The sequence below is a fragment of the Xanthobacter aminoxidans genome (genome assembly GCF_023571765.1).
Lineage (GTDB): Bacteria > Pseudomonadota > Alphaproteobacteria > Rhizobiales > Xanthobacteraceae > Xanthobacter > Xanthobacter aminoxidans.
In genome coordinates, this window is record NZ_JAMJXC010000004.1 from 1 (window position 1) to 222,545 (window position 222,545).

Here is a 222,545-nt window from a genome sequence, read left to right on the forward strand (position 1 = left end):
AGGCGCGGCTCATTTCCAGCCGGTTAAGGTCACCAGCCGCATCCACATCGGCCAGCAGCAAGGACAGCCGCTCGACCGCGTATTGCAGGGAGACAATCTCGACCACAGTCTTCGTCACCACAAGGTCGCGGGTGGCCGCCGTCATCTGCTCCGGCGTGATGGAATTGGGCACGACGCCGCTGGCCAGCTGCTTTCCGGTGGTGACGCCCACCCACGACGTCCACACCGTCTCGCGCACCGGCGCGGTCTCAATCGTCGCCTGGAATTCGTAGGCGGTGTCCGCCACCAGCCCAGCCGACACCACCCACTCACCGGCGCCAACCGCCTCCGCGCGCGCCGTCAGCACGTCATCCGAGCCGACGATGCGGTATTGGATCAGCACCGCTGTCACGGTCGGGTCGGAGATCGGCGACCAGAAGACCCGCACCGCCGGCGTCACCGCCCCCGCATCGCCGACCATGGTGATCGCCAGCAGGGAGAAGGCCGTCACGCCATTCGCGAGGCCGCCGCCGTCGTTCTCCTCGCCGGCAACCGGCGTGGGCAACTGGTCCGCCGTGGTCCACGAGAACGCCGAAGCCGCGATCTCGCGCAGGTTGATGGTGACCGTCTGGTCCTTGGCCTGCTTCACGCTCAGGACGATGTAGGTCCGGTCGCCGAACCGCGCGGAATTCCAGCGGACCCAATCGCCGGGCTCCAGCACGATGGCGCGGAAGCCGAGGGTGATGGTGGCGGTTGCCTGCAGCCGGGAGAGCCGGAGCTTGATCTTCGCGAGGCGCTGGGCCTGCGAGCAGACGGGAACGGCCTCGAAATCAGTCTGGGTGCGCCGGATCTCGGTGTCGGCCGCCTCCGCTGCGCTATCCGTCTGGGCCGGGTAGGAGACCTGCGCATACTGATCCTCCGGCTTCACATAGGTGCCGAAGATGCCATTGACGAGGCTGTCGCGTCCCTGCTTCGCCGTGAACTTGACGGGCCGCCCCAGCACCAGGTCGCCGTCGGTGATGGTTGGATAGGTGACAGTCTGCGGAACGCCAACGATGGGCCCGTTGGCACCCACCCGGTCGTACATCGATCCCGCGCAGGTTTCGAGGATCCGTTCGATGACCGAGCCGTACTCTTCGTCGGCAGACACCACCGTGGCGCACACGTAGCGGTTGGCGTCGCTGCCCTCGACCGTCGAGACCGGCTCGTCGCAGGCATTCGCCCCGGCGGTGTAGTGAGGCAGCAGCAGGTCGACCGGCGGCGTGCCCTTGCCCACCACCAACTCGCCGTTCAGGTAGAGCCCGCGCTCGAAGTTGTAGAGATGCACGATCGGGTTGGCCGAGAAGGTCCACGTCTTCTCGTCCGTCCACCGGTGCGCGCCGGAGCCGCCATTGGTGCTGTCCAGACGCCAGTCGTAGAGGCGGCGCCCGCGCACGCCGAAGAGGAAGCGCGGAATGCCGCTGTCGAAGGCGCTGTCGCCATAGAATGCGCTCACCACCGCATAGGAGACGCCGGCAAGCCGGTCGGTGCTGGTCCATCGGGTCGAGGGCTTGGCCCAATCCACCAGTTCCTGACAGACCGGCTGGTCCTGATACCCGCGGTAGAAATAGACGTAGAGGAGCGGGGTGCCGTTCTTCGCGACAAAGCCGCCCACCCGAAATTTCTTGTGCCAGGTGGTCTCCTCCACCAGCGTCAGGGTCCGAGCCTTGCCGTTGACCCAGATCCGCGTCAGGTCGTCGTGCGGGCCCTCGCCGATGGCAAAGACCATCTGGAGCAGGTTGTTGTTCTCGTTGGCGGTGTTGGCATAGAGCAGTTGGCCTGCCGTGCCGGTCTCGCCGAACACGCACCCGCGCGGCACGTCGCCGCCGAGTTCGATCGTGGTCTGGATGCCCGTGTTGCTCGTCGCCGAGGCCGCGCCAGTCAGCGCCCGCGAGACGAAGGACAGGCCAACCGCAAGGCCGATGTTGATAAGCGTGCCGGCGATGGCCGGGAGGCCGACCGCGGCGGCAATCGCCACTCCGATAAAGGGCATCCGAGCACACCGAAACGACTGAGCCCGACCATCCATCTGGACGTCCGGGCTCGGCTGTGGGACATATCGCTCAGTTGCCACAGTTTGTTGGAAGTTGCGGGGGACCGTCCCTGTACACCTCCTCATATCTGGGGTCGTCATCGGGGCCGCTTCAGCCGGCAAGCTTCAGAGCGGCCCCGATCTCCTCATCCCACTCGAAATGCCCTGACCAGCCGCTCGCGCGGCACGATGGTCATTCCCGCCGGCGCCATGCCGGCGAGCTCGGTGCCCAGCACCACCACGCCGGCCTCGGCGCCCTGCTCCAGCACCACGCCCACGTCGCCGCGGCGCGCCAGCGCGGGAGGCACCTCCTCAAGCACGGCTGCGAGCGCGCCACCCACGCCGCGGAAGCCATGGCGGGCGAGCCGGACGGCCGCGCCGCGGGCGGTGCGGTAGGGGCGCACGTCCGGCCACAGGACGAGGCCGGCCACCGCACACGCCACGTCCACCGGCAGGCGGAAGCAATCGCGCAGCCCCCAGACGAAGACGCCGCCCTGATAGGCGGCGATCACGTCGGCGAGCCGCTCCTCCCAATCCGGGAGCCTCATTTCTTCACCGTGCCGGGGAGCTTGCCCCAATAGATATCCTGCGTGCCCGAGGTGGCCGCGTGGCGCATCCCGCCGTCGGTGGAGGCGATCCGCTTCTGGTCCGCGTCGGAGCGCGTGCGCCAACCGCGCCGGGTGTTGTCGCGCCCCCTGCCCTGCACAACGCAGGTGAGCGTCGCCTGAGCGCCATCCGTATAGTCATGGACCATCTGGTCCACATAACCGCGATAGACCCGCTGCACCGACACGACGGCGCGGGTGTCCGGGTTGATGTAGGCCCGGGACAACGTGACCGGCCGCTGGTGGTACTGCTCGCTTTCGATGGTGGCGAGCACGTCAGGCGAAAGGTCGGTGTCCGGGATGGCCGTCAGCGTCAGGTTGATCGAGTTCGAGGACAAGTCCCCGGAGAACCCGATCTCGTCGACGGTGATGAGCTGCCCGGACCCCTTGTAGGTCACGCCGGCGTAGACCAGCAGGCCAAGATCATCCCAGAATCCCCACAGGCCGGACGGGAAGTTGAACAGCAGCAGCCCGCGCGTGACCACCCGTCCGCTGTCCAGGAGGGCAAGCGTGTCGTTGTCGAAGGAGCGCATCAGAAATTCGCCAAGACCTTGCCGGAGATGTCCTGCACACCCTCGAACGACACCGGTGCCGTGCCATTCGTCGACGACGCCGGCGCCGAGAAAGTGCCGGGCTTGATCTTCATCACGCACCAAGGCTGCACCAGGCGCACCGTCGATCCGCCGGCCGGCGCCGGGCTCGTCTGCACGGGCGGCCAGACGCGGAAGGTCGCGGCACCCGCGCCATTCGCCGTCACGTCCTCGACGATCTGGTGCAGCGCGTGGACGTTGTTCCACGGGAAGGAGAGCATGTCGCCGACCTTCGCCATGTAGCCGGCGGGCAGGCCAGTCACCGACACGCTGGTGGCCGCCACGCTGGCAAGGGTGGCGGTCCCATCGAACGCGCCGCCTCCGGCTCGCGTGAGCGCCAGAACGCCGGCTCGGTAGGCCGCCGGATAGACCTTCTCCGGGTCATAGGCCAGGAAGGTCCGCCCACCGCGAAGCGTCAGCTCCCACGCCTGCCACACCTGCCGGTCGCGCATGAGGAGCCCGGGCGTGACAAACTTCGCGCTCCACAGCGACGGCGCGATTTCCATCGTCTGGATGGCGCCACTCTCCAGCGTGTTCTGGACCGAGTTGTCCGCCAGCTTGAACTCGGTCCCCGAGGCAAACCACATCCCAGATGGGAACGGACGAGGGTAGGAAATAGCCACGTCAAACGCCCCTAACGCGGGCGGCGCGGGCCTCGCGGACGACGTTCACCACATCCCCGCGCGCCTCCTTCCACCAGGCCTTGATAGTGGCCAGCGAAAGCTGCTGGATCTGCTCCGCAGTCAAGTTGGCCCCCTTCGCGTCGATCTGGAAGACGGGAGAAAGAGAGGCGGTGATGCTGCCGATCCCCGCCGCCCGCCGCCCGCCGTTGAAGGTGTGCCGAGGATCATCCCGGCGCAGCACCTCCTCCTCAAGCTCCAGCACTGCCGGCCGCTCGCGCGGGCCGAAGCCCATGATGCCGCCGGTGTGGAAGCGCTGCGCACCGACGAACGCCAGCGGGGATACGGCGCGCGTGGTTGCCGGCGAGGACGTGACCACGCCGCCGGAATGGAAGATGCCGGTGGTGAAGCCAGAGCCGGTCAGGACCGGCGCCGCGCTGCCGCCGAGGCTGAAGCCGCCACCGGAGCCCAGCAGTCCACCGAAGGCCTGTGCCACCAGCTGGTCGGTCGCCATCTTGAGCAGCTGATCGGCGACGCGAGTGAGCGCATTACCGAAGGCTGTCAGTGCATCGACGCCGTGGGCGATGTCCGTGGCGAAAGATGATGCGAATTCAGACGAAATGGACTGCGCCGACTTCATCGACTCCGTGAAACGGATGGCCGCCGCCGCCTGAGAGTTCATGTCCACCGGCATGCCGGCCGAGCGCAGCCGCGACGCCACCGTCTGGTCGATGGAGGATCGCCCAAGCTGGCTCTGCTCGAACGCGAGTTCGTCGTACAGCTGCCGCTCGCGCAGCAACTGGTTCCGGCGGGCCAGTTCCTCGTTCTCTTTCTGCAGCCGGGCGTACTGCGCGGCGTCGAAGGAGGTGTGGTTCTGCTCGGCCTCGCGCCGCAGGTCGGCATAGCTCTGCCAGTTGAGGCGCAGCAGCTCCGCCTGCTGAGCGGTCTTGCCGATGCCGTCGATCTCCGCCTGCGTCGCGCCCACCTGGTCGCGGATCGCCCGCACCCGCTGCCGCTCCTGCTCGGAAAGGGCGTAACTCCCCTCCTTCAGGGCGTTGTTGTAGGCCATCTGAGCCTGCGTCCGCTTCTCCTCCTCGGAGACGTTCGCCCCAGCCAACTCGGCCATCTTCTGGGCATAGGCGAGGTTGGCGCGCTCGGTCGGGGACCGCGCCGTGATCGCCTGGTTCTGCAGATCGAGCTGCTTGGTCGCGGCCTGCTGGGTGGTCAGGTATGACTTGGCCGCCTCGTTGGCGCGCTGAGCGGCGAGGGCTGCCTGCTCCGCCGTCAACCCTTGGCTCGCTTGAGCCTGCGGGTTGGAGGCGAATGCAGCCATCACGAGAGCCCGGTCCTGAAGCTGACGGATCGTTTCCAGTTCGGGCATCACAATGTTGATGGTGCCCATGAGCCGGAGGGATTCCAGCGCCTGCCGCGCCTCCTTGGCCTTGGTGGCGGCCTTCTCCAGCTGCTCGTTCACGCTGCGCAGGGAATCGGTCGTGGTGCGATAGATCGTGTCGAGCCGCGCGAGCGAGGGGATTTCCGCGTTGATCTGGTCGTTGGAATAGCCCCACTTCTGCAGCTGCTGCAGGTGCTCGGCTTCGCTCGCCCGAGCCTCCTCAATCTGCCGTAGGCGCGCCTCAAGGGCGGACTTCTGAGCTTCCAGCGGCGCCGAGCCGGTTGCGGCATCGATCGCCTGCCCCAGCTTCGTCCACACGTTCGAGACCGCGATGCCGAGGCTATCCCACGTGCGCGACCACTGCGTGGTGCTGCGCTCGGCGTCCTGCGTGGCGTTGCGGACCCCCTCGATGATCTGCCGCTGCGCCTCGGTCATGCGGTTCTGGGCGTCCAGCGACTGGATGCGCTTGATCGTGGCCGCATCGAAGGCGCCGAGAATCTGGTTCAGCTGCTCGGCGCCACGCGCCGGCTCCATGAGGGCATCGGATAGCTTCTGCGCGGCTGCCGTCGTGTCGGTCCCGAGCACCTTGGCGAGATCTTTTGACCCGGTGATGAGGTCGCCGAATAGCTCCGGGGCGATTTTGCCGGTGCTGGCGAAGCCGGCCGCCATCTTGGTGGCCGCCGAGATCGAGACGTTGCCCGCGCTGGCATAGGCGGACGCGATGCTGTTGATCTGCGTCACCGTCGCGCCACTGGCGCGCCCGATGCCAAGCAAAGAGCGCTCGACCTCGGCCTGGGCGTTGATCCACGACGCGTAGGACGCGACGGCGGCAACACCGAGCCCCGCCACGCCGCCAATCACCAGACGAATAGGCGAGAGCATGCCGACCAAGGTGCTGGCGATGCCGCGCAGAGAACCGGCGATGCCCCCCTGCCCCATGCCGAGGATCTGGACCACCTGCCCGCCCTGCGTGGCCAAGACCTGGAACGGGCTCGACCCGCTCAGCAGCATGGTCGCCACGTCGTTCACCTGAAAGCCGAGGTTCTGCCACTGGTGGGCGTTGAGTCCGAGCTCGGCGGTGCCGCTCTTCAGCGACAGGATCGTCTGGTCGTGGACCGTCGTCGCGCGCCGGACGATATCGGCGTACCGATCGGCATCCACCTCCCCCATCGCATAGAGGCGGTTGATCGCCGTCATCGCCTCCGCGTGCTTCATCTCGGCCGCGTAGAGCGGGTCATAGCGGGAGCGCAGTGCATCAATGCTGCGCCCGAGATCCTCATAACCCTGCGCCTGCGCCGCATAGGCCGTGTCGCTCGCAGGAGCCCGAACGCCGAGAAGTCCGTTGATCTGGCTCTGATTGGCGATGCGACGCTCGCGGGCGAGGCGGTCCTCCTCGTCACGGACCTTCACGAGCCCGGCATAATACCTATCGATCTCGCGTGCCCAAGCTTCAATGTCGCGGGCCCGCTGCTCGCCGCCGAAGTCGTCACGAATCCCAAGCAGGGCTCGATTGAACGTCTCGGCTTCTTCGCGCGCCTTGCGTAGCGCAACCGCCTCGCGCTCCGCATCGCGAATGGCCGCTTCCATGTCGGCGCCGCGATCAGTGGTGGAATAGGTGTCGCGAATGCCGAGCGCGGCGTTGATCCGCTGCTGTGCGCTCTGCGCCTCCGCCAGCCGCTGGGTGGCCAGCGCCGCGCGGTCGGCCAATTCCGATTGAACGGACAGCTTCGTGTTGAGCATCTCGACGGCGGGCACGATCGAGACGAAGCCCTGCTGCGCCAGCGCGGCCGCGTCGGCTGTGAGACCGAACCGCCGGTAGACGTTCTCCAGCATCACGGTCGCCCGGTCGAGGCTCATGCCGGTGTCTACGGCCCGGCCAACGTCTCGAATGACCTTCTCGAACTTCGCCGCGTTGGAATAGCCCTCGATCAACTGCCGACTGAGCTTCGCGGTCACGTCGCCCGTAGCCTTCGCCGCGGCATCCATCTGGCCCAACGCCAGGCCCACGGCCTTCGCCGACGCGGCGCCCTCCTTATCCGCTGCCACCTTCTGGGCCATCCCGCGGGCATAGGACGATGCGTCCATGTCCGCTGTGACACGAAGGCTGGAAAGCTGCACGGTCATTTGGTTTTGCCCTCGTCCTGCTCTTCAGCGACGAAATCGAGCCATTCGCGGTCGATCTCGATCACGCAGTGGCGCAGCAGGTCGAAATCCTGCCCCGTGAAGCCATATCGCCGGCCGTAGGCGTTGATCGCCCGGAAGCAGATATGGCTTTCTCCGCCGAAGGAGCCGTACTGCCGGTCGAAACGCAGGATCCGCCACGCCCGCAGGTACAGGCGGTGCCAATCCTCCTCGACCAGATCGTCAGGCTCCTCGAACTCCGGGATGACTGCGGCCGCATCCGGCTCGGCCTCCCGGAGGTCCGCCAGCCAATCCAAATCTCCCTGCCGCCCAAGGACGAGGCGCAGGGAGGCCCTCAGTTTTTTGCGAGGGTCTCGGTGAACTCGAGATCCTGCTTCCCGACCGCGGTGGATGCCTGCAGCACATCGTCAAGGAGAGTTCGGAAGGCCGGGTCCGTCAGCATCTCCAAGGCCCGAGAAGGATCATGGTCCTCGTCGAAGCCCTTCCAATCCAGCAACAGGTGCTTGGCAATCGCGCTGCCCAGCACAGCGTTGCGCTCCGCGAGTGGGACCGGCTTGGTCCGGTACGTCTTGGCGAGGGCCTGAGCGCCAAGGTCGCGCGCCGTCTCGAACGGCTGGTAGTGGATGCCTCGCACGAGATAGGAGACGCCAGGGTAGGACGTGCTCTCGATCCAAGTGCCTGAGGTCTCCAGGTCGATATTGACCTTCACGCTGTTCAACTTGACGCCCATCTTCACCTCCAAATGGAAAGGGCCGCCCGAAGGCGGCCCCAGAACTGAATTGCGGTTATCTCCGCCTCACGCCGGGCGAGGCACGCGCGATCTGGTCGCTTCATGCAACCGGGTCACGTTCCAATCGACCAGCGCCCCCATGGATGCCATCGGCTTTCCATCGTTGAAGCTGCCCATGTCGACGAGCACCCCGTGCAGCGCGTCACCGAACTCGCTGGACTGGCCCAACATCACGCGCTCCAGAGCACTGGCTACGGCAACCCGGAGATCGGGCAGGAAGTTGGCCGGCGCCCAGAAATACGGCCCCGCGAAGAGACCGAGCTGCGCATTCTTCGCAGCGCGCTTCAGCGGCTTGCGGCGGTTGTAGGCCTTGACCGACACGGGGCGTTCCAACGCCTGTAGGCGACCCTCCGTGTAGGCGTCGAAGACCGACACCATCTCGATGGTCACCTCTGTCGCATTCGCCGTCTCGGACTTCGTGCAGAGGTAGAGGCACTGGCGCTTGTTCAGCCAATACGTCTTGCCCGGGCGCCCGCGGCCCTTGGGGTCGGTATTTTGCCCCACGGTGGTGCAAATCTCCCCCAGCCGGCCCAGAGCCTCCAGATGGCGCGCGATCAGATCCTTGATCTTCCGAAGCCGTGGAAAGCCGAGCGCTTCAGCCAGCCTCTCGTCCTGAATGCGGGGCTCGTGATTGACCGCCATGTTCAGGTCGGCAAGCGCGAGAGGACGAGGTGTGGTATTGGCAATGATAGCTCTGGTCATGGTCCCATTCCATGGTTCGGGGTTAGGGCCGGGCGGAAGCTGCTACTTCCCTCCGGCCTGTTTTTATGTATAACCTAAAAACCATGACGTCAATATCGGTTAAACCTAAAAAGCGCGGCCGGCCGGCAACGGGGAAAGACCCGCTCGTCGGCGTTCGCATGCGCCCTGACCTTATCGACGCATTGGACGCATGGATTTCTCAGCAGCCAGACCCAAAACCATCGAGGTCAGCTGCAATCCGCGGCTTCGTCGAGGCTGGGCTTCACCTTCTGTCCAAAGACCCTGGCGAGAAGTGACCATTCCCCTCAGCATCTCGTCGGTGCTACCGTTAAGTGCACCGCTCAGGGGGGACACTTGAACCGCATGCATTTCATGTTTGTCTGCACGGCCATCGCGTTGTCCGGCTGTGCGGCACCGGACCCTTCGGCGGCCTATCGTGGTGTCCCCCCGAAGCACGGCAAGTCGGTCACCCTGACGCCCGAAATGAGCAAGGCGATCCAAGACAGCGTGCGAAGCAAGCTTAAGGATCCTGAATCGGCCCGGTTCGGAAAGATCGCAGCAGGCGATGTGGACGGGCAAACCATTGTATGCGGATGGGTAAACGCCAAGAATTCATATGGCGGATATATCGGCATGCAGCCGTTCTTTGGCTACTTCCCGATAAACTCGACGAAATTCGACGCAGAGATCATCGCGAACGGCGACATCGGCGTCATGGGTCTGCGTGAAAGGTGCTTCAAGGAAGGTCTCTACCTGCCCGAACCGCCCGTGTAGGCAGGCAGAGACCCGGCACCATCAGTTCTCGTAATACTCCAGACGGTCCATGATGACGTGGGCATTGGTGAGCGGGTCGATGCTCGCCATCGCCTTGAACGAAACCATCACGTCCTGGTTCTTGCCGCCGGCGCTCGGGTTGCCGTCGGTGCCGGTCATGCGCGGCACCGCCAACACGACCGCCTGCCCGTTCTTCGCAATGACAGACGCCACATTGGTGGAGGCCCCGGCGAGGAAGGCGGCGTAGTAGGCGGAGCTGCCGAAATAGGTGTTGAGCGTCACCTCGGTGCTGTTTTCGCCGAGGTTGATATCCACCGGACCCACGAGCCCGTCGCTGCGGATCGCCTCGATGACGCGGGCGTTGTTGTTGATGGACACGCTCATGTTTTTCACGAAATTCGGACCGGCCACCACCGCGCCGCCCTGCGAGATGCGGCCGACGTTCACCGCGGCCGACATGACCTGGTTGGTGGTCGCAGCATCGGGCGAGGAATCGAGCGACGTGGTGCTGGCGGAGCCCGTGAGGCCCATGAAGGTGTAGGTCGCCTTGATCTGGGCCCCGGTGTCGAGCGTGATCTCGCCCTGGTTCGCCAGCATGCCCTTCTGGACGATGTAGGTCGGCACCGACTGGCCCATGAAGCCGCGCTCGACGGTGCCGAACTTCTTCGTCACGCCGTTCTTCAGCTGGTCGCCGAAGAACACCCGGAGCGTCTTGCCGGTGCCGGTGTCGGTCGCCCAGGTGCCGGGCAGATTGTCCAAGGTCAATTTGTTCGCCGCGATGGCGATGATCCGCGCCCACCCGTTGCAGCCCTCGGTCGCGAACCGGAACGCGGCGCCCGTGCCGCCAACCTTGATCCACTGGCCCACGACGAGGCCGAGGGTGGTGAAGTCGAGGGTGGTCGAGGTGATGCCGTCGGCGGCCGCCACGAGGTCGCCGCTGGCGCCCTGGAGGCCCACCACCTTCATGCGCGCGGCAGCCGGCGGCGCGGCTTCATCCGTGAGCAGGCCTGCGCCGACCGCCGGAACGGTGGCCGAGCCGGTGGTGATCTTGAACAGGCCATTGTTGCCGGCGGTGCCAAAGCCGCTCGTGCGGACGAGGTGCCCGACGGCGAAGGCCGCGCCCGTCGCCACGGCGACGACGCCGGTGGATGCGGTGACCTGGGTGATGATGGAATCGGCCGTGCCGTCGTTGTCGCGCACCGGGGTGTTGGCCCACGCATTCGCGAACAGCGACGCCAGCCAGCTCGAATGGGGCGTGCCGTCCACCGGGAATGAGAACTCGGTGTTCACCGGGCCGGAATTGCTCTCGCCGACCTTGATCGGGTCCGCGTTCATCCGGTCGTCGCGGATTTCCTCGGAGTTGGTGAAGTTGGGCTTATAGGCCAGCGTCTCGCCGGTATAGCGCACGGCCCGCATGCGCGGGGTGTTGGGCGTCGTGCCGGGCGTGACCTCATCCACCCAGGTCATGCGGACGCGGTTGCTTTCGGTCATCGGAGTGGTCCTCGTGGAGATGACGCCTCCGGCAGGAGGCCGAAAAAGAAAGACCCCGCCGAAGCGGGGTCAGGGGGAGGGTTCGGGTCTCAGGCGGCGGGCGCCGGATCGGGGGGCGGGCTCTTGCCGGCCTTGCTCGGCTTCTCCTCGCCGATGAAGCGCTTGTCCTTCAGGTGGTCGAAGGTGAAGGGCGAGAGGTCGGCCTCGGCGGGCACCGGCGCGCCGGTGGTGAACCGCTGGAGATTGGTCCGGAACGACTTGAGAACGATGGTGGACATGTGCTGCTCCTGCTGCGCGGCGCCGCTACTCGTCGCGGTGCCATTCGATGGTCGCGGTCATCGCCGCGAAGTTGCCGTCGATCTTCACCGCCGGCTCCCCAGCGCCCACCGTCGCGTCGCGGAAGACGATGGACGGGATCGGCTGCCGGGTCAGAAGCTGCACGAGCTGCCAGGCATACCCGCGCCCGGTCTGCGTGCCGCGGAACGCCGGCATCATGACGTGCAGCCAGAGCGTCCCCTCCTCGCGCCAGAGGTTCGCGTCGAGCGTCTCGGCACCCATGGATTGCTGCGCATAGAGGCCCCCGACCATCTCGACGAAGATCCAGTGATCGTCAGTCGGCGCGGACGCCATCTCGTTCTCGAACACGAGTGGCGTGATGTTCCACACCTCGCGGAGATAGGACACCACGGCGTCGTAGGCGGCGGGCGATGACATTCAGGAGCCCTTGAGCTTCATGATGAGGGCCGGGTAGGTCATGCGGGCGCCGGCGCGAGTGTCCTTGCGCAAGCTGGTTCGCGCCCCGGGCCTGTATCCTTTGCGGAACACGCCCTTCAGGAAGTAGCCGTTGGGCAGCAGGATCTGGGTGTCGTAGACCGAGATGACGGCGCCGAACCTGCGCTGGATCTGCCGGACGGCATCGTCATAAACCCCGCGCGGCACGCTCATCTTCATGTGCCCAGTCTCGATCTTCCGCGAGTAGGGCTGGTCGGAGACGATCGTGACTTCCTCGTCGGCGCTCAGGGGCGCGTCGGGGCGCATGACCTGTCCGCCGACCATAACCATGTGCGATGCCGCATATCGGCCGCTCAGCACGGGGCTGCGCTTCCGCAGGTATGCCAGCGCGAACTCGATGATCGGCTGCCAATAGCTGAAGACGTAGACGATAGGCCCGGGCGCCTTGACGCTCGCCTCCGGCGCGCCGCGCACGCCGTTGACGAAGGTGTCGTAGATCGGAGAGGCCTCGCCCAGCCGGATCACGCGCTCGCGCTCTGCGATGGCCACGCGAGCGAGCTCCGCGCTGATCGCCTCGGGCGAGAGGCCAGCGGTCGCGATCTGAATATCCCTGTCGAAGGTCTCGAACCTGGAGGCGCGGGCCATCAGCCCTTCACCTGCACGTTGATGCGGGCGATCTCATTACCGACCCGCACGGGCGGCGCAGCCACGATCGTCCGGGGCTTACCGTCGATCACGATCTGGTCGCCCTTCTGTGGCATCGCGCCGCCGCCGGCAAGAATGTCGGTCGGCGACAGGACAATCTGGGTGTCGCCTTGCGTGATGCCGCCCACCAACTCGTCCGGCCGGTAATCGCGGACGATGGCGCCCACCGTGGTGTCGGTCGATGCTCGCGCCGCGCCCACGCCGGTGTAGCGCCGGAGGATGACGATCTGCCCATGCAGGCCAATCTGCCGGTCCAGCGATGCGATGGCGGCGGCCGGCGTCACGCGGGACGCTCCCGAAGCACGATCTTCACCTCGCCATAGCGCAGCTGGGTGGCGATCTCCTCGCCCTCCAGCACCACCCGGCCTACACCATCAACGAGGGTGACGATGACATAGCCGCGCTCTTCGTCGGCCAAACGGCACCGGTCGATCTCGATGCCGTCGAACAGCACCCGCGCTCCGGGCGCTTTCGCTGCGTAATAGTCTGGGGATGCGGGGTCCGCAGAGATGCGCATGTCAGGTGCCCACATACTCTTCGGTGCCGGCCCACACGAACTGGCCGCCGAACTCCTTGTCACCGACGGGGAAGTGGTTGCCGCAGCCGACACAGAACGTGCCGCTGTAGAAATTCGGCTGCCGGGCATAGGTCTCGGCCAAGGCACGGCCCATGCGGGTGACGGTGCCGCAGGTCAGATGGCGATAGGCCTCCCGCACCGGACGGACGAAGCCCTTCGCGCGCTCCTCGGAGCTCAAGACCACATAGGCCTTCTGCTGACCGGTGCGCGGGTCGATTTCCCGATGGTCCGGCGTCACGGGGGAGCCATCCGTCAGGGTGGTCTGCGGCTTCTCATCCATCGGTCTGCTCCTGAATGGTTCGGTGCGGCTCGACCACGCGCTGCCCACCCCGGTTTGGATCCGGCCCTGGTGGTCCGAGCGGCGCGCCGGTAACGACCCCGGCACGCCTCCCACCGCCGTCAGCTCCGCACGGGCCAAAGCCTTGTCCGTCGGCCGCACCGAATTGGAATCGGGCGCGAAAGCTCCCGCTAACGCACGAGCGTCAGTGGGTGCTCGCTTTTCCCGGAATCTGTTGGATGGTGAGGATCACGCGGTCTGAAATGCTCAGACGCCGCTCTTCACCTGGCTCTATGCGCGTTGGGCTGAGCGCCGCCCCGGTGTCTGGGTCGCTCGCTGTAACCTCAACGGGGTCGTTTCCCGACCGAATGACGATCGTGGTCAGCACGTTAGCACCTCGGCTGGGAAAAGGAGGATGCGGCGCCCTAAGGCACCACCACGGATCGGTAAGGGTCGAGCATCGCCCGCACGGTCGCCGAGAAGGCGCTGCCCGTGTCGGAACCGCCGAGCCCGCCGACCCAGAATTCCTGCTCGCCGATGCCTTCCACCTTGTCCCGCTTCAGGAACGGGTCGCGGGCACCGGAGGCGGCCATCTCTCGCACCGCCGCCGTCACCGCCAGCACCAGATCGCCCGGCACCTCGGTGAAGCCGGCCGTGTAGGTCACGACGGTGGCGCCTGGCCACCACGCCACGACGCGGCCGTTGCAGATGCGGGTGAGAAGGCCGGCGGCCCGATCGATCTCCACCTGGGCAATGTCGATTTCGGTCCCGTCCACCGACACGGAAGCCACGTCGGTGATGAACCGGCGGGATAGCAGGATCTCCGGGGCCGGGCAGGCGAGCCGCACGGTGTCCTTGACCACCTCGCTCTTGAGCGTAGGAGGCTTCACGCCGTCGCCGGCAATGCCGCACTCCATCGCGAGGAGGTCGGAGATGCCGAGGTTCGTCACCCCCAAGGTGGCGTCCTGCGAGGTGTCGCCGCTGGACAAGCCGGCGGCGACACGCATTTGCTCGCTGGTCAGAAGCTTGCGGTCACCCGCTGGCGTCACGACCGTGAACATCAGCGATCGACCGACGCAACGGTGGCGGTCGTCCCCGTCGCCTTCACCCGGCGGACCTGGAAGGGCGGGATGAAGCCCACCGGGCAGTCGGTGAAGGTGATAGGTGCCCCGTCGGCGTTCTCCGGCGGGATGATGACGAGGTTACCCGCTGCGCAGACCACCACGGCCTTGGCGACCAAGGGCAGATCGGTCGTGTCGGACGGGGAGACCATGGCGCCTCGCCGACCGAGACCGGACGGAGTTGCAGCCAGCCCCTGATGCGGGTCGGTATCGCTCATGGCGTCCTCATCACTCCCCGGGTTCGGCGGCGGCCGCCCTGCGATCGACCTCGGCCGCGATTACGGCGTCAGCCGCCGCGGTGTCCGCCGGTTCCTCGCCGCTGATCTCGCGAGCGAGCTTCTTCCGAGTGGCGTGGTGAAGGTCGTGCCAGTTCTCAGGGATCACGACGAGATCGCCGGCGGTGCCGTCACCACCACCCTGATCGCTGCCGTCATCGGCAGGATCATTCTCTTCGTCAGGGATTGCGACCATCCCTTCCGCCTTGAGGCGCCGTGCTTCGGCCTCCTCGAAGCCTGCTGCCTCCCCCGCAGCATAGGGGGAGGCGTCGCGCAGGAAGACCACGCGGATCTTCATCACGCGGGCAGTCGAGCAGAGCCGCCGAAGATCGCAACAGCGTCCACGGTGGCAGTGTCGGTGTTGGCGGCGTCAAGATCGGGGTTGATGCTCACCCGAATATACCGCTTGGCATATTCAAGCGACGTTCCGATCTTGGCGGCGCCGCGCTCGGTCGAGCCGCCGGTGGCGCCCGTGAGGGTGAGCACCACCTTGGCGGCCACCAGGTCGGTGAACCCGGAGCCGCTGGCGTCCGAGTGCTCGATCTTCGCGGTGAGAGCCAGCTTCTTGGTCGCGGCCAGGACCGCCTTGGCGGCCAGCACGAAGGCGACGGACTCGGGTCGGGAGGCCAGCGACAGGAGGTCGATGACGGCGCCGGCGGATTCGGTGGCATCGCCAGAACCGCCAGCGGTCGCCGCAACGCCGTCGTGGGCGAATGCGACCGCCAGCTGCGAAGCGATGTCGCGCTGAAGGGAGTTCATGGAAGCACCTCGTGAATAGAAGGGTCGAGGGGCGCCATTCAGCGCCCCCGGTTATTCGTCCTCAGGCCGGTGGTCAGGCGCCCCAACGGCAGGTGTTGAGCATGGCGAACGCGGCCTTGCGGCTGACGCCATAGTCATGGCCGGCGAGGCCGCGGATCAGGGTCTGGTTGCGGCTGTAGGCCGAGACCACCTCATTGCCGACCTTGTAGGAGGCCGCCTCGTTGGCATCGATGCGGATGCTGTAGCTGTCCGCGACCATGGAGAACGAGAAGTCGCCGAAATAGATCTCGGTGCCGTCGAGGTTGCCGCCGCCCGCATCGAGATTGATCGGGATGCGGTTGAACCGCTTCACCGGGTAGCTGCGCCACGTCGGGTTCGCGGCATCGAGGCCCGGATAGACCTTGTTCCCATTGCCATCGCGGAGATCCTGCAGGAACAGGAAGACCCGATCATGCATCAGCCAGTACGGCGCCAGCATGGGGATCTCGGCCATGGAAAGCGCGAGCACCACCTTGCGCGCATCGCTGTCGATTTGGGCGACCGTGGGGGCATTGCCGCCCGACGCAGCGATGATGTTCGCGGTCGGGATAAGGTAGCGGAGACCCTTGGGGCCGGCACCGACACCGGTGCCGCGCAGAAAGGCCGCATCCTCCGCCTGGGCGAAGCCTTGCACCATCATGTCACGCACATAGGTGTCGATGCCGACGCTGGCGAGGCGGATCAGCTTGTTGGAAAGCGGGACCAAGGATGCGATTTCGCGCTCTTTGAACCCGAGGGAGCCGAACCGGGGCTCCGACGTGGCGAGGTCATTGCCCTCGCCGATGTAGTAGGCATTGACACCGCTCTCGACCGTCGGAACCGTGTCGGTGCCGCCGACGAGGGGCACGACGCGCGAGATGCTCCGGATGACCGTCCGCGGATAGAGCAGCTCGATCAGCTGGCCAGACAGACGCTCGGGGACGAAAACGCCGCCGGCGCCCATGTCATTGGTCTGCATCGCCGCGCCGATGTCGGCCACGACCGGGTGGCCTTCACCGAACTGCGCCGTGGCCCAGTCCTTCGCCGCCGGAAGGTTGCCTTTCGACACCATCACGGCGCGCGTGAACCGGGCGAGGTCGATGCCGGGGCTGTCCTGCGTGCGGATCTGCGCCGCGACGGTGGCCAGCATGGTTGCGGTGCCGGGCTCGGGCAGGTTGCCGGCCGGCGCCGGGATGGCGGTCGACGCGCGGAGCGCCTGAGCCCGCTCAGCGGCCCGAATGCGGCCGTCGAAGCCCTTGATGTCCGTTTCGAGCTGGTCGAACTGCGCCTGCTCATCATCGGTGAGGGCCCGCGTCCCGGCCTCGGCGGCGAGACCGTCGAACTTTTCCATTGCCTTCGCGCGTTCCTGCCGAAGGCTTGCGATGTCGGGGCGCATAGTGACTCCTTTCGCCCAAAGAAAAAGGCGCCCGAAGGCGCCTGACCAACCCGAGCCTTCGGCCGGGAATCCTATTTCAGCGCCGCCGCCCTCTTGCGGTTGGACGCCATCTTCGCGAGCTGCGAATAGCTCGCGTCGTAGCTCTGCACCTTGTCGGCCATGCCGCGGGTGACTGCTTCGGGACCGATGCAGACGCCGCCGGCTCCGAACTGCTGCTTCACGTTCGTCGGTGTGGTGCCGCGCGCCCGGGCCACATCGGAGATGAACTGCGCCTCAAGGGCATCCAGCATGGTCCTGATCTCCGTCAGGCCCTCGTCCGTGGTCGGATCCGGGCGCTTGTTCGGCGCATTGCTGGAGACCACCTCGATGACCACCTCGCCGCTGCCGTCGGGCTGGACCTGCTTCGGGATCGCGGCGACGACGCCGATCGAGCCGAGAATGCCGGTCTTGTCGGTCGCGATCTCATTGGCCGAGGCCGCGATCCAGTAGCCGGCGGACGCGGCGGCGCCAGAGACGTGGGCGAGCGTGAACTTGCTGCTGCGCCCGCGGTAGACCACATCGGCAAAGGCGTTGATGCCCGATACGGCGCCGCCGGGGGTATCCATCAGCAGCATGATGGCGTGGATGTCCTTCGCCTCCTGGGCGAGGCGGTAATCGTTCTGGAGCATCGCCACCGACGTGCCGCCGGAATATTCGGTCATCATGTTGGCGCGCGGGAAGATCGGGCCGAACACCGGGAGGATGGCCACACCCGCATCCGTCATCATCGCGTAGCGCGCCCCGTCCATGCGGCGCACGGTCGGCCCAGCGAAGGCCCCAACGATGGCCGCGAGATCGCGCTTCCGCCAAGTTTCGCCTTCCGTATCGGCATTGGCCGCCCGGGCCTCGCGGTCCATGCCGGCGATGCCGGCCATGACGTGCAGATAGTCGGGGCGGATCGCCCACGGCTCGGCCGTGAGCGCGTGCATGGCGCGGATCATCATTCGTCTCCGGTGGAGCTGCTGCTACCCCGCGCGGGCGGCGCCGCCGGGTCGTTCTTCATCTGGTCTTCGCCGGCCGGAACCATGTTCAGCGGCGTCAGGTAGGTCTTGCCCTGACCGTCCGGCAGCGGGTTCATGCTTTCCCACTCGCGGATCTCGTCGGCATTGAGCCAGCCCCACTGCCGGCCGATGGCATAGGACCGATAGCGGGAGAGGATGTCGCCGCGCTGCAGGTCATCAAGGTCGAGCTCCGGCTCGTATTCCTCGTCCTCGTCCATCGAGAGGCAGGAAATGCGCACCGCGCTCTCGATCGCCTTCGCCAGCGACGAGATCGGACCGGTGACGTAATCGATGCCCTGCTGCTCGATGTTCGAGAAGGTCGCGCGATCAAGGATCCCGATCTTGTGCGGCGGGACGCCGAACATGGTGCAGCAGGCCACGGCCTGTTCCTTCCGCACTTCGGTCAGCTGGCTGTCGCGATTGTTGAAGGAGAACTCCTTCAGCTTCATCCCGAGCTCGAGGATCGCCACCTTGAATGCGTTGTCGACACCCGAATAGGCGCGCTCGATCTGGGCGCGCAGCCGGTTGGCAACGGCATCGTTCGGCAGCCGCTTATCCATCTCGATGACGGCACTCGGCCGGGCACCGTTCGAGAAGAACTTGGCCGCGAACCGCTCGGCGGCGATGGCCAGGGCGATAGCTTCCCGGTGCTGCTGGATCGGCGAGACACCGATCAGTCCGCCGTTCTCGGCGAAATCGTTGGAGCCGCGATATGCAAGGTGCAGCACATCCTGAAAGGACAAGCCCTGCCTCATCGGGCCGTTGGCACCGATCACATCGAAAAACGGCTCACCTTCTTCCGTCCACCGCTGCGTCACCCGGCCGGGCTGGATCAGCCCCAGCCGGAGCACACGGCCTTCGTCATCTCGGGAGACACGGCCATAGGCGTTCCCCCGCGAAAGTGCGGTGTGGACCAGCGTGCGCCGCCAATCGAAGCTGGATAGCCATGGCGCAGGTCGAGAGGTGAGAAGCTTGTAGAGTGGGTGCTCGACCGCGTGCCGGCGGCTCCCGTCCGCCCCCTTTCTCAGCAAGGGGAAGGGCACCTTGGCCAGGTCGTCCGAGAGCACCTGGATGCAAGCGGCAATGCCGGGCACCGTCAGCGCATCGCGGACGGTGACGCGCAAGCCGGTGGCGGTGACGACCCCACCGAATAGATCGGTCAGCCATGGCTCCGGCGCGGACGTGCCAGAAGGCTCGACGGACGCCTGGGCGGTGGAGGAGCTGCCGAGGATGCCAGAGAAGATCCCCATCAGCGCGTCCTCAGAGCGCCGATCATGGCGATGGCGTAGAGAAGAGCACCGGCCGCGACAAACCCCGCAGGTGGATAGTGCAGCCAAGCGCCGTAGCCGATGAGCGACGTCCCCAGCACAGCTACACCGAGGCGTGCCACGTCCATTTTCGCGGCAGCGCGCGCTGCATCCGCCTTGGCCGCAGCGCGCGCGACATCTCGGGGCTCAGACATCAGATCACCGTTAGGAGGAAGTCTTCGGGGACTTGGATGGACGGCTCGGGATTCTCGCCCATCAGCGCTGCGGCATTGAACAACGCCATCAGCGGGTCGATCTTCGCCGTGCCAGAGACCGCCTTGGTGACGATCACAGCGTTGCCCTTGGGCTCGGTCTTCGCGTTGCCGACGCATTTCCGCATGAGCAACCCGCCGTCGTGCTGAAGAGAGCCAGCGGCCAGCCTACGTTCCGTGGTTTTGATTGCGCCACTCAGCTTCCAGCCCTGCTGAACGCTTTCGATGCGCTCGATGTCGAACCCGCGCACGTCATTGCAGAGGGCGTTGATCGTGTCGGAGATGCCGACGGAATCGACACCAATGCCGCCCTTTTCCGGGAGGAGGCCAGTCTCGTCGATGCGCACGATGAGGTTGGCAACCTCCTCGATGTCTGGGCCGGGCGCATCCGAGAGGGTCAGGAGACCCTGCGCATGGAGGTCAAGGATCCACGGCGCCTCGCTCTTGCGGCGCTCCAGCACGATCCGATTGGCCCAGGCCTTCGACCACAGGAGCCAGCGGCCGGTGTGCTTCTCGCGCCCGAGGGCAGCGAATCCCAGAAGGTCATCCATGCCGCCGCCGTCGACGCCGACCACCACCACCTCGCTTCGGCGGAGCAGCTCATCCAGCGTCAGGGTCTCGTCGACATTGCTCGCGCCGGTGCGCTCGTTCTTCAGCCAGAACTCGGCCCCAACCCAGCCGTCCGGCCGGATGCCCACGCCCACCTCGACGTTGAGGTGCTTCGCGAAGAAGTTGGTGAGAGACGACGTGCCGCCCGACTGGTCCTCCGCGTATTGGGAGGTCAGGAACTCCATATCGACGGACGCCCCCATGTTGGGGTTCGTCATCCACCAGTTCGCGGGATCCTTGAAAGCCCCGCTCTTGAGCATGTCCTCCGGGAACTCGTAGAGCATCCCAAGAGAGCGTGGGTCGATGATGCTGCCGTTGCGGATGCCGCGGAACCGCTTCAGCCACTTCTCGAACACCCCGGCCGGCTGCTCGTCGCCCTGGGTGGAGAGCGCGATGACGAAGCCCTCCGGCCTCGATGCCAAGCCGCCCGTCGCCTCCCGCAGCATGTTCTCGGCATTGGCGCGCTTGCCGAAGAGCCAAAGCTCGTCGATCAGCACGCCCACCGACTTCTTCCCCGCCACCGTGTCGCTGTCGGCCGCCAGAACCCGGAGGGTGGCGTTCGTCGTGCGATGGGTGATCGTCCGCGTCGCCTCGGTGATCTTCAGCAGATCGTCGAGCTCCGGATCAGCGCGGATCATGTCGCGCGCCGGCTCGAACGAGTTGCGGGCGATCTCCACCGTCGGCGCGATGATGCTGAACTCAGCACTGAGCCGCCAATTGCGGATCAGGGCGGTGACCATGATGCCGGCGGCGGTCTCGGACTTCCCATTCTTCTTGCTGACGAGGAGCAGGAAGCGGTTGATGAGCCGGCGGCCCGTGGCCGCGTCGTAGGCGCCGAAGATCTGGCCCACGAAATCGAACACCCACTGGCGGCACGCATCGCCGGCCGTCGGGCTGCCGGTCACGCTCACCAGCTTCAGCTCGCGGAAGATCGCGAGCGCGGCCTCGGCCTCGTCGGTGAACAGCGGCTGGAAGGGAATGAGCGGCAGCCCATTCCTGATCCGGTCCTCCCAATCCGGGCAGGCCGTGCTCCAGTGAAAGCTCACGTGTTGTCCACCGCCAACCGCGGCGCAGGCGGCGGGGCGAGCCGGCCGACCGCGCGCTTCTGCGCCGCTTGCTGGCGCTGCTCCTTCTTGCCCAGCTGGGGCTCACGCTCCGGCTTCGGCTCGACGACCTTGGTGGCCCGTGCGCGCTCCGCAGCCTCCTTCGGGCTGCCGAAGCCCCACTTGAGCAGCTTCTCCGCCGCCTGGACGCGGGCGCTGTCGGCTCCCTGCTCGGCCACGGCCACCAGCGCCTTCACGGCGTCGAGGCATCCGGCCCGCACAGCGTCGATGACTTCCGTCTCGGTCGGGATAGTCGTCGGCTTGCCCGCCGGCGGCACCTTGTGGCGCTCCGCCTGGGCTCGAGACTTTCGGGCGGGCTTTGCCGGCGGCTGGGGCGCGGGCTTCGCGGAGCGCTTCGGCTTCGGCGGGGCCACCGGCTGGGCGACAGCCTCAGTCGACTTCCGCGAAGGCTTCCGGCCAGCACCAGGCCGCCGGCCGCCGCGACCGACGCCCGTCGATTTCGTCATGCCGACGCCAACTCCGTCTGATTTCCGGCACCAGACCCTTTGATTGTGGGGTTCGTGGTACCAGAATAATTATTGTGAATGACCCCCAAGGCGGTCCACCCCCCCACCCTGGCCAGAGATTTCACCCCCCTACCCCCTCGCCCAGCTGGCGCCGCGCGTGCCCAGCGGTGGCCGCTGGCTGGCGTTCTCATGAAGAGCCGAGGCCGGGGCCATCCACGGCAGCACCCCGCCGCTGGTCGCGCTCGCTGGCGCTTGGGCGAGGTGGCCGCGTGGTGGTGGTGTCAGCCGATGGGGGCGGAGAGGCGCTTGCGCCGCTGGTCCGCCGTCTTGGCGCCATGATGGACGGCGCAGAGGCATTGCCCGTTCGCGAGGTCGAGCGGTGCGCCATCGTCGCGCACCTCGCGGATGTGGTCGGCGTACATGCGATGCTCCGGGAGCGCGCGGGTACATCCCGGCGCTTGGCATCGTCCGCCCGCTCGCTTGATGACGGCGGCAGACCACTCCCGATGATCGGGGGTGCCGTAGATCGGTGCGCGGCTCTTCGGCGAGCTGGTGCCGATGGTCTGGCGGGCCGGCTTCAGGCGGGAGCGGTGCGCGCGAATGGTGGGATGGTTCTTCGCCATGGCGCACCCGAATCAGGAGGGAGATCGGCACCCCATCGGCGGGCGTGGGTCTGGCTCCACTCCGCCCGCTCGCATGGGGTGCCGACTTCGCAGGAAGGGTGCAGCACGTGGTCTGCAACCCCACCGTAAGGGTTATGTCTTTTCCCTAAGGCCGACCGTGGGAAGGGGTGTCGACGCTGGCGGGAGCATTCGCGCCTGAGGGCGCGCTCGCCGTTCGGGATAATTCGTTTATCGGGTCGGCCTTAAGAGACACGTTTGACCGTCGCCGCACGGAAGAGACCGCAAATCGTTGCGGAGCGTCAACGGCGCGGCGCGGGGCATGCGATGAATTGCGCGTTGAATTGCGCATGCGCAAGACGGCGATAAGCGACTCGTCTCAAAGGCTTATCGGCGGTTCGCGCGAGCGTTACACTATGGCGCATAAAAATCGGCGCGGGGTGTTGACAGCTTTTCCCCTCCCGGCCGGTTCGGACGCTTTCCGGCGCGCCATGCGCCGCTCGCGAATCGCCCTAAGACGCTGCTTTAGGGGACGGCGGGGCGGGCGCCAGGTGGACCGAGGGCGGCACGGCCGCAGCTGGATAGCCTCCACCATCCCGCCAGCGAGCCGCACCTCGCCAGCGCGCGCCATTGCGGCGAGCACTTCCCGGAGCCGCGCCGCGCCAGCGCACCCGTAGGCCAGCAACCGAGCCTGCCGAAGGTCGGCCCGAAGGTCGGCGCGGCTCATGACCGGCCGGAGCCGGAGGCGCCTGCGGACGTGTCCGGATAGCGTCCACGGCCGCGACGGCGCGCCCGCGCCCTGCGTTGGAATACGACTCGCCATTGTGAAGCCCCGCCAGAAAGAGCGGCGCCAGAATGCCAGCATTTGTGCTCACGCGCACCGGGATGGCTCCCGCATACGAAAACCGAAAAAAGTTGGAATAGCGCATTTTGATAGTTGCATTCCAACTTTTGCCGTGCGATGAATTGGGCATCGGCAAATGAGCCGGCCACCGAGGAACCAGAGATGACCGAGAAGCCCGAAGCACCCGCCCCCAAGCCCCGCAAGATCACCGGACGCAAGGGGCTCCGGGGGACGCCGGAAACCACCACCCGCCCCGACCGCGAATTCTGAGGAGGGGCCAAGTCGAGCGGCACCCCGCGCGCCGCTCCGCTGGGCAACCTGCCTGCCGGCAACTGTGCCGACCACCGAAGGAGCAACCACGATGACCACTGTCAGCCCCACCGCGCCGACCGCCCGCATTCTCCGCCAGCTGGCCACCGAGGATCGGCGCCGCAGCTTCCGCAAGGCGCGGCGCGCGCGGATCGCGGCAAAGCACTCCTTCCTCGCCTTCGCCTGAGGCGCACCCGTGGCGCCGCTCACCATCGTGACCGGCATGGCGGCAATCGTGGCCCTGATCGTCCATTGCGCGGTGTCCCGCGCGCTCTACGGCCAGAGGCTCCACCGCGTCGACCGCGCCTTTTCCTCCTCCCGCAAGCCTCGCGCCTGACGGCGTACCAGCCCCGGCAATCGTGCCGACCAATCAGGAACAACCCGCCATGTCGAAAATGCACCCGGCAATCGAGCTTGCCGCCGTTCTGTCCCGCGAAGCTGCACAGGTTGCCGCCCTACGGCACCCGTCCGACCTTCGGGATATGCCGGAGCCGCACCAGATCGCGGCCGACGCTGCGGCGCTCCTTCACGTCGGCGCCCGTGTGAAGCGGTGGGCGGAACGCGCCTGCAATGGCGAAGGCCATATGGTGCCTGATCGCCAGTTCCCGCTCGGTAGCTCCGGCAAAGCGCCCTACGGGCGCATGACGTGGACCTGGGATGAAACCGACGACGCGGCGAAGGACAAGGCCGACGCGCGCCACCTCAAGCAGGCTACCGAAATTGCCGCCCGCTACGGGGCTTCCGTGACCATCGGCGGTGATCCGCGCGGCTATGTGCTCCGGTTGGTGCTGGCCTCCGGCCGCACCAACACCTTGGGCAACGATGGATGGGGGGTTGCGTGATGACCGCCCTTGACCTTCTCCCGCAATATGTCCGCGACCAAATCGAGGAGTGCCGCAATCCGCACCCCGGTCGCTTCCCGCCGCACGGCCTGCGCGAAGATCTTCGCGCTATCCCGGATGCTGAAGCAGCCGGATGGGTGGTCAAGTTCCCTTCGGACCACTGGCACAACGGCGCGCAATTCAGCCGCAACGGGGTGTCCGTGTGGTGGTCTTCATGCTGGCGCGCGAAGCGCGACGATGCGCCGTTTCGTGAGACGCCACGCCTCTACAGCACACTCGCCGAAGCTCTTGCAGCCGAAGGCCGCAATGCCTCCGACGATGGGGAGGGCTGACGCCATGATCGTGCATATTCTCACGGCCGAACACTTCAGTGTTCCCGGCATCATCGTGAAGGTATTCGCCAGCATGGCGGGTGCCGAGGCGGAGGCCTGCGCGCTGGCGAATATCATGCTCAAGGATGCCGGCGAAAAGCCCGATGCAGACGCGAGCACTTGGCAGGAGTCCGTCACGTTCCTGCAAGAGGTGTACGGCGCGGCTCACTGCTACGTCGAGATTGCCCCTCATGAGGTGTACGGCGCGGCGGAAACGCCCGATCCGGTGCGCGACGCCGCGCCCGACATGCTGGCGGCACTCAAGCCGGCGGCGGACAGGCTGGAATATCTCGGGGAGGATAACGAGACGTGGACGAAGGACGCCCGCGCCGCCATCGCCAAGGCGGAGGGCCGGTGAAATGCTCCGCACCTTCCTTGACCTTTCAACCGAGCACATGAAGCCGGAGACGGCGCACAATCTTGATGTGACGCCCATTGCCGAATGGAGCGTTGCCGGTGGACGTACCGGCCACGGCTATTTCATCTATGCCCATGACGAAGATGACGGGAGCATCCCTCCCGATCTTTGGGCCGTGATGTGTTTCGCGCGGGAGCGCGGCGCCGAATACATCCTTTTCGACTGCGATGCGGCGACGGTCGAAGGCCTGCCAACATTCGATTGGGAGGGCAGGTAATGCGCTTCCTCTCCGACCTTTCCGGCGCCGCCGGCTTCCTCGCCTTCCTTGGCGCCGTCTGGTGCGGCGTCTCTCTCCTCTTCCTCCTGTGAGGTGCTCCCATGCGCTTTGATTTCGTCTTGGGCAATGGCTACCCCCATCCGTATCCGGAAGGCCTCTCCGAAGAGCAGCAGGAGGAGATTTCCGGTAATCTGGCAGTCGAGGACTTGCGCCTTAAAGGCGTCGGCTCTGTCGAGTGGCGGTTTGAGATGACAATCCAGTTCGTCGACCGCGCATCATATGACGACGCCAAGGCTGCAACTGATTGGGAGCCTTACGACGACCGCGCCCTGATCTTGTCCGTTAACCTGAAAGGTCCCGAAGGGCGTGGGGAGATGCCTGCGATCATCGTCAGGGACAAGGCTTACTGCCGCTGGATGCTAACAGCGTGACGTCGTGACGCCAGTCCGCGCCCTCTCACGGGAGGGCGCCAGCGGGCGCCAAGCCCCCCGGCAATTGTGCCGACCATCTAGGAGCTATGACCATGCAAACCGCGCACCTGCCGCGTGCCTCCCTGCGCGCCGCGCTCGCTTCCATCATCAAAGCGGTTCCACGCAAGGATCCGATGCCGATCCTTTCAACCGTGCTCATTGAGGAGCGCGACGGCGCCGTGACCATTCGCGCCACCGATCTTGACGCGGAGGTGTCGGCCATCGTCGACGGCGCCACCGCGACGGCAGGCTTTGCCGCCTGCCTCCCGGCGCACCAGCTGCGCGACGCGGAGAAGAATGCACCTGGTGCCGAGGATGCCGCGATTACCGTGGACGGTTCGGGCGCCGTGGCTGCCTTCGGCGCCCTCACGGTCCGCATGGTCTCGCGCGAGCCGCAGGACTTCCCGCGCATACCGGAGCCGGTGGAGCCGGTGGCGTTTACCATCCCGCGCGCCGCGCTCCGGGAGGCGCTGGCGGCAACCGAGTTCGCCATTTCGACCGAGGAAACCCGCTATTACCTGAATGGCGTGTTCATGCAGCCGAGGCCTGCGCCGGATTTTGGCGACGCGCTGCGGTTCGTCTCGACGGATGGGCACCGCATGGCGGTGCATGACTGCGGGGTTCGCAACCTTCCCGAATTCGAAGGCGTCATAATCCGGCGCGATACGGTCGCCCTCCTCCTGCCGCTCCTCAAGGCCAAGGGCGCGCCGGCCGCAGTGGTGGTGCGCTTCTCGCGCCAGCGGATCGAATTCACCTGTGGCGCGGTGGTGGTGCGGTCCAAGCTGATCGACGGCACCTTTCCAGACTATGGCCGATGCGTGCCGCGCGCCGACGTGGGCAACACCCGCGCCACGTTCAACCGGCGCGCCATGATCGAGGCAATCAAGGCGGTGGCCACCATCAAGGGCAAGCGCGGTTCTGCCGTGGGGCTTTCCTTTGCCGATGGGCAGGCGAAGCTTTGGGCTTCCAGCGAGGACGGCGGGGCCGAATCCTCCATTCCGTGCGAGGTCTCCGGAACGCCTCTCGATATCGGCTTTAATGGGCGGTACCTGCTCGACATTTTCGGCGCCATGAACGGCGACGTGGTGACGATCGAGATGCACGACGCCGGCGCGCCGGCGCGGATCGAGGAGCCGGACGGCACCCTTTACGTGCTGATGCCGATGCGCGTCGGGTTCCGCCCCGCCAAGCCGGCGACCATGGCCGCGCCGGCTCCTGAGGCCAATGCAGCGCCCGCCGCTACGGTAGTGGTGGAGGTGCCGCCCGTTCCTGCCGTCACCACCGCGCCCGCGCTTGCCGAGCCGGTAACCGCGCCCACGCCGCACGCGCCTCCCATAGACGCGCCCGCTCCAGCGCCCTCCGCCATCGTCGTCCCGTTCCCTCGCGCCAAGGCCGCGCCCGTGCCTCCGGCTCCGGCCGGGGCGGAGGCCGCTCCGCCCGTCCGGCTGGCGCGCGCGGTGCCGCCCAGCGCCAGCGGCGCGGCGTTCGGCAGGGAGCGGAGGAGCATCGGCACGGCCGCGCCGCGCCAGGCGGTGCCACCTCGCGCCCGCATCCCTGCCGATGGAGTTTCGTGCGGAGGCGCACCCCCTACCGAGGCAACTTCTCACGCGGGGCCACCCCCTACCGAGGCAACTCGATGCCGCGCCGCGGCCGCGCGCCTACTGGATGAACGCACAAGGTTGACCGCTGCGCCACCGCGGCGCGTGGTGCGGCTCGGCTCCGGCCAGGTGGTGACGCTTGGCACCTATGTCGCGGCCTGGAGGCGGGCCCGCGCCGCTCCGCCCGATGCCCGTTTCCGAGGGTCGCCGTGCGGGTGGGCGGGCGCCGAGGAGAAGGTGGCGGAGATCCTGCGGCAGTTCCGGGCCGGCATGGATGACCGGATAAACCAGCACCTGCCGTGGTTCGGGCGCGGGCGGAGGTGGGGGCCGGAGTGGCAGGCGGAGGCATCGCGCCTCGCCCGTGCGGTGAACACGCCCCGGCTGATCGTGAGGTGGGCACCGCCCGAATTCCGCGCTCGCCTCGCGCACCGGATCGAGGATGCGGCATGACCGGCCCCGATCCGCCCCGCCGCTTCCCCTACCCCATCGGCACGGTGGTGCGCGCCGTCGACACCTCCGGCCGGGAAACCATCGGCACCGTGGTGTCGTGCCCGAATGCCTATGACGTCAGGCTCGACGACGGCAGGTATTGGCCCGGCTCCTTGGTGGTGGAGGTCATCTCCTCCCCCGACGACGACATGGACTTGGACTTTCTGGAGGACTTCGACCTATGAGCCACCCCCATCCCTATCCCGTCGGCACTTGGGTGCGCGGGTTCGTCCACGGCCACCCCTACCAAGGGCATGTGACGGCGCACCCGACGCCAGACAGCATCATGGTTGGCGGGGCCAACTATGCCAACATCACCGTGCTCGAAAGCGAGGACTTGGACGCGCTGCCGGCGTTCGCTTTCGAACCCTCGCCGGATCGGGCCGCGTCGGCTGGGAGCAGCGCGCGACGGAGGCGGGGAGAATGAGCAGCCCTCGCGCCCCCACCCCCTACCGAGGCAATTCCATGTCGGTGCCGATGCCCACCCCCTACCGGGGAAATTTGACATCCCCCCCTACCGAGGCAACTTCTCGCAACCGCAAGGCGAGAGGATTCGGGATGGCGCGACGCTACACCTATGCACGCATCGACCGCCTCGAGCTCTCTCGCCGTCTCGATGCTCTTGGGGTGTCGGTGGGCCAGCTTTCCCGGGCCACGGGGGCGGACATGCGCCGAGCCCACCGGTGGCTCGACGGTTCCGAGGACATCCCGCCGCACATCGACCTCATCACCAGGACGTGGGAGCGGGTGCCGGGCGCACTGGCGGAGGCCAAGGCCTGGGCGGACGAAACCGCTCAGGACGGGCGCGAGTTCACGGAGTGAACGGCACCTTGTCAGCCACCAGCCCGTAGACAATCAGGGCGATGGCTCGATCCTTCCGCTCGATGCCGGTGCGCTGGGCGATCCCCCGCCCCTTCAGCACCCGCTTGAACGGCACCCTGACGGCCTTCGATAGCATCCAGAGGTGGAGCGCCTTGCGAACCACCTCATTGCCCACATATCGCTTCGGCCAATCCAGCGACTGCTCCATCTGGGCAATCTCATGCGTGCTGGCGGCGCGCACGATGCGGTTCCGCTGCCGGTCGCCCTTGCTGCGCTCTTCCGCCTCCTGCGTCTGCTGATACCAGAGGTCCAGCTCGCTATAGAGATAGGCCGGCATTGCCGAGCCATAGCCTCTCGGCCCGACGCGGCCGGCGGTGCGATGCGCCAGCTTGATCGCATCCTCCAAGCGCTCTTCGACCACATCCCTCGACCAGTCCTGATCGGCGCCGAACTGCTCCTCGTAGGCGGTGACGGTCGCGATCAGGGCGGCGAAGCTCATATCCTCCGCCGGGGGTACCGGGACAGTTTCGTGCGAAGCCGGGACATCGCTTCTCATTTTCGGGACATCTCCAGCCAAATGCGGGACATCAGCGGAATTCCAGCAGGTCAAGGTCTGCCTCGCTCATCCGCGTGAACTCGGCGTCGGTGACGGGTGAGGTCCACGCCCCGCCCGTGCTCATCCCCCTGACGGGCTTTCCGGTGAACCAGAGCCACGGATCTTGCGAGCCGATGACGCCGTGCTGGACCATGCGATCATGGGCGCGACGCCAGCGCTTGCGCAGTGTCTCCTGCTTCTGCTCATCGGTGCCGTCCAGCCCGCCGGCGTACTGGTCCCAATAGAGCCGTTTCGCGTGCTTGAGGTGGACGGCTCGCGTGATGCGCGGCGGACAGCGCACATCCTGCGGAGGCACCTGCCCATGCTCGGTGATGGAATCGAGAATGCATCGCAGGAACTGGCGATCGAGGTCCGTCCCCTCGAACCCGGCGGCGTCCGGCTTCTGGCGGTCAATGTCCTCCTTCGGCGGCACGCACACGCAGGAGGTGATCGCCTTCCCTTTGGCGTCGACCCCCACGTCAACAGAGCGCAGCACGAAGGGCCACGTCTTGCCCGCCTCTGCGTCCTTCTGCTTCGTCACCTTGGCATAGCGCATCGGCCGGCCGTCTTCGTCGGTGCGCTTGTCGTTCATCTCCACCATCACGACGTTCTCGACGTTGGCGAAGATGGACGTATGCCCGCGCGGCTTCAGCCCGCCGGCGTTGGCATGGTGGACCACCGAGACGGCCACGCCGAGGTCTTCCGCAATGCGCGTGGCGCGGGCTAGCACCGGGCCGATATCCCGCACGCTGTTCTCGTCGGCGCCCGGTGTGGCCGCGGCGAAGGTGTCGACCACCACCAGCCGGAGCGGGACGCCAAACCGTTCCTGGAATAGGCTGTGCCAGCCCACCCCATCCTCGATCAGGGCGTCTGTGTCCTCGTCGTTGGCGTAGAGGTTGAACTTGCCGGGCAGCAGCACGAAGGGGAGCGGATCGGTCGCTGGTAGATCGTGCCACTCTCGATAGGCGCGGAGGCGCTTCTTCAGGCCACGGCCGCTCTCCGCCGCGATGTAGAGCACGCCCCCTCTCTCCGCCTGGTGGCCGAAGAACTCGACGCCTCGGGCCACGCACATGCCCATCTCGACGGCGAAGAAGCTCTTCCCGTGCTGGCTGGGCCCGACGATCATCGATACCTGCCCGGCGGTGATGACCTGGTAGATGAGCCATTCGCTCTCGGCACCCACCTTGTCCATGTCCTCCCAGAGGATGGACATGAGGCGCGGCCTCCAGCGGTCATCGCGCTCGGGCGTGCGCGCGCTGGTCTGCGCAAGCTCGTAGAGGTGATCGACGGTCCCGCCTGCCTCCAGCCACTCCACCACGTCGCCCTTAGGCGGAAGGTTGGGCAGGTCGACATAGCGCACCCGCCTCGCCACCGGGAGCAGCTTTGACGCCACCAAGTCGCGGTGCTTCGCCCCCGGCTCGTCGTTGTCGGGAAGGATCACCACATCGGCGCCGGCGAAATACTCCTCGAACCCCTCGAACCACTTTCCCGCGCCCATGGGGTTGGTGGTGGCAGGGATGCCAAGGGCGGCCAGCCGATCGGCGGCCTTCTCGCCCTCGACGTAGAACACCAGCGACCGGCTGTCGATCGCCTCCTGCAGTTCGGCCAGCCGGTAGGGCACCACCTGAATATTCTTCAGGTTCCAGATCCACTGCCCCTCACGGTTCGGATCCGGGCGCCGCTGCTTGAAGGTCTTCTTGGCCTTGCCTGTCTTCGGGTCTCTCTCCCACGAGCCGTCGGCCAGCTGGAATTGCTGGCGCACCGTCTGGCAGACGAGGTTCCCATCGGCGTCGCGATAGTCGTAGACGGCGGCCTCGACCATCTTGGATGGCTTCTGGTGCGGGTTCGGCTGGCGCTCCACGCGGTCGCGCCCTTCAAGGAACCCGCGCTCCTCCATCCACCGCACCGCGTCGGCGTCGCTCCGCCCGGTCTCGCGCCGCACCAGCGCCAGCACGCCGCCGCCTTCCTTCAGCTCGTGGTCGAACCATGTGCCCTTGGCAATATCGAGGCTCAGCGAGCCGTTCCGCCCGTAGCGCGGCTCCTTCTCCGTCGACAGTTGCCGGTTCGGCGGGCCGAGGAGCTCGCCGGCGACGGCCGCGAGGTGCGGGGCAAAGTGATCGTCTGCGTGCTGGCTCACTTCCAGTCGATCCTTATGACCTCGATGCCCAGCGCCTCGGCCTGGCGCACACAGTCGGCGGTGCCGGCCCCACCGGGGAAGGCCAGCACCTTGTCGGGACGGAATTCGCGGAGCATCCGCCCGTTGCGCTCGGGCCCGGCGGCGGTGCCGAGCTGCTGCCAGTTCGCCATGAAGCCGGTGAACCGATCCTTCGGCAGGTGCTTCTTCGCCCAGCGCACGGCAAGTTCGTCGGCGCCGGTGCGGCAACGCCCGCACGCCAGATCGGTCAACTTCAGCCGCTCCACCGCGGCGGCCATGATCTGATCGAACCGCGCGCGCTCCAGGTCGGAGCGGTCCTTCGCCTCGCGGAAGGCGTCGAGCGGCGTGTGGGGAGGCACGAAGCCATAGTTCCGGCCGCCGGTGACGACGATGCGGGTCATTCGTCCCCCTCCCCTGCCTCGGCCGCCGCGCGGCCCTGCCAGTTTCCGAGGATCGACACCCGCGGAAGCGACACGGGAAGCTTCCGCGCGAGGCCGTCGTTGCGCCCCATGGTCACGACGTGGATGGTCATGACGTTCGGGCGGGGCACGTAGACCGGCTTCAACGGCTGGGGCTGCGGTCCTTGGAGAAGCTTTGTGCGCTTCTGATAGCGGGCGGCACGCGGGTCGCCGGCGTCGCACGCGGCGCGCAGGACGTTGCAGACAGCGGCCGTGGACATGCCCATCCGCCGGGCGATGTCGGATGTCTCAAGCTTCTGGCTGAAGAGAGTCAGGACCTTCTCATGATCGAACCTACGAGCGGGCCCCATCTATGCCTCCTCCTCGGAAGTCTCGGCCCGGCCGGCGACGATGCGCGGGCACCGCTCCTCGACCCGGCGCTTGGCCGTCTCCAGGCTGCCGTGGGCGCCGAAACGCTCGCCGAGGGCATGCGGATAGAAAAGCTCGGCATCGGCTGGATCGCTCGAAATGCCGAACCACTGCACGAAGCCGAAGAGCAGCGAGCCAAAGGTGAAGTCGATGCTCCATGAGCACTCGTCGCCGGTGGAGCGGGGCGCGGACCATTGCGGGGTCATGCGTCACCCCTGCTCATCGTCAACACCGTCGTGTTGATGTTCGTCCCGCTCTCGCTGAAGGAGCCGACGGGAAGGTCATCCCAGCTGCCGGTCAGCAGCCCGTGGTCATAACGAGCGGTCACCGGAAGAATGGCCGTGAGCCGCCCGCCGGGCTTGAGGAAGCGCATGGCGTGCTCGACGTGCCTCGCATAGTGGCGCCCGTAGAAGGGCGGGTTCATCACCACCTGATCGAAGTCGCCGGTCGGCTCGGTCTCCAGGAAATTCGCCGTGAGCACGCTGTGGCCCTTGGCACGGCTCTGCGCCGCCCGGGCCGCATCGACCTCGATGCCGAACACGCGCGCGCCGCGGGCGCGCAGCGCGTCCATGAACCGGCCGCAGCCGCAAGACGGCTCCAGCACGCGCTCGCCCGGCTTGAAGCGTAGATCGCCCAGCACGCGCTCCACCACGCGCGCCGGCGTCGGGTAATACTGCAGGTCTTTCGCCACCGCGGTGCCAGCGCGCGGGGCAGCGGGACGCTCTTCCGCCGCATCCGGCAGCACGTCGCCGTAGAACTCCGCCAGCGCGCGGTTCACGTCGCGCAGGGCCTCGGGACCGAAGAACAGGTGGCCGCGGCCGTTCTGGAAGCGCTTCAACCACACGCCGCGGCCGATCACGTCGATGGTCTTGTCGTCGTACCGGCCGTTGAAGGGGCTGGGGAAGGTCCCCCCGGCGTTCAACGCTTCGCCGTTCTTCTCCAGCAACGCCAGTTCCGGCCAGGTGAGGAGCGGCTTGCCCTGATAGGCCGCCAGCGCGTTGATGATGTCCCGCACCCGCTCCATGCCGTAGCAGGACGAATAGCTGTTGAAGCCGGCCAAGATTACCCGCTTGGGCAGGCCCTTGACGCCGATCTTCACCTTCTCGTGGCTCTTGAACGCTGGGTCCAGGCCCTCGAACTGCTCGGCGAGTCCGCGCAGGATCGAGCCCCACGGGTCCGCGATGTAGGCGCCGAAACGCTCGCGGATGTTTTCCACCGTGAAGGGCGGCGGGTCCGCGAACATCTGCTCGATGCGCTTCTTGTCGGCGGCGGAGGCGAAGTTCTCCAGCGCGTAGAGCTGATAGGTGTGCCGCCATGCCGAGCTGAGCAGAGCCTCCAGCATGTCGCGCTCGCCCAGCCGGCCGGTATCCAGCGTGCGATTGCCCCATGTCCCGCCGATGGACGCCGCCATCTTCACGGCGTTCTGCGCAGCCTCGAATTCGGCCAGGGCGGCGGGGACCGCGGCTACCTTCATCTCGTATTCGGCCACGAGTTCGGAGGGCTTACGTCGCCCGGTCGTGACCTCGCCGCCGGTGAGGATATGTGCGGTCATTCGCGCACCTCGGGCGTGTCGACCGACAACGCCACCGTCAGCGGCTGCACCCATATCGGGTCGCTCGACAGCATGAATGTCTCGCCGGTCCAGGCGAGCAGCAACGTGCGTCCCATAACGCCGGCGACGGCCGCCGCTGCATCGGGCGGCACTGCGTTGCCGATTCGCTCCCGGTGGGCGCTGTCCGAATTGCCGTCCATCTCGAATCCGAACCATTCGTCCGGGTCGAACAGCGACTGCAGAGCGGCGAGCTCGAGCGTGGTGAAGGGGCGGTGCCAGGTCCCGTCCTGGGCATGGATGACGGCCACCAACTTTTCATCGGCACCGGGAAGGTCGAACCTGGGCTCGTCATCCTCGACGACGGCCGGCCGAGGGTCCGCGACGCTCCATGGCCCGTTGTTATTCTTCGCGAATGCTGGCACTGCGCCACTCGGGCGCTCCCAAGGCACCACGCCATAGTGACCCTGCGTCGAGTAGCCGTCCCGGTGCTCGCCGTTCAGCGCGCGCGGTCGAGGATCAGCGACGGCAAAAGCCCCCTGCCCCGTCGTGCTGGCGCCGATGACGCTGCCCGCAGGTTCCTCGAAATGGGTGACGCGATACTTGCCGCCACCGCCGAAGCCGGCGGCGGCGCGCGGATCGGCGACACACCCCGCTCCACCAGCAGGATGAGTGCCGCCTGTCACCGTCTTGGCGGTGGCGTCCCAAGAGCGCACGCTCATGACGTTATGGTGGGTCGAAGCCCCGAACCCAGTTCTCGGGTCGGCTACCGCCAGTCCTCCGGCAGGACCGCCCGGGCCGGCGACGGCCGGAGAGATCCCCGCCCACGGCACGATGCGGAACACGTTGTTGAAGCGCGGCGGGCCGGGGATGCGCGGGTCCGACACCGCAAAGCCCCCCTGCCCGGGGGACTTCACGTTGATCACCGCACCCATAGGGTCTTCCATGCGCTGCACGCCATACTGGCCGTACTGGCCGGCCCCTTCCCGAGCGCGAGGGTCGGCCACGTTGAATGCGCCGTTGGTCGCGCCGTTATGCCCGGTGATCGTGCCGCTCGTGTCCTCCCACCGGTGGACGCCCAGCACACCGCCGTGCCAGCGCTCCGCAGGGACGATCGAGAAATCAGCAAGGTGGCCGTCCTCCACCTTGAGGCGGTTCAGCGACCGCCAGTCCGATCCGGCCTCAACGAAGGCCAGCCGCACCCAAGTCTTCCATTGGAGCGAAGGCATGCGATGCATCGGCCCCGCCCGCTCATGGCCAGGCATCGGCAGCCGCTCCAGCACCTCGCCGACGCCGCGCAAGCGCTTCTTCGGCGGCTCATAGAGGAAGGGCGGGACCTTCTCGCGATGCCGCGCCACCATCAGGAAGCGCTTGCGGCTCTGCGCCAGGCCGCCGAGCTCGCCGCAATCGTGCGTCGTCTCCGCGTAGGCGTATCGGTAGGCATCGTAGAGAGCCTGGATCTGGTCGAGCAGGGACCGCCCGCGGTTTGCAATGCGCGGCACGTTCTCGAACAGGAAGAATTCAGCCGGGTCGTCCTTGAACGCCTCCAAGGCCAGCCACACGGCGCGCAGCGTGAGCCCATTGAGGGCCTGGTATTTGGGGGAGAGCGATGTCTTTTCAGAGAGCAGCCCGGAGAAGCCCTTGCACGGCGCCGACACGAACCAGATGTGCGGCCGCTCGAACCCCATGGCCCGCTGCACATCGGCCGGCGTCGCCTCGCGCCAGCCCGCAGGTGGTTCCTTCCCGTGGAAGGCGCGGTACTGCTCCAACGACATGAGATCCAGCAGCGTGCCCTTCACGCCGGCGAAGCGCTCGAAATCACGGATACCGGCCGGGTCAACATCGATACCGCCGATGTTCCGGAACTTCGCCACGAGGTTGCCGACCCGGGCGTTCCCCTTGCGAAAGCCCTTACCGCCGAAACCCGAGCCGCAGCACAGGTGACCGACACGGATTTCTTTCTCCACGACGAGCGCGTTCATTCCTGGTCCTCTCGGAAATCTCGGGGGGAGCGACGCGGGCGCCACCGCTCGTCGCGCATCTCCTTCACGGTGAAGCAGTTGACGACGCGCCGTCCGACGGGATCGAGCGCGTAGACCATGCCGCCTTGGACGATGCGACGGGCGCCCAGGTCGATACCGGAGCGCGCTTCGTTCGCGATCTGCTGGCGCAGGGCATCAATGTCGACGCCGGCGACGCGCTCGATCCAGCGCAGGACGGCGTGGTCAGCGACCACGATGCGGTCACGGCTGCTCATGGGCGCCCGCGTCCTCAATGAGGTTCCGGAGAACGGTCGCTTCCTCCACCACCATCATGGTGATGACCCTCTCGGCGAAGGTTCGCGGGTCGACGCCGGCGCGGTCGGCCATCTCGCCAACGGCGTGCAGGGTCTCCCGGGGGAGCGAGAGCACCAGCAGCTCGCTCGACTTCGATTCCGGGAGCAGGTTGATGCCGAGCGACCGGAGAAGGCTCCGAACCTTGTGCCCCTGATCGATGCCGACGGCCTCGGCGATCCGGCCGGCCGTCATTCCCTGCCCCGCGAAGAACGCGCAGCGCACCTTGGTCGCGGTCGTGTACCGGCCGACCTTCTTGCGGGTCTCGCGGCGGTTGTTCGGGCCCAGGCGCTTGGCCGTTGTCGATGCCTTGACGTCGCTCATCGGCGCGGCCCCCTGAATTGAAGGCGTTCGATCAGGCTGTTCACCTGTTCGAGGTAGGGCCGGCACTTCACGAGGAAGGTCTCGGCGCGGTACATGGCGATGGCGCGCTTCAGCTGGCGCTCGTCCGGGCGCTTGCGCTTGCCGGTGGCGATCAGATCCTTCTGGATGACGATGATCCGGCTCGCCTCCTCGCGGAGCGCGCGCAGGGCGTCGCCCAGGCTGAGGGGTGGCGGCGCCCATTCGTCGGGCCAGTCGGGCGGGAGGTCGTCTCTCATGACGACCGCCTCCGAAGCCAATCCAGCTGGGGGCGCGGCACCGGGGGCGCTGTCATGTCCCAGACCATCCAGCACCAATCGGAGGAGCCGTTGCCTGCCTTCCCGCCACCAGCCAGGTAAACGCCAGGCGGACACGACACGCGCGGCGTGACGATCCAGATGCGGTGCGGCGGGTGCTCAGCGAACAGCCCATTGGCGCGCTCACCGCCTGCAATGAAGCGGATATCCACGAAAGCTGCGACCTTGCCGCGCGCGACCGCAATCGCCCTGCGGATAAAGTCCTCCGCGCCCTTCGCGCGGAAGAACGGCGGGTTCATCACGATGTTGGTCGAGTGCCACTCCGGGAAGGGAAGCCGGGGCGAATGCCCATCGCCAGAAGCCCGGGCCTCTCTGAAGTCGAACGTCCCGCCCCACCAATGTGGACTATCGTCTCCCGGCACTCGGCGAACGATGTCGGTCCCGACGACCTGACACCCTGCGGCATCCAACGCCGTCGGGATGTTCCCACCACCGCAGCAGGGATCCCACACCGGCCCCACGAACCGCTCGACGCGCAGCAGCGCCTCAGTGGCGGCCATCGGCTCGACATACCAGTCAAGCTCATCACGTTCCCATACGTGGGCGGACTTCGCCTTTGCGCCGGGCGCAGGCGGCGCGGGCACATTGTCAAGGAAATCAGCGTCGAACAGGGGGTCTTGGTCGTCGCTCACCACGGGATTTCCTCGATGTCGTCGTGAAGGACGCGGGACGGGTTGGTGCCGGTGATGCCCGGCCCCGAAGGCCGTTCGGTCGAGATCGGGGCGCCGGTGGTGCCCGTCCGGAAAAGCGGGGTCGTCGCGATGGCCGCCTTCGGGTTCTCGATCCCGCAGGCGTAGGCCCAGACGGCGCAAGCGTCGGCCGCGTCCGGGCTATCGAAGCGCCAGCCCAGCTGGCGACAGCGGGACTGCACCTGCTTCTTGCCCTCATCACCGCGGACGCCGCGGCCGAGGAAGTGCTTGCGGGCGTCGGCCACCAAGACCTCGCGGACCTTGATGGATTTGGCCGCCAGCAGCGTGTCGAAGAGAAAGGGCAGGCCCACCAGAACGCGGGTGGTGCTGAAGTTGGTATTCTTCCCCATGTGCCGGGGGTCGAATGGCGCCTCGTAATAGACGGCATCCACCTGGTTCATCTTCAGGAAGTCCGCCAGCCACCGCATGGCCCCGCACCCGACCGCGCCGTTGTCCGCACCCTCAGGCGCGAACTGCTTGGTGCTCGCCCGAGGCACGCCACCTGGTTGGCCGTAGGCCCAGCCCGTGGCGGTCGCCACGTCGAGCGCGAGGATCCACTCGGCGCCCATCACGCAGGGTCGGTGAAGTCGTCAAAGGCGTCGGCATTGGCCTTGGTGTCGGCGGCCTTCTGCTGCGCCCCCGGGCTCGGCTTCTTGGCGTCACGTGCGGCCGCCGCCTCCCACATGGCTTCCCAATCGGCGATCTCGTCGTCACCGATGCTATGGTTCAGGGCGTCGATCTTGCGGCTCAGGTCGCGCCGCTTGATCGTCTTCTTGAACAGTTTCGGGTCGATGCCACGCGCCTTCGCCTCCTCAAGGATCCGCTCCTCGGACTCCTTGTGGTCCTTGCACTGGGCGCGGAAGGCGCCGCGGTCGCTCTCGCGGTCCTGCTGCACCTCGTCCCAGCGGTCGAGCAGCGCGTTCATGACCTTCGGATCGGGGGTGTTCGGCTGGGCGCTGGCAGCGCGTGCTCGCTTGGCCATCTCAATGTCCTGACGTGGGAAAGCCCGCGGGCGGCGCGGGCGGCCGGGGGGCTACTCCGCCGCGGTCGTGCGCTCGACGCCGATCGAGACGGGCTGAGGCTCAGGGCGCTCGATGTCATCGGGCCAGGCCAGTCCGGCAGGCCAGAAGTTGCTGTAGGCCTGAACCACCTCGTCGTAGGTCGACACGAGGAAGCTCCGCCCGGCGCGGATGGTCTGCACGAGGTTGTGCTTCCCCGTGAGCGAACCAATCGTCGACCACTCAGAGCGATTGGTCGCCTGGGAGAGGGTCTTGGTCAGCCGAAGGATGTTGGACGAGAGGCGCGACTGCATGGTCATGCACACAATGAAAGTTGGATTCCAACTTTTCGTCAAGTCGTTTCGCTTGAAAATTTTACCGCCATACGCCATCAAGAAATAGCGGTAACCAACTCCGAAAGGGGTAGATCAGAGAAAGGAACGCATGCTCAAAGAACGGATCGAAGCGCGCCTTGATGCGCTAGGCCTCAACCAGTTCCAAGCCGTTGAGGGCACACAGCTCGCACGGCATTTCATCTACGACATCCTCGCCGGGCGGAAGCAGAACGTCAGAGCGAAGAACCTTCAGGAACTTGCCAGAGCACTTCGCTGCTCGGTCTCGTACTTGGAGGGAAAGTCGGACGACATAGGTTTGCCGCCGAAACAACCAACTTCTTCTATTGCGGCAAAGCCGTTGACGACTGCGGGAATAATTGACGCGCAGTCTTGGCGCCGCGAAGGTGCCGACTCCACCGACGTAATCGAGGCCCCTCCGCTGCCCCAATACGCTGCCAGCCGGCAGATGATTTTCGTCTATCGCGGCGAGCCTTTCCAGCAGATCAGAGACGGTATGTTCGTCGTCGCGATAGACGCTCAGGATTACATTCGGAATCATGGGATCATTGGTCCCGGGTCCAACGTGATCGTGCAACGCAAGCGCCGCATGGACGACGAGGATTTCACCCAGACGACGATCCGAAAGCTGACGACCTCGGCGGCCGACCGCGCCCTGGCCAAGCGGATCGAGGCGGCAACCGACACGAAGTCAGGGAATGACGACGGGCGGGTAATTGCAGTGCCCGTGCTGGCGATGCAGCCGATTGTGTGAACCTTTCACGCGCACGCTCGCGTGAATATAATAACCCTAGATATTATACTTACGGCTGGAATAAGGGGCGCCTCGGGCGCCCCCTTTCATTTCATACACCAGCTTCTCCGAGTAGCTCTGGTCGGGTATAGTTCAATCCGCGCGTAGCAACAGATATGCCATTTTCTCGGTTGGAGTGACGAAATTTTTTTCGGCAAAATCCAACTTAAGAGGGTTGTAATCCAACTTTTTCCGGGCAAGTGTAGTCCTGCGTCGCTCGCGGAATGGCTGCGTCGTCGCGACAAATGGACAGCACATGGCGATTCAAAAGATCGATGTCGGCTCCCGTGCCGACTGGCTGAAGCTGCGCGCCCATGACGTGACAGCTTCTGCGGCTGGCGCCCTTTTCGGCGTCCATCCCTACGTCTCCGCCTATGGCCTCTTCGCCCTGAAGGCCGGCCTCAATTCCGAGGACGCCGAGGAGAGCCAGGCAATGCGGCGCGGCCGCTTGCTGGAGCCGGTGGCAGTGCAGCTGCTCCGCGAGGAGCGGCCCGACTGGAAGGTTCTTCACAACAGCGGGCCGAAGCAGTTCTACATGCGCGACACCGATCTGCGGATCGGCGCCACACCGGATGTCCTCGTCCAGTGCCCCCAGCGCGGCAAGGGCGTCATCCAGGTGAAGAACATCGAGCCCCGCGTCTTCCGCGAGAAGTGGCAAGGCGGCTCGTCGAAGGGTGAGATCGAAATCCCCCTCTGGATCATTATCCAGGCCATCGTCGAGGCGCGGCTCTGCAAAGCGGACTTCGCCTGCGTCACGCCCATGGTGGTGTCCTACGGCGTCAACATGCCGATCCTCGACATCCCGCTGCACGACGGCATCTGGAACAAGCTGGTCGAGAAGGTCGGCGCGTTCTGGAACGAGAACGTCGCCAAAGGCGTGGCGCCGCCGGCCGACTATGCGCAGGACGGCGAGCTGATCGCCAGCATGTACGCCGAGGCTGACGGCACGACCATCGACCTTTCCCGGGACAACCGGATGATGGAAATCCTCGCCGAGCGCGAGGTGCTGAAGGCCCGCGAGGCGGACGGCAATGCGGCCGAGAAGGCCCGCAAGATGCTTGACGCGGAGATCCTGCATAAGCTGGGCAACGCCACCGTCGCAGACCTCGGGAATGGCGTGACCGTCTCCGCCCCGACCACTCACCGGGGCGCCTATGAGGTGAAGGCGGGCAGCTATCGCGCCGTCAAGGTGAAGGGCTTCAAGCTTCCTCCCGGGCCCGGCGCCAAGCCGGCGGAGGACGCAGCGTGACGGCGCCTCGCCTCCCCCTCGCGCCCGTGGTGGTGGAAGCCGAGCCGGACACGGATGGGGTCGGGTTCCGTGTGCATCAAGGCGAACGCTACCACCCCTGCCTCGATTGGGGCGAGATGGTTCTCCAGATCACCGCCCTCACATGGTCGCCCGAAAGCCGTCCTCGCTTCCCGATGCTGACCGCTGACGAGTGGGCAGAGCGGGATCGCCGGGGCGACGAGCAGCGGGCCGCACGCCAGGCCGAGGACACCAAGTTCGTGTCCCTGCGCATCCCCAAAGCCGAAGCCGAACAGCTCTCGTCTGCCCTGTCGGACGTCCTGTGCTGGGCCGCCGGCTTTGCCGCCGCGAACTATGACCGCGGCGTCTCCGGCCCGATGGGCATCGAGCAGCTGCGCGACCTGAACCGCAAACTGAAGGCCGCGCTGTATCCGGCCGATTTCGAGGAGGTTTTCTGACCATGAGCAACGCGTTGAGCCTCACCGAGGCCGAGCAGAGGGTGGCCGACCGCATCACGCCGCAGGGTGCTCGTGGCGTCGCCATTGTGAGCGGCAGCGGCCTCGTCATGGAGAACATGGAGCAGGCGCTGGAGTTCGCCAAAATGATGGCGATCGGCGGCGTGGCTGTCCCTAAACACTTGCGCGGCAATCCGGGGGCATGTCTCGCCGTCATCATCCAGGCATTGGAATGGCGCAAGTCCCCCTATGCCGTCGCGAACAAGTCCTACAGCGTCAACGACCGCTTGGCCTACGAGGCGCAGCTGCTCGCCGCTGTCGTTATCGAGAACGCCCCTCTGAGCGGTCTCCCGGCCTACTCCTACACGGGTGAGCCAGGCACAACGCGCAAGTGCACGGTTACCGTGAAGCTGAACAACGGCCAGACGATCGAGCATGTGTCGCCCGAGGTGGCGAAGATCACCCCGAAGAACTCGCCCTTGTGGAAGTCCGACGAGGATCAACAGCTCGGCTATTACACGGTTCGCGCTATGGCCCGCCGGAACTTTCCTCACATCCTGCTCGGCGCGAGCGATCCGGATGACGCTGCCGGCGCGGCTCAGTACGACGCCCCTGCTCCCCGCGACATAACCCCGGCAAAGCCCTCCACAACCGAGAAGCTTGATCAGCTGGCAGGCACCAGTGCGCTCGGCGGAGAGCAGGATCAGATCGCACGGGAGCAGCCGGCGCCCGTCGTAGGCGAGGTCATCGAGCCGGAGAAGCCCAAGGCCGCCCGCAGCCGCAAGACGGCGGCGGCAAAGCAGGAGCCGACGCCACAGCCCACCCAGCAGGAGCGCGTCGCGGAGGCGGCGTCCCATCCGACGGTGCAGGCGGCGCTCAATGCCTTCCCGGGCTCCGAGGTGAGCGACGTTCGGCTGAATGACGACGATGGTGATGGGAGCGAGGTGGAGCAGTCCGCCGATGCTCTGGCGCCGAGCGTGGACGATGATCCCTTCGACGAGTTTGACGAGCCCGCGCCGACCGAGGCGGTTGATCCGGAGGAAGAGCGGATCCTGACCCGCCTGGGCGACATGGACAACGTTCCCAGCTGGATCGACGACGTGAAGCTGGGGCGTCAGTTCCTCGCTGGTCACGATGCGGCAACGCAGGGGCGCCCTCTGAGCACCATTCCCTCCGACATGCGTTCCGACCCGTCCCGTGCTTCGGAGTGCCAGGCATGGGCTGCCGGCCACGATGCGGTCACCGGCGACAGCAGTGAGAAGCGCCGCGAACGGAAGGCCGCTCGCGAGAAGGCCCAGCAGCAGCGCTGACCCGCCGGCCCGCCGGGCAAGCGGGCCTCATCACCACCGGACCTGACACAACGCCCTCTTGGGCGAAGGAGACCCCCATGCTTCACACACGTCCCGATTACGCCCACATCCAAGACCCCCACGGCAAGATCCCGACCGAGGAACCGGTGTTCCTGCTCCGGGGATGCGATGTGGCGGCGCCCTACGCGATCTTCGCCTGGGTTGCCATGGCCGAGCGCTTCGGTGCCGACCCCTCCTTGACCAAGACGGCGCTGGAGCAGGTCAAGCGCATGCACGAATGGCAGGACGCGCACGGCGCCAAGGTGCCCGACGGGCCGAAGGCAAGGTATCCAGAACCGGCCATGCCCACTCTCTCGGACGAAGAGCGCAAGCTGGTCAGCAGCTTTCGCGACACATACGCCGCTATCGGCCGGCACCCGATCGTCCTCTTCGTCTGAGGCGCAGGCGATGCTGATCCGGTGCGTCGACTTCGAGACCACGGGCGCTCCCACCAAGATGGAGAAGCACGCCGTCTGCGAGGTCGGCTGGTGCGATGTGGTCGGCGACGAAGACGACGATCTGCCTTGGGGCCACGGGATGCCGAGGGCGATGCTGGTCGACCCCTGCAGGCCGATGCCACCTGAGGCGGCAGCGGTCCACGGCATCATCGACGCTGACCTGGTGGGCGCGCCTCAGATGGTCACCGGCTTCATGGAGTTGATGAAGGGGCCGCCGTCGATGTTCTGCGCGTTCAACGCGGACTTTGAGCAGGCGTTCTTTCAGGGTGGCGATCTGCCGTGGGTCGACCCCTACAAGGTGGCGGTTCGGCTATGGCCGGACGCGCCCAACCACAAGCAAGGGACGCTCCGCTACCTGCTTGGCATTCCTCTCGATCGGGCCGCGGCGTTCCCGCCGCACCGCGCCGGCCCCGATGCCTACGTTCTCGCCGGCATTCTTGCGCACATCCTCAATGAGGGTCTGTGCAGCCTGGACACGATGGTGCGCTGGTCCAAGGGGCCTGCGCTCCTGCCCAAATGCCCGATCAGCGACGAGCATCGAGGCAAGCCATTCAATGATGTTCCGAGCAGCTTCCTCAAATGGATCCTCGATCCGAACAAGACCTTCAGCCGCGATCTGAAGGCAACGGCGAAATACCATCTGAAGTTGCGCGATGAGCTAATTACGTGACGCTGCGATAACCAAGAAATTAATAACTTGTTAAGAATTGAGGCATGCCACGCCTACGATTGTGGCGTGAGTAAAACTCTTAAGGTCAGGGCAATGAACTCAAAACAACTCCGCGATAACAAGCCTCCTCCAGACGACATCCAGATACCGATAGCTGAATTGCGGCTTTCGCAGGAGCAGGCAGCCGAAATGGCGCGGGCCGCGGCGGCCAAAGCCGCCACAGTCATGAGCCCGGCGGAATGGGAAGCCCTGAGGAAGTCTTGTGCCAACCCCATCAGCGCCGACGCGGAAATGCTCTTCGGGCACCCGAAGGACTTCATCGGAGGCAAGAAATGAGGGGCAAGAACGTCGTCACGCTCATGGGGAACCTCACAGAGGATCCGGAGCAGAAGCGTTTCGAGGGTCAGCGGTCGCTCGTCAGCTTTCGCCTGGGCGTCACCGAGAGCTATCGCAAGAACGGCGAGAACCACGAAGCAACCGAGTGGATCAATGTGAAATGTTGGGGAGATGGCCTCAACGATTTCATCATGAAGAACCTCGCCAAGGGCGATCGTGTCTACGTCGAGGGTAAGTTCAAGACCGACAAGTACGATAAAAACGGAACGACGGTCTACACGAGCTATGTGGTCGTGAGCGGCTTCGATGGCAGCCGTGTCGACATCATGATGAAGGCTGGACAGCAGCGGGGCGCTTCGGCGCCCCGCGAGAGCGACGGCCAGCCGAGCCAGCAACGATCGCGACAGCAGCAGCCGGCGGCCCAGCCGTCGCAGCAGCAGAGCGCGTTCGACGACGAAATCCCCTTCTGAGGCGATGGCATGAGCTGGTCCCCCCAACAGGAAGGCGCGTTGAAGGCCGTGGCCGAGTGGCTGCGCGACGAGCACGCTCCGCAGGTCTTCTACCTTGCCGGGTTCGCCGGCACGGGCAAGACGACGCTGGCGAAGGAACTCGCCGGCAGCGTGTCCGGATCCGTGCTCTTCATGGCCTTAACCGGCAAGGCTGCGCTGGTGCTGCAGACCAAGGGGTGCTGGGGTGCCCGCACCATCCACTCGACCATCTACAAGTCGCGGGAGCGGGCCGGCGGCGTCACGGAGTGGATCCTCGACCCCGACGGCCCGATGAAGGATGCCGCGATCGCCGTCGTCGACGAGGTGTCCATGGTCGGGCCGGACCTGGGCAACGACCTCCTCTCCTACGGCAAGAAGATCCTTGTGCTCGGCGATCCTGCCCAGCTGCCGCCTGTACGCGGCGAGGGCTTTTTCACCGCGCGCCGGCCCGACTTCATGCTGACGGAGGTTCATCGCCAGGCGCAGGATAACCCGATCATCCGCATGTCCATGGACGTGCGCGAGGGGCGCCAGCTTCAGTTCGGTCGGTACGGGAGCAGCAGGGTCATATCCACCCGCGATGTGGACCGGGGCGAGGTGCTCGCCGCCGACCAGGTGCTGGTAGGGATCAACCGGACACGCCGGCTCTACAACGAACGCCTCCGGAAGCTTCGCGGCTTCGGCGGCCCGGTGCCGCATGTCGGAGAGCGCCTCGTCTGCCTGAAGAACAACCGGACCAAAGGCCTGCTGAACGGAGGCCTCTGGGACGTGGCAGACCTGATCGAGGCCGAGCCGCACGCCATCAAGATGATCGTATCGCCGAATGACGCGGGCGCCGTGCGCCAGCCGGTCGAGGTCGAGGTTCACCCCCACTTCTTCGTTGGCCGCGAGAAAGAACTCTCCATCCCGGAACTCAAGCATTCCGATCAATTCGACTTCGGGAATGCGCTGACTGTCCACAAGTCGCAGGGCTCGCAGTGGGAATACGTCTACCTGTTCGATGAGAGCGGGGCGTTTCGGGACGATGCCTGCAAGCATCTTTACACCGGATTAACCAGAGCGGCGAAGGCCGTGATTATCGCGAGGGCAGCATGACCACCGACACCACTATCAGGGACAACGTGAACATCCTTGCCGACATGCTCAAGGCGGAGGCCAGCAAGAGCGTCGCAACGGAGGACAGGCGTGCTGCGCACGCGACGATCGATGCGGTGAGCAACCTCATCGTCGGCGCGCTGGAGGACTTCGCCAGCATCGCCTCGTCCCTGGAAACCATCGCGGACAACAAGCGCTCCGGCGCGTGAAGGAGGACACCATGTCGAAGTTGGTCAAGCCGGAGGAAGCGGAGATCGGCGCCCGCATCAAGACCCGGCGCATGCTGCTCGGCATCAGCCAGGAGAAGCTGGCCGAGCAGCTGGGGCTCACCTTCCAGCAGGTCCAGAAATACGAGAAGGGCGTCAACCGCGTGAGCGGCGCTCGGATCGCGCGGCTGGCCGAGATACTGCAAGTGTCGCCCGACTGGCTTCTGAAGGGCGATGTGAAGTCCGGGGTGGATGAAATGCCGGAGCCCGACAGGCACGGCATCGAGGCGTGGCGCATGGTTGCCGCCCTCCCGTCGATCGAGGCCAAGACCGCGGCCCTGAATGCAATCCGGGCCATCATCAACGCCTTCGCGCCGCCGACGCCCGCAGCATGATCGTGATGGACACCGCCACCGCTTTCGGTGTGGCTGCGCTCCTCCTCATTCTGGGCACCGTGATCGGTTCGGCGTGGAGCCTGCGTCGGCTCGATGCCGAAAGGCTCGAGTCCTGGGAGGACGGGTTTGCCACCCGCTTCCATCACGACCGGATGACGCCTCCGCCACGGCCGCCGCGCCATGGCTGACCGCGGCACCTCCTTTGACCGGGCCCTCGCGATCGTCACCGCGTTCGAGGCCGCCGGCGAGACATCGGCAGCCCGGATGCTGCTGCTCACCCAGATCCAAGACCTGATCGACGCGGCGGATGCCGCCCGCGCCGGCGCCAGCAAGGGAGACCTCACAATGGGCGATCACTTCTGCATCGTGTGGAACCCGGACGGCATGCGGCCGCCGCGCTTCCGCCACGACACCGTTGACAGTGCCACCAGGGAGGCGATCCGCCTCGGCACCGAGAACCCCGGCCAGACCTTCCACGTGCTGGAGAACATCGGCCACGCCAAGACGCCGGCCGCCGTGTTCACGTCGGTGTACCCGACGCACCTGGTCATCACCGAGTCCAACATCGGTTTCGTGACCGCTGGCGCCGCGACCGGCCGGGCGGTGGCCTTCGAGTCCACTCCCAATCCGCACGGCGACGACATCTGGCAGCAGTTCCGCAATTCCCGCGGGGCGACCCACATCATCGCCGAGGCCGATTACATCCCCGGCGTGAAGCTCAAGGACGGCGGCCCGGAAGATGACACGCTGGAGCGCGCCGGCGCCGAGGTGATCCGGCTCCGGACGTGGCTGCATCGGATCCTTGAAGCCACCAGCGGAAGCGGCGGCATCAGCCCTCGGCAACGAGCGATCATCCACACGGCATGCACCGAAGCGCTGACCTGTGAGCCTCCGCCTTTTCCCAATCAGGCCAAGGCGTCGCTTCCCGGCTTCGAGGATTCTCGCACCAATGAGGTAGGGGAGAAGCCTTGGCTTCCCAATGACGACGGTTGGATAGAATGGTCCGGTGGCGATAATCCGGCTCCGAAGGAGACGGTAGATGTGCTCCTACGAGAAGATCGGGTAGCACGGAAGTTTAAATCGAGTGGGCTGGTCTCCGCTGTCTGGCAATGGAATTGGAAAGGCGACGGACGGGATGTCGTCGCATATCGAATTCGTCGCCGCTATAAAGAGGCCGCCCCGCACGATACCAATTCATCGCTGGTTTTCCCGGGAAGCATTTCCGACCCGCCCGTATATTCGATCCGCGCCTTGGAGCACGGCGAGTATCTACCGGGAGACAGGGTGAGGTTCACGCATCGTAGCGGCGGCCGGGATCTTGGCGTCGGGCGGCTCGGGACTGTGGTGGAGGGCTCGGACACCTCACGCAACTGCACCCCTGTGCGTTGGGATGAGATCGACGGCAGAAAGGAAGAATGCTGGGGCCCCTACACGGGGAGCATCGAGCACGAGAGCCTGCCTCAATTCGAAGTTGGGGATGAGGTCGAATATTCCGAAACCAGTGCCCGCCTGATCGTTCGGTCGATCGACAAGTTCGGACGACTTGACCTCGTGCGCGAGGACGACAGCTCGCCGGCTGCGCTCGTATATCCGACCAGCGTGCGCCTGATCTGCCCCGTGCAGCGCTTGGGGAGGGCGGGATGACCGCCGCCTATCCGCTCCAATGGCCGGAAGGCTTCCCGCGCGCCAAGAGCCGCGAGCCCGGCAAGTTCAAGACCGCGCTCCCCACCGCGCTGAAGAACGTGCAGGACAGCCTGCGCAGGTTCGGCGAGGACAGCCGGGCGCCGGTTCGCGAGATCATCCTCTCGTCCAACGTCACGCTGGGCCAGAGCAAGCCGACGGATCCCGGTGTTGCCGCGTGGTTCCTCTGGGACGGTGAGCAGCGCTGCATCCCGGTCGACCGCTACCAGACCGTGGAGGCGAACCTCCAGGCGATCCACCACATCATCGAGGCCCGGCGCGTCGAGCTGCGTCACGGCACGCTGGCGCTGGTGCGCGCGACCTTCAAGGGTTTCGTGCCCGCCCTCCCCGCGCCCGGCGGTGCCCGGCCATGGCGCCAGGTGCTCGACCTCGGCGCGCGACCGACGCGCGCGATGATCGACGAGGCCTTCCGCACCCTCGCCAAGATCCGCCACCCCGACCACGGCGGCACGCCGGCGGAATTCGCCGAGCTGACGGCCGCGCGTGAGCAAGCCCTGAAGGAGATAGGCAATGGCTGAGACCAAACTCGTGAGATGGGACGAACCGCTGACGCCCATGCATACCATTGATGTGCTTGAAAAATCGGTCGCAAGTGCCCCCGTGGGGCCGAATACTGGCACGGCTTTCGTGAGAGTCGATACCCGCGTGCTTCTCTGGCTGCTTCACGATGTGCGCACGCTCCATGCTCGCCCCGAAATCCTTGAAGGCCTGCGCGCATTGAACAGTTTCAACGGTTTCCCAGCGATGCCCCCCGCCGTGATGGAAGCTGCGTCCGTCGCTCTCAAGAAGGCGGAGGGCCGCGCGCCATGACCGTCTTCGTCTGGGTCCGCGGGCTACGCGGCCCGTCACCGCAGGTGTGGGCGGAGATGCCCCCCAAGGAATTCCGCGGCCGCGGCGAGCGCGTGCTCGCTCACCATCGCATCACCGCCGAGGAGGAGACGCTCACGCTCGACCAGCTGGCGGCCAAGTACCCGGCGCCGGCGCAGCAGGAGGAAGAGCATGATTGAGACAAAGGCCTTTCCCACTGTCGACGTGATTTCCGCGGTCTCCGGCGTTCTGGTCAGCGGCATCGGTGGCGTCTACGAGGTGCTGGGCTGGATGGCTGGAGAAAGCCTGTTCACGCACCAACTGCCGCGGGTCGGCGAGGAAGCCCGGCCCGTTGCCATCGCGTTTGACCCGCGGATCGCCATCGTTCTCGGCGAGGCAAAGCAGGTCACGCCGGACAACTGGCAGGAATGGCGCGACCGATGGGTTGAGCGGCTGGGCCCGGAACTGTCCGTGCCCCGGCTGGACGCCACGCAGCACCGCAGGGTTCATCCCTTGACCGAGTTGCGGGAGATGATTCCCGACACGCCCGTCGTGGTCGTCAGCAAGGACGACGCCCATGGCTGAGATCGTCGCCCTCAATCCGGAGCCCACGTGGCTCTTCAGCGTCCACGTGTCCCGCCGGCCCGATGGAACGCTGGTCGCGTCCCTGAGCGACGCCCGCGCATCCCTGATCGGCGGGCCCGAGGAAACCCCTCGGGAAAAGCTCCTCCGCTTCTCCGACCTGCTCGCGCAGTCGGTCTCTGGGATGCGGGAAGAGGCCAGAAAGATCGGAGAGGAGCCCCGCCATGGTTGAACCTCGCTGGCACTGGCGGAACTGCCGCGAAATCGGGATCGGCGTCCAGTTCTGGCCGCTCACGTGGACGCTGCGCGCCGACCGCATCGTGGACGTTTACGGCGGCGAGTGGCGCCTCGATCTCGGGCCGCTCACCTTCATCTTGTTCGCGAACATCGGCAATTGCAGCAGCGAGAGCCGGTTCGAGGCATGGCGTGGGCTGTCATGCGAGGAGGCGTGGGAGCGCGCGATCCGGTTCGAGGGGCGCGCGCCATGAGCATCCACGCGCAACTCGCCGCGCCGCAGATGCGCACCGAGGGCTTTCCCGAGTTCGTGAGGATGCGCGAGTGGGCCGATCCCGGCTTCCGGCACAAGCTTGCCCGCTGGTGGGGACCGGCCGGCCAGACCGACCCCTATTCTTGGCTGCCGTGGATAATGTTGAACCCGAGCACTGCGGACGGGAAGGTGAACGACCCGACGCTGCTTCGGATCATCCGCTTCTCGTGGATGTGGGGCTTCAACGGCCTAGTCGTGTTCAACCTCTATCCGTGGCGCACGTCCTCGCCGCGCGAGTTGGCGCAGACCGTCGTCGGATGGGCCGACCGGCAGTATTGGTGGGTGAGAGACACCATCTGGCGCAACCACAACCGGATCGCGAAGGAACTCGAAGCGATCGACGCCGCCATGGTCGCTTGGGGCTCGCCCGCTGGGTCGCTGGGGCTCGAGACCGAGATGTGGGCCGAGCAGCTCTTTGACACCATCAACTGCGACACCAGTCAGCGTGAGCGCACCTTGCAGCTTTGGTGCCTGGGCAAGACGAAGGCCGGCGACCCCATCCACCCGATGGCGCGCGGCAGGCACCGCGTCCCGAACGACGCCCGCCCGATCGCCTTCGACAACCCCGGCACGATCTCAATCGGCGATCCGGTACCGCCGGTTCCCAATCCCGCACCGCCACATCCGGCGGCCCCGCCATCGCCGCAGGGCGCATTCCGGTTTGGAGACGACAATGGCTGACGACTGCACCACCTGCCACTTCAACCGCGACGGCTTCTGCCACCGCTTCCCCCCGCAGGTCTGCCTTTACCCGACCGACAACCAGCTGCCGGTCCTCTACGTCGTCGGCGATGGGTTCCCGGCGGCCCGAAGCTGGTGCGGGGAGTGGCGGGCGCGGCCGGAGGCGACGGCAGTTCTGGATGTGGGGGTGACCCGTGGCTGACCTGCATGAGCAGCTCGAAGAAGCCGAAGCCCGCGTCGCCTATCTGAAGCGCAGGATCGCGACAGCGCCATGCGCCGAGGTCGGGCATCGCTGGAAGCACATCGGCGGGAAGAACTGCGGTTGCGAGAACGGGTCGTGTTCCGTCCCCGTCCACGAATGCACCGTCTGCGGCGACTGCGACTATGGCGAGAACGCCGAGGCGGAGGAGACGCGAGCGGAATGCGCTTCAAGGAAGGGCGGAATCGATGCCTGACCTTCCCATCCTCTTCAGCCCGCCCATGGTCCGCGCGCTGGTGCGGGAGGTCGAGCAGCCCGGCACCGGGAAGACACAGACCCGGCGCACCAACGGCGTGCCGCTGATCGAGCGGACGCAATCAGAAGGGTGGCTGATCCACAATTCGCATGGCGGCGTCTTCACATGGTCCGACGACGCTGTGTCCAACATTGCCGCCGAGATGCTGCCCTTCCAGCCAGGCGACCGCCTCTGGTGCCGCGAGGAGCATTTCCAGTTCGGACATTGGGAGGTGGCGGCCGTGAAGACGACCAAGGGCGGCCGCGAGAAGTGGCAGTTCGTGCCCGATACCGACGAGGTGCTGCTCGACCCGCCGGCCGAGTTCCGCAAAGGCCGCCACAACGCCGATCCCGGCACTCCGGCATGGCACAAGCGGCTCGGCCGCTTCATGTTCCGCAAGCACTCCCGCCTGACGCTCTACGTCACCGACGTGCGGGTGGAGCGGCTGCAGGACATCAGCGAGGAGGATGCGCGAGCCGAGGGTGCCTATATCGGCAAAGCCTCCCGGCGCGTTGCAGACGATCACATGACCATGGCCGTGGCCGGCACTTGGTTCTCCACTGCCCGCGCCTGGTACGCCGATCTATGGAAGCGCATCAACGGAGATGGCGCATGGGACGCGAACCCATGGGTGGCTGCCTACACCTTCGTGCCCCGCCTCGGGAACATCGACACCCTGCCGGCGACGCTCGCCGACCTCCCCTCTCATGATGAAGGATCCCGGCCGTGACCGATGCCGATAAGCGACTCTTGGTCGACGATGTGAACGCCGACGCGAGCCTGAGCGTGGAAAAGCTCAAGGAAGGTGTGTTCTCCCTCACGACCTTTGAACGACTGGGCGGATCCGATGACTGGACAGCCAAGGGCTCGGTCGACGTGGATGCGGCGGCCCTCGCCGCCATCGCGACGTTCACCGGGGCTGTTCCGTCGGATGCGACCCTTAGCGCCCTGCCCTGCGAGGAGCAGCACCGGCTGGCGAAGATGCTCGCCGGCAACGTGGGCTATGAGCTCGTCGAGGAGCCGGAGCACCCGGACAGCCCCCACCGGGCGGACTTGCCGCCGCAGGAACGCTTCTTCCTGAGCACCGACAACGACAGCCACTGGTATCTCGTGCCCGTGGCCAAAGCCGCCGAATGGGAGGCATGGGCTGCGATCCCTGAGGATGACGAGCGCGCATGGGAGGCACCGGCGTTCGCGAAGCCGCTTGGCGGCGCACCGGGCCTCGTCACGTTCACGGATCCGGAGATGCCCCGATGACGACCGAGGCAAATCTCGGGGCTTTCGAGTCCGCCAACGAGAACGACGCCATCTTGGCGTTCCTTGACCGTAAGGCCGACGTATGGGCCGCAGAGACCGATATCGCGGGCATGGTAGCGCGCATGAGCACGGATCCGAAGTCCCGTGAAAAACTTGCGGACTTTGCGCGACAGTGCTTCGTCGAAGCTGGCTATCGGACATTCTGCGACCTGCGCGATGAAGGCTGGTCTAGACCGGCCTCCCATGCCCGCCAGCCGGGGGCGCCGGTGGCGTGGCAGCACCGCTACGCGTTCCGAGGCGCGGCCGAAATGCCGTGGCTAGACGGGCGCGCACCTTCGCTGCCACCCTTCGACCCTGAAGACGAGTGCTACAGCGACTTCAAGGTGGAAGAACGCCCCCTCTACACCGCAGATCACCCCGCCCCGCCTGCCCCGGAGCCGGTGGCCTACCAGCAGTTCAAAGACGGAAAATGGGTCGAGTGCTCGGAGTTCGTCGCGAAGGGGTGGGGCGACAAGATCGATGAAGGGTGCCGCGGCCTTTATACTCGCCCCGCCCCGCCTGCCCCGGTGGCGGTGCCGGAGGGGATGACTGCCGACGAGGCATGGCAGGATCTTTGCGAGAAAGACGACCGTACATCACCGGCCGAGTACCCGGACTATTCGCTTATCACGCGCGAGGAACTGGCTGGCTACATGCGCCAAACCGCCCCCTCTCCCGCCTCACCTGAGAAGGGGACGGAGCGGGTGCGGGAGGCGCTGCGGATACTCAGGAATGCGCTGGCCTTCTACTCCACCGGCAAACACTTCTACGGCGACATTATCGTGGATCGTGGCGAGCACGCCCGCGCGGCCCTCGCCTCCCACCCCGCCGAGCCCGAGGGGGAGACGTGGTTCGCTGCCGACGTGCGCCGCGCATCCGAACGGCAAGAGCAGATCGATGCGGCAGCGCCTTCGACGCGCGCCGCAGCACTGTCCGCACTTGCTGAAATGGACGCGGACGAAATCCTCGCCACCCACCCCACCGCCCCAAAGCCGGCCGAGGTGAGGGAGACCACGGCGCGCTATCTGGCTGGGCTGTTCGGCGAGGACGTAGCCCCGAGGCATCGCGAGTGGGCAGACGAATTGCTCGGACGCATCCTCTCCCCCGCCCCTGCGGCAGAGGAGTTCCGGCCGACGCACCGGCACGTCAAGCGAGGCTTGGAATATCGTGTACTCGGCGAGGCCGAGGCGCAGGTGAGCGCTGGCGGCTACAATGGCCTCGCCGATAACGAGCGTAAGTTGCGCGAAGGCGACCGCCTCACCGTCTACCAGGGCGCGGACGGCAAGCTATGGGCGTGCTTCACCGACGAGTTCACTGACGGGCGGTTCATTCCCCTCCCTAGCGGGGAGGGCTGACGCCATGGGCGAGATCGCCGAAATGATGCTGGACGGGACGCTGTGCGCGTCCTGCGGCGGCTACATCGAGGACGGGGAGCCGGACGGCATGCCGCGCTACTGCTCGGCCCGGTGCCGGAGAGACAGCGGGATCGATGGCCCCGCCCGCGGGAATCTCAGCAACAACTGCGCGACTTGCCCGATCTGCTCCAAGCAGTTCACCTCACGAAAGGCGAGGCGCCAGCACCAGCGCGACAAGCATGAACGGCCAGTGGCACCCGAGGGCTCTGCACATGAGCAATGAGGCACGCCCCCCAGAGCCCTGCCTCACCGCCCCCTGCCGTGCGCCCATGGCCTGCCGCGAGTGGGGCTATTGCCGCCAGCGGAACGTCGAGGACCGGGAGCCGCTGACAGCCGAGAAGGTCGCGGAGCGGCGCAGGGAGGCCGAGCGGCGGCGCGAACTCTCCACCGTGCCGGGAGCCTAGATGATGGCACCGGACACGATCGACGCATGCGTGGCCATCATCCACCGCGACCTGCCTGGCTGGTGGTGGACCGTCGGCCTCTGCAATCTCACCGGCCATGCCAGCTTAGGGCCGGATTACAATGGGCCGGAGCGCGAGCGACTGCTCGCCGCCTTCCCGATCGACCGGTTCGATGCCGGCTTCCATGCCGATCTGGCGCCGGGCGGCACCCTGCAGGCTGCGTGCGACGCGCTCGTGGATTGCCACCGCCAGGCGCTCGCCGCGATTGCATCTTTGCAATCTAAGGTATGATCGGCTCCTCAACGGAGGGAATCGATCGATGGCAGTCGGGATTGAGTTCGACGGGCACGAACTGGAACTTCTGATGTGCCTCGCGCAGAAGGCATGGTTCGACAAGCACACCATGGTCTCGCGCGAGGAACTGGCCCAGGAGGTCACCCTTCGCCATCTGCCGAAGATCGAGGAATCCGATATCTCTGGGTTGCTTGGGAAAGGCCTGATCGAAGAGCCCGTTAAGGGCGTGTTTTCCGTGACGGCGGCCGGGATGAGCGCGGCCAAGAACTGTGGCTTCCTCGGCTGATGCCCGTTGGGCTTGCTTTCGGCGCGCGCTGGCCGGCCCGCAGAACGGTCGGCCTCACCGCGCAGACCCGTGTATTCGCATCGAACGAGCCACCCCGTCACAGTAACCCGCAAAAATATTTTCCCGGGTATCCAACCGGGTATCGGCATTCAGGGCGAGGGTAGAAATCCAGCAATAATGCGGGGTTCAGGCTTTCACCCCATCCGCCACCCCTTCCGCCATTGCACATCGTCCAATGGACGGAGACCCGCATCATTTTACGGCGACTCGCCATGAGCTATCCGCCCAACTCAAACGTGCCAACTGCCGCTCTGGTTAAAGCACTATCAGTCACCGAACTTTTGGTTCTTCACGCAGAGATCGGTGAAGAACTTCGAGAGCGTGGCATTGTGCGGAGCGCAAACAATCCTACGGGTGACCTTGCTGAGTATTTGTTTTGCACCGCCTTCGGTTGGCGACAAGCGGCAAAATCCGAACGCGGATACGACGCCACCGGGTCAGACGGCACACGGTATCAAATCAAGGGGAGACGCGTTCATAGGCGTAATAAGTCCCGCCAACTGTCTGCAATACGTGACATAAACGGAGGGTACTTTGATTTTCTCGCAGGTGTTCTATTCGATGATGGATTCAAAGTTTTAAAGGCGGCACTGATCCCGATTAAAATCGTCATAGAGCGCTCAACTTTTATAGCCCACACCAATAGTAATAAATTTGTCCTGCGTGATGATATATGGAATTCTATCGACGTTTGCGACGTGACCGCCGAAGTCACAGGAGCAATGCCTCGGTAGAAGATTACGTCATCTTGGCGACAGACAATAAAAATACTGAAATCGAATTTATTTCGATCCGGATGCTAGACGCTCACTACTACTCCACTCGCCCCCTCCCCCTCACCCCAACACCCCATCCGGCGCCTCGATGGTGAGCAGGCTCGAAAGGTCCGCCCCGTTCTCGGGCGCGGCCATGGGGCAGGTGGTGCCGGTGAGGACCGCCACGTCGAACAGCTCGCGGATGGCGCCTTCCAGGCGGATCCATTCCACCACGTCGCCGGTGGCGAGCTTGATGATCTGGACGCCGCACCAGGGCGTGCCGCCGCGGCGCGCGATCTCGTCATCGATGGGCATGCCATTGAACGACAGGTGCCGCGGCAGCGAGAGCGTCACCACCGCGTGCCCGGCATGGATGGAGAGGCCGCGCAGGAAGCCCGGGCAGAAGGCGACGTCCTCCTTCGCGCCGGTCACGGGATCGACGCGCACCAGATAGCCCCGCGCGGAATCGAGCATCCAGATCCACCCACCATGCACGCGCGGCGAATGGGGCATGGAGAAGCCGTCGGCGATGACCTCGTGGTCGTCCACCCGGATGAGCAGCCCGCCGCCGACCCGGTGCTCCCGCCAGCCGTCCACCACGTCGGTGGCGGAGACCGCCGTCACGTAGCGCACCCGCCCGTCCTCCAGCGCGAGGCCGTTGAGGTGGCAGCGATCCTCGGCGGCAAGGCGGGAGATGAACTTGGGCTTCCACACCGGCTTGAAGGAGTGGCGGTGGCTGATCGTGGCGAGGCAGCTGAACTTGGTGTTCACGAAGACGATGCGGCCGCTCGCCTCCACCGCGATCTCGTGGGCGTCCACGTCGCCGGTGACGAAGGCAGTGCGCGGCACGTAGAGGCGGTCGAAATGCCCGTTCGCCCGCTCGTCCGGGCCGAGCACGTTGGCGAAGCGCCAGATCTGGTTCAGCGAGGCGAGATAAAGCTCCTCGCCGCGCGGGGCGAGGCCCATGGCCCGCACGAAATTGCGCTGATGGAACGAGAGGTTCTCGTTGCCGAACTGGCCGACGAGAAAGAGCTGCCCGCTCTGGTAGGACGAGAAGGCGAGGCTCACCCGGTGCTGCGCCAGCCACGCGGCGAAGGTGCGCGAACAGGTGATCTGGGTCTGGTCTGTCTCGACAGGAGCTGCCTCTTGCGCCTGACCCATTGTATCCACCCGCTCCGGCCGTGGGATCTGTGCGTTCCCGTGGCCGGAGAGTGAAGCCGGTTTTTCCAGCTGAGGCCAGACCGCAGCACCGCAGCGCACAGCTTAGAAATGCACGCGCCCCGTGGCGCCGCGCCGCATCAGGCGGCGCGATAGCGCGGGGCCGGGGCGGAGCCGCCGAGATGCTGGGCCATGGCGCGGCGGGCCGCTTCATAGGCCAGCCATTCGCCGCCGTCCTGCAGGGCCGGGATGGTGACGATCTCGCCGGCATCGAGGCCCGCGAGGGCGGCGTCCACCATCTCCTCGGCGGACATCACGATCTCCTTCGGCAGGTTCGCGTGGCCGCCGACGCCGGGGATGTTCCAGAACTCGGTGGCCGTCGCCCCCGGCAGCACCGCCTGCACGCGCAGGCCGCGCGCGCCCAGCTCGTGCTGGAGCGACTGGGTGAGCGCCAGCACATAGGCCTTGCTCGCCCCATAGACGCCGTTGAGCACCTCCGGCGCCAGCGCCACGATGGAGGAGATGTTGATGATGGTACCGCCGCCCCGCGCCACGAAGGCGGGCGCCGCCGCGTAGGTCAGGCGGGTCAAAGCGGTGACGTTGATGGCGATCATCTCCTCCATGCGCGCGACATCGCTGTCGAGAAGCGGCGTCGCGGCGCCGAAGCCGGCATTGTTCACCAGCAGGGAGATGCCGACGTCGTCGCGCAGCAGCGCCTCGATGCGGTGGAGGTCGGCGGCGGCGTTGAGGTCAGCGGTGATGGTCTGCACCGTGCGGCCGGTCGCGCTCCCGATGCGCGCCGCCACTGCCTCCAGCCGCACCGCATTGCGGGCGACGAGGATGAGGTCGTAACCGCGGCGCGCCAGCCGCTCCGCATAGATGGCGCCGATGCCACCGGAGGCGCCGGTGACCACCGCGATGCCCTTGTTGTGTTCCGTGTTCATGGCCGATCCCCGGTCGTTGGTGCGAGACAGAGGGAGCCTAGGCGTGATGTGCCATGTCCTGAATGTCGAAGAGGCGGCAATTCAGGACATAACCGGCCGACAAGCGGGGGCGACGTGGGCGGGTGCGCCATGCGCCACCCCATCCTTCTCCCCTTCGATGTAGCGCAGGCTGCGGCGCAGGCTCTGGGGCGGGTGGCCGAAGTGGCGCAGGAAGGCGCGGCGCATGCGGTCGCGGTCGTCGAAGCCGGTGTCGCGCGCCACCACGTCCATGGCGTGACGCCCCTCCTCCAGCATGGCCTTCGCCGCCTCGAGGCGCAGGCGCTCCACCGCCTTGGCGGGGGATTCGCCGGTCTCCTCGCGGAACACGCGGCTGAACTGGCGCGGGCTGAGGCTCGCCGCCTCCGCCAGCTCCTCCACGGTCAGGGGATTGCGCAGGTTTTCCTTGGCGTAGGTCAGCGCGCGGCGGACGCGATCGGAGCGCGGCTCCAGCTCCAGCAGGGTCGAGAACTGCGCCTGTCCGCCCGGCCGGCGATGGTAGACCACCAGCTTGCGGGCGATGGTGCGGGCGAGCGCGGCGTCGTGGTCGTCCTCCACCAATGCGAGGGCGAGATCGATGCCCGCGCTCATGCCCGCCGAGGTCCAGATGTTGCCGTCGCGGATGAAGATGCGGTCGTCGTCCACGCGGATGGCGGGGAAGCGCTCCTGCAGCGCCCGCGCGTGCGCCCAGTGGGTGGTGGCCGCCCTGCCATCCAGCAGGCCGGCCTCGGCGAGGCGGAAGGCGCCGGTGCAGATGCCGGCCACGCGGCGCGATTGCGTGCCCGCTTCGGCGATGTAGGCGCGCAGCCGCGCAGGCGTTGGGGTGGGCACCAGTTCGCCCAGCACCACCAGCGTGTCGGGAAATGGACCGAGCGGCTGCGTGGTGACAGAGACCCCGAGCGAGGAGGACACGCCGCCGCCCCTCTCCGACATGAGCGTGAGGGAATAGGCCGGTCGCTCCAGCACGGTGTTGGCGAACTCGAAGGCCGACACGGCGGCCAGCCCCATGACCTGGAACCCGTCCTCGACGATGAAGCCGATGTGCCGCATGACCTGCTCCCACGTCCCGTTTCGCCGCTTAAGGCAATCTGGGACATGGAGACCCGAATGCAAGCGGCCCTGCCCGGCCGGTCGGACCAAACGGGGCGGATGACCGGAATCGCCGCGTTTTCGTCCGTCTCCGCCGGGCTGAGGCCCCGAGCTTCGTCTTCGCCAGGGCAAGGTTCGGATGCGGCGGCGGAGGCTGGACGAGGTGCCAGAGCGGGTATATACACGTATCCATGGACACCCCCTGCCACTGCGCCCGCCTGCGCCGGGCGACGCGCCGTATCAGCGCCATCTACGACGAAGGCTTCGCGCCGCTCGGCATCAACGTGGCGCAGTATTCGCTGCTGCGTTCCGTCCGCGACAAGGGCGAGGTCAGCATGACCGAGCTGGGCCGGATGCTGGAGCTGGACCGCTCCACTGTGGGCCGCAACGTGCGGGTGCTGTCCAAGCACGGCCTGGTGGAGATGCGGCGCGGCAAGGACGACCAGCGCGAGGCCTGCATCGCCCTCACCCCGCAGGGCACAGAACTCCTCAAGACCGCCGCCGAGGCCTGGCGCCGGAGCCAGAAGACGATCGAGGACCGGCTGGGCAAGGACCGGCTCGAACAGCTGCGCGATCTCCTCGCCGCCCTCTGAGGCGAAGGGGTCACACAGCTTTTCCCCGCTTTATACGGGTATCTACCCACGTCTCGTTGATCGCCCGGCCCTGCCGGTCGCCTGAAATTCCCGCGATGCCGGCCGGGCCGGGCATCGTCCATTAGAGGAGGTCGTCATGACCACGGACATCGTCATCGCCCATCCCGTGCGCACCGCCATCGGCGCCTACAACGGCACGCTGAAGGGCACGCCGGCCACCGAGCTGGGCGCCGTCGCCATGCGCGAGACTGTGCGCCGCTCGGGGCTCGATCCCGCATCCATCGGCACGGTGGTGATGGGCAACGTCATCCAGGCCGGAAACCGCATGAACCCGGCGCGGCAAGCGGCGATCCATGGTGGCCTGCCGGTGGAGGTGCCCGCCATGACGGTCAACCGCGTCTGCGGCTCCGGCGCGCAGGCCGTCGTCACTGCGGCGCTGGAGATCGCCGCCGGCGTGCATGAGGTCGCCGTCGCCGGCGGCATGGAGAACATGGACCGCGCGCCCTATCTGATGGACGGCGGCCGCTGGGGCTACCGAATGGGCCCGGCGCAGATTCTCGACAGCATGCTGACCGACGGGCTCGACGACGCCTTCTCCGGCAAGCATTCCGGCTGGCACACGGAAGATCTCGTCGCAAAGCTCCAGATCACCCGCGCCGAGCAGGACGCCTTCGCCGCCCGCTCCCAGCAGCGCTTTTCAGCCGCGCAGAAGGACGGCCGGTTCGCCGGGGAGATCGTCGCGGTGGAGGTGAAGGGCCGCAAGGGCACGGAATCCTTCGCCACGGACGAGGCGCCCCGCCCCGACACCACATTGGAGACGCTGGCGAAGCTGCGCCCGGCCTTTCGCCCCGAGGGCACCATCACCGCCGGCAACGCGCCGGGGCTCAACAGCGCGGCCTCCGCCATGATCGTCGCCGACCGCGCCTTCGCGGAGGCGAAGGGCATCACGCCGCTCGGCCGGCTCGCGGGCTATGGCGTCGCCGGGGTCGAGCCGGGCCTGTTCGGCCTCGGTCCCGTGCCCGCCGTACGCAAGGCGCTGGCGCGCGCCGGCTGGTCCCTCGGCGACATCGAGCGCATCGAGATCAACGAGGCGTTCGCCGCCGTGCCCATCGCCGTCGCGCGGGAGCTGGGCCTGCCCGAGGACATGGTGAACGTGGAGGGCGGCGCGGTGGCGCACGGCCATCCCATCGGTGCCACCGGGGCCATCCTCATCACCCGCCTGCTCCACGCCATGCGGCGGGATGGGCTGAAGCGCGGCGTCGTCACCCTCTGCATCGGCGGCGGACAGGGCATCGCCCTCGCCCTCGAAGCGCTCTGAGGCCAGCCATGTACCGCGCCCCGACAGACGAAGCGGCCCCCGCAGCGCAAGACCCCACGCCCCCGGCTGCCGATGCCAGAACCCGGCGGCTGGTGGAAGCGCCCATCGTGCCGCTCCTCATCAAGCTGGCGTGGCCCAACGTGCTCATAATGCTGGCGCAGGCCTCGGCCGGGCTCATCGAGACCTTCTTCGTGGCCAAGCTCGGCACGGCGGCGCTGGCGGCCATGGCGCTGGTCTTTCCCGCGGTCATGCTGATGACCACCCTGTCGGCCGGCGCCCTGGGCGGCAGCATCTCCTCCGCCGTGGCGCGGGCGCTCGGCTCCGGGCGGCAGGCCGCGGCGGATGCGCTGGTGCTGCACGCGCTGGCCGTGAGCCTCGCCTTCGGGTTCGCCTTCGCCGCCCTGTTCCTGCTATTCGGCCGGCAGATCTACGGCGCCATGGGCGGTTCGGGGCCGGAGCTTGAGGCGGCGCTGATCTATTCCAACATCGTCTTCCTCGGCACGCCGCTGACCTGGGCCATGAACGGGCTCGCCAGCGTGGTGCGCGGCACCGGCAACATGCTGCTGCCGGCCTTTGTCATCTGCGTCGGCGTCGCGCTGCTCGTCCCGGTCTCGCCGCTGCTGATCTTCGGGTTCGGCCCCATCCCGGGCTTCGGCATCGCCGGCGGCGGGCTGGCGCTGATCGCTTACTATCTCGGCGGAACGCTGGTGCTTGGCGCCTACATCCTGTCCGGGCGCAACCCCGCCCGCTTCCGCTGGGTGCGGCTCGACTGGCGGGTGATCGGATCGGTCATGCGGGTCGGCGCGCTGTCGTCGCTGCAGTCGATCCAGACCAACGTCATCGTCGGCGGCGCGACGGCCCTCGTCGCCTTGCAGGGTGGCGTTGATGCAGTCGCCGGCTTCGGCACGGGCGTGCGGCTGGAGTATCTGCTCATCCCGCTCATCTTCGGCATCGGCGCGCCGATGGTGGCGCTGGTGGGAACCAATCTCGGCGCTGGCCGCGGCGATCGCGCGCTCCATATCGCGCTGGCCGGCGCGGGCCTTGCCTTTGTGGTGACGGAAACCGTGGGGCTCGCCGCCGCATTCTTCCCGGAGGCGTGGCTGTCCCTGTTCAGCGCCGAACCGGCCATGGTCGCCACCGGCAGCGCCTATCTGCGCATCGTCGGGCCGTTCTACGGCTTCTTCGGCATCGGGCTGGCGCTCTATTTCGCGGCGCAGGGCACGGGGCGGCTGTTCTGGCCGGTGGTGGCCGGCTTCCTGCGCGTCGCCATCGCCCTCGGCGGCGGGCTGATCGCCCTGCGGCTCACCGGCTCCATCGAGGCCCTGTTTGCCGCCCTCTCCGTAGCGCTGATCGTCTACGCCGCGACCGTCCTGACGGCGGTGAAGACGGGGGCGTGGCTGCGGTAGGGGCTGGCCCTCACCGCACCGTCCGAACCGTCGCCCGCGCAGAGGGGGCCGCGATCCGCCAGGAGCCCGCTTGAACAGTGAGCCCGCCTGACTGGGGCCGGGCCGACGCCGCCTGCCGTCGCGGCGCGGATCATCGCCCCGCGTCGGGTGACAGCGGGCAGCCCTCCCCGCCCCAGACCTTTCCCACTGCCCCGCGCCCGTCCTGTCCAGATGCGTCGCGCCCCTCCCGAAGGGGAAGGTCTCCGCGCGCGATCCAGCCCGTCCACCCCCTGAACGGCTCCTCCGTCCGGGCCGACGCCGCGCGCCCGCCGCACCATGAAACCTCTCGCGTTTGGTCGTTGTGGTTGGACCAAAATATTCGATTACAATTCCATTTGACTTCCATTTCTGAATTAGGCAGTACCAATTCAAACTATCGGCAATTTTGGTAGTACCAAATAACAAGAGGGGGATAACGTGGAGGCCTGGAACCAGATTTATGACCCGATGGGGAACATGTGGCTGTCGAGCCTCGGCGCCGCGATCCCGATCATCTTCTTTTTCGTCGCCCTGACCCGGCTCAAGCTGAAAGGTTATGTGGCGGGAACCATCACGGTTCTTCTTGCGCTCGCCGTTGCTATCCTGCTCTACGGCATGCCGGTGCAGATGGCCCTGGCCGCTGGCGTATTCGGTTTCTTCTACGGACTGTGGCCGATCGCCTGGATCATCATCGGCGCGGTCTTTCTCTACAAGATTTCCGTCGAGACAGGCCAGTTCGAGATCATCCGCCGGTCCATCCTCTCCGTTACGGAAGACCAGCGCCTGCAACTGCTCCTCGTGGGCTTCGCATTCGGCGCCTTCCTCGAGGGCGCGGCGGGCTTCGGGGCGCCGGTGGCCATCACCGCCGCGCTGCTCGTGGGCCTCGGCTTCAAGCCGCTCTATGCCGCCGGCCTCTGCCTGATCGCCAACACCGCGCCGGTCGCCTTCGGTGCCATGGGCATCCCGATCATCGTCGCCGGGCAGGTCACGGGGCTCGACCCCTTCCACATCGGCCAGATGGCCGGCCGCCAGCTCCCCTTCCTCTCGGTGCTGGTGCCGTTCTGGCTCATCCTCATCATGGACGGCACACGCGGCGTGCGTGAGACATGGCCCGCGATCCTCGTCGCCGGCGGCTCCTTCGCCACCGTGCAGTTCCTGACCGCCAACTTCGTCGGTCCCGAACTGCCCGACATCACCGCGGCGCTCGCCACCCTCATCACCCTGCCGCTGTTCCTGCGCTTCTGGCAGCCCCGCCGCATCTTCCGCTTCGAGACGGAAGCGAAAAGCAAGGGCGGGCTGGACCACGGCGCCGCTCCGGCGCCCGCGGCCGCCGCCATCGAGCCGGCCGTAACCTACACCGCCGGCCAGATCGCCCGCGCCTGGTCGCCGTTCCTGATCCTCACGGTGTTCGTGACCATCTGGAGCATCCCGCCCTTCAAGGCCCTGTTCGCTGCGGGCGGCGCCCTGGACGGATTGGTCGCCCATGTCAGCGTGCCGTTCCTGCACAACATGGTGGTCAAGCTGCCGCCCATCGTCACCGCCGCGAAGCCGTTTGCCGCCGACTACAAGTTCGACTGGCTCTCGGCCACCGGCACGGCGATCTTCCTGTCCGCCATCGTGTCGATCGTCTTCCTCGGCATGAAGCCGTCGCGGGCGGTGGCGACCTTCGCCTCGACCATCAAGGGCCTGCTGATCCCGATCTACTCCATCGGCATGGTGCTGGCCTTCGCCTTCATCGCCAACTATTCGGGCCTCTCCTCCACCCTCGGCCTCGCGCTGTCGGCGAGCGGGCCGAGCTTCACCTTCTTCTCGCCCTTCCTCGGCTGGCTGGGCGTGTTCCTCACCGGCTCGGACACCTCGGCCAACGCGCTGTTCGCCTCGCTGCAGGCCACCACCGCGCACCAGATCGGGGTGAGCGACGTGCTCCTCGTGGCGGTCAACACCACGGGCGGCGTCACCGGCAAGATGATCTCGCCCCAGTCCATCGCCATCGCCTGCGCGGCGGCCGGGCTGATCGGCCGGGAGTCGGACCTGTTCCGCTTCACCGTCAAGCACAGCCTCGCGCTGGCGGCCATCGTCGGCATCATGACCACCATTCAGGCCTACCTGACACCGTGGATGATCCCCTAGGCAGCGAGGAGCGGAAGACTTCGACTGCCTGGGCCATCGTCCCGGTGCCCCGCAGCACCGGGACGATGCGCGTTGCGGGCTGGAAGTCCGTGCGACGGTCCGACATAGTGGGCGCGATCGCAGCCGGCTGGTCCGGCCCGATCCTCATCTGATCGGACCAAGGCAGGCTTTCACCGATGGCGTCGGCCCCCTCCCCTTCCTCTGCGCAGCGCGTGGCCGACCGGGTCGAGCTCGCCATCGAGGCGCTGATCGAGGCGCGCGGCCTTGGCGTGGGCGACCGGCTTCCCTCCGAGCGCGCCCTCTCCGAAATGCTGGGTGCCTCGCGCAACACCCTGCGCGAAGCCCTGATGCGCCTTGGCGCGCGCGGGCGCATCACCATACGCAAGGGGGGCAACATCATCGCCGAGCCGGCCGAGGCGCGCTGGACGGCCGCCGCCATCGCCGATCCGCTGGCCTCGGTGGTGGCCGGCAATCCGGGCTTCGGCCATGACGTTCTGGAGGTGCGCCGGGGGCTGGAAGGGCAAGCCGCCTACCACGCCGCGCTCCGGGCGACGCCGGACGATCTCGACGCCATCCGGCGCTGCATGGACCAGCTCGCGGCCAATCACGAGAAGGGCGACGCGGTGGCCGAGGCCCATGCGGACGCCGCCTTCCACCTTGCCATTGCGGACGCCTCGCACAACGCGGTGCTGCGCTCGGTCATGTCGAGCATGTTCGGGCTGCTCCAGAGCAGCATCTCCGAGAGCCTCGACAAGCTCTATATCGTGCCCCGCACCTATGAGCGGCTCTCCGCCCAGCACCAGACGCTGATGGACACCATCGCCGCCGGCGAGGCCGACGCCGCCCGCCGGTCCTCCGACGATCATCTCGCCTTCGTCGCCCAGACCATCCGCACCATCGACGAGGAGCGCGCCCGCCGCGAACGCGCCGACACCCTGCGCCGGACGGCGGGGATCTAGCGGCCGAACACCTCGCGCGCCGTAGCCACCAGCGCATGCGCGTCGGCCGCGATAGCTTCCACCGCCTTGCCCGGCTTGAACAGCGCCGAGCCGATGCCGAAGCCCTCGGCCCCGGCCGCGCGGTAGGCGGCCATGTTGGTGGTGTCGATGCCGCCCACGGGCAGGAGGGGAATGTCGGTGAGCACCGCGCGCCACGCCTTCACGAGGTGGGGCGGGATGCCTTCTGCCGGAAACAGCTTCAGCGCGTCGGCCCCGGCGGCGCGGGCGGCGAAGGCTTCGGTGGGGGTGGCGACACCCGGCGTGCAGACGAGGCCGGCGGCCTTGGCGGCGCGGATCACGGCGAGGTCGGCATGGGGCATCACGATGAGCCGGCCACCCGCCGCCTTCACCGCGTCCACGTCCTGCGGCGTCAGCACCGTGCCGGCGCCGATCAGCGCGCGGTCGCCGAAGGCGTCGGCGAGGATACGGATGGACTCCAACGGCTGCGGCGAGTTGAGCGGCACCTCGATGATGGTAAAGCCCGCCCCCACCAGCGCCGCGCCGATGTCTAGCGCCTCGTCCGGCTTCAGCCCGCGCAGGATGGCGACGAGGGGGCAGGCGGCAAGGGCATCCTTGAAAGCGGGCATGGATCGCACTCCTGAAATCAGATGAAGCCGGCCGCTTTGGCCACGGCGTGCTGTCCGGCCGGGCCGCAGCCCTCCGGCGCGCAAGCGTGGGGCAGGCCGAGAAGGGTCGCGGCTTCGGCATAGCGCGCGGAAAGGGCGGGGTTTGCCACCAGCGTAAAGGGCTCGCCGGCCGAGGCATCGCGCAGTTCGGCACCGATGAGAAGGCCGGAGAGCATGTCCGCGCTGTCCGCCCCCGCCAGCCGCCCGGTAAGGCCCAGCGCGCGCAGCGAGAACAGCCGGCCGAGCAAGGCCCCCGGTCCCTCGAGTTCCGCCGCCGCGTCCACACCCCGGCGGAAGCCATCGGCGGAAAAGGCCCCTTCCTCCATCATGCGGCCGAGGATGGTATGGCCCTTGAGCGCGGCGAACACCTCGCCCGTCATGTAGGTGGCGAAGGTGGCGATGCGGCCCGCTTCCACCCGCACCCATTTGGAATGGGTGCCCGGCAGCACGAACAGACCGTCCGCGACGCCGAGGCGTGCGAGGGCGCCGAGCACTTCCACCTCCTCGCCGCGGATCACGTCCGGCGCCCGATCGTCATCTTTCAGCACGCCGGGCACGATGGCGATGCGGCCGAACCCGGGCTGCGGGGGCACCTCCGCGAGGGCAGCGGCGAGGTCCGGAAGGCCGGCGGGGCAGCGGGCATAGGGCGCCTCAACCCAACCCTGCCGGCTGCCCACCATGCCGGAGAGCAGCACCGGGAGCGGGCCGTGGTCGCGCGTCCAGTCGCTCGCGATGGCGGCGAGCACCCCGGGAAAGCTCAAGCCGCCCAACGCCATGATGCCCTGCCCGCTCGCCCGGCTGGCAAGCACCTGTCCGTCCGCCGCCATGAGATAGGCGCGGAGCGAGGAGGTGCCCCAGTCGCAGGTGATGAGCGCGGGTGTCATCTGGCGTCAGTGGTGCAGGATCTGGCCGAGGAAGGTGCGCGTGCGCTCGCTCTTCGGGTTGGCGAAGAAGGTGGCGGGCGGCCCCTCCTCCACGATCTCGCCCTTGTCCATGAAGATCACCCGGTCGGCCACCTGCCGCGCGAAGCCCATCTCATGGGTCACGCAGATCATGGTCATGCCGTCCTGGGCCAGCGAAATCATGGTGTCGAGCACCTCCTTCACCATCTCGGGGTCGAGGGCGGAGGTCGGCTCGTCGAACAGCATCACCTTGGGCGCCATGCACAAAGCGCGGGCGATGGCCACGCGCTGCTGCTGGCCGCCGGAAAGCTGGCCGGGATATTTGTTCGCCTGCTCGGGAATGCGCACGCGCTCCAGATACTTCATGGCGATGGCCTCGGCCTCCTTGGGCGCGAGGCCGCGCACCTTGCGGGGCGCCAGCGTGCAGTTCTGGAGCACGGTGAGGTGCGGAAACAGGTTGAAGCTCTGGAACACCATGCCCACCTCGGCGCGCACCTTGTCGAGCCCGCGCGAGGATTTGCCGACCTGCGTGCCATCCACCACGATCTCACCGCCCTGGTGATGCTCCAGCGCGTTGATGCAGCGGATGAGCGTGGACTTGCCGGAGCCGGACGGCCCGCAGATGACGATGCGCTCGCCCTGATGCACGTCCAGGTTGACGGCCTTCAGCGCGTGGTAGGTGCCGTAATATTTCTCCACGCCCGCCATGCGGATCATGACGGGGCGCGCGTCGCCGGCGGGCGTGCTGTCAGCAGGGGCGGGAGTGAGCATGGCTAGGCCCTTCTCGTGTCTGTCGATGTCCGCGTCGGACGCCGGTCTTATATGTGCTGTCATGCCCCGGCTTGTCCGGGGCATCCACGGCCCCGCCTGTCGGGTGGCCGAAGTCCGAAAGCCAGCCCGGCCGCAGGGTGGATCCCCCGGAACCCGGCCATTGCCGGGTTCCACCCTGACAACCGGGAGTCGGCAACAGCCGACTTCCGGACAAGCCGGGGGATGACGCTTGCGTAGACCGGGCATGACGACGGCTGAGGACGTTCAAAACGTCGGCATCGTCGGCAGCGGCACCTTGAACCACTTCTGGTTGATGGCGTCGAGCTCGCCATTGTTCTTCACGAAGTAGAGGAAGGTGTTGATCCACTGGAGAAAATCGGTGGAACCCCGGCGCACGGTGATGCCGTTGTACTGGCTGCGCAGGGTGATCTTCTTCTCGATGCCCATGTCCGGGTTCGCCTCGGCGAGCTGGGTGCCGACGAGGTTGTTGGCGCCGAGCAGGTCCACCTGACCGGAGAGGAAAGCCTGGGCGGCGGTGGCGTCGTCGTCGAAGCGCATGATGGTGGCGCCCTTGGGCACGGCGGCGGTGAGCGCCGTATCCTGGGTGGAGGCGCGGGCCACCGCGATCTTCTTGCCCACCGTCTGGTCCATGCTCTTGATCTCGGTCTTCTTGGGGCCGATCAGCTGGATCTCGATGGTGGAATAGGGGATGGAGAACATCACCTGCTTGGCGCGCTCGGGCGTGATGCCGAACACCGCCACCAGCACGTCCACCTTGTTGGTGAGCAGGTACGGGATGCGGTTCGGGCCGGTCACGGGCACCAGCTCCACCTCGACGCCGAGGTACTTGCCCATGAGGCGGGCGACGTCGGCATCATAGCCTTCCGGCTTGCCCTGGGTGTCGAGCAGGCCGAAGGGGGCCACGTCCACCAGCATGCCGACGGTGAGCTTCTTCTTCGACAGGATGTCGTCGATGCTCTGCGCCGAGGCGCCGTGGGAGAGGCCGGTGGCGGCGAGCGCCGCGAGGCCCAGCGCCGCGACGGCGCCGCGCGCGCTCTTCAGGATGGTGCCGAAAGTCATCGTCTCTTCCTCCATCTGTGCCGCATGCGGGGCGGCCTTGGTCTTGAGGGTCAACCTGAACCGTCACCGCGACACGGTGCCGAAACGCTTTTCGAGGTGGCGGGCATAAAGCGAGAGCGGCCAGCACAGGGCGAAGTAGATGGCCGCGACGATGCCGAACACGAGGAACGGCCGGAAGGTCGCGTTGTTCACGATCTGCCCGGCGCGGGTCAGCTCCACGAAGCCGATGATGGAGGCGAGCGACGTGCTCTTCACCAGCATCACCAGGAAGCCGACCGTGGGGGCCACCGCGATCTTCGCCGCCTGTGGCAGGATGATCTCGCGCATCCGCGTCACATAATGCAGGCCGAGCGCGGTGGAGGCCTCCCACTGGCCCTTCGGGATGGCCTGGATGCAGCCGCGCCAGATTTCGCCGAGGAAGGCGGCGGCATTCAGCGTGAGGCCGATGGCGGCGGCCGCCAGCGGGTCCACCGAGGCGCCGACCATGGTGGCGCCGAAGAACACGAGGAACAGCTGCATCAGCAGCGGCGTGCCCTGGAAGACGAGGATGTAGGCCCCGGCCGTCGCCCTGAGCCATTGCCACGGCGCGGTGCGCGCGAGCGCCACGAGGAGCCCCAGCGCCGCCCCGCCCGCGAAGGCGATGGCCGAGAGCAGCAGCGTCCAGCGCACGGCGGAGAGCAGGAAGAAGAATTCGGCGGAGGTGAACTGGCGGATCATGTCGCTCCCCTCCTCAGCGTGCGGCGTCAGTGCGCGCGAACACCGCGCGGTAGATGAGCGCGAAGGCGCCGGCGAACATCAGCGACATGGCGAAATACATGCCCGTCACCACGATGTAGATCTCGAACGAGCGGAAGGTCTGCGATTGCAGGTTGTTCGCCACCGCCGTCAATTCCTCGGCCGAGATGGCGGAGACGACGGAGGAGGTCAGCATCAAAAGGATGAACTGGCTGGTGAGTGACGGGTAGATCGCCTTCAGCGCCGGGAACAGCACCACATAGAGGAAGATCTGCAATCGCTTGAGGCCCAGCGCCAGCCCGGCCTCGATCTGCCCCTTGTGGATGGTCTCGATGCCGGCGCGCACGATCTCGGTGCAATAGGCGCCGGCGTTGATGACCATGGCCAGCAGCGCCGCCTCGTTGGCATCGAGCCGGATGCCGGCACGCGGCAGGCCGAAGAAGATGATGAAGATCTGCACCAGGAAGGGCGTGTTGCGGATCACTTCCACATAGACATCCACCAGCCAGCGCACCGGGCGCGGCCCCTGCGTCTTGCCCAGCGCACAGAGCACCGCCACGGCGAGCCCCAGCAGCATGGCGAGGCCCGAGAGGCGGATCGTCAGCCAGGCGCCGAGCAGCAGCTCGGGCCAGGCATTGAAGACGTCTCCGAACTGGAAGACGTAGTTCATCTTGCGCCTCCTGTCGGGCGATGGGCGGGCGGGCGGCGGACGGCGGGTGTATCGGCAGCTTTCCCCGCGCCGCACGACTGGCGGATGACGAGGCGGGGCGGCACGATGATTTCTTCCCGCGGGCGCTCGGGATGGGCGATGCGACGCAGCAGCAGCCGCGCGGCCTCGCGCCCGACCACGCGGGGATCGGTGGTGAAGGTGGTGAGCGCGGGGCGGTGCAGGCCCGCCTCGTCCACGTCGTCGCAGCCCACCACGGCCACGTCCCGGCCCGGCACGAGACCGTGCTCGTCGAGGGCGAGCATGACGCCGAAGGCCACCACGTCGTTGTAGCAGACGATGGCCGAGGGGATGTCGCCCTTGGCCAGAAGTTCACGGGCCAGGAACTCGCGCGCGGCGGCATAGCCGGAGGAGCGGTCGATCACCGCGCAGGGCACCACCGGCCCGCTCTTCAGCTTGTGGCGGCGCAGGGCGCGGTGGAAGCCGGCCATGCGCTCGGTGAGCGGCGCGATGCGACGCACGCCGCCGATGAAGGCGATGTTGCGATGCCCGAGCGAAATCAGGTGCTCGGTGATGAGTTCCATGCCGGCGCCATAGTCCGGGCCGACATAATCGGCGGGAAAGCCCTCCACGCGGCGCTGCGCGAGCACGCAGGGCATGCGCGCGCAGGCCCCCTCCTCCAGCGCATCGGCGCGGGTGTTCTCGGATGCGACCACCACGAGCCCGTCCACGCCGTGCTCCTGCATCCGCAGCAGCACCTCGCGCTGGCGGGTGGCATCTTCCGCGGCGTTGCCGATGAAGGCCATGTAGCCTTCGGTGCCCAGCACCTCGTCGATGCCGGCGGTGAACTGGGCGAAGTTGGGGGTGATGATCTCGCACAGCACGAGCCCGACCGTCCGCGAGGCGCCGGAGCGCAAATTGGCGGCGCTGCGATTGTAGACATAGCCGAGGCCGGCCATGGCCTCCTCAACCTTGGCGCGGGTTTCCGCCTTCACCAGCGGGCTCTTGCGCAGGACGAGGGAGACGGTGGCGCGGGAGACGCCGGCATGGACCGCCACATCCTTCAGCCGCACGCGCAGGCCACCGGCGAGCGGCGCCTCGTCCGGCAGATCGGCCGGCTCGGCAGCATCGCGGGCGGCCGGCAAGCGGCGGCCCTGTGGCCCCTTGGCACCCTCCACGCGCAGCCTCCTCGCCGGTAATGGGTTCTTAACGAACCTCTCGACGGCCCATGTCTAGGAGACTGCGCAGGGTGCGGTCAACGAAAATTTAGATCGATCTAAATGCTGCGCCGCAATGCTCGCGGCCGGCGCGCCGAAGCGTTGCCTTAGGGTCAGGCGATGGCGATGACTTCCACCTCGCGCCCGGCCACCAGCGCCACATCGCCCACGGCCTTGCCCATCACGGCGGCGGCGAGCGGCGAGACATAGGACACGGAGCCCTTGGCCGGATCGGCCTCGTCCTCGCCGACGATACGGAAGGTCTGGCGGCGGCCGTCCTCGCGGTCGAGGGTCACGGTGGTGCCGAACTGGACGGTCTCGGGATTGGGAGGAGTCTCGATGAGCTGGGCGGTGGCACGGCGGGCGCCGTAATAGCGCAGGTCGCGGGTGGCGCGGGCCATGGCCATGCGGTCGGCCTGCACGTCGCCCATCTGCGCCTCGGAATAGGCGGCGCGCGCCTCCGTCAGCGCCGCATCGAGCGCGGCGAGGCCGCTCGCCGTCACAAGGTTCGGATGCGGCGAGATGGGCCGGTCCGGCAGGTCGGCGGCGGTGGCTTCGAGGTCGGTCTCACGCGTGAAGGCAACGGACATTCAAAAGCAAATCCCGGAGCTTGAGGCATCGTCCCCCAAAGTCAGGAGGAGCATTGACCTAAGCATCCGGGACCAAGCTTGCAACCGGCCGCCGTCGCGCGGTAGCCGGCGGTGCCATTCACTTGAGCTGGGATTCGACCTTGGCGATGGCGGCGAGCGCGCAGGCCTCGTCGAGGTTGCCGCCGGGCGCGCCGCCGATGCCGACCGCGCCGATGGTCTCGTTGCCCACCTTCACCGGCACGCCTCCACCCAGCACCAGAAAGCCGTCGATGGCCACGAGCTGCGCAGAGGCGGGGTTCTTCTGCACGTTCTCGACGATCACCGTGGTCGGGGTGCGGGTGGAGGCGGAGGTGAAGGCCTTGCGGCGCGCCGCCTCGACCGTGTGCGGGCCGGCATTGTCGGCGCGGGCGAAGGCCCTCAGGACGCCGGCGCGATCCACCACCGCCACCGACACGTTGTAGCCCTGCGCCGCGCAGGCCGCGACGCCCTCCCGGGCGATGTCGAGGGCGATCGCCAGCGGCATGTTCCGCTCCTGCAGCGCCTGGGCCGCGACGGGGCCGGCGAGCGTGGCGAAGGTGGCGGAGGCAGCGGCGGCGAGGAGGAGGCGTTTCATCATCGGCCCTTTCTTGGTGGCCGCGCGAGCGACCGGAGATTTTTCCGCGCCGGGCGATGGCGCTGAGCCTCTCTAGGCCGGGAGAGCCGCGCGCTGAATCCGTCGCCTCACCGGGCAGGATCGGTAGAACTACCTAGGACGCGGGCGTTCAGCGTCATCCGCACGAAATCCGCCACGGAGGAAGTACCAAGCTTTTCGGCGATGTTCGCCCGATGGGCGTCGATGGTGCGCGGGGAAACGCTGAGCGCGGCAGCGACTTCCTTGGTCGCCCAGCCGCGGCACACCATGTCCAGCACCTCGCGCTCGCGCTCGGTGAGGCTGGCGAGGAGGGAAGCCGCCTCGCGCCGCTCCATGAGGGCATCGAGGGCGCGGGCGGCGGTGCCGAGGGCATCGAGCAGCACCTGCTCGTCCACCGGCTTGGTCAGGAAATCCACCATCCCGGCGCGGAACGCCCGTCGGCAGGCGTTGACGTCGCCATGGCCGGTAATCATCACCGCCGGCCAGTCGATGCCCCGCGCGGCCAGCTTCTCCTTGAGCTGGATGCCGGAGATCATGGGCATCCTCAGGTCGAGCAGGAGGCAGCCGGGGCGCGCCGGGTCCACATGGGCGAGGAAGGTCTCGGGATCGGCGAAGGCTTCCACCGTCATGCCGTAGGTGGAAAGAAGCAGCGTGAGGGCCTGCCGCACGGCGGCATCGTCATCGACGAGATAGACGCGGGGAGCGCTCACTGCGCCGCCAGCCGGCGTTCGGCCAAAGCGGGAAGGCTGATGAGGAAGGATGCCCCCTCCCCCGGCCGCGCCTCGGCCTCGATGGTGCCGCTCGCCCGCTCCACCAGCGTGGCGCACAGGGAAAGGCCCAGCCCCATGCCCTCGCTCTTGGTGGTGAAGAAGGGTTCGAACAGCCGGGGCAGGACGTCCGCCGAAATGCCCTTGCCGGTATCGCTGACGCGGATCGCCACCGTCTCGCCGGCATCGAAGGTGCGGATCAGGATGCGCTTGTCCGGCCCGTCGCGCTCCTCGAGGCTGTCCGCCGCATTGCGGATGAGATTGTGCAGCACCTGCTCCAGCTCCACCGGATCCGCGTTGGCCAGCGGCATGGGGCGTTCCAGATCCAGTTCCAGCGCGATGCCGCGACGGGCGAGGTCGGCGCGGGCGAGAGTCGCGGCGTCGTCCACCACGTCGCTGATGTCCACCGCCGTGCGCTCGCTGGCCCGGCGGGCGATATAATCGCGCATCCGCCGGAGGATCTCACCGGCCCGGCGCGCCTCCCGCACATTGGCGTCGAGCGCCTCGGAGAGCCGCACGGGGTCGCCCTCTGGACCGGACAGGCGCAGCGCCGCCTGGCTCTGGCTCAACAGGGCGGTGAGCGGCTGGGTGAGCTCGTGGGCGATGCCGGAGGCGAGCTCGCCCAGCGAGTTGACCCGCGCGGCATGGGCGAGCTGCGTCTCGCGCTCCAGCAGGCGGCTGCGCTCCTCCGCCAGCGCGGCGAGCTGCTGGGAGTGGCGGGCCTCGTGCCGCTGGATCAGCGTGTAGCGCCCGGCGAACAAGGCAAGGAGCGAGAACAGGGCGAAGGCCGCGACCGGCACCGGGGCGACGGCCCTGTAAAATGAGACCGGCCGCTCGATGCCGAGATTGACCGGTTGGGTGGTGCTGTCCGCCGGGCGGAAGAAGGTGAGCGTCGCGAAGGCGCCGGGCTCGGCCACGGGCGGGCGACCGGTCAGCGCGTACGGCCCGAGGCTCAGGCTGATGCGGTCGCTGGAGAGCCGCTCCTCCGGCGTCAGCAGGCCGTTGGGATCGATCTCCAGGATGATGGCGAGGCGCCGGTCGCTGCCCGCGCGCTTGCCGAGGAAATAGTGCTCGGGGTGATCGGCTTCCACATAATAGCGCGCCTCCCCCGCCCTCTGGCCGAAGACGAGCTGGGCGAACCGGGGCATCACCGTGCCCTCCATCTCGGCCGGCACGGCGACCAGCGTCTCGATGACCTGATCGGGGGTCATCTCCAGCACCCGGATGGAGAGGATGCGGCGGTAATAGCGCATGATGCCGGTCGCCACCTGCCGGACCGTCTCGGCCGGCGGCGGATCGCTCGCCTGCACCAGCGCGGCGAGGCTGGTGAGATGGGCGTCGTGCTGGGCGACCCGCTGGGACAGGAGCCGATGCAGGGCGACGCCCTCGGCCTCGACCTCCGCATCGGCACGCGAAAGGTTGCTCCGGATCATCAACATCGCGAAAACCGCGACGAGGCCGACCCAGACCAGAAGGAGAGCAGCGACGGACCTGAACGCGAAGGTACGCCGGATCACTGCTTCGACCTCCCTCCCCCTGGGGGCTGATTTGCCGGCTCGAACTTCAGCCTTCTAGCACCGGTTGAAGGGCGCGGAAATCGACGAGGGGCGTGCGCGCGGAAATTTCAATACGGCCGGTAAGGGGTGCCGCAACGGCACAATCGAGGGCCGCTCAGTGGCGCAAGGTCAGCAGGTCTTCCGGCAACCCGCGGCAGATGTCGGCCACCTGATGCAGCAATTGCCCCAGCGCCGAGGTCTTGCGCCAGAGCAGCGCGATCTGCCGGCTGGGGCGGGAATCCGAAAAGGCGAGCAGGTGGATATTCTGGGCCGGAGGCACCGGATTGCGCGTCGCGAGCATGGGCAGGAGCGTGATGCCGACGCCCGCCGCCACCATCTGGCGCAGGGTTTCCAGGCTGGTGGCGCGGAACTCGGACTTCTCCCGCGCGCCGGACTGGTGGCACACGTCCAGCGCCTGATCGCGCAGGCAGTGCCCCTCCTCCAGCAGCATCAGGTTCTGGCCAGCAAGCTCCGCGACCCCCAGCGTGTCCCGCCCGGCGAGGCTGTGACTGCCCGGGACCGCGAGGAGAAACGGCTCCTCGAACAGGAATTCACTGTGGAAATGGCTGTCATGCACCGGCAGCGCGAGGAATGCGGCATCCAGCGTGCCGAGGTTCAGCCGCTGGATGAGGTTGGCGCTCTTTTCCTCGAACAGCAGCAGCTCCAGCTCGGGAAACCGCTGGCGGATCAGCGGCACCACATGGGGCAGCAGGTACGGGCCGAGAGTGGGGAACACGCCGAGCTTCAGCGCCCCGCCCTCCGCATGGCGGCTGCGGTGGGCCGCCTCCTTGAGCTGCTCCACCTCGGTGAGGATGCGCCGCGCGCGTTCCACCGCGTCGCGGCCGGCGGGGGTGAGCATGGCCTTGCGCGGCGTGCGCTCGATGAGGGCCACGCCCAGCTCCTCCTCCAGCTTGCGGATCTGGGTGGAGAGGGTGGGCTGGCTGACGCTGCACAGCTCCGCCGCCCGGCGGAAGCTGCGGGTGTCGGCGAGGGCGAGGAGATATTGCAGCTCGCGCAGGGTCATGGTGTCCGGCCCGCCGCCGGTCCGGTCATGCGGCCCAATCAGGCGGCCCTGACGGCCGCCTCCTTGTCCTCGGCGGGGGCGCTGGTGCGGATCAGGTGATCGAAGGCGGACAGCGAGGCCTTCGCCCCCTCGCCCAGCGCGATCACGATCTGCTTGTAAGGCACGGTGGTGCAGTCGCCGGCCGCGAACACGCCAGGAACCGAGGTCTGGCCATGGGCATCCACGACGATCTCGCCGCGCGGAGAGAGGTCCACCACGCCCTTCAGCCACTCGGTGTTGGGCAGGAGGCCGATCTGCACGAAGATGCCTTCCAGCTCCACCGTGTGGATGTCGCCGGTGTTGCGGTTCTCGTAGGTGAGGCCGCTCACCTTCTGCCCGTCGCCGAGCACCTCGGTGGTGCGGGCGGAGGTGAGGATGGTGACGTTGGCGAGGCTCTTGAGCTTGCGCTGGAGCACATCGTCGGCGCGCAGCTGGCTGTCGAACTCGATCAGCGTCACATGGGAAACGATGCCGGCGAGGTCGATGGCCGCTTCCACGCCGGAATTGCCGCCGCCGATGACCGCCACGCGCTTGCCCTTGAACAGCGGACCGTCGCAATGGGGGCAGTAGGCCACACCCTTGTTGCGATAGGCGTCCTCGCCGGGCACGTTCATCTGCCGCCAGCGGGCGCCGGTGGCGAGGATGACAGTGCGCGAGCGCAGGCTGGCGCCGTTGGCGAATTCCACCTCCACCACGTCCTTGCCCGGAACGAGCTTGACGGCGCGCTGGAGGTTCAGGATCTCCACCTCATACTCGCGCACATGCTGCTCCAGCGCGGCGGCGAGCTTCGGCCCCTCGGTGTAGGGGACGGAGATGAAATTCTCGATGGCCATGGTGTCCAGCACCTGCCCGCCGAAGCGCTCGGCAGCGACGCCGGTGCGGATGCCCTTGCGGGCGGCATAGATGGCGGCCGTCGCGCCGGCCGGGCCACCGCCCACCACCAGCACGTCGAAGCGGTTCATCTCGCCCATGCGCTTGGCGTCGCGGGCGGCCGCGCCGGTGTCGAGCTTGGCGACGATCTCCTCGATGCCCATGCGGCCCTGTCCGAAGACCTCGCCGTTGAGATAGACGGTGGGCACGCTCATCACCTGACGTGCATCCACCTCCGCCTGGAACAGGGCGCCGTCGACGGCCACATGCTTCACCCGCGGGTTCAGCACGGCCATGAGGTTCAGCGCCTGCACCACGTCCGGGCAGTTCTGGCAGGACTGGGAGAAATAGGTCTCGAACACGAAGTCGCCGTCGAGCGCCTTCACCTGCTCGATCACGGCCTCCTCAACCTTGGGCGGATAGCCGCCGACCTGGAGCAGCGCCAGCACGAGGGAGGTGAATTCGTGGCCCATGGGCAGGCCGGCGAAGGTAAGGGAAATGTCGTGGCCGGGGCTCGACAGGGAGAAGGATGGCACGCGCGCGCCCGGCTCCTGGTGCTCCCGCACGGTGATCTTGTCGGACAGCCCGGCGATATCGGCCAGAAGCTCGCTCATTTCCTTCGACTTCGGCCCGCCATCCACTGCGGCGGTGATTTCGACGGGGCGGACCACGCGCTCCAGATAGGCCTTGAGCTGGGTCTTCATGGCAGAGTCGAGCATGGCAATCCTCCGGCAGAAAAACGCGCCGGATCAATGAGCCGGCGGGGTACAAAAGGGCCACGTCCGCCGCTGGCCAAAGGCCGCGGCGGACGGTCGGGGCGCCTCCCTTTCGGGAGCCGGTGGGGCCTCAAGGCAAACGCCTCAAGGCCGGATCGGGTCGTAAAACCTCAGATCTTGCCGACGAGATCGAGGGAGGGCGCCAGCGTCTTCTCGCCTTCCTGCCACTTGGCAGGGCAGACCTCGCCAGGATGGGAGGCGACGTACTGGGCAGCCTTGATCTTCCGCAACAGGTCGGCGGCGTCACGGCCGATGCCCTCGGCGGTGACTTCCACGGCCTGGATGACGCCGTTCGGGTCCACCACGAAGGTGCCGCGGTCGGCGAGGCCCTGACCTTCGCGCATGACGCCGAAGTTGTTGGTGATCACGCCGGCCGGGTCGCCGAGCATGGTGTACTTCACCTTGCCGATGGTCTCGGAGGAATCGTGCCACGCCTTGTGGGTGAAGTGGGTGTCGGTGGAGACCGAGTAGATCTCGACGCCGAGCTTCTGGAACTCGCCATAGTGATCGGCCAGATCGCCCAGCTCAGTGGGGCAGACGAAGGTGAAGTCGGCCGGATAGAAGAAGAAGACGGCCCACTTGCCGGCAAGATCGGTGTCCGAAACCTGGATGAACTTGCCATCCTTGAAAGCCTGCGTCGTGAAAGGCTTGATCTTAGTATTGACGAGCGACATGGCAATTCCTCGATGGGGTGTTTGCGCTACGACGGGCCGAAGCCATCGCAGTGCAACATATGGGGGCGGATGCCATATGTGAAATAGATAAGTTACGCGATATCGATAGTCTCAATCTATCAATCAGGCCGCAGGAACCCTGATTTCGCGCAGGAAACAAGAGGTTGGCTGCCGAGAGCCCCACGGCCCGGCTGACGTTGACGCGCTGCGACAGAAGCGCGCATTTTACCATCAGCCATGGGGGAGCGCGGCCGTGCTCGCGCGGATCGAAGGCGCGTGCCGAATCCCGCCGCTGGAGGGCGCCTACCGCAACCGGTCCAGCAGCTTCAGCAGCATGGCGCGCTCGGCGGCATCCAGCGGCGCCAGCGTCTCTTCGGTGATGGCGAAGGCGTTCACGCTGGCGCGGGCAACCGCCTCCTCGCCGGCGGCGGTCAGCACCGCCACCAGCAGCCGGCCGTCCTCGGTGTCCGGGCGGGTCTCCACGAAGCCGCGGCGCACGAGGCGGTCCACCACGCCCTTGATGGTGGCGGCATCCATGGCCGTGAGGCGGCCGAGCAGGTTCTGCGAGCAGGGGCCGGTCTCGGCCAGCTTCGACAGGGCCGCCCACTGGGTCATGGTCAGGTCGTCGCCGATGCGCGCAGCGAAGATGGCGGCATGGCGCTGGCCCACCTGCCGCAGGATGAAACCCACCTGCTCGTCCAGCACATAGGGCGTGTTCGCCCGCGAGCGGCGCACGGGGCGGCGCACCTGCATGGGGGGTGTGGATTTGGGCGGTGTGGCTTTGGAGGGCGTGGCTTTCGGGGGCGTGGCATCGGCCACCTCGGGCGTTGCCACCTTCCGGGGCGCGCGGGGCGTCCGCAGGGCCTTGGGCTCCGACGCCATGGCTCAGACCGCCAGATAGGCGTCGCGGATTTCCGGATTGGCCTCCAGATCCGCGATGGTGCCGGAAAAGCGGATGCGCCCCTTCTCAATGATGTAGGCGCGATCCGAGATCAGCTTGGCGAAGTGCAAATTCTGCTCGGAGATGACCACCGAAAGCCCCTCCCCCTTCATGGCGAGGATGGCGTCGGCCATCTGCTCCACGATCTTGGGCGCCAGGCCCTCCGAGGGCTCGTCCAGCAGCACGAGGGAGGGGTTGCCCATCAGGGTGCGCCCGATGGTGAGCATCTGCTGCTCGCCGCCGCTCATCTGCCCGCCGGGGCGCTTGCGCATCTCGCCGAGGTTCGGGAACAGCTTGTAGAGCATGTCCGGCGTCCAGGTGGCGACGCCCGGGCGCGGCGCCTGTCGGCCCACCTCGAAATTCTCCTCCACCGTGAGATGGCTGAAGATGCGCCGGTCCTCCGGCACATAGCCGAGGCCGCGCCGCACGATCTCGTAGGTTGGCAGGCGCGAGACGTCGGCGCCGTCGAACATCACCGTGCCCGCGCGCTGGGGCACGAGGCCGACGATGGAGCGGAAGGTCGTGCTCTTGCCCGCCCCGTTGCGGCCGAGCAGCGCCACCACCTCGCCGGCGCCGATCTCGAGGCCCACGTCGTAGAGGATATGGGCGGGGCCGTAGTGGCTGTTGAGGTTCGAGACCTGAAGTTTCATGCCGCAGTCCCCTCGCGGTGCCGTGCGTCGTAGAGCAGCCCTTCGCCGAGATAGATGGCGCGGACTTGCGGGTCGCGCCGCACCTCGGCCGGGGTGCCGCGGGCGATGAGCTGGCCGCGGTTGAGCACCATCACCTCGTCGGCGTGCTCGAACACCACGTCCATGTCGTGCTCGGTGAAGAGCACGCCGATGCCCTTGGCGCGGGCGATCTCGGCGGTGAGGCGCATCAGCTCCACCCGCTCGCGCGGCGCCATGCCGGCGGTGGGCTCATCCATGAGGAGGAGGCGCGGCTCATTGGCCAGCGCCACCGCCAATTCCAAGCGCTTGAGGTCGCCATAGGCCAGCTCGCCGCACGGCCGCTCCGCCTGCGTGGTGAGGCCGACGAGGGCGAGCAGCGCATCCGCCTCCGCCCGGCAGGCCGCGCCAGCGAAGCCGAACACGCGGGAGATGCGCCCGTGGAAGGAGAGGAGCGCCACCTGCACGTTCTCGCGCACCGTCATGGAGGCGAAGGTGGCGGTGATCTGGAAGGTACGGCCGACGCCGAGCCGCCACACGGCGCGCGGCGGCAGGCCCTTGATGTCCCGGCCCTCGATCAGAACCGTGCCGGCATCGGGCGGGATCTGGCCGTTCAGCATGTTGAAGCAGGTGCTCTTGCCCGCCCCGTTGGGTCCGATGAGGGCGAGCATCTGCCCCGCTTCCACCGTGAAGGACACGCCCCGCACGGCATGGACGCCGCCATAGGACTTCATCAGGTCTTTGACTTCGAGCAGCGGGCTCATCACGCGGCCTCAGCTTTGGTGGCGCCAACGGTTGCGCCGTTGCCCTTGCGGGGCCAGCGGTGGCGCAGATCCTCGATGAAGCCCACGACCCCCTTGGGAAACGCGAGCACGATGACGACGATGACGCCGCCCAGCACCAGCTTGGAGAGATCGGTCTGGCTCATCAGCCAGATGGCCAGCGCCTTGTAGAGCACCGCACCCACCACCGCGCCGGAGACCGTCTCCACGCCGCCGAGCAGCACCATCACGAGCCCGTCCACCGAGGTGGGAATGGCCATGTAGTCCGGAAACACCGAGCCCTTGAGGAAGGCGAACAGCGCACCCGCCAGCCCGGCGAAGGTGCCGGCGACGATGAAGGCGGCCCACTGCATCCGCTGCCGGTTGAGGCCGATGGCCTCCGAGCGCAGCGCGCTGTCACGCACCGCCCTCAGCCCATAGCCGAACGGCGAGAACACCAGCATCCTGAGCACGCCGACACCCACCACCGCGATGCCCAGCGCCAGCCAGAAGAAGCCCGCCGGTCGCGAGGCCCACGTCGCCGGCCAGATGCCGAGCAGGCCGTTGTCGCCGCCGGTCACGTCCACCCACTGGAAGGCGATGGACCAGGCGATCTGCGCGAAGGCCAGCGTTAGCATGGCGAAATAGACGCCCGAGAGCCGCACGCAGAACCAGCCGAACAGCACCGCCCCGGCGAGGCCCAGGAGCGGCCCGACGATGAGCGCCGCCTCCATGGGCGCGCCCATGTATTTGACGAGGAAGGCCGCGCCATATGCGCCGAGGCCGAAATAGGCGGCATGGCCGAACGAGGCGAGGCCGCCCACCGTCATCATGAAATGCAGGCTCGCCGCGAACAGCACGTAGATGAGGATTTCCGCGCCCACCGTGAGGGCATAATTGCCGAGGAAGAAGGGCAGCGCAGCCACCGCGACCACCACCAGCGCCACGCCGGCCCGCTCAACTTGCGTGAACGGGCGCCAGGGCCGGATGGTGAGGCCGGCGGCGGCGCGGGGGGCGCTTTCCGGCTTGCCGAACAGGCCCCAGGGCCGCACCACCAGAACCACCGCCATCACCAGGAACACGGTGATGAGCGAGATCTGCGGCAGGATGAGAATGCCGAAGGCGTTCAGCTCCGCGACGATGATGGCCGCCACGAACGCCCCGAACACCGATCCGAGGCCGCCGATGACCACCACCACGAACACTTCCACGATGATGGAGAGGTCCATGGCATGGGTCACAGTGGTGCGGGGGATCTGCAGCGCGCCACCCAGCGCGGCGAGGAAAACGCCCAGCGCGAACACGCCGGTGAACAGCCATTTCTGGTTCACGCCCAGCGCCGCGACCATCTCGCGGTCCTGCGTCGCGGCGCGCACCAGCACGCCCCACCGGGTTTTGTGGAACAGCAGCCACAGGATGCCGAGCACCACCGGGCCGAGGGTCATCATGAACAGGTCGTAGGTCGGCACCATGCGGCCGAACAGGCTGATGGCGCCGGTGAAGCCGGGGGCGCGCGGGCCGAGCAGGTCTTCCGGCCCCCAGATCACCACCACGAGGTCCTGCACCATCAGCGTCACGCCGAAGGTGGCGAGGAGCTGGAAGAGTTCGGGCGCCTGATAGATGCGCCGCAGCAGCACCATCTCCATCAGCGCGCCGAGCAAAGCGACGATGATCGCCGCGGCGACGATGGCGCCCCAGAAGCCGAACGGGCCGGCAAAGCGCGTCGTCAGCGTGTAGGCCACATAGGCGCCCAGCATGTAGAAGGCGCCATGGGCGAAGTTCACGATGCGCGTGACGCCGAAGATGATCGACAGCCCCGACGCCACCAGAAACAGCGACGCGGCGCTGGCGAGCCCGCTCAGGGCCTGGACCAGAAGAAATTCCACGGCTTCAGCCTCTCGTTCACCTGCTGGAAGTTTTGATCTTTTTGGGCCACCCGCCGTCGAGGGCGGGGGCCGAATGCGGGGGCGGCTGACTGGCGCCGCCCGCGCTTTGTTCAAGCATTCGGTCCGTCATGCCCGGGCTTGTCCCGGGCATCCACGTCGGGCCGCAGGAATAATCCTGCGAAGGAAATACCCGGCCGGACCACGTGGATGGCCGGAACCCGCATGTTTGCGGGTTCCGTTTTTGAGGGCGGAAGTCGGCAACAGCCGACTTCCGGGACAAGCCCGGCCATGACGGGCGGAAAAATCCGCCTCAGTTCGCCGGACGCAGCTTCGCGGCCTCAGCCTCGGGCGGCAGGTAGTCGGCGCCGGGCTTGAACTGGAAGTTCACCATGATGCCCTGCCCGTCCTTCTGCGAGGTCGTGCCGATATAGGCGCCCATGGTCGACTGGTGGTCGGCCGCGCGGTAGACCACATCGCCGAAGGGAGTGGAGACCTTGAGGTTCTTCATCGCCTTGAGAAGGCCGGCGGTGGAGTAGTCGTCGGTCGCCTTCAGCGCCGCGGCGATGGACTTCACCGTGGAGTAGCCGACGATGGAGCCGAGGCGCGGATAGTCCTTGTGGAGCTGCTGGTAGGCGTCGAGGAAGGCCTGATGCTCGGTGGTCTTGATGCCGTACCAGGGATAGCCGGTGACGATCCAGCCCTCGGGGGTCTCGGTCTTCAGCGGGTCGAGATATTCCGGCTCGCCGGTGAGATAGCTGACCACCACGCGGTTCTTGAAGATGCCGCGGGTGTTGCCCTCACGCACCAGCTTCACGAGGTCGCCGGCGAAGGTGGCGTTGAGGATGGCCTCGGGATTGGCGGCGTCGATGGCCTGGAGCACCGGGCCGGCGTCGATCTTGTTCAGCGGCGGCCACTGCTCGGCCACGAACTCCACGTCCGGCTTGCGCTTCTTCAGGAGTTCCTTGAACACCGCGACGAAGGACTGGCCGAACTCGTAGTTGGGGGCGATGGTCGCCCAGCGCTTGGCCGGGAGCTTCGCCGCCTCTTCCGCCAGCATGGCGGCCTGCATGTAGTTCGAGGTGCGCAGGCGGAAGGTGTAGTCGTTGCCCTTGGACCAGACGAGCGCGTCGGTGAGCGGCTCGGCGGCCAGGTACATCACCTGCTTCTGCTTGGCGAAGTCGGCGAGCGCGAGGCCGACATTGGAGAGGAAGCCGCCGGCGATCATCACAACGCCGTCGCGCGAGACCAGCTCGTTGGCGGCGGTGAGCGCATCGGCCGGCTTGCCGCCATCGTCCTTGGAGATGATGACGAGCTTCTTGCCCTTGATGCCGCCGGCATCGTTCACTTCCTTCAGCGCCAGATCCATCCCCTTGCGATAGGGATCGAGGAAGGCGGGCAGCGCCGAATAGGAATTGATTTCGCCTACCTTGATCTCGCCCTGCTGCGCCCGCGCCCCGCCTGCGGCGAGGAGGAGAGCGGCGAGGGATGCCGCGACCAGCTTCTTCATGTCCATTCCCCTTTTATGATGTCCCATGAACCGTCCGCGCGCGGGGCGTGGCCTATCTCAGCCCGTCCTCGCCCTTGATCTCGTCCTTCTTCAGCCCGCCGACGCGCGGCAGCGGACGTCCGGAATCCGTGACCGCCACAGCAACCACGATCTCGTTGGCGCGCGGGGCATCCGACACGCTCACGATCATGCCGTCGAAATGGCTGCGCACGAAGGCCGCATCCTTATGGCCGAGCGGGATGTCGAGATCCGCCCCGAGGCCGCCCCGCCGCTTGGATGAGGGGATGAGCGCCGCACCCTTGCCGAGCACCGCGCGCACCGGCGCCCCCATCTTGGGGTGCAGCAGGGCCGCAGCGTGCTCCAGCTCGCCATTCTCGCCCACCAGCGCCGCCTTGCCGTAGCTCTCGGCGGAAGGCCCCTCGATGCCGAGGGCCTCCACCGCCTTCTGCGTCAGAAGCCCGCCCAGCTCCTCGCCCATGGCGATGAGGTCGGAAAGGTCTTCCACATAACGGCCGGCAAACGGATTCTCGATCACCGCGATGGCCGCCGCCCGCCGGGTGGGCGGGGAGACGGGGCGGCCCATCTCGGTCTGCGTCTCTTCGACGATGGTGACGATCTTGCGGATGTTGGCGCTCATCGCAGGCCGTCCTCGCCCTTGATGGCTTCCGCCGCGAGGCCGCCGACGCGGGCATGGACGCGCGGGCCGCAGGTCATGACCAGCACGAGGGCGATCTCGTCGGCCTTGGGGGCATCGGACACGCCCACTTCCATGGCGTCGAAATGCGAGCGCACGTAGGAGGCGTTCACATGGGTCACCGGCACGTCGAGCCGCGTGCCCGGCCCGCCCACCTTCTTGGTGGAGGGCACGATGGCCTTGGCATCGCCCAGCGCCTCGCGCATGGCGTAGCCGCCCGGCACGTGCCAGAGAGCGCCGTGCTCGATCTCGCCGGCGGCGCCGACGATGGCGCCCTTGCCGTAGCCGTCGATCGCCTTGGCGTCGCCGCCGAGGGCCGCGAGCAGTTCCTTGGCCATGGCCGCGCCCAGCGGCTTCAGGTCTTCCATGAAGCCGGCGATGTCTTCCACATAGCGGCCGGCGAACGGGTTCTCGATCACCGTCACGATGGCGCCGCGCTTGCGCGGGGTGGCTGCGGCGGGGCCGCCCTCGTGGAAGATCTCCTCCAGAATGCGGACCTGCTTGCGGATCTTGACCTCAGGCATGGGCGACGCCTCTTTCTTGTTCTGCGGCAAGGGAAATCGGACGGGATGACAGGGGTGCATCCCCCACCGGACAGGTGGAGACGCTGGCGCCCTGCAGATGCAGCGCGGCGGCGGTGATGAGGCCGCGCGCCACCAGCGCGCCGGCGCAGGCGAGGCCTTCGGCCAGCGCCTCGTCCCGCTCGGCGGGTGTCAGTTCAGGCACGTGGCGCGTCACTTTCAGCAGGCCGAGGTCGCTGTCGGGCAGCACCTCGCGCGCCGGGACGCGGACGATACCGGGATGGCCCGGCAGGTTCACCGCATTGGCGATGACGGTCGCCGCCGCATCCGCCGCCGCCGCGCTGGGCGCGAGCACGGTCACGGCATCGGCGATGCCGAGGGAAAAGCTGCGCCCGCGCCAGCCCGAGGTGGCGATGCCGCGCACCGGGCCGTCCGCCGTGATGCGGGCTGAACCGACCACGCGGGGGCGGTCCGGCCGGTCCACGATGCCCGCCACCAGCTCGGCGCCGGGCGAGAGATAGAGCGCGATGTCGCCGCCATTGTTGACGAAGGCGCGGGTGAGGCCGGGCCGCACCATGGCGGCGAGCACCTCCTCCGCCACGGCGCCTGCGACGGCGGCCATGGGGGTGATGAAACCAGCGCGCGCATGGGGCGACACCGCCGCCCACATGCGCCGCGCCACCGGACCCTGAAGGGGGCAGGGCCCGGGATGGGCAGGCCGGCGGAGCAGGGAGAGTTCGCCGCACAACGTGTCCAGAAGGCCTGCGAGGCGTTCGGTCGCCGCGCCATAGGCGGCGGCCACCACATCCGCCGGGCCATCGGCCTCGATAACGAGGTCGATGGGGCCGTCGTTCAGATGCAGCCGACGCCCGTCCGCCAGAAGCCCCGCCTGCGGCAGGCGCCGCTGCACCGGCATCGCGGGCGTCGCGACGCGGGGCGCTGGAGCGGGGATGTCGGCGGGGCGCAGCATGGTCTCAGCCCTGCGACCGGGCCGCCAACGGCCACGGAATATCGGAGAAGGGCGCCATCTCGCGCACCGCCTCACGCTCGATCACCGAGGTGGCCGGGCGCACATGGTCCATATGACCGCCCAGCGCCGCATAGGCGGCGAGCGGCAAGGTGAACTCGATGGGCGCCACCAGCGCCGGGGTCGGCACGTAGCCGAAGCCGTTCTCCGGCACGCGGGTGACATCCACCATGAAGGTGATGCCGCCGCCCGGCCAGACATAGACAGGCGCGCCGCCACAGGTGACGCGGGTGATGGAATCCTTCACCGAGCGGGTGAGCCGCACCGGATTTTCCGTCACCCCCGCGCGCAGTGAGCCGCCCGCGCCGGCCATGAACAGCACGGAGGAGAGCGCCGGCTCGCAATTCTCGCGGATGCGCTCCACCGAGGGATAGAGATCGGCGGGGACCTCGGTCTCCACGGGCACCAGATGCTCGTCGAGAACGTAATAGCCGTAGTGCTCGCCGGTGGTGGACACCAGCAGCAGCCGCAGGCCGGGCCACGCCAGCTTGGCGTCGAATGGGGAGAGGATGGAGAGCGGATCGGAAATGTTGGTGCCGCCCCAGCCGAGGCCCGGCTCGGCCACCTGGAAATAGCGGCCGGGGGTGGAGCGGCGCCCCTTCATGCGGATGCCGGTGTCGCGGATGCCCAAGAGCTTGCCGGCCTGATGCTCGGAGAGGACGCCGGTGATGTGGTCGTCCACCACCACCACCTCGTCCACCTTGCCGTGCCACTGCTTGGCGAACATGCCGATGGTGGCGGAGCCGCAGCCCACCCGCATGCGCGCCTCCTCGGCGCCGTTGACGATGGGCGGCCGGCCGGCCTGCACCACGAGGGTGGCGCCCCCGTCGATGGCGAGTTCCACGGCCTTGCCGTTGCACAGCTCCAGCAGCGCCTCGCAGGTGACGCGGCCTTCCTTCTTGGAGCCACCGGTGAGGTGATGCACGCCGCCGAGCGACAGCATCTGCGAGCCGTATTCCGAGGTGGTGACATGGCCCACCGCCTCGCCGTCCACCCGGACCGCCGACTGCTCGGGGCCGAGGAAGCGATCGGTGTCGATCTTCACCTTCGCGCCAGCGTAGCTGAAGATGCCCTCGGTGACGACGGTCACCATGTCCACGCCGTCCACCTCGGCGGAGACGATGAAGGGCGCGGGCTTGTAATCGGGATAGGTGGTGCCAGAGCCCACGGCGGTGACGAAGGACTCACCGCCCGAGACAAGCCGCCCATCCCAGTCGCCGCCGCGATCGAAGGGCACGACCTTGCCGCCCTGCGCCAGCGTGCGGTCGAGGACGATGTGGGGATCAACGCGGATCAGTTCGCCGTCGCGGTTGGCGTAGCGGTCGCAGGCGCCGGTGAGGCCGGGCCGGATGTAACACATGACCGGGCACGCATCGCAGCGGATCTTGTCATCCTCGGCGCGGGCGGTGATGGTGGACTCTTCGGCCATGGGACCCCGGCTCCGGCCCCGCGTCGGGGGCATCCGATTTCATATGTACACTAATGAAAATCGCGTCGGCCCCGAGTGTCAAGCACAAGGAACGGGCAGGCCGCACGAAGAGGCAGCATTGCTGTCATTCTTTTGCACTTGCAGCATTTTTTCGCCGTCTCCGCGCTTGGGGCGGCGGCCGGGAGCCTGTGTTTTGAGCGTCCCGCGCGCTTGACGCTCGATCATTAGTATAGAAACAATCCACTCTGTGGCGGGCCGGTCCCGGTCCCGGTTTCTTGCGGCAAAGGCTGAGCGGTTCCTTCGAGATGTCCGCCCCCATCCTACTCCAGGTCAATGGCGAAACCCACGCCTTCGCGTTGCCGCGCGAGACGCCGCTGATCTACGTGCTGCGCAACGACCTCGGGCTGAACGGCCCCAAGTTCGGCTGCGGCCTCGGGGAGTGTGGCGCCTGCACGGTGCTGATGGATGGCCGCGCCACGCGCTCCTGCGTCACCACGCTGGGCACGGCCGAGGGGCGCGCGGTGACGACGCTGGAGGGGCTCGCGACGCAGGGCACGCTGCACCCGGTGCAAGCGGCCTTCATCGCCGAGCAGGCGGCCCAGTGCGGCTATTGTCTCAACGGCATGATCATGACCACGGTCGCTTTCCTCGCGCGCAATCCCTCCCCGACCGAGGCAGAGGCCCGCGCGGCGCTGCGCTACAACCTGTGCCGTTGCGGGACGCATGTGGAGATCCTGCGCGCGGTCCTGCGCGCCGCTGCCGGCTCCGACGAGAGCATGGAGGCCCAGCCGTGAGCGAGCCGCGGCCCGATCCCGCGGCGCTGCTCGCCGCCACCGGCAATCTCGCCATCCTGCGGCCGGCGCAGGTGGTGCACGGCCTCGTGCCGAGCGCGGCGCCGAAGGACGGTGCCCTCGACCTGTTCCTGCTGGTGGACGATACCGGCACCGTCACCGCCTTCAACGGCCACGTGGACCTCGGCACCGGCATCCGCACGGCGCTGGCCCAGATCGTCGCCGAGGAGCTGGATGTGGCGCTCGATCGCGTCACCATGGTGCTCGGCCATACCGGCGTCGCGCCGAACCAGGGCGGCACCATCGCCTCCGATTCCATCCAGGTCTCGGCCCGCCCGCTGCGCCACGCGGCGGCACAGGCCCGCGCCCATCTGGTGGCGCTCGCGGCCAAGGCATTGGGCATTCCGGCGGACGAGCTGGAGGTTGAGGAGGGCATCGTCCGCCCCAGGGACGGGCGTAACACCGGCCTCTCCTATGCAGACCTGCTCAAGGGCCGCGCCGACCGTCTGATGCTCCATCAGGAAACCGCGGTGAAGCCGGCGAGCGAGCACCGCATCGTCGGCCGCCGCGTGCCGCGGGTGGATATTCCAGCCAAGGCGACGGGCACCTTCACCTATGTCCACGACGTGCGCGTGCCGGGCATGCTGCACGGCCGCGTGGTGCGCCCGCCCTATGCCGGCATCGATGCCGGCCCGTTCGTGGGCAAGAGCCTGATCCGGGTGGACGAGCACTCCGTCGCCCATGTTCCGGGCGTGGTAGCGGTCGTCACCATGGGCGACTTCATCGGCGTCGTCGCCGAGCGCGAGGAGCAGGCGGCCGAGGCGGCCCGCGTGCTGAAGACCGAATGGCGCGACACCCCTGCCCTGCCCGACCTCTCCCGCACCGAGGAAGCCCTGCGCGGGGCCGAGAAGGCCAAGACCCGCCTCCTCCACGAGCAGGGCAACCTCGACACCGCCCGCGCAGACGCCGCGCAGGTGCTGGAGGCGACCTATGTCTGGCCCTACCAGATGCACGCCTCCATCGGCCCCTCCTGCGCCGTCGCCGACGTGCGCGAGGACAGCGCGACCATCTGGGCGGGCACGCAGAACCCCTATTGGCTGCGCACCGACATCTCCCTGCTGCTCGGCCTGCCTGAGGAAGACATCGAGATCGTCCGCTTCGAGGCGGCGGGCTGCTATGGCCGCAACTGCGCGGATGATGTGGCGGCCGACGCCGCCTTGCTCTCCCGCGCCGTAGGGCGGCCGGTGCGGGTGCAACTCACCCGCGAGCAGGAGCACGCCTGGGAGCCCAAGGGCGCCGGCCAGCTCATGGAGGTGAAGGGCGGCATCAACGCCGACGGCACGCCCGCTTTCTACGACTTCCTCACCCGCTACCCCTCCAACGCCGCCGTCACGCTGGCGCTGCTGCTCACCGGCCGCGTGCCGGCGGACAATCCCGTCTACGAGATGGGCGACCGCACGGCGATCCCACCCTATGCCTATGACGTGATGCGCGTGGCGGTGGATGACGTGGCGCCCATCGTGCGTGCCTCCTGGCTGCGCGGCGTCTCGGCGCTGCCCAACAGCTTTGCCCACGAGAGCTATGTGGATGAGCTGGCCGCCGCCGCCGGTGTCGATCCGGTGGATTATCGCCTGCGCCACCTCCACGACCCGCGCGCCGTGGACCTCGTGAAGGCCACCGCCGAGCGCGCCGGCTGGCAGAAGCGCACCGGTCCCCGGCAGGAGGTGGTGGAGGGCGACATCGTGCGCGGGCAGGGCTTCGCCTATGCCCTCTATGTCCACTCCAAATTCCCCGGCTACGGCGCCGCATGGTCCGCCTGGGTGGCGGATGTGGAGGTGAACACCGCGACCGGCGACGTGGCGGTGAAGCGCGTCACCGTGGGCCAGGATTCCGGGCTGATGATCAACCCGGCCGGCATCGAGCACCAGATCCACGGCAACGTCATCCAGTCCACCTCCCGCGCGCTCAAGGAGCAGGTGACCTTCGACGAGCAGGCGGTGACAAGCCGGGAGTGGGGCGCCTACCCCATCCTCACCTTCCCGGAAGTGCCCGTCATCAACGTGGTGCTGATGCCCCGGCCGGACGATCCGCCTTTGGGCTCGGGCGAATCCGCCTCGGTGCCCAGCGCGGCGGCCATCGCCAATGCCATCTTCGACGCCACCGGCGTGCGCCTGCGCGAACCGCCCTTCACGCCCGACCGCGTGCGCGCGGCTTTGGCCGGCGAGGCGCCGCCCCGCCCGGTGAAGGAGAAGACGCGCAAGCCGTGGCTCGCCATGGCGGGCGCCGCGCTGGCCGGTGCCTTGGGCATGGCGACGCTGGCGCTGCCCATTCGCGGCGCCATCGCGCCCATCGCCCCGCCTGATCCTTCGGCTTTCTCCGCCGACATGATCGCCCGCGGCAAGGTGCTGGCTGCGCTGGGGGATTGTGCGGTCTGCCATACGGCGAACGGCGGCATCGCCAATGCCGGCGGACAGCCGCTGCACACGCCCTTCGGCACGGTCTATTCCACCAATCTGACGCCGGATGCTGAGACGGGCATCGGCACATGGTCCTATGCCGCCTTCGAGCGCGCCATGCGCGAGGGCATCGGGCGGGACGGGCGGCACCTCTACCCCGCCTTCCCCTACACCGCCTTCAGCCGCATCAGCGATGCCGACATGCAGGCGCTTTACGCCTTCCTCATGTCCCAGCCGGCGGTGACGGCGGCACCGCCCGAAAACCGGATGACCTTCCCCTTCAATATCCGCCCGCTGATGGCCGGCTGGAACATGCTGTTCCACCGCCCCGGCCAGCTTCAGGCGGAGCCGGCGCAGTCTCCGCAGTGGAACCGGGGGCGCTACCTCGTGGAAGGCCTCGGCCATTGCGGCGCGTGCCATACGCCGCGCAATGCGCTGGCGGCAGAAAAGGGCGGCGCGGCCTACCTTGCCGGCGGCTTCGCCGATGGCTGGGAGGCGCCGGCACTGACGGAGCTGTCCAAGGCGCCCATTCCGTGGACCGAGGACGAGCTGTTCACCTATCTGCGCACCGGCTTCTCCCGCTTCCACGGCACCGCCGCCGGCCCCATGGCGCCGGTGGTGCATGCGCTGTCCGAAGTGCCGGATGCCGACGTGCGCGCCATGGCGGTCTATCTCGCCTCGCTTTCGGGCCCCGCCATCGCCGATCCGGTCGCGGCGGCGGCGACGTTGGAAGCCAAGGCCGAAGCCTCTCTCCGCCCCATGGACACGGTGGGCGGCCGCCTCTTCGCCGGCGCCTGCGCCGCCTGCCATGCGCCGGAGGGGCCGACCCTGTTCGGCGCGCGGCCGGCGCTGGCGCTGAATACCAATGTCCATGCGGCGCGGCCCGACAATCTCATCCGCGTCATCCTCGAAGGCATCCCCAAGCCCGCCGTCCCGGAGCTGGGCGACATGCCCGCCTTCCGCGACAGCCTCAATGATGCGCAGGTGGCCGACCTCGTCCGCTACATGCGCGCCAAGTTCGCGCCGGATGCTCCCGCATGGGAGGGGCTTGAGGGCACGGTGGCGCGGCTGAGGGCGGCGCCGACGCATTAGGGTCGGGCGGGTTGGACGGCGACGTTACTCTATCTCTCCGCCGTCATGCCCGGGCTTGTCCCGGGCATCCACGTCGTTCCGATGGCCCAATGATCCCAGAGAGGTTCCCAGCCGTTCCGCGTGGATGGCCGGGACAAGCCCGGCCATGACGACGGGGCAGTTGGCCCCCGCGATGACCTTGCCCGTCATCAGCCTCCCCTCCCCTGCCCAAAATATCCCGCCTCGCTGCCCAAAAGACCCGCATCCTGCCCGTGACAAGCCGTTGACAGCCTTCGCGGCCCGACTCTATTTTCATTTGTACACAAACAATATGCCGAGGGCGTTCCCATGGCCTATGTCGTCACCGAGGGCTGCATCCGCTGCACCTACATGGATTGCGTCGCGGTGTGCCCGGTGGATTGCTTCTATGCCGGCGCGAACATGCTGGTGATCCACCCGGACGAGTGCATCGACTGCGGCGTCTGCGAGCCGGAATGCCCGGCGGCGGCCATCTTCCCGGACAGCGACCCGCGCGCCGCCGAATGGGCCGCCCTCAATGCCCAATACGCGGCAGTGTGGCCCAACATCACCGAGAAGGGTCCGCCGCCGACCGATGCCGATGCCTGGAAGGACACGCCGGACAAGCGCGCCCTCCTCTCCGCCGATCCTGCCAGCCTCTAGAACCGCCCCGAGACCACCATGAGCAATTTCTTCGAGGAGCAGGTGCTCAGCGTCCACCACTGGACCGATCGCCTGTTCAGCTTCACCACCACCCGCGATCCCGGCTTCCGCTTCCGCACCGGCGAATTCACCATGATCGGCCTGAAGGTGGACGGCCGTCCGCTGCTGCGCGCCTATTCGGTGGTGAGCCCGGCCTGGGCGGAGACGCTGGAATTCTTCTCCATCAAGGTGCCCAACGGCCCCCTCACCTCCCGCCTCCAGCACATCCAGGTGGGCGACGCCATCACGGTGGGCCGCAAGGCCACCGGCACGCTGGTGATGGACAATCTTCTGCCCGGCAAGAACCTCTATCTCCTCGGCACGGGCACCGGCCTTGCGCCCTTCCTCTCGGTGATCCGCGATCCCGAGACCTACGAGCGCTTCGAGAAGGTGGTGCTGGTGCACGGCTGCCGGCATGTGGCCGACCTCGCCTACGAGGATCTGATCACCAAGGAACTGCCGGCCCACGAATTCCTCGGCGAGGAGATCGCCGCCAAGCTCCTCTATTACCCGACCGTGACGCGCGAACCCTTCCGCAATACGGGCCGCATCTCCACCCTGCTGGAGAGCGGCAAGCTCTGCGCGGATGTGGGCCTGCCGCCGCTGGATGCCGCTGCCGACCGGGTGATGATCTGCGGCTCGCCGGCCATGATGGTGGACCTCAAGACGCTGCTGGAATCCCGCGGCTTCACCGAGGGCTCGGGCAGCGAGCCCGGTCATTTCGTGATCGAAAAGGCTTTCGCCGAGCGGTGAAATCCGCCCCGCGCCCGGTTTTCAGGGGCGTGGAGCGAGCGTAATCTCATATGCCTACAAACAGAAAGGCGCGCGTCGCCGCGCCCCCTCCGGAGACGAGAGCATGGCCCACGACGCGCCAACCGGTCCCGCCGGCCCCACCAAGCTGGTGATCCGCAATATCGGCCTCCTCCTCAGCGGCGACCTGACGAAGCCCATTCTGGACGCCGACACGGTGGTGGCGCTGGACGGGCGCATCACCGCCATTGGCCGCGAGAAGGACGTGGACACCGAGGGCGCGACCACCCTCATCGACGCCAACGGCACCACCCTCACCCCCGGCCTCATCGACAGCCACGTCCACCCCGTGGCGGGCGACTGGACGCCCCGGCAGAGCCAGATCAACTGGATCGATTCCTCCCTCCACGGCGGCGTCACCACCATGATCTCCGCCGGTGAGGTGCATTATCCCGGCCGCGCCCGCGACGTGGTGGGGGTGAAGGCCCTCGCCATCACCGCCCAGCGCGCGTTTTCGGCCTTCCGCCCATCGGGCGTGAAGGTCCATGCAGGTGCCCCCGTCATCGAGAACGAGATGGTGGAGGACGATTTCAAGGAGCTGGCCGCCGCCGGCGTGAAGCTGCTCGGCGAGGTCGGCCTCGGCGGCGTGAAGGATGGCCCCACCGCCCGCAAGATGGTGGGATGGGCGCGCAAGTACGGCATCCAGTCCACCATCCACACCGGCGGCCCCTCCATCCCCGGCTCCGGCCTCATCGACAAGGACGTGGTGCTGGAAGCCGACACGGACGTGGTGGGCCATATCAACGGCGGCCACACCGCGCTGCCGGACAACCAGATCCGCTGCATCTGCGAGGGCTGCAAGCGCGGCCTCGAGATCGTCCATAACGGCAACGAGCGCTCGGCCCTCTACACGCTGCGTCTCGCCCGCGAACTGGGAGAACTCCAGCGCGTCATCCTCGGCACGGATGGGCCGGCCGGCTCCGGCGTGCAGCCGCTCGGTATCCTGCGCATGGTGTCCATGCTCTCCTCCCTCGGCGAACTGCCGGCCGAAGAGGCCTTCTGCCTCGCCACCGGCAACACGGCACGGATGCGGGCGCTCGATTCCGGCCTGATCGAAGTGGGACGCGCGGCGGATTTCGTGCTGATGGACAAGGCGCAGCATTCCCCCGGCACCACGCTGCTCGACAGCGTGCGCCTCGGCGACCTGCCGGGCGTTTGCATGACCATCATCGACGGCATCGTGCGCACCCAGCGCTCGCGCAACACGCCGCCCGCCACGCGCATGCCCATTGTCGTGAGAGGCTGAGGCGCCTCACACCACGGGCGGCGCCGGGTTCGGCCGCAGCACCAGCAGCACGCCGGCGAGCACCAGCGCGATGCCGCCGGCGGACACCAGCGTCCAGTGGTAGTCCTCGAACACGGTGGAGATGGCGAGCGCCACCAGCGGGAACACCACCGTGCCATAGCCGGCGCGGTTCGGCCCGATGCGCCGCACCAGCGTGTTGTAGACGGCGAATCCCGCCAGCGTCTGCACGAGGATGAGGCAGGCAAGGGAGCCCACATAAACGGGGCTCCAGTCGAAGATGAACGGCACGCCGTGGATGAGGGCGATCACCAGCAGGATGATCATGCCGTAGAAGAAGCCCCAGGTGGTCAGCGAGGCGATGGGATATTGCCGCCGCCCGGCGATGCCGGTCAGCAGGCTGCCCACCGAGAAGGAGAGCGTTCCGGCGAGCCCCAGCGCCAGCCCTTCCCCAGCCCCGTCGATGCCGCGTCCGTCGGCGAGGCTCGGGCCGAACACCAGCGCCAGCCCCACAACGCCGGCCAGTGCCCCGCCGATGATCTGGCGGCGCAGCGGCACGCGCAGGAACAGCGCGGAGAGCACGGGAATGATGATGGCGGAGAGGGCGAAGATGACGGACATCAGCCCTGAGGGCAGATGATAGCCGGCATAATAGAAGCTGACGAAATTCAGTGAGAACAGCGTCGCGCCGAGCCCCGCGAACAGCAGATGGTCGCGCCAGCCGAAGACGAGCCGCCCGCCGGTGACGAGCACGTAGACCAGCATCACCGAACCCGCGACCAGGAAGCGCCAAACACCGGAGACCTCCGGTGCGACCACGCCCAGTTGCAGCTTCAGCGGCAGCCAGCCCGTGCCGAAGATGAGCACGCAGACCGCGTAAAGCAGAAGCTCGCGCGGGCCGAGCGGTCCGTCGGTGCGGGGCGGTGGGGCATGCATGGAGGGGAATCCGGAGGGTGATGCACCCTATGCGGTCGCCCTGCCCCCGGCAACGCGCGGCGGCCGGTGGGAAAAGCGTGAGCCGGGCCTTGCCGATCGAGGCCCTGCAAGCCCCGGTGGGCCAAGTGAAGCCCCCAGCATCAGCCATGCCCGGAACGCATGGCAGCCCTGCGCATCGACGGTGCGACGCGCCTCAGTAGGCGAGCGCGTCGAAAGCCGGCTCCACGGAGCCGTTCCACGGGCCGTGGTACAGCTCCAGCAGCTCCTCGGCCGGCACACGGCCGGAGAGCAGCGTCTGCTCCAGTGGCTCCAGGAAGCGCGTCTCGTCGCGGCCGAGCCGGTCATGGAAGCCGCGCCGCTTCAGGCCGGCCTGCGAGAGCTTGAGCACCTCTTTCGCCACGTCGCGCAATGCGCGTCCGCGAATCTCGGCCTTGAGGGCCAGACGGGGCACGTCGTCCCGCAGGGTCTGGCGCTCCTCGGCGGTCCAGTCCTTCACCAGATCCCAGGCGGCATCGAGGCTCTGCTGGTCGTAGAGCAGGCCCACCCAGAAGGCCGGCAGGGCGCAGAGGTTGATGGAGGGGCCGGCGTCCGCGCCGCGCATCTCCAGGAAGCGCTTCAGGCGCACCTCGGGGAAGATGGTGGAGAGGTGGTTGATCCAGTCGGAGAGCGTCGCCGTCTCACCCGGCAGCAGCGGATTGCGGCCGGCGAGCAGGTCGCGGAAGGAGGAGCCGGCCACGTCGATGTAATGGTCGCCGCGCTTCACGAAATACATGGGCACGTCGAGCGCGTAGTCCACATAGCGCTCGAAGCCGACCCCCTCCTCGAAGGCGAAGGGCAGCATGCCGGAGCGGGCATTGTCCGTGTCGCGCCAGATCTCGGAGCGGAAGGAGAGGAAGCCGTTGGGCTTGCCCTCGGTGAAGGGCGAGTTGGCGAAGAGGGCGGTGGCCACCGGCTGGAGCGCCAGGCCCACCCGCATCTTCTTCACCATGTCGGCTTCGGAGGAGAAGTCGAGGTTCACCTGCACGGTGCAGGTGCGGAACATCATGTCGAGGCCGAGGGTGCCCACCTTCGGCATGTAGTTGGACATGATCTTGTAGCGGCCCTTGGGCATCACCGGCGTCTCGGAGCGCGACCACTTGGGGCTCATTCCGATGGCGAGGAAGCCGATTCCGAGGGGTGTCGCCACTTCGCGCACCTGCGCGAGGTGAGCGTTCAGCTCCGAGCAGGTCTCGTGAATGGTGCGCAGCGGCGCGCCGGACAGCTCGAACTGGCCACCGGGCTCCAGCGAGATGGCCCCGCCGCCGGTCACATCCGCGAGGCCGATGATGGTCTCGCCTTCCATGATCGGCTCCCAGCCGAGCAGGGAGCGCATGCCCTCCAGAAGCTTGCGGATGCCCTTCGGCCCCTCATAGGGCACGGGCTCGTGACGGCCCATGGTGAAGGGGATCTTCTCGTGCTCGGTGCCGATCCGGAAGGACCGCTCGGGTTTCGCGCCCTCTTCCATCCAGGCGACGAGTTCGCCGCGGTCGGAAATCGGGGTCGCGTCGAGCGTGTCGCGGGCCATCAGGAAGCTCTTCAAGCGGAGGGGCGCGAGACCATACACGGCACCTCGGTCAAGGCAAGCGCATGGGGTCGGCACGGAAGGTGGCGGGGAAAGGCGGAACTTCAGGCAGGCAGAAAGGCAGGGCCGGCCCTGTTCCGCACGCCGCACCGCACGGAAGGAAGGCCAAGGTTCCGCTCAGATGGTGACGGGATTTGCTTTCGCAACCGCGTCGAACGCCTGAAGGGTGGTAATCAACGCCTCCAGCTTCGCCAGGGGCACCATATTCGGCCCGTCGGAGGGCGCCTTGTCCGGGTCCGGATGGGTCTCGATGAACACCGCCGCCACGCCGACGGCCACCGCCGCGCGCGCCAGAACCGGCACGAACTCGCGCTGACCGCCGGAGGATGTCCCCTGCCCGCCCGGCTGCTGCACCGAATGGGTGGCATCGAACACGACAGGCGCGCCGGTGGTCTTGGCCAGGATCGGCAGGCCGCGCATGTCGGAGACGAGGGTGTTGTAGCCGAAGGAGACGCCCCGCTCCGTCACCAGCACGCGGCCATTACCGGCGCCGGTGAGCTTGTTGACCACGTTCGCCATGTCCCACGGTGCGAGGAACTGGCCCTTCTTCACGTTCACCACCCGGCCCGTGCGGGCGGCGGCGACGAGAAGGTCGGTCTGGCGGCAGAGGAAGGCGGGAATCTGCAGCACGTCCACCACCTCGGCGGCAGCGGCGCACTGGTCGATCTCGTGCACGTCGGTGAGCACCGGCAGGCCGAGGCTCTCCTTGATCTCGCCGAACACCGGCAGCGCCGCCTGGAGCCCGAGGCCGCGCGCGGCTGAGAGGGACGTGCGGTTCGCCTTGTCGAAGGAGGTCTTGAAGACGAGGCCGATGTTGCGGCGCACCGCGATCTCCTTGAGCGCGGCGGCGACCTCCAGCGCATGGGCACGGCTTTCCATCTGGCAGGGGCCGGCGATGAGCGTCAGCGGCAGGGCATTGCCGAAGCGCACGGAGCCGGCCTCGACGATGCTCTGCGGGGCGACGGGCGGCGGTGCGGCGGTCATGGGCGATCCCTCAACGGCTCCGAGGATCGCCACCAGCAGACCGGAAGCGTCCTTAAGCCTCAGAATAAATTCAGCTTTCCGGCCGCCACACGGGGCGACGCTGCCGGAGCGCGCCCTTGATAGAGCATTTTCCCCATTTCGCTAAATCGCGAATGCGCGTGGTCCGGCGCTGCGCGCAGGCCGGACCACGCAAAAGCCGATCGGGAAGGCCGTTCAGGGCGTGACCAGCTTGAGCCCGACAATGCCGGCGGCGATGAGGCCGATGGAGGCGAGGCGCAGCAGGTCGGTCGATTCGGAGAAGAACAGGATGCCGGCGACCGCCGTGCCGACGGTGCCGATTCCCGCCCATACCGCATAGGCGGTCCCGATGGGGATCCCCCGGAGCGCGAGGGACAGGAGCAGCAGGCTCACCCCGATGGCGCCAAGCGTGAACAGGCTCGGCCACAGCCGGGTAAACCCTTCCGATTGCTTCATTCCGATGGCCCACGCGATTTCGGTGAGGCCGGCGATGAACAGATAGACCCATGCCATGGGCAGACACCACGAGAGGCGGGGTCGTCCCCGCCGCGCGACAAGAAGGGAGCACGGTCGTCCGTGCCCGGGGGCGGTGACCTCCGCCCTACCTCATGTAATAGATTTTTCCTGAGAGTGAAACCGATGCGGTTCAGCCCGGTGTCAACTCGAACACCAGCGTGGCGCCCAGCGCAGCGCGGGGCGGCACGACCACGATGCCCTCAATGGTCTCTTCCACCATGCGGCGCGCGGCCAGCGAGCGGCGCAGCTCCGGCGCACCGGGCGTCGAGAACCGCACGGCAGCGAGGCGCAGGCCCGGCCCACCCGGCGCCGGCACGCCATAGCGCTCGGTGAACAGTTCGCGGGACATGACGTCGATGGAACCGCGCGGCGTCTGCGCCACGTACCAGGCATCGAGCGCGCGCTGAACCTGACAGCCGGAGAAAGTTTCGAGAAACGCCTGATGCTCGGCCGGCGCATCGGCCACCAGCACCACGCCGGCGACGCCCGTCACCTGATTGGAATGGCGCTGAAGGTCCGGCGACCAGAAATTCTCGGGATTGAGCTGGGTGCAGGCGAAGGCGCCGAAGTCCGGGCTGGCGGGATCGCGGGCGAAGGCGAGGCGGAAGCCCACGTCCACTTCCTGCCCGTCCGGCCGGCGCGCCTTGCGGGCGAAATCGAAGATGTCGAAGCCGCCGAAGCCGTCCGCATCGAAGGCGGCCTTCTCGTGGGTCGCGTCCGAGCCCTCCAGCACCAGCATGGAGAGGCCTTCGCCCATGCGGGCGAGGAAATCCTGATTGAAGGCGCCGAAGGAGAAGGCCTCGCCCTGCGCGGCGGGAATCTTGTCGGGCTCGACGATCTGCAGCAGCTCGATGAAGAAGCCGGGCGTCTGGATGATGCGGTTTTCCGTGCCCCACGGGTGGCGATTGCGGGCACCCACGGTGAAGCCCAGGAGGTCGTAGATTTCGCCAGCTGCGTCGAGATCGCGGACGAGGTGCACAACGTGGTCGAGGCCGCGTCGCATGGCTTCTCCTCTCATCGGGCCGATGCTGCGACCCCATCGGGCGCGCATTCCGCAACGGCAGAATCATGGGAAGGAACGCTACGGCAAGGGGCCGCGCGTCGCCTGGTTGGCGGGCGCATCCCCCCGGCGGCCCGGCCGGAGCTTAGTGCGTTTTGACGCGACGTGGCTACCGCCCGGAGGAAGAAATCCCGGGACGGCGCCCTAAGCCATTGCAAAGAAACGGCTCAGACGAGCCGGCTCTGATCCTTGGCGGCACGGATGAAGGAGGCGAACAGCGGGTGCGGGTCGAACGGCCGCGACTTCAGCTCCGGGTGGAACTGCACGCCGATGAACCAGGGATGGCTCGGATATTCCACGATCTCCGGCAGCAGCCCGTCCGGCGACATGCCGGAGAACCTCAGCCCGTGCTGCTCCAGCCGCTCGCGATAGGCGGTATTCACCTCGTAGCGGTGGCGGTGGCGCTCGGAGATGTCGCGCCGGCCGTAGACGCCTTCCACCTTGGTGTCCGGCTCCAGCACCGCATGGTAGGCGCCGAGACGCATGGTGCCGCCCAGGTCGCCGGCGGCGTTACGCCGCTCCAGCTCGTTGCCGCGCAGCCATTCGGTGAGCAGGCCCACCACCGGCTCGGAGGTGGCGCCGAACTCGGTGGAATTGGCCTTCTCGATGCCGGCGAGGTTCCGCGCCGCCTCGATGACGGCCATCTGCATGCCGAAGCAGATGCCGAAATAGGGCACCTGCCGCTCGCGGGCGAACTGGGCCGCGCGAATCTTGCCTTCTGCGCCGCGCTGGCCGAAGCCGCCGGGCACGAGGATGCCGTGGACGTGCTCCAGGAAGGGCGCAGGGTCCTCCCGCTCGAAGGTCTCGCTCTCGATCCAGTCGAGATTGACCTTCACCTTGTTGGCGATTCCGCCGTGGGCAAGGGCCTCGATCAGCGATTTGTAGGCGTCCTTCAGGCCCGTGTACTTGCCGACGATGGCGATGGTGACTTCGCCCTCGGGGTTGCGCACGCGGGTCTCGATGTCGGTCCAGCGCTTGAGGTTGGGCGCGGGGGCCGGCTCGATGTTGAAGGCGGCGAGCACTTCCTTGTCGAGGCCTTCCGCGTGATAGGCGGAGGGCACGGCGTAGATGTTGTCCACGTCCCGCGCCTCAATCACCGCCGTTTCCCGCACATTGCAGAACAGCGAGAGCTTGCGGCGTTCCTCGCGCGGGATCTCGCGGTCGGTGCGACAGAGCAGGATGTCCGGCTGGATGCCGATGGAGCGCAGCTCCTTCACCGAATGCTGGGTCGGCTTGGTCTTCAGCTCACCGGCCGAGGGGATGTACGGCATCAGGGTGAGGTGAATGAAGATGGCGTGGCCGCGGGGCAGCTCGTTCTTGAGCTGGCGGGTGGCCTCGAAGAAGGGCAGGCCCTCGATGTCGCCCACCGTGCCGCCCACCTCGATCAGCACGAAATCGAAGCCCTCGTTGCCTTCCAGCACGAAGTCCTTGATCGCGTTGGTGACGTGGGGAATCACCTGGATGGTGGCGCCGAGATAGTCGCCACGGCGCTCCTTGGCCAGGATGTCCTGGTAGATGCGGCCGGTGGTGATGTTGTCCTGCTTGGTCGCCGGATGACCGGTGAACCGCTCGTAGTGGCCGAGATCGAGGTCCGTTTCGGCCCCGTCATCGGTCACGAACACCTCGCCATGCTGATACGGGCTCATGGTGCCCGGATCGACGTTCAGATAGGGGTCGAGCTTGCGCAGGCGGACGGTGTATCCGCGCGCCTGGAGAAGAGCGCCGAGTGCTGCGGAAGCGAGGCCCTTACCCAGGGAAGACACGACGCCGCCGGTGATGAAGATGTAGCGCGCCATGGGCCTCGACCTTACCTAATGCAAACGCGATTCGGCGAGGGCGAAACCGGGATCGGCCTCGCCTCGCCTGTGGAGAAGAAACGGCGCGGCCGAAGCCGCGTCGCGTCAATGGATCACCAGAACAGGATCACTTGGACTGCGGAACCTGGGGACCGGACGGCGCCGCCGGCTCGGCCGGGGTGGCAGGAACCGGAGTGGCAGGCGCCGGGGCAGAGGTACCCTGCGGGGCCTGCTGGCGCAGCTGGTCGAGAATCGACCCGCCGCTCTGCGGCACCTGCGGCCCGCCCTGGTTCTGCTGCGCCGGCGGCAGGATGGAGCGCGGGGCGCGACCCCAGCCGGCCACGATGGTCAGCGAAAGCGAAGTGATGAAGAAGATCAGCGCGAGAATCGCGGTGGCGCGGGTGAGCACGTTGGCCGTGCCGCGCGCCGTGAAGAAGCCGCCGCCCGAACCGCCGCCGCCCCCGCCGATGCCGAGGCCGCCGCCTTCCGAGCGCTGGATGAGCACCACGCCAATGAGCGCGAGCACCACCATCAGGTGAATTACGATGAGAACCGTCTGCATGGAATCCATCACGTTCGCGCCAGAGCGGTGCCCCGGCGCGCAGGTCGCGGGTTCCCTACACGATCGGGCGGCAGGAGGGAAGAGCGGGAGGGCGGCGGCCTTCCCTATGCCCCCCCATCGCGGCGAGGCCTGCCGCGACCAGCGGCAAGGCGTCGCGCCGGGCGCGCCATCGGGGCCCCAATGCCGGGCTGAAGATTTTTCTTGTTCGCTGCGGTAGGCGGTTCGTCTAGAATTGCTGCAGTGCCCTCGCTCGGTTTGGGTTCGCAGACGGGTTCCCTTCGCCGGGAGCGTCGTCGCGGTCCCCAAGATTGTCCCATCAGGACCTTAATCCTATTATTCTCGCCTGCCTCAGCAGGCTCGCGCCGGAGGCGATACGCATGGACCTGTCCCGCAAGTTGCATAATTCGAAGGCTGGTCTTCGCGCGATCATGCACTTCGATAATCGCTGGGAGGTTGTGGCCACGAGATTGCTGTTCCGTGGTACCGGCATGATTACCTACCGGAAGAACGGTATGGAATTCGTGATCGACCACCATGGCGGTGACGAGACAGGGACGCGAGCCTGTCTTACCAGTCCGATGTACCGTCTCCTGATCCCCCAGATGGCGCTCAAGGGTCCCCTGACGCTGGTCGATATTGGCTCGAACGGTGGTGGATTCCCCATTCTTCTTTCCGACATGGGTTTCGCGCTCCGGAAGATTGTTGCCGTGGAAATGAACCCACGGGTGTTCGCGCGAATGCAGCTCAATCTCGTTCAGAACTTCGACGCCGAGCTCAAACTGTTCAATTGCGCCATCTCCGGCCAGGCTGGAACGATCAATGCGGACTTCGGAAGGGGAAGCACGGGTGAATCGATCTCCGGATCCCTCGGGCACAGCTCGCATGGCGTGCGGCGCCATGCGGCGATCGAGGCAATTACCTTCGATGACCTGATCGGACGGTCGCTGTCCGAGAACGAGGTGGTCGATCTTTGCAAGATCGATATCGAAGGGTCAGAATACGAGATCTTCGCCTCGGGCAGTTGCTCATCGCTGCGGCGTTGCCGCAATCTGGTCATCGAAATCCACGCTGTGGCCGGCAAGAAGCCCGAGCAGGTGGTGTCCGCGATCTGCGATCTCGGATTTGCGGAAATCCCCCGGCCAGCGGGCGGCGAACTGGACGTTTACTGCTTCCGTAACCTGCAGCTCAGCTGACGTCTGGGCGGCCCGGACGCGCCCTGCCCCGTGCCGCCTATTCGATCGCCAGCAGCACTGCCGACGCGATCGCGATTACCCACACCGCGCCGCTGATGCGCCGCCAGCGGCCGGCGATGAGGTTCACCGCCACATAGGTGATGAAGCCGAGGCCGATTCCCGTGGCGATGGAGAAGGTGAAGACCACCGCCAGCGCCGTCGCGGCGGCGGGGAAGGCCTCGGCGGCATCATCCCACGGAAGGTCGCCCATGGCGCCGATCATGGCGAGGGCCACCACCAGCAGCGCCGGCGCGGTCGCATACCCCGGCACCGCCAGCGCCAGAGGCGCGAACAGCAGGCAGGCGAGGAACATGAGCGCCACCACCACGGCGGTAAGCCCGGTGCGCCCGCCCGCCTCGATGCCGGCGGCGCTCTCGATGTAGGAAGTGAGCGTGGAGGTGCCCAGCGCCGAGCCGACGATGGCGCCGCCCGAATCGGCGATCAGCACCCGGCCGAGGCGCGGCACGGAGCCATCCTCCCGCATTAGACCGCCCTTGTAGAGGGTGGCGATGAGCGTGCCCATGTTGTCCAGCAGCACGAGCAGGAACAGCGCCGCGATCACCCCGGTCATGGAGAGGCGCAGAACGCCCGCGATGTCGAGCTGGAGCAGCGTCGGCGCCAGCGAGGGCGGGGCCGAGACGATGCCCGAGAAGGAGACGAGGCCGAACGGCACCCCGGCCAATGTCGCCGCCGCAATGCCGATGAGGATCGCCCCCGGCACGCCCCGCGCCGCAAGGCCGCTCATGAGCAGGAAGCCGCCGCAGGCGATGAAGGTGGGCGGGGCGGCAAGGTTGCCCAGCGCCACCAGCGTCACCGGGCTTGCCACCACTACACCCATGCCCTTGAGGCCGAGCAGCGCGAGAAACAGGCCGATGCCCGTGCCCATTCCGAGCTTCAGCGACATGGGGATGGAATTGAGCAGCCACTCCCGCACCTTGAACAGGCTGAGCGCCAGGAACAGCACGCCCGAGACGAACACTGCCCCCAGCGCCTGCTGCCACGGCACGCCCATGCCCAGCACCACGGTGAAGGTGAAATAGGCGTTGATGCCCATGGCCGGCGCGACGGCAATGGGATAGTTGGCGATGATCCCCATCATGGCCGAGCCGAACGCCGCCGAGAGGCAGGTGGCGGTGAAGGCCGCGCCGGCGTCGATGCCCGCCTGCGCCATGATCTGCGGGTTCACCACCACGATATAGGCCATGGTGAGAAACGTGGTGATGCCCGCCACCACCTCGGTCGGGATGGTGGTGCCGTGCGCTTCCAACTGGAAGACGCGCTCGATCAGTCCGCGCATGTGAAGCCGCCCTGCCCCGTATCCGGGAAGAGGCTAGCAGCAACGTTCGCGCCATGCAGGCGCTAATGCAGATCCTGCGTGTAGACGAATTTCGGCATGCTCCAGCCGAAGCGCAGGGCCAGCAGGCGCAGGGTCAGGCCGGCGGCCATGGCGATGGCCATGGTGAGCGGCTGCGGCAGCCCGGCCAGCGGCCCGGCCACGTAGAGCAGCCCCGTCAGGATCGAGACAGTGGCATAAAGCTCGGCGCGGAACAGCAGCGGCACCTCGTTGCACAGCACGTCCCGCAGCACGCCGCCGACGCAGCCGGTGATCATGCCCGCCGCGATCACCACGATGACCGGCAGCCCCAGCCCGATGGCCACGTTGCAGCCGATGACGGTGAACACCACGAGGCCCACCGCATCGAGAAAGAGGAACACCTGCCGCAGATGGTCCATGACGCGGGCGAGGAAGACGGTGCCCAGCGCCGCCCCGCCGGTGACGATGAGGTAGGAGGGGTGCGCCACCCACGAGAGCGGGTAGTTGCCGAGCAGCACGTCCCGCACCGAGCCGCCGCCCAGCGCGGTGACACAGCCGAGCAGGAACACGCCCACCCAGTCCATTTCCCGCCGTCCGGCGGCGAGCGCCGCCGTCATCGCCTCAGCCACGATGGCGACGAGATAGAGGATGTGGAGCAGGGTCTGCGGCGTGATGTAGGAACTCAGGATAGCCCCCCGCGCAAAAACGCCGCCTGCCCCGGCAGGGACAGGCGGCCTTGGTGTTAACCCCGGCGAACCGGGGCGGTTCAGTGCCCCAGCACCGCCAGCAGCAGCAGCGCGACGATGTTGGTGATCTTGATCATGGGGTTCACGGCGGGGCCCGCCGTGTCCTTGTAGGGATCGCCCACGGTATCGCCGGTGACGGAGGCCTTGTGGGCTTCCGAGCCCTTCATGTGGCGCACGCCATCCTTGTCCACGAAGCCGTCCTCGAACGACTTCTTGGCATTGTCCCACGCGCCGCCGCCCGACGTCATGGAGATGGCGACGAACAGGCCGGTGACGATGACGCCGAGCAGCATCGCCCCCACCGCCGAGAAGGCCGCCGACTTGCCCGCCACGCCGCCGCCCGCCACGAAGTAGATGGCGAAGTAGCAGAAGATGGGCGAGAGCACCGGCAGCAGCGAGGGGATGATCATCTCCTTGATGGCCGCCTTGGTCAGCATGTCCACCGCGCGGGAATAGTCCGGCTTCTCGGTGCCGGCCATGATGCCCGGCTTTTCGCGGAACTGCCGGCGCACCTCCTCCACGATGGCGCCCGCCGCGCGGCCCACCGCCGTCATGCCCATGGCGGCGAACAGGAAGGGCAAGAGGCCGCCGAACAGCAGGCCCACCACCACGTAAGGGTTCTCGAGCGAGAAGTTGGGCGTGACGCCGGCGAAGTAGGAGCCCGGCGCTGCCTGCGCGATGAAGAACTTGAGGTCCTGGCTGTAGGCGGCGAACAGCACCAGCGCGCCGAGGCCGGCGGAGCCGATGGCGTAGCCCTTCGTCACCGCCTTGGTGGTGTTGCCCACCGCGTCGAGGGCGTCGGTGGACTGGCGCACCTCCTTCGGAAGGCCCGCCATCTCGGCGATGCCGCCAGCATTGTCCGTCACCGGGCCGAAGGCATCGAGAGCCACGATCATGCCGGCGACGCCGAGCATGGTGGTGGCGGCGATGGCGATGCCGAACAGGCCGGCGAGGCCATAGGCGCACAGGATGCCGGCGATGATGACGATGGTGGGCAGCGCCGTCGATTCCAGCGAGACGGCGAGGCCCTGGATGATGTTGGTGCCGTGGCCCGTGACCGACGCCTGGGCGATGGACACCACCGGGCGATAGCCGGTGCCGGTGTAATACTCGGTGATGACCACGATGGCCCCCGTCACCGCAAGGCCGACGAGGCCGCACAGGAACAGGCTCGTGCCCGAATAGGCCACCCCCTGGATCGGCCCGAAGCCCGGCAGCAGCCATGTCACCACGGCAAGCGCGATGATGGAGAAGCCCGCCGTCGCCATGAGGCCCTTGTAGAGCGCGCCCATGATGGAGGAGTTCGCCCCCAGCCGCACGAAATAGGTGCCGGCGATGGAGGTGAGGATGCACGCCCCGCCGATGGCCAGCGGATAGACGATCATGGTGGCGAGCGTCGCCGGATTGGCGGCGAAGAAGATGGCCGCGAGCACCATGGTGGCGACCACCGTCACCGCATAGGTCTCGAACAGGTCGGCCGCCATGCCCGCGCAGTCGCCGACATTGTCGCCCACGTTGTCGGCGATGGTGGCCGGGTTACGCGGGTCGTCTTCGGGAATGCCGGCTTCCACCTTGCCGACGAGATCGCCGCCCACATCCGCACCCTTGGTGAAGATGCCGCCGCCGAGACGGGCGAAGATGGAGATGAGCGAGGCGCCGAAGCCCAGCGCCACAAGTGCATCCACCACCGTGCGGCTGTTCGGCGCGAAACCGAGGAAGCCGGTGAGGATGAGGTAGTAGACGCTGACGCCGAGCAGCGCGAGGCCGGCCACCAGAAGGCCGGTGACGGCGCCCGCCTTGAAGGCGAGGTCGAGTCCGCCGGCCAGCGAGAGCGTCGCCGCCTGCGCGGTGCGCACGTTCGCCCGCACCGACACATTCATGCCGATGAAGCCGGCAAGGCCGGAGAGGATGGCCCCCAGCGCGAAGCCGATGGCCACCAGCCAGCCGAGGAACACGCCCACGAGGATGAAGATGACGGCACCCACGATGCCGATGGTGGTGTATTGCCGGCGCAGATAGGCCTGCGCGCCTTCAGCGATGGCGGATGCGATCTCCTGCATCCTGGCGGTTCCCGGATCCGCCTCCATCAACCCTTTGATCGTCCATACGCCGTACGCCACGGCCAAGAGGCCGCAGGCGATGATGAGCACCAGAGCCAGCATCTATCCCACCCTCAATTCGTTTCCTGCCAATTATGTTTATGGGCCGGGAGTGTGAGGGGTGCCGTGGGCCATCGCAAGGGGCGTTTGGGCAAAGCGTCGCACCTTGGGGCGGTTTCATGAGACCGTCGCACGATTGCCCCATGGGCGGGGCTTCCACTTTCGCCTCCCCCGTCCCGTCGGGGCATTGGAAGGGCTATCGAGTCGGTGGCGTTCCGGTCGAATCGCGGAATTCGAAGATCTTGCGCAGGAAGCCCGGCGCCACGGCCGAGATGGGGTTGATGCGCAGGGTCGGACCGGTGGACAGCGGGCCGACGACCTCGAAGGTCACGCCCACCAGGCCCTCGTTGGGCCCGCCGCCGAGGAACAGGCCGATGACCGGAAGCTTGGAGAAGATGTTGTTGAGGGCGTAGGCCGGCACGAAGGTGCCGCGCATGTTGATGCGGTCGGCGGCGAAATCCAGCGAACCGTCGAAGGTCGCGCCCACGGAGGGGCCCCAGATGGCGCCTTCCTTGAAGACGATCTTGCCGGTGGAGCGGGAGAACTGGGCCTGCGCCTTCTCGAAGGCGGCGGTGCCGTTCTCGATGCGGCCGGAGCTGTCGCGGGCGGCGCTGGAGAGGCGCTCGAGGCCGGGCTCGCCCTTGATGGAGAAGTCACTCAGGTGCAGCACGCCTTCCTGCGGCGTGTTGTCGCTGCGCGGGGGGTCAACCACCAGCCACGCCTCGCCGCCCTGCATCTTGGCGTAGATGTCTAGGAAGCGGAACAGCGCGCCAGCGTCCGAGGTGGTGATCTGCAGCGCCCGCTCGCGGCCCTGCCAGGTGCGCATCTCGCCGGCCACCGTGCCGTCCCGACCCGTCTTGGCGGTGAGGGTGAAATCCCGCATCTCGACGCCGCGCCGCGTAGTGGAGAGATCGAACTGGCGCAGCACCTCGCCGTTGTTGCCGGTAAGCGCACCGATGCGCGCCTCCACGTCCACGTCCTGCGACTTGCGCTTGTCGGTGGGGGGGCCGCTGACGAGGCTTTTCATGATGCCGCGGGCATCCATCACCTCGCCGGTGATGCGGATCTTCAGCACCGATCCGACACGCTCCGCCTTGGCCGAGGCCTTGTCACCGTCGGAGAGCTGGAAGGTCGGGAAGTTCGCGCCCATCAGGTCGCCGCTGTCGGCCAGCTCGATGTTGCCCTTGAGTAGGGTGCCCGAGCCGTCGATCACCATGTCGTCGAGGCGGACGGAGTTGCCCTTGTCGTTCACGGTGAAGCGCGCCTTGAGCGGCTTGCCGGCGGGCTTGCTGAGGCCGGGAATGAGATCGGCGATCCGCGCCTGGGTCAGGTCGCCTTCGATGCTCGCCCGCGTGTCCTTGTTGTTGGTGGTGCCCACCACCCGCACGCCCACGGGGCCGCTGACGCCGGGAATGTCCACGCCCAGCTTGCCGCGGGCGGCATCGTCGAGGGTGGCGGAGACGCGGATGTCCGAATCGGCCACGTCCTTCTTCTTCTCGTACTCGAAGGCGAGCGGCGCCCCGGCGAGCTTGCCCTCGCCGCGCAGAACGATGCCGGCGGGCGAGGCGAACGCCTTCACCGTCGCGCCCTCCAGCCTCTGGCCGCGGAACACCTTGTCCACGCCGAAGTCGGTGAGGTTCGCCTCCAGCGAATAGTCGAGATCCTCCGGCAGCGGCACCTTGCGGAAGATCATGTTCACCTGCAGCAGCGCCGAGAGGCGGCCGCGCGTGGTGGAGGGATCGAAGGCGGTGCCCTGCGGCCCCTTCAGGGGCTCCATGCCCAGCACTTCGATGCCGGCGTCGGCGGGGCCGTTGAAATTCACCCGGATCTGCGCGGAGGGCTCGCGCGGGAAATAATCGGGAATCAGCATCACGCCGTCACTCACCGCGATCTTGCGGTTCTGCGGCGTCACCACTGTGCCGTCGGGCATGGTGATGCGCACCGAGCGGCCGGTGACGAGGATGGCGAGGCTGGAATTGGTGATGGGCGGCAGTCCCTTCACCGGCCGGATCGTCACGCCCTTGCCGGTGATGGTGAAGCGCACGCCGTCCTCAGGCAGCGGCACCTGCTTCTGGCCGATGAGGTCGAGCGGCAGCTTCACCGCGACCGCGATGCCTTCCGCCGTGCCGCCGGAGACGTTCTCCACCGCGAACTGACGGGCGGGAGGCGCAATGTTCACCGGCCAGAAGCGCTTCACCGTCGCCACCGGCATGGGAGAGGCGACGCCGTCGAACTTCAGGTAAGGGATCGGTACGCCGAAATCGAACAGCGCCGTGAAGCTGAAGCTGGCGGTGGAGGCGCCCAGCAGGCCCTGGTCCACCACGATCTGGCGGCTGGGCGGATCGAACCGGCCGGACACGTCCACCTTGGTGATGACGAGGGGCGGCTCGGGCATCTCTGGCCCCTGAAACACGACCTGCTTCGGCCCCATCTGGAACGGCCACGGTTCCTGCGCCTTGGCCGGCACGCGGATCTCACCCGCCAGCTCGATGATGTTCTGGCTCTTCACCGCCTCGATGGGAGCGACCACGATCACACGCCGCGCCACATCCAGCTTGGCCACGATGCGGGCGCGGTCGATGACGAAGCGCTCTTCCGGGTCCTCGCCACTGCCGAGGGCGCCGGCGCCGAGATCGAGGCTCGCATCCGCGGACGTGAGCGCGCCGTCGAGGGCGAGGCGGGCGGAGAAGGAGGCGTTGAGGGGGGTGTCGATATAGAAGCGCCGCTGGTCCTGCACGAAGGCGTGCAGCAGGTCGCGGGTCGAGACGTTCCGGATGGCCACGTCCATGGCGCGCTCGCCATTGCTGACCGGGCTGATGCGCGCGACAGCGGTGGCGACGCCCTGCGGCGACTGGGTGGTGAAGGTCAGCACCGCACCGCCACCCGGCGGCCGCGCGAGCCGGACGCTCATGTGCTGGAAGACGATTCGGCGGCCGGCGCCCTCGTTCTCCACGATCACGGTGCCGTCCTTGAGGCCCACGTCCGCGAGCGCGCCGCCGTCGAAGCCGGCGGTTTCGAGGTCCGCCATCCAGCGGGCAAGCGCGACGGGCTTGAGCGGATCGAAATCCGCGCCAGCGGCATCGGCGGCCTGTTGCGCCTTGTCCGGCGGCGAGGCAGGAGCGGAGGCCGGGGTCGCAGTCTGGGATGCAGCGGGTGCCGCCGCGGAGCGGGCGGTGGAGCTGGCGGGGATCGCCTTGGCGCCGCGGCCGGTAGCCACCGCCACCTGACCGGTCGGGGCGATTCGCACCGTCATTTCCGCGCCCACGAGGTCGATGCGCCGCGCCTTGGGCATGAGCGAGAGGATGGAGCCTTCCAGTTCCACCTCGGCGCTCGGTGCGCTGGCGACGAGCTGGCCGTCGGGGCCGGTGACGCGGATGTCGTGGACCACTACGGCAGTGGCGCCATGGCCCACCGTCTCCATGGTGGTGGCGCCGATGCTGACTTGGTGGCCTCCACCGATGCGCTCCTCCAGCGCCCGCTCGATATAGGGCGTGGCGAGGTTGGCGGTGACCATGCCGGTGGCGATGAGCGCGTAAAGGGTGACGGCAGCGACGCCGCCGAGGGCGATCAGGACGAGGCACAGGCCGGTAAAAAGGCGCGCGGCACGGCTGCGCGGCGTCAGCGCACCGACAATGCCCCGGAAGCGGGACCGCTTAGGCTCGCGCCGCGCCCCCGCCGGCCTCTCCTGCCGAAACTCCATTCCGTCTGGACCTTCCCTCTACCGCTTCGGCCGTTCCCGGCCGTTCGTCCGCAACCCGGCGATGGTCCCGCGGTGCCCTCCGGAGTGCGCTTCGATTCGCCGCCGGCCCGCAAGAAATGACCCTAACCTGCCCTTGTCTCGTAAAGATGAGGTGGATCAACTCCCTTGATGATACCATCTGGCCCAAGAACGCGGCCATCTTGTGGGCTTGCATTTGAGCAGCCCCGTATGGCGCCGAACACGTCGAAAGGAAGGCGGAATGTCCAGTTTCCCGGAGGTTGGCGCCAAGGCGCCTGCTTTCTCGCTCACCCGTGATGGGGGCGGTACCGTTTCATTGAAGGATTTCAAGGGCCGCAAGCTGGTGGTCTATTTCTACCCCAAGGCTGACACGCCCGGCTGCACCAAGGAAGCCATTGCCTTCAACGGCCTGAAGGCGGAATTCGCCGCCGCCGACACCGACATCCTCGGTGTCTCCGCCGACGAGGTGAAGGCGCAGGACAAGTTCCGCGACAAGTACAGCCTCGGCTTCGCGCTGGGCTCGGACCCCGACAAGGCCATGCTGGAGGCCTATGGCGTGTGGGTGGAAAAGAGCATGTACGGGCGCAAGTACATGGGCGTCGAGCGCGCCACCCTCCTCATCGGCCGCGACGGCAAGGTGGCGAAGACCTGGCCCAAGGTGAAAGTGGACGGCCACGCCGCCGAGGTGCTGAAGGCCGCTCAAGAACTGGGCTAAGCCCAGTTCAAAGCTACGCCCACGCTGGGCTGAGCCCGGCTCCCCCCTGCCTGCCCCTACTCAGCCGCCTGCACGTTCTGCGGCAGGATGAAGGGGCCGGGCGGGGCCACCCCGATTCGCAGGCGGATGCCGAAGGCGTCCGCCAGCACCGGCTCTGTCAGCACCTCCGCCACCGGCCCCGCCGCGCGGACCCGCCCTCCCGCGAGCACCACGATCTCGTCGGCCACCATGGCGGCAAGGTTCAGGTCGTGCAGCACCGCCAGCACGCCCCCGCCCGCATCCGCATGGGCGCGGGCAATGTTGAGCACGGTGAGCTGGTGGGCGAGATCGAGGCTGGCGGTGGGCTCGTCGAGGAAGAGATAGCCCGGTGCATCCGGCTTTCCCGCATCCAGCTGGGCGAGAATGCGGGCGAGCTGCACCCGCTGCCGCTCGCCGCCCGACAGGCTGTCATAGCGCCGGTCGGCGAAGCCGGGCAGGTCCACCCGCGCCAGCAGGCGCAGGATGCGGGCGCGGTCATGCCCCTCCCCCGCCATGAGGCCGGCGGTGATGACCTCGGCGGCGGTGAACGGAAAGGCCACCTCCGCCGCCTGCGGCAGCACCGCCCGGCGCCGCGCCAGTTCCAGCGGCCGCATGTCATGGATGGAGATACCGTCCAGCGTCACCCGCCCGGTGGCGAGCCGATGCTCGCCGGACATGGCCTTGAGCAGGGTGGACTTGCCGGCGCCGTTCGGCCCTACCAGCACAGTGACGCGCCCCGGCCGAACGGTGAGGCTCGCGCCATCCACGAGGCGACGGCCGGAAGCAGTGACGGTGACATTCTCTGCGCGATACATGCTCACCCCACGAAGGCGCGACGCTTCAGCAGCAGCCACAGGAAGAAAGGCGCGCCCACCAGAGCGGTGACGACGCCCAGCGGCAGTTCGGCGGGCGCCGCGATCATGCGGGCGAGGATGTCCGCGCCGAGCAGCACCGCCGCTCCGAGCAGCGCCGAGGCCGGCACCAGCGCGCGGTGGGACGGCCCGATCACCAGCCGCGCGAGATGCGGCACCACCAGCCCGACGAAGCCGACGACACCGGTGGCCGCCACCGCAGCCCCCACCCCCGCCGCGACGGCGACGACGGCGGTGCGCTTCAGTCGCTCCACGCTGACGCCCGCGTGAAACGCCTCCGCCTCGCCCAGCGCCAGCGCATCGAGCCCGCGGGCGAGGCCGACGGCGATGGCCAGCAGCCCCAGCACGAAGGGCGCGGCCAGCGCCGCCTTCATCCAAGTGGCGCCGCCGAGGCTGCCGAGGGTCCAGAACAGGAAATCCCGCGTCTGCTGTTCGGAGGCGAGGAACACCATCACCCCCGTGCCGGCGCTCGCTAGCGCGCCCAGCGCGAGACCTGCAAAGAGCAGCGTCGCCACCGAAGTGCGCCCGTCATGCTCCGCGAGCCGCGCGATGACGAGGGTGGTGACGAGCCCTCCTGCGAAAGCGGCGAGCGGCAGCCCGACCACCTGCAGCGGCTGCGGCAGCAAGGCGACGAGCGGCGCGCCGAACACGACGAACGCCACCGCCGCCAGCGCGGCCCCCGGCGCCACGCCCACGAGGCTGGGATCGGCGAGCGGATTGCGGAACACGCCCTGCATCAGCGCCCCCGCCACGGCCATGCCCGAGCCGGCCAGCGCGCCGACGAGCGCGCGGGGCAGGCGCACGTCCAGCACCACGATGCGCTCGCGCAGGGAGCCGGCCGGCGCCGCGCCGGTGATCCAGTCCCACAGCACGGCGAACACCCGGCCGGGGGCGATGGTGAAGGGTCCGATGGCGAGCGCGCCCACGAAGGCCGCAACCGCCAGCACAGCGAACAGGGTCAGCCCCGCCGTCACCGGACGCCCGCGCGTTCCCGCCTCCGCCGTGGCCATGGCAATGCCTTCCATGCTCATTGGTCCGGCTCCGTGCTCCAGGGTCGGGCCGGCAGCTCCGGCAGCTTCGCGCCCGGGTGCAGCGCCGCCGCGAGATCGCGCGCCGCGCGCGGGGTGCGGGGGCCGAAGCCGAGCAGATAGGAGCCGGGCAGCGCCACGAGGCGCTTATCCCGCGCGGCGGGTGTTCCGGCGAAGGCGGGCAGCGCGAAGACGGTGGCAGCATCGAGCACCTGCCCGCCGCCGCGCATCACCACCACCGCCTCCGGCTCCGCCGACATGGCGGCCTCATCCAGCGCCGGCTTGAAACCCTTGATCTCAGCCATGGCATTGGTGAGGCCCGCGAGTTTCAGAATGGCGTCGGCGCTGGTGTCCGAGCCGCCCACCACCGCCGCGCCGCCCGAGGCGGAGAGCACGAACACCGCGCGCGGCCGCTCCGGCAGCACCTTCACCATGGCATCGAGGGCGGCGAAGTCGTCGGAGACCTCTGCGGCGAGCGCCCTGCCCTTTTCCTCCGCGCCCACCGCCTTGGCCACAGCCGCGATCTTGTGCAGCACCGCCTCCCTGTCGTGCCCGTCCGGAATGACGACCACGGGCACCGAGGCCTGCTTCAGCACCTCCATGGTGGAGGGCGGCCCGGCGCCTTCCATGGCGAGGATCAGCGTGGGCCCCACCGAGAGCACGCCCTCCGGCGACAGGGCGCGGGCATAGCCCACATCCGGCAACGCGCGGGCAGCGGCGGGGTAGCGGCTGGTCTGGTCCACCGCCACCACGCGATCACCCATGCCGAGCGCGAACAGGATCTCGTTCACCGCGCCGCCGATGGAGACGATGCGCAGCGGCGAAGCCTGCGGCTGGGCCGCAGCAACACGCGGCGCAAGGCCGGCGACGGCAAGAAGGGCAGCGACGACCACGCCAAGGCTGACAAGACGCGCCGCAAGACGGCACGCGCGGATAGCTTTCTGACGCCGGATCAACATGGAATTAGAGCAACTCCATTTTCTGATGGCGAGTCTTCATGAGACCGATTCGCCTCTATTTTATTTATTCCAATATCGAACGGGCACATATCTACGTGCCAGACACGCAACAGTCTCTGACGTTATTTCAGTTCATTGGCAAGTTGGATGTATTCTTCTTGACGCTTCCATGGCGCGACGGTAGCCAAATCGTGTCAGGCAAGACGCCTGCTCAGGACATCGCCCGCGCAGGAAATCGCCTGCTCAGGCAGCACGCCTGCGGCCCGCCACGTCCCCGGTCTCCGGATCGACGCCAGCCAGCCTCCGAACATCAGCCGGGAGAGGATTATGGCGGGAGAACCGCAGCGCATTGCCGTGTTCAAGGGCGAAGGGCATCGCCGCGGGAAAGAGGCGCTGCTCGCGGGCGTCGCGCTCTGCGCCGTCCTCATGGCCACGCCCTTACGCGCCCAGAGCGCACCTGAGGCCGGCGCGACCGACGACACGACGACCATCTCTCTCGACACCATCACGGTGGCCGCCAGCTTCACGGAAGAGCGCGCCATCGATGCGCTGGCCGCCATCAGCGTGGTGCGCCCGGACGATCTCGAACAGCTGATGCCGTCGCGGACGCAGGACGTCTTCTTCGGAATGCCGGGCACCACCGTCATCCAGAACGGCAATTCCACGCAGGCCTCCATCAACATCCGCGGCATGGAGGACTACGGCCGCGTCGCGGTGTTCGTCGACGGCGCGCGGCAGAACTTCACCCAGCTCGGCCACGGCACCGGCGCCGGCTCCTTCTTCCTTGAGCCGGGGCTGCTGGCGGACGTGGACGTGGTGCGCGGCCCAGTGGCCAACATCTACGGCTCCGGCGCCATCGGCGGCGTGGTGACCTTCCGCACCAAGGACGCCAACGACATCATCAGGCCCGGCCAGACCTGGGGCGTGGAATCCGGCGGGGAATTCGGCTCCAACGGGCCGATGGGCTACGCCGCCCTGTTCGCGGCGGCGAAGGTGAACCCGAACATCGACCTGTTCTTCGGCGGTACCTACCGCTCGCAGGGCGACTATACGGACGGCAACGGCAACGAGGTGCCCGGCACCGGCTCGGATATCTGGACCGGCATCGCCAAGCTCACCTTCCGGCCGGCCGACCACCATGAGGTGAAGATCACCGGCCTCAACTATGATGCCGACTACACCACCTACAACGCCGCGCTGGTGAACAACGACATCCCCGCCGGCTCCACCCAGTACGGCACCACCGTTCTCAACCAGACCCTGACGGCGAGCTGGAACTACACCAACCCCGACGACAACATTTTCGACTGGCGCAGCCAGATCTACTGGAACCGGGTGAAGCAGAGCCAGCTGAAGGTGGCGGGCACGCCCAGCTCCATCACCGGCTCCATCGGCGACCCCCGCTATTTCACCATCGACACGCTGGGATTCGACCTCAACAACACCTCGCGCTTCACCTTCGCCGACATCCGCAACGCCATCACCATCGGCGGCGACTATTTCTACGACGACGTGGACAATATCGACAATTACGGCTTCGGCGACGGCTACAACCCGTCCGGCGAGCGGGGAGTGGGTGGTGCCTTCATCCAGTGGAAGGCCAATTATTCGACCTGGTTCGAGGCCATCGGCGCGCTGCGCTACGACACCTATAATCTCAGCGGAGACGGCGTTTCTACCAGCGGCGACCATCTCTCGCCCAAGATCACGGTGGGCCTCACGCCCTGGCAGTGGGTGACGCTCTATGGCACCTTCGCGGAAGGCTATCGCGCGCCGGCCGTCACCGAGACGCTGGTGAACGGCGCGCACCCGCCGAACATTCCGCTGGTCTTCTGCCCGGATGGCAGCTTCGGCGTGTTCTGCTTCGTGCCGAACCCGTATCTCCGGCCGGAAATCGGCAAGAACAAGGAAATCGGCCTGAACTTGCGGTTCGACGACATCTTCACCAAGGGGGACAAGTTCCGCGCCAAGGCCAACGTCTACCAGAACGACGTGGAGGACTATATCGAGCTGGTGGGCTACGACCGGACGCCGTTCGGCAGCTTCGCCAACTACCAGTATCAGAACATCGCCAACGCCCGCCTGCGCGGCTTCGAGTTCGAGAGCAATTACGACGCCGGCCTCTGGTTCGCGGGCTTCAATGCCACCGTGTCCGAGGGCGAGAACACCAACAACGGCCAGCCCCTCGCCAACGTGATGCCCAACAACATCGCCGCGACGCTGGGCGCCCGCTTCTTCGAGAACAAGCTCACCGTCTCGGTGCGCTGGCAGTGGGTGGCGGCGAAGACCGCGGCCGACCTGCCGGCCGATTCCCCCTACGCGGCGACGCCGAGCTTCAACCTCGTGAACGTCTATCTCGGCTACCAGCCGGACCCGAACGTGCTCGCCCAGCTCTCCGTTGAGAACCTCTTCAACGAGCAGTACGTTCAGTACCAGCAGTTCCTGCCGAGCGCCGGCATCACCGCGAAGGCCGGCCTCAAGTTCAAGATCGGCGCCGAGACCATCGCGGCGGCGACGCCCTACCCGGTCAAATAGGCGGCCGGCTACCTTTCCCATTGCCCATACGGAGTGACGAGATGTTCATTGCCACCAACAGGTTCAAGGTGAAGCACGGGTCCGAGGCCGAGTTCGAGCGGGTCTGGCGGGAGCGCGACACCTACATCGCCAGCGTCCCCGGCTTCGTCGCCTTCGATCTGTGCCGCGGGGCGGAGAAGGAGGAATACACCCTCTACATCTCCCACACCGTGTGGGGCTCCAAGGCCGATTTCGAGGCCTGGACCAAGTCGGAGGCCTTCCGCCTCGCCCACCGCGACGCGGGTGCGTCATCCAACCGCGTGAACTATATCGGCGGTCCGGAGTTTGAAGGATTTGAGTCGGTGCTCTCGCTCACCCCCGGCGAGAAGGCGGCCTGAGGGCCCACCGACCCAAACCACGGTGTTACCTCCAGCCCGGCCGGACCCAATGTCCGCGCCGGGCTTTTCTTTGCGACCCGCGCCGCAGGCCCCGCCCTTTCCATGCCCGCTCCGCTTGGCTACCGTCTTGGCCCTTTTCCCGGCCCTTGAATTCTCCGGCCCCAGAGCCAACAGGATCGCGCCATGACGGCCTATTCCGACCTCGCCGCCCATTTCGACCGTGCCGCGGCGCTCGCCAACGGCATCGGCATCCTCCAGTGGGACAGCGACACCATGATGCCCAAGGGGGCGGCCTCCACCCGCGCGGAGAGCCTCGCCTTCTTGCGCGTGCTCCACCACAACATGGCGACCGACCCGCGCATCGGCGACTGGATCGCCAATGCGGAGAATGAGGATCTGGGCCCGTGGGAGCGCGCCAACGTGCGCGAGATCACCCGCAGCTTCACGGTCGACACCGCCGTGCCCGCCGACCTCGTGGAAGCCTCCAGCCGCGCCTCCTCCCGCTGCGAGATGGCCTGGCGCAAGGCGCGTGCGGACGCGGACTTCCCCGCCCTCCTGCCCTATCTGGAGGAGGTGCTGCGGCTCCAGCGCGAGATCGGCCGGGTGAAAGGCGAGAAGCTCGGCCTCTCCCCCTATGATGCCCTCCTGAACGGCTACGAGCCCGGCGGCCGCTCGGCCCGCATCGACGCGCTGTTTGACGACCTCGCCCAGTTCCTGCCCGGCTTCACCGAGGAAGTGCTGGAAATCCAGGCCCGCCGCCCGGCGACGTCCCCGCTCGAAGGCCCCTTCGCCGTGGAGGCGCAGCGTGCGCTTGGGCTGGAGATGATGAAGGTGGTCGGCTTCGATTTCGAGCGCGGCCGGCTCGATGTCTCCACCCATCCCTTCTGCGGTGGCGCCGACAACGACGTGCGCATCACCACCCGCTACGACGAGAGCGACTTCTCCCGCGCCCTCATGGGCGTGCTGCACGAGACCGGCCATGCGCTCTATGAGCAGGGTCGCCCGCAGGATTTCATCCACCAGCCGGTGGGGCAGGCCCGCTCCATGAGCATCCATGAGAGCCAGTCTCTGCTCATGGAGATGCAGGCCTGCCGCAGCCGGGAATTCCTCACCTTCGCCGCCCCGCGCATGCGCGCCGCCTTCAAAGGCTCCGGCCCGGCCTGGGAGGCGGATGCATTGTGGCGGCTCTACACCAAGGTGGAGCGCGGCTTCATCCGGGTGGATGCGGACGAGGTGACCTATCCCGCCCACGTCATCCTGCGCTACCGGCTGGAAAAGGCGCTGATCGGTGGAGATATGAAGCTCGCCGACCTACCCGGGGCCTGGGCCGAGGGCATGAAGTCCCTCCTCGGCGTGACGCCGCCCGACGATCGTCTGGGCTGCCTCCAGGACATTCACTGGCCGGGCGGCGGCTGGGGCTATTTCCCCACCTACACGCTGGGCGCGATGACCGCCGCGCAGCTGTTCGACGCCGCCTGCCGCGCCGATCCCGGCATCCTGCCCGGCATCGCCAAGGGGGATTTCGCGCCCCTGCTGGCGTGGTTGCGCGTCAACGTCCACGGCCAGGCCTCGCTGCTGGAGACGGACGAGCTTCTCACCCGCGCCACCGGCCAGCCGCTCGATGCCTCCGTGTTCAAGGCCCACCTGCGCCGCCGCTATGGCGGCGAGATGGAGCATCCGGCGGCCTGATCGACCGTCCCAACGCAAAACGGCCGGGCAGATGCCCGGCCGTTTTCGTTTGAGATGAAGTTGCTATCAGAGACCGGCGACGTAGCGGCTCGGATCGACGGGCGTCGACCCCTTGCGGATCTCGAAGTGCAGCTGGGGCGAGGAGACGTTGCCGCTCTGGCCGGCCTTGGCAACGATCTGGCCGCGCCGCACGGTATCGCCGCGCTTCACCGTCAGCTCGCTGTTGTTGGCATAGGCCGTCACGTAGCCGTCCGCGTGCTTGATGAGCACGAGGTTGCCGTACCCCTTCAGCTCGTTGCCGGCATAGGCGACGGTGCCGTCCTCGGCAGCGCGCACCGCAGTGCCTTCGGGGACGGCGAAGTTCACGCCGTCATTGTGGGCACCGCCGGGCTTGGGACCGTAGGAGGCGATGACGCGGCCGCGCACCGGGGCGCGGAACTGGGGACCGGAGCCACCGGCGCGCGGGGCGTCGTCGGCATCGATCACCGGCGACACCTTCGCGGCGGTCTCGACCTTGGGCTCGGGTGCGGCCGACTTGGACACAGCCGCAGTCGGCGCGGAACCGGCGGGCTTGGCCGCAGCGGTCTGGGTGGGCTTCGCAGCGGGGGCGGCAGCCGGTGCCGGAGCCGGCGTGGCGGCGATCGTCGCGGGCTTGGCCGAGCCGGGAACCTGCAGCGTGCTGGCGACCGGAGCCGCCGCGGCAAGCTGCGGCGGCTTGGCGGCAGCGGTGGACTGGGCAGCAGCCTGCGCGGCCTTCGCCTGCGACGCGCCATTGCCGCCGGGCGGGATGATGAGCGTCTGGCCCGTGCGGACGGTGCCTCCGGCGGGAATGTTGTTGGCGATGGTCAGCGAGGCCACCGAGACGTTGTACATGCGCGAGATGGACCCGAGGGTCTCGCCGGCCACCACCACATGGGTCCCGGCAGCCGGGCCGCGGGCGGCCGGAGCCGCAGCGGGCGTCGCCGCCGCATAGCCGGGCGCTCCGTACAGCGGCTGACCGCCACCGGTTGAGGCATAGGATGAGGCCGGGTAGCCGGGCGCAGCCGCCTGACCCGGCGGCGGGGCCGGCATGGCCTCCACCCGACCGGAGCCCAGCGAGCCGGTGACGTCCCCGTTGCCGGCGGGCGGATAGCCGCCCGGATGCCCCTGGTAGCCCGCGACGGGCGCCCCGGCCGGTGGCTGGGGCGAGTCGGCGGCGAAGCGGATCGTATCCGAACTACAGCCTGCAACCGTTCCGGACACGAGCCCGATCAGTGCCAGCCGCGCGAAGACGTTACGCCCGTGAGTCCCGCAGGAAGTACGCATGTGACCGAACTCGCACGCAAACATTACGGCCCGCAGTTAAGGGTCCCATGCGTAAACGGCGGCTTAAATGACGTATCTTCGGCATGGTGCTGCCGAACTTTCGACTCCCACGTGACAAACCTGCAACAGGTCGGCGACCCCGACCTGCCGTTTCGTCAGTTTCCCTTGGGGAGGGCGACCACGCTGGCGCCGCTCTCGGCGGTGTCCGACACCGAGCGGCCCAGCTGGTTCACATGCTGGTTGTAGTGGGAGCGGGTGTTCTCATCCACCACGGCGACGGGCGCGGCGATGACGAGGCCGGCGGCGGTGCCGACGGTCGCGGCGGCGTCGGAGGTCGCCTTGATGATGTGCTCGCCGACGCCGACGCGGGAGTCGGTCATGGTCTGCCCCTCCGCAAGGCGGGCGCCGATGGCCTGCACCACCTTCGGGCTGGCGGCGAACTTGCCGTGGGCGAGGGGATCGTTGGTCCTGAGCTTGGTCAGGTCCACCACATTGATGTTGTTCTTCTCGAACTCGGTGCGGAACGGCTCCTGCTCCGGATCCACCGCGCCGACACGGGGGACGTCACCCCACACCCGGCGGGAGACGGCCAACGCCTTGTCGTCCTGCGAGACGAACAGGGTGAAGGCCGGGCGCTGGCTTGTCTTGCCGATCTCGTTGAAGAAGGTGGAGAAGACGTCCACGTCCACGTCCGGCGCCGCCAGCATCACATACTTGATCTTGGGCAGGATGCGGCCGTTGCGGATCGCCATCTGCCGCAGGGCTTCCAGCGTCACGACGTTGCCCATGGAATGGGCAAGGATGGAAATCTCACCCACGTTCGGGTCCTTGGCCATGAAGGTCAGCAGCCGCTCAAGGGAATCCCTGGAGAAGGACGTGCTTTCGCGGTCATAGCCGTAGGCGAGCAGGCTGCCGCGCGAGGGCCAGGTGAACAGCACCGGCGTCACCGGCGCCTCGGAATCGTGGATGATCTGGGCGAAGCGGAACACCGCGTCGTCGAAGCGCTGGTTGTAGCCGTGCACGAACACAAGTGCCTGCCGGCCGGGCGTGCGGCTGATGCGGTTATGGAACCACACGGTCGCCTGATCCTGCGTCAGGTCGACGAGCTTGGTGGTGACGAAGTCCGTCGCCGGGTTGCCCGGAATGCTCCGCGGCCACTGCACGTCGCCGATCTTGCGGGCGCCGTCGGGCGGTATGGAAACCTCGATCTCGGCATAGCTCGGCGTGCGGGCGCGCTCGCCGTTGAAGATGTCCGGGCCATCGGACCGCTCGCGGACGGTGGCGACCACCATGTCCACGCGGGACGTGCCGGGGATCGTATCGGGCACGGGAATGAGCGCGCCATCGGGGCGCCCGGCGCAGCCTGAAAGCAGGCCGATCAGCAGCGCACACGCCAGTAACTGCCGCCCGCGGCCGGAAACGCCCTTCAATTCTCGATCCCCCGGAACGCAACTGTCGATCCCGATAGCCGAGGGATCGAGCCCCCGCAACGGGCTTCGGCACCAGGGTACGGTGAAAGCGATGCTTTCGCTCAGAGTGTGGCCGCGGCGCCCGGAACGAGCGGTACAAAGCGCACCTTCATCAGGTCGGTGCGGCTGCGGCCCGACTGCTCCTTGACGATGCGGACGAGCGTCTGCACCTCCTCCGGCGCGCCGAGGGGCGCGACGATGACACCGCCGAGCTTGAGCTGATCCATCAGCGCCGGGGGGATGTCGGGTGCCGCGGCGGTGACGAGGATGCGGTCGAACGGCGCGCGGGCCGGCATGCCGTTCATGCCGTCGCCCACATAGGCGGTGACGTTGCGCAGGCCGAGCACCTCGAAGCGCGTCTGCGCCTCGCTGACGAGGGAGCGATAGCGGTCCACCGTCACCACGCGGGCGGCGAGATGGGAGAGCACTGCGGCCTGATAGCCGGAGCCGGTGCCCACCTCCAACACGGTCTGGTCTGCCGTGACGCCGAGCGCTTCCGTCATGGCGGCGACGAGGCTCGGCTGCGACATGGTCTGGCCGCAGGCGATGGGCAGCGCCACGTCGTCATAGGCGTGGCGGCGCATCATGGGATCCACGAACAGCGGCCGCGGCACCAGCTCGATGGCGCGCAGCACCGCGAGATCCCTGATCCCACGCTGACGCAGCCGGAGGATGAAGGCCGCACGTTCCGCCTGCTCGCCGTCGCCCTCGCCGGTACTCATCCCGGTGTCCATCTCCGCCTAACTGTTGAAACCTATAGCAGATTGCCGCCGATCTCCAGCCGGTGCCTTTCCACCATCTTCCCATCCGGCGCGCGCCGCCCCGGCTTGCGCCGCAACGGCCGATCGGACACCCTCGCGCCGCCATGCGCCCCGACGTCCTGTCCCCCCTCTTCGCTACCCTCGACAGCCTCTCCGGCATCGGCCCCAAGCTGATGAAGCCGTATGCGCGCCTGCTGGGCCGGGACATGCCGCGGGTGATCGACCTGCTGTTCCACATGCCGTCCGGCTTCGTGGACCGCCGCGCCCGCCCCCTTCTCTCGGAGGCCATTCCCGAGACCGACGTGACGGTGGAAGTGACGGTGGACGCCCACCAGCCGCCCCCGCCCGGTAGCCGGGCGCCGCACCGCACCTATGTGTCCGATGCCAGCGGCGATATGGTGGTGGTGCATTTCAAGATCGAGCCCGCGCGCATCGAGCGGATGCTGCCCGTGGGATCGAAGCGCTGGTTGTGCGGCCGCATCTCCATCTATGACGGGATGCGGCAGATGACCCACCCGGACCGCATCCTCGATACCGCCGGGGTCGAGCGGCTGCCTGCGGTGGAGCAGGTCTATCCGCTGGTGGAGGGCCTCGCCTCCGGGCATCTGCGCCGGGCTATCGAGGCGGCGCTCCAGCGCGTGCCCGAGCTGCCCGAATGGATTCCGGACGAATTTCGCGCGGCGCGGGGCTGGCCCTCCTTCCGCGAGGCGCTGATGCGCCTGCACAAGCCGGCCTCCCCCCACGAGGCGACGCCGGCCGGCGGACCCTGGCGCCGGCTCGCCTTCGACGAGTTGCTGGCCCACCAGCTCACCCTCGCCCTCGTCCGGGCGCAGGAGGAGAAGGCCGGCGGGCGCGCCACCATCGGGGATGGACACATCTCGGCGCGGCTCGCCGCCGCCCTGCCCTTCCAGCTCACCGGCGCGCAGGAGCAGGCCATCGCCGCCATTCGCGCGGACTTGGCCGCCGAAACGCGAATGCTACGGCTGCTCCAGGGCGACGTGGGCTCCGGCAAGACGGTGGTCGCCCTGATGGCCGCCGCCACGGTGGCCGAGGCTGGGCGGCAGACCGCGCTGATGGCGCCCACCGAGATCCTCGCCCGCCAGCATCACGAGACCATCGCGCCGCTGGCCGCCGCGGCGGGGCTCTCCACGGCCATCCTCACCGGCCGGGAGAAGGGGCGGGCCCGCGAGGCCGTGCTCACGGAGCTGGCCTTCGGCCGCACCGATCTGGTGGTGGGCACCCATGCGCTCATCCAGGACGACGTGATCTTCCGCGACCTCGCCCTCGCCGTGGTGGACGAGCAGCATCGCTTCGGCGTCGAGCAGCGCCTGACGCTGGCCCGCAAGGGAGAGGCGGTGGACATGCTGGTGATGACGGCGACCCCCATCCCGCGCACCCTCGTCCTCACCCTGTTCGGCGATATGGAATCCAGCGAGCTGCGAGAGAAGCCGCCGGGGCGGCAGGCCATCGACACCCGCGCCTTGCCCCTCGACCGGCTGGACGAGGTGGTGGCGGGCGTCGGGCGCGCACTCGCCTCGGGCGCGCGGGCCTACTGGATCTGCCCGCTGGTGGAAGAGACCGACACCTCCGACCTCGCCGCCGCCACAGAGCGCTACGAGACGCTGCAGGCCGTCTTCGGCGCATCGGTGGGGCTGGTGCACGGGCGCATGTCCGGCGCCGCCAAGGACGACGCCATGGCCCGCTTCGCCCGCGGGGAGACGCGGCTGCTCGTCGCCACCACGGTGATCGAGGTGGGCGTGAACGTGCCGGAGGCGACCGTCATGGTCATCGAGCATGCCGAGCGCTTCGGCCTCGCCCAGTTGCACCAGTTGCGTGGGCGGGTGGGGCGCGGCGACAAGCCATCGGTGTGCCTGCTGCTCTACCGTCACCCGCTGGGCGAGACGGCGAAGGCCCGCTTGGCCATCCTGCGGGAGAGCCAGGACGGGTTCCGCCTCGCCGAGGAGGATCTGCGGCTGCGCGGCGAGGGTGATGTACTGGGCACGCGGCAAAGTGGCCTGCCCGGCTTCCGCCTCGCCCGCATGGAATGGCACGGCGGCGAGGTGGAGGCCGCCCGCAACGCGGCGGCGGCGCAGGTGCGGGCCGATCCCGACCTTGTCGCCCCCGGCGCGCGGGTGCTGCACACGCTGCTGCACCTGCAGGAACGGGATGCGGCCGTACGCTTGCTCTCCGCCGGATGAGGCGCCATGGTCCCGCGATGGCCGCCGACGACGATGCATCCGCCCCTCCTCCGCCTGCCCCTATGGCGCAGAGGGAGCTGACGCAGAGTGAGATGCTGGCCGCAGGGCGCTGGAGCCGCGACGCCATCTATCGCAAGCTGCTGTTCGCGGCGGGGTTCGTCTTCCTGGTCATCGGCGCCATCGGCATGGTGGTGCCCATGCTGCCGGGCACGGTCTTCCTGATCCTCGCCGCCTGGTGCTTCACCCGCTCGTCGCCGAAGTTCGAGGCGTGGCTCCTCAATCACCGCTGGCTCGGCCCCGGCGTGGTGCGCTGGCGCGAGACCGGGGCCATCCCGCCCCTGGTGAAGCTGTTCGCGCTGGCAAGCTTCGTCGGCACCTTCACCGGCAGCTGGTATCTCGGCGCGCCGACCTTCGTGCTCGCGTTCCTCGGCGTGCTGTTCATCCTGCTGGCAATCTTCATCGCGACCCGGCCGAACCGGTAGCGCGAGGTCCCTCAACGACGCAGGGGCACCACGTTGTCGGGCAGGAATTCCTCTTCCGCGCAGCAGACCCGATTGCGGCCCGACCGCTTCGCCTCGTACAGGGCGGCATCCGCCCGCTCGAACGTCGCCGGGAGCGGCTCGACCCGCGAAGCCAGCGCGACGCCGATGCTGACGGTGAAGGGCGGCACGTCCGTCTCCTCATGGCCGATGATGGCGAGGCGCACAGATTCCGCCTGCAGCCGCGCCATCTCGGGCGAGGCGCGCTCCAGCAGGATGGCGAACTCCTCGCCCCCCACCCGGCCGATGAGCGCCGACTGCGGCAGCGTGTGCTGCAGCATGCCGCCGAAACCGCGGATGGTCTGGTCGCCCACGCCGTGGCCGAACGTGTCGTTGATGGCCTTGAAGTGGTCGATATCGATGAGCAGCAGCGCGAATGGCGCCGCCCCGGCCTGCCTGTGCACCAGATCTGAAGCGCGCTGCTCGAACCCGCGGCGGTTCAGGAGGCCGGACAGAGCGTCCGTATCCGCCACCTCCTGCGTCTCCCGCACCAGTTCCAGCACGGAGATCACCAGAATCAGGAATCCCGTCGCCACCATCAGGAGGCCGGTGCTGACCTGGGCCACCACCGCGAACGGCGTGTCCATGTAGTTGATCTGGTGCGGCCCGGTATGCAGGCTGATGGCCAGCGCGGCCTTGAGCGGCACGTGCATGCACAGTAGCGCGAACAGGCCGGCGAGCAGGAGATCACGCAGCCGGCGCGGGCTGTCCCGCAGAACCACCCAGCAGCTCGCTGCCGTCGCGACCACGAACGGCAGTTGATAGCTGACCACCCGGACGAACATGTTCACGGTCAGTTGCAGCGCCAGCGCGGCGCTGAGCACCGTCACGACGCCAAGGACCGCGACCAGCCCAAACGGGATGGGCTTGCGGTAGAGCACGGCCAGCCCCGGCACCATCAGGATGAGGCACGTCGCGAAGGACAGGTAGATCACCGGCGCGAACAGGACGATCCAGCCGGTGTAAGACTGCGCCAGCATCGCCAGCGGCGTGATGACGATAGCGCCGAAGCTGGCGGCGAACCAGAGCGGCGCCGTGTAGCCGCGATGAAGCAGCGCCAACGCGAGATAGCTCGCGGCGAACAGAGCCGCCACCACGGCATTCATGAAGATAGGGAACGTCGCAGCAGGCATTGACCGGCGTCCGCACCCAGGCTCGAGCGTTGATTGTGTCGGAAAATGAAGGACCCGAATCGATATCGGCGCAACAGATTTCAAGGGGCACGGGTGGATTGTGCCACCCGCGCCGGACCAGGCAACCGTCGTCGACTATTCCACCGTGACGGACTATTCCACCGTGACGGACTTGGCGAGGTTGCGCGGCTGGTCCACATCCGTGCCCATGATGACCGCCGTATGGTAGGCGATCAGCTGGACCGGGATGGAATAGACCATCGGGCACACGGTCGCCGGCATCTCCGGCAGGATCAGCTTCTGCACCGCATTCACGGGCGCCGCCTCGGCCCCCTTGGGGTCGGTGACGAGGATGATCTTGCCGCCGCGCGCCGCCACCTCCTCCATGTTGGAGACGGTCTTGTCGAAGATGCGGTCGTGGGGGGCGATCACCACCACCGGCATCTTCTCGTCGATGAGGGCGATGGGGCCGTGCTTCAGCTCGCCGCCGGCATAGCCCTCGGCGTGGATATAGGAGATTTCCTTGAGCTTCAGCGCCCCTTCCAGCGACAGCGGATAGTTCGTTCCGCGGCCGAGATAGAGCACGTCCCGGGCCTTCGCGAGGGTGCGGGCCAGCACCTCGATCTCCGGCGAGAGCTTCAGCGCCTCCGTCATCAGGCGCGGCACTTCCATGAAGGCGCGCACCAGCTTGTGCTCGTCATCCGCCGACAGCACGCCCTTGGCGCGGCCGAACGCGACGGACAGGCAGGCGAGCGTCGCCAGTTGGCAGGTGAACGCCTTGGTGGAGGCGACGCCGATTTCGGGGCCGGCGAGAATGGGCAACACCACGTCCGCCTCGCGGGCGATGGTGGAGGTGGGCACGTTCACCACGGCCACCACCTTCTGCCCGCACTCCTTGGCGTAGCGCAGGGAGGCCAGCGTGTCCGCCGTCTCGCCCGACTGGGAGATGACGATGGTGACGCCGCCCGGCGCCAGCGGCGTCTCGCGGTAGCGGAACTCGGATGCGATGTCGGTGGAGACCGGCACGCGGCCGAAACGCTCCAGCCAGTATTCCGCCACTGCGCCGGCATAGAGCGCGGTGCCGCAGGCGGTGATGGAGATGTGTTGCACCTCCTTCGGGTCGAACGGCAGCTCGGGCAGGCAGACGGTCTCGGTGTCGAGATCGAGATAATGGCCGAAGGTGTGGGAGATGACCTCGGGCTGCTCGTAGATCTCCTTCGCCATGAAGTGGCGATGGTTGCCCTTGTCCACGAGCAGGGCGCCGGCCGGCACCTTCTGCACCGCGCGCTCCACGATGCGCCCCGTCTCGTCGCGGATTTCCGCGCCCTCGCGGGTGAGCACCGCCCAGTCGCCCTCTTCCAGATAGGCGATGCGATCGGTGAACGGGCCAAGAGCGATGGCGTCCGAGCCGAGGAACATCTCGCCATTGCCGTAGCCGATGGCGAGGGGAGAGCCGCGGCGGGCGGCGATCAGAAGGTCGGTCTTGCCGTCGAACAGGAAGCCGAGGGCGAAGGCGCCCTTGAGGCGCGGCAGCACGGCTGCCACCGCCGCCACCGGCTCCTTGCCGGAGAGCAGTTCGCGGTCCACCAGCTGGGCGACGACCTCGGTGTCCGTGTCGCTCCTGAAGGTGACGCCGGCAGCCTTCAGCTCTTCCTTCAGCTCGCGGAAATTCTCGATGATGCCGTTGTGGACCACCGCGACGCGCTTGGTGCCGTGGGGATGGGCATTGCGCTCGGAGGGCTTGCCGTGGGTCGCCCAGCGGGTGTGTCCGATGCCGGCGTGGCCCTTGAGCGGGTGCTTGTCGAGCTTGGTCTCGAGATTGCGCAGCTTGCCTTCGGCGCGGCAGATCTCGAGGTGCCCGTTCTCCAGTGTCGCGATGCCGGCGGAATCATAGCCGCGGTATTCCAGGCGCCGGAGGGATTCGACCACCTTGTCCGCGACGGCGCTCTTCCCCAGAATGCCGACGATCCCGCACATGCGATCTAGCTCCGATGTTGGCGGCGCCCCGGTTGGGCCCGGCTGAGTGTCGCGCCCAAGGTGCACTGCAAAAACTGAATGGACCGTTCCTAACCCGCAAGTCCTACCTCGCAAGTCCTACCCCCCACGGGGCCGGAGCCGGAATCACATCGCCTTTCCGTTGGTGTCAGGCGAAGGCTACTTCTTCTTCGCGTCGGCCCGGGCGGCGCGGAAATCCCTCGCCCAGCCGTCCTTCACCACCTGCCGGCTGCGGGCGATGGCGAGGGCATCCTCCGGCACATCCGAGGTGATGACGGCGCCGGTGCCCACATAGGCCCCCGCCCCGATCGTCACCGGAGCCACCAGCGCCGAATTGACGCCGATGAAGGCACCCGCGCCGATCTCGGTGCGATACTTCGAGAAACCGTCGTAATTGCAGGTGATGGTGCCAGCGCCGAGATTGGCATTGGCGCCCACATGGGCGTCGCCCACGTAGGAGAGGTGGTTCACCTTGGCGCCGCTCTCGATATGGGCGGCCTTGGTCTCCACGAAATTGCCGATGCGCACGCCCTCATCCAGCCGCGTGCCCGGCCTCAGCCGCGCATAGGGACCGATGGAGACGCCGGGCGCGAGCTGCGCGCCTTCGAGGTGGCAGAAGGCGTGGATCACCACGTCGTCACCGACGCTCACGCCCGGCCCAAACACCACGTTGGGCTCCACGATCACGTCGCGGCCGAGCACCGTGTCGGCGGAGAAGAACACCGTCTCCGGCGCGATCAGCGTGGCGCCCTCGGCCATGGCGGCGAGCCGCAGGCGCTTTTGCAGAATGGCTTCGGCCTCGGCGAGCTGGATGCGGCTGTTGACGCCGGCCACCTCGTCCACGTCCGCCTTCGCGGCGACCGCGGAGCGCCCGTCAGCGCGGGCGATCTCCACGGCGTCGGTGAGATAATATTCGCCCTTGGAATTGGCGTTGCCGATCCGGTAGAGGATGGAGAGCGCATCCTTGCCCGAGAGCGCCATCAGCCCGGCATTGCAGAAGCGAACCGCCTTCTCGGCGGCGGTCGCGTCCTTCTCCTCGCGGATGGCGACGAGTTCGTCGCCGGAGGTGACGAGGCGGCCGTAGCCGGTGGGGTCTTCCGGCTCGAAGCCGAGCGCGGCGACGGCGGCGCCCTCGGCCAGCGGGGCACGCAGGCGGGCGAGGGTTTCGGGACGCACCAGCGGGGTGTCGGCATAGAGCACGAGCACGTCGTCGGCGCCCTGTTCCAGCGCGGCGCGGGCGGCGAGCACGGCGTGGGCGGTGCCGAGCCGCTCGGTCTGCACGAACACCTGCGCGTCCGGCACGATGCGCGTCGCCTCGGCGGCGACATCCTCGCGGCCGGGACCGACCACAACGGCGGTGCGGGTGGCGCCGGCGGCACGGGTCGCCGCCAGCACGTGATGGAGCATGGTGCGGCCGGCGACCTTGTGGAGCACCTTGGGGAGGCGCGACTTCATGCGCGTCCCCTCCCCTGCGGCGAGCACCACCACAAGCAGGCTCCGGTCACTCATCGCGATTCCTCCGCGGCGCTAACGTTCCGCCCCCATTACCCCGCCGCCGCAGCAAGCGGAAGCGGGGAGGACGCGAGACGCAGGCGCGCCGCAGATGGCGATTTTCAGGCGCCGCGGGTCCAGCGCACGGTCGCCTCGGCAACGCGGCGGCCGAGATGGGCGGCGGTGCGGCGGTCGGTGGCGGGCGGCACCACGTCCGGGCCTTCATCGATGTTGGACTGGGCATAGGCGCCGGCGAAGCCGCCGAGGCGGTTCAGGTCGTCCAGCGAGCCCTTGGAATTGTTGTTGCCGGGATGGAGGCCGAGGCCCACCCAGACCATGCCGTGCTGCTGCGACAGGCCGAACATCGCGTGGATGCCCTGGTGCTTGTCACCGTTCTGCGCGCCGGAATTGACGAAGCCGGCGGCCAGCTTGTCCTTCCACTTCATCTCGAACCAGCGCTTTGAGGACTTCTCGGCGAACGCCTGGAAGGCGGCGGAGACGTTGCCCATGTAGATGGGCGCGCCGAAGATGATGGCGGCGGCGCCGTCCAGCACGTCCCACTTCTCGTCCACTTCGTCCACGGAGACGAGGACGCCCTCGACCGCATCGACTTCCTTGATGCCGGCAAGCACGGATTCAGCCACCGCCTTGGTGTGGCCGTAGCCCGAGTGATACACGATCGCGACGACTGGCTTCGACATGACACGTCTCCCCGTTGGGTTCGCCACCGGTTATGCCGTGCACGAATGCCTACATCCAGCCGTAAGATCGCAATCCAGCCTTGCGCTTTCGCAAACGCACGACGGCGTGCTCAGCCGCACGTTCAGCCGCCTTTGGGGAACTCCAGCCCCATCTCGCGATAGCGCTCGGGATCATCAGCCCAGCTCTCGCGCACCTTCACGAACAGGAAGAGATGCACGGGCTGCTCGATGATCTCGGAGATCTCCTTCCGGGATTCGGACGAGATCGTCTTGATGGTGTTGCCGCCCTTGCCGAGCACGATCTTCCGCTGGCTTTCGCGCTCCACGAAGATCGTCTGCTCAATGCGGACGGAGCCGTTGCGCAATTCCTTCCAGCTCTCGGTTTCCACCGTGGAGCGGTAGGGCAGTTCGTCGTGCAGGCGCAGGAACATCTTCTCGCGGGTGATCTCGGCCGCGAGCATGCGCATAGGCGCATCCGAAACCTGATCCTCGGGATAGAGCCAGGGGCCTTCCGGCACCGTCTCGGCGAACCAGCGGCGGACATCATTCACGCCGTCGCCGGTGAGCGCGGAGACCATGAATACCCGGTCGAACGGCGCCCGCTCGGTGATCGCGGCGGCGAGCGCCAGCAGGCTGTCGCGGCGGATCAGGTCGATCTTGTTGAGGATGAGCGCGCGCGGCTTGCGGATGTCCTTCAGCTGGCCGAGCAGCGCCTCGATATCCTCGTCAAGGCCGCGGTTGGCGTCCACCAGCAGCGCGATCACGTCGGCGTCGGCGGCATGGGTCCAGGCGCTCGACACCATCGCCCGCTCCAGCCGGCGCTTGGGCGCGAAGATGCCGGGTGTGTCCACCAGCACCACCTGCGCCGCGCCGTCCAGCGCGATACCGCGCACGATGGAGCGCGTCGTCTGCACCTTGTGCGAGACGATGGACACCTTGGTGCCCACCAGCGCATTGGTCAGCGTGGACTTGCCGGCATTGGGCGCGCCGAGCAAAGCGACGAAGCCGCAGCGGGTCGGACCTTGGAGCGGCGCTAGAGGGGCGCGCTCGGCGCGATCCAGCTCATCGTCGAAATCGTCGTCCTCGTCGTCCTCCGGAAGATCGTCGTCCGGAAGATCATCGGAGAGTTCATCCTCCGCGATATCGTCTTCGACGACATCCTCGTGCGGCGCGGCGGCGGCGAGGGCCTCCTCTTCCGCAACGGCAGGATGTTGATCCGGGGCGGCCGTGTCGGCGCCCGCCTTCTTCCTCGGTGCCATCAGGCCTCGTCCTTCTCCCAAACGCCCTCACGGACGAGGAAAGCGGCGGCAGCCGCCTTCTGTGCATTCTGCTTGGAGGCGCCATCCGCCTGCGCCGAAGCCAGGCCGGGCAGGTCCACCGCCACGGTGAAACGGGGCGCGTGGTCCGGGCCGGAGCGCATCACCTCGCGATAGACGGGCGGCGGCAGGCCACGGGCCTGGGCCCATTCCTGCAGCACGGTCTTGGCATCGCGCAGCGGCCGGCGCGGGGCCTCCAGCCGCGGACGCCAGAACCGCTCCACCAGCGCGTGGGCCGCCTCATACCCGCCGTCGAGGAACACCGCCGCCACAACACCCTCGGCCACATCGGCGAGGATGGCGCGGCGCTTGTGCGCGCCGGACTGGCTTTCCCCGGGGCCGAGGCGGATGAACGGGCCGAGGTCCATGTCCTCGGCGACCTCCGCGCAGGCTTCCTCGCGCACCAGCTCGGCGAGCCGGCGCGACAATTCCCCCTCCTCGCCTTCCGGGAAGGCGAGATAGAGCATGTGCGACACCACCGAGCCGAGCACGTGGTCGCCCAGGAATTCCACCCGCTGGTAGGAGCGCAGGCGCGGCGCCTCGCCCTTGACGGCACTGATGTGGGACAGGGCCAGCTCAAGCATCGAGCGATCGCGGAAGCGGTAGCCGATCCGCTCCTCGAGATGGGCGAGATCCTGCCCCGCCCCGTTCAATGCACCCGTGTGAACAGCCGATCCCATCGCACCGTCCAAGGCCATGTCCAAACCTGCCACGCAGAAGCGCCCTCGTCGATCGAGAAGAAGATCAGCTGCGCCTTGCCGATGAGATTCTCGAACGGAACATAACCCACCTGGCTCAGCACACGGCTGTCGGCGGAATTGTCCCGGTTGTCGCCCATCATGAAGAAGTGCCCGAGCGGCACTTCATAGACGGGCGTGTTGTCGTAGAAGCCGTTGTCCACCAGGTCCAGCGTCTCGTAGGAAACGCCGTTCGGCAGCGTCTCGCGCCAGCGCTTCACCGGCACCTTGCGGCCGGAGCCGTCGTCCTCGCTCACGTCCGACAGGCGCTCGCGCTGCACCGGCACGCCGTTGATGTGCAGGAGGCCGTTGATCATCTGGATCTTGTCGCCGGGCATGCCGACCACGCGCTTGATGTAGTCGGTCTCGTTGTCCTTGGGCAGCTTGAACACCACCACGTCGCCGCGCGTCGGCTCGGACCCGAAGATGCGGCCGGAGAACAGGTTCGGCGAGAAGGGAATCGAGAAGTGGGAATAGCCGTAGCTGTACTTGGAGACGAACAAATAGTCGCCGATCAGCAGCGTGTCCTTCATCGACCCGGAGGGGATGTTGAACGGCTGGAAGAGGAAGGTCCGGATCACCAGCGCGATCAGCAGCGCGTGGACAATCACCCGGACGGTTTCGAGAAAGCCGCCGTCCTTCTTGGAATCGCTGGTCGCGGTCATCGGGTGTCCAAGGTTTCCCAAATGAGGCGCAGGGTACGACAAACTGCGCCGAAACTGAGGAGATACCGGCAGATGCGCGCCGGTCTCGACAGGCAAGACCGCCCCTATAGAGGCTTCGCGGCCTCCCGGCAACGCACGCCCTCGACCTCCTCCAGCGTCAGGCGCCGGAGCGGGGCACCGCCGAGATGATGACATAGGCGGCCGTCAGCGGACCCTCGTCGGTGAGGGAGAGGTGGATGTGCGGCTCATACCCCTGCGGCACCATCTGCGCGAGCCGCAGCGCTGCCCCGCCCGTGAGAACCAGCGTCGGCCGGCCGGACGGCAGGTTGACGACTCCCATGTCGCGCCAGAACACGCCTCCGCTCAGCCCGGTGCCGAGCGCCTTGGCGCAGGCCTCCTTGGCCGCGAAGCGCTTGGCATAGGTCTCCGCCCTCAGCTTCCGCCGATCCGCCTTCGCCCGCTCGATAGGCGTGAAGACGCGGTTTAGGAACCGGTCGCCGAACCGCTCGATGGATTTGGCGATGCGGCGCGCGTCCGAGAAGTCGGAGCCGATGCCGAGGATCATGCCGCCTCGCCCGCTGCGGCCGCCCGCCCGGCGGCGATGGCCGCCCGCATGGTGTGGATGGCTGCCTCCAGCCCGACGAAGATGGCCTCGCCGATCAGGAAATGGCCGATGTTCAGCTCCACGATCTCGGGAAAGGTCGCGATGCGCTCAGCCGTGGCGTAATCGAGCCCGTGGCCGGCATGGACTTCCAGCCCCAGCGCATTGGCCTGCCGCGCGCCGGCCTTGAGGCGCGCGAACTCGGCTTCCGCCTCGGCCGTGCGGCCTTCAGCAACCGCGTCGCACCATCCCCCCGTGTGCAGTTCCACGATGTCGGCGCCGAGCGCGGCCGCCGCGGCGATCTGCCTCTCCTCAGCCGCGATGAAGAGCGAGACGCGGATGCCCGCCGCCTTCAGCCGGGCGATGCGCGGGCCGAGTTCGGTCGCAAGCCCCGCCGCATCGAGCCCGCCCTCGGTGGTGCGCTCTTCCCGCCGCTCGGGCACGAGGCAGCAGGCATTGGGGCGGACCGAGACGGCGATGCCCACCATCTCCTCGGTGGCGGCCATCTCGAAATTGAGCGGCAGGTCGATCTCGGCCTTCAGCCGCGTCATGTCCGCATCGCGGATATGGCGCCGGTCCTCGCGCAGATGGGCGGTGATTCCATCCGCCCCCGCAGCGGCGGCGAGGAGGGCGGCGCGCACCGGATCCGGCAGCAGGCCGCCCCGCGCGTTGCGCACGGTCGCCACGTGGTCGACGTTCACCCCGAGCCGCACCGGCTTCAGCACCGCCATTTCGCTTGCTCCCGTCCGCGCCGGCCTCAGCCGTTCACGCGCTCCACCTGCGAGACCACCTCGCGGGCCTTGAGATCGGCGATGATGGCGTTGAGGTGCCTGAGGTCGAACACCTCCACGTCGATCACCATCTCGTGGAAATCCGCCGAGCGGGCATGCATCTGCAGCCCGTCGATATTGCCGCCCCGGTCGCCGATGGCACCGGCGATCTGCGCCAGCGAGCCGGGTTCGTTGCGGGCGGTGACGATGATGCGGGCGGGGAAGCGCCCGTCGGACAGCTCGTCCACGTCCCACCGCACATCCAGCCAGCGTTCGGGCGCATCCTCGAACCCCTGCAGCGACGCCGACTGGATGGGATAGATGGTGATGCCCTCGCCGGGCGTGAGGATGCCGACGATACGATCCCCGGGCACGGCGCCGCCATCCGGCGCGAAGCGCACGGGCAGGTCGCCGTTGATGCCGCGGATGGGAATGGCGTCAAGCCGTTCCGACGTGGCGCCCTCGGGGATCTTGAACTTGAGGTTGTGGCCGCGCTTCAGCTCGAACCAGCCTTCGCCGCTGGCGGCGCGCTCCGCCCGCTCCTCGGGTCGGGGCGGCACCCAGTCGGGATAGACGGCGCGGATCACGTCGTCGGTCTTGATCTCGCCCCGGCCGATGGCGGCGAACACATCCTCCGCCGATGCGCGGGCGAGCCGGGGCGTGGCCTTGGCCACCCCATCCTCGGTGAAGGGCTTGCCGACGCGGGTGAAGGCGCGTTCGGTGATCTTGCGGCCGAGGCCGGCATATTGCGCGCGCACAGCGGCACGGGTGGCTCGGCGCACGGCGGCGCGGGCCTTGCCGGTGACGGCGATGGTCTCCCACGCGCCCGGCGGGGTCTGCGCCTTGGAGGTGATGATCTCCACCTCGTCGCCGTTCTTCAGCTCCGACACCAGCGGCGCGATGGTGCCGTTGATCTTGCAACCCACGGCAGTATTGCCCACGTCGGTATGCACGGCATAGGCGAAATCGATGGGCGTCGCCTTGCGCGGCAAAGCGATGAGTCGCCCCTTGGGCGTGAAGCAGAACACCTGATCGTGGAACAGCTCGAGCTTGGTGTGCTCCAGGAATTCCTCGGGCGAGAGCCCCTGCGACAGGTTCTCGATGGTCTTGCGCAGCCAAGCATAGGCGCGGCTTTCGTGGGAGAGCATCTCCCCCGGCGCGCCCGAGGCGTCCTTGTAGAGGGCATGGGCGGCGATGCCGTATTCGGCGATCTCCTCCATGTCCTTGGTGCGGATCTGCATCTCGACGCGCTGGCGGCGCGGGCCCACCACCGTCGTGTGCAGCGAGCGGTAGTCGTTGGGCTTGGGGGTGGAGATGTAGTCCTTGAAGCGGCCCGGCACGATGGCCCACTTGGTGTGGACAACGCCCAGCGCCCGGTAGCAGTCCTCCACCGAGGAGACGAGCACGCGGAAGCCGTACAGGTCCGACAATTGCTCGAAGCCGATGGCCTTGCGCTCCATCTTGCCCCAGATGGAAAACGGCCGCTTCTCCCGCCCCTTGACCTCGGCGACGATGCCGCGCCGCTCAAGTTCGTCCTTCAGCTCCCGCTCGATCTCCTGCACCACCGGGCCGTTGAACTGCCTCAGCTCGGAGACGCGGGTGGTGATGCTCTCATAGGCTTCCGGGGAGAGCTGGCGGAAGGCGAGATCCTCCAGCTCCTCGCGCATGTCCTGCATGCCCATGCGGGCGGCGAGCGGCGCGTAGATGTCCAGCGTTTCCTGCGCCACCCGGTCCCGCTTCTCCGGCGGCACCCATTTCAGGGTGCGCATGTTGTGGAGGCGGTCGGCGAGCTTGACGAGGAGCACCCGCACGTCGTCGGCAATGGCGAGCAGCAGCTTCCTGAGATTCTCGGCCTGCTTCGCCTGCTTGGAGACGAGGTCGAGCTTCTTGATCTTGGTCAGCCCCTCCACCAGCGTCGCGATCTGGTGGCCGAACAGCCGCTCGATCTCCGCCTTGGTGGCGCTGGTGTCCTCGATGGTGTCGTGCAGCAGGGCCGAGACGATGGTGGCATCGTCCAGCTTGAGATCGGTGAGGATCGCCGCGACTTCGAGCGGGTGGGAGAAATAGGGATCGCCGGACGCACGCAGCTGACTGCCGTGCGCCCTCATGGCGTAGACATAGGCGCGGTCGAGCAGCGCCTCGTCGGTGTTGGGATTATACCGTCGAACGCGCTCGACGAGTTCGTATTGGCGCATCATGGCCGGAACGATCCGTCGCAGCACGGCGGAGCAGGCTCAGCGCGCCCGCCCCATCCTTGTTGAACCGTAGATATCATGCGGAGGGGCGGGATACGCAAGTCATTGTCACTGCATGGGTGTGGGAATGTCGCGCATGCCTTGATCCGCCTCGCTCCCCCTCCCCATACGGAAGAGGGAGGCGCCAGTCTCACGGCAGAAGCAGCGTCGCCCCGGTGGTGTTGCGGCCTTCGAGGTCGCGGTGCGCCTTCTGCGCGTCCTTCAGCGCGTAGGTCTGGTGGATCGGGATCTTCACCGCGCCGGTCAGCACCGCCTCGAACAAATCGTTGGCGGTGGCGATGAGATCGGCGCGCTTGGCGACGAAGGTGGCGAGCGTCGGGCGGGTGGCGAACAGCGAGCCCTTGGCCGACAGGTGCAGCAGGTCGAAGTTCTTGATGGCACCGGAGGCGTTGCCGAAGCTCACGAACAGGCCGAGCGGTTTCAGGCAGTCGAGGGAGGCGGGATAGGTCGCCTGACCGACACCGTCATAGACCACGTCGCACAGCTTGCCGGAGGTGATCTCCTTCACCCGGTGAACGAAATCCTCGTCCCGGTAGAGAATCGCCTCGTCGCAGCCGTTGGCGAGGGCAAGCTCGGCCTTGTCCTTGGAACCCACGGTGCCGATCACGGTGGCGCCGAGATGCTTCGCCCACTGGCACAGGATGAGGCCGACGCCACCGGCGGCCGCCTGCACGAGAATCACGTCGCCCGGCTTGATGTGGTGGGTGCGGCGCACGAGATACTGCGCCGTCATGCCCTTGAGCATCATCGCCGCGGCGGTGCGGTCATCGATGGCGGCGGGCAGGTGGACGAGCGTGGCGGCGGGGACGTTCCGCACCTCGGCATACGCACCGATGGTCATGGCATAGGCCACGCGGTCGCCGGGGTGGAAATCGGTCACGTCGGGACCGACCGCCTCGACGACGCCGGCGCCCTCATTGCCGGGAATGAAGGGCATCGTCGCGGCCTTGTAGAGGCCGGTGCGGAAATAGACGTCTATGAAGTTGAGGCCGATGGCGGTGTGGCGCACCTGCACCTGACCGGGCCCGGGCGGGGGAACCACCACCTCTTCATAGGTGAGCACCTCGGGACCGCCCGTCTGATGCACCTGAACCGCATGGACCATGACCACCAACCCCTATCCTCCCGAGATGGCCCGGATCATAGGGCGGGCCGGGTGGGCCGCAAGCGGCGTCAGCGGCCTCCCGAGATCTTGAGCACCGCGCCCGTGGTATAGCTCGCCGCCTCCGACAGCAGAAACAGCACCGCCTCGGCCACCTCCTCGGCCGTGCCGGGCCGGCCGATGGGGATGGAGGGCGCGAGTCGCTCCAGCCGCCCGACGACGCCGCTCGCATCGTGGATGTCGGTAGCGATGAGGCCCGGGGCGATCGCGTTCACCCGGATGCCCTCCCGCGCCACCTCGCGTCCGAGACCCAGGGTGAAGCTGTCGATGGCGCCCTTGCTGGCGGCGTACCAGACATATTCGCCCGCCGAGCCCAGCGTCGCCGCCATGGAGGAGATGTTGACGATGGCGCCGCCCTTGCCGCCCCGCGCGGTGGACATGCGGCGCACCGCCTGCTGCGCCACGAGGATCGCGCCGGTGACGTTGAGATCGATGACGCGGGCCATCTCGGCCGGGTCGGCATCGGCGAAGGGACCGGCGCGGCCGGTGATGCCGGCGTTGTTCACGAGGTCGGTGATGGCACCGAGATTGGCGTCCACCTCCTCATAGAGACGCGTGATGTCCTTCGGCCGGGCCATGTCGCCCTTGACGACCAGCACCTGCGCCCCGAGCGCCCGCGCCTCGGCGGCCACGTCGTCCGCCGCCGCGGCGTCACGGGTGTAGTTGATGGCGATGCGCCCGTAACCGGCTTCCGCCGCACGCCGCACGCAGGCCGCGCCGATGCCCCGGCTGCCGCCCGTGACCAGCAGGACCTTGTCCGCGTTCATTGCTCGCCTCCCCTGTGCAGCACGATCCGCCGCTTGCGCCTGCCGGCGGCTGCGACGTTCAGCACCTCCACCATCACCGAGAAGGCCATGGCCGCATAGATGTAGCCTTTGGAGATGTGGGCGCCGAAGCCGTCGGCCACCAGCGTCACGCCGATCAGCACCAGGAAGGCGAGCGCCAGCATCTTGGTGGTGGGGTGGGTGGCGATGAAGGCGGACAGCGGGCCGGAGGCCACGAACATGATGCCGACCGCGATGATGACGGCCAGCACCATGATGGCGAGATGCTCCGCCATGCCGATGGCGGTGAGGATGGAATCCACCGAGAAGACGAGATCGAGCAGGATCACCTGCACCACGATCCCGGCGAAGGCCCGCTTGGCCGCGCCGGCGATGGCCTCCTCGCTCGGTTCGTCTTCTCCTTCGAGAGCGCCGTGCATCTCGGACGTCGCCTTGGCGATGAGGAAGGCGCCGCCGCCGATGAGGATGATGTCGCGCCAGGAAAACTCGTGGCCGAATGCCGTGAAAAGCGACTGCCTGAGCCCGATCAGCCAGGAGAGGGCGAACAGCAGGCCGATGCGCAGCAGCAGCGCCGCGGAAAGGCCGATCTGCCGCGCCCGTAGCGCCTCGGCCGGCGGAAGGCGCTGCACCACCAGCGAGATGAACACGACATTGTCGATGCCGAGCACGATCTCCATCGCCGTCAGCGTTACCAGCGCCGCCCAGGCTTCCGGCGACGTGATCCAGTCCAACATCGGCGCACTCCCCTGCCCCAGATTCGCGAAGGCTGATCGCAACGCGGCGGGACCGCAAGTGCACCTGCACTGGTCCGGGGCCTCATCCCGCACGTATCCGCGGCATCTCCGCAGCTTTCGCCGCGGCAGACTCGGCTCTAGTGTCCCGTGATCCGACCATGAGGAGGCAGCGATGGAACACGACGTGATGCACGAGGTGGTCGTCGTCGGCGCAGGTCCCGCCGGGCTTGCCACCGCCATCGGCCTCGCCGCGCGTGGCGTCTCGACCGCGCTCGTCACCGGCCCCGATCGCGGCGCGGATCACCGCACCACGGCGCTGCTGGAAGGCTCGGTGCGCATTCTGGAAGAGTTCGGCGTGTGGTCGCAGATCGCGCCCCGTGCCGCGCCGCTGCGCGACATGCGCATCGCGGATGCCACGCGCCGGCTGGTCCGCGCGCCGGAAGTGACCTTCCGCTCGGCCGAGATCGGCCTCGACGCCTTCGGCTACAACATCGAGAACGACGCCCTGCGCAACGGCCTCCTCGCCGCGGCGATGGAGATGCCGAACCTCCACATCGCCCGCACCTCCGTGGAGCGCATCGATTTCGGGCCGGATGCCGTGACGCTCACGCTTGCCGACGGCACGCGCCTTGCCGCGCGCCTCGTCGCGGGGGCGGACGGGCGGCAATCCACGGTGCGTGCCGCCGCCGGCATCAAGATGCGCAACCGCGCCTATCCGCAGGTGGCCTTCACCGCCACGGTGCAGCACACGCGGCCCCATGAGGACACCTCCACGGAATTCCACACCGAGAGCGGTCCCTTCACCCTGGTGCCGCTGACGGGCGACCGCTCCTCCATCGTCTGCGTGGTCACCGAGCGTGAGGCCATCCGCCTGCTCGGCCTCAGCGATGAAGCCCTGGCACGTGAGCTCGAGGCGCGCGCTTCCTCCGTGCTCGGCCGGTTCGAGATGGAAGGCGGCCGCGGCGCATTCCCGCTGGCAGCGGAGACGGCGGAAAGCCTGGTCGGCGACCGCATCGCGCTCTTGAGCGAAGCCGCCCACATCATGCCGCCCATCGGCGCGCAGGGGCTCAATCTCGGCCTCAGGGATGCGGCGGCATTGGTCGCTCTTGCGGCGGACGCGGTGGCGACGGGGCGCGATCCCGGCAGCCGCGAGGTGCTCGCCCGCTATGCGGACAAGCGCCAGCGCGACATCAGCGGCCGCATGACGGCCGTCGATCTCCTCAACCGTTCGCTGCTGTCCGATCTCGTGCCGGTGCAGAGCGTACGCGGCTTCGGCCTGTATCTGCTCGATCGCGTCGGCCCGCTGCGGCGGAGGCTGATGCGCCTCGGCATCGGCGACAAGGCTGCGTAAGGCTGGCCGCGTAAAGCTGGCTGCGTGAGGCTCAGAACAGGCTGAGCGGGATGAGGTGCTCGCGCAGCAAATAGAGCATCAGCGTCACCGTCACGACCGACGACAGGGTGCCAAGGAGGACGGCGGTGGACGCCTCCTCCACGAACACATGATATTGCCGCGCCAGCACGAACACGTTCAGCGCCGGCGGCAGCGCGGCCATGAGCAGCAGCGTCTGCTCCCAAACTGGCGAGAACGGCCCGAACACCGAGAGCGAGACCAGCGCCACGAACGGGTGGACAAACAGCTTCAGGCTCAGGAGCGGCGCGAGTTCCACCGGCACGCGCTTCAGCGGGCGCAGCGCCACGGTCACGCCAAGGGTGAACAGGGCGCAGGGGGCGGCCGCGTTCTTCAGATAGTCCAGCATCCGCGAGAGGGCGTCCGGCTCCTTGAACTCGAACGCCGCCGCCAGCACGCCCAGCAGGGTGGCGATGTTGAAGGGGTGGGTCAGCACCCTTTTGGCGATGAGCACGAAGGTGTGCCCGAGGCTCTCCCCCCGCCCCCGCGTCGCCATCAGCAGCGGCACGACGGTGAAGAAGAACATGCTGTCGGTGGCGAAGATAAGCGCTGCGGGGCTGGCGGCGGCCTGCCCGAAGGCGGCGAGCGTCAGGCCCGGCCCCATGTAGCCCACATTGGCATAGGCGCCGGCCGTGAGCGCGATGGCCGCCTCGCCGATATTCCCCTTGCGAAACCAGAGGCCGACGCCCAGCGCCAGCAGGGACATGGTGGCGGTGGAGGCCAGCACGGCGAGGATGAAGGCCGGATTCGCCAGCTCGTGGAACGGCGTCTGCGCCACGATGCGATAGAACAGCGCCGGCAGCGCCACATAGATGATGAAGAAGGAGAGCCAGGCGAGCCCCGCCTCCGGCAGCTTCACCCTGCGGCCGCAGAAATAGCCGAGGAGGATCAGGCCGAAGAACGGAAAGGCGAGGCCGAAGAGGTCGCTCATGATCGCCGGAGGCTGGCCGGAAGGCGGAGAAAGGAGGCAGCGGGTACCCCCTTCCTACAAATCCCTGCGAAGGATGGAAAGCGTGGGCGCGCCGATCAGCGCGGCGGCGTCGCTGCCTTGCCCATCAGATGCCGCACCGCATAAAGCTCCGGATAGAGCCGGTTGCGGAACTGGCTCGCCGCCGGCTCCACCGTCGCAAGCAGGCGATCGATGGCCCCCGAACGCGGCGTGTCGGCCCAGGCGCGGCGGGCGATGGGGCGGTCGTCGAGCCAGAAGGGGCTCCAGTCGAGCGTGGTCTCGATGAGTTCCCGCGCGAAGTCCGGCCCTTCGTCGAGGGAGCCCTGCATCACCACGTCGATATAGGACTGGAGCAGCGGGAAGTTCACGTCCGGCCGCTGGAGGTCATCCGGCCCCTTGCCGGCGGATTCCTTGGGCACATAGACCCAGATCTTGCCGACGCGCGGCAGGCCTTCCCAATCGATGGCCTCCACATGGGCCTGGTCCAGCTCCACCCGGTCATAGCCGCCCTCGCGGGCATCGAAGGACGCAAGCTCGGCTTCGTCCTTCACCGGGAAGATGACGCCGTTGATGCTGCCCGGCTCCTCGCCCGGCATCCGCGGCCGGATGCCGAGGGCGGTGAATCCCGCCGTACCTTCCCGCGGGGTGAAGCGCGATGCCCACGAGCGCACATAGCCGAAGCTGCCGGCGATTCGGGCGGCGATGGCCGGCACGGGGCGGCCGGACGTCGCGGTCCGGGACGGCCCGCTGATGAGTGAGCCGTAGCCGAACAGGAACTCGCGCGGGGCATTGGCGAGGCGCTGGCCCCAGAAGTCCCTTGCCGTCGCCGGCAGGGTAGAAGAAGCCGCCAGCCCGGCGAGACCGCCGAGCACACCGCGCCGCGTAATTGTCATGCCTCGATTCCCCCTGCCCGACGGGCGCCAGCCCGGTCGCCCTGAAGTCGTGTTGCGCAGGCCGGCCACCTATGCTGCATTGCAATCAACAGGTTCTGCGGGGGGGTTATATGCCCCCTTGCCTGCATCCACACGGGGGGACTCATGAAGCTGCCGCGCCAATTCTTCAAGCCGCTCGCCATCGGCGCGCCCGCACCATATCGCGAGCTGCCGGTGCGGCTTGAGCGCATGATCCATTTCGTGCCGCCCCACCTGGAGAAGATGCGCGCCAAGGTGCCGGATATTGCCAAGCAGGTGGACGTGGTTCTCGGCAATCTGGAGGACGCGATTCCCTCCGATGCCAAGGAAGCCGCCCGCAAGGGCTTCATCGAGATGGCCAAGGCCACCGATTTCGGCTCCACCGGCCTGTGGACCCGCATCAACTGCCTCAACAGCCCGTGGGTGCTGGACGACATCATCGAGATCGTCAGCGAAATCGGCAACAAGCTGGACGTCATCATGCTGCCCAAGGTCGAGGGCGCGTGGGACATCCATTATCTCGACCAGCTCCTCGCTCAGCTCGAGGCGCGCCATTCCATCCAGAAGCCCATCCTCATCCACGCCATTCTTGAGACCGCCGAGGGCGTGAAGAATGTGGAGGAGATCGCCGCCGCCTCTCCGCGCATGCACGGCATGAGCCTCGGCCCGGCCGACCTTGCTGCCTCGCGCGCCATGAAGACCACCCGCGTCGGCGGCGGCCACCCGGACTACAAGGTGCTGGCCGACCCGGACGGCGACAAGCCGCGCATCGGCTACCAGCAGGACCTTTGGCATTATACCGTCGGCAAGATGGTGGACGCCTGCGCCGCCAACGGCATCAAGCCCTTCTACGGCCCGTTCGGCGACTTCGCCGACCTCGCCGCGTGCGAGAGCCAGTTTCGCAATGCCTTCCTCCAGGGCTGCGTCGGCGCCTGGTCGCTGCACCCCACGCAGATCGAGATCGCCAAGCGCGTCTTCTCGCCGGATCCGGGCGAGGTGGCGTTCGCGCTCAAGATTCTCGAAGCCATGCCGGACGGCGCGGGCGCGGTGATGATCGACGGCAAGATGCAGGACGACGCCACCTGGAAGCAGGCCAAGGTGATCGTCGACCTTGCCCGCATTGTCGCAGCCAAGGACCCGGAAATGGGCAAAGCCTACGGATTGTGAGAGAATTGATTAACCAACGGCCGCGGCGAAGGTCGCCGCGGCTCTTCCACCCGGTGTCGGGCGGAGCGGAAAAGTCAGGAAGAGGCGGGATATGGCCAGCCAGGACAAAGCGCGCGCAAAGCCCGCAATCGTTGCTCCCATTGGCGACGGCATCCCCGAAGACCCCACGCATTACGCTGCGTCAGAACTCGGTGCCGGCATGCGGCAGGCGAAATTCCGCATCGGCGAGGTGGTGCGCCACAAGCACTTCCCCTTCCGGGGCGTGGTGTTCGATGTGGACCCGGTGTTCGACAACACCGAGGAGTGGTGGCTCTCGATTCCCGAGGACATCCGCCCCCACAAGGACCAGCCGTTCTACCATCTGCTCGCCGAGAACGCGGACAGCGAATACGTCGCCTATGTCTCCGAGCAGAATCTGGAGCGCGACCCCTCCGAGGAGCCGGTGCGCCACCCCAAGGTCACCGAGGCGCTTTCCGAGGACGGCGCCGGCGGCTGGCGGGTGCGGCCCGATCTGGTGAACTGACGAGCAGTTCACGCGGCGCTTGAACCAATAAAAAACCCCCGGCCACAAGCCGGGGGTTTTTCTTTTGGAGAGAAAGAGACGGCAGCTGCCGCCGGCTCACTTCTTGGCCGGATCGGCCGCAGGCGCCGCCGGAGCGGGTGCGGCAGGAGCCGCGGGAGCGGCCGGGGCGGCGGTCTTCTCGATCTTGGCGTCGGCGCGCAGCTTCGTCACCATGTCGGCCTGCGCCTTGCGGACGAGATACTGCTCAACCTGGTCCTCGACCTGCTCATAGGATGGCACGGCCTTCTGGCGCTTGTCCTCGACCTTGATGACGTGCCAGCCGAACTGGGTCTTCACCGGATCGGAGACCTGACCCTTCTCCAGCTTGAACGCCGCCGCGGCGAATTCCGGCACCATCTGGTCCTTGGTGAAATAGCCGAGGTCGCCGCCGTCCTCGGCGCTGTCCTTGGAATTTTCCTTGGCGAGCTTGGCGAAGTCCTCGCCGGCCTTGGCCCGCTTGGCGATATCCTTGGCCTTGGCCTCGTCGTCCACCAGGATGTGACGGGCGTGGACTTCCATGTCGGCGGGCGCCGACTTCACCAGCTCGTCGTAGGTCTTGCGCTTGAGCTCGGCGGAAACGGCCTTCTTGGCCTCCTGCATCATGAGCGCTTCCATCAGCGCCTTCATGCGGGCGTAGGCGAGGCGATTCTGGAACTCGGGGGTCTGGTCGACCTTCTGCGCCTCGGCGGCCTTGGCGATGAGGGTCATGTCGGTCAGGAACGACAGGACGTATTCATCGCGGGCCGGGCCGCGGACTTCGGGCGGCAGGCCGGAGCCGATGTCCTCGATGGCGATGTTCAGCTCGCTCTGGCGGATGGGCGTACCGTTGACGGTGACGAGGACCGGATCGGCGGCGGGCGCCGCAGCAGGGGCCGCTGCGGGTGCAGCCGCAGGTGCCGGGGCCCCCTGCGCCAACGCCGCCCCAACGGAAGCCGCGGAAACCGAGGCCGCGAGCAGGGCGGCGAAGAGGGAAAGCTGAGCGGAACGCTTCATGGGGCCGTTTTCCTCGGATATGTGTCGTCGGATGCGCCGATGCGCGCGCAACCTTGCTCACGTGTCCTCCTCTGACAAGAGGGCATTGTTGCGGCATACCCGCGACCGGAAAACGCACGGCGGGGCTTTCGTTCCCGCGCGCGAGCCTGTATAAGGCGCGCCTTCAATCGGGAATGCTGGCCCACGGGCGAGCCCCGCGCACTGCCCTCACGCAGTTCGCAACCGGGCTCGAGACGAACGCGTACAGGCTTCGTCATCCGTCTTCGGGCTCGGCGCGCACCGATCACAAGTTCGAAAAGCCGCAAGGGCGCCAGCCGGCGCGCTCGCATGTTGCGCCAGTTGGCAGTTCAGTTGGCTCGTTACGCCGTTCAGGAGTTTGGACAATGGCTGTCCCGAAGAGAAAGACCTCGCCGTCCCGTCGCGGCATGCGCCGTTCGGCCGACGCGCTGAAGCAGCCCACCTATGTGGAAGACAAGGATTCGGGCGAGCTGCGCCGTCCGCACCACGTCGACCTGAAGACCGGCATGTATCGCGGCCGGCAGATCCTGAAGCCCAAGGCCGAGGCCTGAGCTTCACGTCGCGGTGGCCCTCACGGCCGCCCGCTGCAGCGCCGGCGCACGCCGCCGGCGCGCCTACCCTCTTCAGGGGTGATTCCCGCCGCCGCAACCGCTGAGCGATTCGCTCTTCCCTCCGGGCGGGCCGATTGAATCCCATCATGATTCATTAACGCTGACCGGCGCGCGACATCGCGCCCGTGCCGTTGCGTTCGCGATGCGGCCGCCCCGTCGCGGCCCTGCCCGGCGCTTGATTCTCCCGGCATCCGCCCGAGGCGGACGGCCGGCAGGCGCAATCCCCCGACGCCTCCGCATTCGTGACATTCGGCGCCCGATGTGTCATCGCATCGGCGGAGCCGGGACGGCGCCATGGGCGAAGGCCCTGGGCATTTTCCCGGCTGAGCGGCCCCGAGGAGCACCAATGCTGACGCCCGTCCCGTTGCTGATCGTCCCCCTCGCCCTCTACAACATCATGGTCTTTCTGATGCCCGGCACGGAATGGACCACCGTGCTCACCACGGTCGAGATGATGTCGGGCGCCCACTGGACGATCACCCTCGCGGAAGGGTTCATCGCTCTGAGCCTGTTCTTCCTGTTCTTCGAGATTCTGAAGTCGACCCGCATCAGCTCGCGCTCGATCATCGATCACATGCTGTCGATGCTGGTGTTCGCGGCAGGCCTGGCCGAATTCCTGCTGGTGCGCCCGGCCGGCAACTCGGTATTCGCGATCCTGCTGTGCATCATGCTGCTGGATGTGGTGGCCGGATTCTCGGTCTCGATCCGCGTCGCCCAGCGCGATTTCACGGTCGACCCGCGCGGGCAGCAGTAAAAAGCCCGGCACCGCGGCCGGACTTGAACCGGCCCTCGCGAATCCTTCGGTCCAAACCGCCGGCCCCCGCAAGGGTGGCCGGCGTCGGTTTCTCAGCTCCCGCTGCCTTCCTTCGGGCTGCGGATCTCGCTCGGCGCATCGTTCTTGGCGACGAGCTTGGGCTCGGGCTTCGGAACGAGCTGCTCCAGCTTCGCCTGCATGTCGGCCATCTGGCGCTTCAGAGCGTCAAGCTCGTCCACTCGCTCGGGCTGCGGCGCAGGCTGCGCAGGTGCGGCAGCCGGAGTGGTCGCGGTCCCGGCCGGCTCATCCCCCTTGGGGAAAGGCAGGAACATGTGGAAGGCGCGCTCGAACACTTCCATGTTGCGACGCACCGTCTCGTCCAGACCGGCGAACGGAGCGCCCGGCACCGGAAAGGGCGTCCCCGCGAGCGTCTGGGAGAGGTGATCGCGGAACTTGCCCTGATCCTTGGTGAAGCTGTCGATGGACGCTTCCAGGTACCGCGGAACCAGCATCTGCATGCTGTCGCCGTAGAAGCGGATGATCTGGCGCAGAAAAGCGATGGGCAGAAGGTTCTGCCCCTTGTTTTCCTGCTCGAAGATAATCTGCGTCAGTACCGAATGGGTGATGTCCTCGCCGTTCTTGGCGTCGTACACCACGAAATCCTCGCCTTCCTTCACCATGTTGGCGAGGTCTTCGAGCGTCACATAGGTGCTCGTCCCCGTGTTGTAGAGACGGCGGTTCGCGTATTTCTTGATGGTGACTGGCTCTTGCGTTTTTGCCATCGTCCGGTCATCCGTTTCCTTGGGCGGAACGGCAGGTTAAGGCGTTTCCAAGTGCAGAGCTACCACTTTGTGTGCGCTGCCCATCCCTCCTTTCGCAGCGCAGACTCCGACCTTTGCCGAAGCGCGCCGGGCCTGCGGCCGACCAAGGTTGAATAGCTGCTTTTGACCGGCCCCCTTGCCATGCGATGGGTCATTGACACATGGTCCGGCCCGGACACGATAGAGGTCAAGCCTTCCCACTCGCCATTCGGCAAAGAGGCGCGGAGCCACCCGCCCGATCTTCCCAGGAGAGACTTCCATGAAGGACGAGGTCGTCATCGTCGCCGCCGCGCGTACCCCTGTCGGGTCGTTCAACGGCGCGCTCGGCACGCTGCCCGCGCATGAGCTCGGTGCCATCGCCATCAAGGCCGCCCTCGAGCGCGCCGGCGTGGCGCCGGCCGCCGTGAGCGAGGTGATTCTGGGCCAGGTGCTCACCGCCGCCCAGGGCCAGAACCCCGCCCGCCAGGCCTCGATCAAGGCCGGCGTGCCCATCGAGGCGCCCGCCTATGAGGTACAGATGGTGTGCGGCTCGGGCCTGCGCTCCGTCGCGCTCGGCGCCCAGGCCATCGCCAACGGCGACAGCGAGGTCGTGGTGGCCGGCGGCCAGGAATCCATGAGCCAGTCCACCCACGCCGCGCATCTGCGCAACGGCGTGCGCATGGGCAATGCCGACTTCGCCGACACCATGATCAAGGACGGCCTGTGGGATGCCTTCAACGGCTACCACATGGGTGTGACCGCGGAGAACGTGGCCAAGGAATTCCAGATCACCCGCGCCGAGCAGGACGAGTTCGCCGTCGCCTCCCAGAACAAGGCGGAGGCGGCCCAGAAGGGCGGCAAGTTCAAGGACGAGATCGTCCCCGTCACCATCTCCAGCCGCAAGGGCGACGTGGTGGTGGATCAGGACGAGTACATCCGCCACGGCGCCACCATCGACGCGATGACCAAGCTGAAGCCCGCCTTCGCCAAGGACGGCACCGTGACCGCCGGCAACGCCTCCGGCATCAATGACGGCGCCGCCGCTGTGGTGCTCATGAGCGCCGCCCGCGCCAAGGCCGAGGGCAAGACGCCCCTCGCCCGCATCGTCTCGTGGGCGCAGGCCGGCGTCGATCCGTCCGTCATGGGCACGGGCCCGATCCCGGCCTCCAAGCTGGCGCTGGAGAAGGCCGGCTGGTCCAAGGATGATCTCGACCTGATCGAGGCCAACGAGGCGTTCGCCGCCCAGGCCATCGCCGTCAACAAGGGCCTCGGCTGGGATACCTCCAAGGTCAACGTGAACGGCGGCGCCATCGCCATCGGCCATCCGATCGGCGCCTCGGGCACCCGCATCCTCGTGACCCTGCTGCACGAGATGCAGAAGCGCGATGCCAAGAAGGGCCTCGCCACCCTCTGCATCGGCGGCGGCATGGGCATCGCCATGTGCCTCGCACGCGATTGAGTTGCCTCGCGCGCGACTGAGCGCGTCGGTTTCAGGCAACCGGACGGGAGGCCACGCCCCAGGCCCCACCGTCCGGAACAGGGCCGCGACCTTCGATCGCGGCCCTCCGTTTCCGAACGGAAATACCGACTTGCTACACACCGCCCGAGCGTGGCTCGACCCGCTTGGGCTGGGTGGGGGAGTCTCCAGGTCGAGCCAATAGAGTGAAGTGAAGGAGGGAAACCATGGGACGCGTCGCATTGGTCACGGGCGGCACGCGCGGTATCGGCGAGGCAATCTCGGTGGCACTGAAGGCTGCCGGAAAGACCGTCGTCGCCAATTTCGCGGGCAATGAAGAGGCCGCCAAGGCCTTCACCGAAAAGACCGGCATTCCCGCTTACAAGTGGGACGTGTCCGATTTCGAGGCCTGCAAGGCGGGGATCGCCAAGGTGGAGGCCGAAGTCGGTCCCATCGAGGTCCTCGTCAACAACGCCGGCATCACCCGCGACGGCCAGTTCCACAAGATGTCGCTTGAGCAGTGGAACGCGGTGATCAACACCAACCTCAACTCCGCCTTCAACATGACGCGCAACGTCATCGAGGGCATGCGTGACCGCAAGTTCGGCCGCATCGTCTGCATCTCGTCGATCAACGGCCAGAAGGGCCAGTTCGGCCAGACCAATTATTCGGCCGCCAAGGCCGGCGAGATCGGCTTCGTGAAGGCCCTCGCTCAGGAAACCGCGAAGCTCGGAATCACGGTGAACGCCATCGCCCCCGGCTACATCGCCACCGAGATGGTGCGTGCGGTGCCGGCTGAAGCGCTGGCCAAGATCGTGGCGACCATCCCCGTCGGCCGCCTCGGCGAGCCGGAGGACATCGCCCGCGCGGTGGTCTTCCTCACCGCCGACGACGCCGGCTTCATCACCGGCTCGACCATGACCGTCAACGGCGCGCAGTACATCTGCTGATCGCGCCATCCGGCGACACAAGACGGCCCGTGTCCCCTCGGACGCGGGCCGTTTGCGTTTCAGACCACCAGTGTCTCAAGCAGCGCCCGCACCGGCGCAGGGATCGGCACCGGCCGCTGGGTCGCCCGCTCCACATAGACATGGACGAAATGCCCCTGCGCCGCCGCGCTCGGGTCGTCGCCCTGGAACAGGGCGATCTGGTAGCGCACCGAGGACGAGCCAAGCTTCGTCACCCGCATGGCAGCCTTGACCGGGGCCGGATAGGTGAGGCTGCGGAAATAGATGCAGCGCGTCTCCACCACGAGGCCGATGACCGGGCTCGACTGCGGGTCCAGCAGTCCGGCCGAAACGAGATGCTCGTTCACCACCGTGTCGAAGTAGGAATAATAGACCACGTTGTTCACGTGTCCGTAGACGTCCACGTCCATCCATCGGGTCGTGATCGGCAGCACATGCCTGAAGCCGTCGATCGTCACGGGCTCCTCGCGCGCCGCCGTGGCCCCTCCCGCGCCCGTCCCTGCCCCACCGCTCATTCCAGCCTCCCAATCGCATCCGCCGCCATTTAGAGGGAGCGGATGGGCGAGGCAAAGGGCGAGAAGCAAGGCAATGCAGGCCAGAGCTTCAGCCGGGCTCGTCGCCGGGCCGCAGCGGCTGCTCCGGCACCTTGAGGGCGTCGGCGAGGCGCATGCGCGCGGTGCCGGGGCGCAGCGGCTTCTGCTGGCTCTCGTGCGGCGCCCAGCCCGAGAGGAACACGATCTCGAACGTCGCGCGGACCTTGCCGTCGGGGTCCGCGAAGCGCTCGGCATAGACTTCCGCCGCGCGCAGCAGCGTCGCCCGGCGCAGCGGCACACGGCGGCGTTCGTTCAGCGAGTTGGCCCCACCCATGCGCCGCAAGTCCGAAAACAGGGTGAAGGGCGAGGAATAGCGCACCACCACGCGATCCACGTCCGTCACCGGCAGGGCGAACCCCGCCCGCTGCAGCAGGGCGCCGAGATCGCGCACGTCGGCGAACGGCGCGACGCGGGGCGAGAGGCCGCCCGTGGTCTCGCTCTCGGCAATGGCGAAGGCCTGCCGCAGTTCGGTGAGGCTGCTCCCGCCCAGCAGCGCGGCCATGAACAGCCCGTCCGGCTTCAGCGCCCGCCGCACCTGCGCCAGCACGCCCGGCAGGTCGTTCACCGACTGGAGCGCCAGCGCCGAAACCACAAGATCGAGGCTTCCGGGGGCGAACGGCAGAGCCTCCTCATCCGCCACCACGGCGGGCAGGACAAGATCTCCGACCAGCGGCGCGGCGCGGATCAGGCGCTCCACGGCCGGGTGCCCGGATAGGGCGGTGGCGAGCGCCGCGGTCGGCGTGCCGAGGTCCACGGCGCTCGCGAAGGTCCGCTTCACGGCCGAAAGCCGATCCGCCACATCCTCCGCCGCGCGCTCCAGCAGGAAGGTCTCCGGCCCCTGCCCGGCGGCACGGGCGAGGCGTCGGCGCAACAGCGGGCGATCGAAGACGAGATGGGGCGCGGTGTCGGCGGGGGCGGTCATGGCCCGCATATAGGCGCTCGGGCCGGCGGATGCACGCGCCCGGCGTTTCTGCCCGCCCCGGGAAAGCAGCCTTTCCCGCCGCGCTTATTGATCGGCGCCCGGCGAGCCGCTACAGGCCACGGACCCTATAAGACTTTCGCACAAGCGGACGGGAGAGCGCCCCATGGAAAAGGCAACCGGCACGACGGCAACCGGCACGGCCACGGCCTCCGACAGGGAGATCCTGCTCGCGCTCTTCGAAACCGCCCTTGCCGCTGCTCTGCCGGAAGGCAAGTTCAAGGACCGCCTCCCCGCCCCGCCCGACGCTGCGAAAGGCGGCCGCACCATCGTCATCGGCGCCGGCAAGGCCTCCGCCCGCATGGCCCGCGCCTTCGAGGAGGAATGGGGCCGCCCCTGCGAGGGCCTCATCGTCACCCGCTACGGCCATGGCTGCGAGACGAAGCACATCGAGATCGTCGAGGCCGCCCACCCTGTGCCGGATCAGGCCGGGCTCGACGCCGCCCGCCGCATCCTGGAGCTGGCGCGCAGCGCGGGGCCGGACGATCTCGTGGTGTGCCTCATGTCCGGCGGCGCCTCCTCTCTGCTCACCCTTCCGGCCGAGGGGCTGACGCTCGCCGACAAACAGGCGCTCAATTCCGCGCTCCTCAAGTCCGGCGCGCCCATCGGCGTGATGAACCGGGTGCGCAAGTCCATGTCCGCCATCAAGGGCGGGCGCCTCGCCGCCGCCATCGCGCCGGCACGGGCCGTCACCTACCTCATCTCCGACGTGCCGGGCGACGACCCCGCCGCCATCGGCTCCGGTCCCACCATTCCCGAGGCGTCCGATCCGGAGGCCGTGCTCGGCCTGATGCGCACGTGGGGTATCGAGATCACCGACAAGCTGGAGCAGGTCATCCGCGCCAACACGGTTTCGGGCGACGCCATCCCCGGCCAGGAGGTGCACATGATCGCGACGCCGCTCATGGCGCTGAAGGCGGCCGAGGAAAAGGCGAAGGCGCTCGGCCTCACCCCGCTCATCCTCGGCGACGCCATCGAGGGCGAGGCACGGGAGGCGGGCAACGTCTTCGCCGGCATCGCCCGCTCCGCCTCCGAACACGGCCTGCCGGCGGCCGCGCCCTGCGTGCTGCTCTCCGGCGGCGAGACCACGGTGACAGTGCGGGGCAAGGGACGCGGCGGGCGCAGTGTGGAATTCCTCCTTGCCCTCGCCATCGCCCTCAAGGGCCGGGAGGGCATCTCCGCCATTTCCTGCGACACGGACGGCGTGGACGGCACCGAGGACAATGCCGGCGCCTGGTTCGACGCGGCGCTTCTGGCCGACGCCGCTGCGCGGGAGCTGAAGCCCGACGATTACCTCGCCAACAATGACGGCTACAGCTTCTTCTCCGCCCTCGACCGGCTGGTGATGACCGGGCCGACGCTGACCAACGTCAACGACTTCCGGGCGATTCTGGTGCGCTGACACCGGCGGCACCGATTGCGGCGGGCGTGTGCGTGCACGCGCCTGTTGCAGCGCAGCAGAGCTGCAGCGGACGCATGGCTCATTTAAATTGAGCGATATCAAAATGCTGATCGGTCTGGCCACCAAATCGGCATGGCTTTGCCGTATTGGTCAACGTCAGCCCTATTGACCTTTGCTGCGCTGCACATAGTTTGAGGCACGAACAAACCGGGGGCGACCGGGAGGAAACCGGAGGTTTTAGACGCCAGTCTGGAGACCACTATGACCGATGAGGTCGCACCGGGGATTATCCGGAAGCTTTGGACCGGAGAGGCCGGACAGTTCCGGGACCATCTCCTCAGGCTCGACACGGAGAGCCGCCGGTTCAGGTTCGGCTCCGCAGTATCCCCTGAATTCATCGAACGCTATGCGTCGCGGGTGTTCCGCACCGGAGCCATCGTACATGGCTGCTTCGTCGACGGCGAGCTGCGTGCCGCCGCCGAGCTCTATCCCATGGGTGACGTGCTGCCTGGTGAGGCGGAAGCCGCCTTCAGCGTCGAGACCGCGTATCAGAACCACGGCCTCGGAACGCTGCTGCTCGACCGGGTGATCCTCTCCGCGCGCAATCGCGGCATCCGCTCGCTGTTCATGAGCTGCCTCGCCCATAACCGGCGCATGCAGCAGATCGCGCGCAAATACGACGCCGAGCTGAAGTTCGAGCACGACGAGGTCACGGCCGAACTGGTCGCGCCCTTCCCCACCGCACTCTCTCTGGCACAGGAAGCGGCGGCGGATGCCCAGGGCATGGCGGGCGCCGTGCTCCAGGCCCAGCGTCTTGCGACCGGCCGCCTGCTCGACATGTTCCTTCCCGCGGCGCCTGAGCCCGTGCTGGAACCGCACTGACCTGACCCGTCTGCCCCGACGTGAGACCCGGCCCTTCGCAAGGAGGGCCGGCAAACAAAAACCCCCGGCGGTGCCGGGGGTTTTTTCGTTTCAGCCAGACACCGGCCGAGTTGGTCCGGCCGGAAATCACTGGCCGGTTTTGGCCTTCTCGAGTTCCTGGCCCTTCTTGAGGAGGGCGGCCTTGCCCTGCTCTTCCTGCTGCTGGGCGGCGGCGCGGGCTTCTTCCATGCGCTTGCGCTCCAGCTCCATGGCGACCTTCGCGTCCATGCCGGGACCGTCATAGGCCTTGCCGAAGTCGGCGTTGGAGATGGGCAGGCTGAGGGTGCGGCCGGTGCCGTTCACCATCTGCAGGTAGACCGCATTGGCCTTGCGCAGCTTGGCGACGAAGGTGCCGTCGACCTCGAGATCGCCGATGCAGGTCGCGCCACCGCCCTGGATGGGCTGGCACAGCACGAACGGGATGTTGACCGGGTCCTTGTCGAGGGTGATGCGCAGGCCGGGCTGGAGGCGCATGCCGAGCGGCACGGAGATGTTGATGTGCTTCTTCGGCTCATCCTGCATCTCGATGATGTCGACCTTGGCGATCGCCTGGCTCTCAACACCGAGCACCTGGGTCAGCACGCAGACCTGCTTCTTCCGCTCGGGCACTTCCTGGCAGATCTTTTGCCACGGCGAGGCGGAGAACTTCACGTCGGGCTCGCCCTGCGGCGCCTGGCCCTGCTGGGGGGCACCGGCCGGAGCCGGGGCCGCGGCGGCGGGAGCGGCCGGCTTGGCGGCAGGCGCGGCGGGCTTGGCGGCGGGCGCAGCCGGCTTGGCCGTGGAGGGCTGGGTCTGGGCAAAGGCCGGACCGGCGAGCGCCACGGTGATCAGCGTGGCGGCGACGGACGCCGTGAGCCGCGCGGTGGAATGGGTCTTCGTCATCGTGGCCTTTCCTGTGGTCTCTGCCGCCGGGCTCCCGCATGCGCAGGCGCACACGCGCGCCGGAGCACCCCGCGCCCCCTCTCGGACACCGGCTCTCTCCTGCCCAATTGAGGCGAGAAGGTGACAAACCGGCCGTCATCTTCACATCTGGCGGCGGGCGCTAGATTGCGGAGGAATGCGGCCAACTGACGGCGCATTCTGCAACCCAAGGGAAATGCTGATACGCGGCCGCCCGCGAGCCCCATATGATGGCACGCGAATCATGGAGCCGCCTTTGCTAGGCTTGGCTTCATATGAAGCCAAGCAGCATCGGAGGCGCCATGATGACCGGCTGCGGAAACGTCGCGCGCCTGACGAGGACGGCTCCCGCGGTCGTCGCGCTCCTGCTGCTGGTTTTCGGCGCCACCAAACCGGCGGTTGCCCAGGCGCTTGACCAGGCGTCCGCCATCGCGATGCGTGGAAAGCCGGCCCTGCCCCCCGGCTTTACCTCCCTCGCCTATGCCAATCCCAACGCGCCCAAGGGCGGGCGGCTCACACTCTCCCTGCTCGGCACCTTCGACAGCCTGAACCCGTTCATCGTGAAGGGCACGTCGCCCGCCGTCCTGCGCGGCACGGTGACGGAGAGCCTGATGGCGCGTTCGCTCGACGAGCCCTTCACCCTCTATCCCCTGATCGCCCGCACCGTTTCCACGGATGAAAAGCGGTCCTTCGTCGAATTCGGCCTGGACCCGGCCGCCCGCTTCTCCGACGGCAGTGCGCTGACCAGCGCGGACGTGCTGTTCTCGTTCGCCCTCATGCGGGACATGGGACGGCCGAACCACCGGCTCTATTACGGCAAGATCACCAAGGCGGAGGCGCCGGACGCCCATACCGTGCGCTTCACCTTCGCCGAGCCCGACCCCGAGCTGCCGCTCATCATGGGTCTGATGCCGGTCTTCAGCGAGCAGGCGACCGACCGGGCGCGGTTCGAGGAGACCACCCTTGCCCCGCTCCTCGGCTCCGGCCCCTACAGGGTCACCAACGTCAATGCCGGCGCGGCGCTGACGCTGGAGCGCAATCCCGACTATTGGGGACGGAACGTCGCCTTCAATCGCGGCCTGTACAATTTCGACCGGCTCGACACCGTCTATTTCCGCGATGCCAACAGCGAGTTCGAGGCGTTCCGAAAAGGTCTGATCGACGCCCGGTTCGAAAGCGATCCCGGCCGATGGGAAACGGCCTACGATTTCCCCGCCGTCCGCAGCGGCGAGGTGGTGAAGGAGACCATCCCCACCGGCATTCCCAAGCCCTATTCCGCCTTCGTCTTCAACACGCGCCGCCCGCTGCTGGCGGACATCCGGGTGCGGCGGGCGCTCATCGAGCTGTTCGATTTCGAATGGCTGGACCGCAGCTTCTATCACGGCCTCTACCGCCGCACGGGCAGCTTCTTCGAAGGCTCGGCGCTGTCCAGCCTCGGGCGGCCGGCGGATGCCCGTGAACGCGCGCTGCTCGCTCCGTTCCCCGGCTCGGTGGTGCCCGATGTGCTCGCCGGCACCTATCGGCCGCCGGTCTCCGACGGATCGGGCCGCGACCGCACCCGGCTCAAGGCGGCGCTCGACCTTCTGGAACAGGCCGGCTTCGTGCTGCGCAAGGGTGCGCTGGTGGATGCGGCGAATGGTCGGCCGTTTGCGCTGGAACTCATGGTGGTCACACGCGACCAGGAGCGCCTCGCCCTCGCCTGGCAAGCGCAGCTGAAGCGGGCGGGCATCACGCTCAATGTGCGCAACGTGGATGCGGTGCAGTTCGACACCCGCCGGCAGGCCTATGATTTCGACATGATGCCCTACGCGTGGTCGCAATCCCTGTCGCCGGGCAACGAGCAGGCCTTCTATTTCGGCGCCGCCGCCGCCGACACGCCGGGCAGCCGCAACTATATGGGCGCGAAGGCACCGGCCATAGACGCCACCATCGCGGCCCTCATCGCCGCGCGGGACGAGGAGGCATATGTCGCCGCCGCGCGGGCGCTGGACCGGGTGCTGATCTCCGGCGCCTATGCGGTGCCGCTGTTCCACACGCCCGGGCAATGGCTCGCGCGTTGGACACGCATCGCCCGGCCGGAGCGGGCGTCCCTCTATGGCACCCTGCCGGAAACGTGGTGGCGGGTGCCGGGCAAATGAGCCCTCAGGCCGGCGCGGAGGCTGGCCGGGCGCGCGCGGCCAGCGTTCCCACGATCACGAAGGCCAGCAGCACCACGCCCTGCGCGATAGCGAACGGCGGCTCCGACTGGGTGGGCGCCAAAGCCGCCAGCGCCGGCACCTTGGCGAAGGCCTGCGCGACGGCGACGAACACCAGAAAATAGAGGCTCGCCACGGCGGCAGCCGCATAGACCGGGCGCCACACGCCGGCACGGCTAGCACCGTAGAGCGCATAGGCGGCCACCAGCACCACCAGGAGCGCGATGGCGCCCACCACGTGCGACGGCTTCACACCCGAGAACGGAAAGAGAAAGCCGGTCGCGCTCGTAAGGAAGGCGAGGGCGAGAAAGGCGGCGGTGATCCCCGCCCCGGCCCGTTCGCCCCGCATCAGGGCGAGTGTGACCGGAATCCCGAGAACGATGGCGATCAGGCTGATCCAGGTGTGCAGGCCGGTGAGTGTGGTCGGGTCGAACATGTCTGCCCCCTCGCGGTGCTGGAGCATGATGACGCAGCGTCAGGCTTTCCGCACGCCCGCCTTTGCGGCACGGGCGCAGCCAGTATCCGTTTGCGCAAAAATGACAGGCTTGGGCTGGACAGCGCCGCCGCAACGCAGCAAGTTATGCCGCAAGGGCAAATAACGGCCGCAATTGGCGATGAAGGTCTGCCCCTCTGTTTGCGGTAGTACCTTGCGGCAATACTTCGTACGCTGTACTTGGTCGCAACTACAGAATGGCGTGAGGATGCACGCCGCTCGGCGACGAATGCGTCGGCGATGGCCGCGAGTGCGAAAAGCACGGCCAATACAAGGAGTTCGGCAGGGACCATCGGGTCATGGGATGGTTCGGCCGTGAGTGTCTTCAACGCCGCCACCCGCCAGTGCTGGCACGGGAGGCTCCGTTGGGAGGTGAATTCGATGGCTCGCCCTGGACTTGCGGCACGCAGCCGGGATGATTTCGAGGCCACACGCCCCGAATACCCGATGCGCTATCGCACAGAAACCGCGCAGAACCAGCGCCCCACCATTCCGGCACGCATCGGTGCTGGCAGCCGCCCCCGCCGCAATTCCAAACGCCGCGACGGGCTCATCCTCTGGCGGGTGCTCGGCGTTTCCGCCGCGGTGCTCATCTTCGGCATGGGTGGTTTGCTGGCTTACAATCTTGTTTCTCCGCGCTCCGACACCTCACAGGCCGCAGCCGTTCCAACCCAGCCGACACCAGCTCCCCCCCTCGCTGCCCCTGCCAGCGCAGCCGCAACGACGGCGCCGAAACCTGTGACGCCAGCTCAACCCAAGCGCATCGCAGACGCAGGGCACGGCCAGTCCGCCATCAAGGTGGCCTCCATTCTCGGCGCTGGCGGGGAGACTGCCGCCCCCATCCCGGCCGAGGCCGGGCCGACGGCCGCCGACTTTTCCCGACCTGCCTTCCTTGAGCCCGTCACCGACACGGATGAGGAAACCCTCCCGGCGAGCGCCGTGGAGACGGTGGCCGAACGCACCCCGCCCGACGCCGCCGCGCCGCTGCCTGCACCCCGACCTGTGAAGATGGCCTCTGCCGACACCGCGGCGTCCGACGACGACTCCGCCACATCCGCCCGCATCCGCTCGGCGGTCACGCTCCGCTCCGGCCCGCGCCGCTCGGCCTCGGCCATTGGCACGCTGGAGGGGGGCACGAAGGTGAAGCTCTATTCGTGCAAGAGCTGGTGCGAGGTCTCGACCGGCGACAAGCGCGGCTGGGTCTACAAGTCGTCGGTGGACCGCTGAACCGCCGCTGCCGCTCCACCGTCGCCATCCGCCTGAAGCCCGGGAAAATCGGGAAAACTCAGTCGAAACCCGCTCTCTGCCTCTCGGATGATGCCGATCACGTGGTTCATGGCGTGTCCTCCTGAAGAGGAAAGCGCCCGGGTGCCTTCCGCGTTCCGCCTGCGCGGTGTCAGCGGAGTGAGAGCCGTCACCGCTTTCTGTCGCGGCGATCGGTGGTGGCGTCGAGGAGGATGCCGCGCGAGACCGCGCCCCGGCCGAACTTCGCCCGCAGCGCATCCATGGCCGTTTCGGTCGCCTTGAGGCGCTGGCTGGTGGTGTCCACGAGATCGGCCGGGTCGGCATCGGCGATGGGGCAAAGGTCCGAGACGCCGACGCCGATCAGACGGAAAAGGGTCCCGTCCGTCTCCTTCACCAGCAGCTCATGGGCTGCCGCATTGATGCGGGCGGCGAGGCAGGTCGGCGCCTCCAGCGTGCGCGAGCGGGTGCGCAGGCGGAAATCGGCGCTCTTCAGCTTCAGGGTCACGGATCGCCCGGCGATGCCGGCGCGCTTCAGGCGGTCGCTCACTTCCTCGGAGAGCGCATAGAGCGTCTGCTCCAGCGGGCGCAGGGCGCCGATGTCACGGTCGAATGTCGTCTCGGCGGACACGCTCTTCGCCTCCCGCTCCGGCTCCACCTTGCGGGTGTCGAGGCCGAAGGCGAGGCGCGAGAGCCGCAGGCCCTCCGCGCCGTAACGGCGGGCGAGGTCGGCCGGTTCGGCGCGCTGGAGATCGCCGATGGTGGCAAAGCCATCCCGCGCCAGCTTGCCGCCGAAGGCCGCCCCCACCCCCCAGATGAAGGTGACGGGGCGCGGGGCCAGAAACGCGGCCGCCTCGCTCTGGCCGATCACCGAGAAGCCGCGCGGCTTGTCGAGATCGGAGGCGATCTTGGCGAGGAACTTGTTGGCCGCGAGCCCCACCGAGACGGTGATGCCCACCTCCCGCTCCACGTCGCGGGCGAAGCGCGCGAGCGTCCGCGCGGGGCTTGCCTGATGCAGGGTCTGCGTGCCCGAGAGATCAAGGAAGGCCTCGTCGATGGAGAGCGGCTCCACCAGCGGGGTCAGCGCCTTCATGCGGGCGCGGACCTCGCGGCCGACCTTCACGTATTTCTCCATGTTGGGCTTCAGCACCACCGCATCCGGGCACAGGGCCAGCGCCTTGAACATGGGCATGGCCGAGCGCACGCCATGAATGCGGGCGATGTAGCAGGCGGTGGAGACCACCCCGCGCTTGCCGCCGCCGATGATGAGCGGGACGTGCGCGAGGTCCGGATTGTCCCGTTTTTCCACCGCCGCATAGAAGGCGTCGCAATCCACATGGGCGACGCTGAGGCTGTGCAGTTCGCCATGCCGCACCACCCGCGGACTGCCGCAGGCGACGCACCGCAGGCCGCGCGCCCCGGCAGCGGCGGGAACGTCCGAGAGGCAGTCGCGGCAGAGGCCGGGCGCGGTCATGGCGTCAGGAGGCGGTGCCGCCGGCTACATGGGACGGCGGACGACCGCGTCCGGATCGATGGGCGGCGAGAGGATCTCGTGGGCAGCGGCCACATGGCGCGGATCGAGACCCTTTTCGGCGGCGAAGGCAAGGAGAAGGGGCTCGTCATTGAGCACGAAGGCGAGCACGCCGGCGCCGAAATCGCGCCGGCCCGCCGCCTCGCGCAGGTTGGCGGGGGTGAGGCCGGTCTCGGCGAGGAATCGCACGAGGCGCTCGCCATCGGCGGCGATGAAGGAGAGGGCGGAAACCGCCACTTCCTGCGCCGCATCACGCTGGGCCTTGAGGCCCCTTGGTTTGTCCTGAATGGGCATTTGCGCTTCCGCAAGGATTGGGGTCTAGCTGTCGGCGGCATTCCAGCACGTTCGCCGCGTGCTGCGAAGGGTGGCAGGATGCGGCGAAGTCGGGCCGGGTTTCGGGGGACGCGATGACCAAGACGGTGATGATCGTGGAGGACAACGAGCTCAACATGAAGCTCTTCCACGATCTCCTGGAGGCGCACGGCTATCGCACGGTGGAGACACGCTCCGGCGTGGAGGCGGTGGAGCTGGCCCGCGCCAACCGGCCGGACCTCATCATCATGGACATCCAGCTGCCGGAGATTTCCGGCCTCGATGTCACCCGCAAGCTGAAGGCTGATCCCGAACTGCGCGCCATCCCCGTGGTGGCCGTCACCGCCTTCGCCATGAAGGGCGACGAGGAGCGCATCCGCGCCGGCGGCTGCGAGGCCTATCTCTCCAAGCCCATTTCGGTGGCGCGCTTCCTCGAGACGGTGCGCCAGTACACCGGCGGCTGAGGTGGGGACAGCCGAATCACCGGCTTTTCCTTTCGCCCCGTTGTGCTAGTCTTCGCGGCTTCCAGATGCGAGGCGGAAGGTGCGCGGCCGGCCATGCCGGTCCAGAGGCCCTTTCGCTGCCAGACAACCCTACGGAGTGCTCAGGTCCGCCGCATCTCCTGGGTCCGTGGGGTTTGGCCGGTGGGTGAGCGTCGCGGGAGGCCTCCCCGCCCGCTCCCCGCCGGCCAGCCTATCCTCTCCCCCTCCTGCTCTCCCGGTCCCTGCTCTCCCGGTCATTGCGTCCCCTTGCGTCGCCCGCGCGTCGTCACCACGTTTGCGTGCTGAAGGAGTTGCATTGCCATGAGCACCACCGGCGACACGTCCCGCGAGCCTGCCGACACCGATATCGCCTATCGGCCGCACGCGTTCGATCCGGTGACGCAGCCGGAACTGTTCGAGGGCGTCCTCTCCCGCCGCATCATCGCCTTCCTCGTGGATGCGCTGATGGTCATCGGGCCGGTGGTGCTGTTCGGCGTGTTCGTGTTCGTGTTCGGCATCGTCACGCTGGGCCTCGGCTGGCTGCTGTTCTGGCTGACTGGACCGGTCTTCATCGTGTGGGCCGTCGCCTATTACGCCTTCACCCTCGGCTCGCCCGCCTCCGCCACCCTCGGCATGCGACTCATGGAGATCGAGCTGCGCACTTGGTACGGCGCGCCCTGCTACGCGCTGCTCGGCGGGGTGCGCGCGGTGTGCTTCTGGGTGTCGGTTTCGGTGCTGACCCCGTTCGTGCTGCTGGTGGGCCTGTTCAACGACCGGCGCCGGCTGCTGCACGATTTTCTCTGCGGCACGGTGGTCATCAACAGCGCAGATCGGGCCGAGGCGCTGCGCCGCATCCGCTGAAATTTCACCCTCCCGGCGACTGCGCCTTTGACGGGCCTGCACGCAGGCGCGATGATCCTGGTTCAGAGGCCAGATCCCCGTGAGTGAGCACCCCCGCGACACACCACAATTCTATCTGACGGCGCCCTCCCCCTGCCCCTACCTCCCGGGCAGGGAGGAGCGGAAGGTGTTCACCCACCTCGTCGGCGACCGCGCGGCCGCGCTCAACGACGTGCTGACACAGGGTGGATTCCGTCGCAGTCAGTCCATCGCCTATCGCCCCGCCTGCGAGGGCTGCAAGGCCTGCGTGTCGGTGCGCATCTGCGTGGCGGATTTCCAGGAGAGCCGCAGCTTCCGGCGGGTGCAGGCGCACAACGCCGACATCGTCGGGCAGGTGAAGCCGCCCACGCCCACCTCCGAGCAATACAGCCTCTTCCGCACCTACGTAACCTCCCGCCACGGCACGGGCGGCATGGCGGACATGAGCGTGCTCGACTACGCCATGATGGTGGAGGACACCCACGTCCACACCCGGCTTGTGGAATACCGCAAGCGCGGGCCGGACAGCCGCATCCTCGAGCGCGGCACCGGAGACCTGATGGCGGTGGCCCTCACCGACATCCTCTCCGATGGCCTCTCCATGGTCTATTCCTTCTACAACCCGCTGGCGCAGGACCGCTCGCTGGGCACCTACCTGATCCTCGACCACGTGACGCGGGCGCGGCAGATGGGCCTGCCTTACGTCTATCTGGGCTATTGGGTGCAGGGGTCGCGGAAGATGGACTACAAGCGCCGCTTCCTGCCGCAGGAGCGCCTCTCGCCCCATGGCTGGGAGCGCATCGAGGACTAGAGCCGGGGCAAGGCACCGCGCAGGGGGGCCGGATGCATCTGACCAACGCGGTCAACATCTTCATCACCGTGTTCGCGGCGCTCTTTCCTATCGTGAACCCGCTCGGGACGGCGCCCATCTTCCTCACCTTCGTGCGCCGCTGCTCGCCGCAGGTGCGCGAGCGCATCGCGCGCAGCGTGGCGATCTACGGCTTCCTGCTGCTGTTCGGGTCGCTGGCCATCGGGGCGCAGATCCTCCTGTTCTTCGGCATTTCGCTGCCGGTGCTGCGGGTCGCCGGCGGGCTGGTGGTGGCGGTGGTGGGCTGGAACATCCTGCACGAGGACGAGAACGCCCCCGGCAAGGCGAAGGGCGTGGAACTGGATGAGGCGCACGCGCAGGACCAGGCCTTCTATCCCCTCACGCTGCCGTTGACGGTCGGCCCCGGCTCCATCGCCGCGACGGTGGCACTCGCGGCCGGCCACACACCCACCTGGAAGACCGATCCCCTCTTTCAGCTTTCCAGCGTGCTCGGCGCGCTGGCCGGGCTCCTGGCGGTGTCGCTGACGGTCTATTTCTCGTTCCGCGAGGCGCCCACGCTGGAGCGCGTGCTGGGCAAGACCGGCACCAACGTGCTGGTGCGCCTGTTCGCCTTCATCCTGTTCGCCATCGGCGTTCAGATCATCTGGATGGGCGTGGAGGCGCTCGTCACGCAATTGCCCCGCTGAGGGCAAACGTCGGGACAATCCTGGCATACCTCTAGAGCGGTGCAGCGCACACCCGCATGCTGCTAGAACTGTGCATCTCCCCTGCCGCTCCGGAGCTGCACCATGTCCCATCTCAATCCCCCCATCCGCCGCGTCTCCGTGATCGGGGCCGGCACCATCGGGGCCAGCTGGGCCGCGCTCTTCCTCTCGCGCGGGCTGGAAGTGGTGGTGAGCGATCCCGCCCCCGGCGCGCGGGAGGCGACGCAGGCGCTGATTTCCGGGGCCTGGCCGGTACTGTCCCAGCTCGGCGGCGAGGACTGGATCGACCCCACCACGTGGCGCTTCGAGCCGGACCCGGTGGCCGCGGTGGAGGGCGCCGATTTCGTGCAGGAGAATGCGCCCGAGCGCTACGAAGTGAAGCAGAAGCTGTTTCCCGCCCTCGACGCGGTATTGCCGCCGGAGGTGGTGATCGCCTCGTCGTCCTCCGGCCTGCTGGCGAGCCGCATCTCCGAGGGCTGCCGCCACCGCGAGCGCTGCCTCATCGGCCATCCCTTCAACCCGCCCCATCTGATCCCGCTGGTGGAGGTGGTGGGCGGTGCCCATGCGAGCCGCGACGCCATCGCCCGGGCCATGGCCTTCTACCGCTGGCTCGGCAAGCACCCCATCGAGATCCGCAAGGAAGTGCCCGGCCATGTAGCGAACCGCCTGCAGGCGGCCCTGTGGCGCGAGGCCATCCATCTGGTGGCGGAGGGCGTCGCCTCGGTGGAGGATGTGGATGCCGCCGTATCCGAGGGCCCCGGCCTGCGCTGGGCGCTCATGGGCCAGCACATGACCTTCCATCTCGGCGGCGGCGCGGGCGGGCTCGGACAGTTCATGCACCACCTGCTGCCGGCGGTGGAAACGTGGTGGGACGACCTCGGCGCCCCGGCCATGACGCCGGAGCTTCAGGCCGCGCTGGTGGCCGGCGTGGAAGCCGAGGCCGCCGGCCGCTCCATGACGGATCTGGCGCAGCGGCGCGATGCGCTGCTCACCCAGCTCGTCGCCCTCAAGCGCGCCGCCGATGTGCGCGACGAACAGGCCGAGATCAGCGCGCGGCTGGACGAGGCGCTGGAGGAGAGCTTCCCCGACAGCGATCCCATCGCCGTGCGCGGTGACGACTGAGAGAACGATAAAAAAGGAAAGGCCGCCGCGAGCCCAAGCCCGCGGCGGCCTTTCCTATTTCCGTCCCTGCCGCGCACGCGCGCAGCAGGGAGGGATCAGGCCAGCGACTTGATCGCGGCCTTGCCGGCGTAGCGGGCCGAATCGCCCAGTTCCTGCTCGATGCGCAGCAGCTGGTTGTACTTGGCGGTGCGGTCCGAGCGGGCGAGCGAGCCGGTCTTGATCTGCCCGCAGTTCGTCGCCACCGCGAGGTCGGCGATGGTGGAATCCTCGGTCTCGCCGGAGCGGTGGGACATCACGGCGCGATAGCCGGCCTTGTGGGCCATTTCCACCGCGTCCAGCGTCTCGGTCAGGGAGCCGATCTGGTTCACCTTCACGAGGATGGCGTTGCCCACGCCGTCCTTGATGCCGCGCGACAGGCGCTCGACGTTGGTGACGAACAGGTCGTCGCCCACCAGCTGGCACTTGGAACCGATGGTGTCGGTGAGGAGCTTCCAGCCGGCCCAGTCATCCTCGGCCATGCCGTCCTCGATGGTGACGATGGGATAGCCGGCGACGAGCTGGGCCAGATACTTCACCTGGGCCTCGATGTCGCGCACCTTGCCCTCGCCCTCATAGTGATAGGCGCCGTCCTTGAAGAACTCGGTGGAGGCGCAGTCGAGGCCGATGAACACGTCCTCGCCCGGCTTGAAGCCGGCCTTGTCGATGGCGCCCATCACGAAGTCCAGCGCCGCCTCGGCGGAGGCGAGGTTGGGGGCGAAGCCGCCCTCGTCGCCCACGTTGGTGTTGTGGCCGGCGCTCTTCAGGCCGCTCTTCAGCGTGTGGAAGATCTCCGCGCCCCAGCGCAGGCCTTCAGCAAAGGAGGAGGCGCCGGCGGGCAGGATCATGAATTCCTGGAAGTCGATGGGGTTGTCCGCATGGGCGCCGCCATTGACGATGTTCATCATCGGCACCGGCAGCACGCGGGCGTTCACGCCGCCCACGTAGCGGTAGAGCGACAGGCCGCTCGCCTGCGCGGCGGCCTTGGCCACCGCCAGCGACACGCCGAGGATGGCGTTGGCGCCGAGGCGGGCCTTGTTGGGGGTGCCGTCGAGACCGAGCAGCACGGCGTCGATGTGGGCCTGGTCCTCGGCCTCGTAGCCGCCGACGGCGTCGAAGATCTCGCCGTTCACCGCGTCCACGGCCTTGGACACGCCCTTGCCGAGATAGCGGCTCTTGTCGCCGTCGCGCAGCTCCACCGCCTCGTGGGCGCCGGTCGAGGCGCCCGAGGGAACCGCAGCGCGGCCGAGGGAGCCGTCTTCCAGCACCACGTCCACCTCGACGGTGGGATTGCCGCGGCTGTCGAGAATCTCGCGGCCGATGATATCCACGATGGCGGTCATGAAGGTCCCTTCCTTGGTGTCCCGCGTGGGGGCGTCCCGCGGCGGCGAGCGGCGGCGGCCTGATGGCTGCCCACGGGGCCGTGACGGACCCCCTCACCCTTCAACCTCGCCCGCCCCCGGGAGTGGAAGGCGAGGCGCCCTCCAGGCGCCGTGCTTCTAGCGCGAACCTTCGCTGATGCGAAGGGGCTTGATCGCAAAGAGGTGATCGGTCGCAAAACCGCCCGACGGCGGTTGAACATTGCCGGCCCGAAAGCTATGCCGCCGATCCATTCCCAAGGAAGCGTGATGACCGACCGCCCGTTGCAGCTCGGCGCCCAGAGCGCCCTGCCCCCGTCCCCCGAGGAGGCGGTGCTCGACCGCGTGCCCAATCCCCATCCCGATGCCGATTACGTGGCGCGCTTCACCTGCCCCGAGTTCACATCGCTCTGCCCGGTGACGGGCCAGCCGGACTTCGCGCACCTCGTCATCGACTACGTGCCGAACCTGCACCTCGTGGAATCCAAGTCGCTGAAGCTCTATCTGGGCAGCTTCCGCAACCATGGCGCGTTCCACGAGGATTGCACGGTTGCGGTCGGCAAGCGGCTGGTGACGCTGCTGGAGCCGCGCTTCCTGCGCATTGCCGGCTACTGGTATCCGCGCGGCGGCATTCCCATCGACGTGTTCTGGCAAACGGGTAAGCTGCCGGAGGGCGCCTGGCTTCCCGATACGGGGGTTGCGCCCTATCGCGGTCGCGGGTGAAGCTGGGGCTGACGGTCGCGAGAGCCGGCCGACGGGGGGATGAACGAGACGGCTGCGGCGAGACCGCTGCGCCGACAACCCGAGGGCATCAGCATGCCGAAGCTCATCGTGACCAACGGCGACAGCGCGGCCGAGCGCCTGCGCGAGGCCGGGATCAAGGGCCATATCATCCCGTGGCGGGACATGCTGCATGATGGGCCGGTGCCCGCCGCCACCCTGCTCGACGACGTCTCCGACGTCAGGGCCGACTTCCTCTCTTCCGCCCTCGGCCTGCCGTTCGACGAGGTCCGGGCCGATTTCGCCCATCGCGACGCGCAGATGGAGGTGCATTCGGCCTATGGCGAAGTGGAGCTGTGGTTCGAACACGATCTCTACGACCAGCTCCAGCTGATCCAGATCCTCGACTACCTCGCCCATGAGCCCGAGCGCATGGGGGTGAGCCTCGTCCAGGCCTCCCACTACCTCGCCGTGATGGAGCTTGAGGACCTGCGCGCCCTTGAAGCGCAGCGCACTCCCGTGACCCATGTCCAGATGGAGACCGCGCGACAGGCGTGGGAGGCGTTCACCGCGCCGACGCCGCGCCCGCTTTCCACCTTCCTCGAACGCCCGCACGAGGCGCTGCCCTACCTGTCGCCCGCCCTCTCCCGCCTCGTCTGCGAGCTGCCGGCGCCGGGCAGCGGCCTGTCGCTGACCGAGGAGCGGATGCTGCGGCATCTGGCCGGCGGGCCGATGAAGGTGGCGCATCTCTATGCGGCGGTCCATTCCATGGATCAGGCGCAGTTCCTGGCCGACCTGCCCTTCTTCCTGCGCCTCGATGGCCTCGCCTTCGCCCATGAGCCGCTCGTCACCGGCCTGCCCTTCCGCTCCAGCGAAGCGCCGAGCCTGAGCTTCACGCCCGGCGAGGACGGCGCCGCGGAGCGCAGCTATCGGGCCTATGCTGCGGCCGAGGTCTCCCTCACGGCCGCTGGATCGGCGGCGCTCAAGGGAGCCTTCGACCACGCGGCCAACAATGGGGTCGAGCGCCATCTCGGCGGCACGCGCATCTGCGCCGGCGCCATGTGGCGCTATGATCGGGCGGCGGGGCGGCTGGTACTGCCAAACTGAGCAGGGACGGCGGCGACCTCAGGCCGCTGCGTCCTCCTCGGCGACCTGCTCACTGTGGGCCTTGAAGGCCGCGAAGGCGACCACGGTCAGCGGGGTCGCCAGCACCACGCCCAGCGCGCCGAAGATGCTGCCGAACGCCACCACCGCGAACAGCGTCACCGCCGGCGGCAGGGACACCATGCGCTGCTGCAGCAGCGGCGTGATGATGTTGCTCTCCGCCTGCTGCACACCGACGAACACGAGAAGCGTCCAAAGCCCGGTGTCCGCGCCCATGGTCAGCGCGATCAGCACCGCCGGGGCGGCCGCCATCACCGGGCCGATCATCGGCACGAATTCGGCGAGGCCGGCGAACAGGGCCAAGGCCAGCGAGGAAGGCACGCCCACGATGGTGAGGCCGATGAAGGTGAGCACGCCCACCACCACCATGGCGATGAGCTGCGCCTTGAGGAAATGACGCAGGTCCTCCGACACCATCGCGAGCTGCCGCGCCGCCGTCGGACGCTCGGAGGGGCGCCACAGCGACAGGAACATGCGGCGGTAAAGCTCCGGAGAGACGGCGAAATAGATGCCGCCCACCACCACCAGGAACACGCCCAGAACCACCTGGAACAGGTTGGAGGTGAAGCCCTGCACGACCGAGAGAAGCGTGTCGCTGGAGGGCGCCGCCGCCTCCGCCCGCTTGAGGAGATCGTCGCCGAGACCTTCCAGATGGAAACGCTGCTCGAATTCGGCCCACGCCGAGGGCAGCTCATTCACCAGCTGCGTCACCTGCACCTGGATGGTGGAGCCGAACAGATAGAGCGCGAGCCCGAGCCCGCCGAAAACGAGGATCCCCACGGGGATCACCGCATACCGCTCGGGAAAGCGCGTCCACTTGGCGAAGGGCTCGGCAAGCGCATGGAGCGCCAGGGAGACGAGGCACGCGGCGAACACCTGGAGGATGACGTCGTAGATCTTCCACGACAGCCATGCGAGCGCGATGACGATGCACGCGATGGCGACACGCCGTGCCACGTCCCGGTCCGAAACCATGGTGCCCCCAGATGCTCGCGGATGTTCGATGCGTTTGCGGCTTCATAGCGCGAAACGCCACCGTCCGCGCACCGGAAAGTCAGAGGGGCCGGAACACCGCCCGGACCAGATCGAGGCGGCGGCAGGCCGCGCGATCCTGCGGATCGACCATCAGCCGCTGCATGGCGTCGAATGTCTGCGCGGCGAGCAGGCCCCGCCAGGTGGTGCGGGAGGGCGGCGGCAGCGCGTGGTGGCGGAGGCTCGGCTTCAGCGTGCCGTCGATCTCGGCGAGGCTTTCCGGCGGAAGCTCAGGCCAGTGTTCGCCCAGCTGGCGCCCGGCGCGGTCCATGGTGCCGCGCCAGTCGGACATCAGACCGTCGAACGAGATCACGGTGCGCGGCATGCCGCGCGTCGCGATCTCGGAATCGAGCGTGTAGCGCAGCCAGATGCCGAGCCCCTTGCCGAGGTCGAAGCCGTCCCGCTTGGTGAGGGAGGCGGCCACCTCCACGGGGTTGCGCAGGGCGAGAAACGGCACGATGCGGTAGCCCGCCTTCTTCAGCACCGGGTCATAGATGGCCATGAGACGGGAAATGCGGGGATCCTTGAGAACGATGTCGGGCGCATCGCCGTATTCGTCGGCGAGCGCGCGGCGCACCTCATCGAGAAGGCCCGAGCTGCGGGCCGCCGCCATTACATCCCCGCCCATCACCTTGCGGGAGGACCATTTGTGGCCGCAGGCCTTCAGGATGCGTTCGTCGAGGTCCATGAAGACCTCGCTCTCCCAGAAGCCGGCCTCATTGGCTTCGGTGGCGGCCATGAGGGTCTTCGGGGCCGAAAAGCCCATCAGGTTGATGATGCGGGTGAGCGCCGATGTGCCGCTGCGGTGCATGCCCAGCACCAGAACGGCGCGCTTGTATGTCGTCACGGAAGGCTCCTTGAACGACAGGGCCGCCCGCTCCCGCCGCTTACGGAAGGTCTGATAGACGCACCGTCACGCGGCTTCAACCGCCACGACACCGGGAATGGCCTTGATGGCCCCGGCAATCTGCGGCGACACGGAATATTTGCCGGGCAAACTTACCTCCACCTCGGCATGGGCGTCGTCGACCAGCAGGATCAGGCTCACCTCGCCGGCCCCGCTGCCCCCCGTCTTTCCGTCCGACAGGCGGCGCGCGATGCCCTCGATGGGCTCGGGCGAGCGCAGGAAGATGCGAAGGCCCTTCTGGTGCTTCGCCGTGACGGGGTCGAGCTTCTCGCAGGAATTGATGCGCACACGCACATCCTCGCCGTTCATCTCGGCGGCGACCATCATGAGCAGCGGAGTGCCGGGCTCCAGCAGGTCGCGGTAGTGCGCGAGGCCCTCGGAGAAGATCACCGCCTCGTAGTGCCCCGAGGGGTCCGAGAGCCCGACGATGCCCATGCGCGTGCCGGACTTGGTGCGCCGCTCCTGCTTGGAAACCACCGTCGCCGCCAGCCGCCCTGCCGCCGCGCCGGAGCGCACCGCGCGGGAGAAGTCGGCAAAGGACTGCACCCGCATCTTCTTCAGCGCCTCGGCATAGTCGTCCAGCGGATGGCCGGTGAGAAAGAAGCCGATGGAATCATATTCCCGCTGCAGCCGCTCCGAGGGCAGCCAGGGCGACGCCTCGGGAATGGGGAGGGAGGCCGCCGCGGCCGGGCCGGAGCCGAACATGTCGTTCTGGCCGGACTGGGCGTTAGCCTCCACCCGTTGCGCCTCGGCCACGATGGGCTCGATGGCGGCGAAGGCGCGGGCGCGGTTCTTCTCCAGCACATCGAAGCAGCCGGCGGCCATCAGGCTTTCCAGCGTGCGCTTGTTGACGAGCTTCACCGGCAGGCGCGCGGCGAAGTCGCCGAACGAGCGGAACGGCCGGTCGCCCCGCGCCGCCACCAGCGCGTCCACCGCCGCCTCGCCGACGCCCTTGATGGCGGCCATGGCGTAGATGATCTTGCCGTCCTTCACGCCGAACTCGCGGGCGGACAGGTTGATGTTCGGCGGCACCACCTCGATGCCGAGCCGCTGCGCCTCCTGCCGGAATTCCGCGAGCTTGTCGGTGTTGCCTTTATCGAGCGTCATGGAGGCGGCGAGGAACTCGGTGGGGTAGTTCGCCTTGAGCCATGCGGTCTGGTAGGCGACCAGCGCATAGGCCGCCGCGTGGGACTTGTTGAAGCCGTAGTCGGCGAACTTCGCCAAGAGGTCGAAGATGGTGTCGGCCTGCGCCTTCTCGATGCCCCGCCCGGCGGCGCCGGAGACGAAGCGCTCGCGCTGCTTCTCCATCTCGGCGCGGATCTTCTTGCCCATGGCGCGGCGCAGCAGATCGGCTTCGCCCAGCGAATAGCCCGCCATGGCCTGGGCGATCTGCATCACCTGTTCCTGATAGATGATGACGCCGAATGTCTCCTTCAGGTACGGCTCCAGCATGGGGTGGAGGTAGTCCGGCGTCGCCCGGCCGTGCTTGCAGTCGCAATAGACCGGGATGTTGGCCATGGGGCCTGGCCGGTAGAGGGCGACGAGGGCGACGATGTCCTCGATGCGGTCGGCCTTCATGTCCACCAGCGCGCGGCGCATACCCGCGCTTTCCACCTGGAACACGCCCACCGTCTCGCCCTTGCCGAGCATGTGGTAGGTCTTGGGATCGTCGAGCGGGATCTTGGAGATATCGAGGTCGATGCACCGCTGGTGCACCAGCTTCACCGCCTTCTCGATGGTGGTGAGCGTCTTGAGGCCGAGGAAGTCGAACTTCACGAGGCCGGCCTGCTCCACCCATTTCATGTTGTACTGGGTGACCGGCATGTCGGACCTGGGATCGCGATAGAGCGGCACCAGCTCGTGGAGCTGGCGATCGCCGATCACGATGCCCGCGGCGTGGGTGGAGGCGTGGCGGTTCAGCCCCTCCAGCTTTACCGCGATGTCGAAAGCGCGCTTGACTACCTCTTCCTGATCGCGCGCCGCCTGAAGGCGCGGCTCGTCCTCGATTGCCTGCTTCAGGGTGACGGGATTGGCCGGGTTCTGCGGGACGAGCTTGCACAGCTTGTCCACCTGCCCATAGGGCATTTCCAGCACGCGCCCCACGTCGCGCAGCACGCCGCGCGCCTGGAGCGTACCGAAGGTGATGATCTGCGCCACCTGCGCGCGGCCGTAGCGCTCCTGCACGTAGCGGATCACCTCGTCGCGGCGCTCCTGACAGAAGTCCACGTCGAAGTCGGGCATGGACACGCGGTCCGGGTTCAGGAAGCGCTCGAAGAGCAGGCCGAACCGGAGCGGATCAAGGTCCGTGATCTGGAGCGAATAGGCCACCAGCGAGCCCGCGCCCGAGCCACGCCCCGGCCCCACCGGGATGTCGTGCGCCTTGGCCCACTTGATGAAGTCCGACACGATGAGGAAGTAGCCGGGGAACTTCATCTTGGTGATGACGGAGACCTCGTAGGCGAGGCGCTCGTGATAGGCGGCCTCGTCCAGTCCCGGCGCCGGCCCGTGCTTGGCGAGGCGAGCCGCGAGCCCCTCCTCCGCCTGCCGCTTCAATTCTGCGGCCTCTGCCTCCAGCGGGTCGGAGCCCTCGGCCTTCTCATCCGCCGTGGTGAAGCGCGGCAGGATGGGCTTCACCGTGCGCACGCGGTAGGCGCAGCGCTTGGCGATCTCCACCGTGTTGGCGGTCGCCTCGGGCAGGTCCGCGAACAACTCCAGCATCTCGGCGCGGGTCTTGAAGCGGTGCTCCGCCGTCAGCCGCCGCCGGTCGCCTTCCGAGAGCAGACGCCCCTCGGCGATGGCGAGGAGGCCGTCATGGGCCTCGAAGTCGGATTTTGCCGCGAAGAAGGGTTCGTTGGCCGCCACCAGCGGAATGCCCTTAGCATAGGCAAGCTCAAGCAGCGCCGGCTCGGCCAACCGCTCGGGATCCGCACCGTGGCGCTGCACCTCCACATAGAGCCGGTCGCCGAACAGGGAAGCGAGCAGATCCAGCCGGTCGGCCGCCATCTCCGGATGGCCGCCGACGATGGCGCGGTCCAGCGGTCCGGACGGGCCGCCCGTGAGGCAGATGAGGCCGGTGTTCGCCTCGGCCAGCCATTCGGGCAGGATGCGCGGCTCGTCCTCGCTCGCGGTTTCGAGGAAGGAGCGGGAGACGAGGCGCATCAGGTTGCGCCAGCCCGCGTCATCCTTGGCCAGCAGCACCACGCGGGGCTTCTTCGGCCGCAGGCCGCCGCGCGGCCCGGCCGCATCCGGCAGATCGAGCGCCAGCGACACGCCGGGAATGGGCTGGATGCCCGAACCCGACATCTTCTCGGAAAACTCAAGCGCGCCGAAGAGATTGCCGGTGTCGGTCAGCGCGATGGCCGGCTGGTAGTCCGCCTTCGCCAGATCCGCCAGCTTGCCGACGGAGAGCGCGCCCTCCAGCAGCGAATAGGAGGAATGGACGTGCAGGTGGATGAAGCCGGGATCGGACATGAGGCTCGGAGCGCCGTTCACTGAGCGGGGGATTCGTTCTCCCTTAAGGTAGCCCTGATTGTCGCGCAGAGAAGAGCGGCTCGTTATCCAAACACCATCCGCCGCGACCATGCCCCCGCTATCCTCTGCCGGTCGCACCCGTATGCTGCCGGGAGCAACAGGATGGAGCCGGCATGACGCGGTCGCTTCTCGCCAACTGGGTGTTCTGGGCCGTCCTCTCGGCCGCCTTCGCCGCGCTCACGGCCATCTTCGCCAAGGTGGGCGTGGCGGGCGTGGATTCCGACTTCGCGACGCTCATTCGAACGGTCGTCATCCTCGCACTGGTGGCGGCCATCGCCCTCTCGCGCGGCGCATGGCAGCCAGTCACGAGCGTGTCGGGACGCACCTGGACGTTCCTGCTGCTGTCCGGGCTCGCCACCGGCGCGTCGTGGCTGTGCTACTTCCGCGCGCTGAAGATGGGCGATGCCGCCCGCGTGGCGCCGGTGGACAAGCTCAGCGTGGTGCTGGTGGCGGTGTTCGGGGTGATCTTCCTGGGCGAAAAGCTGTCGGCGGCGGCAGCGCTGGGCGTCGCGCTCATCGCGGCCGGGGCGGTGCTGGTGGCGCTCGGCTGAGGGCAGCCTTCAGAAGTGGCTGTAGCTGCCACTGCCGAGATCGAGCGGATGGCCACCGGCGTCGGTCACGTCGAGGCCGGAACCTTCCCGCGTCTCGCCGATCAGCGCCACGGGTACACCCGCCTGCGCCGCCTCGAGCGTGAAAGCGGGAACGGCCGCATGGGGCACGCAGGCGAGGATCTCGTAATCGTCGCCGCCCGACAGGGCCACCGCGAGCAGGCCCGGATCGGCCTTCACCGCAGCGGCAGCCGCCGCCGAGAGGGGCACGCGCCGCGCCTCCACCTTGCCGCCGCAGCCGGAGGCGGCGAGCATCTTGGCGAGGTCGCCGGCGAGCCCGTCCGACACGTCCATGGCGGACGCCGCATGCCGGCGCAGGACGCGGGCAAGGGCAAGGCGCGGCTGGGGGTTCAGATAGCGGTCGAGGAGATGCGCGCGCTGCTCGCCGGACAGTCCGGCGAAAGCCGGCGCATCGCCGTCCTGCCGCAGCCGGAGGCCCAAGGCGGCATCGCCGATGGTGCCGGACACGAAGATGGCCATGCCCGCCTGCGCCCCGCTGCGCGGCACGAACTCGCCCTTGGGCACCGCCCCCAGCGCCGTGATGGTGATCGTCACCGGGCCGGGGGTGGAGACCGTGTCCCCGCCGAGGATGGGGCAGGAGAAGGCCTCCGCATCGGCCCCGAGGCCGGCGGCGAAGGCTTCCATCCACGCATCGGGCGTGCCCTTGGGCAGGGCGATGGCCATCAAGGCGCCGATCGGCGCGGCGCCCTTGGCGGCGAGGTCGGAGAGGTTCACCCGCAACGCCTTGCGGGCGATGGCGGCGGGCGGATCGTCGGGGAAGAAATGCACCCCCGCGACCACTGCATCCTTAGTCAGCACAAGGTCGCAGCCTTCGGGCGGCGACAGCAGCGCGGCATCGTCCAGAAGGCCGAGCGCGCCCTGCGACCCGGCGATGGGGCGGAAGTAGCGGGCGATGAAGCGATCCTCGCCCGAGCCGCCGCCCTCCATCTCAGGCGCCCCGGAATTCGTCGGGCCGCAGCTCGTGCGCCAGCGCGTCGAGCACGGCATTCACCATGCCGGTCTCGTCGCGATCGAGGAAGGCGCCGGCCACATTCACATATTCGGTGATGACGACGCGGGCGGGCGGGTCCTTGGCCATCAGCTCGAAGGCGCCGGCGCGCAGCACGGCGCGCAGCACCGCTTCCACCCGCTTCAGCGGCCAGCCCTTGGAGAGGGTGCCGTCCACCAGCGGATCGATCTGGCGCTGGGCGTTCAGCACGCCCTCCACCACCGAGCGGAACAGCCGGCGGTCGGCTTCGGGGAATTCGATGCCTTCCACTTCCTGGCCGAGCCAGTGGCTCTCGAACTCGGCGAGCACGTCGTTGAGGGGCGTGGCGGCGAGGTCCATCTGGTAGAGCGCCTGCACCGCGCCGAGGCGGGCCGCGCTCTTCTTCATGGGCTTCTGCGGCGCGGTCTTCTCGGCCTGGCTGCTCGACTGGCTTTTGGCTTGGTCGCTCATGACGATCACGCTTCCAGCCGGCGTTTCAGCCGCAGCAGGCTGAGCGCGGCCTCGGCGGCGCCGCCGCCCTTGTTGCCCTCGGAGACGCGGGCGCGCTCCCAGGCCTGCGCCTCGGTGTCCACGGTGAGGATGCCGTTGCCCACCGGCAGGGCGTGGGCCATGCCCAATTCCATCAGTCCGCGCGCGGATTCGGCGGCCACGATGTCGAAATGGAAGGTCTCGCCGCGGATGACCACGCCGAGGCCCACCACCGCGTCCACCGGCTCGCCGCCCTCTTCGTATGCGGCAAGGGCGATCTCGGCAGCGACGGGAATCTCCAGCGCGCCGGGCACGGTGATGACCGCCACCGTGACGCCGGCAGCCTCCAGCGCGGCGCGGGCGCCGGCGAGGAGTTCGTCGGCCAGCGCCTCGTAATAGCGGCCTTCGACGATGACGACGCGGGCGCCTTCAAGCGCGGCATCGGCTTCGACGGCGGTTTCCCTGCGCGTCGTGACCATGGGCATTCTCCGAAATCTGGACGGCGCACCGCGCCGGAATTGGGCCGAAGGCCTAGCTGGCCCGGGGGAACTCCGCAAGCCGGGCGGCATAACGGGCCATCAGGTCGGCCTCGAAATTCACCGTGTCCCCGGCCTTCACCCCACCCCAGGTGGTGACGGAGAGGGTGTGGGGAATGAGAAGGCAGGAGAAGGTGTTGCCGTTCACCTCGTTGACCGTCAGCGAGGTGCCGTCGAGCGCCACCGAGCCCTTGGCCGCGACGAAGCGCGCCAGTCTCTCCGGCACCTCGAACACGAAGCGCGTGGTGGTGCCGAGATCCTCCCGCGACACCACTTTCGCCGTGCAGTCCACATGGCCGGACACCATGTGCCCGCCCAGTTCGTCACCCATCTTGAGCGAGCGCTCCAGATTGATGCGCCGGCCCTCGTCCCAGCCCGCGACCGTGGTGATGGCCAGCGTCTCGGGCGCGGCATCCACGGTGAAGAGGGTGGCGCGGGGGCCGCCCGACGTCACCGAGGTGACGGTGAGGCACACGCCCGCATGGGCGATGGAGGCGCCGATGTCGATGCCGGCTGCATCGAAGTCGGTGGCGACGGTGAGCGTCTTCACCTCGCCCTTCCGCTCGACCTTCACGAGGTCGCCCATGTCGGTCACGATGCCGGTGAACATCTCAGCGTCTCCACAAGCGCACGAGGTGGTCGGCGCCAAGCTCGGCGCGCTCCACCTCGGCAAATCCCACCGGCTGGGTCAGCCGGATGAGCGGACGGCCGGCCAAAGCGGGGTAAGCGTCCGGCCCCAGAATGACGGGGCTGCGGAACACCGCCACCTCGTCCACCACCCCCGCGTCCAGGAAGCGGGCGGCGGTGGTCGGCCCGCCCTCCACCATCAGGCGGGTGAGGCCGAGCAGGCCCAGCAGCTTGACCACGGCCGGAATATTGATGTGCCCATCCGCCCCGCGCGGCGCGCGGAGCACCTCGACGCCGCGCTCGTTGAGGGCGGCGGCACGGTGGGCGGGCGCATCCTCGGCGGCGATCACCCACAAGGGCACGTCGCAGGCGGTGCGCACCAGCGCGGCCGTGAGCGGAATGTCCAGCTCGGCATCCAGCACCAGGCGCACCGGCGAGCGGTTTTCATAGCCCTCCAGCCGGCATGTCAGCATGGGATCGTCGGCGAGCACGGTGCCGAGGCCGACGAGAATGGCATCCGTATGGGCGCGCATGAGATGCGCCCGCGCCCGTGCTTCGGCGCCGGTCACGACGGCCGGCTTCGGCCCGGCATGGGCGGCCTTGCCGTCGGCGGAGACCGCCATCTTCACCAGCACATGCGGCCGGCCCTCGGTGACGCGGCGGATATGGCCGGCGTGATCGGACAGGGCCTGCTCCGCCCCGACGCCCACCGTGACCCAGATGCCGGCGGCGCGCAGGCGGGCGACGCCCCTGCCCTTCACCCGGTGGTCGGGGTCCTCGATGGCGGCGACCACGCGGGCGACACCGGCATTGATGACGGCATCGGCGCAGGGCGGCGTGCGGCCGTGGTGGGAGCAGGGCTCCAGGGTGACATAGAGCGTCGAGCCGCGCGCCAGCTCACCGGCGGCGGCGAGCGCCTGCGGCTCGGCATGGGGGCGGCCGGTGGGGGCGGTGGCGGCGCTGGAGACGACGCGCGGCACGCCGTCCACATGCTGCACCACCACGGCACCAACCGAGGGATTGGGCCAGGTGCGGCCGAGGCCGGTCTGGCCGACCTTCAGCGCCTCGGCCATGAACAGCTCGTCCTCGCGCGGCGACAGAACGGGCGCGGATGGCACCGGACGGCCGCTCATTCCCCGCTCCGCGGGGTCGTGGGCCGGGCACGCGCCTTTTCGACCGCCGGCTCGGCATCGTCGGCGCGGGGCTCACCCTCGTGGGAGAGTTCGGCGAGGGCGTTCTCGAAATCCTTCGCCTCGCGGAAGTTGCGATAGACCGAGGCGAAGCGGACGTAGGCCACGTCGTCGATCTGCTTCAGCCCCTCCATGACCATCTCGCCGATGGTCTCGGAGGTGATGTCGCCCTCGCCGACGCTTTCCAGCTGGCGCACGATGCCGTTGAGCATCCGCTCCACGCGCTCATTGTCCACCGGGCGCTTGCGCAGGGCGACGCTGACGGACTTCTCCAGCTTCTCACGCTCGAACGGCACGCGCCGTCCGGAGCGCTTGAGCACCATCAGCTCGCGCAGTTGCACCCGCTCGAACGTGGTGAAGCGGCCGCCGCAATCGGGACAGATGCGGCGGCGCCGGATAGCGGTGTTGTCTTCCGTCGGCCGGGAATCGCGCACCTGCGTCTCAAGGCCGCCGCAATAGGGGCACCGCATCCTTCACGCCTTCCCGGTCGTCAATCCTCAGGGATAGATGGGGAAGCGGGCGAGCAGCGTCGAGACCTTCTCGCGCACGGCTGCCTCGACGAGGCTGTCCTCGTCCGAGCCCTTCTGGGAGAGCACGTCGAGCACCTCGGCGATGAGGTTGCCCACCTGCTGGAACTCCGCCACCCCGAAGCCGCGGGAGGTGCCCGCCGGGGTGCCCAAGCGCACGCCGGAGGTCACGAACGGCTTTTCGGGATCGAACGGGATGCCGTTCTTGTTGCAGGTGATGTGGGCGCGACCCAGCGCGGCCTCGGAGACCTTGCCGGTGAGGCGCTTGGGACGCAGGTCCACCAGCATGAGGTGGGTATCGGTGCCGCCGGAGACGATGGCGAAGCCGTGGCCCTTCAGGGTCTCGGCGAGCGCCTTGGCGTTCTCCACCACGTTCTTCGCATAGAGCTTGAACTCGGGCCGCAGCGCCTCGCCGAAGGCCACCGCCTTGGCGGCGATGACATGCATCAGCGGGCCGCCCTGGATGCCGGGGAAGATGGCCGAATTGATCTTCTTGGCGATGTCCTCGTCATTGGTGAGGATCATGCCGCCGCGCGGGCCGCGCAGGGTCTTGTGGGTGGTGGTGGTCACCACATGGGCGTGCGGGAACGGGCTCGGATGGGCGCCGCCGGCCACGAGGCCCGCAAAGTGCGCCATGTCCACCATCAGCAGCGCGCCGACGGAATCGGCGATGGCGCGCATCTTGGCGAAGTCGATGACGCGCGGATAGGCGGAGCCGCCGGCGACGATGAGCTTCGGCTTGTGCTGGTCGGCGAGCTGCGCCACCGCCTCGTAGTCGATGCGCTGGTCGTCCTCGCGCACGGTGTAGGGCACCGGCTTGAACCACTTGCCGGACATGTTCACCGGCGAGCCATGGGTCAGGTGCCCGCCGGCCGCGAGGTTGAGGCCGAGGAAGGTGTCGCCCGGCTGGAGCAGCGCGAAGAACACGCCCTGGTTCGCCTGACTGCCGGAATTGGGCTGCACGTTGGCGAACGCGCAGCCGAACAGCTTCTTGGCGCGCTCGATGGCGAGATTCTCGGCCACGTCCACGAACTGGCAGCCGCCGTAGTAGCGCTTGCCCGGATAGCCCTCGGCATACTTGTTGGTGAGCACGGAGCCCTGCGCTTCGAGCACGGCGCGCGAGACGATGTTCTCGGAGGCGATCAGCTCGATCTCGTCCCGCTGGCGACCCAGCTCCGCTTGCACCGCGCCGGCGATCTCGGGATCGGTCTCGGCGAGAGAGGCGGTGAAGAAGCGGTTCATTTCCTCCGTGACGGAGGAGCGGTTCGCGTCCTGCGAGGCCATGGGCAGGTCTCCGGTGATGGCGTGGAGGCTCCGGACAAGGGCGGCAGGCGCCCGGCCGGAGCGGACCCTGCGCTTATCACAGGGCGAAGGTGAAGTCCAAAGCCGGCTGGTGCGGCGTGTGGGCTCGGGGTCGTGGGAAAGGTCGGGCTGGCGGGGGCGGACGGCAGGCGGGAGCAGGGCGAACCGGCACGAAGGAAGGCCAACTGGCGGGCGGCCCTCCTCGCCCCCTCCCCTCCGTCATGGCCGGTCTTGTCCCGGCCATGATGGAGCGCCCGGTGTCTCCTTCAGTTGCGGAAGTTGATCGCCACACCGAAGCTCATGCCCTTGCCGTCGGGCGGGGCGGGAAAGGGCGAGGCGCGCCGGGCCATGGCCACCGCCTCCTGGTCCAGCACCGAATTGCCGGAGGAGCTCGCCAGAGACACGCCGGTCACCGCGCCCGAGCCGGAAATCGAGATGCTGATCCCCGGCCGCCCCACGTTCGAGCCCTGCGGACGCTTGAAGCGGTTGAGATGGGCGAAGGCGCGCGATTTCCAGTCCGCCAGCGCAGCCGAGCGGGCGGCCGCGGCACCCGGCGAGGGGGCGGCGGTGGTCTGAGCGGTGGGCGCCTCCGAGCGCGGCGCGGCGGTGGTGGTGGGAGCGGTCCGCCGACGGGTGGGCTTTGCCTCCTTCTTCGGCTTCTCCACCTCCTTGGGCCGGGGCTTCTCCTCCTCCACCTTCTTGGGTTCGGGCTTGGGCAGCACCACCTCGGCCTCCGCCGGTGCGGGCGGGGTCTCCGGCATCTTCTCGACCGTCTCTGTCACCTGCGGCTCGGGCGGCGGCGGCTCGGCCTCCTCCGGCTCCTCCTTGGCGTCGGGCACGGGTTCCGGCGCCTGGATCATCTGCGGGCCGGGCGCCACTTCTTCCTGGGACGGCTGGCTGACCGCCATGGGCGCCAGCTCGATCATGATGGCGGCGGGCGGCGACTGCTCGCCCGGCGCATCCTTGTTCCAGTTCAGCGCCACATAGACGGCGGCGGCATGGAGCGCGACCACCAGCAGCACGCCCGCGGCGAGCCGCAGGATCATGTTGCGCAGGTGGTAGCGGTCGAAGTCGTGCCAGTGGTGGTGGTGGTGAACCGCGCTCACCGGGCCGCTCCGGGGGCTCCGGCAGAGGCGGGCGGGACGGCAGAGGCCGGGGTGACAGCGGACGGGGGCTGCGTCGCCGGCGCGGGTTCGCCGCCTTCGAGGCCGACGAGAGCGACCTTGAGATAGCCGGCGGTACGCAGGAGGTTCATCACCTCCATCACGTCGCCATAGGGCACCGTCTTGTCGGCGCGCACGAACACGCGCTGCTGGCGGTCGGCATTGGTGCGCCCGTCCAGCATGGCGCCGAGGCCGGTGCGGGTGACGGGATCATCGCCCAGCGCCAGCGTGAGGTCCTTCTTGACGGAGAGGAACAGCGGCTTGTCCGGGCGGGGCTGGGGCTGGGCGTTGGAGGCGGGCAGGTCCACCTTCACGTCCACCGTGGCGAGGGGCGCCGCCACCATGAAGATGATGAGCAGCACCAGCATCACGTCGATGAACGGCGTGACGTTGATCTCGTGGTTCTCGGCGAGGTCGTCCCCGCCGTGGTCGAGCTTGGCGGCCATGTGGGCTCACTCCGCGGCGGTGCGCAGGCGCGGGGCCTCCACCTCGGCCGCCGCGCGGTCGAGGTCGCGGGAGAGATGGCGCATCACCTCGGCGGACGTGTCGGCGAGGTTCGCCTTGTAGGCGGCGATGGCCCGGGCGAACACGTTGTAGATCACCACCGCCGGGATGGCCGCCACCAGGCCGATGGCGGTGGCGAGCAGCGCTTCGGCGATGCCGGGGGCGACCACCGCGAGGTTGGTGGTCTGCGCCTTCGAGATGCCGATGAAGGCATTCATGATGCCCCATACCGTGCCGAACAGGCCGACGAAGGGCGCCGTGGCGCCGATGGTGGCAAGCACGCCGGTGCCCGCCGTCATGCGCCGGCCGGCCTTGGCCTCGATGCGCGAAAGGGCGACGGCGACGCGCTCCTTGATGCCGTCCACCGGCAGGCCGGCGGAGGCGTGCCACTCGGCCAGAGCGGCACGCACGGTGGCGGTGGCGGGGCTGCTCGCCTTGGGCATCTCGGCTGCGGCATCGGATAGGGTGACGGCGCCGCGCAGCGCCTTCAGCGTGCGGGAGACGGCACGGCGGGCGAACAGCAGCTCGAGGGATTTCGCGAACCACACGCTCCAGGTGAGGACGGAGGCGAAGGCGAGGCCCAGCATCACCGCCTTCACCACCATATCGGCGGCCATGAACATGCCCCAGGGGGACAGGTCATGGGGCAGACGTGCGTCGGCGACGCTGTCGGACGCCGGCACGGAGGGGGCAGACTCAACCGGCTTGGGTGCCCACGGAGCGGGCGCAAACTCGGCTGGAGCGGCGGCAGAAGGAGCGGCGGCGGAAGGGGCCGCCTCGGAAGGCGCGGTCGTCGAGGGGGCGGCCGTGGAGGAAGCGGTCGTGGACGGAATCGCAGCCGGGGCGGGCGCCACCGCGGCAGCAGGCGCCGCGTGCTGGTGCGTCTCGGCGGGAGGAGCCGGCTGCGCCAGAACGGCGGCAGGCCCTGAGGTCACGGCCAGCAACAGGCCCAGCGAAAGCACAGCCGCGCCCCTGGGCGCCAGCGAAGAAGCACGGAAAACAGCACGCCCGGCAGACGTGCGCGAGATCAAGCGAACAGGCATCGCGCATCACCAATAATCAAAACGGACAGGCTGGCGATCCCTCCGCCGGGAATAGCTGGCTCGCGACCTTATACTCCCATTCGCTGCAGAAGCTAACCCGTGCCCCCCAACATTGTCGGCAAAGCCCTGTGATATAGAGTTATTTCAATCTGGCGCAGGGGAAATTCATGACGCTAGGGAATGCACTTCACCAGCCCCAAAACGAGAACGGCCGGGCAAAATGCCCGGCCGTTCCGTTGAAATAACCGCCCAAAATCTCGGGCGACGTCAGAGGCTTGCTTTACCTCAGAAGTCCATCCCGCCGCCCGGCATGGCCGGGGCGGCCGGGCCGGCCTTCTTGGGCAGCTCGGCAATGAGGGCCTCGGTGGTGATGAGCAGGCCGGACACGGAAGCCGCGTCCTGCAGGGCGGTGCGCACGACCTTGGTGGGGTCGATGATGCCCGCCTTCACCATGTCCACATATTCGCCGGTCTGGGCGTTGTAGCCGAAGGTGTAGTCGTTGGACTCGAGGATCTTGCCCACCACGACGGAGCCGTCGTCGCCGGCGTTCTGGACGATCTGGCGCGCCGGAGCCTGGATGGCGCGGCGGACGATCTCGATGCCGGTCTTCTGGTCGGCGTTGTCGACCTTGAGGCCGTCGAGCACCTTGATGGAGCGCAGCAGGGCCACGCCGCCGCCGGGGACGATGCCTTCTTCCACCGCAGCGCGGGTGGCGTGCAGGGCGTCGTCAACGCGGTCCTTCTTCTCCTTGACCTCGACCTCGGTCGAGCCGCCCACGCGCACCACGGCGACGCCGCCGGCGAGCTTGGCGAGGCGCTCCTGGGCCTTTTCGCGGTCATAGTCGGAGGTGGTGGTCTCGATCTGGGCGCGGATCTGGGCGATGCGCGCCTCGATGTCGGCCTTCTCGCCGGCGCCGTCGACGATCGTGGTGTTCTCCTTCTCGATCACCACCTTCTTGGCGCGGCCGAGCATGGAGAGGTTCACGCTGTCGAGCTTGATGCCGACTTCCTCGGAGATCACGGTGCCGCCGGTCAGGATCGCGATGTCCTGCAGCATGGCCTTGCGGCGATCGCCGAAGCCGGGGGCCTTGACCGCAGCCACCTTCAGGCCGCCGCGCAGCTTGTTCACCACGAGGGTGGCGAGCGCCTCGCCTTCCACGTCCTCGGCGATGATCAGCAGCGGACGGGCCGACTGCACCACCGCCTCAAGCACGGGCAGCAGCTCCTGCAGGCCGGCGAGCTTCTTCTCGTTGATGAGGATATAGGGCTCCTCGAACTCAACGCGCATCTTCTCCGCATTGGTGATGAAGTACGGAGAGAGATAGCCACGGTCGAACTGCATGCCTTCCACGACATCGAGCTCGGTCTCGGCGGTCTTGGCTTCCTCGACGGTGATGACACCCTCGTTGCCGACCTTCTTCATCGCCTCGGCGAGGAACTTGCCGACCTCGGCGTCGCCGTTGGCGGAGATGGTGCCGACCTGGGCGATCTCGTCGTTGGAGGTCACCTTGCGCGAGTTGGCGGCGAGGTCCTTCACGATGGCGTCCACCGCGACGTCGATGCCGCGCTTCAGGTCCATCGGGTTCATGCCGGCGGCAACCGCCTTGGCGCCTTCCTTCACGATGGCCTGGGCCAGCACGGTGGCGGTGGTGGTGCCGTCGCCAGCGAGGTCGTTGGTCTTGGAGGCGACCTCACGCACGAGTTGGGCGCCGAGGTTCTCGAACTTGTCCTCGAGCTCGATCTCCTTCGCCACCGACACACCGTCCTTGGTGATGCGGGGGGCGCCGAAGCTCTTCTCGATCACGACGTTGCGGCCCTTGGGGCCGAGCGTGACCTTCACGGCGTTGGCGAGAATGTCGACGCCGCGCAGAACCTTGTCGCGCGCGTCTACGGAGAATTTCACGTCCTTGGCAGCCATGTGGCGTGCTCCTTCAGATTGGGACGATTAAACGAGATGGCGAATGCCGCGGGACCGGGCGCCTGGGGCTGCCTCGGCCCTGCGACTGAAAATCAGGCTGCCTGAGTTCAGGCCGCTTTCTTGGCGCCGGCCGCGTTCTCGATGACGCCGAGGATGTCGCTCTCCTTCATGATGAGGAGATCCTGGCCGTCGATCTTCACTTCGGTGCCGGACCACTTTCCGAACAGCACGATGTCGCCGGCCTTGACGTCGAGCACCACCAGTTCGCCCTTCTCGTTACGGGCGCCGGGACCGACCGCGACGACTTCGCCCTGCTGCGGCTTCTCCTTGGCGGTGTCGGGGATGATGATGCCGCCGGCCGACTTCTGCTCGGCCTCGATGCGCTTGACGACCACGCGGTCGTGCAGGGGACGGAAACCCATAGGGAAACCTCCGGTTCGATGTTGTCCATCGGGGTTGCCTGTTTTGAAGGCGCCGGGAACCCCTCTACCCGGCCCGACCGCGATCTAAGGGCGGCAAATTGGAGCCGCAAGGGGTCGGCTCAAAAAATTTAGCACTCAAGGGAACTGAGTGCCAGCAGCCCGTCTCCCTTCAGTTTGAGCGGAAGCCGGGCGGCTCGCCGGCTACGCACAGCGCGAGCCCGGGCGCGGCCCGGTGCTGTCAGCAATCCGGATCGAAGGCTGCTAGAGCATTGTTTTTGCAGACGGAAACCAATCTTTAGCCTTGGCCCCGGCAAAGTGTGTAGCCGACAATGAAGTGTCCGGTCCCGTCTTCCCCAGCCCTGCTGGCGGCGGGGCCGCGGATTGGAGGTGTGACCCATGGCTGCCAAGGTGTCGCGTGACTTCGTCCTGCAGATGGAAGGCTACGGCCTGGCCACGGCCGAGATCCTCTATCGCATGCCCGACCACCCCGGCCTGCTCCAGACCTTCCTCTGGCAGGACTACGACCTGTGCCCGCGCTTTCCGGAGCTGAACAAGTTCCTGGAATTCTGGCGACGCGAGATCGAGGGGCCGCTCCATTCCGTGCGCGTCGCCCATTCCGGCCTCATCAAGCCCGCCGAGCTGCGGTCCGTGGACGGAATGTTCCTTTTGAACTGATGTGGAGCAATCTCCCTGCGTCAGGGACTTTCCGTATCAGTCAACGGTCTTTATGGTTTCGATCGGGCGGTGAGGACATGCACGTCCCCGCGGGGGTGGGGCGTGCATGTCCGCTCAATTCCATGTGCGGCGTGATGGGAACAGCGCAGGGCCTGACCCAGCGGAATTTTTGCGCCCCAGTGCCCTCCCGCTGCCGTTTTCCGGTTGTAGCTGAAGCGTCCATTCCATGAGGGCGCCTTGGATCACCGCACGCCACGAACCTCCGAACTCCTGGCCGCCGTGCTCGCCGCGCAGGAGGGGGATCAGGTCGCCATCGGCGATCTGGTGAACGCGCTGCGCAATCGCGCCTTCGGCATTCTCTTCCTCATCTTCGGCATACCCAACTGCATCCCCATGCCGCCGGGCATCCCGGTGGTGTGCGGCATCATCCTGGGCCTCATCGGCCTGCAGATGATGCTGGGCCGGCAGGAATTGTGGCTGCCGGCGTGGATTGCCCGCCGCACCTTCTCCCGTGCCATGCTGGAATCGATCGTCACCCGCTCCCGGCCGTGGATCGAGCGGTTCGAGCGCGTCTCCCGTCCCCGCTTCGAAGAGTTCGCCGGCCCCACGGCCCGGCGGATCGTGGGCGCGACGGTGGTGGTGCTGGGCTTCATCCTGCTGCTGCCCATCCCCTTCCTCGGCAATCTGCCGCCGGGATTTGCCGTGTGCATCTTCGGCCTCGGCCTCGTGGAGCGGGACGGCCTCGTCATCCTCGCTGGCTTCGGCGCGACGATCCTCGGACTGATGGTGACAGCGCTGATGAGTTGGGCCATCTACCAGGGCGCCATCGCCATCTTCTGAGACCTTCCCCTTCCATGCGTGTCGACGCCTTCGATTTCCACCTCCCCGAGGAGCGCATCGCCCTGCGCCCGGCCGAGCCGCGCGACACGGCGCGGATGCTCGTCGTCCGCCCCGGCGCCACGCCGGAGCTGGAGGACCGCATCGTGCGCGACCTGCCGGACTTCCTGCGGCCCGGCGATGCGGTGGTGGTGAACGACACCCGCGTCATCCCCGCCGCGCTGGAGGGCGTCCGCTCGCGCGAGGGCGGCTCGGACGTGGCGGTGGAGGCGAACCTCATCAAGCGTCTCGCGCCGGACCGCTGGCGCGCCTTCGCCAAGCCGGGCAAGCGCCTGCGGGTCGGCGACCGCATCCGCTTCGGCGGCGAGGGCGGCGCCTGCCTGCTGGGCACGCTCGATGCGACCGTGGCGGCCAAGGAGGACGACGGCTCCATCGTCCTCGCCTTCGATTTCGCCGGTGACGTGCTAGACGAGGCGGTAGCGGCCGTGGGGCACATGCCCATCCCGCCCTATATCGCCGCCCGCCGCCACGAGGATGCGCGGGACAAGGACGACTACCAGACCCTGTTCGCCCGTGTCGCCGGCTCGGTGGCGGCGCCGACCGCGAGCCTGCATTTCACGCCCGATCTCCTCGCCCGCATGGCCGCCGCCGGAGCAGCGCTGCACAAGGTGACGCTGCATGTGGGCGCCGGCACCTTCCTGCCGGTGAAGGCGGACGACACCTCCGGCCACACCATGCACGCCGAGTGGGGAGAGGTGACGCGCGAGACGGCCGACGCCCTCAATGCGGTGAAGGCGAAGGGCGGGCGCATCTTCACCATCGGCTCCACCTCCACCCGGCTGATCGAGAGCGCGGCGGGAGAGGGCGGCGCCATCCGGCCCTTCCTGGGGGAGACGGACATTTTCATCACCCCCGGCTACCGCTTCCGCGCGGTGGACGGAATGCTCACCAACTTCCACCTGCCGCGCTCGACGCTGGTGATGCTGGTGGCGGCCTTCATCGGCCATGAGGCGCAGAAGCGCGCCTATGCCCATGCGATTGCGGAAAATTACCGCTTCTATTCCTATGGCGATGCGTGCCTGCTTCTGCCACAAGGCGGCGCATGACGTCCGACACGCCTGCCGACACCTTTTCCTTCACCCTCTCCGCCACCGACGGCGCCGCCCGCACCGGCTTCGTCTCCACCCCGCGCGGGCGCATCCGCACGCCGGCCTTCATGCCGGTAGGGACGGCCGCGACGGTGAAGGGGCTCTATTTCGACCAGGTGAAGGCGGCGGGCGCGGATATCGTGCTCGGCAACACCTATCACCTCATGCTGCGCCCCGGCGCCGAGCGGGTGGCGAAGCTGGGCGGCCTGCACAAATTCATGCGCTGGGACGGGCCGATCCTCACCGATTCCGGCGGCTTCCAGGTGATGAGCCTGTCGTCGCTCCGCAAGATGAGCGAACAGGGCGTCACCTTCCGCTCCCATGTGGACGGCGCCTACCACGAGATGAGCCCGGAACGCTCGGTGGAGATCCAGGGCCTGCTCGGGGCCGACATCCAGATGCAGCTCGACGAGTGCGTGCGCCTGCCCTGCACCGACGAGGAAGCCGAGCGCGCCATGCGCCTGTCGCTCCGCTGGGCGGAGCGCTCCAAGCGCGCGTTCGAGACGCAGCCCAAGGGCCGCGCGCTCTTCGGCATTGTTCAGGGCGGCGCCGTGCCGGCGCTGCGGGTCGAGTCGGCCCGCGCGCTCGCGGACATGGACTTCCCCGGCTATTCCATCGGTGGCCTTGCCGTGGGCGAGCCGCAGGAGGTCATGCTCGCCATGATCGAGACGGTGGCGCCGCACCTGCCGACGACCAAGCCCCGCTACCTCATGGGCGTCGGCACGCCGGACGATCTGCTGGAGAGCGTCGCGCGCGGCATCGACTTGTTCGACTGCGTGATGCCCACACGCTCGGGCCGCCATGCGCTGGCTTTCACCCGCTTCGGCCGCATCAATCTGAAGAACGCCCGCCACGCGGAAGACCCGCGTCCGCTGGACGAGGAGAGCGACTGCCCGGCTTTGCGCGACTATTCCCGCGCCTATCTCCACCACCTCGTACGCTGCGAGGAAATGCTGGGGGCCATGCTGATCTCATGGGCCAATATCCACTACTACCAGCAGCTCATGGCCGGCGCCCGTGCCGCCATCGCGGCGGGCCGGTATGGGGACTATGTGGCGGAGACGAAGGAAGGCTGGGCGCGGGGCGACCTGCCGTTGTGGGAAGGCTGAAGAGCGGGCGCGGGACGGCCGGCCCCCTGGGCTCCCCGCCCTTCCTTTCCAGAGCCGTCATCGCCCGGCGTGTCCGGGTGATCCACGGAATGGCTGGGGCGGCTCTCAGTTGACCGGCAGCCCTTCAGGCGGCGGCGTGGATGCCCCGGATGAACCGGGGCATGACAGCGTGAGGGGACGACAAGGCCCCTCTCAGAACCAGATGCATCCGCGCACGGCTTGCTGGGCGGCCCACCACATGGCGAACTGACGGCGGAAGGGGGAGAGGCCGGCGGGCTGGCGGAACGGGTCGCGCACCTTGGCCAGCGCCTTGAGATCCCCGGCCACGAGCGCCAGCGGCAGGAAAGGCGCGGCGATGGACGTCGCGGCATAGGTCTGCCCGGCCGCATCGCGCGCCGCATCGAGGTGCCGCGCGGCCACCGCGCGCAGGTCGGCGAGCGCCGCCAGCAGGCCGGGCGTGACTTTGCCCGACACCGCTTCCTCGCGCCCCACGCCATGGCGGGCGAGGACATCCAGCGGGATATAGCATTGCCCGCGCGCGGCATGGATGGGGAAGGCGCGCATCAGGCCGGCCATGGCGATGGCGACGCCGCCGTGCCCAGCGAGATCGCCGGAGCGGCCTACGTCCGGCAGCAGGATGAGCGCAGAGAGCTGGAGCAGCGCCGAGGCGGTCTCGCCGGCATAGCCTTCGAGATCGCCGATGGTGGGCATGGGATCGTCATACAGATCGAAGACCCGCGCATCGGCCATGGCGATCAGGCTTTGGCGCGGCAGGCGAAAGCGCGCGATGGTGTCGATGAGCGCGGCGGCAATGGGATGCCCGGCCACATCGCCCCTGCCCTCCCCCTCGATCACCTCCCGCCACCAGGCGAGTCGCACCTCGCCGGGCAGCGCCTCGCGCACCACCTCGCGCACGCGGGCGACATCGAGATTGTAGGCGTAGAGGGCGAGGAGGTGCTTGCGCTTGTCCTGCGGGGCGAACAAAGCAGCGAGGAAGCGGTCGCGATCCTGCGCCTGCACCTGCGCGGCGCAATAGGCATAGGCTTCGTCGAGCGCCTTGTCTCCGAGCGCCGGGTTTTCCATGGCTCAGACCGCGATCAGCGCCGCGCCCACCCGCCGGCCCTCGGCGAGGAGCACGTTGTAGGTGGCGGCGGCGGACGGCGTGGGCATCAGCTCGAACCGGATGCCGGCCTCGCGCAGGATCTGCTTGAGCGGCTCCTTGAGGTGCGCCGGGTCCTTGCCCGTGCCGATGAGGAGCAGCTCGACGGCCCCGGCATCCGCCACCACGGGCGCGAGCGAAGCGGCATCGATCTCGGCCACGCGCAACGGCGCCCAGCCGCGGATGCCGGACGGCAGCGCGAGGATGGAGCCGGCATGGGACATGCCGGCGAAGTGGAAGAAGGTGTCGCCATAACCGTCGATGGCGACCTGCCGCGGCAGGAAGGGCGCGCCGTCCGGGGCGGCCACGTCCGCGCCTCAGGCCTTGGCCGGACGCGCGGGACCGGCCTTGCCGTTGGGTTTTCCGTTCTTGCCCTTGCCGCTCTTGGACGACACACCGGTCGCAGGCGCGGCCTCAGGCGGGACTCCGGCAGCGGCGTCCTTCGCCTCCAGCTTCACCAGCTCGTCCAGCTCCTTCACTTCCGGATCCGCCGCGTCCTTGGTCGGCAGGCTGACCGTGGAGGCGCGCAGGCCGAGATGGATGAGGATGGGGGCGGCGACGAAGATGGTGGAATAGGTGCCGATCACCACGCCCACCGTCATCGCCAGCGAGAAGCCGCGCAGCACCTCGCCGCCGAAGAAATAGAGCGCGAGGGTGGCGAAGAAGGTGGTGGTGGAGACGATGATGGTTCGCGAGAAGGTCGCGTTCACCGCGATGTCGAGCAGCTCGGGCAGCGGAAGCTTCTTGTAGCGGCGCAGCATCTCGCGGATGCGGTCGTACACCACCACCGTATCGTTGAGCGAATAGCCCATGATGGTGAGGATGGCGGCGATGGACGTGAGGTCGAAATCCACGCCGAACGCCGAATAGATCATCAGCGTGACGAAGATATCGTGCAGCGTCGTCACGATGGCGCCGACGGCGAACTGCCACTCGAAGCGGAACCAGAGATAGGCGAGCACCGCCACTGCGCCGAGGACCAGCGCGAGGATGGACTGGCGCACCAGCTCGCCGGACACGCTCGGGCCGACCGTCTCGACGCGCCGGACCGTGTAATCGGTGCCGAGCACGCCGTTCACCTTGGCAAGGATGGCCTGCTGGGCCTCGTCCGTGGTGCCGAAGGCGCCGATGCGGATCAGCACGTCCCGCGGCGAGCCGAACTCCTGGATCTGCACGTCGCCCACGTCGAGGTCGGTCAGGTGCTCGCGCAGCGCGCCGATGTCGGCCTGCTGCTGGCTGGTCTGCGCCTCGATGAGCGTGCCACCCTTGAAGTCGATGCCGAGGTTGAAGCCGTGGATGGCGAACAACAGGCACGCAACGATGGACAGCGCCGCGGAGAACGGGAACGTCCAGTGCCGCAGGCGCATGAAGTGGATGTTGGTCTGCGCCGGGATGTAATCGATCAATGGCATGTGCGGCGCACCTTCAGATGGGCAGCTTCGCCGGCCGCCGCCACTTCACCCAATAGGCGATCATGAGCCGCGTCAGGGTGTAGGCGGTGAACATGGTGGTCAGAAGGCCGAGGATGTAGGTGACGGCAAAGCCGCGCACCGGACCCGACCCGCCCATGAGGAACAGGATGACCGCCGTGGCGAGCGAGGTGATGTTGGCGTCGAGGATGGTGCCCAGCGCGTTCACGAAGCCCTTGTCGATGGCCGAGATGGCCGACCGGCCTTCCCGCGCCTCGTCGCGCATGCGCTCGAAGATGACGACGTTGGAGTCCACCGCCATGCCGATGGTGAGAACGACGCCGGCGATGCCCGGAAGGGTCAGCGTGGCGCCGAGCACCGATTGAAGCGAGAACATCAGGATGATGTGCACGGCCAGAGCGATGAGCGCGAACAGGCCGAACAGACCGTAGACGGCGAGCATGAACACGGTGACGAGGCCGCCGGCCACATAGGCCGCGGTCTTGCCCGCATGGATCGAGTCGGCACCGAGGCTCGGGCCGACCGTGCGCTCCTCCACCACCTTGAGCGGCGCCGGCAGGGCGCCGGCGCGCAGCAGGATGGCGAGGTCGTTGGCCTGCTGCACGGTGAACGCGCCGGAAATCTGGCCCGCGCCACCGAGGATGGGCTCGCGGATCACCGGGGCGGAGATCACCTGATTGTCGAGCACGATGGCGAACGGCCGGCCGACCGCTTCCTGTGAGACGGTGGCGAAGCGCTTGGCGCCATTGTTGTTGAAGCGGAAGGAGACGATGGGCTCGCGCGAGTTCTGGTCGAAGCCCGGCTGGGCATCCACCAGATCCTCACCGGAGACGCGCACCTGCTTTTCCACCAGATAGGGCTGGCCGTCCTGGCCCTTCAGCACTTCCGATTCCGGCGGTGCGCGGCCTTCCAGCGCCTGCTGCGGCGACATGGACTGGTCCACCATGCGGAAGGAGAGCTTGGCGGTCTGGCCGAGCAGGTTCTTCAGGCGCTGGGGGTCCTGCAGGCCGGGCACCTGCACCAGGATGCGGTCGAGGCCCTGGCGCTGGATGTTGGGCTCCACCGTGCCGAGCTGGTCGATACGGCGGCGGATGATCTCGATGGACTGCTCCACCGCCGAGCGCATCTTGGCGGAGAGGCCGGCGTCGGTCAGTTGCAGCGTTACGACGCCATCGGCGCCGGACGAGACGGTCATGTCCATCTCGCCGGAAGAATTGCCGAACAGCGCGTTGGTCACAGGCGCGGCGAGCTTCTTCAGCTCGGTGACGGCCTTCTGCGTGTCGTTGGGGTCACGCAGGCGGAGCGTCACGCTGGTGTCGCGCAGCGCGAGGTTCGAATAGCCGATCTTCTGGTCCCGCAGCACGCGGCGCACTTCGTCGCGCAACTGCTCGGTGCGCTCCTTGCGGAGCGCCGGCCCGTCCACCTCGAGGAGGATGTGCGAGCCGCCCTGCAGGTCGAGGCCCAGCGTGACCCGGCTCGACGCCAGCCACGACGGCAGGCGGTCGAGCATGCCCGGGGAGAGCACGTTGGGCAGCGCGAACAGGAACCCGATGGCGATGGTGATGAGGATCGCCGCGGTCTTGAGACGGGAGAAGTGCAGCATGTCGCGCGCGGTCTTTCAGAAAGCGTGAGGCGGCCGGATCAACCGGCCGAGGCCTCGTCCTTGGCCGGTTCGCCCTTGGCGCGGACGGTGACGATCTGCGAGCGCATCTGCCGGATGCGGACGTTGTCCGCGATCTGCAGCTCGACCTCCTCGCCGCCCTCGATCACCTTGGTCACCTTGCCGACCAGGCCACCACCGGTGACGACCACGTCGCCGCGGCGCAGGGAGTTGACCATCTCCTGATGCACCTTGGCCCGCTTCTGCTGCGGCCGCAGGATCAGGAAGTACATGACCACGAAGATCAGCAGGAACGGGGCGAGCTGAATGAGCATGTCAGCCCCGCCGCCGGCTCCCGTGGCGCCTTGGGCGAAAGCGGGCGTGATGAACATCTCGATCCTCGTTCGTCTGTGAAGGGAATCCGCATTCCGCCGGGGTCCGGCGAAGCGGCGGGACTATAGCTGCCGCCCCGTCGAATGCAAACGCGGGGCCTGTTGGTTCACGCAGCTGTTGAAAAGGCAGGGCGGGCTGCCGCCTCCCCGCCCCCTACTTGCCGTCGAACAGCAGCGCGAGGCGGGTCATCCAGGGCTCGTCGGTCTGGTCGAGGCGCAGCGGCGTGACCGAGATGCGGCCTTCGTCCAGCGCGCGCAGGTCCGTACCGGGGGAGGTCTCGTAGATGCGGCGCTCGAAGGCGATCCAGTAATAGGGGTTGTTGCGGCCGTCGCGGCGCTCGTCGATGCGCATCAGGCGCTGGTCGCGCTTGCCCTGGGCGGTGGCGGCGATGCCGGTGATCTCCTCCGGCGCGCGGTCCGGGAAGTTCACGTTCATGACGATGCCGGGGGGAATGCCTTCGTCCAGCAGCATCTGGATGATGCGCGGCGCGTGGGTCTCGGCGGTGACGAAATTCGGATTTTCTCGCGTGCGCATCCCGAAGGCCTGCGACAGCGCGATGGAGGGAATGCCGAGAATCGTCCCCTCGATGGCGCCGGCGACGGTACCGGAATAGCTTACGTCCTCGGCGATGTTCTGGCCGCGATTGACGCCGGAGAGCACGAGGTCGGGGGGATTGTCGATGAGAAGATGCCGCACCGCCATGATGACGCAATCGGTGGGCGTGCCCTTCACCGCATAGCGCCGCTCCTCCACCTGCCGCAGCCGCAGCGGATCGGAGAGGGAGAGCGAGTGGGCGACGCCCGACTGGTCGAACTCCGGCGCCACCACCCACACGTCGTCCGTGAAGGTGCGCGCGATGGCCGCGCAGCTGTCGAGGCCCGGCGCGTGGATGCCGTCGTCATTGGTGACCAGAATGCGCATGGCGTGTTCCTTTGGCCGGCACTGTCGGCTCTCGCCGTTCCCGGGCCGTCATCCCCCGGCTCGTCCGGGGGATCCACGGTTAGGCCGGGAGCCGATATGCCGAGATCGCTCCGGCGGCGGGGTGGATGCCCCGGACAAGCCGGGGCATGACAACGTCATGGGGCGGAGACGGCCGTGAAGGCCCCTGCCCCTACTTCAGCTTCTCGATCATCTTTAGCCCGCCCATATAGGGCAGCAGCGCGTCCGGTACCTGAACCGACCCGTTCTCCTGCTGGTACGTCTCCAGCACCGCGACAAGGGCGCGGCCGACCGCCACACCCGAGCCGTTGAGCGTGTGGACGTAGCGCGGGCCTTTCCCCTCCGCCGGGCGGTAGCGGGCATTCATGCGCCGGGCCTGGAAATCGCCGCAGACGGAGCAGGAGGAGATTTCGCGATAGGCGTTCTGCCCCGGCAGCCAGACCTCGATGTCGTAGGTCTTCTGCGAGGCGAAGCCCATGTCGCCGGTGCAAAGCGTGACCACGCGATAGGCGAGGTCCAGCTTCTTCAGCACCGCCTCGGCGCAGGCGAGCATGCGCTCGTGCTCCTCGGCGGACTTCTCCGGCGTGGTGATGGAGACCAGCTCCACCTTGGTGAACTGGTGCTGGCGGATCATCCCCCGCGTATCCCGCCCCGCCGCGCCCGCCTCGGCCCGGAAGCAGGGCGTGCAGGCGGCGAGCCGCATGGGGAGCTCTTCCTCGGAGAGGATGGACTCGCGCACGAGGTTCGTCAGCGGGACTTCGGCGGTGGGGATGAGCCAGAGGCGCATCAACTCGGAGCGGAGGCGATCGAACTCCAAAAGCCCTTTTGGACTATGAACGTAATGCTCAGAATCAGGGTTCTTGTCCCAGCTCGGGAAATACCGTTCATAATATTCGTTATCTGGCCCCGGATAACCAAAACTATCGTAAAACTTCTTTCCGACTTGAGCCAATTCATCGATCTCTAGCTGCCGCGTGGCCAGGAATTGATCGTTGGCGAACTTCGGCAACTGCGCCGTCCCGAACATCGCATCATCCCGCACCAAGATCGGCGGGTTAACCTCCATGTACCCGTGCTCGCCCGTGTGCACATCGAGGAAGAACTGCCCCAGCGCCCGCTCCAGCCGCGCCAGCGGCCCCTTGTTCACCACGAAGCGCGCGCCGGAGAGTTTAGCGGCGGTTTCGAAATCCATCTGGCCGAGGCCTTCGCCCACCTCGAAATGCTGCTTCGGGGTGAAGCTGTAGGTGCGGGGCGCGCCGAAGCGGCTCTTCTCCACGTTGTCGTGCTCGTCGGCGCCCTGCGGCACCTCGGCGAGGGGAGCGTTGGGGATGGCGGCGAGTTCGCCGTTGAGTTCGGCCTCGATGCTTTTGGCCTCGGCCTCCAGCGCCGGCACGTCTTCCTTCAGCTTCGCCACTTCGGCCATGAGGGCCGAAGCTGTGGCCTCGTCCTTCTTCGCCTTCGCCTGCCCGATCTCCTTGGAGGCGGCGTTGCGGCGGGCGAGCAGGGTTTCGAGCTTGGTCAGCGTCTCGCGACGGCGGGTGTCGAGGTCGAGGAGCTTGGCAACCAGGGCTTCCGCCGCCGCCTTGGCGTCAACGGAATTGTTGCCGCGGCGCGCCAGCGCGTCGATGAGGCCGGCCGGTTCCTCGCGGATCCATTTGATGTCGTGCATGGCAAGCTCCGCCTCATGAAGGCGGGACGGCCTCCTCACCACCGTCATGCCCGGCCTTGTGCCGGGCATCCACGTCGGGCCGACAGCGCCAGCGTCCGGCGACCGCGCCCGGCGGCGCGGTGGATGCCCCGGACAAGCCGGGGCATGACGGCGTTTAGGGGAGAGAACCCGTCCGCGCCCAAGAATTCCAATAATCCGGGAAGGCCCCGCCGTCAGTCCGCTGTCGCGGCGTCGGCTGCGTTGCGCGCCGCTTCCGCTATCAGCCGACGCTTCTCGACGACGCCCACCAGATAGACGGACACCTCGTAGAGAAGCAGCGTCGGCAGGGCAAGGGAGAGCTGGCTGATGACGTCCGGCGGCGTGAGCACGGCTGCGAGCACGAACACGCCGACGATGGCATAGCGCCGCGCCTTCACCAGCATATCCCGCGTCACCACGCCGATCTGCCCGAGCAGGGTGAGGATGACCGGAAGCTGGAAGCAGATGCCGAAGGCCAGAATCAGCGTCGTGATCAGCGAAAGGTATTCGGAGACCCGCGGCAGCAGGGAAATCTCGGCCTTCCCGTCGCCGCCCACCTGCTGCATGCCGAGGAAGTAGGTCATGGCCAGCGGCATGGCGACGAAATAGACGAAGGCCGCGCCGATGAGGAAACAGATGGGCGTGGCGATGAGATAGGGTCGGAAGGCCGCCTTCTCGTGCTTGTAGAGCCCTGGCGCCACGAACATGTAGACCTGCGTCGCCACCACCGGGAAGGAGATGAAGGCAGCACCGAACATGCCGAGCTTGATCTGGGTGAACAAAAACTCCTGCGGCGCCGTATAGATGAGCTTCACCCCGGTGCCGAAGCCGGAGGCGAATTCATAGGGCCACAACAGGATGTTGTAGATCTGCTTCGCCAGCATGAAGCAGGCGATGAAGGCCACAAGGAACGCCACCAGCGACTTGATGAGGCGCGAGCGCAGCTCGATCAGGTGCTCGATGAGCGGGGCCTTGGAGGCGTCGATCTCGTCCTGATCGCTCATCACGCGCTCTTGGTCTCGCCCGCGGCGGGCAGGCTCTCGGGAGCCGGCTCAACGGCTACGGCAGGCGGCACAACCGGCGCGGGGGGCACGGCGGCCTCCACGGAGCGGCGGATTTCGGCGCGGATGGCGGCCATGGGGTCGGGCAGTTCCACGGGTGGGGGCAGGTCCGGCAATGCCGCCGGGGTCGCGGGAGCCGGCGGGGTCGGGTTCGCGCCCTCCACCGTGGAGCGAATCTCCTCGCGGATGGAGCGCAGCGGATCGAACATGTCGGAGGTGGCGAGGGTGGAGCGCGCGGTCTCGGTGACGTCGCTGATTTCCTTGCGCATGTCGGCAAGGTCCGCTTCGCGCAGCGCCTCCTGGAACTGCCCCTGGAACTCGCCGGCCATGCGGCGCAGCTTCGTGACGGTGCGTCCCACGGTGCGCAGCACCGTAGGCAGCTCCTTGGGACCGATGACAATCAGCGCGACAATGCCGATCAGCATCAGCTCGGACCAGCCGATATCGAACATGAGCCCGTCTGTCCGGCGGTGGTGCCGCCGCCCTCTTCAAGAGTTAGAGGCAGAGGTCCGTCAGACGGGCTTCTTCTCGGCTTCGGGGGCGCTCGACGTCTGGTGCGGCAGCGGGCGCGGCGCCTCGGGAGCGGCCGGGGGAGCCTTCACCGGCTCGTCGTCGTCGGCCATGCCCTTCTTGAAGGACTTGATGCCCTTCGCCACGTCGCCCATCAGATCGGAGATCTTGCCGCGACCGAACAGGAGGAGCACCACGGCCAGCACCACGATCCAGTGCCAGATGCTCATCGAACCCATCTAACCATCCTCCAAGGATATTCTTTGTGCCCCAGCGGCAGGCCGCAGAGCCATTCGGACGGCGACACTAGGCTCCGCCCGCGGCGAAAACAAGGACTTCACCGGGATCGACCAGAAGCCCCGTCTCGTCGCCCTTCTTCACGTTTCCCGCGTCCCGGAGGCGCAGCACCAGCGGGCGCTCCAGACCGTCCGCGATCACTTCCACGAGATCAAGCTCGCCCAGAAAGCGCCGCTCAAGCACCCGCCCCGGCACGCCGCGCCCGGCCGGCGCGAGCGCAATGCCCTGCGGGCGGATGGCGACGATGGCCGGTCCCTCGGGCAGCTCCGGCGCCGCGAACCGGCCGATGGGCGTGTCCGCCATGCCGCCGACGATTCTGGCCTCGATCTCGTTCAGCTCGCAGAAGAATCGCGCCACACCGAGGTCCGCCGGGTGTCGGTAGAGTTCGGCGGGCGCGCCGAGCTGCACCAGTTGGCCCTTCCGCAGCAAGGCGATGCGGTCGGCGAGGCGCATCGCCTCCTCGGGATCGTGGGTGACGATGATGACCGTCGCCTTGGCCTCGCGCAGCACTGCGAGCGTGTCCGCCCGCACCTGGTCGCGCAGGCGGCGATCGAGGCCGGAGAAGGGCTCGTCCAGAAGGAGGATGCCCGGCCGCGGCGCCATGGCGCGGGCCAGCGCCACGCGCTGCTGCTGTCCGCCGGACAATTCGTGGGGATAAACATCGGCGAGGTCGGCAAGGTCCACCCGCGCCAGCGCCAGCCGCGCCTCCCGCATCGCCTCGGTGCGCTTCAGGCCGTTGAGGCCGAACATCACGTTCTCAAGGTTGGTGAGGTGCGGGAACAGGGCATAGTCCTGGAACACCAGCCCCACCCCGCGCCGCTCCGGCGGCACGAACGCCCCCTGCCCCGCCACCACCTCGCCGTCGATGAGGATTCGGCCCGCGTCCGGCTGCTCGATGCCCGCCGCGAGGCGCAGCAGCGAGGTCTTGCCGCAGCCGGACTGGCCGAGCAGACACAGCACCTCCCCCGGCTCCACGGCGAGGCTCACCCTGCACACGGCGGCGACGTCGCCATAGGCGAGTTCAACGGCCTCGAAGGAGAGGCCCTTGGCGAAGGCGGCAGGGGTGCGGCTGCGGGTCATGCCCAGGGTCTCGATCTCGTCAGCCAGAACCGCCTCCTCACGCGTCGCCATCATCTTCGGGCGCGGCCGCGCCCGGCTCCTCGTCCTCCGGCGGGGGCGAGAGGTGGAAATCCAGCATGTCCGGCTCCAGCGCCTCCTCGTCCTCGCGCAGGCCCGGATCGTCGGACGGCAGCGGAATGGCGAAGCCGGCGGGGATGCGCCCGTCGATGAGGCCGGCGCCCTTCAGTTCGTCGAGGCCGGGCAAATCCTGCACCGCATCGAGACCGAACTGGACGAGGAAGGCCGGTGTCGTGCCATAGGTCACGGGCCGGCCCGGCGCCTTGCGGCGGCCGCGCAGGCGCACCCACCCCGTCTCCAGCAGCACGTCCAGCGTGCCCTTGGAGGTGGAGACACCGCGTATCTCCTCGATTTCGGCGCGCGTGACCGGCTGGTGGTAGGCGACGATGGCCAGCACTTCGATGGCCGCACGCGAGAGCTTGCGCGCCTCCGGCACCGGCCCGGCCACCACGCGGGCGAGGTCCGGCGCCGTGCGCAGCATCCAGCCGCCGGCGGCCCGCACGATGTTGACGCCGCGCCGGGCGTAATCGGCGGTCAGGGCCTCCATCAGAGCGGCGATGTCGGCGTCGGCGGAGAGGTGCGGCTTCATGGCCTTGGCGTCCACCGGCAGCGGCGAGGTGAACAGCAGCGCCTCGATGGCCCTCAGATCGCGCGCAAAGGCATAGGCGCGCTCCTCCTCCGGACGCACGTCGAACAGGTCGATGCGCGGAACGGGACGGGTCATCTCTCCTCTCCGGGCGCCGCATCGGGCGCGTCGAACGGCAGCAGCGGCTCCGGCTCCACCGCGGGTCGCGGACGCAGCCACAGGGGGGCGAAGGGGGCATCCTGGCGGATATCCAGCATCCCCTCCCGCACCATCTCCAGGCTGGCCGAGAAGCTCGACGCGAGCGCAGTCGCCCGCTGCTCGGGCGTCGTCATGTAATCTAGCAGGAATTGGTCCAGCCGCATCCATTCGCCCACCACCTCTGCCCCGAGCAGCCGCTCCAGCCGGGCGCGGGCCTCGGCGAGGGACCAGACGGTACGGGTCTTGAGCGTGACGTGCGACAGCGCCTTGGTCTGGCGCTGGCGAGCATAGGCGGAGAGCAGGTCGTAGATGGTGGCCGTGTAGACCGTATAGAGCGGCTCTTTGGACGGCGGCGGCAGGGCGCGGGCGAAGGCGTCGCGGCCCATCTGCGGGCGAGCCATCAATTGCGCGGCGGCGCGGCGGATGCGCTCCAGATGCCTCAGGCGCCGGGCGAATGCGGCAGCCATCTCCTCCGCGCTCGGCCCCTCCTCCTGCGGTGGAGCCGGCAGCAGCAGGCGGGATTTCAGATAGGCGAGCCACGCTGCCATCACCAGATAGTCGGCAGCCAGCTCCAGCCGGCCGCGCCGGGCCTCCTCGATGAAGGCGAGGTACTGGTCGGCAAGGGCGAGGATGGAAATTCTGGAGAGATCGACCTTCTGCGTCCGCGCCAGCGCGAGGAGCAGATCGAGCGGCCCCTCGAAGCCGTCCACGTCCACCACGAACGTCTCGTCGGACGTGGCCGGAGCGCGATCGGTGCCGATCTCGAAGGCGTCCGGACCGGACTCGCCTGAGGTCGACCCCGTCACAGGTCAGCCCACCATCTTGAGCTGGGCCGCCACGACGGCACGCAATTCCTTCGCATCCACCGGATCAGGCGTCACCCGGAGGGCCAGCGCCTTGGCGGCACGGGCATAGGCCTCGCCGGTCAGCACGGGCGCGGAGGCGGCCACCTTCTCCATCTCCTCCATCTTGCCGTTGCAGTGGAGGAGCATGTCGCAACCCGCCGCCAGCGCATCGCGGCCACGGGTTTCCATGGTACCTGCGAGCGCGCCCATGGAGAGATCGTCGCTCATCAGCATGCCGTCGAAGCCGATGGAACCGCGCACCACCTCGGACAGCACCACCGGCGAGGTGGTGGCGGGCCGATCCGGGTCGATGTCGGCATAGACCACATGGGCGGTCATGCCGAGGGGCAGGTCGGACAGGTCGCGGAAGGCGGCGAAGTCCATGCCTTCCAGCTCGCCCCGCTTGGCGGTGACGACGGGAAGCTTCTCGTGGCTGTCCACCGGCGCGCGACCATGGCCGGGGATGTGCTTCAGGACGGGCAGCACCCCGCCTTCCATCAGCCCCACCGCCGCCGCCCGCGCCAGCGCCGCCACCGCGATGGGCTCGGTGCCATAGGCGCGATTGCCGATGATGCCGTGGCCATCGGGATGGCGCAGGTCCGCGCAGGGCAGGCAGTCCACGTCGATGCCGAGGGCGTAGAGGTCCGCCGCGATGGCCCGCGAATTGAGCCGCACCGCCTCCAGCGCCGCTGTCGGATCGGAGAGGTACAGGTTGCCGAACGCCTCGGCGGGGGGATCATCGGTCCAGTGCGGCGGGCGCAGGCGCTGCACGCGGCCGCCTTCCTGGTCGATGAGGACCGGCGCCACCCAGCCCACCGCCTCGCGCAGGTCGGCGACCAGCGCGCGCACCTGGTCGGGGTCCGCCACGTTGCGGGCGAACAGGATGAAGCCCCAGGGCTCCGCATCCCGGAAGAAGCTGCGCTCGGTGGCCGAAAGGTTCGGGCCGGCACAGCCGGCGATGAAGGCGCGCGAGGTCATGTGTCCGGCCTATAAGCGGGCATCGGCGCCGTCAAGCGCGCGTGCAGCTCAGCTCTCGCCTGTCCCCGCGCAGATTTTGCCCCGCTTTGTCGGCCGTCGTCATACTCGTGCGTCCTCGTCGTGACGCCAGGGAGTCCCAGCCATGATGTACGCCATCCTCTGCTACCATGAAGAAGACGTGGTCTGTTCCTGGAGCCAGGAGCAGGACGACGCCGTGATGGCCAAGATCGCGGCGGTCCAGGAGCGGCTCACCAAGGCCGGAAAGATGGGAGCATCGCTCCGCCTCCTGCCGACCACCGCCGCCACCACCCTGCGCAAGACGCAGGAGGGGCCCCTCGTCATCGACGGTCCCTTCGCCGAGACCAAGGAGCAGTTGCTGGGGTTCTACCTCGTGGATGCCGCCGACCTCGACGACGTGCTCGCCATCGCCAGGGACCTCGCGACGGTCAATCCCGGCGGAACCTATGAGATTCGCCCGGTTCGCGCCTTCTTCCCCGACCAGCGCACGGACCAGAAGACCGGCACATGACCACCCCTGCCCTCACCGACCCGGACTGGATCAACGGCACCCTCACCGCCGCCCGGCCGCAGGCGGTGGCCGCGCTGCTGCGCTATTTTCGTGATCTCGACACCGCAGAGGAGGCGTTTCAGGAAGCCTGCCTGCGCGCGCTGCGCACCTGGCCGGTGGACGGCCCGCCGCGCGATCCCGCCGCCTGGCTCATCCTCGTCGGCCGCAACGCCGCCCTCGACGGCGTGCGCAAGCGGGCGAAGCACGATCCCCTGCCCCCGGACGACCAGCTCTCCGACCTCGACGACGCCGAGGCGCCCCTGGCCGAGCGGCTGGACAATTCCCACTATCGCGACGACGTGCTGCGCCTGCTCTTCATCTGCTGCCATCCGGAGCTGCCGGCGACGCAGCAGATCGCGCTCGCCCTGCGCATCGTCTCCGGTCTCACGGTGAAGGAGATCGCCCGCGCCTTCCTCGTCAGCGAGGCGGCCATGGAGCAGCGCATTACGCGCGCCAAGGGCCGCATCGCCCGCGCCGACGTGCCGTTCGAAGCCCCAGGCCCGGTGGAGCGCGCTGAGCGGCTGGGGACGGTGGCCGCCATGGTCTATCTGGTGTTCAACGAAGGCTATTCGGCCGGCGGCGAGCCCAGCCGGGCCGGTCTGTGCGAAGACGCCATCCGCCTCGGCCGGCTGCTGCTGCGCCTCTTCCCCACCGAGCCGGAGATCATGGGGCTGGTGGCTCTTATGCTGCTCCAGCACGCCCGCGCCGCCGCCCGCTTCGATGCGGACGGCCGGGCCATTCTGCTCGACCGGCAGGACCGCACGAGATGGGATCGTGAGCGCATCGCTGAAGGGCTGGCGCTCATCGACAAGGCCATGCGCCACCGCCGCCCCGGTGCCTACCAGATCCAGGCGGCAGTCGCGGGCCTGCATGCCCGCGCGGCGACCCCGGAGGAGACCGACTGGGCGCAGATCGACGCGCTCTATACGGCGCTCGAGTTTCTCCAGCCCTCCCCGGTGGTGACGCTCAACCGGGCGGTGGCGGTGAGCAAGGTGAAGGGCGCAGAAGCGGCGCTCGCCATGATCGAGCCGCTGGCGCCGCAGCTCTCCGGCTATTTCCATTTCTTCGGCGCCCGCGGCGCCTTCCTGCTGGAGCTGGGCCGCCATCAGGAGGCGCGTAACGCCTTCGACCGGGCCATCGCGCTGGCAAACACCCCGGCGGAGGCGGAGCACATCCGCGCGCAGATCGATCTCATCCAGTCACAGGCCTGAGGAAAAATGCGGGCAGGCTGTCGGGATCGGCGCCGCCCGCCCGTCATCACAACAGGCGCGCTCCGGCGCCGGAGGAGGAACGCATGTCCGACACTGCCGAGACCACCATGCCGTCCATCAATCCCGCCGCCATGCCCCCGGTGAAGGGCGGAGTCACGGCCTATCTGACGGTAGAGGGCGCCATGAAGGCCGCCGATTTCTACCGCAAGGCGCTGGGGGCCGAACTCGCCTTCGCCATGCCGCCGGACGAGAGCGGGCGCACCATGCACGTCCATCTCTACATCAACGGCTCGTCGGTGATGCTGGCCGACCCCTACCCGGAATACTGCTCCGGCCCCGTGGAAAAGCTCGGCGGCTTCAACCTCTCGCTCCATGTGGGCGACACGGATGCCGCCTTCGCCCGCGCGGTGGAAGCCGGAGCGACGCCGGTGATGCCGCCGGAAGACATGTTCTGGGGTGCCCGCTATGCGCAGGTGCGCGACCCGTTCGGCGTGCTCTGGGCGTTCAACCAGCCGCGCTGAGTGTGAGGGAGGCGCGGCTCAGCCCACCGCGCTCACCCGCTCCTCGTCCATGCCCTCCTCGTCGGGATGGCGGGCGGGGAGGATATCAAGCGCCTCCTCGGCCTGCGCGCGGGCGAGGACCGCGGCGGCGTCCTCCGCCTCCCGCTGGCGGTTCCACAGGGCGGCATAAAGCCCGCCCTTGGCCAGCAGCTCCGCATGGCATCCGCGCTCGGCCACCTTGCCATCGGCGAGGACGAGGATTTCGTCCGCGCTCACCACCGTGGAGAGCCGGTGGGCGATGACCAGCGTGGTGCGCCCCTCGGACACGCGGTCGAGCGCGTCCTGGATTTCCTTTTCCGTATGGCTGTCCAGCGCCGACGTTGCCTCGTCCAGCACCAGGATGGGCGGCGCCTTCAGCAGCGTGCGGGCGATGGCCACGCGCTGCTTCTCGCCGCCGGAGAGCTTCAGTCCGCGCTCGCCCACCTCGGTCTTGAAGCCTTTGGGCGTGGCGCGGATGAAGCCGTCGATGCGGGCAAGGCGCGCCGCCTCTTCCACCTCAGCCTCCGACGCCGCCGGGCGGCCGTAGCGGATGTTGTAGGCGATGGTGTCGTTGAACAGCACCGTGTCCTGCGGAACCATGCCGATGGCGGCGCGCAGGCTCTCCTGCGAGATGTCCCTGAGATCCTGCCCGTCGATGGTGATGCGGCCGCCGGAGACATCATAGAAGCGGAACAGCAGGCGCGAGAGCGTGGACTTGCCCGCCCCCGAAGGCCCGACGATGGCCACCGTGCGCCCCGCCGGCACCTCGAAGGTGATGCCCTTCAGGATTTCCCGGCCGGTATCATAGGAGAAGCGCACATCCTCGAACCGCACCGTGCCGCCGGAGACCACGAGGTCCGGCGCGCCGGGCCGGTCGGTGACTTCCGGAGCCACCTGCAGCACGGCGAACATGGCCTCGATATCGACGATGGCCTGCTTGATCTCGCGATAGATGAAGCCGAGGAAATTCAACGGGATGTAGAACTGGATCATCATGGCGTTGACCATGACGAAGGAGCCCACCGTCTGCCGCCCGGCGCGGATGTCCAGCACGCACATCACCATCACCGCCGCGAGGCCGATGGAGAAGATGAGCGCCTGTCCGGCGTTCAGCCAGGCCAGCGAGGTATAGGTGTTCACCGTCGCCTTCTCGTAGCGCGCCATGGAGCGGTCGTAGCGGGCCGTCTCCCAGCGCTCGGAGCCGAAGTACTTCACCGTCTCGTAGTTGAGCAGGCTGTCGATGGCCTTGGTGTTGGCATCGGTGTCGCTCTCGTTCATCTCCTTGCGGATGGCGAGGCGCCACTCGCTGGCGACATAGGTGAAGAGCGAATAGAGCACCACCGTCGCCGAGACGACCGCCACATACCGCCAGTCGAACGCGAACAGCAGCACGCCGAGCACCATCACCAATTCGACGATGGTCGGCGCCAGTTGCAGCGCCAGCATCCGCACAATGGTCTCGATGCCCGAGCGCGCCCGCTCCAGAACGCGCGTCAGCCCGCCCGTCTTGCGCTCCAGATGGAAGCGCAGGGACAAGGCGTGCATGTGCTCGAACGTCTCCATGGCGAGCCGGCGCACGGCATAGAGCGCCACCTTGGCGAACAGGCCGTCGCGCAGCTGTGTGACGCCGGCCATCAGGATGCGCCCGAGCCCGTAGGCCAGCGTCAGCGCCACCGGGGCGCCGATGACGAGGGCCCAGAAGCCGACATCCGGCGTTGCCGCCTTGCCGGCGGCCACCTCGGCGGTCAGGGCGTCGGTCGCCCATTTGAACAGGAAGGGCACCGCCATGGTGGCGCCCTTGGAGGCGAAGAGCAGGACGAAGGTGACGACCACGCGCGCGCGCAGATCCGCCCTGTCGACCGGCCACAGATAGGGCCACAGGCCGCGCAGGGTGGAGAACATGGCGTCGGAGGAAACGGCGGCCCGCCGGGCTGCGGGCTTCTTGGATTGGGACATGATGGCCTAACTTTGGTCCGGTGCGCCGGGTGCACAGCAGCCCGACGGACGGCGGAGCGCCTTGAACAGCGCATCTATCTCTTCAGCCAGCGCATCGAGCGCCGCCGTGTCGAGGCAGTAGCTGGATCGCTGCCCCTCGGTGCGGCCGCGGATCAGCCCGGCATCGAGGAGAACCTTCAGATGTTGCGAGACGGTGGACTGCGCAAGGGGCAGCGCCTTCACGATCTCGCCGCACACGCACCGCTCCTGCCCCGCCAAAGTCTCCAGCATGGCGAGCCGTGCCGGATGGGCGAGCGCGCGGAGCCTTGCCGCGAGATCGGCCCTTGCGGTGCCGGTTTCATCGGCAGCGGCGGGGTCCGGGGTTGGGAAGGCGGGCGCATTCATCGTTTATCGACGATAGACGATGGATGACCATCGAACAAGCTCTTTGCCCCCGCCCGCGTCACGCCGTCGTCGCGGGTGCGCACTATTCGCGCTCTATTCGCCCTCGGGCGGCCTGCCCTACCGGCCGCCAAGTTTGGTAAAGTGCGCGCATGGCCAGAATCGACAGCGTCTGTGTGTATTGCGGCTCCGCCACCGGCGGCGATCCGGTGTTTGCCGAAGAAGCCCGTCGTTTCGGGCGCATCCTTGCCGCCGAGGGCGTGCGCCTCGTCTATGGCGGCGGCGGCATCGGGCTGATGGGCGAAGTGGCGAGCGCGGTGGCGCTGGCCGGCGGCGCCGTCACCGGCATCATCCCCCGCTTCCTCATGACCCGCGAGCGCGCTTTTGCCCACGAGGCGGAGATGATCGTCGTGGAGGACATGCACGAGCGCAAGCGGCTGATGTTCGAGCGGGCGGATGCCTTCGTGGCCCTGCCCGGCGGCGTCGGCACGCTGGAGGAACTGGTGGAGCAGCTCACCTGGGCCCAGCTCGGCCGGCACAAGAAGCCGATCCTCATTCTCAACACGGCGGGCTTCTGGGATCCGTTCGTGACGCTGGTGGATCACATGCGCGGCGCCGGCTTCATTCGCTCGGACACACCGGTGGAGATGCTCACGGCCGACCGCGCCGAGGACATCCTCCCCCGCCTGCGCGCCGCTGCCGAGAAGGTGCCCGAGCGCGCGCTTCACGCAACAGACGGCACCATCGCCGGCCGCATGTAAGCTCCAGTCGGTCCCGCTGCGCGGTCAGCCGTTGGGCTGGTCCAGCGCGGCGATGGCGACCATGACCACGGAGCCGATCAGCATGATTGCGACGACGGTCTGCATCTCCTGAACCCTTGCTGCACTGCGGCATAAAGAGCGTAGCCTCAGAAGAATAATTGTTGCACTGCACAATATGCAGGGCACGGATGTGCCACACGCAAGGCAGCGGTAGCATGGGCGGCGAACCCGGCCTCCGCGGCCGCCCTGCCTCGTTCACGGCTTTCGACCGCCGCGCGCGACCACGCCACGCCGTCCTTGAAGAGGTCAGGCAAGAGGCTGTCGCCCAGAGGTATCGTGGCGCCGCTGTGAGACTCGAGCAGCAAGCCGGAATTGTGCGGCTCAACACCATCGATGTTCAGCTTGAAAATCGGCGCCTGGACCAGTGTTGGCGCGAAACGGAACGCTGAGCGTCTTGATCCGCAGCAAGGGATCGACGGCGGTATTGTCGTAAAAATGGACCGACCATCGGGAACGAGGGGTCTATAAACCTGCCAAGAGTGTTCAGGTCTGCTACGAATCCACCGTGGAAGTCGCGGGCTCCCTAACGGCCAGCCGAAAGGACCGATCATGAAGCGAATTCACGGCGTGTTGCCTGGCGTCTTCGCGGCTGCAGCGCTGGCCGCTGCGATCGCCTGTCCCCCCACGGCACAGGCGCAATCCAAACCGATGGTCAATTTGACCGATCCCTGCCCGATCAAGGCTGAGAACTGGCGCGGCCGGGCCTTTTACGAAATTCTGTTCATGTTCCGCCAGCCCGACGGTGGCGGGATCGGCAACTATTTCAACTCGCTCGGCAACGCGCTTCCCGAGCCCAATGACGCGATGGACGTGCGCTTCCGCGCTCTGGATGCGGAGACCCTGAGGAAGGATTACGGGGGCGACGGGGTCTTCTTCAACGGCCCGCGGCGTCTGGTGGCGAACACCGTCACCGGAATGTCCTGGGAAGGCTGCAAGCAGAGAGTGATCGCCGGGATTCCCTTGAACCTGGACGGCGTGTTCGAAGTCCCGAGCTTGGAAAAGTTCGTTTCCGGATCCATGCCGCCCTACAGGCCGATGGTCTCGAAACGGACCAGCTCCATGATCTTCAATGCGGGCGAAACGGTGTACGAGCTGATCACGCCCGAGGGCGCCGTCTACACCATGTTCAGTCTGTCCCTGAAGATCGACCCCAAGAACACCATCGAAAACCTGCCCACCCTGGGCGAGCGACTGACCTTGCCGACCGGATGGCAGTTCAGATCACGCAAGCTGGACAACGAGATGGTTCTGACGGCCACCGCCGACTCCAACCCACCCAATACCGTCGTTCTCGACCAGCTTGAGGGCAACTACCAGTACAACGCTGGCGCCAGCGCCAAAAAGTAGCCTGTTCGCCACCCGGCGAAGGCGGCCGGCCGGGATCCGCCAACGGTATTCTGCCCGCTCACCCGGCCGAACAGGCCAAATCCACCCGCCAGAACGAACGTGACGCTGGATAAAAATTGGGGGCAACGTCAACAGCAACAGTGGCGGTGGATAATTTGAAAAAACTTCACCTTCAATTCGTCATCAAACACAATAATTTAAGTGAGAAGATATGACTTCAGGGCAGCGGCATGGTGGCCCCAAGTGCGCCCCTCATCCATGATCCACTGAGCCCCACGGGCTCCAATTTTCTTTCGGAATTCACTATCGGTAAACAACATCTCTAGGGCAGCGACAATTTCCTCTACACTGCTTTCTCCCCAACCTTCTGTGCCGACTGAGTTCGACGCGACGGGAGCCTGAGCGCTCAGAGCGACACAATTTTTGTTGCCAACCAAGTCACGGGCGCCCGTGTTATTGGCGAGTATCACCGGAATCCCGCAAGCCATCGCTTCCTTCGCGGGGAGATTTGTGGCGGCCTCGCATCGCGACACCTGTACTGCGCAGTCCATTTCGCGTAAAATTGATGGGATCAATGGGTTGGGTGTCGGTGGCAATTCTAGAAACTGTCTCTCATCGACCCCGTTCTCAGTAACCCATCGCTTCACATCCAGCACGCCTCTGGCATCCATTCGAAGCGGGGATTTCAGCTTGCCCTGAAAGCCCACAGAGCCCTTTGGCCAGGGAGAATGCCAGGCAGCGACCAGAACGGCCTCTTTGTGGCGTGCCGCAAATTCGCGGAATGCCAACAATACCAGATCGTGTCCTTTTCGAAACTCGATCTTTCCACCAGAGAAGACGTAAAATTTACTTGGGTCGAGAACTCCGGACTTGGGTCCCGGGAAAAACTGTGAGCTATCTATCCCCTCATAGATCATCGTCACTGGCTTTCCACTCGTCGCCCTTAAAATATCTGCACTCCAGCTCGAAGCACACAGCACATCGTCGTGGCTAGCTAACAGCTGACGAGCGTTGTCTACACGCGTATCCTCCAACACGCACCGAGCGATTGTTCGCCGTCCTTTGAAGTGAGGCGCCGCCGCCGCGCCGAACCGATTGCCGAACCCATTCACGACGATGATGTCCTTTGCGGCGGCGCCGGTCTTGTCCGCGATTAAGCCGGCTAGAAAGGTATTGGATTTAATCACGGCGGGACCCATTGCGAACATGCGCAAAGGATCCATGGCCTGAACATCGGCCGGTCCGATTGGGCGGCCCATCAATGGTTGCACATCTGGATCGACCGCCCAGCGTTGAAAAATATTCAAACCAAGCAATCCCCATCCAAAATAATTATTAGCCTGCCAATTCAGCATAATTTTCTTGTGCATGGATTTCTCCAAACCAAAGAAGAATTTATCGTACGAAATTAAGATGGTTTCCCCTACGAAACAGGTGTTCTTCCGCGCGTAACCTTTAAGGGTATCTTGGCGGGTATGTATTGAGGTTTCAACCGGAAACTCGCGCATAGGCTGTGGAGTGCATCGCCGCCTACCGCCGACACCGGCTGCATGTCGCCAGCCTGCATGTCCGCAATCGGGCAGATACCGACGGCAGCTCCTGGCGCTCTCCGATCGTTCACAAAAGTGCTGATTTTGGCAGCACTCGCGCCCCTCCTGATGCGCATCGGATCCGCCTGCGTCTCGACCGACGACCACGACCTGACCCGACACCGCACGGTGCTGCAGGTGGCCGTGCGAGCGCATCTTCGAGGAGAAAGTCAGCGGCGCGGCCCGCGCGCTGAACGGACCGCCAAAGGCAGAACGGCAGCAAGGGCGCGGGGAACCGGTGTCCGCGTGACACGGCCCCGTGCGCGACCATCATTCAATTCGTTTTAAGCGTCGGCATGCCTCACTGTGCGACGATGCAGGATAGGGCCCTCAGATATCTCCTTGCCGTCATCCGCGCCGGCTCCGTCCGGGCCGCAGCGGAGACACTGAACGTTGCCGCCTCGGCGGTGAGCCGGCAGATCATCGATCTGGAGGCCGAGGTAGGCCAGCCGCTGATCGAGCGTCTGCCGCGTGGCGTCGTGCCGACGGAGGCCGGCCGCATCGTCGCCGAACATGCCCAGCGCGAGGCCGACGAACGCCTGTTGCTGGAGGACCGGCTGAGCCGCCTTCGGGGCGTGCAGCAGGGCACCGTGCGCATCTGGTGCGGCGGCGGCTTCGTCGCCGACCTGATGGAGCATGGCCTCGCCAGCTTTTCCGAGCATTATGGCGGCGTTGGATACAAGATCACCCTCGGCACCACGGACGGCATCCTCGCGGCCATCGCGCAGGGCGATGCGGATATCGGCATGGCCTACAATCCGCAGGCCCACCCGGATGTGCGCAGCGTGGTCACGGCCCGCCAGCCGCTGTTCGCCATCGTGCCGCCGGACCATCCGCTGAAGTCCGGCGGGGCGCCGGTGCCCCTGCGCACCTTCGCCGCCGAGCCGGTGGCGCTGTTTCCGCCCGACCACGGCCTGCGCCAGATGATCGGCCGGGTGGAGGCGAACGAAGGCTTCCATCTCGGCGGACGGCTGGAGACCGCCTCCTTCGACCTGCACCGCCGGTTCATCGCGCAGGGGCTGGGCGTGGGGTTCCTGCCCCACTTCGTGGTGGCGGACGAGGTGGCATCCGGCGCCATGCGCGCCATCGCGCTGCGTGATGCCCTCCTGTCCGAAGCCCGCAGCCACCTGCTGCTGCGCGCCGGCCGCCGCCTGCCGGAAGCCTCCCGGCGGCTGCTCAACCATCTCGCCCAGCACATGCACGCTTTCCAGAACGTGCCGTAGAGCCAAGATCGCGGGCAAGGGCGGGCCTCGCAATCTCCGCGGAACGCACGATCGGACGAGCGTTGCCTTTTTCCGCACGTAGAGTGCGAAAAGTCATTCTTGTGGCAACGATCCCTCGCGAGGATGCTCGTGGAAATTAACCACGGACATTCTCATGACCATCGAGACAATCGGCGTCATCGGCCTCGGCAACATGGGCTTCGGCATGGCCGCGACCCTTGCCGGCAAGGGCTTCAGGGTGAGCGCCACCGACATCAGCGATGCGCGCGCGCAGGCGGCCGCTGACGCTGGCATCCGCTTCACCACCCTCGCCGATCTGCTGGCCACCAGCGACGCCATCGTCTGCTCCCTCCCTCTGGCGCGCGACGTGGAAGCTGTGGTGACGACGCCCGGCGGACTTCTTGACCGGCGCGACCGCAAGGTCGTGGTCATCGACACCTCGACCTCCGATCCCGGCACCAGCCGCCGCCTCGCCGAGCGCCTCGCCACCGTCGGCCACGGCCTGCTCGATGCCCCGGTGAGCGGCGGTCCGTCCGGTGCCGCGCAGGGCACGCTGACCATGATGGTGGGCGGTTCCGAGGCCGACTTCGCTCTCGCGCTTCCGGTGCTCTCCGCCATGTCCGCCAAGGCGATCCACGTCGGCCCTTCGGGCGCCGGCAACATCGCCAAGCTCGTCAACAACCTGCTGGTGGCTGCCCATCTCGTGACCATGGGCGAGGCCATGCGGCTCGCCGAGGGCGCCGGCCTCTCCGCGCAGGAAGCCATCGCCGTGGTGAACACCGCCAGCGGCCGCAGTGCCGTCAGCGAGGTGATGTTCCCGCGCTGGATCCTCACCAACAGCTTCGACAGCGGCTTCTCCGCCGGGCTGATGCGCAAGGACGTGCGCCTCGCCCTGGAGCTGGCTTCCGAAAGCGCCGTGGACCTGCCGCTTTGCGCCCATGCCGGCGACATCTGGGGCGCCACCCGCGACACCATTCCCGACACGGCCGACTTCACCCGCATGGCCGACTACCGCACGAAGGACGCCGTCTGATGCTCGACACTCCCCACTCTCCGGCAGCCCCGCGCGTCGCCGCACTTCTCGCCGGCTTCCTGCCTGACGGGCGCATCGGCAGCGTTGTCGCCGGCGAGGTCATGCCCGGCACCGGCGCCGCGCTCGATCTCACCAATCCCGCCGACGGCCGCGTCATCGCCAGCTATGCCGATGCCGGTCAAAGCGTCGTCGACGCCGCCATGGACGCGGCCCGCGCCGGACAGGCGGCGTGGTGGAAGATGACCGCCGCCGCGCGCGGCCGTGCCATGTGGGAGATTGCCCGCCTGGTGCGCCAGAACGCCGAGGCGCTGGCGGAGCTGGAGACCCTCTCCGCCGGCAAGCCCATCCGCGACACCCGCGGCGAGGTCGCCAAGGTGGCGGAGATGTTCGAGTATTATGCGGGCTGGTGCGACAAGCTCCACGGCGAGGTGATCCCGGTTCCCACCTCCCACCTCAACTATACCCGCCACGAGCCCATCGGCACCGTGGTGCAGATCACGCCCTGGAACGCGCCCATATTCACCGCCGGCTGGCAGATCGCGCCCGCCATCTGCGCCGGAAACGCGGTGGTGCTGAAGCCGTCCGAGCTGACCCCCCTGACCTCGCTCGCCCTCGGCATGCTGTGCGCCCGCGCCGAAGGCGTGCCGGCCGGCCTCGTCAGCGTGCTCGCCGGCAACGGCCCCACCACCGGTGCTGCGGCCGTGGCCCATGGCCAGACCGGCCTCGTGGTGTTCGTCGGCTCGGCGGAAGCCGGGTCGCGCATCGCCGCCGAGGCGGCCCGCAACATCGTGCCGAGCGTGCTGGAGCTGGGTGGCAAGTCCGCCAACATCGTGTTCGCGGACGCTGACATCTCCCGCGCCCTTCTCGGTGCACAGGCCGCCATCTTCGGCGGCGCCGGGCAGAGCTGTGTCGCCGGCTCGCGCCTGCTGGTGCAGCGCGCCCTCCATGGCGAGTTCGTCGCCCGCCTCTCCGAGGCCGCGCGCCGCATTCCCACCGGCCTGCCCACCGATCCGGCGACCCAGATCGGCCCCATCAACAACCGGCGCCAACTGGACAAGATCTCCGGCATGGTGGATGCGGCGGTGGCGGCGGGCGGCCAGCTCGCGGCCGGCGGCGCCTGCCCCGATACGCTGCGCGAGACCGGCGGCTTCTTCTATGCCCCCACCATCGTGGACGGGGTGACGCCGGCCGCCGACATCGCCCGCGAGGAGGTGTTCGGCCCGGTGCTGGCGGTGCTGCCCTTCGACACGGAAGAAGAGGCCATCGCCATCGCCAATGCGACCCCCTACGGCCTGGCCGGCGCGGTGTGGACGCAGGATGTGGGCCGCGCCCACCGGGTGGCCGCCGAGGTGCGGGCCGGCACCTTCTGGGTCAACGGCTACAAGACCATCAACGTGGCCTCGCCCTTCGGCGGCTTCGGCCGCTCCGGCTTCGGCCGCTCGTCCGGCCGCGAGGCGCTGATGGCCTACACCCAGACCAAGAGCGTGTGGGTGGAAACCGCGCGCACGCCCGGCGTCGCCTTCGGCTACGTGGGCTGACGCCCGCCCGACGTCCCGGTGCCCTCACCGACACCATGCCACGGCGGCCCCCGCCGCCGTGGCCCGCGAGATCCAAGAAAAACATCCAAGAAAAACACCGACCTTTCCAGACACGGCCGCGCAGGCACAGGGGATCACCATGAGCAAGGGCTTAGGACTACAGGACAACGGATTTGCGCCTGCGGATGCAGGGCACGAAGGGCTGGGCATCGCAGGGCCGGTGCGCCTGTTCCTGTTCGCGCTCGCGGCGGTGGTCATCGCCGAGACCATCGGCAACGTCACCATTCCCCTCGGCTCCAACAAGATCGTGCTGCTGCCGCTGTTGTGGGCGCTGCTGTGCGGCGCCGCCCTGGGCCTTGCCGCCCCCCGCATGCCAGGTGTGCTGAAGATGTCGGTCAGCGAGCAGCGGCTCGCCTCCGCCTTCCTGCAGCCGACGCTGCTCATCTTCATCGCCAAGCTCGGCCTTCTGGTGGGCGGCTCGGTGCCGAAGATCCTGTCGGCCGGCTGGTCGCTGGTGTTCCAGGAGTTCGGCCACTTCTTCGGCACCATGGTGTTCGGCCTGCCGGTGGCGCTGCTGCTCGGCATCAAGCGCGAAGCCATCGGCGCCACCTTCTCGGTGGGGCGCGAGCCAAGCCTCGCCATCATCGGCGAGCGCTTCGGCATGGATAGCCCGGAGGGACGCGGCGTGCTGGCGGAATACATCACCGGCACCGTGTTCGGCGCGGTGTTCATCGCCATCCTCGCGAGCTTCATCGCCAGCCTGAACATCTTCAACCCGCTGGCGCTGGCCATGGGTGCGGGGGTCGGCTCCGGCAGCATGATGGCCGCCGCCTCCGGCGCCATCGCCGCGCAGCAGACGCCGGAGATGGCGAAGGACGTGGCCACCTTCGCGGCGGCCAGCAACCTCATCACCACCACCATCGGCACCTATTTCACCCTGTTCCTCTCGCTGCCCTTCACGCTCTGGGCCTACAGCAAGCTGGAGCCCATCCTCGGCCGCAGCCGCAAAGCCGCCATCCCCGCCGATGCCGCTCCGGTCGAGGCGCCGCACGCGGAGATGAAGCTCAGCGTCCTCGCCATCATCGCCGGCTGGGTGCTGATCGGCACCTATGGCCTCATCGGCAACGCCATCACCTACAAGACCCCGGTGGACGGCAACGTGGTGGCAGGCATGGCCATCATCCTCGGCGTGGTGATGGCGGGCTACGGCCTCTACGGGGTCACCGGACGTCGCCTGCCGGCGGTGGTGTGGGTCTCGGCCATCGGCATGGCGCTGACCTATCCGGGCGGGCCGGTCGCGGTTGATGTGGCGGCGCTCACGGGCAAGATCAACTTCCTCGCCCTCGCAACCCCCATCCTCGCCTTCGCGGGCCTGTCCATCGCCAAGGACGTTCCGACCTTCCGCCGCCTCGGCTGGCGCATCGTGGTGGTGTCGCTGATGGCCAATGCCGGCACCTTCCTCGGTGCGGCGCTCATCGCGCAGTTCTTCATGCACCCGCCGGTCTGATCCGCCGCGCATCCCGATCACCGGCAAGGCCCGTGCATGAGCACGGGCCTTGTCGCCATATCCCCCCACCCCGAGCTCGCCATGACCACCCATGTCCCCCCGGACCTCGCAGCCCGCCTCGTCGCCCTCAGGCATGACCTGCATGCCTTTCCCGAACTCGCGTTCGAGGAGACCCGCACCGCAGACGTGGTGGCGCGCGAGCTGGCAGCCCTCGGCCTCAAGGTGACCACCGGCCTCGCCGGCACCGGGGTGGTGGGCACGCTCCATCGCGGCGGCGGCCCGGCCATCGGCCTTCGGGCGGACATGGACGCTCTGCCGATCCTCGAGGCGAGCGGCGTCGCTTATGCCTCGCGCACGCCCGGCACCATGCATGCCTGCGGCCATGACGGGCATGTGGCCATGCTGCTCGGCGCGGCGCATCTGCTGGCGGCGGATCGGGATTTCACCGGCACGGTACATTTCATCTTCCAGCCGGCCGAAGAATGCGCGGGCGGTGGGCGGCGGATGGTCGAGGACGGCCTGTTCACCGCCTTTCCCTGCAAGAGCGTGTGGGGCCTGCACAATTGGCCGGGGCTGCCGCTCGGCACGCTGGCGACGCGGCCCGGCGCCATCATGGCCTCCATGGACACGTTCGAAATCCGCGTGCGCGGCGCGGGCACCCATGCCGCCATGCCGCATCTGGGCATCGATCCGTGCACGGCGGCGGCTGAAATTGTTCTCGCGCTTCAAACCATCGTCAGCCGCCGCCTCTCTCCCCTCGCCCCGGCGGTGGTGAGCGTGACGCAGATTCACGGCGGCGACGCCTGGAACGTCGTCCCCGATCTTGTCACCCTGCGCGGCACGGTACGATGCCTCGGGGAGACGGAGCGCCGGACCATCGCCGACCTCATGGCCCGCATGGTGCCGGGCATCGCCGCGAGCCACGGCGCACAGGCGGAGCTGGACTACTTTGAAGGCTATCCGGCCACCGTGAACTGGGCCGATGCGGTGCCCGTGGCACTGGCGGCCGGGGCTCATGTGCCCGCCATCACGCGCAGGGTGGGCGACGTGGAACCGTCCATGGCGGCGGAGGACTTCGCCTACATGCTTCAGGCGTGTCCCGGCGCCTATGTCTGGCTCGGTGTGGATGGCGCGCGCCCCTCGAAGCCGCTGCACAATCCCGCCTACGATTTCAACGACGACGCGCTCGCCATCGGTCCGGCCTATTGGGCGGCGCTGGCACGGCAGGCGCTCGCGGCCTGAGCCGGCAGGCGCGCCGATGAAGAGATCGCCGGCAATGTCACCCGTTCCGGTCTCGACCGCCGTCACCTTGCCCGACGCGCGCCCCAGCCAGCGGATGTCCACGCCGAAGCGGAACGTGACGCCCAGCCAAGTGCCCCTCGCCGAACAGGCCATGGCGTCGGCCTACGGAATGGGGGGGAACGAGAAAGTGTCCAACCCGCACCCGAGGCTAGACACCTTAACCACTAACAATTTGGATTATAAGGAGAAAAATATGAGCATGGCGACCCCGGCAGGGCTCGAACCTGCGACCTAGTGCTTAGAAGGCACTTGCTCTATCCAGCTGAGCTACGGGGCCCCGATCCGCCTTTTACGGCGGGCGGTCGCACAGCGGAAGCGCCTTTCCCGGTGGGGATCGGGACGCGGCCGGCTCAGTGGGTCCACTGGCCGGTGCGATTGAAGGCGAAATTGTCGGAATACGCCATGCGGCGGCGCCCGGCCTCATGCGGCTCGTACACGCGGTAAGGGATGCCCCGCTTCTCGCAGTAGGCCACCGCTTCTTCCTTCGTCTCGAAGGACAGGTGGATCTGGCTGCGCATGTCGGCCGAAGAGGTGTAGCCCATCAGGGGCTCCACGCGGCGCGCATGCTCCGGCTCGTAATCGAGCACCCAGTGCTTGGTCTTCGCCACGCCGGACTGCATGGCGTTGCGCGACGGCTTGTAGATGCGAGCGACCATGGTTCGAACCCGTCAGAATGCCGGACAGCCCCTGCCGGGCAGCCCGTTTCGTCTATAGTGAAGCCGCGCGGGCGAGGCAACCGAACACGGCGCCGCGCCCGGTTCCGAGATGCCTCAGCGCAGGACCAGACAGTCGGCGGCCGCCTGAGCCGATTGAGCGGCGGTGAGGTGGCTCACCTTGCCGGAGAGTACCAGCGAGCGGGTCTGCTCGGTGACGACCGCACGACCATCGGCGCCCTTCACCAGCAGGGGCGCGCTGGCCACGTAGATCGCGCGGGCGTCGTTGGAAAGCTTGGCCGCGCAGCGTTCGGCGGCGGCCTTGTCGGCAAGAGCGGGAGCCGTCGAGAGGAGCCCTGCGGCCACTGCCATCGCCGCCAACTTCTGCGCCGTCTTCCGCATCCTGCTCACCCTTCACCACATCCCGCCGACGCCCCGCGTCGGGCGCCCCCTTGTTGAGGAGATCGCAGGCGAATGCAAGCCGGGCCGATCAAGTGGCGAACCACCATGTGGCGAGGCCGAGGAAGGCGAAGAATCCCACCGTGTCCGTCACCATGGTGACGAACACCCCCGAGGCCACCGCGGGATCCAGCTTGAGCTTCGCGATGACGATGGGAATGAGGATGCCGAACAGGCCGGCGGCGACCATGTTCAGGATCAGCGCCGAGGAAATCACCACGCCGAGATGGACGTTGGCGAACCAGAAGCCGGCGATGAGGCCGAGCAGGCACGCGAGCGTCGTGCCGTTCACCAGCCCCACCAGCACCTCGCGCAACACGATGCGGCGGGCGTTGTGGCTCGACAATTCCTTGGTGGCGAGGGCGCGCACCGCCACCGTCATGGTCTGGGTACCGGCATTGCCGCCCATGGAGGCGACGATGGGCATGAGGATGGCGAGCGCCACCATCTTCTCGATGGTGCCCTCGAACAGGCTGATGATGGAGGCCGAGACGAAGGCGGTGCCCAGATTCACCACCAGCCAGGGCAGCCGGCTACGGGCGGTGAAGGCCACCGTGTCCGACAATTCCTCGTCGCTGCGCACGCCGCCGAGAGCGCGCAGGTCCTCGTCCGCCTCTTCCTGGATCACGTCCACCACGTCGTCGATGGTCATGACGCCGACGAGCCGTCCGGCATCGTCCACGACAGGGGCGGAGACGAGGTTGTAGCGCTCGAACATGCGCGCCACGTCCTCCTGGTCCTCGGACGCCTTCACCACCTTGGCCTGCTCGGCCTTCACCGCGCTCATCAGCACCGGGCGGCGGGTGCGCAGCAGCCGGTCGAGGGGAACGGAACCGACGAGCCGATAGGCGGGGTCGACGATGAACACCTCATAGAAGGTGTCCGGCAGGTCCGCGGTCTCGCGCATGTAGTCGATGGTGCGGCCGACGGTCCAGAACGGCGGGACGGCGATGAACTCCGTCTGCATGCGCCGGCCGGCGCTTTCTTCCGGATAGTCGAGGGAGCGCTGCAGGGCGACCCGCTCCGGCGCCGGAAGGTGCTCCAGAACCGCCGCCATCTCATCCTCGTCGAGATCTTCGAGGATGTAGACCGCATCGTCCGAATCAAGGTCGCGCATTCCGCGGGCGACGGTGAGCGGCGAGAGGCTGCGCAGGATGGAGAGGCGGACGGTCTCGTCCAGCTCGGTCAGGGCGGTGAAGTCGAAGGCCGGCCCCAGCATCTCGATGAGCCGGCGCCGCTCGTCGGCGTCCAGCTCCTCGATGAGGTCGCCCATATCGGCTTCGTGCAGATCGCTCGCGAGCGCCTTCAACGCGTCCACGTCGCGGGCGGAGATGGCCTCCTCGACCCGGCTGCGGAAGGCGTCCGAGAGATTGCCCTCCTCGTCGCGCACCGTGAGAGGCGCGAGCGCGGCACCGGCCGGGTCGGCAGCCTCGGCGGCGGCCGGATCAGCATCGTCGCGCATGGGCTCCTCCCGGTGGGTCAGGCGGGATGGGCGCCCGCCTCCGGCGCGGAAGCAGGGCACGGGGTCTGGGGATGGCTGGGGGCCGGCCGCTTCGCGCGACGACGAAGGGGCAGGTCCCTCCCGCTGCGTCTAGTGATCCCTGCGGCGTTTGTGAAGCCTTCCGCGGGACATCACCCCTTTTCGCTGGACCGGGCGGTCTCCATGTCACTATGAACACCCCGGCCTGCCGGAGATATCGTCAGATGAACACCCTGCCCTATTCCGAGCGCCCGCTCTTCCGCCCGGGACCGCGCACGCTCAACTGGATGATTCCGCTCGGCATGGGCGCCGTCGGCTGGGCGCTCTACATGCGCTACATGGTGGTGGAGCCGACCCTCGTCTCCCTCGCCTGCGAGGCGGGGCTGGAAAGCGCCGGCTGCTACGGCCGCGCGGCGGTGCTGGCGCTGTCGGCGTGGAACGTGTTCGGCGGCGTGGCGCTGGTGGTGGCGCTGATCCAGCTTCTGGCACCGGGCCTCGCCACCTTCTCGGTGGGCATGGTGTTCGCGAGCTTCGCCCTCGTCTTTCACAACGAGGTCGCCGGCGCGCTGGCGGCGATGATGCTCATCCTCTCCTTTGCACGGCCTGGACCCGCCACAGCGTGAAGGCCATGACGAGGCAGAGCGCGCCGAACCAGGCCGCCTGCCAGTTGGCAAGGGTCTCGTTGAGCGGCACATAGAGGCCGGCGACCAGCAGGCCCCACATGGCGATCAGCTCTGCAAGACCCGCGCCGTCGCGATCGGCCCGCCGCACGAGCAGGGGCGCCGCGACCGCCGCCACCAGCGCGGTGAGCGGGAACACCGGGAAATCCTTGTAGCGCGGATCGAACACCAGCTCGAACGCCACCGATCCCACCGCGATCGTGGCCAGCGCCAGCACCGCGGCGGCGGCGACGGCGGCACCCGAGGTCGCCGTCCAGCGGCGGGAATCAAGCGCCACCGAGAAGGGGGCGAGCCCCTGCCCGCGCATGATCACGGCCGGCATCGTCACCATGGCCGCGACGGCGGCGGCAAGGATGAGCCCGTTGCGCAGCCAGCCGACGAAGCCGAGGCTTTCCAGCGGCAGCGCCGAGAGCGCAGCGCCGAGCGTCGCCCCGCCGAACAGGGCGATGGCGGCGATGGCGTACCATTCCATCGGCCGCACCGGCTCCTCGCGGCGGCGGGCGGCAGCGAGGGCCGAACCGAACACCGCGACGACAGACAGCAGACCGACGGCGATATGCATGCGCCAGCCCGGGAAATCCTCCACCGGCTGGCCCCAGGCGAACTTGGGCAGGCGCGTGTCGGCGTCGATCACGCCCCAGTGGCCGCCCACCGTGCCCTCGCTGCGCCGCTTCCACGGCTGGTCGAAGGCCTCGATGACGTTGACCCGGTAGCCTTGGCGCTTGGCCAGCGCCACCACGTCGTGCATCACCCGCGCCTGATTGGCGGGCGAGGGCAGCGCATCCTCGCGCATGCGGCCGGAGCTGGGCCAGCCGGTTTCGCCGATGAGAATTTCCTTGCCGGGAAAGGCCTCGGCCATGCGCTGGCGGATCTCGTCCACATGCGGGCCGGCGTCCTCGGCGGAGACCGGAAGGTCCTCCCAGTAAGGCAGGATGTGGATGGTGACGAAATCCACGTTCTCGGTCAGGCCCTTGTTGCGCTCCCAGAACTCCCACACGTCGGCATAGGTGACGGGCACGGCGCCCACCTCGCGCTTCACGCGGGCGAGCACGTTGGCAAGTTCGGTCGCCGACATCTCACCGCGCAGCAGCACCTCGTTGCCGACGACGACGGCCTTAACCACGTCCGGATTTTCTTTCGCGAGGCGGATGCCGGTCTCGAGCTCGATGCGGTTGCGGTTCGCGTCCGGCCCCAGCCAGATGCCGAGCAGCATGGTGAGGCCGTGCTTGCGGGCCAGCGCCGGCGCCTTGTCGAGGCCCATCTCGATGGAATAGGTGCGCACGCAGGACGTGATCTGCGCGAGGCGGACGAAATCCTCCTCGATCTGCGCCTCGGGAATCACCAACCCCTTCTGGAACGGCGACTGGCCATCACGGAACGGGGCATAGGAAACGCAGGGCAGCTTCTCCCCCGCGGCCAGGGGCGACGGGGGCATGTCCACCGGACGTCCGAGATAGGTCCACAGGCCGGCGATGACGCCGCAGACCAGGAGCGCCAGCACCAGAGGCAGCCGCATGGAGGAAGGCATCTCGTCTCCAGAGGTGAAGGTGTTCCCCGCGCCACATAGAGCCTTGGGCGGGCGGTGTGAAGCCTCCGCCTCGACCATGGCGGACGGTAGGCGAAAGCCACGCTCTCCATACGACATGTGCTGAAGGACGCGCCGTCATGCTGACAAATTCTCTCCCTTCTCCTAGGGTGTCGGGCGCGGCGCCCGCCGACCATTTTCTCGAGATCATGATCCTCATGCACCCCTACCGCCTCCCGCTGCTCGCGGCCGCAATCGTTTTCGCGTGCCTCTCGCCGGCCTCGGCCCAGACCCAGCCGACCGACCAGAAGCCGCCGGCGGAGCTGACCGCCGAGCAGAAGGCCGCCGTGGCCGAGCAGCGCCGCTCGGTTGAGGAGTTCAACGAGGCGGCGAAGCTGCCCGGCGCGGCCGGCCTGCCCGAGTGCGTCTTCACCGGGCGGCGGATCGCCGCACTGATCTGGAACGACGACGTGGACACCGCGCGGCGGCATCTGGAATTCTACGAGCGCTTCGGCTGCCCCACCGAGCATCTGAAGGTGGCGGTGC

General features: G+C 67.7%; 236 protein-coding genes, 1 tRNA gene and 1 pseudogene (1 of these 238 running past the window's edge). 93 read left to right on the top strand and 145 right to left on the bottom strand.

Annotation, left to right across the window (positions count from 1 at the left end):
* From EJ105_RS07720 to EJ105_RS07755, 8 genes are all read right to left on the bottom strand, one after another.
* The coding region (locus tag EJ105_RS07720) for a phage tail protein (protein WP_250165860.1) at positions 1-2,011 on the bottom strand (2,011 nt) is incomplete at its 3' end.
* 185 nt (positions 2,012-2,196) lie between these two features.
* Complete coding sequence (locus EJ105_RS07725; RefSeq protein ID WP_250165861.1) at positions 2,197-2,598, bottom strand: DUF6950 family protein; 402 nt, start codon at positions 2,596-2,598, stop codon at positions 2,197-2,199.
* Positions 2,595-3,188: a DUF2163 domain-containing protein gene (locus EJ105_RS07730; protein WP_250165862.1), complete on the bottom strand. Its 594-nt coding sequence runs from the start codon at positions 3,186-3,188 to the stop codon at positions 2,595-2,597. Before EJ105_RS07730 ends, EJ105_RS07725 begins: the two co-directional genes overlap by 4 nt.
* Entirely contained in the window at positions 3,188-3,868 is a 681-nt protein-coding gene (locus tag EJ105_RS07735) for a hypothetical protein (RefSeq protein ID WP_250165863.1), read from the bottom strand. The genes EJ105_RS07730 and EJ105_RS07735 overlap by 1 nt, the downstream gene beginning before the upstream one ends.
* Position 3,869: 1 nt before the next feature.
* Complete coding sequence (locus tag EJ105_RS07740; protein ID WP_250165864.1) at positions 3,870-7,382, bottom strand: phage tail length tape measure family protein; 3,513 nt, start codon at positions 7,380-7,382, stop codon at positions 3,870-3,872.
* Positions 7,379-7,696 carry a phage tail assembly chaperone gene (locus EJ105_RS07745; protein WP_250165865.1) on the bottom strand — a complete coding sequence of 106 codons (318 nt, stop codon included), beginning with the start codon at positions 7,694-7,696 and terminating at the stop codon, positions 7,379-7,381. The genes EJ105_RS07740 and EJ105_RS07745 overlap by 4 nt, the downstream gene beginning before the upstream one ends.
* A gap of 38 nt (positions 7,697-7,734) precedes the next feature.
* Positions 7,735-8,130 (bottom strand): hypothetical protein, encoded by a 396-nt coding sequence (locus tag EJ105_RS07750; RefSeq protein ID WP_250165866.1) that lies wholly within the window; start codon positions 8,128-8,130, stop codon positions 7,735-7,737.
* A gap of 66 nt (positions 8,131-8,196) precedes the next feature.
* The gene (locus tag EJ105_RS07755; protein WP_250165867.1) at positions 8,197-8,892 is read right to left on the bottom strand and encodes a Rha family transcriptional regulator; all 696 of its coding nucleotides are present in this window, start codon (positions 8,890-8,892) and stop codon (positions 8,197-8,199) included.
* Positions 8,893-9,246: 354 nt separating this feature from the next.
* On the opposite strand from EJ105_RS07755, the gene EJ105_RS07760 reads away from it, so the two are divergent.
* Entirely contained in the window at positions 9,247-9,666 is a 420-nt protein-coding gene (locus EJ105_RS07760; protein ID WP_250165868.1) for a hypothetical protein, read from the top strand.
* A 21-nt stretch (positions 9,667-9,687) separates the two neighbouring features.
* On the opposite strand, the gene EJ105_RS07765 is transcribed toward EJ105_RS07760, so the two are convergent.
* The 18 genes from EJ105_RS07765 to EJ105_RS07850 all read right to left on the bottom strand — a co-directional run bounded on the left by EJ105_RS07765 (position 9,688) and on the right by EJ105_RS07850 (position 22,378).
* Positions 9,688-11,157 carry a phage tail tube protein gene (locus tag EJ105_RS07765; protein WP_250165869.1) on the bottom strand — a complete coding sequence of 490 codons (1,470 nt, stop codon included), beginning with the start codon at positions 11,155-11,157 and terminating at the stop codon, positions 9,688-9,690.
* An 89-nt stretch (positions 11,158-11,246) separates the two neighbouring features.
* The gene (locus EJ105_RS07770) at positions 11,247-11,435 is read right to left on the bottom strand and encodes a hypothetical protein (protein ID WP_250165870.1); all 189 of its coding nucleotides are present in this window, start codon (positions 11,433-11,435) and stop codon (positions 11,247-11,249) included.
* Positions 11,436-11,460: 25 nt separating this feature from the next.
* Positions 11,461-11,871 carry a hypothetical protein gene (locus tag EJ105_RS07775; protein WP_250165871.1) on the bottom strand — a complete coding sequence of 137 codons (411 nt, stop codon included), beginning with the start codon at positions 11,869-11,871 and terminating at the stop codon, positions 11,461-11,463.
* Positions 11,872-12,534 (bottom strand): hypothetical protein, encoded by a 663-nt coding sequence (locus EJ105_RS07780; protein WP_250165872.1) that lies wholly within the window; start codon positions 12,532-12,534, stop codon positions 11,872-11,874. It abuts the gene before it with no gap.
* Positions 12,534-12,878, bottom strand: a complete 345-nt coding sequence (locus EJ105_RS07785) for a hypothetical protein (RefSeq protein ID WP_250165873.1) — start codon at positions 12,876-12,878, stop codon at positions 12,534-12,536. Before EJ105_RS07785 ends, EJ105_RS07780 begins: the two co-directional genes overlap by 1 nt.
* The gene (locus tag EJ105_RS07790) at positions 12,875-13,111 is read right to left on the bottom strand and encodes a hypothetical protein (protein WP_250165874.1); all 237 of its coding nucleotides are present in this window, start codon (positions 13,109-13,111) and stop codon (positions 12,875-12,877) included. The genes EJ105_RS07785 and EJ105_RS07790 overlap by 4 nt, the downstream gene beginning before the upstream one ends.
* A gap of 1 nt (position 13,112) precedes the next feature.
* Complete coding sequence (locus EJ105_RS07795; RefSeq protein ID WP_250165875.1) at positions 13,113-13,451, bottom strand: hypothetical protein; 339 nt, start codon at positions 13,449-13,451, stop codon at positions 13,113-13,115.
* A gap of 422 nt (positions 13,452-13,873) precedes the next feature.
* Positions 13,874-14,509, bottom strand: a complete 636-nt coding sequence (locus EJ105_RS07800; RefSeq protein WP_250165876.1) for a hypothetical protein — start codon at positions 14,507-14,509, stop codon at positions 13,874-13,876.
* Complete coding sequence (locus EJ105_RS07805; protein ID WP_250165877.1) at positions 14,509-14,787, bottom strand: spike base protein, RCAP_Rcc01079 family; 279 nt, start codon at positions 14,785-14,787, stop codon at positions 14,509-14,511. The genes EJ105_RS07800 and EJ105_RS07805 overlap by 1 nt, the downstream gene beginning before the upstream one ends.
* A 10-nt stretch (positions 14,788-14,797) precedes the next feature.
* Positions 14,798-15,145: a hypothetical protein gene (locus EJ105_RS07810; protein ID WP_250165878.1), complete on the bottom strand. Its 348-nt coding sequence runs from the start codon at positions 15,143-15,145 to the stop codon at positions 14,798-14,800.
* On the bottom strand, positions 15,142-15,603 hold the full coding sequence (locus tag EJ105_RS07815) for a hypothetical protein (protein WP_250165879.1): 462 nt from the start codon (positions 15,601-15,603) through the stop codon (positions 15,142-15,144). Before EJ105_RS07815 ends, EJ105_RS07810 begins: the two co-directional genes overlap by 4 nt.
* Positions 15,604-15,676: 73 nt before the next feature.
* Positions 15,677-17,017: a phage major capsid protein gene (locus tag EJ105_RS07820; protein ID WP_250165880.1), complete on the bottom strand. Its 1,341-nt coding sequence runs from the start codon at positions 17,015-17,017 to the stop codon at positions 15,677-15,679.
* Positions 17,018-17,088: 71 nt separating this feature from the next.
* A complete protein-coding gene (locus EJ105_RS07825; protein ID WP_250165881.1) occupies positions 17,089-17,997 on the bottom strand; it encodes a S49 family peptidase in 909 nt (302 codons plus the stop codon).
* Positions 17,997-19,307 carry a phage portal protein gene (locus EJ105_RS07830; protein ID WP_250165882.1) on the bottom strand — a complete coding sequence of 437 codons (1,311 nt, stop codon included), beginning with the start codon at positions 19,305-19,307 and terminating at the stop codon, positions 17,997-17,999. Before EJ105_RS07830 ends, EJ105_RS07825 begins: the two co-directional genes overlap by 1 nt.
* Positions 19,307-19,519, bottom strand: a complete 213-nt coding sequence (locus EJ105_RS07835; RefSeq protein WP_250165883.1) for a hypothetical protein — start codon at positions 19,517-19,519, stop codon at positions 19,307-19,309. The genes EJ105_RS07830 and EJ105_RS07835 overlap by 1 nt, the downstream gene beginning before the upstream one ends.
* The gene (locus EJ105_RS07840) at positions 19,519-21,231 is read right to left on the bottom strand and encodes a terminase large subunit (protein WP_250165884.1); all 1,713 of its coding nucleotides are present in this window, start codon (positions 21,229-21,231) and stop codon (positions 19,519-19,521) included. The genes EJ105_RS07835 and EJ105_RS07840 overlap by 1 nt, the downstream gene beginning before the upstream one ends.
* A complete protein-coding gene (locus EJ105_RS07845; protein ID WP_250165885.1) occupies positions 21,228-21,662 on the bottom strand; it encodes a hypothetical protein in 435 nt (144 codons plus the stop codon). Before EJ105_RS07845 ends, EJ105_RS07840 begins: the two co-directional genes overlap by 4 nt.
* 374 nt (positions 21,663-22,036) lie before the next feature.
* The gene (locus tag EJ105_RS07850; RefSeq protein WP_250165886.1) at positions 22,037-22,378 is read right to left on the bottom strand and encodes an HNH endonuclease; all 342 of its coding nucleotides are present in this window, start codon (positions 22,376-22,378) and stop codon (positions 22,037-22,039) included.
* A gap of 1,202 nt (positions 22,379-23,580) precedes the next feature.
* On the opposite strand from EJ105_RS07850, the gene EJ105_RS27770 reads away from it, so the two are divergent.
* The 10 genes from EJ105_RS27770 (at position 23,581) to EJ105_RS07895 (ending at position 28,755) form a co-directional block, all read left to right on the top strand.
* Complete coding sequence (locus EJ105_RS27770) at positions 23,581-23,715, top strand: hypothetical protein (protein WP_284145358.1); 135 nt, start codon at positions 23,581-23,583, stop codon at positions 23,713-23,715.
* 9 nt (positions 23,716-23,724) lie between these two features.
* The gene (locus EJ105_RS07855) at positions 23,725-23,865 is read left to right on the top strand and encodes a hypothetical protein (protein WP_250165887.1); all 141 of its coding nucleotides are present in this window, start codon (positions 23,725-23,727) and stop codon (positions 23,863-23,865) included.
* Positions 23,866-23,914: 49 nt separating this feature from the next.
* Positions 23,915-24,370 (top strand): hypothetical protein, encoded by a 456-nt coding sequence (locus tag EJ105_RS07860; protein WP_250165888.1) that lies wholly within the window; start codon positions 23,915-23,917, stop codon positions 24,368-24,370.
* The gene (locus EJ105_RS07865) at positions 24,370-24,702 is read left to right on the top strand and encodes a hypothetical protein (RefSeq protein WP_250165889.1); all 333 of its coding nucleotides are present in this window, start codon (positions 24,370-24,372) and stop codon (positions 24,700-24,702) included. The genes EJ105_RS07860 and EJ105_RS07865 overlap by 1 nt, the downstream gene beginning before the upstream one ends.
* 4 nt (positions 24,703-24,706) lie before the next feature.
* Positions 24,707-25,099, top strand: a complete 393-nt coding sequence (locus tag EJ105_RS07870; RefSeq protein ID WP_250165890.1) for a hypothetical protein — start codon at positions 24,707-24,709, stop codon at positions 25,097-25,099.
* A 1-nt stretch (position 25,100) separates the two neighbouring features.
* Positions 25,101-25,376 carry a DUF5983 family protein gene (locus tag EJ105_RS07875; protein ID WP_250165891.1) on the top strand — a complete coding sequence of 92 codons (276 nt, stop codon included), beginning with the start codon at positions 25,101-25,103 and terminating at the stop codon, positions 25,374-25,376.
* A 101-nt stretch (positions 25,377-25,477) separates the two neighbouring features.
* A complete protein-coding gene (locus EJ105_RS07880) occupies positions 25,478-25,807 on the top strand; it encodes a hypothetical protein (RefSeq protein ID WP_250165892.1) in 330 nt (109 codons plus the stop codon).
* Positions 25,808-25,899: 92 nt separating this feature from the next.
* Positions 25,900-27,894 carry a DNA polymerase III subunit beta gene (dnaN, locus tag EJ105_RS07885; protein WP_250165893.1) on the top strand — a complete coding sequence of 665 codons (1,995 nt, stop codon included), beginning with the start codon at positions 25,900-25,902 and terminating at the stop codon, positions 27,892-27,894.
* Positions 27,891-28,118 carry a hypothetical protein gene (locus EJ105_RS07890; RefSeq protein WP_250165894.1) on the top strand — a complete coding sequence of 76 codons (228 nt, stop codon included), beginning with the start codon at positions 27,891-27,893 and terminating at the stop codon, positions 28,116-28,118. Before dnaN ends, EJ105_RS07890 begins: the two co-directional genes overlap by 4 nt.
* A 373-nt stretch (positions 28,119-28,491) precedes the next feature.
* Positions 28,492-28,755: a hypothetical protein gene (locus EJ105_RS07895; RefSeq protein WP_250165895.1), complete on the top strand. Its 264-nt coding sequence runs from the start codon at positions 28,492-28,494 to the stop codon at positions 28,753-28,755.
* On the opposite strand, the gene EJ105_RS07900 is transcribed toward EJ105_RS07895, so the two are convergent.
* The 14 genes from EJ105_RS07900 to EJ105_RS07965 form a co-directional block, all read right to left on the bottom strand.
* Positions 28,745-29,254, bottom strand: coding sequence for a hypothetical protein (locus EJ105_RS07900; protein ID WP_250165896.1), 510 nt, complete (start codon positions 29,252-29,254; stop codon positions 28,745-28,747). The genes EJ105_RS07895 and EJ105_RS07900 overlap by 11 nt on opposite strands.
* Before the next feature lie 88 nt (positions 29,255-29,342).
* Positions 29,343-31,487 carry an AAA family ATPase gene (locus EJ105_RS27985; RefSeq protein ID WP_250165897.1) on the bottom strand — a complete coding sequence of 715 codons (2,145 nt, stop codon included), beginning with the start codon at positions 31,485-31,487 and terminating at the stop codon, positions 29,343-29,345.
* Entirely contained in the window at positions 31,484-31,906 is a 423-nt protein-coding gene (locus EJ105_RS07910; RefSeq protein WP_250165898.1) for a hypothetical protein, read from the bottom strand. The genes EJ105_RS27985 and EJ105_RS07910 overlap by 4 nt, the downstream gene beginning before the upstream one ends.
* Complete coding sequence (locus EJ105_RS07915) at positions 31,903-32,274, bottom strand: hypothetical protein (RefSeq protein ID WP_250165899.1); 372 nt, start codon at positions 32,272-32,274, stop codon at positions 31,903-31,905. Before EJ105_RS07915 ends, EJ105_RS07910 begins: the two co-directional genes overlap by 4 nt.
* A complete protein-coding gene (locus tag EJ105_RS07920; RefSeq protein WP_250165900.1) occupies positions 32,275-32,538 on the bottom strand; it encodes a hypothetical protein in 264 nt (87 codons plus the stop codon).
* Positions 32,535-33,884, bottom strand: coding sequence for a DUF4942 domain-containing protein (locus EJ105_RS07925; protein WP_250165901.1), 1,350 nt, complete (start codon positions 33,882-33,884; stop codon positions 32,535-32,537). The genes EJ105_RS07920 and EJ105_RS07925 overlap by 4 nt, the downstream gene beginning before the upstream one ends.
* Complete coding sequence (locus EJ105_RS07930; RefSeq protein ID WP_250165902.1) at positions 33,881-35,863, bottom strand: DNA cytosine methyltransferase; 1,983 nt, start codon at positions 35,861-35,863, stop codon at positions 33,881-33,883. The genes EJ105_RS07925 and EJ105_RS07930 overlap by 4 nt, the downstream gene beginning before the upstream one ends.
* Entirely contained in the window at positions 35,860-36,138 is a 279-nt protein-coding gene (locus EJ105_RS07935) for a hypothetical protein (RefSeq protein WP_250165903.1), read from the bottom strand. The genes EJ105_RS07930 and EJ105_RS07935 overlap by 4 nt, the downstream gene beginning before the upstream one ends.
* Positions 36,125-36,538, bottom strand: coding sequence for a hypothetical protein (locus tag EJ105_RS07940; RefSeq protein ID WP_250165904.1), 414 nt, complete (start codon positions 36,536-36,538; stop codon positions 36,125-36,127). Before EJ105_RS07940 ends, EJ105_RS07935 begins: the two co-directional genes overlap by 14 nt.
* The gene (locus EJ105_RS07945) at positions 36,535-36,813 is read right to left on the bottom strand and encodes a hypothetical protein (RefSeq protein WP_250165905.1); all 279 of its coding nucleotides are present in this window, start codon (positions 36,811-36,813) and stop codon (positions 36,535-36,537) included. The genes EJ105_RS07940 and EJ105_RS07945 overlap by 4 nt, the downstream gene beginning before the upstream one ends.
* Positions 36,810-37,523: a hypothetical protein gene (locus EJ105_RS07950; RefSeq protein WP_250165906.1), complete on the bottom strand. Its 714-nt coding sequence runs from the start codon at positions 37,521-37,523 to the stop codon at positions 36,810-36,812. Before EJ105_RS07950 ends, EJ105_RS07945 begins: the two co-directional genes overlap by 4 nt.
* A complete protein-coding gene (locus EJ105_RS07955; protein ID WP_250165907.1) occupies positions 37,520-38,149 on the bottom strand; it encodes a hypothetical protein in 630 nt (209 codons plus the stop codon). Before EJ105_RS07955 ends, EJ105_RS07950 begins: the two co-directional genes overlap by 4 nt.
* A complete protein-coding gene (locus EJ105_RS07960; RefSeq protein ID WP_250165908.1) occupies positions 38,149-38,562 on the bottom strand; it encodes a hypothetical protein in 414 nt (137 codons plus the stop codon). The genes EJ105_RS07955 and EJ105_RS07960 overlap by 1 nt, the downstream gene beginning before the upstream one ends.
* A gap of 51 nt (positions 38,563-38,613) precedes the next feature.
* Positions 38,614-38,892, bottom strand: a complete 279-nt coding sequence (locus tag EJ105_RS07965; protein WP_250165909.1) for a hypothetical protein — start codon at positions 38,890-38,892, stop codon at positions 38,614-38,616.
* Positions 38,893-39,022: 130 nt separating this feature from the next.
* Between EJ105_RS07965 and EJ105_RS07970 the strand changes: the two genes are divergently transcribed.
* The 30 genes from EJ105_RS07970 (at position 39,023) to EJ105_RS08115 (ending at position 55,723) form a co-directional block, all read left to right on the top strand.
* Positions 39,023-39,685 (top strand): hypothetical protein, encoded by a 663-nt coding sequence (locus EJ105_RS07970; protein WP_250165910.1) that lies wholly within the window; start codon positions 39,023-39,025, stop codon positions 39,683-39,685.
* Positions 39,686-39,980: 295 nt separating this feature from the next.
* The gene (locus EJ105_RS07975) at positions 39,981-40,973 is read left to right on the top strand and encodes a YqaJ viral recombinase family nuclease (protein ID WP_250165911.1); all 993 of its coding nucleotides are present in this window, start codon (positions 39,981-39,983) and stop codon (positions 40,971-40,973) included.
* Positions 40,970-41,428 (top strand): hypothetical protein, encoded by a 459-nt coding sequence (locus tag EJ105_RS07980; RefSeq protein ID WP_250165912.1) that lies wholly within the window; start codon positions 40,970-40,972, stop codon positions 41,426-41,428. The genes EJ105_RS07975 and EJ105_RS07980 overlap by 4 nt, the downstream gene beginning before the upstream one ends.
* A 2-nt stretch (positions 41,429-41,430) precedes the next feature.
* Positions 41,431-42,735, top strand: a complete 1,305-nt coding sequence (locus tag EJ105_RS07985) for a hypothetical protein (RefSeq protein WP_250165913.1) — start codon at positions 41,431-41,433, stop codon at positions 42,733-42,735.
* 77 nt (positions 42,736-42,812) lie between these two features.
* Positions 42,813-43,172, top strand: coding sequence for a hypothetical protein (locus tag EJ105_RS07990; RefSeq protein WP_250165914.1), 360 nt, complete (start codon positions 42,813-42,815; stop codon positions 43,170-43,172).
* Positions 43,173-43,182: 10 nt separating this feature from the next.
* Positions 43,183-43,902, top strand: coding sequence for a 3'-5' exonuclease (locus EJ105_RS07995; protein WP_250165915.1), 720 nt, complete (start codon positions 43,183-43,185; stop codon positions 43,900-43,902).
* A gap of 66 nt (positions 43,903-43,968) precedes the next feature.
* Complete coding sequence (locus EJ105_RS08000) at positions 43,969-44,238, top strand: hypothetical protein (protein ID WP_250165916.1); 270 nt, start codon at positions 43,969-43,971, stop codon at positions 44,236-44,238.
* Positions 44,235-44,708 (top strand): single-stranded DNA-binding protein, encoded by a 474-nt coding sequence (locus tag EJ105_RS08005; protein ID WP_250165917.1) that lies wholly within the window; start codon positions 44,235-44,237, stop codon positions 44,706-44,708. Before EJ105_RS08000 ends, EJ105_RS08005 begins: the two co-directional genes overlap by 4 nt.
* A 9-nt stretch (positions 44,709-44,717) precedes the next feature.
* Complete coding sequence (locus EJ105_RS08010) at positions 44,718-45,821, top strand: ATP-dependent DNA helicase (RefSeq protein WP_250165918.1); 1,104 nt, start codon at positions 44,718-44,720, stop codon at positions 45,819-45,821.
* Complete coding sequence (locus EJ105_RS08015; protein WP_250165919.1) at positions 45,818-46,030, top strand: hypothetical protein; 213 nt, start codon at positions 45,818-45,820, stop codon at positions 46,028-46,030. The genes EJ105_RS08010 and EJ105_RS08015 overlap by 4 nt, the downstream gene beginning before the upstream one ends.
* Before the next feature lie 11 nt (positions 46,031-46,041).
* On the top strand, positions 46,042-46,422 hold the full coding sequence (locus tag EJ105_RS08020) for a helix-turn-helix domain-containing protein (RefSeq protein ID WP_250165920.1): 381 nt from the start codon (positions 46,042-46,044) through the stop codon (positions 46,420-46,422).
* On the top strand, positions 46,419-46,610 hold the full coding sequence (locus EJ105_RS08025; protein ID WP_250165921.1) for a hypothetical protein: 192 nt from the start codon (positions 46,419-46,421) through the stop codon (positions 46,608-46,610). The genes EJ105_RS08020 and EJ105_RS08025 overlap by 4 nt, the downstream gene beginning before the upstream one ends.
* On the top strand, positions 46,603-48,066 hold the full coding sequence (locus tag EJ105_RS08030; protein ID WP_250165922.1) for a hypothetical protein: 1,464 nt from the start codon (positions 46,603-46,605) through the stop codon (positions 48,064-48,066). Before EJ105_RS08025 ends, EJ105_RS08030 begins: the two co-directional genes overlap by 8 nt.
* Entirely contained in the window at positions 48,063-48,641 is a 579-nt protein-coding gene (locus EJ105_RS08035) for a J domain-containing protein (protein ID WP_250165923.1), read from the top strand. The genes EJ105_RS08030 and EJ105_RS08035 overlap by 4 nt, the downstream gene beginning before the upstream one ends.
* Entirely contained in the window at positions 48,634-48,933 is a 300-nt protein-coding gene (locus tag EJ105_RS08040; RefSeq protein WP_250165924.1) for a hypothetical protein, read from the top strand. Before EJ105_RS08035 ends, EJ105_RS08040 begins: the two co-directional genes overlap by 8 nt.
* Positions 48,930-49,130: a hypothetical protein gene (locus tag EJ105_RS08045; RefSeq protein WP_250165925.1), complete on the top strand. Its 201-nt coding sequence runs from the start codon at positions 48,930-48,932 to the stop codon at positions 49,128-49,130. The genes EJ105_RS08040 and EJ105_RS08045 overlap by 4 nt, the downstream gene beginning before the upstream one ends.
* Positions 49,123-49,515 (top strand): DUF7736 domain-containing protein, encoded by a 393-nt coding sequence (locus tag EJ105_RS08050; RefSeq protein WP_250165926.1) that lies wholly within the window; start codon positions 49,123-49,125, stop codon positions 49,513-49,515. Before EJ105_RS08045 ends, EJ105_RS08050 begins: the two co-directional genes overlap by 8 nt.
* Positions 49,508-49,744, top strand: a complete 237-nt coding sequence (locus tag EJ105_RS08055; RefSeq protein WP_250165927.1) for a hypothetical protein — start codon at positions 49,508-49,510, stop codon at positions 49,742-49,744. The genes EJ105_RS08050 and EJ105_RS08055 overlap by 8 nt, the downstream gene beginning before the upstream one ends.
* Entirely contained in the window at positions 49,737-50,000 is a 264-nt protein-coding gene (locus EJ105_RS08060; RefSeq protein WP_250165928.1) for a hypothetical protein, read from the top strand. Before EJ105_RS08055 ends, EJ105_RS08060 begins: the two co-directional genes overlap by 8 nt.
* Positions 49,997-50,740, top strand: coding sequence for a DUF1643 domain-containing protein (locus tag EJ105_RS08065; protein ID WP_250165929.1), 744 nt, complete (start codon positions 49,997-49,999; stop codon positions 50,738-50,740). The genes EJ105_RS08060 and EJ105_RS08065 overlap by 4 nt, the downstream gene beginning before the upstream one ends.
* The gene (locus EJ105_RS08070; protein WP_250165930.1) at positions 50,733-50,942 is read left to right on the top strand and encodes a hypothetical protein; all 210 of its coding nucleotides are present in this window, start codon (positions 50,733-50,735) and stop codon (positions 50,940-50,942) included. The genes EJ105_RS08065 and EJ105_RS08070 overlap by 8 nt, the downstream gene beginning before the upstream one ends.
* Positions 50,935-51,195, top strand: coding sequence for a hypothetical protein (locus EJ105_RS08075; protein WP_250165931.1), 261 nt, complete (start codon positions 50,935-50,937; stop codon positions 51,193-51,195). The genes EJ105_RS08070 and EJ105_RS08075 overlap by 8 nt, the downstream gene beginning before the upstream one ends.
* The gene (locus EJ105_RS08080; protein ID WP_250165932.1) at positions 51,188-51,964 is read left to right on the top strand and encodes an ASCH domain-containing protein; all 777 of its coding nucleotides are present in this window, start codon (positions 51,188-51,190) and stop codon (positions 51,962-51,964) included. The genes EJ105_RS08075 and EJ105_RS08080 overlap by 8 nt, the downstream gene beginning before the upstream one ends.
* On the top strand, positions 51,961-52,491 hold the full coding sequence (locus EJ105_RS08085; RefSeq protein ID WP_250165933.1) for a hypothetical protein: 531 nt from the start codon (positions 51,961-51,963) through the stop codon (positions 52,489-52,491). Before EJ105_RS08080 ends, EJ105_RS08085 begins: the two co-directional genes overlap by 4 nt.
* Positions 52,488-53,885, top strand: coding sequence for a hypothetical protein (locus tag EJ105_RS08090; RefSeq protein ID WP_250165934.1), 1,398 nt, complete (start codon positions 52,488-52,490; stop codon positions 53,883-53,885). Before EJ105_RS08085 ends, EJ105_RS08090 begins: the two co-directional genes overlap by 4 nt.
* Before the next feature lie 4 nt (positions 53,886-53,889).
* Positions 53,890-54,168 (top strand): hypothetical protein, encoded by a 279-nt coding sequence (locus EJ105_RS08095; protein ID WP_250165935.1) that lies wholly within the window; start codon positions 53,890-53,892, stop codon positions 54,166-54,168.
* Positions 54,158-54,349: a hypothetical protein gene (locus EJ105_RS08100; protein ID WP_250165936.1), complete on the top strand. Its 192-nt coding sequence runs from the start codon at positions 54,158-54,160 to the stop codon at positions 54,347-54,349. The genes EJ105_RS08095 and EJ105_RS08100 overlap by 11 nt, the downstream gene beginning before the upstream one ends.
* The gene (locus EJ105_RS08105; RefSeq protein WP_250165937.1) at positions 54,350-54,640 is read left to right on the top strand and encodes a hypothetical protein; all 291 of its coding nucleotides are present in this window, start codon (positions 54,350-54,352) and stop codon (positions 54,638-54,640) included.
* Positions 54,641-54,668: 28 nt separating this feature from the next.
* Positions 54,669-54,929 (top strand): hypothetical protein, encoded by a 261-nt coding sequence (locus EJ105_RS08110; protein WP_250165938.1) that lies wholly within the window; start codon positions 54,669-54,671, stop codon positions 54,927-54,929.
* A gap of 272 nt (positions 54,930-55,201) precedes the next feature.
* Positions 55,202-55,723, top strand: a complete 522-nt coding sequence (locus tag EJ105_RS08115) for a hypothetical protein (RefSeq protein WP_250165939.1) — start codon at positions 55,202-55,204, stop codon at positions 55,721-55,723.
* Between the two features lie 102 nt (positions 55,724-55,825).
* Here EJ105_RS08115 and EJ105_RS08120 read toward each other — a convergent pair whose 3' ends face one another.
* The 3 genes from EJ105_RS08120 to EJ105_RS08130 form a co-directional block, all read right to left on the bottom strand.
* The gene (locus EJ105_RS08120; RefSeq protein ID WP_250165940.1) at positions 55,826-56,905 is read right to left on the bottom strand and encodes a TIGR03032 family protein; all 1,080 of its coding nucleotides are present in this window, start codon (positions 56,903-56,905) and stop codon (positions 55,826-55,828) included.
* 137 nt (positions 56,906-57,042) lie between these two features.
* Positions 57,043-57,846 carry an SDR family NAD(P)-dependent oxidoreductase gene (locus EJ105_RS08125; protein WP_250165941.1) on the bottom strand — a complete coding sequence of 268 codons (804 nt, stop codon included), beginning with the start codon at positions 57,844-57,846 and terminating at the stop codon, positions 57,043-57,045.
* 81 nt (positions 57,847-57,927) lie between these two features.
* Positions 57,928-58,932 carry a GlxA family transcriptional regulator gene (locus tag EJ105_RS08130; protein ID WP_250165942.1) on the bottom strand — a complete coding sequence of 335 codons (1,005 nt, stop codon included), beginning with the start codon at positions 58,930-58,932 and terminating at the stop codon, positions 57,928-57,930.
* 230 nt (positions 58,933-59,162) lie between these two features.
* Between EJ105_RS08130 and EJ105_RS08135 the strand changes: the two genes are divergently transcribed.
* From EJ105_RS08135 to EJ105_RS08155, 5 genes are all read left to right on the top strand, one after another.
* Positions 59,163-59,564 (top strand): MarR family winged helix-turn-helix transcriptional regulator, encoded by a 402-nt coding sequence (locus tag EJ105_RS08135; RefSeq protein WP_024279139.1) that lies wholly within the window; start codon positions 59,163-59,165, stop codon positions 59,562-59,564.
* Between the two features lie 136 nt (positions 59,565-59,700).
* Positions 59,701-60,882, top strand: coding sequence for a thiolase family protein (locus EJ105_RS08140; RefSeq protein ID WP_250165943.1), 1,182 nt, complete (start codon positions 59,701-59,703; stop codon positions 60,880-60,882).
* Positions 60,883-60,890: 8 nt separating this feature from the next.
* Entirely contained in the window at positions 60,891-62,288 is a 1,398-nt protein-coding gene (locus tag EJ105_RS08145; RefSeq protein ID WP_250165944.1) for an MATE family efflux transporter, read from the top strand.
* A 456-nt stretch (positions 62,289-62,744) separates the two neighbouring features.
* Entirely contained in the window at positions 62,745-64,436 is a 1,692-nt protein-coding gene (gene lldP, locus EJ105_RS08150) for an L-lactate permease (protein WP_250165945.1), read from the top strand.
* Positions 64,437-64,648: 212 nt separating this feature from the next.
* Positions 64,649-65,395 (top strand): FCD domain-containing protein, encoded by a 747-nt coding sequence (locus EJ105_RS08155; protein WP_250165946.1) that lies wholly within the window; start codon positions 64,649-64,651, stop codon positions 65,393-65,395.
* On the opposite strand, the gene EJ105_RS08160 is transcribed toward EJ105_RS08155, so the two are convergent.
* From EJ105_RS08160 to EJ105_RS08270, 23 genes are all read right to left on the bottom strand, one after another.
* A complete protein-coding gene (locus EJ105_RS08160; RefSeq protein WP_250165947.1) occupies positions 65,392-66,021 on the bottom strand; it encodes a 2-dehydro-3-deoxy-6-phosphogalactonate aldolase in 630 nt (209 codons plus the stop codon). The genes EJ105_RS08155 and EJ105_RS08160 overlap by 4 nt on opposite strands.
* Before the next feature lie 17 nt (positions 66,022-66,038).
* Positions 66,039-66,944, bottom strand: coding sequence for a 2-dehydro-3-deoxygalactonokinase (locus EJ105_RS08165; protein ID WP_250165948.1), 906 nt, complete (start codon positions 66,942-66,944; stop codon positions 66,039-66,041).
* Positions 66,945-66,950: 6 nt separating this feature from the next.
* Positions 66,951-67,679 (bottom strand): amino acid ABC transporter ATP-binding protein, encoded by a 729-nt coding sequence (locus EJ105_RS08170; RefSeq protein WP_029558424.1) that lies wholly within the window; start codon positions 67,677-67,679, stop codon positions 66,951-66,953.
* A 318-nt stretch (positions 67,680-67,997) separates the two neighbouring features.
* Positions 67,998-68,813 (bottom strand): transporter substrate-binding domain-containing protein, encoded by an 816-nt coding sequence (locus EJ105_RS08175; protein WP_038194836.1) that lies wholly within the window; start codon positions 68,811-68,813, stop codon positions 67,998-68,000.
* Between the two features lie 63 nt (positions 68,814-68,876).
* The gene (locus EJ105_RS08180) at positions 68,877-69,530 is read right to left on the bottom strand and encodes an amino acid ABC transporter permease (protein WP_250165949.1); all 654 of its coding nucleotides are present in this window, start codon (positions 69,528-69,530) and stop codon (positions 68,877-68,879) included.
* Positions 69,531-69,543: 13 nt separating this feature from the next.
* The gene (locus EJ105_RS08185; RefSeq protein WP_024279149.1) at positions 69,544-70,218 is read right to left on the bottom strand and encodes an amino acid ABC transporter permease; all 675 of its coding nucleotides are present in this window, start codon (positions 70,216-70,218) and stop codon (positions 69,544-69,546) included.
* Positions 70,215-71,393, bottom strand: coding sequence for a LacI family DNA-binding transcriptional regulator (locus EJ105_RS08190; protein WP_250165950.1), 1,179 nt, complete (start codon positions 71,391-71,393; stop codon positions 70,215-70,217). Before EJ105_RS08190 ends, EJ105_RS08185 begins: the two co-directional genes overlap by 4 nt.
* 152 nt (positions 71,394-71,545) lie before the next feature.
* Complete coding sequence (gene greA / locus EJ105_RS08195; protein ID WP_250165951.1) at positions 71,546-72,022, bottom strand: transcription elongation factor GreA; 477 nt, start codon at positions 72,020-72,022, stop codon at positions 71,546-71,548.
* A 118-nt stretch (positions 72,023-72,140) separates the two neighbouring features.
* On the bottom strand, positions 72,141-72,638 hold the full coding sequence (locus tag EJ105_RS08200; protein WP_347881306.1) for a GlcG/HbpS family heme-binding protein: 498 nt from the start codon (positions 72,636-72,638) through the stop codon (positions 72,141-72,143).
* 104 nt (positions 72,639-72,742) lie between these two features.
* On the bottom strand, positions 72,743-73,363 hold the full coding sequence (locus EJ105_RS08205) for a response regulator transcription factor (protein WP_250165952.1): 621 nt from the start codon (positions 73,361-73,363) through the stop codon (positions 72,743-72,745).
* On the bottom strand, positions 73,360-74,937 hold the full coding sequence (locus EJ105_RS08210) for a sensor histidine kinase (RefSeq protein WP_250165953.1): 1,578 nt from the start codon (positions 74,935-74,937) through the stop codon (positions 73,360-73,362). Before EJ105_RS08210 ends, EJ105_RS08205 begins: the two co-directional genes overlap by 4 nt.
* A 154-nt stretch (positions 74,938-75,091) precedes the next feature.
* Positions 75,092-76,000 (bottom strand): LysR substrate-binding domain-containing protein, encoded by a 909-nt coding sequence (locus EJ105_RS08215; protein WP_029558418.1) that lies wholly within the window; start codon positions 75,998-76,000, stop codon positions 75,092-75,094.
* 38 nt (positions 76,001-76,038) lie between these two features.
* Complete coding sequence (gene ahpF, locus EJ105_RS08220; protein WP_250165954.1) at positions 76,039-77,628, bottom strand: alkyl hydroperoxide reductase subunit F; 1,590 nt, start codon at positions 77,626-77,628, stop codon at positions 76,039-76,041.
* A gap of 167 nt (positions 77,629-77,795) precedes the next feature.
* Positions 77,796-78,359: an alkyl hydroperoxide reductase subunit C gene (gene ahpC / locus EJ105_RS08225; RefSeq protein ID WP_024279157.1), complete on the bottom strand. Its 564-nt coding sequence runs from the start codon at positions 78,357-78,359 to the stop codon at positions 77,796-77,798.
* A 303-nt stretch (positions 78,360-78,662) separates the two neighbouring features.
* A complete protein-coding gene (locus EJ105_RS08230; protein ID WP_250166148.1) occupies positions 78,663-79,112 on the bottom strand; it encodes a MarR family winged helix-turn-helix transcriptional regulator in 450 nt (149 codons plus the stop codon).
* Positions 79,113-79,244: 132 nt separating this feature from the next.
* On the bottom strand, positions 79,245-79,949 hold the full coding sequence (locus EJ105_RS08235; RefSeq protein ID WP_024279159.1) for an ABC transporter ATP-binding protein: 705 nt from the start codon (positions 79,947-79,949) through the stop codon (positions 79,245-79,247).
* Positions 79,946-80,728: an ABC transporter ATP-binding protein gene (locus EJ105_RS08240; RefSeq protein WP_029558415.1), complete on the bottom strand. Its 783-nt coding sequence runs from the start codon at positions 80,726-80,728 to the stop codon at positions 79,946-79,948. Before EJ105_RS08240 ends, EJ105_RS08235 begins: the two co-directional genes overlap by 4 nt.
* Positions 80,728-82,611, bottom strand: a complete 1,884-nt coding sequence (locus EJ105_RS08245; protein WP_250165955.1) for an ABC transporter permease — start codon at positions 82,609-82,611, stop codon at positions 80,728-80,730. Before EJ105_RS08245 ends, EJ105_RS08240 begins: the two co-directional genes overlap by 1 nt.
* 310 nt (positions 82,612-82,921) lie before the next feature.
* Entirely contained in the window at positions 82,922-84,118 is a 1,197-nt protein-coding gene (locus EJ105_RS08250; protein WP_250165956.1) for an ABC transporter substrate-binding protein, read from the bottom strand.
* 52 nt (positions 84,119-84,170) lie between these two features.
* Complete coding sequence (locus EJ105_RS08255) at positions 84,171-84,755, bottom strand: amino acid synthesis family protein (protein ID WP_250165957.1); 585 nt, start codon at positions 84,753-84,755, stop codon at positions 84,171-84,173.
* Entirely contained in the window at positions 84,752-85,336 is a 585-nt protein-coding gene (locus tag EJ105_RS08260; RefSeq protein WP_029558411.1) for an amino acid synthesis family protein, read from the bottom strand. Before EJ105_RS08260 ends, EJ105_RS08255 begins: the two co-directional genes overlap by 4 nt.
* Positions 85,329-86,249 (bottom strand): UPF0280 family protein, encoded by a 921-nt coding sequence (locus EJ105_RS08265; protein ID WP_250166149.1) that lies wholly within the window; start codon positions 86,247-86,249, stop codon positions 85,329-85,331. The genes EJ105_RS08260 and EJ105_RS08265 overlap by 8 nt, the downstream gene beginning before the upstream one ends.
* A gap of 58 nt (positions 86,250-86,307) precedes the next feature.
* Positions 86,308-87,789 carry a 6-hydroxynicotinate reductase gene (locus EJ105_RS08270; RefSeq protein WP_250165958.1) on the bottom strand — a complete coding sequence of 494 codons (1,482 nt, stop codon included), beginning with the start codon at positions 87,787-87,789 and terminating at the stop codon, positions 86,308-86,310.
* A gap of 305 nt (positions 87,790-88,094) precedes the next feature.
* Between EJ105_RS08270 and EJ105_RS08275 the strand changes: the two genes are divergently transcribed.
* The 5 genes from EJ105_RS08275 (at position 88,095) to EJ105_RS08295 (ending at position 94,883) form a co-directional block, all read left to right on the top strand.
* A complete protein-coding gene (locus EJ105_RS08275; protein WP_250165959.1) occupies positions 88,095-88,583 on the top strand; it encodes a (2Fe-2S)-binding protein in 489 nt (162 codons plus the stop codon).
* Positions 88,580-92,128 (top strand): molybdopterin cofactor-binding domain-containing protein, encoded by a 3,549-nt coding sequence (locus tag EJ105_RS08280; protein ID WP_250165960.1) that lies wholly within the window; start codon positions 88,580-88,582, stop codon positions 92,126-92,128. Before EJ105_RS08275 ends, EJ105_RS08280 begins: the two co-directional genes overlap by 4 nt.
* Before the next feature lie 327 nt (positions 92,129-92,455).
* Positions 92,456-92,788, top strand: coding sequence for a ferredoxin FdxA (gene fdxA / locus EJ105_RS08285; RefSeq protein ID WP_250165961.1), 333 nt, complete (start codon positions 92,456-92,458; stop codon positions 92,786-92,788).
* Between the two features lie 18 nt (positions 92,789-92,806).
* Positions 92,807-93,580, top strand: coding sequence for a ferredoxin--NADP reductase (locus tag EJ105_RS08290; RefSeq protein ID WP_029558405.1), 774 nt, complete (start codon positions 92,807-92,809; stop codon positions 93,578-93,580).
* Between the two features lie 103 nt (positions 93,581-93,683).
* Positions 93,684-94,883 carry an amidohydrolase family protein gene (locus EJ105_RS08295; RefSeq protein ID WP_250165962.1) on the top strand — a complete coding sequence of 400 codons (1,200 nt, stop codon included), beginning with the start codon at positions 93,684-93,686 and terminating at the stop codon, positions 94,881-94,883.
* A gap of 6 nt (positions 94,884-94,889) precedes the next feature.
* Here the strand turns inward: EJ105_RS08295 and EJ105_RS08300 are convergent, their stop codons facing one another.
* From EJ105_RS08300 to secG, 7 genes are all read right to left on the bottom strand, one after another.
* The gene (locus tag EJ105_RS08300; RefSeq protein WP_250165963.1) at positions 94,890-95,816 is read right to left on the bottom strand and encodes a DMT family transporter; all 927 of its coding nucleotides are present in this window, start codon (positions 95,814-95,816) and stop codon (positions 94,890-94,892) included.
* A gap of 193 nt (positions 95,817-96,009) precedes the next feature.
* Complete coding sequence (locus EJ105_RS08305; protein ID WP_250165964.1) at positions 96,010-97,380, bottom strand: glutamate--cysteine ligase; 1,371 nt, start codon at positions 97,378-97,380, stop codon at positions 96,010-96,012.
* Positions 97,381-97,554: 174 nt separating this feature from the next.
* Positions 97,555-98,421 (bottom strand): 3-deoxy-8-phosphooctulonate synthase, encoded by an 867-nt coding sequence (gene kdsA / locus EJ105_RS08310; RefSeq protein ID WP_250165965.1) that lies wholly within the window; start codon positions 98,419-98,421, stop codon positions 97,555-97,557.
* 213 nt (positions 98,422-98,634) lie between these two features.
* On the bottom strand, positions 98,635-98,952 hold the full coding sequence (locus tag EJ105_RS08315; RefSeq protein ID WP_029558400.1) for a DMT family transporter: 318 nt from the start codon (positions 98,950-98,952) through the stop codon (positions 98,635-98,637).
* Positions 98,953-99,085: 133 nt separating this feature from the next.
* Positions 99,086-99,958 carry a VOC family protein gene (locus tag EJ105_RS08320; protein ID WP_250165966.1) on the bottom strand — a complete coding sequence of 291 codons (873 nt, stop codon included), beginning with the start codon at positions 99,956-99,958 and terminating at the stop codon, positions 99,086-99,088.
* Between the two features lie 224 nt (positions 99,959-100,182).
* Complete coding sequence (pyrG, locus tag EJ105_RS08325) at positions 100,183-101,811, bottom strand: CTP synthase (protein ID WP_250165967.1); 1,629 nt, start codon at positions 101,809-101,811, stop codon at positions 100,183-100,185.
* A 127-nt stretch (positions 101,812-101,938) separates the two neighbouring features.
* The gene (secG, locus tag EJ105_RS08330) at positions 101,939-102,373 is read right to left on the bottom strand and encodes a preprotein translocase subunit SecG (RefSeq protein WP_029558396.1); all 435 of its coding nucleotides are present in this window, start codon (positions 102,371-102,373) and stop codon (positions 101,939-101,941) included.
* Positions 102,374-102,750: 377 nt separating this feature from the next.
* Here secG and EJ105_RS08335 point away from each other — a divergent pair, with 377 nt between their 5' ends.
* Positions 102,751-103,566: an FkbM family methyltransferase gene (locus tag EJ105_RS08335; RefSeq protein WP_029558394.1), complete on the top strand. Its 816-nt coding sequence runs from the start codon at positions 102,751-102,753 to the stop codon at positions 103,564-103,566.
* Positions 103,567-103,603: 37 nt separating this feature from the next.
* On the opposite strand, the gene EJ105_RS08340 is transcribed toward EJ105_RS08335, so the two are convergent.
* From EJ105_RS08340 to EJ105_RS08355, 4 genes are all read right to left on the bottom strand, one after another.
* Positions 103,604-104,902 carry an NCS2 family permease gene (locus tag EJ105_RS08340; protein WP_250165968.1) on the bottom strand — a complete coding sequence of 433 codons (1,299 nt, stop codon included), beginning with the start codon at positions 104,900-104,902 and terminating at the stop codon, positions 103,604-103,606.
* Between the two features lie 62 nt (positions 104,903-104,964).
* Positions 104,965-105,594, bottom strand: a complete 630-nt coding sequence (locus EJ105_RS08345) for a trimeric intracellular cation channel family protein (protein WP_038193482.1) — start codon at positions 105,592-105,594, stop codon at positions 104,965-104,967.
* Positions 105,595-105,686: 92 nt separating this feature from the next.
* Positions 105,687-107,828 (bottom strand): sodium-translocating pyrophosphatase, encoded by a 2,142-nt coding sequence (locus tag EJ105_RS08350; protein ID WP_024279182.1) that lies wholly within the window; start codon positions 107,826-107,828, stop codon positions 105,687-105,689.
* Between the two features lie 193 nt (positions 107,829-108,021).
* Positions 108,022-111,525 (bottom strand): DUF3971 domain-containing protein, encoded by a 3,504-nt coding sequence (locus tag EJ105_RS08355; RefSeq protein WP_250165969.1) that lies wholly within the window; start codon positions 111,523-111,525, stop codon positions 108,022-108,024.
* A 259-nt stretch (positions 111,526-111,784) separates the two neighbouring features.
* Between EJ105_RS08355 and EJ105_RS08360 the strand changes: the two genes are divergently transcribed.
* Positions 111,785-112,258: a peroxiredoxin gene (locus EJ105_RS08360; RefSeq protein WP_024279184.1), complete on the top strand. Its 474-nt coding sequence runs from the start codon at positions 111,785-111,787 to the stop codon at positions 112,256-112,258.
* A gap of 56 nt (positions 112,259-112,314) precedes the next feature.
* Here the strand turns inward: EJ105_RS08360 and EJ105_RS08365 are convergent, their stop codons facing one another.
* The 3 genes from EJ105_RS08365 to EJ105_RS08375 are packed head-to-tail and all read right to left on the bottom strand — an operon-like array spanning position 112,315 to position 115,069.
* The gene (locus tag EJ105_RS08365; RefSeq protein ID WP_250165970.1) at positions 112,315-113,091 is read right to left on the bottom strand and encodes a heme ABC transporter ATP-binding protein; all 777 of its coding nucleotides are present in this window, start codon (positions 113,089-113,091) and stop codon (positions 112,315-112,317) included.
* Positions 113,092-113,093: 2 nt separating this feature from the next.
* A complete protein-coding gene (locus tag EJ105_RS08370; RefSeq protein WP_250165971.1) occupies positions 113,094-114,179 on the bottom strand; it encodes a FecCD family ABC transporter permease in 1,086 nt (361 codons plus the stop codon).
* Entirely contained in the window at positions 114,176-115,069 is an 894-nt protein-coding gene (locus tag EJ105_RS08375) for a heme/hemin ABC transporter substrate-binding protein (RefSeq protein ID WP_250165972.1), read from the bottom strand. The genes EJ105_RS08370 and EJ105_RS08375 overlap by 4 nt, the downstream gene beginning before the upstream one ends.
* A gap of 393 nt (positions 115,070-115,462) precedes the next feature.
* On the opposite strand from EJ105_RS08375, the gene EJ105_RS08380 reads away from it, so the two are divergent.
* The 3 genes from EJ105_RS08380 to EJ105_RS08390 all read left to right on the top strand — a co-directional run bounded on the left by EJ105_RS08380 (position 115,463) and on the right by EJ105_RS08390 (position 119,736).
* Entirely contained in the window at positions 115,463-117,670 is a 2,208-nt protein-coding gene (locus tag EJ105_RS08380; protein WP_250165973.1) for a TonB-dependent hemoglobin/transferrin/lactoferrin family receptor, read from the top strand.
* Between the two features lie 41 nt (positions 117,671-117,711).
* The gene (gene hmuQ, locus EJ105_RS08385; RefSeq protein ID WP_250165974.1) at positions 117,712-118,047 is read left to right on the top strand and encodes a heme-degrading protein HmuQ; all 336 of its coding nucleotides are present in this window, start codon (positions 117,712-117,714) and stop codon (positions 118,045-118,047) included.
* 183 nt (positions 118,048-118,230) lie between these two features.
* A complete protein-coding gene (locus tag EJ105_RS08390; RefSeq protein ID WP_250165975.1) occupies positions 118,231-119,736 on the top strand; it encodes a carboxypeptidase M32 in 1,506 nt (501 codons plus the stop codon).
* Positions 119,737-119,802: 66 nt separating this feature from the next.
* Here EJ105_RS08390 and EJ105_RS08395 read toward each other — a convergent pair whose 3' ends face one another.
* The 3 genes from EJ105_RS08395 to EJ105_RS08405 all read right to left on the bottom strand — a co-directional run bounded on the left by EJ105_RS08395 (position 119,803) and on the right by EJ105_RS08405 (position 123,232).
* On the bottom strand, positions 119,803-121,041 hold the full coding sequence (locus EJ105_RS08395; RefSeq protein WP_250165976.1) for a M23 family metallopeptidase: 1,239 nt from the start codon (positions 121,039-121,041) through the stop codon (positions 119,803-119,805).
* A gap of 155 nt (positions 121,042-121,196) precedes the next feature.
* On the bottom strand, positions 121,197-122,471 hold the full coding sequence (locus EJ105_RS08400) for an alpha/beta hydrolase (protein ID WP_250165977.1): 1,275 nt from the start codon (positions 122,469-122,471) through the stop codon (positions 121,197-121,199).
* A gap of 101 nt (positions 122,472-122,572) precedes the next feature.
* Complete coding sequence (locus EJ105_RS08405) at positions 122,573-123,232, bottom strand: protein-L-isoaspartate(D-aspartate) O-methyltransferase (RefSeq protein WP_024279193.1); 660 nt, start codon at positions 123,230-123,232, stop codon at positions 122,573-122,575.
* Positions 123,233-123,375: 143 nt separating this feature from the next.
* Here EJ105_RS08405 and recG point away from each other — a divergent pair, with 143 nt between their 5' ends.
* Positions 123,376-125,469: an ATP-dependent DNA helicase RecG gene (gene recG / locus EJ105_RS08410; protein WP_250165978.1), complete on the top strand. Its 2,094-nt coding sequence runs from the start codon at positions 123,376-123,378 to the stop codon at positions 125,467-125,469.
* A 92-nt stretch (positions 125,470-125,561) separates the two neighbouring features.
* Positions 125,562-125,951, top strand: coding sequence for a YbaN family protein (locus EJ105_RS08415; protein WP_245279395.1), 390 nt, complete (start codon positions 125,562-125,564; stop codon positions 125,949-125,951).
* Between the two features lie 11 nt (positions 125,952-125,962).
* Here EJ105_RS08415 and EJ105_RS08420 read toward each other — a convergent pair whose 3' ends face one another.
* The 13 genes from EJ105_RS08420 to EJ105_RS08480 all read right to left on the bottom strand — a co-directional run bounded on the left by EJ105_RS08420 (position 125,963) and on the right by EJ105_RS08480 (position 140,353).
* The gene (locus tag EJ105_RS08420) at positions 125,963-127,141 is read right to left on the bottom strand and encodes a GGDEF domain-containing protein (RefSeq protein ID WP_250165979.1); all 1,179 of its coding nucleotides are present in this window, start codon (positions 127,139-127,141) and stop codon (positions 125,963-125,965) included.
* Between the two features lie 153 nt (positions 127,142-127,294).
* Positions 127,295-129,118 (bottom strand): glutamine--fructose-6-phosphate transaminase (isomerizing), encoded by a 1,824-nt coding sequence (glmS, locus tag EJ105_RS08425; protein ID WP_029558375.1) that lies wholly within the window; start codon positions 129,116-129,118, stop codon positions 127,295-127,297.
* 177 nt (positions 129,119-129,295) lie between these two features.
* Positions 129,296-130,645: a bifunctional UDP-N-acetylglucosamine diphosphorylase/glucosamine-1-phosphate N-acetyltransferase GlmU gene (gene glmU, locus EJ105_RS08430; protein ID WP_250165980.1), complete on the bottom strand. Its 1,350-nt coding sequence runs from the start codon at positions 130,643-130,645 to the stop codon at positions 129,296-129,298.
* A 104-nt stretch (positions 130,646-130,749) separates the two neighbouring features.
* A complete protein-coding gene (locus EJ105_RS08435; protein ID WP_250165981.1) occupies positions 130,750-131,328 on the bottom strand; it encodes a flavodoxin family protein in 579 nt (192 codons plus the stop codon).
* Positions 131,329-131,450: 122 nt separating this feature from the next.
* A complete protein-coding gene (gene era, locus EJ105_RS08440; RefSeq protein ID WP_250165982.1) occupies positions 131,451-132,587 on the bottom strand; it encodes a GTPase Era in 1,137 nt (378 codons plus the stop codon).
* Entirely contained in the window at positions 132,587-133,324 is a 738-nt protein-coding gene (gene rnc / locus EJ105_RS08445) for a ribonuclease III (protein WP_051460874.1), read from the bottom strand. The genes era and rnc overlap by 1 nt, the downstream gene beginning before the upstream one ends.
* Positions 133,294-134,046, bottom strand: a complete 753-nt coding sequence (gene lepB, locus EJ105_RS08450; protein WP_029558371.1) for a signal peptidase I — start codon at positions 134,044-134,046, stop codon at positions 133,294-133,296. The genes rnc and lepB overlap by 31 nt, the downstream gene beginning before the upstream one ends.
* Before the next feature lie 157 nt (positions 134,047-134,203).
* Complete coding sequence (acpS, locus tag EJ105_RS08455; RefSeq protein ID WP_250165983.1) at positions 134,204-134,611, bottom strand: holo-ACP synthase; 408 nt, start codon at positions 134,609-134,611, stop codon at positions 134,204-134,206.
* The gene (locus tag EJ105_RS08460; RefSeq protein ID WP_250165984.1) at positions 134,608-135,378 is read right to left on the bottom strand and encodes a pyridoxine 5'-phosphate synthase; all 771 of its coding nucleotides are present in this window, start codon (positions 135,376-135,378) and stop codon (positions 134,608-134,610) included. The genes acpS and EJ105_RS08460 overlap by 4 nt, the downstream gene beginning before the upstream one ends.
* Positions 135,379-135,404: 26 nt before the next feature.
* On the bottom strand, positions 135,405-137,615 hold the full coding sequence (locus EJ105_RS08465) for a RelA/SpoT family protein (protein WP_024279205.1): 2,211 nt from the start codon (positions 137,613-137,615) through the stop codon (positions 135,405-135,407).
* Positions 137,616-137,802: 187 nt separating this feature from the next.
* Positions 137,803-138,777: a quinone oxidoreductase family protein gene (locus EJ105_RS08470; RefSeq protein ID WP_029558368.1), complete on the bottom strand. Its 975-nt coding sequence runs from the start codon at positions 138,775-138,777 to the stop codon at positions 137,803-137,805.
* Positions 138,778-138,845: 68 nt separating this feature from the next.
* A complete protein-coding gene (locus EJ105_RS08475) occupies positions 138,846-139,601 on the bottom strand; it encodes an SDR family oxidoreductase (protein WP_250165985.1) in 756 nt (251 codons plus the stop codon).
* Positions 139,598-140,353: a TerC family protein gene (locus EJ105_RS08480; protein WP_250165986.1), complete on the bottom strand. Its 756-nt coding sequence runs from the start codon at positions 140,351-140,353 to the stop codon at positions 139,598-139,600. Before EJ105_RS08480 ends, EJ105_RS08475 begins: the two co-directional genes overlap by 4 nt.
* Before the next feature lie 172 nt (positions 140,354-140,525).
* Here EJ105_RS08480 and EJ105_RS08485 point away from each other — a divergent pair, with 172 nt between their 5' ends.
* Positions 140,526-141,704, top strand: a complete 1,179-nt coding sequence (locus EJ105_RS08485) for a UbiH/UbiF family hydroxylase (protein ID WP_250165987.1) — start codon at positions 140,526-140,528, stop codon at positions 141,702-141,704.
* Between the two features lie 31 nt (positions 141,705-141,735).
* Here EJ105_RS08485 and EJ105_RS08490 read toward each other — a convergent pair whose 3' ends face one another.
* Positions 141,736-142,692, bottom strand: a complete 957-nt coding sequence (locus EJ105_RS08490; RefSeq protein WP_024279210.1) for an AEC family transporter — start codon at positions 142,690-142,692, stop codon at positions 141,736-141,738.
* A 95-nt stretch (positions 142,693-142,787) separates the two neighbouring features.
* Entirely contained in the window at positions 142,788-143,603 is an 816-nt protein-coding gene (locus EJ105_RS08495) for a gamma-glutamylcyclotransferase family protein (RefSeq protein WP_250165988.1), read from the bottom strand.
* A 144-nt stretch (positions 143,604-143,747) separates the two neighbouring features.
* Here EJ105_RS08495 and EJ105_RS08500 point away from each other — a divergent pair, with 144 nt between their 5' ends.
* Positions 143,748-144,788, top strand: coding sequence for an HpcH/HpaI aldolase/citrate lyase family protein (locus EJ105_RS08500; protein ID WP_029558363.1), 1,041 nt, complete (start codon positions 143,748-143,750; stop codon positions 144,786-144,788).
* Between the two features lie 199 nt (positions 144,789-144,987).
* The gene (hspQ, locus tag EJ105_RS08505; protein WP_024279213.1) at positions 144,988-145,311 is read left to right on the top strand and encodes a heat shock protein HspQ; all 324 of its coding nucleotides are present in this window, start codon (positions 144,988-144,990) and stop codon (positions 145,309-145,311) included.
* Positions 145,312-145,407: 96 nt separating this feature from the next.
* Here hspQ and EJ105_RS08510 read toward each other — a convergent pair whose 3' ends face one another.
* Complete coding sequence (locus EJ105_RS08510; protein ID WP_029558362.1) at positions 145,408-146,343, bottom strand: peptidylprolyl isomerase; 936 nt, start codon at positions 146,341-146,343, stop codon at positions 145,408-145,410.
* A 383-nt stretch (positions 146,344-146,726) separates the two neighbouring features.
* On the opposite strand from EJ105_RS08510, the gene rpmF reads away from it, so the two are divergent.
* Positions 146,727-146,912, top strand: a complete 186-nt coding sequence (gene rpmF / locus EJ105_RS08515; RefSeq protein WP_024279215.1) for a 50S ribosomal protein L32 — start codon at positions 146,727-146,729, stop codon at positions 146,910-146,912.
* A 406-nt stretch (positions 146,913-147,318) separates the two neighbouring features.
* Entirely contained in the window at positions 147,319-147,726 is a 408-nt protein-coding gene (locus EJ105_RS08520; protein ID WP_024279216.1) for a hypothetical protein, read from the top strand.
* Positions 147,727-147,818: 92 nt separating this feature from the next.
* On the opposite strand, the gene phaR is transcribed toward EJ105_RS08520, so the two are convergent.
* Positions 147,819-148,508, bottom strand: a complete 690-nt coding sequence (phaR, locus tag EJ105_RS08525) for a polyhydroxyalkanoate synthesis repressor PhaR (protein WP_024279217.1) — start codon at positions 148,506-148,508, stop codon at positions 147,819-147,821.
* Positions 148,509-148,806: 298 nt separating this feature from the next.
* Between phaR and EJ105_RS08530 the strand changes: the two genes are divergently transcribed.
* Together EJ105_RS08530 and phbB are read left to right on the top strand one after the other, a co-directional pair.
* A complete protein-coding gene (locus EJ105_RS08530) occupies positions 148,807-149,985 on the top strand; it encodes an acetyl-CoA C-acetyltransferase (protein ID WP_029558360.1) in 1,179 nt (392 codons plus the stop codon).
* A gap of 224 nt (positions 149,986-150,209) precedes the next feature.
* Complete coding sequence (gene phbB, locus EJ105_RS08535; protein WP_250165989.1) at positions 150,210-150,932, top strand: acetoacetyl-CoA reductase; 723 nt, start codon at positions 150,210-150,212, stop codon at positions 150,930-150,932.
* Positions 150,933-150,991: 59 nt separating this feature from the next.
* On the opposite strand, the gene EJ105_RS08540 is transcribed toward phbB, so the two are convergent.
* Together EJ105_RS08540 and EJ105_RS08545 are read right to left on the bottom strand one after the other, a co-directional pair.
* On the bottom strand, positions 150,992-151,465 hold the full coding sequence (locus EJ105_RS08540; protein ID WP_250165990.1) for an acyl-CoA thioesterase: 474 nt from the start codon (positions 151,463-151,465) through the stop codon (positions 150,992-150,994).
* An 88-nt stretch (positions 151,466-151,553) separates the two neighbouring features.
* Entirely contained in the window at positions 151,554-152,465 is a 912-nt protein-coding gene (locus tag EJ105_RS08545; protein ID WP_250166150.1) for a methyltransferase domain-containing protein, read from the bottom strand.
* Positions 152,466-152,628: 163 nt separating this feature from the next.
* Here EJ105_RS08545 and EJ105_RS08550 point away from each other — a divergent pair, with 163 nt between their 5' ends.
* Entirely contained in the window at positions 152,629-153,924 is a 1,296-nt protein-coding gene (locus EJ105_RS08550) for a glycerate kinase type-2 family protein (RefSeq protein ID WP_250165991.1), read from the top strand.
* Positions 153,925-154,185: 261 nt separating this feature from the next.
* Positions 154,186-154,806, top strand: coding sequence for a GNAT family N-acetyltransferase (locus tag EJ105_RS08555; protein ID WP_024279223.1), 621 nt, complete (start codon positions 154,186-154,188; stop codon positions 154,804-154,806).
* Between the two features lie 126 nt (positions 154,807-154,932).
* Here the strand turns inward: EJ105_RS08555 and EJ105_RS08560 are convergent, their stop codons facing one another.
* Positions 154,933-155,727, bottom strand: coding sequence for an invasion associated locus B family protein (locus EJ105_RS08560; RefSeq protein ID WP_051679223.1), 795 nt, complete (start codon positions 155,725-155,727; stop codon positions 154,933-154,935).
* Positions 155,728-156,047: 320 nt separating this feature from the next.
* On the opposite strand from EJ105_RS08560, the gene EJ105_RS08565 reads away from it, so the two are divergent.
* Positions 156,048-157,883, top strand: coding sequence for an extracellular solute-binding protein (locus EJ105_RS08565; protein ID WP_250165992.1), 1,836 nt, complete (start codon positions 156,048-156,050; stop codon positions 157,881-157,883).
* A 4-nt stretch (positions 157,884-157,887) separates the two neighbouring features.
* On the opposite strand, the gene EJ105_RS08570 is transcribed toward EJ105_RS08565, so the two are convergent.
* Positions 157,888-158,376 carry a hypothetical protein gene (locus EJ105_RS08570; protein WP_250165993.1) on the bottom strand — a complete coding sequence of 163 codons (489 nt, stop codon included), beginning with the start codon at positions 158,374-158,376 and terminating at the stop codon, positions 157,888-157,890.
* A gap of 438 nt (positions 158,377-158,814) precedes the next feature.
* Between EJ105_RS08570 and EJ105_RS08575 the strand changes: the two genes are divergently transcribed.
* Positions 158,815-159,660, top strand: a complete 846-nt coding sequence (locus tag EJ105_RS08575) for an SH3 domain-containing protein (RefSeq protein WP_250165994.1) — start codon at positions 158,815-158,817, stop codon at positions 159,658-159,660.
* Here EJ105_RS08575 and EJ105_RS27780 read toward each other — a convergent pair.
* The 3 genes from EJ105_RS27780 to EJ105_RS08585 all read right to left on the bottom strand — a co-directional run bounded on the left by EJ105_RS27780 (position 159,636) and on the right by EJ105_RS08585 (position 161,500).
* Entirely contained in the window at positions 159,636-159,770 is a 135-nt protein-coding gene (locus EJ105_RS27780; protein ID WP_284145361.1) for a hypothetical protein, read from the bottom strand. The two genes, EJ105_RS08575 and EJ105_RS27780, sit on opposite strands and share 25 nt — an antisense overlap.
* Positions 159,771-159,847: 77 nt before the next feature.
* The gene (locus EJ105_RS08580; RefSeq protein WP_250165995.1) at positions 159,848-161,149 is read right to left on the bottom strand and encodes a DNA polymerase IV; all 1,302 of its coding nucleotides are present in this window, start codon (positions 161,147-161,149) and stop codon (positions 159,848-159,850) included.
* A gap of 24 nt (positions 161,150-161,173) precedes the next feature.
* Positions 161,174-161,500: a DUF3572 domain-containing protein gene (locus EJ105_RS08585; RefSeq protein WP_250165996.1), complete on the bottom strand. Its 327-nt coding sequence runs from the start codon at positions 161,498-161,500 to the stop codon at positions 161,174-161,176.
* A gap of 113 nt (positions 161,501-161,613) precedes the next feature.
* On the opposite strand from EJ105_RS08585, the gene EJ105_RS08590 reads away from it, so the two are divergent.
* The 5 genes from EJ105_RS08590 (at position 161,614) to EJ105_RS08610 (ending at position 165,534) form a co-directional block, all read left to right on the top strand.
* Positions 161,614-161,982, top strand: coding sequence for a response regulator (locus EJ105_RS08590; RefSeq protein WP_024279231.1), 369 nt, complete (start codon positions 161,614-161,616; stop codon positions 161,980-161,982).
* Between the two features lie 339 nt (positions 161,983-162,321).
* Complete coding sequence (locus tag EJ105_RS08595) at positions 162,322-162,861, top strand: RDD family protein (RefSeq protein WP_155982309.1); 540 nt, start codon at positions 162,322-162,324, stop codon at positions 162,859-162,861.
* 79 nt (positions 162,862-162,940) lie between these two features.
* Positions 162,941-163,690 carry an arginyltransferase gene (locus EJ105_RS08600; RefSeq protein WP_029558347.1) on the top strand — a complete coding sequence of 250 codons (750 nt, stop codon included), beginning with the start codon at positions 162,941-162,943 and terminating at the stop codon, positions 163,688-163,690.
* A gap of 32 nt (positions 163,691-163,722) precedes the next feature.
* Positions 163,723-164,394: a MarC family protein gene (locus tag EJ105_RS08605; RefSeq protein ID WP_029558346.1), complete on the top strand. Its 672-nt coding sequence runs from the start codon at positions 163,723-163,725 to the stop codon at positions 164,392-164,394.
* 102 nt (positions 164,395-164,496) lie between these two features.
* Positions 164,497-165,534 carry a 3-hydroxyacyl-CoA dehydrogenase NAD-binding domain-containing protein gene (locus EJ105_RS08610; RefSeq protein WP_250165997.1) on the top strand — a complete coding sequence of 346 codons (1,038 nt, stop codon included), beginning with the start codon at positions 164,497-164,499 and terminating at the stop codon, positions 165,532-165,534.
* A gap of 95 nt (positions 165,535-165,629) precedes the next feature.
* On the opposite strand, the gene eno is transcribed toward EJ105_RS08610, so the two are convergent.
* A complete protein-coding gene (gene eno, locus EJ105_RS08615) occupies positions 165,630-166,913 on the bottom strand; it encodes a phosphopyruvate hydratase (protein WP_250165998.1) in 1,284 nt (427 codons plus the stop codon).
* A gap of 285 nt (positions 166,914-167,198) precedes the next feature.
* Here eno and queF point away from each other — a divergent pair, with 285 nt between their 5' ends.
* Both queF and EJ105_RS08625 read left to right on the top strand, forming a co-directional pair.
* Entirely contained in the window at positions 167,199-167,651 is a 453-nt protein-coding gene (gene queF / locus EJ105_RS08620) for a preQ(1) synthase (RefSeq protein ID WP_029558343.1), read from the top strand.
* Positions 167,652-167,744: 93 nt separating this feature from the next.
* A complete protein-coding gene (locus tag EJ105_RS08625) occupies positions 167,745-168,755 on the top strand; it encodes a DUF1835 domain-containing protein (protein WP_038193471.1) in 1,011 nt (336 codons plus the stop codon).
* 18 nt (positions 168,756-168,773) lie between these two features.
* On the opposite strand, the gene EJ105_RS08630 is transcribed toward EJ105_RS08625, so the two are convergent.
* The 3 genes from EJ105_RS08630 to dnaE form a co-directional block, all read right to left on the bottom strand.
* Complete coding sequence (locus tag EJ105_RS08630) at positions 168,774-169,769, bottom strand: AI-2E family transporter (protein ID WP_197023020.1); 996 nt, start codon at positions 169,767-169,769, stop codon at positions 168,774-168,776.
* 97 nt (positions 169,770-169,866) lie between these two features.
* Positions 169,867-170,691 carry a sulfotransferase family protein gene (locus EJ105_RS08635; protein WP_250165999.1) on the bottom strand — a complete coding sequence of 275 codons (825 nt, stop codon included), beginning with the start codon at positions 170,689-170,691 and terminating at the stop codon, positions 169,867-169,869.
* Positions 170,692-170,757: 66 nt separating this feature from the next.
* Positions 170,758-174,222 (bottom strand): DNA polymerase III subunit alpha, encoded by a 3,465-nt coding sequence (gene dnaE / locus EJ105_RS08640; protein ID WP_250166151.1) that lies wholly within the window; start codon positions 174,220-174,222, stop codon positions 170,758-170,760.
* A gap of 173 nt (positions 174,223-174,395) precedes the next feature.
* Between dnaE and EJ105_RS08645 the strand changes: the two genes are divergently transcribed.
* The gene (locus EJ105_RS08645) at positions 174,396-174,833 is read left to right on the top strand and encodes an EamA family transporter (protein ID WP_250166000.1); all 438 of its coding nucleotides are present in this window, start codon (positions 174,396-174,398) and stop codon (positions 174,831-174,833) included.
* Between the two features lie 9 nt (positions 174,834-174,842).
* Here EJ105_RS08645 and thiL read toward each other — a convergent pair whose 3' ends face one another.
* The 12 genes from thiL to groES form a co-directional block, all read right to left on the bottom strand.
* Entirely contained in the window at positions 174,843-175,838 is a 996-nt protein-coding gene (gene thiL / locus EJ105_RS08650) for a thiamine-phosphate kinase (protein WP_250166001.1), read from the bottom strand.
* A 1-nt stretch (position 175,839) separates the two neighbouring features.
* Entirely contained in the window at positions 175,840-176,349 is a 510-nt protein-coding gene (gene nusB, locus EJ105_RS08655; RefSeq protein WP_029558335.1) for a transcription antitermination factor NusB, read from the bottom strand.
* A gap of 5 nt (positions 176,350-176,354) precedes the next feature.
* Positions 176,355-176,846 (bottom strand): 6,7-dimethyl-8-ribityllumazine synthase, encoded by a 492-nt coding sequence (gene ribH / locus EJ105_RS08660; RefSeq protein ID WP_250166002.1) that lies wholly within the window; start codon positions 176,844-176,846, stop codon positions 176,355-176,357.
* Between the two features lie 52 nt (positions 176,847-176,898).
* A complete protein-coding gene (locus EJ105_RS08665) occupies positions 176,899-177,513 on the bottom strand; it encodes a riboflavin synthase (RefSeq protein ID WP_250166003.1) in 615 nt (204 codons plus the stop codon).
* Between the two features lies 1 nt (position 177,514).
* The gene (ribD, locus tag EJ105_RS08670; protein ID WP_250166004.1) at positions 177,515-178,663 is read right to left on the bottom strand and encodes a bifunctional diaminohydroxyphosphoribosylaminopyrimidine deaminase/5-amino-6-(5-phosphoribosylamino)uracil reductase RibD; all 1,149 of its coding nucleotides are present in this window, start codon (positions 178,661-178,663) and stop codon (positions 177,515-177,517) included.
* The gene (gene nrdR, locus EJ105_RS08675) at positions 178,660-179,190 is read right to left on the bottom strand and encodes a transcriptional regulator NrdR (protein ID WP_029558331.1); all 531 of its coding nucleotides are present in this window, start codon (positions 179,188-179,190) and stop codon (positions 178,660-178,662) included. The genes ribD and nrdR overlap by 4 nt, the downstream gene beginning before the upstream one ends.
* Before the next feature lie 27 nt (positions 179,191-179,217).
* Positions 179,218-180,489: a serine hydroxymethyltransferase gene (glyA, locus tag EJ105_RS08680; protein WP_250166152.1), complete on the bottom strand. Its 1,272-nt coding sequence runs from the start codon at positions 180,487-180,489 to the stop codon at positions 179,218-179,220.
* Between the two features lie 326 nt (positions 180,490-180,815).
* Positions 180,816-181,655: a TonB family protein gene (locus tag EJ105_RS27990; protein WP_051679220.1), complete on the bottom strand. Its 840-nt coding sequence runs from the start codon at positions 181,653-181,655 to the stop codon at positions 180,816-180,818.
* Positions 181,652-182,158, bottom strand: coding sequence for a TonB system transport protein ExbD (exbD, locus tag EJ105_RS08690; protein ID WP_250166005.1), 507 nt, complete (start codon positions 182,156-182,158; stop codon positions 181,652-181,654). Before exbD ends, EJ105_RS27990 begins: the two co-directional genes overlap by 4 nt.
* Before the next feature lie 6 nt (positions 182,159-182,164).
* On the bottom strand, positions 182,165-183,259 hold the full coding sequence (exbB, locus tag EJ105_RS08695) for a tonB-system energizer ExbB (protein ID WP_250166006.1): 1,095 nt from the start codon (positions 183,257-183,259) through the stop codon (positions 182,165-182,167).
* Positions 183,260-183,544: 285 nt separating this feature from the next.
* Positions 183,545-185,176, bottom strand: coding sequence for a chaperonin GroEL (gene groL, locus EJ105_RS08700; protein WP_250166007.1), 1,632 nt, complete (start codon positions 185,174-185,176; stop codon positions 183,545-183,547).
* 107 nt (positions 185,177-185,283) lie between these two features.
* Positions 185,284-185,598 carry a co-chaperone GroES gene (gene groES, locus EJ105_RS08705; protein WP_250166008.1) on the bottom strand — a complete coding sequence of 105 codons (315 nt, stop codon included), beginning with the start codon at positions 185,596-185,598 and terminating at the stop codon, positions 185,284-185,286.
* A gap of 396 nt (positions 185,599-185,994) precedes the next feature.
* On the opposite strand from groES, the gene EJ105_RS08710 reads away from it, so the two are divergent.
* From EJ105_RS08710 to tgt, 4 genes are all read left to right on the top strand, one after another.
* Positions 185,995-186,273: an usg protein gene (locus EJ105_RS08710; RefSeq protein ID WP_029558323.1), complete on the top strand. Its 279-nt coding sequence runs from the start codon at positions 185,995-185,997 to the stop codon at positions 186,271-186,273.
* A gap of 237 nt (positions 186,274-186,510) precedes the next feature.
* Complete coding sequence (locus EJ105_RS08715; RefSeq protein WP_250166009.1) at positions 186,511-187,113, top strand: exopolysaccharide biosynthesis protein; 603 nt, start codon at positions 186,511-186,513, stop codon at positions 187,111-187,113.
* Positions 187,114-187,127: 14 nt separating this feature from the next.
* Positions 187,128-188,216: a tRNA preQ1(34) S-adenosylmethionine ribosyltransferase-isomerase QueA gene (gene queA, locus EJ105_RS08720; RefSeq protein WP_250166010.1), complete on the top strand. Its 1,089-nt coding sequence runs from the start codon at positions 187,128-187,130 to the stop codon at positions 188,214-188,216.
* Positions 188,213-189,367 (top strand): tRNA guanosine(34) transglycosylase Tgt, encoded by a 1,155-nt coding sequence (tgt, locus tag EJ105_RS08725; RefSeq protein WP_250166011.1) that lies wholly within the window; start codon positions 188,213-188,215, stop codon positions 189,365-189,367. The genes queA and tgt overlap by 4 nt, the downstream gene beginning before the upstream one ends.
* Positions 189,368-189,559: 192 nt before the next feature.
* On the opposite strand, the gene EJ105_RS08730 is transcribed toward tgt, so the two are convergent.
* The 14 genes from EJ105_RS08730 to nagZ all read right to left on the bottom strand — a co-directional run bounded on the left by EJ105_RS08730 (position 189,560) and on the right by nagZ (position 202,187).
* Positions 189,560-190,450, bottom strand: coding sequence for a phytoene/squalene synthase family protein (locus EJ105_RS08730; protein ID WP_250166012.1), 891 nt, complete (start codon positions 190,448-190,450; stop codon positions 189,560-189,562).
* A gap of 3 nt (positions 190,451-190,453) precedes the next feature.
* Positions 190,454-190,834, bottom strand: a complete 381-nt coding sequence (locus EJ105_RS08735) for an Mth938-like domain-containing protein (protein ID WP_250166013.1) — start codon at positions 190,832-190,834, stop codon at positions 190,454-190,456.
* 9 nt (positions 190,835-190,843) lie between these two features.
* Positions 190,844-191,938 carry a protein translocase subunit SecF gene (gene secF, locus EJ105_RS08740; RefSeq protein ID WP_029558317.1) on the bottom strand — a complete coding sequence of 365 codons (1,095 nt, stop codon included), beginning with the start codon at positions 191,936-191,938 and terminating at the stop codon, positions 190,844-190,846.
* 13 nt (positions 191,939-191,951) lie between these two features.
* Positions 191,952-193,559: a protein translocase subunit SecD gene (gene secD, locus EJ105_RS08745; protein WP_029558316.1), complete on the bottom strand. Its 1,608-nt coding sequence runs from the start codon at positions 193,557-193,559 to the stop codon at positions 191,952-191,954.
* Positions 193,560-193,597: 38 nt separating this feature from the next.
* Positions 193,598-193,948 (bottom strand): preprotein translocase subunit YajC, encoded by a 351-nt coding sequence (gene yajC / locus EJ105_RS08750; RefSeq protein WP_024279263.1) that lies wholly within the window; start codon positions 193,946-193,948, stop codon positions 193,598-193,600.
* 154 nt (positions 193,949-194,102) lie between these two features.
* Complete coding sequence (gene surE / locus EJ105_RS08755) at positions 194,103-194,870, bottom strand: 5'/3'-nucleotidase SurE (protein ID WP_029558315.1); 768 nt, start codon at positions 194,868-194,870, stop codon at positions 194,103-194,105.
* Between the two features lie 190 nt (positions 194,871-195,060).
* A complete protein-coding gene (gene serS, locus EJ105_RS08760) occupies positions 195,061-196,557 on the bottom strand; it encodes a serine--tRNA ligase (protein ID WP_250166014.1) in 1,497 nt (498 codons plus the stop codon).
* Positions 196,558-196,769: 212 nt separating this feature from the next.
* Positions 196,770-197,579, bottom strand: a complete 810-nt coding sequence (gene tatC, locus EJ105_RS08765) for a twin-arginine translocase subunit TatC (RefSeq protein WP_250166015.1) — start codon at positions 197,577-197,579, stop codon at positions 196,770-196,772.
* The gene (tatB, locus tag EJ105_RS08770) at positions 197,579-198,088 is read right to left on the bottom strand and encodes a Sec-independent protein translocase protein TatB (RefSeq protein WP_250166016.1); all 510 of its coding nucleotides are present in this window, start codon (positions 198,086-198,088) and stop codon (positions 197,579-197,581) included. The genes tatC and tatB overlap by 1 nt, the downstream gene beginning before the upstream one ends.
* A gap of 60 nt (positions 198,089-198,148) precedes the next feature.
* Positions 198,149-198,385, bottom strand: coding sequence for a twin-arginine translocase TatA/TatE family subunit (locus EJ105_RS08775; protein ID WP_024279268.1), 237 nt, complete (start codon positions 198,383-198,385; stop codon positions 198,149-198,151).
* 67 nt (positions 198,386-198,452) lie between these two features.
* The gene (locus EJ105_RS08780; RefSeq protein ID WP_250166017.1) at positions 198,453-199,574 is read right to left on the bottom strand and encodes an ABC transporter ATP-binding protein; all 1,122 of its coding nucleotides are present in this window, start codon (positions 199,572-199,574) and stop codon (positions 198,453-198,455) included.
* Positions 199,561-200,304 (bottom strand): SMC-Scp complex subunit ScpB, encoded by a 744-nt coding sequence (scpB, locus tag EJ105_RS08785; RefSeq protein WP_250166018.1) that lies wholly within the window; start codon positions 200,302-200,304, stop codon positions 199,561-199,563. Before scpB ends, EJ105_RS08780 begins: the two co-directional genes overlap by 14 nt.
* The gene (locus tag EJ105_RS08790) at positions 200,301-201,170 is read right to left on the bottom strand and encodes a segregation and condensation protein A (RefSeq protein ID WP_394041772.1); all 870 of its coding nucleotides are present in this window, start codon (positions 201,168-201,170) and stop codon (positions 200,301-200,303) included. The genes scpB and EJ105_RS08790 overlap by 4 nt, the downstream gene beginning before the upstream one ends.
* 3 nt (positions 201,171-201,173) lie before the next feature.
* Entirely contained in the window at positions 201,174-202,187 is a 1,014-nt protein-coding gene (gene nagZ / locus EJ105_RS08795) for a beta-N-acetylhexosaminidase (RefSeq protein ID WP_250166019.1), read from the bottom strand.
* 142 nt (positions 202,188-202,329) lie between these two features.
* Here nagZ and EJ105_RS08800 point away from each other — a divergent pair, with 142 nt between their 5' ends.
* The 3 genes from EJ105_RS08800 (at position 202,330) to EJ105_RS08810 (ending at position 204,487) form a co-directional block, all read left to right on the top strand.
* Complete coding sequence (locus tag EJ105_RS08800) at positions 202,330-202,716, top strand: YciI family protein (RefSeq protein ID WP_029558306.1); 387 nt, start codon at positions 202,330-202,332, stop codon at positions 202,714-202,716.
* Positions 202,713-203,966, top strand: coding sequence for an RNA polymerase sigma factor (locus EJ105_RS08805; RefSeq protein ID WP_250166020.1), 1,254 nt, complete (start codon positions 202,713-202,715; stop codon positions 203,964-203,966). Before EJ105_RS08800 ends, EJ105_RS08805 begins: the two co-directional genes overlap by 4 nt.
* Before the next feature lie 83 nt (positions 203,967-204,049).
* Positions 204,050-204,487 carry a VOC family protein gene (locus tag EJ105_RS08810; RefSeq protein WP_250166021.1) on the top strand — a complete coding sequence of 146 codons (438 nt, stop codon included), beginning with the start codon at positions 204,050-204,052 and terminating at the stop codon, positions 204,485-204,487.
* A gap of 18 nt (positions 204,488-204,505) precedes the next feature.
* Here the strand turns inward: EJ105_RS08810 and EJ105_RS08815 are convergent, their stop codons facing one another.
* Both EJ105_RS08815 and EJ105_RS08820 read right to left on the bottom strand, forming a co-directional pair.
* Entirely contained in the window at positions 204,506-206,461 is a 1,956-nt protein-coding gene (locus EJ105_RS08815; protein WP_250166022.1) for an ABCB family ABC transporter ATP-binding protein/permease, read from the bottom strand.
* Positions 206,462-206,467: 6 nt separating this feature from the next.
* The gene (locus EJ105_RS08820) at positions 206,468-206,845 is read right to left on the bottom strand and encodes an ArsR/SmtB family transcription factor (protein ID WP_250166023.1); all 378 of its coding nucleotides are present in this window, start codon (positions 206,843-206,845) and stop codon (positions 206,468-206,470) included.
* Positions 206,846-206,994: 149 nt separating this feature from the next.
* Here EJ105_RS08820 and EJ105_RS08825 point away from each other — a divergent pair, with 149 nt between their 5' ends.
* The gene (locus tag EJ105_RS08825; protein ID WP_250166024.1) at positions 206,995-207,603 is read left to right on the top strand and encodes an LOG family protein; all 609 of its coding nucleotides are present in this window, start codon (positions 206,995-206,997) and stop codon (positions 207,601-207,603) included.
* A gap of 609 nt (positions 207,604-208,212) precedes the next feature.
* Positions 208,213-209,010, top strand: a complete 798-nt coding sequence (locus tag EJ105_RS08830; protein ID WP_250166025.1) for a hypothetical protein — start codon at positions 208,213-208,215, stop codon at positions 209,008-209,010.
* A gap of 197 nt (positions 209,011-209,207) precedes the next feature.
* Here EJ105_RS08830 and EJ105_RS08835 read toward each other — a convergent pair whose 3' ends face one another.
* Positions 209,208-210,518 (bottom strand): glycosyltransferase family 4 protein, encoded by a 1,311-nt coding sequence (locus EJ105_RS08835; protein WP_250166026.1) that lies wholly within the window; start codon positions 210,516-210,518, stop codon positions 209,208-209,210.
* Between the two features lie 395 nt (positions 210,519-210,913).
* On the opposite strand from EJ105_RS08835, the gene EJ105_RS08840 reads away from it, so the two are divergent.
* From EJ105_RS08840 to EJ105_RS08860, 5 genes and pseudogenes are all read left to right on the top strand, one after another.
* Entirely contained in the window at positions 210,914-211,822 is a 909-nt protein-coding gene (locus EJ105_RS08840; RefSeq protein WP_250166027.1) for a LysR family transcriptional regulator, read from the top strand.
* A gap of 145 nt (positions 211,823-211,967) precedes the next feature.
* A pseudogene (locus EJ105_RS08845) lies at positions 211,968-212,855 on the top strand (NAD(P)-dependent oxidoreductase); the annotation flags it as partial.
* Positions 212,855-214,393, top strand: coding sequence for an aldehyde dehydrogenase family protein (locus EJ105_RS08850; RefSeq protein WP_250166029.1), 1,539 nt, complete (start codon positions 212,855-212,857; stop codon positions 214,391-214,393). The pseudogene EJ105_RS08845 and the gene EJ105_RS08850, both read left to right, overlap by 1 nt.
* A 139-nt stretch (positions 214,394-214,532) precedes the next feature.
* A complete protein-coding gene (locus tag EJ105_RS08855; RefSeq protein WP_250166030.1) occupies positions 214,533-215,900 on the top strand; it encodes a DUF3100 domain-containing protein in 1,368 nt (455 codons plus the stop codon).
* A gap of 81 nt (positions 215,901-215,981) precedes the next feature.
* Positions 215,982-217,142 carry a M20 aminoacylase family protein gene (locus EJ105_RS08860; RefSeq protein WP_250166031.1) on the top strand — a complete coding sequence of 387 codons (1,161 nt, stop codon included), beginning with the start codon at positions 215,982-215,984 and terminating at the stop codon, positions 217,140-217,142.
* A 260-nt stretch (positions 217,143-217,402) separates the two neighbouring features.
* On the opposite strand, the gene EJ105_RS08865 is transcribed toward EJ105_RS08860, so the two are convergent.
* From EJ105_RS08865 to mgtE, 4 genes are all read right to left on the bottom strand, one after another.
* Positions 217,403-217,479, bottom strand: a tRNA-Arg gene (locus tag EJ105_RS08865).
* Between the two features lie 73 nt (positions 217,480-217,552).
* Positions 217,553-217,858, bottom strand: a complete 306-nt coding sequence (locus EJ105_RS08870) for an ETC complex I subunit (protein ID WP_024279281.1) — start codon at positions 217,856-217,858, stop codon at positions 217,553-217,555.
* A 114-nt stretch (positions 217,859-217,972) separates the two neighbouring features.
* The gene (locus EJ105_RS08875; RefSeq protein ID WP_024279282.1) at positions 217,973-218,227 is read right to left on the bottom strand and encodes a hypothetical protein; all 255 of its coding nucleotides are present in this window, start codon (positions 218,225-218,227) and stop codon (positions 217,973-217,975) included.
* Positions 218,228-218,345: 118 nt separating this feature from the next.
* A complete protein-coding gene (mgtE, locus tag EJ105_RS08880) occupies positions 218,346-219,776 on the bottom strand; it encodes a magnesium transporter (RefSeq protein WP_024279283.1) in 1,431 nt (476 codons plus the stop codon).
* A 242-nt stretch (positions 219,777-220,018) separates the two neighbouring features.
* Between mgtE and EJ105_RS08885 the strand changes: the two genes are divergently transcribed.
* Positions 220,019-220,417, top strand: coding sequence for a hypothetical protein (locus tag EJ105_RS08885; protein WP_024279284.1), 399 nt, complete (start codon positions 220,019-220,021; stop codon positions 220,415-220,417).
* On the opposite strand, the gene EJ105_RS08890 is transcribed toward EJ105_RS08885, so the two are convergent.
* Positions 220,377-222,002, bottom strand: coding sequence for a glycoside hydrolase family 17 protein (locus tag EJ105_RS08890; RefSeq protein ID WP_250166032.1), 1,626 nt, complete (start codon positions 222,000-222,002; stop codon positions 220,377-220,379). The two genes, EJ105_RS08885 and EJ105_RS08890, sit on opposite strands and share 41 nt — an antisense overlap.
* Before the next feature lie 137 nt (positions 222,003-222,139).
* Here EJ105_RS08890 and EJ105_RS08895 point away from each other — a divergent pair, with 137 nt between their 5' ends.
* Positions 222,140-222,545, top strand: the 5' portion of a protein-coding gene (locus EJ105_RS08895; protein WP_250166033.1) for a hypothetical protein. Its footprint extends 164 nt past the window's final position; 406 of the gene's 570 nt are visible here — the first part of the coding sequence; its start codon is at positions 222,140-222,142; the stop codon falls past the right edge of the window.

Bases quoted from the DNA above. Each gene is read 5' to 3' on its own strand.
- EJ105_RS07725 (WP_250165861.1), bottom strand. From the start codon at position 2,598: ATGAGGCTCCCGGATTGGGAGGAGCGGCTCGCCGACGTGATCGCCGCC.
- EJ105_RS07730 (WP_250165862.1), bottom strand. From the start codon at position 3,188: ATGCGCTCCTTCGACAACGACACGCTTGCCCTCCTGGACAGCGGACGG.
- EJ105_RS07740 (WP_250165864.1), bottom strand. From the start codon at position 7,382: ATGACCGTGCAGCTTTCCAGCCTTCGTGTCACAGCGGACATGGACGCA.
- EJ105_RS07750 (WP_250165866.1), bottom strand. From the start codon at position 8,130: ATGGGCGTCAAGTTGAACAGCGTGAAGGTCAATATCGACCTGGAGACC.
- EJ105_RS07755 (WP_250165867.1), bottom strand. From the start codon at position 8,892: ATGACCAGAGCTATCATTGCCAATACCACACCTCGTCCTCTCGCGCTT.
- EJ105_RS07765 (WP_250165869.1), bottom strand. From the start codon at position 11,157: ATGACCGAAAGCAACCGCGTCCGCATGACCTGGGTGGATGAGGTCACG.
- EJ105_RS07770 (WP_250165870.1), bottom strand. From the start codon at position 11,435: ATGTCCACCATCGTTCTCAAGTCGTTCCGGACCAATCTCCAGCGGTTC.
- EJ105_RS07775 (WP_250165871.1), bottom strand. From the start codon at position 11,871: ATGTCATCGCCCGCCGCCTACGACGCCGTGGTGTCCTATCTCCGCGAG.
- EJ105_RS07780 (WP_250165872.1), bottom strand. From the start codon at position 12,534: ATGGCCCGCGCCTCCAGGTTCGAGACCTTCGACAGGGATATTCAGATC.
- EJ105_RS07790 (WP_250165874.1), bottom strand. From the start codon at position 13,111: ATGCGCATCTCTGCGGACCCCGCATCCCCAGACTATTACGCAGCGAAA.
- EJ105_RS07795 (WP_250165875.1), bottom strand. From the start codon at position 13,451: ATGGATGAGAAGCCGCAGACCACCCTGACGGATGGCTCCCCCGTGACG.
- EJ105_RS07800 (WP_250165876.1), bottom strand. From the start codon at position 14,509: ATGTTCACGGTCGTGACGCCAGCGGGTGACCGCAAGCTTCTGACCAGC.
- EJ105_RS07805 (WP_250165877.1), bottom strand. From the start codon at position 14,787: ATGAGCGATACCGACCCGCATCAGGGGCTGGCTGCAACTCCGTCCGGT.
- EJ105_RS07815 (WP_250165879.1), bottom strand. From the start codon at position 15,603: ATGAACTCCCTTCAGCGCGACATCGCTTCGCAGCTGGCGGTCGCATTC.
- EJ105_RS07820 (WP_250165880.1), bottom strand. From the start codon at position 17,017: ATGCGCCCCGACATCGCAAGCCTTCGGCAGGAACGCGCGAAGGCAATG.
- EJ105_RS07825 (WP_250165881.1), bottom strand. From the start codon at position 17,997: ATGATCCGCGCCATGCACGCGCTCACGGCCGAGCCGTGGGCGATCCGC.
- EJ105_RS07830 (WP_250165882.1), bottom strand. From the start codon at position 19,307: ATGGGGATCTTCTCTGGCATCCTCGGCAGCTCCTCCACCGCCCAGGCG.
- EJ105_RS07835 (WP_250165883.1), bottom strand. From the start codon at position 19,519: ATGTCTGAGCCCCGAGATGTCGCGCGCGCTGCGGCCAAGGCGGATGCA.
- EJ105_RS07850 (WP_250165886.1), bottom strand. From the start codon at position 22,378: ATGGCGAAGAACCATCCCACCATTCGCGCGCACCGCTCCCGCCTGAAG.
- EJ105_RS27770 (WP_284145358.1), top strand. From the start codon at position 23,581: ATGACCACTGTCAGCCCCACCGCGCCGACCGCCCGCATTCTCCGCCAG.
- EJ105_RS07860 (WP_250165888.1), top strand. From the start codon at position 23,915: ATGTCGAAAATGCACCCGGCAATCGAGCTTGCCGCCGTTCTGTCCCGC.
- EJ105_RS07865 (WP_250165889.1), top strand. From the start codon at position 24,370: ATGACCGCCCTTGACCTTCTCCCGCAATATGTCCGCGACCAAATCGAG.
- EJ105_RS07870 (WP_250165890.1), top strand. From the start codon at position 24,707: ATGATCGTGCATATTCTCACGGCCGAACACTTCAGTGTTCCCGGCATC.
- EJ105_RS07875 (WP_250165891.1), top strand. From the start codon at position 25,101: ATGCTCCGCACCTTCCTTGACCTTTCAACCGAGCACATGAAGCCGGAG.
- EJ105_RS07880 (WP_250165892.1), top strand. From the start codon at position 25,478: ATGCGCTTTGATTTCGTCTTGGGCAATGGCTACCCCCATCCGTATCCG.
- dnaN (WP_250165893.1), top strand. From the start codon at position 25,900: ATGCAAACCGCGCACCTGCCGCGTGCCTCCCTGCGCGCCGCGCTCGCT.
- EJ105_RS07890 (WP_250165894.1), top strand. From the start codon at position 27,891: ATGACCGGCCCCGATCCGCCCCGCCGCTTCCCCTACCCCATCGGCACG.
- EJ105_RS07895 (WP_250165895.1), top strand. From the start codon at position 28,492: ATGGCGCGACGCTACACCTATGCACGCATCGACCGCCTCGAGCTCTCT.
- EJ105_RS07900 (WP_250165896.1), bottom strand. From the start codon at position 29,254: ATGAGCTTCGCCGCCCTGATCGCGACCGTCACCGCCTACGAGGAGCAG.
- EJ105_RS07910 (WP_250165898.1), bottom strand. From the start codon at position 31,906: ATGACCCGCATCGTCGTCACCGGCGGCCGGAACTATGGCTTCGTGCCT.
- EJ105_RS07915 (WP_250165899.1), bottom strand. From the start codon at position 32,274: ATGGGGCCCGCTCGTAGGTTCGATCATGAGAAGGTCCTGACTCTCTTC.
- EJ105_RS07920 (WP_250165900.1), bottom strand. From the start codon at position 32,538: ATGACCCCGCAATGGTCCGCGCCCCGCTCCACCGGCGACGAGTGCTCA.
- EJ105_RS07925 (WP_250165901.1), bottom strand. From the start codon at position 33,884: ATGACCGCACATATCCTCACCGGCGGCGAGGTCACGACCGGGCGACGT.
- EJ105_RS07930 (WP_250165902.1), bottom strand. From the start codon at position 35,863: ATGAACGCGCTCGTCGTGGAGAAAGAAATCCGTGTCGGTCACCTGTGC.
- EJ105_RS07935 (WP_250165903.1), bottom strand. From the start codon at position 36,138: ATGAGCAGCCGTGACCGCATCGTGGTCGCTGACCACGCCGTCCTGCGC.
- EJ105_RS07940 (WP_250165904.1), bottom strand. From the start codon at position 36,538: ATGAGCGACGTCAAGGCATCGACAACGGCCAAGCGCCTGGGCCCGAAC.
- EJ105_RS07945 (WP_250165905.1), bottom strand. From the start codon at position 36,813: ATGAGAGACGACCTCCCGCCCGACTGGCCCGACGAATGGGCGCCGCCA.
- EJ105_RS07955 (WP_250165907.1), bottom strand. From the start codon at position 38,149: ATGGGCGCCGAGTGGATCCTCGCGCTCGACGTGGCGACCGCCACGGGC.
- EJ105_RS07960 (WP_250165908.1), bottom strand. From the start codon at position 38,562: ATGGCCAAGCGAGCACGCGCTGCCAGCGCCCAGCCGAACACCCCCGAT.
- EJ105_RS07965 (WP_250165909.1), bottom strand. From the start codon at position 38,892: ATGCAGTCGCGCCTCTCGTCCAACATCCTTCGGCTGACCAAGACCCTC.
- EJ105_RS07970 (WP_250165910.1), top strand. From the start codon at position 39,023: ATGCTCAAAGAACGGATCGAAGCGCGCCTTGATGCGCTAGGCCTCAAC.
- EJ105_RS07975 (WP_250165911.1), top strand. From the start codon at position 39,981: ATGGCGATTCAAAAGATCGATGTCGGCTCCCGTGCCGACTGGCTGAAG.
- EJ105_RS07985 (WP_250165913.1), top strand. From the start codon at position 41,431: ATGAGCAACGCGTTGAGCCTCACCGAGGCCGAGCAGAGGGTGGCCGAC.
- EJ105_RS07990 (WP_250165914.1), top strand. From the start codon at position 42,813: ATGCTTCACACACGTCCCGATTACGCCCACATCCAAGACCCCCACGGC.
- EJ105_RS07995 (WP_250165915.1), top strand. From the start codon at position 43,183: ATGCTGATCCGGTGCGTCGACTTCGAGACCACGGGCGCTCCCACCAAG.
- EJ105_RS08005 (WP_250165917.1), top strand. From the start codon at position 44,235: ATGAGGGGCAAGAACGTCGTCACGCTCATGGGGAACCTCACAGAGGAT.
- EJ105_RS08010 (WP_250165918.1), top strand. From the start codon at position 44,718: ATGAGCTGGTCCCCCCAACAGGAAGGCGCGTTGAAGGCCGTGGCCGAG.
- EJ105_RS08015 (WP_250165919.1), top strand. From the start codon at position 45,818: ATGACCACCGACACCACTATCAGGGACAACGTGAACATCCTTGCCGAC.
- EJ105_RS08020 (WP_250165920.1), top strand. From the start codon at position 46,042: ATGTCGAAGTTGGTCAAGCCGGAGGAAGCGGAGATCGGCGCCCGCATC.
- EJ105_RS08025 (WP_250165921.1), top strand. From the start codon at position 46,419: ATGATCGTGATGGACACCGCCACCGCTTTCGGTGTGGCTGCGCTCCTC.
- EJ105_RS08030 (WP_250165922.1), top strand. From the start codon at position 46,603: ATGGCTGACCGCGGCACCTCCTTTGACCGGGCCCTCGCGATCGTCACC.
- EJ105_RS08035 (WP_250165923.1), top strand. From the start codon at position 48,063: ATGACCGCCGCCTATCCGCTCCAATGGCCGGAAGGCTTCCCGCGCGCC.
- EJ105_RS08040 (WP_250165924.1), top strand. From the start codon at position 48,634: ATGGCTGAGACCAAACTCGTGAGATGGGACGAACCGCTGACGCCCATG.
- EJ105_RS08045 (WP_250165925.1), top strand. From the start codon at position 48,930: ATGACCGTCTTCGTCTGGGTCCGCGGGCTACGCGGCCCGTCACCGCAG.
- EJ105_RS08050 (WP_250165926.1), top strand. From the start codon at position 49,123: ATGATTGAGACAAAGGCCTTTCCCACTGTCGACGTGATTTCCGCGGTC.
- EJ105_RS08055 (WP_250165927.1), top strand. From the start codon at position 49,508: ATGGCTGAGATCGTCGCCCTCAATCCGGAGCCCACGTGGCTCTTCAGC.
- EJ105_RS08060 (WP_250165928.1), top strand. From the start codon at position 49,737: ATGGTTGAACCTCGCTGGCACTGGCGGAACTGCCGCGAAATCGGGATC.
- EJ105_RS08065 (WP_250165929.1), top strand. From the start codon at position 49,997: ATGAGCATCCACGCGCAACTCGCCGCGCCGCAGATGCGCACCGAGGGC.
- EJ105_RS08070 (WP_250165930.1), top strand. From the start codon at position 50,733: ATGGCTGACGACTGCACCACCTGCCACTTCAACCGCGACGGCTTCTGC.
- EJ105_RS08080 (WP_250165932.1), top strand. From the start codon at position 51,188: ATGCCTGACCTTCCCATCCTCTTCAGCCCGCCCATGGTCCGCGCGCTG.
- EJ105_RS08090 (WP_250165934.1), top strand. From the start codon at position 52,488: ATGACGACCGAGGCAAATCTCGGGGCTTTCGAGTCCGCCAACGAGAAC.
- EJ105_RS08095 (WP_250165935.1), top strand. From the start codon at position 53,890: ATGGGCGAGATCGCCGAAATGATGCTGGACGGGACGCTGTGCGCGTCC.
- EJ105_RS08100 (WP_250165936.1), top strand. From the start codon at position 54,158: ATGAGCAATGAGGCACGCCCCCCAGAGCCCTGCCTCACCGCCCCCTGC.
- EJ105_RS08105 (WP_250165937.1), top strand. From the start codon at position 54,350: ATGATGGCACCGGACACGATCGACGCATGCGTGGCCATCATCCACCGC.
- EJ105_RS08110 (WP_250165938.1), top strand. From the start codon at position 54,669: ATGGCAGTCGGGATTGAGTTCGACGGGCACGAACTGGAACTTCTGATG.
- EJ105_RS08115 (WP_250165939.1), top strand. From the start codon at position 55,202: ATGAGCTATCCGCCCAACTCAAACGTGCCAACTGCCGCTCTGGTTAAA.
- EJ105_RS08120 (WP_250165940.1), bottom strand. From the start codon at position 56,905: ATGGGTCAGGCGCAAGAGGCAGCTCCTGTCGAGACAGACCAGACCCAG.
- EJ105_RS08125 (WP_250165941.1), bottom strand. From the start codon at position 57,846: ATGAACACGGAACACAACAAGGGCATCGCGGTGGTCACCGGCGCCTCC.
- EJ105_RS08130 (WP_250165942.1), bottom strand. From the start codon at position 58,932: ATGCGGCACATCGGCTTCATCGTCGAGGACGGGTTCCAGGTCATGGGG.
- EJ105_RS08135 (WP_024279139.1), top strand. From the start codon at position 59,163: ATGGACACCCCCTGCCACTGCGCCCGCCTGCGCCGGGCGACGCGCCGT.
- EJ105_RS08140 (WP_250165943.1), top strand. From the start codon at position 59,701: ATGACCACGGACATCGTCATCGCCCATCCCGTGCGCACCGCCATCGGC.
- EJ105_RS08145 (WP_250165944.1), top strand. From the start codon at position 60,891: ATGTACCGCGCCCCGACAGACGAAGCGGCCCCCGCAGCGCAAGACCCC.
- EJ105_RS08160 (WP_250165947.1), bottom strand. From the start codon at position 66,021: ATGCCCGCTTTCAAGGATGCCCTTGCCGCCTGCCCCCTCGTCGCCATC.
- EJ105_RS08165 (WP_250165948.1), bottom strand. From the start codon at position 66,944: ATGACACCCGCGCTCATCACCTGCGACTGGGGCACCTCCTCGCTCCGC.
- EJ105_RS08170 (WP_029558424.1), bottom strand. From the start codon at position 67,679: ATGATCCGCATGGCGGGCGTGGAGAAATATTACGGCACCTACCACGCG.
- EJ105_RS08175 (WP_038194836.1), bottom strand. From the start codon at position 68,813: ATGACTTTCGGCACCATCCTGAAGAGCGCGCGCGGCGCCGTCGCGGCG.
- EJ105_RS08180 (WP_250165949.1), bottom strand. From the start codon at position 69,530: ATGATCCGCCAGTTCACCTCCGCCGAATTCTTCTTCCTGCTCTCCGCC.
- EJ105_RS08185 (WP_024279149.1), bottom strand. From the start codon at position 70,218: ATGAACTACGTCTTCCAGTTCGGAGACGTCTTCAATGCCTGGCCCGAG.
- greA (WP_250165951.1), bottom strand. From the start codon at position 72,022: ATGTCCGTTGCCTTCACGCGTGAGACCGACCTCGAAGCCACCGCCGCC.
- EJ105_RS08200 (WP_347881306.1), bottom strand. From the start codon at position 72,638: ATGATGAAACGCCTCCTCCTCGCCGCCGCTGCCTCCGCCACCTTCGCC.
- EJ105_RS08215 (WP_029558418.1), bottom strand. From the start codon at position 76,000: ATGACCCTGCGCGAGCTGCAATATCTCCTCGCCCTCGCCGACACCCGC.
- ahpF (WP_250165954.1), bottom strand. From the start codon at position 77,628: ATGCTCGACTCTGCCATGAAGACCCAGCTCAAGGCCTATCTGGAGCGC.
- ahpC (WP_024279157.1), bottom strand. From the start codon at position 78,359: ATGTCGCTCGTCAATACTAAGATCAAGCCTTTCACGACGCAGGCTTTC.
- EJ105_RS08230 (WP_250166148.1), bottom strand. From the start codon at position 79,112: ATGCAGGTGCGCCGCCCCGTGCGCCGCTCGCGGGCGAACACGCCCTAT.
- EJ105_RS08235 (WP_024279159.1), bottom strand. From the start codon at position 79,949: ATGAAACTTCAGGTCTCGAACCTCAACAGCCACTACGGCCCCGCCCAT.
- EJ105_RS08240 (WP_029558415.1), bottom strand. From the start codon at position 80,728: ATGAGCCCGCTGCTCGAAGTCAAAGACCTGATGAAGTCCTATGGCGGC.
- EJ105_RS08250 (WP_250165956.1), bottom strand. From the start codon at position 84,118: ATGAAGAAGCTGGTCGCGGCATCCCTCGCCGCTCTCCTCCTCGCCGCA.
- EJ105_RS08255 (WP_250165957.1), bottom strand. From the start codon at position 84,755: ATGAGCGCCAACATCCGCAAGATCGTCACCATCGTCGAAGAGACGCAG.
- EJ105_RS08260 (WP_029558411.1), bottom strand. From the start codon at position 85,336: ATGCCTGAGGTCAAGATCCGCAAGCAGGTCCGCATTCTGGAGGAGATC.
- EJ105_RS08265 (WP_250166149.1), bottom strand. From the start codon at position 86,249: ATGCCGGTGCAGCGGCGCCTGCCGCAGGCGGGGCTTCTGGCGGACGGG.
- EJ105_RS08270 (WP_250165958.1), bottom strand. From the start codon at position 87,789: ATGGCCGAAGAGTCCACCATCACCGCCCGCGCCGAGGATGACAAGATC.
- EJ105_RS08275 (WP_250165959.1), top strand. From the start codon at position 88,095: ATGTCCGCCCCCATCCTACTCCAGGTCAATGGCGAAACCCACGCCTTC.
- fdxA (WP_250165961.1), top strand. From the start codon at position 92,456: ATGGCCTATGTCGTCACCGAGGGCTGCATCCGCTGCACCTACATGGAT.
- EJ105_RS08290 (WP_029558405.1), top strand. From the start codon at position 92,807: ATGAGCAATTTCTTCGAGGAGCAGGTGCTCAGCGTCCACCACTGGACC.
- EJ105_RS08295 (WP_250165962.1), top strand. From the start codon at position 93,684: ATGGCCCACGACGCGCCAACCGGTCCCGCCGGCCCCACCAAGCTGGTG.
- EJ105_RS08300 (WP_250165963.1), bottom strand. From the start codon at position 95,816: ATGCATGCCCCACCGCCCCGCACCGACGGACCGCTCGGCCCGCGCGAG.
- EJ105_RS08305 (WP_250165964.1), bottom strand. From the start codon at position 97,380: ATGGCCCGCGACACGCTCGACGCGACCCCGATTTCCGACCGCGGCGAA.
- kdsA (WP_250165965.1), bottom strand. From the start codon at position 98,421: ATGACCGCCGCACCGCCGCCCGTCGCCCCGCAGAGCATCGTCGAGGCC.
- EJ105_RS08315 (WP_029558400.1), bottom strand. From the start codon at position 98,952: ATGGCATGGGTCTATCTGTTCATCGCCGGCCTCACCGAAATCGCGTGG.
- EJ105_RS08320 (WP_250165966.1), bottom strand. From the start codon at position 99,958: ATGCGACGCGGCCTCGACCACGTTGTGCACCTCGTCCGCGATCTCGAC.
- pyrG (WP_250165967.1), bottom strand. From the start codon at position 101,811: ATGGCGCGCTACATCTTCATCACCGGCGGCGTCGTGTCTTCCCTGGGT.
- secG (WP_029558396.1), bottom strand. From the start codon at position 102,373: ATGCAGACGGTTCTCATCGTAATTCACCTGATGGTGGTGCTCGCGCTC.
- EJ105_RS08335 (WP_029558394.1), top strand. From the start codon at position 102,751: ATGGACCTGTCCCGCAAGTTGCATAATTCGAAGGCTGGTCTTCGCGCG.
- EJ105_RS08340 (WP_250165968.1), bottom strand. From the start codon at position 104,902: ATGCGCGGACTGATCGAGCGCGTCTTCCAGTTGGAAGCGCACGGCACC.
- EJ105_RS08350 (WP_024279182.1), bottom strand. From the start codon at position 107,828: ATGCTGGCTCTGGTGCTCATCATCGCCTGCGGCCTCTTGGCCGTGGCG.
- EJ105_RS08355 (WP_250165969.1), bottom strand. From the start codon at position 111,525: ATGGAGTTTCGGCAGGAGAGGCCGGCGGGGGCGCGGCGCGAGCCTAAG.
- EJ105_RS08360 (WP_024279184.1), top strand. From the start codon at position 111,785: ATGTCCAGTTTCCCGGAGGTTGGCGCCAAGGCGCCTGCTTTCTCGCTC.
- EJ105_RS08365 (WP_250165970.1), bottom strand. From the start codon at position 113,091: ATGTATCGCGCAGAGAATGTCACCGTCACTGCTTCCGGCCGTCGCCTC.
- EJ105_RS08370 (WP_250165971.1), bottom strand. From the start codon at position 114,179: ATGAGCATGGAAGGCATTGCCATGGCCACGGCGGAGGCGGGAACGCGC.
- EJ105_RS08380 (WP_250165973.1), top strand. From the start codon at position 115,463: ATGGCGGGAGAACCGCAGCGCATTGCCGTGTTCAAGGGCGAAGGGCAT.
- hmuQ (WP_250165974.1), top strand. From the start codon at position 117,712: ATGTTCATTGCCACCAACAGGTTCAAGGTGAAGCACGGGTCCGAGGCC.
- EJ105_RS08390 (WP_250165975.1), top strand. From the start codon at position 118,231: ATGACGGCCTATTCCGACCTCGCCGCCCATTTCGACCGTGCCGCGGCG.
- EJ105_RS08395 (WP_250165976.1), bottom strand. From the start codon at position 121,041: ATGCGTACTTCCTGCGGGACTCACGGGCGTAACGTCTTCGCGCGGCTG.
- EJ105_RS08405 (WP_024279193.1), bottom strand. From the start codon at position 123,232: ATGAGTACCGGCGAGGGCGACGGCGAGCAGGCGGAACGTGCGGCCTTC.
- recG (WP_250165978.1), top strand. From the start codon at position 123,376: ATGCGCCCCGACGTCCTGTCCCCCCTCTTCGCTACCCTCGACAGCCTC.
- EJ105_RS08415 (WP_245279395.1), top strand. From the start codon at position 125,562: ATGCTGGCCGCAGGGCGCTGGAGCCGCGACGCCATCTATCGCAAGCTG.
- EJ105_RS08420 (WP_250165979.1), bottom strand. From the start codon at position 127,141: ATGCCTGCTGCGACGTTCCCTATCTTCATGAATGCCGTGGTGGCGGCT.
- glmS (WP_029558375.1), bottom strand. From the start codon at position 129,118: ATGTGCGGGATCGTCGGCATTCTGGGGAAGAGCGCCGTCGCGGACAAG.
- glmU (WP_250165980.1), bottom strand. From the start codon at position 130,645: ATGAGTGACCGGAGCCTGCTTGTGGTGGTGCTCGCCGCAGGGGAGGGG.
- EJ105_RS08435 (WP_250165981.1), bottom strand. From the start codon at position 131,328: ATGTCGAAGCCAGTCGTCGCGATCGTGTATCACTCGGGCTACGGCCAC.
- era (WP_250165982.1), bottom strand. From the start codon at position 132,587: ATGGCACCGAGGAAGAAGGCGGGCGCCGACACGGCCGCCCCGGATCAA.
- rnc (WP_051460874.1), bottom strand. From the start codon at position 133,324: ATGGGATCGGCTGTTCACACGGGTGCATTGAACGGGGCGGGGCAGGAT.
- lepB (WP_029558371.1), bottom strand. From the start codon at position 134,046: ATGACCGCGACCAGCGATTCCAAGAAGGACGGCGGCTTTCTCGAAACC.
- acpS (WP_250165983.1), bottom strand. From the start codon at position 134,611: ATGATCCTCGGCATCGGCTCCGACTTCTCGGACGCGCGCCGCATCGCC.
- EJ105_RS08460 (WP_250165984.1), bottom strand. From the start codon at position 135,378: ATGGCGGTGCTGAAGCCGGTGCGGCTCGGGGTGAACGTCGACCACGTG.
- EJ105_RS08465 (WP_024279205.1), bottom strand. From the start codon at position 137,615: ATGATGCGCCAATACGAACTCGTCGAGCGCGTTCGACGGTATAATCCC.
- EJ105_RS08470 (WP_029558368.1), bottom strand. From the start codon at position 138,777: ATGGTCCATGCGGTTCAGGTGCATCAGACGGGCGGTCCCGAGGTGCTC.
- EJ105_RS08475 (WP_250165985.1), bottom strand. From the start codon at position 139,601: ATGAACGCGGACAAGGTCCTGCTGGTCACGGGCGGCAGCCGGGGCATC.
- EJ105_RS08480 (WP_250165986.1), bottom strand. From the start codon at position 140,353: ATGTTGGACTGGATCACGTCGCCGGAAGCCTGGGCGGCGCTGGTAACG.
- EJ105_RS08485 (WP_250165987.1), top strand. From the start codon at position 140,526: ATGGAACACGACGTGATGCACGAGGTGGTCGTCGTCGGCGCAGGTCCC.
- EJ105_RS08490 (WP_024279210.1), bottom strand. From the start codon at position 142,692: ATGAGCGACCTCTTCGGCCTCGCCTTTCCGTTCTTCGGCCTGATCCTC.
- EJ105_RS08495 (WP_250165988.1), bottom strand. From the start codon at position 143,603: ATGACAATTACGCGGCGCGGTGTGCTCGGCGGTCTCGCCGGGCTGGCG.
- EJ105_RS08500 (WP_029558363.1), top strand. From the start codon at position 143,748: ATGAAGCTGCCGCGCCAATTCTTCAAGCCGCTCGCCATCGGCGCGCCC.
- hspQ (WP_024279213.1), top strand. From the start codon at position 144,988: ATGCGGCAGGCGAAATTCCGCATCGGCGAGGTGGTGCGCCACAAGCAC.
- EJ105_RS08510 (WP_029558362.1), bottom strand. From the start codon at position 146,343: ATGAAGCGTTCCGCTCAGCTTTCCCTCTTCGCCGCCCTGCTCGCGGCC.
- rpmF (WP_024279215.1), top strand. From the start codon at position 146,727: ATGGCTGTCCCGAAGAGAAAGACCTCGCCGTCCCGTCGCGGCATGCGC.
- EJ105_RS08520 (WP_024279216.1), top strand. From the start codon at position 147,319: ATGCTGACGCCCGTCCCGTTGCTGATCGTCCCCCTCGCCCTCTACAAC.
- phaR (WP_024279217.1), bottom strand. From the start codon at position 148,508: ATGGCAAAAACGCAAGAGCCAGTCACCATCAAGAAATACGCGAACCGC.
- EJ105_RS08530 (WP_029558360.1), top strand. From the start codon at position 148,807: ATGAAGGACGAGGTCGTCATCGTCGCCGCCGCGCGTACCCCTGTCGGG.
- phbB (WP_250165989.1), top strand. From the start codon at position 150,210: ATGGGACGCGTCGCATTGGTCACGGGCGGCACGCGCGGTATCGGCGAG.
- EJ105_RS08540 (WP_250165990.1), bottom strand. From the start codon at position 151,465: ATGAGCGGTGGGGCAGGGACGGGCGCGGGAGGGGCCACGGCGGCGCGC.
- EJ105_RS08545 (WP_250166150.1), bottom strand. From the start codon at position 152,465: ATGACCGCCCCCGCCGACACCGCGCCCCATCTCGTCTTCGATCGCCCG.
- EJ105_RS08550 (WP_250165991.1), top strand. From the start codon at position 152,629: ATGGAAAAGGCAACCGGCACGACGGCAACCGGCACGGCCACGGCCTCC.
- EJ105_RS08555 (WP_024279223.1), top strand. From the start codon at position 154,186: ATGACCGATGAGGTCGCACCGGGGATTATCCGGAAGCTTTGGACCGGA.
- EJ105_RS08560 (WP_051679223.1), bottom strand. From the start codon at position 155,727: ATGACGAAGACCCATTCCACCGCGCGGCTCACGGCGTCCGTCGCCGCC.
- EJ105_RS08565 (WP_250165992.1), top strand. From the start codon at position 156,048: ATGATGACCGGCTGCGGAAACGTCGCGCGCCTGACGAGGACGGCTCCC.
- EJ105_RS08570 (WP_250165993.1), bottom strand. From the start codon at position 158,376: ATGTTCGACCCGACCACACTCACCGGCCTGCACACCTGGATCAGCCTG.
- EJ105_RS08575 (WP_250165994.1), top strand. From the start codon at position 158,815: ATGGCTCGCCCTGGACTTGCGGCACGCAGCCGGGATGATTTCGAGGCC.
- EJ105_RS27780 (WP_284145361.1), bottom strand. From the start codon at position 159,770: ATGAACCACGTGATCGGCATCATCCGAGAGGCAGAGAGCGGGTTTCGA.
- EJ105_RS08580 (WP_250165995.1), bottom strand. From the start codon at position 161,149: ATGACCGCGCCCGGCCTCTGCCGCGACTGCCTCTCGGACGTTCCCGCC.
- EJ105_RS08585 (WP_250165996.1), bottom strand. From the start codon at position 161,500: ATGCCCATTCAGGACAAACCAAGGGGCCTCAAGGCCCAGCGTGATGCG.
- EJ105_RS08590 (WP_024279231.1), top strand. From the start codon at position 161,614: ATGACCAAGACGGTGATGATCGTGGAGGACAACGAGCTCAACATGAAG.
- EJ105_RS08595 (WP_155982309.1), top strand. From the start codon at position 162,322: ATGAGCACCACCGGCGACACGTCCCGCGAGCCTGCCGACACCGATATC.
- EJ105_RS08605 (WP_029558346.1), top strand. From the start codon at position 163,723: ATGCATCTGACCAACGCGGTCAACATCTTCATCACCGTGTTCGCGGCG.
- EJ105_RS08610 (WP_250165997.1), top strand. From the start codon at position 164,497: ATGTCCCATCTCAATCCCCCCATCCGCCGCGTCTCCGTGATCGGGGCC.
- eno (WP_250165998.1), bottom strand. From the start codon at position 166,913: ATGACCGCCATCGTGGATATCATCGGCCGCGAGATTCTCGACAGCCGC.
- queF (WP_029558343.1), top strand. From the start codon at position 167,199: ATGACCGACCGCCCGTTGCAGCTCGGCGCCCAGAGCGCCCTGCCCCCG.
- EJ105_RS08625 (WP_038193471.1), top strand. From the start codon at position 167,745: ATGCCGAAGCTCATCGTGACCAACGGCGACAGCGCGGCCGAGCGCCTG.
- dnaE (WP_250166151.1), bottom strand. From the start codon at position 174,222: ATGTCCGATCCCGGCTTCATCCACCTGCACGTCCATTCCTCCTATTCG.
- EJ105_RS08645 (WP_250166000.1), top strand. From the start codon at position 174,396: ATGACGCGGTCGCTTCTCGCCAACTGGGTGTTCTGGGCCGTCCTCTCG.
- thiL (WP_250166001.1), bottom strand. From the start codon at position 175,838: ATGGAGGGCGGCGGCTCGGGCGAGGATCGCTTCATCGCCCGCTACTTC.
- nusB (WP_029558335.1), bottom strand. From the start codon at position 176,349: ATGAGCGACCAAGCCAAAAGCCAGTCGAGCAGCCAGGCCGAGAAGACC.
- ribH (WP_250166002.1), bottom strand. From the start codon at position 176,846: ATGGTCACGACGCGCAGGGAAACCGCCGTCGAAGCCGATGCCGCGCTT.
- EJ105_RS08665 (WP_250166003.1), bottom strand. From the start codon at position 177,513: ATGTTCACCGGCATCGTGACCGACATGGGCGACCTCGTGAAGGTCGAG.
- ribD (WP_250166004.1), bottom strand. From the start codon at position 178,663: ATGAGCGGCCGTCCGGTGCCATCCGCGCCCGTTCTGTCGCCGCGCGAG.
- nrdR (WP_029558331.1), bottom strand. From the start codon at position 179,190: ATGCGGTGCCCCTATTGCGGCGGCCTTGAGACGCAGGTGCGCGATTCC.
- glyA (WP_250166152.1), bottom strand. From the start codon at position 180,489: ATGAACCGCTTCTTCACCGCCTCTCTCGCCGAGACCGATCCCGAGATC.
- exbD (WP_250166005.1), bottom strand. From the start codon at position 182,158: ATGGCCGCCAAGCTCGACCACGGCGGGGACGACCTCGCCGAGAACCAC.
- exbB (WP_250166006.1), bottom strand. From the start codon at position 183,259: ATGCCTGTTCGCTTGATCTCGCGCACGTCTGCCGGGCGTGCTGTTTTC.
- groL (WP_250166007.1), bottom strand. From the start codon at position 185,176: ATGGCTGCCAAGGACGTGAAATTCTCCGTAGACGCGCGCGACAAGGTT.
- groES (WP_250166008.1), bottom strand. From the start codon at position 185,598: ATGGGTTTCCGTCCCCTGCACGACCGCGTGGTCGTCAAGCGCATCGAG.
- EJ105_RS08710 (WP_029558323.1), top strand. From the start codon at position 185,995: ATGGCTGCCAAGGTGTCGCGTGACTTCGTCCTGCAGATGGAAGGCTAC.
- queA (WP_250166010.1), top strand. From the start codon at position 187,128: ATGCGTGTCGACGCCTTCGATTTCCACCTCCCCGAGGAGCGCATCGCC.
- tgt (WP_250166011.1), top strand. From the start codon at position 188,213: ATGACGTCCGACACGCCTGCCGACACCTTTTCCTTCACCCTCTCCGCC.
- EJ105_RS08730 (WP_250166012.1), bottom strand. From the start codon at position 190,450: ATGGAAAACCCGGCGCTCGGAGACAAGGCGCTCGACGAAGCCTATGCC.
- secF (WP_029558317.1), bottom strand. From the start codon at position 191,938: ATGCCATTGATCGATTACATCCCGGCGCAGACCAACATCCACTTCATG.
- secD (WP_029558316.1), bottom strand. From the start codon at position 193,559: ATGCTGCACTTCTCCCGTCTCAAGACCGCGGCGATCCTCATCACCATC.
- yajC (WP_024279263.1), bottom strand. From the start codon at position 193,948: ATGTTCATCACGCCCGCTTTCGCCCAAGGCGCCACGGGAGCCGGCGGC.
- surE (WP_029558315.1), bottom strand. From the start codon at position 194,870: ATGCGCATTCTGGTCACCAATGACGACGGCATCCACGCGCCGGGCCTC.
- serS (WP_250166014.1), bottom strand. From the start codon at position 196,557: ATGCACGACATCAAATGGATCCGCGAGGAACCGGCCGGCCTCATCGAC.
- tatC (WP_250166015.1), bottom strand. From the start codon at position 197,579: ATGAGCGATCAGGACGAGATCGACGCCTCCAAGGCCCCGCTCATCGAG.
- tatB (WP_250166016.1), bottom strand. From the start codon at position 198,088: ATGTTCGATATCGGCTGGTCCGAGCTGATGCTGATCGGCATTGTCGCG.
- EJ105_RS08775 (WP_024279268.1), bottom strand. From the start codon at position 198,385: ATGGGTTCGATGAGCATCTGGCACTGGATCGTGGTGCTGGCCGTGGTG.
- EJ105_RS08780 (WP_250166017.1), bottom strand. From the start codon at position 199,574: ATGGCGACGCGTGAGGAGGCGGTTCTGGCTGACGAGATCGAGACCCTG.
- scpB (WP_250166018.1), bottom strand. From the start codon at position 200,304: ATGACCCGTCCCGTTCCGCGCATCGACCTGTTCGACGTGCGTCCGGAG.
- nagZ (WP_250166019.1), bottom strand. From the start codon at position 202,187: ATGACCTCGCGCGCCTTCATCGCCGGCTGTGCCGGCCCGAACCTTTCG.
- EJ105_RS08800 (WP_029558306.1), top strand. From the start codon at position 202,330: ATGATGTACGCCATCCTCTGCTACCATGAAGAAGACGTGGTCTGTTCC.
- EJ105_RS08805 (WP_250166020.1), top strand. From the start codon at position 202,713: ATGACCACCCCTGCCCTCACCGACCCGGACTGGATCAACGGCACCCTC.
- EJ105_RS08810 (WP_250166021.1), top strand. From the start codon at position 204,050: ATGTCCGACACTGCCGAGACCACCATGCCGTCCATCAATCCCGCCGCC.
- EJ105_RS08815 (WP_250166022.1), bottom strand. From the start codon at position 206,461: ATGTCCCAATCCAAGAAGCCCGCAGCCCGGCGGGCCGCCGTTTCCTCC.
- EJ105_RS08820 (WP_250166023.1), bottom strand. From the start codon at position 206,845: ATGAATGCGCCCGCCTTCCCAACCCCGGACCCCGCCGCTGCCGATGAA.
- EJ105_RS08825 (WP_250166024.1), top strand. From the start codon at position 206,995: ATGGCCAGAATCGACAGCGTCTGTGTGTATTGCGGCTCCGCCACCGGC.
- EJ105_RS08830 (WP_250166025.1), top strand. From the start codon at position 208,213: ATGAAGCGAATTCACGGCGTGTTGCCTGGCGTCTTCGCGGCTGCAGCG.
- EJ105_RS08835 (WP_250166026.1), bottom strand. From the start codon at position 210,518: ATGCGCGAGTTTCCGGTTGAAACCTCAATACATACCCGCCAAGATACC.
- EJ105_RS08840 (WP_250166027.1), top strand. From the start codon at position 210,914: ATGCAGGATAGGGCCCTCAGATATCTCCTTGCCGTCATCCGCGCCGGC.
- EJ105_RS08850 (WP_250166029.1), top strand. From the start codon at position 212,855: ATGCTCGACACTCCCCACTCTCCGGCAGCCCCGCGCGTCGCCGCACTT.
- EJ105_RS08855 (WP_250166030.1), top strand. From the start codon at position 214,533: ATGAGCAAGGGCTTAGGACTACAGGACAACGGATTTGCGCCTGCGGAT.
- EJ105_RS08860 (WP_250166031.1), top strand. From the start codon at position 215,982: ATGACCACCCATGTCCCCCCGGACCTCGCAGCCCGCCTCGTCGCCCTC.
- EJ105_RS08870 (WP_024279281.1), bottom strand. From the start codon at position 217,858: ATGGTCGCTCGCATCTACAAGCCGTCGCGCAACGCCATGCAGTCCGGC.
- EJ105_RS08875 (WP_024279282.1), bottom strand. From the start codon at position 218,227: ATGGCAGTGGCCGCAGGGCTCCTCTCGACGGCTCCCGCTCTTGCCGAC.
- mgtE (WP_024279283.1), bottom strand. From the start codon at position 219,776: ATGCGCGACGATGCTGATCCGGCCGCCGCCGAGGCTGCCGACCCGGCC.
- EJ105_RS08885 (WP_024279284.1), top strand. From the start codon at position 220,019: ATGAACACCCTGCCCTATTCCGAGCGCCCGCTCTTCCGCCCGGGACCG.
- EJ105_RS08890 (WP_250166032.1), bottom strand. From the start codon at position 222,002: ATGCCTTCCTCCATGCGGCTGCCTCTGGTGCTGGCGCTCCTGGTCTGC.